Source organism: Delftia sp. DS1230, assembly GCF_040112715.1.
GTDB classification, from domain to species: domain Bacteria; phylum Pseudomonadota; class Gammaproteobacteria; order Burkholderiales; family Burkholderiaceae_C; genus Comamonas; species Comamonas tsuruhatensis.
Genome location: NZ_CP157763.1, coordinates 5911794 through 6136646 on the forward strand (window position 1 = coordinate 5911794; position 224853 = coordinate 6136646).

A 224853-nucleotide genomic window follows, 5' to 3' on the forward strand; every position below is an offset into this window, starting at 1 on the left:
GGCGAGAGCTGGTCATTGCTCTCGAAGCCCACGCGGTGCGCCTCATACGGCAGGCCCATCTCCTCCAGAGCGATCGACACCTTGACGCCGTTGGGCGTGGGCAGGGAATACAGCTGGATGCGGTCCGGCTGCGTGGCCGGCCACTTGCGCGTGACGGAAAAGGCGGAAAGCGGATTCTGTGGAGTCATGGGGCACCTTGAAGGCTGGACGGGTTCGCCAAGAAATCGATGGCCGCTGCATCGTAGCGTTCGGCGCCCAGCCATGCTTGGCACGCCAAATAATGGCGGCCCGACCCTGCCGCCGGGTCATGACAACCCACGCAGATTGCATGGCCAGTCTCCCCGCTCGCCGCCATGCACCGGCTACCGAGGCGCTCGGATGGAGGCGCACGGCTGAACCGAGCACCGCCCGCACGGCGCAGCTCTCAGCGCGGCGCGACGGGCTTCTGGACCAGGGCCACGCTCAGGCCGTCCGGCGTCACCGTGATGGCGCCGGGCTCCATGTTCAGAGAGTCCATCAGGGCCAGGTCCTTGTCCTGCAGCTGGTAGAGCACGAGCTGGCCCAGCGCCTGCTCGGCCAGGGCGCTGGCGTAGGTGGTGATCATGTCGCTCATGGCGGGGGCCAGGTCGTTGATGACCAGGCTGTTGACCTTGATCTGGTGGGCGCGCAGCGTGCGGTCCGTGGGCTCGTAGCGCAGCGCGAAGTCCAGGTTCAGATGGCCGCCATAGGCTTGCTTGAGCACGGGTCCCGACAGATCGGCCTGCAACACCGCATTGAGCGCGTTGCGCTCGGGCAGCAATCCCAGCACCGGCGAATGCAGCTTGAGCTGCAGCATGCCGGCCACGGGGAATTGCCGTGGAAAGCGCTGGGCCACCACCTCCTGCAGCCTTTGCCGCGAAATCGAGACATTTCCAGGCCCGGACTTTCCCGAACATCCGGTCGCAGCCAGGCTGCAGCCCGCGGCCAGGACCATCAACAAAAAGCGGCGATTCATCACGACAGCACAAGCCCCAGAAAGCCCGACACGAAACCCTGAAGCGCCATGCATGCCATACGCATGGCGCTATGTTTTTTGAGATCGGCATTGTCCCGCCAGGGGCTATTCCCTGTCCCTGCAGTGGGTGTTGCCCGGCACCTGCGCGAAGGCGCTTCACAGCGAGTGCCCATCGGACATAGGCAGTACCGCCCTCCGTACGGAAACATCACCCAATCCTTCTGGCCGGCCCTCCCGCCCAGCTTTGCCGCGGCCTTGGGCACGGCCCTCCACCGGCGCATGAATCTATTCATATATTCATTCATTGATTTGCATAAATCATTGATTTTCAATAAATTACCCCCTATTTTTATTCATTCATCAATTGATTCCCATGGCCTTGGAAGACCTCTCCACCCAGGTACTGGCGGCACTGCGCCGCCAGGGCGGTGCGCTGGCGGCGCGCGAGCTGCAGCAGATGCTGGGCGTGAGCCAGCCCACCGTGTCGCGCGCGCTGGCGCCGCTGATCCGGTCGGGCCAGGTGCGCAAGGTGGGTGCGGCGCGCACGCAGCGCTATGTGCTGCCGCGCCAGGTGACGGGCGTGGGCGCCGAGGTGGCCATCATGCGCGTGGATACCGAAGGCCACGCATCGCCCTTCGGCCGCATGATCGCGCTGCACGGCGGCGGCTTCTGGGTGGACGAGGCCGATGGCCTCAGCGAGCAGCACGACGGCCTGCCCTGGTTCCTGGACGACATGCGGCCCCAGGGCTTCATCGGCCGCACGTTTGCGCACAGCCATCCCGAACTGCAGTTGGGCGGCGACCCGCGCCAATGGGGTGAGGACGACGTGCTGCGCGCCCTGGCCCGATTCGGCGAGGACCTGCCGGGCAACCTCATCGTGGGCGAAGCCGCGTTCGAGCGCTTCCACACCCTGCCCGCCCGCGCGCTGCGCGCCGAGTCGCCGGCCGAGTATTCGCGCCTGGCCATGCAGGCCATGCAGGGCACGCATCCGGGCTCGTCGGCGGGCGGCGAGCAGCCCAAGTTCTGCTGCACCACGGCCGGGCGCAGCGTCATCGTCAAGTTCTCCCCGGCAGGCGACGCACCGGCCGAGCAGCGCATACGCGACCTGCTGGTCTGCGAGCATCTGGCGCTGCAGACCCTGGCCGAAGACGGCCTGCCCGCCGCGCGCACGCGGCTGTTCATTGATGGCGGCCGGGCCTTTCTCGAATCGGAGCGCTTCGATCGCAGTCAGCCCGAGCCGGGCTGCGCACCGCCGCCGGACCGCAACCCCGGACGCATAGGCATGGTCTCCCTGCAGGTGCTCAATGCCCAGTACGTGGGCGAGGTGGACAACTGGGCCGCCACGGCCAGCCGCCTGGCGGCGCGTGGCCTCATCACCGAGACCGATGCGCGCAGCCTGCGCCTGCTCGAGGCCTACGGCCAGCTCATCGCCAACACCGACCGGCACTACGGCAACATCTCCTTCGTGCTGCCGCAGCCGCAGGGCGACTGGGCGCTGTCGCCCACCTACGACATGCTGCCCATGCTCTACATGCCCATCAATGGCGAGATCGTGGAGCGCGACTTCAGCGCCCAGCCCCCGCGCCCCACGGCCGCCACGCTGGCCGAATGGCCGCGCGCCCAGGCAATGGCGCGGCGCTTCTGGCGGGCCGTGGCGCAGGATGCGCGCATCTCCGGGGAATTCCGCAGTATTGCCGAAAGCAATCTTGATGCCATTGCCGCTTGATTTTCAAGCACCTCCAATGGAATCAATGACGCCACCTGTTGATAACCAATAGAAATTCTCTTGAAAAATCTGTGCATATTGGTTGGAAAAACCTCTGCACAAACTGTTATCCATCTGCGGAGAACCGGCCATCCACAGCCTCGGCCCGCCACCGCCTGCACAATCGAAGCTTTCCTCATCCGACCAGACACGGGCCCCCGATGACCAGCATTGCACCCTCCTCCGCCGCAGACCCCCGCATTGCCGACGTGCTCGGCTACTGGCTGGGCTCCACCCGCCCCGACAATGCAAGCGCCCTGGCCTGCAAGAACCTGTGGTTCATCAAGTCCGATGCCACCGACAACCAGATCCGCGAGCGCTTCGGCGCCCTGGTCGAAGACGCGCTGGCCGGCCGACTCGACGCCTGGGCCGGCACGGCGCTGGGCAGGCTGGCGCTGATCGTGCTGCTGGACCAGTTCACGCGCAACCTGTTCCGGGGCACGGCGCGCAGCTTTGCAGGCGACCCGCAGGCGCTGCAACTGGCGCTGGACGGCATCGCCCTGGGCCATGACCGCCATGCCGACCTGCCTGCCGTGGCGCGCATCTTCTGCTACCTGTCGCTGGAGCATGCCGAAGACCTGGCCCTGCAGGACCGCAGCGTGGCCGCCTTCCAGGCACTGGCCGACCAGGCCGGTGACACTGGCGGCGAGGGCGTGCGCGAGTTCCTGGCCGGCACGCTGGACTACGCCCACCGGCACCGCGACGTCATCGTGCGCTATGGCCGCTTTCCGCACCGCAATGCCATCCTGGGCCGCACCAGCACGCCCGAGGAACTGCAGTACCTGTCCCAGCCCGGCGCAGGGTTCTGAGAGCGCAGCGGATCTCCTTCACCCACAAAAAAAGGGAACGTGCCAACGTTCCCTTTTTTGCTTTCGGCGCCCTGCCGGCATTCAGGCCGGCTGCGCCTGCGGCTGGCGCTCGCCGCCCTTGCGCTCGCCATCACGCATGCGCAGCGCCCAGCGCTCGATGGTGTAGAAGGACAGCGCCGACAGCACCACCGAGATCGCCAGGCCCAGCACCACGACCACGGGCCACGAGAAGTCGGCGCGCAGATAGCGCACCACCGGGTAGTGCCAGAGATAGACGCCATAGGACAGGCGTCCCAGCTTCACCAGCATGGGCGACGACAGCATGTCGTAGACCAGGCCCGAGCCCTGGCTCACCGCCACCAGCAGCACAACGGCCGCGCACTCCACCACGGTGATGCCCCAGACCATGGCGTCCTGGTTGTCCCATTGCAGCGCCATCAACAGCGGCACGGCCAGCGGCACCCACATGGCGTGGTGCATGCGCGCCTTCAGCGCAGCGATGAAGTCCGGGCGCTCGATCATCAGCGCCGCCAGCAGCGCACCGGCGAACAGGCCCGAGGCGCGGGTATCGAAGCGGAAGAAGATCTCATAGAAGTGCTGACCCTGGTCCACCCAGTACACGCGCCACAGCCAGCTCAGCGCCCACAGCAGGGCAATCGGGCGCCACAGGCGGCCCGGCTTGGAAAAGCGCAGCAGAAGCACCAGCAGCGGCGGCCAGATCAGGTAGAAGTGCTCCTCCACCGACAGCGACCACATGTGCAGCAGCGTGTCCGGGCTGTCGAAGAAGGCGATGCCGTAGTCGGCCAGATAGAGGATGGAGACCAGCGCATCGGAGTAGATGTCGTTCAGGTCCGGCCACAGCATGGGCGCGAAGATGCAGTACGCGGCCAGAAACAGGGCCAGCGCCGGCATCAGGCGGAAGAAGCGGCGGCGGTAAAAGCGCCAGAAGCCGATGCGGCCCTCGGAATCGTTTTCCATCAGCAGCAGCGAAGTGATCAGATAGCCGCTGAGCACGAAAAACAGGTCGACCCCGAAGAACGCGCCATCAAACAGAGGCGCATGGGAGTGCGACAAGATCACCAACAGGATCGCCACGCCCCGCAGCCCGTCAAGGGCGGGGTTGTAGCGCAGTTTGAAATCCTTGACCACCAAAACCGGACACCTTTCCAACGCCGGAGCAATGGGCCCCGAGCCATGAACAAACCCCAAGAAAATGGAGCACGCGGCCATGGCGCAGCCGGCCCCGAAGGGTGCAACGCATGGTCCAGCGCGATAAGAGAGACGGCACGTCCCAAGGTTCCCGGCGGATGCGGTGAACAGCAATCCGCGTGCCGCGGTGCGGCGCGCCCTGAGGATGCGGGCCACCTCGACGGGCAGCCCTGCGTGCACGAACAAGCCCCGCTTGAGCGGGGCCAGGCCGATGAATTTCAGCGAAATCCGATTCTAGCCATCACCGCCCGGGGACGAGGTTCGATGGACATTCAGCCCGGGATCCGATGCCCTGGCCCTGCCGTCCACCCGCCTTTCTTCGCACGCCGCGAGTATGGGAGGCGCCCTGCAGCCAGAACGTAACAGGAGGTTTGTGCTGGCGCCGCTGCACCCTGGCCCGTTCCACCCCGTGAAGCCGCCGGCGCACACCGGGCCTGGGCGATGGATGTGCCGTCAACAATTTGGAACAAAACGACGCCAATCCCAATGAACACAAGTGTTTACCGCTATCGTTTTTATTCTTCAGGCGGACAGCGCGATGAGACGGCGTCCTGCAGACCCTGGTGCGCGGCACTGTCTGCCTGCACCGGCTGCTGGTTCTTGGCGCGCAGATAGTGCTCGGTGAACAGCGCCAGGTAGCTCTCCAGCGCGCGGCCCGCGCGCCGGTCGCCCGCATCGCCCGTCAGCTCCAGGCACAGGGCGGCCACCTCGCTGGTGCAGAAGTGGTCTTCGCGCTGGGAGCGGCGCAGGCGGTACTGCGAGACCTGATCCGGGTGCAGGCTCAGCACCGGAAAGCGGTCCAGGTAAGGGCTCTTGCGGAACATCTTGCGCGCCTCGGGCCAGGTCGCGTCCAGCAGGATGAACAGCGGGCGCCGCTCCTGGCCCGGCACGACCGCGGCCTGGGGCACCGGCAGCGTGTGCACCACGCGCTGCGGCGGCTGTACGAACTCGCCCGGAAACACCACATAGGGCTGCCACTGCGGATCGGCAAGCAGCGCCAGCAGGCCCGCATCGGCCTCGGTGCGCGCCCAGCCGAAGGCGTGCGTCTGCTCCACCACATCGGCGATCAGCCAGCCCGTGTTGCTGGGCTTGAGCGGCTCTGCATCGTGCATCAGCAGGCAAAAGCCTGCCCGCGTCGGCAGCATGGGCCGCAGCGCGCAGATGCAGTGCGAAGGCCGCAGCCGGCAACCCTCGCAGCGCTCGCCGCGCGGCCCGCCGCGCGACAGGAACGGCCGCGTGCTGCGCGCCAGCCGCTGGGTGCGCAGGCGCGACACCGCATGCGGCGCCACGCCCGAATCCACGCCACGCAAATAGGACAGGGGCACCGGAGACGCCGGAGCCTGGTCAGGCAGCTCCATGCTCATCCCACGCTTTCCAGCTCGAACAGCGGCAGCTCGGCGCGGCGGCTCAGCCACACGCCGCCGCCCAGTTCCTTGAAATGCTCGGCCAGCCCGCGCCGGTACAGATCGGCCCGGTGGCGGAACAGGCGCGGATCGGTCAGATCCTCATCGATCACGCCGCGTTCGTAATCCTCGCGCGCCACCGCCTCCACATACAGACCGCCTCGGCTCAACCGCCCCAGATTGGCCAGCGCGCGCTTGAGATCCGGCGGGCTCAGATAGGGCAGCACGCCCTGGCAGATCACCAGATCGAAGGGCTCTGCAGGATCATGCGCCGCATAGTCCACCACCGAGCCGCGCTCCCAGCCGAAGCGCCCGCACAGGTACTCGCTGAACTCCACGCCGTGGTAGCTGGCACCCGGGAAATGGCGCTGCACCGCCTCGCGCCACAGACCGATACCGCAGCCCACATCCAGCACGCGGCGCACCGGCACCCGCACATAGTTCAGATAGGAACACACGAAAGCGCCCAGCCGGTTCACATGCTCGGTGTCGACCACGCTGGTCTTCTTGTCGAAGTAGTAGCGCTGGTAGTACGCCTCGTCGAACCACTGGTCACTTGCTGATTGCACGCATTCTCCTTGGGGGTGAGCGCCCGGTGGGCGCGTTCGGGCGGGAGTATGGCGCAGAGGGCAGTGGGTATGGGAACGCGTGTTTTTTGCCCCTGCCGGGTGATGCTTTTTTCCGAGGCCGGGCCTGTCCGGTTGTCGACCAATTTCTTGATCGCCCGCATAAGCCAAGACAGTTGCTACTCCGCAAGACAGACTGATTTGCATATCAGATCACAACAACAGCCGCCCAAACATCTAAAAAACTGCGAGATATGAAAAAAAGATCAGGATTGCATAATTTTACAAATTCAATCCAACCACTCAATAACCATCATGGCTAACATATCAACGGCAATTACGATATCCAGCAAAATACCAAATTAACACCCATGGGCCATCGGCAGGCCTACATCATTGGTACTAAAATGCCAATAATTGATAGAAATGGAATAGCAACCCACTCCCTTATAAAGCGAGCCATCGCACCCACCATTGAACGTGGTGAAATGAAGGAAATTCATGGCATCATTGTTCATCAAACTGGAGGATCGACAGCACAGTCTTCAATTGATAGTTACAAAAACCCATCAGCAAATGGAGCACATTTCCTGATAGAGAAAGATGGAACAATATATCAAACCGCTTCCCTTTACAAACAAACATGGCACATTGGCAAAATAAAAGCGCGTTGTTTACTGGAAAAGCGATGCACGCCAGTTGAATTAAAATCGTTACAACGCTTCAATCCAACCCAAGAGAACAAGCGCGAGATGCTGAAAAAGGTTCCAGCACGATTTCCGGCCAACCAAGACAGCATTGGCATTGAATTGGTAGGTGAAGCACTTCCTCGTGGCGGGAACATACCAGACGAAAAAAAAACTTATCAGGCCGTTACAAGCGAGCAGAACAATGCACTACAGTGGCTTATCGCGGAATTAACGCTGACACTAAGAATATCTATGAGCGAAGTTTTCAGGTACCCAGAAGTCTCTAGAAAAAATCCTACGGAAGCGATTTCAGCAAAATGGTGAGATCACTATTAACCTTACCCCTGCTAGTTGTTATGGCTAGCACCGCCTCCGCCGCCAATCAATGCACAAAAGGCTCAGAGTTCGAGCCGCCACTGTGCCCACTGATACTTCCCAAGATCAGCCAGATCACCATCCAGGAAAACGCGGCCAAATCGCCCGTCGAAAAAGACCCAGCGGTGAGTTGCGCCAACTTTGTCCTGACCATCTCCCAGGTGCGCCGTTATTTTCAACAGGCAAAAACCACCAACGAAAACGACGCACACTACACGCTAGACTGGTCGCCCTGCTATGCAAGCGGCGAAATCGCATTCAGCGATGGCAGCCGTGGAAGTTGGAGCATCAACCAGTTCCGGGGCGGTGCGCTGTTCCTGGAGGGCAGGGACAAGACGGTATTGCACTGCCCAAAATGCAAGTTCAAGCCATTTCAATGGTGACTGTTCTGGCGCGGCACCACGTTGGCCAATCGCAATAAAAACAGCCGAGTGCAGCTATGGCACATCGGCTATTTGCATTTTGGCGTTTCGACGTCAGGGCTCCAGCCCCGAAAAAACACCGTCCGGCACGGTCAGAAACTTATGCCTTCGGCGGCCGATGCAACAGGCACAGCTTGTTGCCATCCAGATCCCGCACATAGGCCAGGTACAGCCGGCCACCGGGCGAAGCCTCGCGCCAGCCGGGCGGATCCTCGCAGGTCACGCCCCCGGCTGCCACGGCGGCGGCATGGGCCGCGTCGGCCTGCTCGGGCGACTGCGTCGCAAAGCCGATGGTCGCGCCATTGCCGTGGCAGGCAGCCTCGCCGTTGATCGGTGTGGAAATGGCAAACGTGCCGCCCGCGCTGCGGTAGAAATAGCGGTTCTTGTTGGCCATGCCCGGCGCAATGCCGAGCGCGCCCAGGAATGCGTCGTAGAACTGCTTGGATTTTTCGAGGTCGTTGACCCCGACCATGACGTGGCTGAACATGCCTGTGTCTCCTTGGTTGATGCGAACCGGGATGTTAGCTGCGGCAAGCCGTCCTGCTGTCACCCATGCGCGCCAGCGACCATACTGTCGCCCCCGCCAGAGCCGGCGGACATTGGACCGATACCGCGATACCGAAACCATGCGCCTTCTTCACACTTCCGACTGGCATCTGGGCCAGCACTTCATGGGCAAGAGCCGCCAGGCAGAGCACGCTGCGCTCATCGACTGGCTGCTGGAGCAGGTCGATGCCCAGGCGGTGGATGCCGTGCTCATCGCGGGCGATATCTTCGACACCGGCGCGCCGCCCAGCTATGCACGCGAGCTGTACAGCCAGCTCGTGGTGCGCCTGCACGCGGCGGGCGTGGCCCTGCTGCTGCTGGGCGGCAACCATGACTCCGTGGCCACGCTGGCCGAAAGCCGCGAGCTGCTGGCCTGCCTGGACACCACCGTGGTGGCCGCCGTGGGCGAGACGGCCAGCCACGTGGTGGAGTTGCCGCTGCGGCGCCGGCCGGGCCAGCCTGCCATGCCTGGCTGCATCGTCTGCGCCCTGCCCTTCATGCGCCCGCGCGACGTGATGCTGAGCCAGGCGGGCCAAAGCGCCGAGCAAAAACAGCAGGCGCTGCAGGCCGCCATCGAGGCCTGCTACCGCAACGTGCACGACGCCGCCATCGCTCGCCGTGATGCGCTGGCTGCCACACGCGGCGAGCGCCTGCCCATCGTCGCCACGGGCCACCTCACCACCGTGGGCGCCAGCAGCAGCGAGTCCGTGCGCGAAATCTATGTGGGCTCGCTGGACGCCTTCCCCACCTCGGCCTTTCCGCCCGCCGACTACGTGGCCCTGGGCCACATCCACCAGCCGCAGAAAGTGGGCGGCCTGGAGCACATCCGCTACAGCGGCTCGCCCATTGCGCTGAGCTTTGACGAGGCCCGCCAGTCCAAGCAGATGCTGCTGGTGGACCTGGGCCCCGAAGGGCTGCAGGCCGTCACGCCGCTGCCCGTTCCCTGCTTTCAGCCCATGGCCTCGGTGGCAGGCAGCCTGACCGCCTTGCCGGATCTGATGCGCGCCACCGCCCAGGCCGGCAGCCCTGCACGGCCCGTGTGGTTGGAGGTGGTGGTGGAGCAGGACGACTACCTGCTCCAGCTCACCGACCGCGTGCAGGCCTTGGCCGACGAGCTGCCCGTGGAACTGCTGCGCGTGCGGCGCCAGCGCGGCCGGGCGGTGGCCGGCATGGCCGCCGCCGCTGGCGAGTCGCTGCACGAGATCAGCCCCGCCGACGTCTTCGAGCGCCGCCTGGCGCTGGAAGCACTGGAGCCTGGCATGGCCCAGGCCCTCACCCGGCGCTACCAGGAGGTGGTGGCCGGGCTTGATGCGCCCCACCCAGGCGCCGGCGAACACGGCGAGGAGGCCCGCGCATGAAGATCCTTACGCTGCGGCTCAAGAACCTCAACTCGCTCAAGGGCGAATGGCGCATCGACTTCACGCAGGCACCGTTCGCGGGCAACGGCCTGTTCGCCATCACCGGGGCCACGGGCGCGGGCAAGTCCACCCTGCTCGATGCCATCTGCCTGGCGCTGTACCACGAGACACCGCGCCTGAAGACCATCTCGGCATCCGCCAACGACCTCATGACGCGCCACACGGCCGACTGTCTGGCCGAGGTCGAATTCGAGGTCAAGGGACAGGTCTACCGCGCCTTCTGGAGCCAGCGCCGCGCACGCGACAGGGTGGATGGCGCGCTGCAGGCGCCCAAGGTGGAACTGGCCCGGGGCGACGGCAGCATCCTCAGCAGCCAGACGCGCGACAAGCTGGAGCAGACCGCCGCCATCACGGGGCTGGACTTCGATCGCTTCACCAAGTCCATGCTGCTGGCCCAGGGCGGCTTTGCGGCTTTTCTGCAAGCCAATGCCAATGAGCGCGCCGGCCTGCTGGAAGAGCTGACAGGCACCGAGATCTACGGCCTCATCTCGCAGAAAGTCTTCGAACGCGCCCGCGATGCGCGCCAGCGCCTGGACCAGCTCAAGGCCCAGGCCGATGGCGTGGAGTTGCTGACGCCCGAGGCGCGCGATGCCCTGCAGGCCCAGGCCGACAGCCTGGTGACGGAGCAGGCCACGCTGCAGGCCGACTACCTGCGCGCCCAGGCCCAGCACCAATGGCAGCAGCAACTGGCCCAGGCCACCCAGACACTGCAGTCCGCCCGCACCGGCTGCGCAGACGCCGCCCAGGCACTGGAGCAGGCCACGCCCGAACTGGAAAGACTGGCCAACGACGAGCCTGCTCAAGCGCTGCAGCCGCTGCACCAGGCCTGGCAGCGCAGCACCGCCGCCTGCGATGACAGCCGCCAGCAACTGCAGCAACTGCGCGAGCACGAACAGCAGACCCAGGCCCGCCTGCTGCTGCAGCACCGCCATGCCCAGGCCCTGTCCGCCCGCCTGGCCCAGGCTGCGCAAGACACCCTGGCCCGCCAGCAGGCCGAGCACCAAACGCTGGAACAGTTCTGCACCCACCATGCAGCCCATGCCCTGCTGGGCGAGCGCCTGGGCAGCTGGCGCCAGCAGTTCAAGCTGCGCGCCAGCCAGCAACAGCAGGCGGCCCACCAGCAGCAGGCCCTGCGCAAGCTGGATGCCGAACAGGCCCGCATGGCGCAAAGCGTCGAAGCCGGCGCGGCCCAGGTCCAAGCCGCCACCGATGCCCAGGCCCGCGCCAGCGCCGCACTCCAGCACGCGCAGGACGAACAGGCGCAGCGCCTTCAAGGCAGCGGCGGCATGGCCGAGCTGCGCGCGCGCGAGCAGGCAGAGCAGGACCGCCTGCACCTGTGGCGCCAGGCAGAAACCCAGGCCGCGCAGCGCCGCGAACTTGCGCGCCAGCAACAGACACTGGCCCGGGAATTGCGCGAAGGAACAGCACTGGCGCAGCAGCAGACGGACACCTGGCAAGCCCTGCGCACGCGCTACATAGACGTGCGAGAACAGGTCCGTGACAAGCAAAAACTGCTGGCCCAGGAGCAGCGCATCCAAAGCCTGTCCGAGCACCGCCACGCCCTGCAGCCCGGCCAGCCCTGCCCGCTGTGCGGCGCGCAAGAGCACCCGGCCGTGGCCGCCTACGAAGCGCTGGACGCCTCGGCCACCGAAGCCGCGCTGCGCCGCAAGCAGGAGGAACTCGACGCCCTGCAAACCCAGGGCGAAACCGCCCGCGCCACGCTGGCCGCCACCACGGCCGCGCAGGCGGCGCGCCAGCGCCAGGCCGACGAACTGGAACAGGACATCGCACGCTGGCACGACACATGGAACGACACATGGCAGGGCCTCACGCAACCCCTGCAACTCGCGCCAGACAGTTGGCAACAGGCCGACACCCTCGCCGCATCGGCCCAGGCCTGCGCCCGGCAGCTGGACACGCTCAAGCGCGCCGTGCAGGCCGCCGAGCAAGGCGAGCAGGCCGTGCAACAGGCCAAGGACGCCGCCCAGCACAGTCGCCAGACACTGCAGACCGCGCAAGGCCAGCTTGCGCTGCAGCAGCAGGCCCTGGCCGACCACAGCGCACGCCGCGAAGAACTGCAGCAATCCATCGCCGGCCTGCAGGCCGAAGCCCAGGCGCTGAACGCGCAGTTGCAGGCTTCACTCGGCGAGGCCGGCCACACCCTGCCCGACAACGCCCAGCCCTGGCTTGAGGCACGCGAAGCCGAATGGCAGCACTGGCAGCAGGCCCGGCACGACCTGCAGCAACTGGCCCAATCGATGGCCTTGCAGCGCAAGGAATGCGAGGCGGCCGAGGCCGATGCGCAGCGCTGGAAAAAGCAGTCGGAAACACAGTGGGAGGCACAGTGCGAGGTGCAGAGAACGGCGCAGCACCATCCCGTCGATACGGCTGTGGCAGAGCCGCCTTCACTCCCCATGCCGCCCCTGGAACAGCTGCCGCAGGCCCTGGCCGAATGCGCCAGCGACATCGCCGCTCTCACGCGGCAGCAGGATGCCCTGCAAGGCCAGCAGCAACAGGCCCAGGCCACGCTGGCCCGCCAGCGCGAGGAAGCGGCCAAGGCCGAATCCGCATGGCAGGCCGCCCTGAGCACCAGCCCCTTTGCCGACGAACCCGCCTACCTGCAGGCCCTGCTGCCCGCACCCGAACGCCAGCGCCTGGTCGCGCTGCGCCAGCAACTGCAGGCGGCACAACAGCGCGCTGCCACCCTGCTCGAAGCCGCACAGCGCGAGCACGCGCAACTGCAGGCCCAGGCCCTGACCGAGGCGGCGCCCGAAGAAATCCAGGCCCGCCTGCAAACGCTGGAGGAACGCCGCAACGCACTCAGCGAACAACTGGGCGGCGTCCGCACCCAGCTGGCCGACGACCAGCGCCGCCGCCAGGGCCAGCAGGCCCTGTTCGAGCGCATTGCGGCCCAGGCCAGCGACAGCGAGCTGTGGCAGCACCTGGACGGCCTCATCGGCTCGGCCAAGGGGGACAAATACCGGCGCTTTGCCCAAGGCCTCACGCTGGACCACCTGCTGCACCTGGCCAACCTCCACCTGTCGCGCCTGCACGGCCGCTACCTGCTGCGCCGCAAGCCCGAGGGCGAGCTGGAACTGGACATCGTCGACAGCTGGCAGGGCGACACCCCGCGCGACACGCGCACGCTATCGGGCGGCGAGGCCTTCCTCGTCAGTCTGGCCCTGGCCCTGGCGCTGTCCGACCTGGTCAGCCACAAGACCTCCATCGACTCCCTGTTCCTCGACGAAGGCTTCGGCACGCTCGATGCCGACACGCTGGAGATCGCACTCACCGCGCTGGACCGGCTCAACGACAGCGGCAAGATGATCGGCATCATCAGCCACGTGGAGGCGCTCAAGGAACGCATCGCCGTGCAGGTGCGGGTGGAGAAAGGCGGTGGCGTGGGGCATTCGAGGCTGGTGGTTTCTTCGTGATCCGAAGCGTTTCAAAATCTCTTAGGCTGTTGTTTTTAAAAGAATTTCGGTATAAAAGAGAAATTCTCAAAAAAATACCGAAATGCAAGACCTCCAGCCATCAGCGGCCCGCCAGTACATAGACGCCGTATCCACCTTCGAAGCCCTGGAAGAAGCCCGGGATGAAGGGGCTCAAGTACGCGGTGGCATGTATTGGCATGCGGGTCCGGCGTCGTCTCCTCAATCCAGCTACCTGATCCGCACCACGCCTGCGGGCGCCGAAACCAGCCTCGGTCTTCGCACGCCGGAAACCGAAGCCATCTATGAACGCTTCATGCAGCGCAAACGGGAAAGCGCCGAGCGTTTGGCCGGGCTCAAGGCCGCATTGGCCCAGCACCAGCGACTGAATCGTGCGCTGCGCGTAGGCAGGGTGGACCCGCTGGTGGTGGAGCTGCTCAACCGTCTGTCGATCACCGGGCTGAGTCCGCACTTTCGCGTGGTAGGAACGCATGCGCTTTACGCGTACGAGGCAGCAGCCGGCTTGCGGCTACAGGCAGATGCCCTGGCCACGCGCGACATGGACCTGTTGTGGGATACCCGCAAGCGGCTGCAATTTGCCACGCAACTCGCCCGCGTAGACAGCTCCATGCTCGGCGTACTGAAGAAGGTGGACAGCACGTTCCGCCTGCGCAAAAGCCAGCTCTACACGGCCGTCAACAAAGACGGTTTTGAAGTGGACATCATCCGTCGCGAACGTGTGGCAGACGATCCCCACCCCATCAAACTCAGCGACGCCGAGGAAGACTTCTGGGTGGCCCAGGCCAGGCGTGCCAACGTGCTGCTGGATGCGCCACCGTTTTCAGCCGTCATCGTCGCCAGCAATGGAGCCATGGCGCGCATGCATACCGTCCACCCGGCAACCTTCGTCGCGTTCAAGCGATGGATGGCCGGCCTGCGCGAGCGAGAGGCCATCAAGCGCAGGCGGGATGTACTGCAAGCGGACGTGGTGCAAGCGCTGGTGGACGGGTACTTGCCTCCATGAGTGCTTTCGGATACGTCTGAGACCTGTGCAATGTGTGAGCAGGCAGGCCTGGGTTCAACGCACATATGGGAAGTCATTGCGTGCCACTGCTTTGCTCTGCTCTGCAGCTCAATACAGAACTGTCACCAAACTGCCTCCCAACGCCTGCACCATCCTGCGGGCACGGCCTGCGTGGCCGCCGTTCACTCCTTTTCAAGGACCGCTCCATGCAAGTGCGCTTTCCCAATCCCTTCGGCCTGGCCCTGCCCGACGCCCAGGCGGTGCGCGAGTACCAGGCCGCGCAAGGCTTCTCCGACGCCTACGCGCAGTTCCTGATCACGCAGAACGGCCTGGACTTCGACCGGCTCGAAGCGGCGCCCGACCGCGAGGACTACCTGCAGGCCGACGACGAGACCGGCGACAACCACGCCTGGCTGCGCACCCTGCACCACTTCCGCGCAGGCTCGGAGCACTGCGACGTGGAGGACCACCAGCGCGAGAACCTGTTTGCCGCGCACTTCATGGTCATTGGCCATGACCCCGGCGGCAACCCCTTCGTGGAAGTGCTGCACGGCGCCTTCAAGGGTCGCATCGGCAGCCTGGACCATGAGCTGTTTGCGGGCTGCGAGGACCTGGAGCAGTTCCTCGAAGAAATGGAACTGAGCGGCTTTGCCGCCGCCAGCGTGGACGAGCAGACCGACATGCTTTGCGACGAAGACCAGGGCCTGATCTGGTTCCACGCCAGCAGCATGGACAGCTTCGTGCAGCAATGCGTGTTCTGCGACGAGGACGGCTCGGGCTTCGTGGTGGACGAGCCGGGGTTGGAAGAGGATTGAGCCACGGGGCGGGCCTTGCCCGCAACCTGGCAGACAGCCAGAAGGCGTTGAAGCAGGCCGAGGCACAAACGGCCAGCGCGCTGGAGCAGTGCGATATGGATATCAGTGGAACTTCACCGGCTGCACGCCCCGGTGCTTGGGCCTGACCACCACGGTGCCCGCAATCTTGTCGTGCCAGCCTTGCTTGCGCGGGTCAAAGGCCACCCAGATCAGCCCCAGGCACAGCGGGATGATAGACACGAAATAGGCCAGGTAGCGAATGACGGCCTGCCGTGTGCTCATGTCCGAGCCGGTCTGCGCGTCCACGATCCTGGCGGAGATGATCATCTTGCCCGGCGTGGCCTGTTTCTTGATCCAGAAGATGACGACGGCAATGGCAGGCAGCACCCAGGAGATGACGAAATCGGCCGGGCCGTGCAACAGTTTTTCGGACTCCAGGTATTCCCATCCGTAGATGGAGATCAGGGCCGGCAGCATGAGCACGAGCAGGATCACGGTGTCGATCAGCGCGGCGCCGGTGCGGGCCCAGAAGCCCACGTATTCGAGATCGTCATCCTGCATGGTGCGCCCTGGTTGGCATATGGGGCTGCCAGTGTGCCACCTCGGTGCCCCGCCAGAAATGCCGCGCAAGACCAGGGCCTGTGCGGCAGGGTTGCGGCGGCCTGTCGGTCGAACTAGCGATCGAATACTGCCTGCAGGTCCTTCTGCCCCGTCACGCCGGACTGCAGCGCCAGCATCAGCAGGATCCGCGCCTTGGGCGCGCGCAGGTCGTCGGCCATGACGGCACCGGCCTCGAACGAGGTCTTGCCGCCGCCCTCGAAGCCGTAGCTGGGCATGACGCGGCCGTTGTGCACGCGCGTGCTGACGACCACGGGCACGTTCTTGCCGATGGCGTACTTGGCGGCATCGAGCATGGCGACGTTCATGTTGCCCATGCCCAGGGCGTCGATGACGATGCCCTTGACGCCACGGTCCACCGCCTGGCGCACGGCCTGGCCGTTGGCACCGCCGTACATGGGGAAGATTTCCACCTCGGGCATGGTCTGCGCCTGGATGGGCAGGTGCTGGCGGCGCGCGGGGGCGGAGGCGAAGCTGACGCGGTCCGGGTAGACCTCGCCCAGGAAGCCGAATTCACCCGAGCGGAAGGTCTCCACGTTGGCCGTGTGTGTCTTGGTGACGTAGCGCGCGGCGTTGATCTGGTTGTTCATGGCCAGCATGGCGCCCTTGTCGCGCGCCTTGGGGTCCACGGCGATGCGCACGGCGTTGAGCAGGTTGCGCGGGCCGTCGAAGTCGGACACCGAGGCATTGCGCTGCGCGCCGATGAGCACGACGGGCTTGGACGACTGCACGGTCAGGTCCAGCCAGAAGGCGGTTTCCTCCAGCGTGTCCGTGCCGTGCGAGACGATGGCGCCAGCCACCTCAGGGCGGGCCAGCGCGGCCTGTACGGCCTGGGTGAGCTGCACCCAGCGGGCCGGGTCCATGTAGTCGGAGGGCACGTTGGACAGGTTGTTGACCTGGATACGCGCGTACTTGCCCACGTCGGGCACGGTGGCCAGCAGGTCGTCGCCCGAGATCGCGGGCACGGGCGCGTTCTTGACCGGGTCGATCTTCATGGCGATGGTGCCGCCCGTGGCGATGAACTGGACCACGGGCTTGTCCTGGGCGGCGGCGCTGGTAGCAATCATGGGCAGGGTGCAGGCAGTGAGCAGGGCGAGGGCGGTGCGGCGGAAGGCTTTCACGGGTGTTGTCTCCTTGTTGTGATGTCAAGGAGCATGCTAACCATGGCGTGCGGCCGGCCCGCGCTGCCGGCCCTGCGTGAAACCCCGATGGACAGGCGCGGTCAGCGCATCAAAGCGCCAGCGCGGCCTCGATGTCCGTGGACAGCTTGGCCGGCGCATCCTGCGGCGCATAGCGGCGGATGACCTGGCCGTCACGGCCGACGAGGAATTTGGTGAAGTTCCACTTGATGGCCTTGGTGCCGAGCACGCCCGGCGCCTCGGCCGTGAGCCAGCGGTACAGCGGGTGGGCATTGGCGCCGTTGACGTCGATCTTGCCCATGAGCGGGAAGCGCACGCCAAAGTTCAGGTCGCAGAAACTGGCGATTTCCGATTCGCTGCCCTTTTCCTGGGAACCGAACTGGTTGCACGGAAAGCCCAGCACCACCAGGCCGCGCTCGCCGTACTGCTCATGCAGCGCCTGCAGTCCCGCGTACTGCGGCGTGAAGCCGCAGGCGCTGGCGGTGTTGACGATGAGCAGCACCTTGCCACGGTAGTCCGACAGGGGAACGGCCTGGCCCGTGATGGAGGTGGCCTCGAAGTCGTAGGCCGAGCGGGGCGCGGCGGCGGTGTCATTCATGCGGATGCTCCTGAAGTGGAGCATCCATGGTAGCGCCGGGACACCCGGGGGGGCGCTGGCCGGGCATGGGGATGCGGACTTGTCTCACAGACAGCAGGCGGCCAAAAACTTACCTTGGAAGGCAACAGGCGGGCACAGCGGCCCGCCTGGTCCCGTTTCGCTGGCAGGTGTTTACAAGCCGCATAGGCGCATGCCTGCCGTAGTTTCCGTCCCACGATGAAGAGACCACCTATATGAACACCAACAGCACCCCCACGAAGCAAGCCAAATCCAACCCCGGCAACGGCCACCTGGCTCTGGACCCCAAGGCCCTGGAGGCTGCCAAGCGCAGCCTGGACGATGGCGCCGTGACCCCGCATTTCGGGCCCTGGCGCGAGGACATCATCAAGCTGCTCAATGACTCGCTGGCCACCGAGCTGGTGTGCGTGATGCGCTACAAGCGCCATCACTTCACCGCCGTGGGTCTGGCCTCGCCGGCCATCGCCGACGAGTTCCTGGTCCATGCCAACGAGGAAATGGCCCACGCCGACAAGCTGGCCCAGCGCATCGTGCAGCTGGGCGGCGAGCCCGACTTCAACCCCCAGACGCTGACCCAGCGCAGCCATGCCGACTACAACGGCGAGACGGACCTGAAGGCCATGATCCGCACCAACCTGATCGCCGAGCGCGTGGCCATCGAGGCCTACAGCCAGATGATCGACCTGATCGGCGACAAGGACCCCACCACGCGCCGGCTGATCGAATCCATCCTGGAGCAGGAGCAGGAGCATGCGGACGAGCTGTCCGACTGGCTGGAGAAATAAGCACTTCCCGCCAGTACACGCCAGCCCGACAATACCGGGGCTTGGCCCATAGGCAAGGCACCCCGCGCGAGCGGGGTGCCGTTTTTTTGGGCATTCTCTAGCCTTCGCGGAATGGTCCCGCCCTATCGGCCCTGATGTCCTGTCATCAGGGCCGTCTTGCAATATGCGCTTTTCTTTCAATGACTTGAAGCTGCCCGACGCTGTGCTCGCAGCCTGGCAAAGGCTGCTGGCCAGCCGCATCGGCCAGCGCGTGGCGGCCCTGCCCTGGTGGCACCGCTGGCCCACCCGGCGCGAATGGCTGCTGTTCGCCGCTGCGCTGCCGCTGCTGTTCGCGCTGTATGTGCTGGCCCTGATCCCGTTCACGCCCGGCATCCGCGACATACGCAAGGCCAAGCTGGAGCAGCCAGCCCAGATCATGAGCGCGGATGGCAAGCAGCTCGCGCAGTTCAAGCGCAGCAACCGGCAGTGGGTGAAGCTCGACGAGATGTCGCCCTCGGTGATCAAGGCGCTGATCGCCACCGAGGACCACCGCTTCTACGAGCACCACGGCATGGACTGGCGCCGCACGCTGGGCTCGGTGGTGCACACGCTGCGGGGCGATCCGCAGGGCGGCTCCACCCTCACCCAGCAGCTCGCACGCAACCTGTACCCGACCGAAATCGGCCGCGCGCCCACGCTCAACCGCAAGCTCAAGGAGGCGATCACGGCCTTCAAGATCGAGGCGCTCTACACCAAGGACGAGATCCTCGAGACCTATCTGAACACCGTGCCCTTCCTCTACAACGCCTTCGGCATAGAGATGGCGGCGCGCACCTATTTCGACAAGCCGGCCGCGCGGCTGACGGTGCTGGAAAGTGCCACGCTGGTGGGCATGCTCAAGGGCACGAGCTACTACAACCCCGTGCTCAACCCCGGCCGCGCGCTGTACCGCCGCAACACGGTGCTGTCGCAAATGGTCAAGCGCGGCGTGCTGCAGGAGGCCGAGTTCGCCCAGCTCAAGAAGCGCCCCATGCGCATCAACTTCGAGCGCCAGGAAGAGCCCCTGGGCATGGCGCCGCACTTCGCGCAGCATCTGCGCAAGTGGCTGATCGACTGGGCCGACCGCAACGACTACAACATCTACACCGATGGCCTGGTGGTGCACACCACCATCGACTCGCGCCTGCAGAACTGGGCCAACCAGGCCGTGGCGCGCCAGACGCGCACGCTGCAGGGCGTGGCCAATGGCGCCTGGAGCCAGCGCGACGGCTGGAATGCCGCCAACCCGCTGGTGCAGCAACTCGTGCGAGAGACCCCCGCCTGGCGCGCGGCGCGCAAACGCGCGGACAGCCAAGGCAAGGACAAGGCAACGGACAAGGACAGCGAGGAAGACACCCTCAAGGCCCTGCTGGCCGACAAGGCCTTCATGAAGCAGCTGCGCGAGGACAAGACCCGCGTGCAGGCAGGCTTCGTGGCGCTGAACCCGGCCACCTCCGAAGTGCTGGCATGGGTAGGCAGCCGCGACTTCACGCAGGACGCCTACGACCACGTGCAGCAGGCACGGCGCCAGCCCGGCTCCACCTTCAAGCCCTTTGTCTATGGCGCCGCGCTGCAGCAGGGCGCCACCCCCGGCGACAAGCGCGTGGACAGCCCCGTGGAAATCCAGCTGGCCGGCGGCGAAGTCTGGCGCCCCACCGACGCCACGCCCCCCACGGGCCGCGAGATGACGCTGCGCGACGCCCTGGCCTACTCCAAGAACACCATCACCGCCGAAGTCATGCAGTCCGTGGGCCCCGCCCGCGTGGCACGCCTGGCGCGCGCCCTGGGCGTGCGCCAGAGCCCGCTGGACGAGGTTCCCGCCCTGGCCCTGGGCAGCAGCCCGGTGTCACTGCTGGAGATGGTCAACGCCTATGCCAGCCTGGCCCACGGTGGCCGCTGGCTGCCGCCCATGATGGTCACGCGCATCGAGGACGCCGACGGCAAGGTCATCGCCGAATTCAGCCCGCCCAAGCCCGAGCGCGCGCTGGACGAAGACCACGCCTACGCCCTGGTGGACATGCTGCGCGCCGTGGTGGACAAAGGCACGGCCGTGGCCGTGCGCCAGCGCTACGGCATCCACGCCGACGTGGCCGGCAAGACCGGCACCACCCAGGGCAATGCCGATGGCTGGTTCATCCTCATGCACCCGGAAATCGTCACCGGCGCCTGGGCCGGCTTCAACGACGCGCGCATCACCCTGCGCAGCGACCGCTGGGGCCAGGGCTCGCGCAGCGCCCTGCCCATGGTGGGAGACTTCATGTCCCGCGCCCTGCGCAGCCCCGTCATCGACGCCAAGGCCCGCTTCGAGCCACCCGAACAAAGCCACTGGTGGTCCGACATGGTCGGCCGCCTGCGCGAACGCATGCAGGGCTGGTGGCCCGACCAGCAGCCGCCCGCACAGCCCGGCCAACCCGCCACCCCGGAGCCGGCGCCGACCCCTGAACCCGCACCCGAGCCCACGGAGCCACCCGGCCCGGGCCTGTCGCCCGGCGAGGAAATCATAGAAAGCACCCCCGCCCTGCCCGCCCCCAGCATCCCCCTCACCCAGGGCACGCTGGGCCCCACGGACCAGCGCGCAGTGCAGGAAGCCACCCCCGCCACACCCGCCCTGCCCGGCGGCGAGGACGCCCCCGCAGGCACCGGCGTGGTGATCACGCCGATCCGGCCCTGACCCGGCTGGCTGTTGGCTGTTCCCCAGCCTCCCCCCTTCTGCCCATGCCTGCGTTGGGCGGGATGCGGGGTGGCAAGCCTGCCGAAGGACAGGCTTGCTTCGTCATCTGACTCGCCGCAGTTGTTTGAGCGGCGCGCGAAGCGCAAAGCGAGTTCTGCGGCGCACCCCGCATCCCGCCCAACGCAGGTCGCCCGTAGCGAAGCGAAGGGTCGTGGGCAGTGGGGCGCGCTTCTTTGCCTACTTTCTTATCGCGCGATAAGAAAGTCGGTCGGCCGCCGGGCCGAAACCCGGCCTCGAAAAACAACCACCCGGCAGGGACAAATCCAGCGAAAGAATCAAAGCACAAAGAGTCACCGCGAAGTCCGCGTATGACTCACATTGGCATCCACAGTCCCAAACACCGTCACCCCACTGGCACTGGACGCCTGGCTCCCCGCAACATCCCCAGGCACTCCACCCGCACAGCCAGCCAGCCCCACACTCAGGGCCACCAGCACCATCGCGGCCAGCTCACGCATGCCGTATTTCATCGCAATCTCCTTGAACTCCGGCGCAACCGACCGGCACAGCCCATGTTAGCCGCGCCACCCTGCCGCCCCGTGAGCGAAGGTAATCACCCTTCGAGGTAAAGCGCGGCCAGCCGCTCGCGTGCCGCACTGTCGATGCCCAGCGCATCCCGCAGATACCCTTCCATCCCCCCGAAGTCGGCCCGCACCATGTCGGTGGCGGCCGCAAGGTAGGAGGCCTGCACGCGCCACAGCACATCCATCACTTCGGCTGGCATGGGGGCGAAGGTGGTAGCGGGCCGCTGGTAGAGCTGGTTGGTCAGCAGGTAGTCCTGCATCACGGTGTCCTCGTCCACGCCCAGCGCGGTGAGCAGCAAGGCGGCAGCCCAGCCCGTGCGGTCCTTGCCGGCCGTGCAGTGGAAGACCAGCGGATCCTGGCTGTCCAGCAGCAGCTGGAACAACTGTGCAAAGCGCGGTGCGTAGGCGTGCACGAAGCTGCGGTAGGTGTCCTGCATCAGCTCCTCGGCATGGGCGGCCGTGAGGTCGTTGCCTGCGGCGATCAGGGCACTGGCGCGCTGCACCACGGTGGGCTCGACGATGAGCGCATGGCGGGCAATGCCCGGCCATTCGTAGGCCAGGTGGGCGCTTTCCATCTTGCCCCGGAAGTCCGCGCTGCGCGCGAGCTTCAGGCCCTGCAGCACGTCCAGGTCCGCTGCGCTGAGGCCGGCCAGGTGGTCGGCACGGAACAGCGTGCGCCAGCGCACGCGCCGGCCATCCAGGCCCGCGTAGCCACCGAGGTCTCGGAAGTTGGAGGCGCCGTCCAGGCGGATGGAGCGCGAGGGCGCCGGGGAGGAAGCAGCGGCGGCAGCCGCTGCCGGGGTGAGCATTTCGGTATCCATGCCCGCTAGATTAGCCCAAGCATGTGTTGCCCCCATGTCAGGCCGGCGACCCGCTGGTGTAGAGCTCAAACACTGCCCTCAAAACTGGCGCGCCCCAAAGCCAGGGACACCGAAGAAGGGCCTAAGCCGGCCGCGCCGCCCCGCACCGAGGGTGTCGTCCCCCTCCCTCGCGGAGCGAGTAGAGAGGGGGAAGGCGCGTAAGCGCCTCAGGGGGTGAGATGTTTCCCCACGATGCCGGCCAGCTCGAACATGTTCACGCTGTCCTTGCCGAAGACGGGCCGCAGCTTGTCGTCGGCGCGGATGACGCGCTTGTCATTGGGGTCCTGCAGGTTCTGGGCCTTGACGTATTCCCACAGCTTCTTGACCACTTCGGTACGCGCCACCGTGCCTTCGCCGATGACGGCGGCCAGGGCCGCGCTGGGCTGCAGCGTGCCGGCAGCCGGCTTGCGCGCAGTCTTGGTGGCGGTCTTTGCCGTGGTCTTGGCCGCGGCCTTCTTGGCAGGTGCCTTCTTGGCCGGCGCGCTCTTGGCGGCCGCCGTCTTGCGCGGCGGGTATTTGCTGTCGCGCTGCTCGAACTCGAAGTTCACCTTGCCGGCCGCGCCATCCCACACCAGGAAGGCCTTGAAGCTGCGGCGCGTGCGGTTGGAGACGAACTTGTCCAGCAGGTCGGTCTTGCCGGTCTGCAGCAGCTTTTGCATCTGCTCGCGCTCTATGGGCTGCTGCAGGATGATCTGGCCGCTCTTGAAGTCACAGCTGGGCGTGGCCTGGGCCAGCGTGGGCACGGCCTTGGCGCAGACGTAGTTGCTGCCGTGCTCGAAGACGGGCGCGCCGCACTTGGGGCAGGGGCCCAGCGATTGCTGGCTGGCAAAGTCCACCAGCTCGCCCGTGTCTTCGGAGGCGGCGTCGTCGCCAAAGTCGAACTCGAGCTTGTAGTTGCCGCCTTCCTCATCGCGCACGATGGTGACTTCGGCCACGAAGGGCCAGCCTGCCTTGGAGCGAAAGCCGTCCAGCGGGCCCAGGCGGCGGTCGCGCAGCAGTTGCTCGGCCTCGGCCGTCTCGAAGGTGCGGCCTGCAGGCGACTTGGTGAACGAGAAGCCGCAGCCCGCGCCCTGGCCGTCGCTGCCCGTGCAGCCGTAGCGGCGGTAGTTCTCCTTGACCACGCCGCCGCAGTTGGGGCAAGGCGTGGACAGGGTGGCGTAGTCGCCGGGCACGGTGTCTCGGTCGTATTCCTTGGCCTTCTTGACCAGCTTTTCCGTCATGGACTGGATCTGCTGCATGAAGGCATCGCGCGAGAGCTGGCCCTTTTCCATCTGGGCCAGCTTGTATTCCCATTCACCGGTGAGGTCGGCGCGCGAGAGCTCTTCCACGCCCAGGCCGCGCAGCAGCGTCATGAGCTGGAAGGCCTTGGCCGTGGGAATCAGCTCGCGGCCTTCGCGCAGCATGTACTTTTCGGTCAGCAGGCCTTCGATGATGGCCGCGCGCGTGGCAGGCGTGCCCAGGCCCTTTTCCTGCATGGCCTCGCGCAGCTCGTCGTCCTCCACCTGCTTGCCCGCGCTTTCCATGGCGCCCAGCAGCGTGGCTTCGGAGTAGCGCGCGGGCGGCTTGGTCTTGAGGCCCTTGAGATCGACCTGGCCGGCGCGCGGCTGCTCGCCGGGCTGCACCGCGACCAGGGGCTGGCCCTTGTCGCCGTCCTTGCCGCCTTCGACCTCGTTGGCGGCCTCCTTGCCGTAGATGGCCAGCCAACCGGGCTTGACCAGGATCTTGCCTTCGGTCTTGAAGCTGTGCTGCTCGACCTTGCTGATGCGCGTGGTCACCTGGTGCTCGGCACTCGGGAAGAACACGGCCATGAAGCGGCGCACGACGAGGTCATAGAGCTTTTGCTCGGCCTCGGACAGGCCGCTGGGCGCCTGCGTGGTCGGGATGATGGCAAAGTGATCCGACACCTTGCTGTTGTCGAAGATGCGCTTGGTCGGGCGCACATAGTTCTCGTCCAGCGCCTGCTGGGCAAAGGGCGCCAGGTGGCGCATGCCGCTGCCGGCCAGCATGGCGAAGGTCTGGTGCGCCACGGGCACGTAGTCCTCGGGCAGGGCGCGCGAGTCGGTACGCGGGTAGGTCAGGGCCTTGTGGCGCTCGTACAGGCTTTGCGCCAGCGCCAGCGTGGTCTTGGCCGAGAAGCCGAACTTGCCGTTGGCCTCGCGCTGCAGGCTGGTCAGGTCGAACAGCAGCGGGCTGGCCTGGGACGTGGGCTTGGACTCCTCGGTGACCTGGGCCGGCTTGCCGCGCACGGCGTCGGCGATGGCCTGGGCGTCGCGCTGGTTCCAGATGCGGTCGGCGCGGGCTTCCGCATCCTCGCTCTTCTTCCATTGGGGATCGAACCACTTGCCCAGGTACTGGCCGGCCTGCGCGTCGAAGGCGGCATGCACTTCCCAGTAGTCGCGGCTGACGAACTTGCGGATCTTTTCCTCGCGCTCCACCACCAGGGACAGCGTGGGCGTCTGCACGCGGCCCACGGTGGTCAGGAAGAAGCCGCCGTCGCGCGAATTGAAGGCCGTCATGGCGCGCGTGCCGTTGATGCCCACCAGCCAGTCGGCCTCGGAGCGGCTGCGCGCCGCGCTGGCAAGGCCCTGCATCTGGCTGTCGCTGCGCAGGTTCTGGAAGCCGTCGCGGATGGCCTGCGGCGTCATGGACTGCAGCCACAGGCGCTTGACCGGCTTGCCCAGACCCTTGCCGTCCGGCTTGGCACCTGCAGCGTACTGCTCGATCAGGCGGAAGATCAGCTCACCCTCGCGGCCCGCGTCGCAGGCGTTGATGAGTTCGGTGACGTCCTTGCGCTTGGCCAGCTTGACCACGGCATTGAGCCGGCTCTTGGTCTTGTCCACGGGCTTGAGGTCGAAATACGGCGGGATCACCGGCAGGTTGGCAAAACTCCATTTGCCGCGCTTGACGTCGAATTCCTCGGGCGCCTGGATTTCCACCAGGTGGCCCACGGCGCTGGTCACGACGTAGTGTTCGCTCTCGAAGTATTCATCGTGCTTGTCGAATTTGCCCGCCACCGGAGTCAACGCGCGGACGATGTCCTGCGCGACCGAAGGCTTCTCAGCAATCACCAGGGTCTTTGTCATTGTGTGTACTCGTCATTCCCCGCAGGAGCTGCATGTCGCATGCCTGCGCTTCTACAATCCATGGCTCACGCGTGTACGTACGTGTACGCGCACGCGCATGTGTGCCTATTCAAGTTATCAGAGAAAACATGCCCCGCACAGCTTTGGCCCCTTCCGGCGGCCGCCGTATCCAGACCCGCCGCTCGGGTGTCCATGGCAAGGGCGTCTTCGCCGTGCAGGATCTTGCCGAAGGCGAGGTCCTTGTCGAGTACGTAGGGGAAATCGTCAGCTGGCAGGAAGCCCAGGACAGGCACCCGCACGACCCCAGCCAGCCCAACCATACCTTCTACTTCCACATCGACGAAGACCGCGTGATCGATGCCAACTACGGCGGCAATTCCTCGCGCTGGATCAACCACAGCTGCGCGCCCAACTGCTACACCGACGAGCGCGATGGCCGCATCTTCATCGTCGCACTGCGCAACATCGCCGCCGGCGAGGAGCTGAGCTACGACTACGGCCTGATCATCGACGAACCCTACACCAGGAAGCTGAAGGCCGAGTATCCCTGCTGGTGCGGTGCGGCCACCTGCCGCGGCACGCTGCTGGCGCCCAAGCGCGGCTGGCGTCCGCCCATGCCCGGCGATGCGTTGCCGGCCGGCGCAAAGCCGAAATCGGAAAAGTCTGAAAAGGCAAAGCGGCCCCAAAAACAGCAGGCCCAAGCGCCAAAGCCTTTGGGCAAACCCACCCAAGAGCCGAAGAAGAAATCCGGCACATCCTCGACAAAGGCGGGCGCATGATGGCTTCGTCCCCCATCCACTGGCCTGCGGAGTCGCTGTGGCAGGCCATCGAGCCGCAACTGCCGGGCTTTTCCGTGGAGATCGTGCCCAGCATCGGCTCGACCAACACCGAGCTGATGGCACGCGCCCGCGATGGCCGCAACGAACCCGTGCTGCTGGTGACCGAAGTGCAGACCGCCGGCCGGGGCCGGCTGGGCCGCCAGTGGACCAGCGGCGTGGGCGATTCACTGACCTTCTCGCTGGGCATGCCGCTGGCGCCTGCCGACTGGTCCGGCCTGTCGCTGGCCGTGGGCCTGAGCGTGGCGCAAAGCCTGCAGCCGCAATTGCCCGCCCCGGGCTCGCAGCGCCCGCGCATCGGCCTCAAATGGCCCAACGACCTGTGGATCGACGGCGACCGCAAGCTCGGCGGCATCCTGATCGAGACCGCCAGCTTTGTCGGCAGCGCCGCGCATGAGCCCGGCACGCCGCGCTACGTGGTCGTGGGCATCGGCCTGAATGTGCGCCCCCGCCCCGGCGACGGCATGCGCACGCCGCCGGCCAGCCTGCTGGAGCTGGACGAGCGCCTGAACGCGCCCACCGCCCTGGCCTGCGTGCTGCCGGGACTGGTGTCCGACATCCAGGCCTTTGCCGCCCAGGGCTTTGCGCCGCTGGTGGACCGCTTTGCCCAGCGCGACCTGCTGCGCGGGCGCGCCGTCAATCTCAGCGACGGCGAAAGCGGCATGGCCGAAGGCGTGGGCCGCGATGGCGCGCTGCTGGTGCGCACGGCGCGCGGCCTGCAGGCCATCACCAGCTCGGAAATCAGCGTGCGGCCGGCTGCTGTAGGCTAGAGCGATTGATGCACTAGGCCCGCCGAGAAACGACATGCTGCGAATTGCCTTTCTGCTGCTGGTGCTGGCCAATGCCGGCTACTACCTCTGGAGCCACGGCCAGCTCCAGGCCCTGGGCCTGGCCCCCCCGTCCACGACCGAGCCCGAGCGCCTGGCCCAGCAGGTGCGCCCCGAGGCGCTGAGCCTGCTGAGCGTGGACAACGCATCCACCACGCCCTCGCCGGCCGCCGCCCCGTCCACGCCAGCGCCGGCCCCCACCCCGGCAGGCGGCGAGGAGCCCGCCCCTGCACCCAGGCCCGCCCAGGCTGCAGGCCAGCCCACCAGCTGCCTGGTGGCCACGGGCATCGAAGACCGCCATGCCGAGGCGCTGCGCCGCGGCCTCATCGCCCAGGTCGCCAGCGACCAATGGGACCTGAGCAGCACGCACCAGCCGGGCCGCTGGATGGTTTACATGGGCAAGTTCCCCGACGCCGAATTCCTGGAACGCAAACGCGCCGAACTGCGCGCCCGCAAGATCGATTTCGACCGTGCGGGCGGCGCGCTGGAGCCGGGCCTGTCGCTGGGCCGCTTTTCCACCGAGGAAGCGGCCACGCGCGAGCTGACCAACTTCGCGCGCCAGGGCGTGCGCACGGCCCGCGTGGTGCAGGAGCGCCCCGACATCACGCTCTACACCCTGCGCCTGCCCCAGGCCACGGCCGCACTGCGCAGCCAGGTCGAGGCCATGGGCGGCAAGGCCTTCGAGGGCAAGCCGTTCAAACCCTGCTGAACCCGTTGGGCACGCCATGCGAAAAGGCCCGCGATCACAGGATCGCGGGCCTTTTTCATTTCAGCCGCCGCGGGTCAGAGCGCGCGCGGGTCGGTGGCCATGAGCTGCTCGACCAATACCTTCAGATCGGTGGTCAGGCGCAGGTAGCCGGCCTGGTCCAGTTCCAGGGTCTGCTCGTTCATGTAGAGCTTGCGGTTGATCTCGATCTGGATGCTGTGGCGGTGCTCGGCAGGCTTGCCGTAGCGGCGCACCAGCTCCACGCCCTTGTAGGGATGGTTGTAGTCCACGCTGTAGCCGCGCTCGCGCAGGAAGGCGCAGATGCGCTCGGACAGCGCGGGGCTGGCCGTGCTGCCGTCGCGGTCGCCGATGACGAAGTCGGCATGCACCAGGCCCGGGTGCAGCGTGGCATGGCTGGCGGCGACGGAAGGCATGGAATGGCAGTTGATGTGGATGCTGTAGCCATGGCGTGCATGGGCGGCGTCAATGGCGCGCTCCACGGCGGCGTGGTAGGGCTTCCAGCAGCGCTCGATGCGCTGCAGCAGCTCGGAGGCCGGCAACTGGCGGTCGTAGATGGGCACGCCCTCGTCGGTGAACTTCCAGATCAGGCCCTTGCCCAGGCGGACCTTCTGCAGCACGACCTGGTCGGTGGTGACGGGCAGCGGCCAGTCGCCTTCGATCATGGTGGTGTCGATCTCGGTGGTGTCGCGGTTGGCATCCAGGTAGATGCGCGGGAAATGCGCCTCCACCCAGCCCACGCCCATGCCTGGCGCAAAGGCATAGATCTTCTCCACATGCGTGTCCTCGGCCTGGCGCAGCGTGGCCAGCGGCAGGCAGGAGCCGAAGTCCTGCGGGTAGACCGTGCCGCTGTGCGGCGAGTCCAGCACCACGGCGCTGGTGCCGGCCACGCTGGTCACCATGGGCTGCGCGGCATCGGCCGCGCCGGAGCCTGCCGCGCCGGGCAGGGATTGCAGGAAGTTCTGACTGATCAGTCGCAGGACGGGATGCATGAGGAAGTGGTCTATCTCGGTTACGCATTGCACCGCTGCGCTGCGGCCAGCCCGCCATGAAACTGGCGCGTCCCAGGCCAGGGACGCCGAGCAAGGGCCGCCCCGCAGCGAGGGCGTCGTCCCCCTCCCGCAAAGCGAGAGAGGGGGAAGGCGCGAAGCGCCTCAGGGGGAGCCTTTAATCCAGCTGGATCTGGGCCGTGGCGGCAATCTTCTTCATCTTGGCCACTTCGCTGGCGATCTGCTTGGTGAAAGCATCGCTGCTGGTGCCGGAGATGTACAGGCCCTGGGCAGCCATGCGCTTTTGCACGGCCGGGTCCTTGAGCGCGGCCGCGATGGCCTTTTGCACGCGGGCGATCTGCTCGGGCGGCGTGCTCTTGGGGGCCACGAGGCCGAACCAGGAAGGATCATTCAGGTCGGCGTGGCCGGCTTCGGCGTAGGTCTGCACATCGGGCAGCACGTCCAGGCGCTCATGCCAGGACACGGCCAGGGCCTTGACCTTGCCGCCCTTGATGTGGGGCAGCGAGGACGCGACCTGGTCGAAGTACACGGGCACCTGGCCGCCGAGCACGTCGTTGATGGCCGGGCCTGCACCACGGTAGGGAATGTGCTGCATCTCTGTGCCCGTGCTCTTCATGAACTGGGCGCCCCACATGTGGCCGATGGTGCCGTTGCCGGGCGTGGCGAAGCTGACCTTGCCGGGGTTGGCCTTCAGGTACTTCACGAACTCGGCAAAGTTGTTGGCAGGCACCAGCTTGGGGTTGATCACGATCACGCCGGGCGCCTTGACGATCTCGGTCACGCCGACGAAGTCATTGATGGCGTCATAGGGCAGCTTCTTGAACACGGCAGGGTTCACGCCATGGGTGGACAGCGTGGCAATGCCGAAGGTCACGCCGTCGGTGGCACGTGCCACTTCGGCCATGCCGATGGAGCCGCCGGCGCCGGCCTTGTTCTCGATCACCACCGCCTGGCCGCCCAGCAACTTGGGCAGCACGTCCTGCATGTTGCGCGGGACCATGTCGGTGGAGCCACCAGCAGGGAACGGAACGACGATGCGCAGGGGACGGGTGGTTTCCTGGGCGAAGGACATTCCAGGAACGACAGAAGAAGCGGCGATGGAAGCAAGGAAATGGCGTCGTTGCATAGGATCTTTCTTACAAACAAGGTCAGATTAAAAGAAATCTGCTCACAAAAAAAGCAAATACTGTGCCTGTTAATATTCCGAACAGGAATAGTTTCATCATATCCCTGTCATGAGTTTGCGCCGCCTCAACCCGCCCATACATCTGCTGCGCGCCTTCTCCACCGTGGTGCGCTTCGGAGGTGTATCGCGCGCGGCCGAAGCCTTGCACTTGACGCAAAGCGCAGTCAGCAAGCAGATCCAGGAGCTGGAGAAGTGGGTGGGCGTGCCGCTGTTCGAACGCGAGCGCAAGCGCTTGAGCCTGACGCCTGCGGGCGAACGCTACGAGCGCGCCGTGCGCGCCCTGCTGGGCCAGCTGGAGGCGGCCACCCTCGAACTCATCACCAGCGATGACAGCCGAGGCGCGCTGCACCTGTCATCGCTGCCGACTTTCGCGGCCAAGTGGCTGATCCCCAGGCTGCCCCAGTTTCAGCAGCGCTATCCACAGATCACGCTGCACTTTGTACCCTACGTACACAGCTACCAATTTGACAGTCCGGGTCTGGACTGCGCGATTTTGTTCGGGGACGGGCATTGGAGCGGCGCGCACGCCCACTATCTGGTGGGCCGCCAGGTGGCGCTGATCGCACCGCCACATGGCACGGGCCCCGAGGCGCGCATCACCACGCCCCAGGACGTGGCGCGCTGCACGCGGCTGCGCCACGTGACCATTGCCGACGCCTGGGCACGCTGGAGCGAGGCCCACGGCATCCACGGCATCAGCCCGCTGGCAGGCCCGCAGTTCGACCAGTTCCAGACCATCATTCGCGCCGTGATGGCGGGCATGGGCATCGCACTGGTGCCACGCTGCCTGGTGCTCGACGAGCTTGCCGCCGGCCTGGTGAACGAGCCCCTGCCCCAGCACGGCTACCAGAGCGCCCTGGGCTACTGGCTGTGCTATCCGGCCGACCGTGCCAACCATGGCACGCTGGGCATCTTCCGCAACTGGTTGGTGGACCATGCGGCGCAGACACCGGGACGGGTGGCGATGGCCCCTGTAGCCCCCGATGCCCCTGCGGCAGCCGGTCAGGCGCCACCTATGCCGCAGGCTTAGGCGGCGGCGGCGAGCGCAGTGCCGTGAAGCGCACGCTGAAGCGTGCGCCCGGTGGCTGCTGGCCCGGATGCGCATCCTCCAGCACCACCTGCCCGCCATGCTGGCGCGCAATCTCCAGCACGATGGGCAGGCCCAGGCCCGAGCCATCGGCCTCCGAGCCCAGCACGCGGTAGAACGGCTGGAACACCAGCTCGCGCTCGGCCTCGGGCACGCCCGGCCCCGAATCCTCCACCTGCAGCAGCAGGACCTGACCAAAAGGATCGGCCAGCACACGCACGGTGACCATGCCCGGCCGGCTGCTGGTGGAAGGCGTGTAGTTGATGGCGTTGTCCACGAGGTTGCGCACCAGCTCGGTCAGCAGCGTGGCGTTGCCCTGCAGCCAGACGCCGGCGGCCGAGGACTCGGCGCCGTCATAGCCCAGGTCCACATGCTTGTCCATGGCGCGCGGCAGGCAGTCGCGCACCACGTCGGTGACGATGCGCACCAGGTTGCACGGCTGCATGGCCAGGCCCCGCCCCAGGCCCGCGCTCTCGGCACGCGCCAGCGCCAGCAACTGGTTGACGGTGTGCGTGGCACGGATGCTGGAGCGCGCGATCTGGGCCAGGGACTGCCGCAGCTCGCCCGTACTCACGCCTTCGCGCTGGGCCAGTTCGGCCTGCATGCGCAGCCCGGCCAGCGGCGTCTTGAGCTGGTGGGCCGCGTCGGCCAGGAAGCGCTTTTGCGTGGCCAGCGAGTCGCCCAGGCGGCCCAGCAGGTCATTGACCGAATCCACCAGCGGCACGACTTCCAGCGGCACGTCCTTGTGGTTGATGGGCGAAAGGTCCTCGGGCCGGCGCGCGCGGATGCGCTCCTCCAGCCGGTGCAGCGGCTTGATGCCGCGCGCCAGCGCCAGCCACACCAGCAGCGCGGCCAGCGGCAGGATGACGAACTGCGGCAGCATCACGCCCTTGATGATTTCCGTGGCCAGCACGCTGCGCTTTTCGCGCGTCTCGGCCACCTGGACCAGGGCCTGCGGTTCGCCCGGCAGGGGCATGCGCACCCAGACATGGGCCACGCGCAGATCGATGCCGCGAAATTCCGCATCGCGCAGCTGCACGGTGCCGCCGGACGGCAAGCCTGGAGGCGCCGCTCCAGTCAGAGCCTCGTCGGGCTCGGGCGGCGGCGGCAGGTCGCGCTCGCCGGCCAGGTATTCGCCCTTCACGCCCAGCACCTGGAAATACACGGTGTCCGATTCGTCGGCACGCAGGATCTCGCTGGCCGACTGCGGCAGGTTGAACAGCACCTTGCCGTGCTGCACCATCACCAGCTGGGCCAGCGCCTGGGCGTTGTATTCCAGCGCACGGTCGAAGGGCTTGTTGGCCAGGCCCTGGGCCACCAGCCAGGTCAGCGCCAGGCTCACGGGCCACAGCAGCAGCAGCGGCGTGAGCATCCAGTCAAGGATCTCGCCGAACAGGGAGCGCTGTTCACGCTGGAAGATTTTCATCGGCGGGCAGCCCCTTACGACGGGTTCACGGCCCCGCGGCAACCACCACTATGCGCAGGCAAGCCAACCCGGGCCTGACAGCCACGGCAGCGGCCTCAGGACGCGATCTTCTCAAGGCAGTAGCCCAGGCCGCGCACGGTGGCGATGCGGATGGGGCCGCGCTCTATCTTCTTGCGCAGCCGGTGGATGTAGACCTCGATGGCGTTGTTGCTGACTTCGTCGCCCCACTCGCACAGGCGCTCGACCAACTGGTCCTTGCTGACCAGCCGGCCGGCCCGCTGCAGCAGCACTTCCAGCAGGCCCAGCTCGCGCGCCGACAGCTCGACCATCTTGCCGTCGATGGTGGCCACGCGGCCGGCCTGGTCGTAGACCAGCGGGCCGTGCTTGATGGTGCTGCTGGCGCCGCCCATGCCGCGCCGCGTGAGGGCGCGCACGCGCGCCTCCAGCTCGGACAGCGCAAACGGCTTGGCCATGTAGTCGTCGGCACCGTAGTCCAGCCCCTGCACGCGCTCTTCCACGCTGTCGGCCGCCGTGAGGATGAGCACCGGCAGCGCATCGCCGCGGCCGCGCAGCTTCTTGAGCACTTCGAGACCGTGCATCTTGGGCAGGCCCAGGTCCAGGATCAGCAAATCGAATTCGCTGCTGGTCATCAGCGCGGTGTCGGCCTCGCTGCCATTGGCCACATGGCTGACCACGGCGCCCGAGCCGCGCAGGCTGCGCAGCAGGCCATCGGCCAGGACCTGGTCGTCTTCGGCAATCAGAATGCGCATGGGGGATGTCTCCTGTAATGCAGGCGCGCTCTGGGAGTTGGAAATGCGCGCCTTTAATTCCCAGGATTCTAGGATGCGCCCCGCAGCGCGGGCAGGGACCTTACCCGAGTGAGCCGCCGCCCGCGTAGGCCTCCAGCCCCAGCGCCACCACGGTGGCGATGTCGTCGCCGACTTCCTCGCGGAATTCGGCCTCGGCCTGGGAGACGGCGTCATGGAAAGCCTGCAGCCAGGCCAGGCCCGCTGGCGTGAAGCGGATGCGGCGCGCGCGCGCATCGCGCTCGTCGCTCTCGCGCGTGACCAGGCCCCAGGCCTCGCACTGGGTCACCAGGTCGCCCATGGACTGCTTGGTCATGCCTGCGCGCTCTGCCAGGTCCGTCAGCCGGTCGCCAGCCAGCGACAGATGCCGCGTGATGTGGATATGGGCCGCCCCCACCTTGTCGCGCGCAGCGAGGTTGGACAGTGCCAGCGGCACCTCCACATCGCGCGCCATGAGCTGCAGCACACGCGCGTCGAACCGCCGCATGGCATGGCCCAGCAACCGGCCCAGGTGGGTCTGGCGCCAGGCATCGGCGGGCGGCGTGACAGGGGAAAGCTCACTCATGGATGCATTGTGGAGGCAAATCCAACAAGTCAGGAAAACTGACCAAAAACACCAACAAATCAAGACAGCAAGCCCATAAACTACTGTTCAAGCATCCAGCCTGAATGCAAATACAGAGCTGAATCCATACCCAACCCAGGAGTCCGCATGAACACCGCCGTCACCACCGCCAACAGTGAAAAAGCCAAGGCCCTGCAGGCCGCACTCGCCCAGATCGAAAAGCAGTTCGGCAAGGGCACGATCATGCGCCTGGGTGAAGGCGAAGCCATCCAGGACATCCAGGTCGTCTCCACCGGCTCGCTGGGCCTGGACATCGCCCTGGGTGTGGGCGGCCTGCCCCGTGGCCGCGTGATCGAGATCTACGGCCCTGAATCCTCGGGCAAGACCACGCTGACGCTGCAGGTCATCGCCGAAATGCAAAAGCAGGGCGGCACCTGCGCCTTCATCGACGCAGAACACGCGCTGGACACCAGCTATGCCCAGAAGCTGGGCGTGAACCTCAACGAAGTGCTGATCAGCCAGCCCGACACCGGCGAGCAGGCCCTGGAAATCGTGGACAGCCTGGTGCGCTCGGGCGCCGTGGACATGATCGTCGTGGACTCGGTGGCCGCACTGACACCGCGCGCCGAAATCGAAGGCGAGATGGGCGACCAGCTGCCCGGCCTGCAGGCCCGCCTGATGAGCCAGGCGCTGCGCAAGCTGACCTCCACCATCAAGAAGACCAATTGCATGGTCATCTTCATCAACCAGATCCGCATGAAGATCGGCGTGATGTTCGGCAGCCCCGAAACCACCACGGGCGGCAATGCGCTGAAGTTCTACGCCTCGGTCCGCCTGGACATCCGCCGCACCGGCACCATCAAGAAGGGCGACGAAGCCATCGGCAACGAAACCAAGGTCAAGGTCGTCAAGAACAAGGTCTCGCCCCCGTTCAAGACCGCCGAGTTCGACATCCTCTTCGGCGAAGGCATCTCGCGCGAAGGTGAAATCCTGGACATGGGTGTCAACGCCAAGATCCTCGACAAGTCGGGGGCCTGGTACGCCTACAACGGCGAAAAGATCGGCCAGGGTCGCGACAACGCCCGCGAATTCCTGCGCGAGAACAGCGGCCTGGCCGTGGAGATCGAAAACAAGGTGCGCGACAGCCTGGGCATTGCCCTGCTGCCCACGGCCGGCGGCGATGCGCCCGAAGCCAAGGCCGCCAAGGGCGCCAAGGCCAAGGCCGACAAGGACGGCGTGATCGAAGCCTGAGCGCCCAGACCCCTCACAGCAGGCGCCGCAGCGCCTGCGCACACTGTGTTTGCCATCTTGGCGCAGGCTCACGTCTGCGCCTTTTTTATCGCCGGGACGCCCCAAGGCAAAAAAGCGGCCCCCTTGGGGGGCAGCGGACCTTGCGCAGCAAGGGGAGCGTGGGGGCCTTTTTTATTCGGGATGATTCAGGAGACATTGCCGCATGGGATTCGCCAAGCTGTCGCTCAAAGGCCGGGCGCTCAAGCTGCTGGGCCAGCGCGAACATTCACGGCTGGAGCTGGAACGCAAGCTCGCCCCCCATGTGGAGGAAGGCGAGGACCTGGGCGCCATGCTCGACGCGCTGGAGCAGCGCGGCTTCATCAGCGCCGAGCGCGTGGCCGAGTCCGTGCTGCATCGCAAGGCCGCGCGCTTTGGCACATCGCGCGTGGTGCAGGAGCTGCGCAGCAAGGGGCTGGACGATGGCCTGGTGCGCGCCGCCGCAGAACAGTTGCGCGCCACCGAATTGCAGCGCGCCCATGCCGTATGGCGCCAGCGCTTCGGCGCACCGCCGGCCACCCCGCAGGAACGCCTCAAGCAGATGCGCTTTCTGGCCGCGCGCGGCTTTGGCGGAGAAATAGCGAGCAAGGTGCTGCGCGGGCGCAGCGAAGACTGGGATGACGGAGCTGCAGACGAAGGCAACTAATCCACGCGCCGGGTTGCGCCCCAGCACACCAGCGACCCCACGGTCACCAGCGCCACGCCCTGCCAGAAGCCCCAGCCCGGCTGCACCTGCAGCCAGGCACTGGCCAGCAAGGCAGAGAACACGGGAGTGAAGTACGAGGCCGCCGCCATCACGGCCAGATGCCCGTGCTGTATGCCGTGCTCCCAGCAGCTGTAGCCCATGGCCGTGAGCCCGCCCACGGCCAGCAGCTGCAGCACCACGGTGCCTGACCAGTGCATGCCGCCTTCGCCACCCAGCCACAACCACTTGATCCACAGCGCCAGCGCAGTCCAGATCAGGAACAACCCCACGGCATTGTGCCCCCCACCCCAGCGCCGAGCAGCCAGCGAATAGCAGGGCCACAGCAGGGCCGCGCCAAAGGCGAGTCCATAGGCCAGCGGATTGGCCAGCATGTGGTCTGCCATGTCATGCATCTGCAGGGACTCGCCGCCCAGCACGCGCGTCAGCCCCCACAGGCACAGCAGCACGCCGGGCCACAGCCACCAGCGCGCATGCTGCTGGCGCAGCAGCACCGCCAAGACGATGGTCAGGCTGGGCCACAGGTAGTTGATCAGCCCCAGCTCCAGTGCCTGAGCGCGGTCCTGCGCCAGACCGATCGCCAGCGACAGACAGATTTCATAGACCGCAAACAGCAGCCCGCAGCCCCAGAAATAGGCCGGGTGCATGGTTCGCCATTGCGAAGGCCTGGGCAGGCCGCGCACGGCGGCCACGCACAAGGCGCTGACCGTATAGAGCATGGCAGCGCCGCCCACGGCGCCCAGCGGCTCGGCCACTGAGCGCATCAGGCCCACGGTGCAGCTCCAGCACACCACGGCCAGCAGGCCGATGGCGGTGGCCCGGCCTGCGGCTGCAGGGGAACTGCTGTGCGCTGAAGACATGGAAAAGGCTGCGCGCGGCAGGTCAGTGCGGCTGCAGCACCTGGCGCAGCGAGCGGTAAAGCGCGTCCGAGCCGTGCGCGCGGTTGTCCGCATCGAAGGAGAACTCGTTGCTGGACTGCGTGCCGGTCGCGTCCTCGGGACGCGCCTCCATGAAGAAGGACAGGAAGCGCGCGCCCTGGCGGCGGTGCATGGTCAGCACTTTCTCCAGCCGCTGCGGCGACAGTGCCACCAGCGGATGGAACTCCGTCACGCCATAGGCGGTGTGGCCATAGCGGCGCAGCATCTGGCCGACCAGCGGCCCATAGGTGTCTTCGCCATACAGGCTGACACCCAGGGACAGCCCCGGCATGCGTTGCAGGCTGCGCTCCACGGCGTAGCGGCTGGCGTCCCAGCTCGGATTCGCATGGGGGTTGAGCTGGTGGGCAAAGCGAGGCACCCGGCCCAGGCAGCCGTGCCCGATGTGCTCGGAAAAGCCCTGGATGTAATCGGCCACCTGCTGCTCGCGAAAATCGTTCCAGTCCGTCACCAGCGGGTTGTAGAACAGCGCCAGCCGGTCCTGCGGGCTGTCCACCCAGAACTCCACACCATCGGGCAGCTTGCCGAAGTCAGGCAAGGCCTCGGCGGCATGGGGCCTGGGCTCTCCCTGCTGGCGGTCCATCACGGCGATCTGGCGCGTGGCCAGCAGGCCCAGACTGCGCCCGCCGGCCTGCAGCACCACGTCGATGCGGTGCAGGCCCTCGCCCAGCGCCGGATAGCGGATGTCGGCACGCCAGCCCACATCGGGCGTGAGGAAATCAGGCTTGGCCTGGGCCACATCCTGACGGTGCATGTGCACGGGGGCGTGCGAGTAGGGGCGCCCGTCCACGAAGACGGCCACGGCCAGTTGCTTTTGCAGCTTCGCGTCGGGCGAGTGGACCCAGCCGGACACCGGGACCGTGCCAGCCGCATAGCTGTCGATGTGCTGGAAGAAGTTCTGCAGCGGCTCGCTGCGGATGTTGCGCGACGGAGGCTCCACCGCATCGAAGCTGGCGAACTCCGACTTCAGATGGGCATTGAGCCGCGCAATGTCGCCATAGCGCTGGCGCAGGAATGCATGGAAGCCCGCCACGGATGCAGGGCTGTAGTCGGTGACCGCATAGCCTTCGGCCGCGAACCCCATGCCGGCCTCGAAACCCGGGAACAGCTGGTGCGTCTCGCCCAGCACGGTGAGCGCACGCAGCGGATGCATGGCGGCATCGCCCGCAGCGCACATGCGCTCGGCCAGGGCATCGACGACCAGCTTGCGCACGCGCGTGATTTCATTGTCCTGCCGCGCAACCGACCACGGGAAGATGCGCGCGCCCAGATAGGTGTCCAGCGGCAGCGGTCCCTTGGGCGTCCAGGCCAGATTGGCGGGATCGGCGGCCAGGCGCTCCTCGGCCTGGGAGTGAACCTCGAAATGCGTGGCGAACAGGTAGAGCACCACGGGCCGCTGCGCCTGCGCCACCGTGCGCACCACGCGGTCCAGCGCCTCGCCCCGGACTTCCCAGGCCCGGCCGTTCCACTGCACATAGCGCAGCAGAGGCACGCTGAGCGTATAGCCCAGCTCCAGCCCCTCGCCCTGCGGCCGACCCAAGCGCTGCAGCGTGGCTTTCACCATTTCCGCGGCCGAGCCCTGAGGGCCCAGGCAACTGGCAGGCACCTGCTGGAATTCCTTGGGAAAATCCTCGCGCAGCCCGTCCTGCACCAGGCAGGCTTCCATATTGCCCAGCAGCGGACTCAGCAGCAGGCGCGATGAGGAAGGCAATGCCGGCCGCAGCTTCCAGGCGAACACAACGATCAGCAGACACAGCACGGCCAGGGCCAGGACATGGCCCCAGACCGGACCGCGCCGGCCCGGCAAGGACGGGGGCGCGGGGGGCCTCACAGGCCCAGCATGATCTGCAGGTTCTGCACGGCGGCGCCGCTGGCGCCCTTGCCCAGGTTGTCCAGACGGGCGATCAGCACGGCCTGGCGGTACTGCTCATTGGCGAATACACGCAACTCCAGCTTGTTCGTGTCGGTCAGCGTATCGGCAGCCAGCTTCATGTCTTCGGTGGGCGGCAGCACCGACACCCATTGCTCGGGCGTGTTGGTCGCCGCGTAGTGGGCGGCCAGCGCATCGTGCAGATCGGCGGCCTTGGGCGCGCCCGGCAGCAGGTCCAGATGCAGGGGCAGTTGCACCAGCATGCCCTGGCGGAAATTGCCCACGGCAGGAATGAAGACCGGGCGGCGCGTCATGCCCGTGTAGTGCAGGATTTCGGGAATGTGCTTGTGCGACAGGCCCAGCGCATAGGCCTCGTAAGGCGCGGCCGTGCCGGCCTCGTAGGCTTCGATCATGCTGCGGCCGCCGCCCGAGTAGCCGGACACCGAGGGCAGGCTCAGCGGGTAGTCGGCTGGAATGAGGCCTGCCGCCACCAGCGGGTGCAGCAGTGCGATGGCGCCCGTGGCATAGCAGCCGGGGTTGGCCACGCGCGTGGCAGCCTTGACGGCGTCCAGCTGGCCCTTGCGCAGCTCGGGAAAGCCGTAGACCCAGCCCGGCGCCACGCGGTGGGCGGTGGAGGCATCGATGATCTTGATGGCGCGGCCGGTCTCGGCCTCGATGGCGTCGACCATGGCCACGGTTTCGCGCGCAGCGTCGTCATGCAGGCACAGGATGACCAGGTCCACGCCGGCGATCAGCGCACGCTTGGCAGCAGGATCCTTTCGCAGCTCGGGCGCAATGCTGACCAGCTCCACGCCGGACAGATCGACCAGACGCTCACGGATCTGCAGCCCTGTCGTGCCTGCTTCGCCATCGATAAAGACTTTTGCCATCGCTGTATTTCTCCTGCTGCGCGGCCCTCCTGGAGCCGCTGCGGCACCATTGCCGCGTTCCAGCTGCGGATTCTCACCGAAACCGGGTCCCCCTGCGCCCGTTGTCGCAAAACGGTTGGCAGCGGCGATCCAGGGCCGCTGACATGCGCCTGTTACAAACGGCGGGCAGGGCCGTCTGCAGATCCTCTATAAGACAAAAGAGCTGTGGCGTCTGGAGGAAATGTCGGGAAACCGTCTTTTCCCTGACATATCAATGCATTGCACAGTTCCTGGCATGCTGCTTGGCCCGCAGGAAATTGTGGATTCTGCGCATGGGGGCGTGTCGGATGGCGCAGTGCAGCATGGTACATTCGGCGATTGCCAGGTCACTCCGCCTTGAGGCAGCACCCCAGGGCTACCGGGTCAATCCCCCCCTATTTGTTTGAGAGAGACATCATGAAGATTCATGAATACCAAGGCAAGGACATCTTGCGTCAGTTTGGTGTGCCTGTACCTCGCGGTATCCCTGCGTTCACAGTGCAAGAGGCCGTCGAGGCCGCCCAGAAGCTCGGCGGCCCCGTGTGGGTCGTGAAGGCCCAGATCCACGCTGGTGGTCGCGGCAAGGGCGGCGGCGTGAAGGTTGCCAAGAGCATCGACGACGTCAAGGCACTGGCTGGCCAGATCCTGGGCATGCAGCTGGTCACGCACCAGACCGGCCCCGAAGGCCAGAAGGTCCGCCGCCTGTACATCGAAGACGGCGCCGACATCCAGAAGGAATACTACCTGTCGTGCGTGACCGATCGCGCCACGCAGAAGGTGGCCTTCATCGCGTCGAGCGAAGGCGGCATGGACATCGAGGAAGTGGCCCACTCCACGCCCGAGAAGATCATCACCATCTTCGTCGATCCCCTGGTCGGTCTGACCCAGGCCCAGGGCGAAGAGCTGGCCAAGGGCATCGGCATGCCTGCCGACTCCACTGCCCAGTTCATCGACATCTGCCAGAAGCTCTACAAGTGCTACATGGACACGGATGCCTCGCTGGTCGAGATCAACCCCCTGAACCGTGACAGCAAGGGCAATGTCATTGCCCTGGACGCCAAGTTCAACTTCGACGCCAACGCCCTGTTCCGCCTGCCCGAAATCGTGGCACTGCGCGACCTGGACGAAGAAGATCCCGCCGAAGTCGAAGCCTCCAAGTTCGATCTGGCCTACATCTCGCTGGACGGCAACATCGGCTGCCTGGTCAACGGTGCCGGCTTGGCCATGGCCACCATGGACACCATCAAGCTGTTCGGCGGCGAGCCGGCCAACTTCCTGGACGTGGGCGGCGGCGCCACCCCCGAGAAGGTCACCGAAGCCTTCAAGATCATGCTGAAGAACCCCAAGGTCGAAGGCATTCTGGTCAACATCTTCGGCGGCATCATGAAGTGCGACACCATCGCCACCGGCGTGATCACTGCCTGCAAGGCCGTGAACCTGCAAGTGCCCTTGGTCGTGCGCATGAAGGGCACGAACGAAGAACTGGGCAAGAAGATGCTGGCCGAGTCCGGCCTGCCCATCATCAGCGCCGACACCATGGCCGAAGCGGCCACGAAGATCGTCGAAGCCGTCAAGTAAGCAGGCCCGGAGAACACACCATGTCTATCTACATCAATAAAGACACCAAGGTCATCACCCAAGGCATCACGGGCAAGACGGGCCAGTTCCACACGGAAAAATGCATCGAGTACGCGAACGGCAAGAACTGCTTCGTGGCCGGTGTGAACCCCAAGAAGGCCGGCGAAAAGATCTTCGACGTGCCAATCTACGCCTCCGTCAAGGAAGCCGCACAAGGCACGGGCGCCACGGTCTCCGTGATCTACGTTCCCCCCGCAGGCGCTGCCGCCGCGATCTGGGAAGCCGTGGAAGCCGACCTGGACCTGGCCATCTGCATCACCGAAGGCATCCCCGTCCGTGACATGCTGGAAGTGCGCAACAAGATGCGCGCCAAGGAAGCTGCAGGCGGCAAGCGCACCCTGCTGCTGGGCCCCAACTGCCCCGGCCTGATCACGCCCGACGAGATCAAGATCGGCATCATGCCCGGCCACATCCACAAGAAGGGCCGCGTCGGCGTGGTCAGCCGCTCCGGCACGCTGACCTACGAAGCCGTGGCACAGCTGACCGAACTGGGCATTGGCCAGTCGTCGGCCGTGGGCATCGGCGGTGACCCGATCAACGGCCTCAAGCACATCGACGTGATGAAGGCCTTCAACGACGATCCCGACACCGACGCCGTCATCATGATCGGCGAAATCGGCGGTCCCGACGAAGCCGAAGCTGCCCGCTGGTGCAAGGACAACATGAAGAAGCCGATCGTCGGCTTCATCGCGGGTGTCACCGCCCCTCCCGGCAAGCGCATGGGCCACGCCGGCGCGCTGATCTCCGGCGGTGCCGACACGGCCGACGCCAAGCTGGCCATCATGGAAGAGTGCGGTTTCGTCATCACCCGCAATCCCTCCGAAATGGGCCGCCTGCTCAAGGGCCTGATCTAAGCGGCACCGGTTCTGCGTGACATCCAGGGTTCGCTCCAGGAAGAAATTACGCAGAATTACGAATCGGTAAGGCGGCAAGTCCGCCCTACACTGACGACTCCAAAAAAGAAAAAGCGCCAGAGGCTACCGCCCTGGCGCTTTTCAACTCATAACAGCGGAGAAACCATGGAATACCTGCAAAGCGCCGATTTCTGGATCGGCCTGTTGAAGATCGTCTGGATCAACATCATCCTGTCTGGCGACAACGCCGTCGTCATCGCCCTCGCAGCACGCTCGCTGCCCCCCGCACAGCAAAAGAAAGCCGTCATGTTCGGCTCCGGCGCCGCCGTGGTGCTGCGGATCATCCTGACCGTGGTCGCGGCCAAGCTGCTGGAGCTGTCGTTCCTGCAGATCGTGGGCGGCTGCCTGCTGCTGTGGATCGGCCTGCAGCTGCTGACCGGCGAAGAAGATGATGAAGGCGAATCCAAGGGCCATGGCAGCATGATGGTCGCCATCCGCACCATCCTGATCGCCGACCTGGTGATGAGCCTGGACAACGTGATCGCCGTGGCCGCCACTGCGCAGGGCAACATGGTCCTGCTGATCCTGGGCCTGGCCATCAGCATCCCGCTGGTGATCTTCGGCTCCACGCTGATGATCAAGCTCATGGAGCGCTTCCCCGTCATCATCACGCTGGGCGCCGCCCTGATCGGCTGGGTCGGCGGAGAAACCATCGTCAACGACCGCCTGCTGCACGGCTACGCCATCAGCCACCCCTGGCTGCACTATGTGGCGGCCGCAGCCGGCGCCGTGCTGGTCGTGGGCATTGGCAAGTTCCTGCAGGCGCGCTCCGGCGCAAAGCACGCAGCCCAGGCCTGACGCTGCTGCAGGCAGCACCTTCGCCGCATCACGAACGCACTGCCCCGGCAGTGCGTTTTTGCTTTGTGAGGACCCATCTTGATGTGGCGTCAAGCTGACGAGCCGTTGCGCCCGCGCATTCCGGGCACTTGCGCGCACTGTTTTCATTTACGCTGTGCACCGGTCTTCACCATTGCATCTGCACACCAGGGACTGATGGCACCACCGCCGAATCCGTCCTTTGCCACCATGCCCAGCGCCCCCCAAATCCCGGACCAACCCACCCGGCAGGAAGCTCCTGCCCAGTACTGCGCCATGGTTGCACGCACCGATGTGGGCCGGCGCCGTGACAACAATGAGGACGCCGTCACCATCCATCCCAGCGCCCAGCCCTGGCCCATTGCCGTGCTGGCCGATGGCATGGGCGGCTACAACGCCGGCGAAGTCGCCAGCGCCATGGCCATCAGCCTGGTATCCGTGGCGCTGCAAAGCACCACCACCGAGGCGCCTGTGGCCAACACGCCGCAGGCCCGCCAGGAATTGCAGCAGTCACTTGCCAATGCCCTGAACCTGGCCAACGCCGCCATCCTCACCGCCGCCCAGGAAACACCCGGCTGCCGCGGCATGGGCACCACCGTCATCGCAGCCGCTTTGCTGCCCGGCCTGCTGATGCTGGCCCACCTCGGCGACTCGCGGGCCTATGGATGGCGCGATGGACAACTGCTGCGCCTGACCCGGGACCACACCTGGCTCCAGGAAGAAATCGATGCAGGCCGCATCCAGGACCACGAAGCCCGGCAATCCGGCCTGGGCCACCTGCTCACCCAGGCCCTGGGCGTGACCCAGGACGTCACACCCGACTTCAATGAATGGCCGCTGCAGCCTGGCGACCGCATCCTGCTGTGCTCCGACGGCCTAACCGACATGCTCGATGACGACGCCATTGCCGCACTGTTCAAGCAGTCCAGCCCGCTGCCCGTGCTGCTGACCTCGCTGCTCACGGCCGCCAATGAAGCAGGCGGAAACGACAACATCAGCGCAGCGCTCATCGAACTCCAGGCCAATCCGCCCTCTACCGCCTGCGCTGCCATCGATTGAGCCCAGACAGAGCGCAGGGATCGACGGCAGAACCCATCCGATGGACGCGCTTGCGTGCGCAGAAACCCCAGGTTCCAATTGTCAAAAATGATTGCGCACCCAACAATCGGTCAAAGACAAGCCATAGCCTGTATCAAATACGATGACGGACTCCGGCGTGCCCGGGCCGCAGACATAATAGTTGGATAGACCCCAGCTCCGGATCACCCAGTGCAGTGCAAGCCGGGCATAACAAAGGAATTTTGAGCATGCCGACCCTGGTCATCTCCATCGACGGCGCCGTCATCAAGGAAGTGCAGCTGACCAAGGAGCGCACCACGCTGGGACGCCGCCCCTACAACGACATCGTCATCGACAACCTCGCGGTCAGCGGGGAGCATGCCGTGCTCAGCATCGTCGACGGTGCCGTCATCATCGAAGACCTGCGCAGCACCAATGGCACCTATGTCAACGGCCAGCCCATACTGCGCCAGACCCTGAACCACGGCGACCTGCTGGACATCGGCAAGTACAAGATCCGCTTCGTGCAGCAGCAGGTCAGCGCCTCCTCGCGCTCGGCACTGGCGGCCATTGCCGCAGCAGTGGAGGCAACCCGCCCAGCCCCCTTGGCGGAAGACCTGCCATCGCAGTTCAGCACCCAGACCCCCTCAGGCTTCGACCACACCCTGCCGCCTTCGATGGCCGGCCTGGCCACACGCCAGGCTGCCATCCGCATGCTCAACGGCAACGCCGCCGGCCGCGAAGTCCCGCTGGTCAAAGTCGTCACTACCCTGGGCAAGCCCGGCGTGGCCGTCGCCTCCATCACCCAGAAGCACCACGGCTTCGTGCTCGCCCAGCTGGAAGGTGACGCCCTCAGCCTCAAGCTCAACGGCCAGGAAATCGGCCGCCGCCCCATGCCACTGCAGCACGGAGACACGGTGGAGCTGGCAGGCACGCAGATGCAGTTCCTGGTGGCGTGAGGAACCAGCTCGACCCCGCCGACAAGCCTCGCGTGACGTCTGTAGCAAGCGCACGATCTCTGACAAAAACGTCACAACAAGTGGATCAATTTGTCAGAGAATGGCGTCCAACCGTGTCAGTTGCAACCAAACCATACATAGACCTGGACCTTGGCCCCCTGGAGCGACTGGCACGGCTCTTGCTCAGTAGAGCATGCAATCAACCCCTATGAGGAGAAGTTCATGAAGCGTTCCATCCAGCAAGGTTTTACCTTGATCGAACTGATGATCGTCGTGGCGATCATCGGCATTCTGGCAGCGGTTGCGCTGCCGGCTTATCAGGACTACACCAAGCGCGCACGCGTTTCGGAAGGTCTGGTGCAGGCAGGTGCCGCGAAGCAAAATGTTGCTGACATCGTCGCCAAGGGCGCTGTGGCTGAAGATGAAGAAGGCTATGGCTCCGGCTACGTGCCCCCGACACTGTCGGACAACGTGCTTGGCCCGCTCACCGTACCGGACCCCAAGACCTACAAGAACTCCGCTACCACGGTCGGTAGCGCTATTCAAATTAACCCCGCCACCGGCGACATCACCATCCCTTACAGCACGCGTATTGAAGCTGCAGGCAGCAATACTCTGTTTCTGGTGCCTTACACTGGCGCTTCCAATGGCACCAGCGAAGAACGCCTGCCTGACGGAACCAAGGCATTCACGCCGCCCACGGATGCCATCAAGTGGAGGTGCCGTGCTGCAGGTGCCACCTCTCCCTTCAAGATTACAATTTCTGGTGCGACCCTGCCCCAAAAGCTGGCTCCCGCAGAGTGCCGTTAATACTTAACGATCGTCCGATCTTTTAAAAGGGAGTGCCTGGCACTCCCTTTTTTTTTGGAATCACGGGGACCTGCTTCCACCTGCCCCCTCTCTTCAAGTCATCTCAGCCTTCACCATGCTATCCAGGCCCAGATTTAAGTCCGCGCTGCGTGCGGCTCTGCTGCATTTCCTGATAAGCCTGACCATTGCCAGCATCGCGGGATTCCTGGTTTTCTACCTGTGGTTCCCCTATCCCTTTAGAGAGCTGGCGGGCGGAAGCTCCCTATTCTGGCTGGTAGTTTCTGTTGATGTAGTGTGCGGCCCCTTGCTGACAGCCATCATCTACACGCCCAGCAAGCCACGACGCGAATTGCTTCTGGACCTGGGGTTGATTGCCTTGATCCAGTTGGGAGCCCTCATCTACGGCATACATGCTCTTTGGCAAGCGCGCCCCGTCTATCTGGCATTCGAGGTGGACCGCCTGCATGTAGTGACTTATGCAGATATACAAAAGGAACATCTCAAGCCAGACAAAAATCAACTGCATTTCCTGCCTTGGCGAGGCATTCAGCTCATCGGAACCAGAGAGCCTGTCAGCAATGACGAAATGATAAAAAGCCTTGATCTTTCCTTACAAGGCATTGATCCCGCATTCCGACCAGATTGGTGGACAAGTTACGAATCCATCATTCCGAAAGTCAGATCCAAGGCATACCCTTTGGACCTTCTGTTGAAGAAAAATCCGGCGAATGCAGACAAGATCGAAAAGGCCGTCATTGAAAGCAGGCAATCTTCCGAAAATCTGCTCTGGCTCCCTGTCACGAGCTACCGCGCCACGGACTGGGTGGCCTTGCTAGACAAAGCAAGCGCACAGCCGATTGCATTCGTGCATGTAGACGGATTCTGATCAGACCACGCCAGTGGCGGCTGGTTACGCCGCAACCCCCCCCGACTTCCCTCCGCGCTTTTCCAGCACCCTGACCCCCTCCATCACCATGCCCTTGTCCACCGCCTTGCACATGTCATAGACGGTGAGCAGGGCGACCTGCACGGCGGTCAGGGCCTCCATCTCAACCCCCGTAGGTCCTACCGTTTCCACGGTTGCCACGCAACGAACGGCAGATGCCTCGGCCAACAGCTCAAACTCCACAGCCACCCGCGTCAGTGCCAGTGGATGGCACAGAGGAATCAGTTCACTGGTCTTCTTGGCAGCCATGATGCCGGCGATGCGCGCGATGCCCAGCACGTCGCCCTTCTTGGCGGTGCCGCTCTGGATGATGGCCAGGGTGGCGGGCTGCATGGTGATGCGGCCTTCGGCGACCGCGATGCGGTGGGTGGCAGGCTTGGCGCCGACATCGACCATGTGGGCCTGGCCCTGGGCGTCGAAATGGGTGAGGGAAGACATGGCAACTCCAAAAAATACACGGGCCGGTCTACGGCAGTCCTGACACGCTGGTCAGTCCTGCCGTGAACGTTCGGCGAACCGAGGCATCATAGTGGGGTGTTTCACCGCCCCGTGCCTATGCACGGGCCCGGCCCCTTGGTTCTTACCTGCCCATGCGCCCATCACGCCTGAAGACACGTATCGCCGTCGGCCTGCAGTTGCTGGCGGCCTCTCTCGCCATCGCAACGCATACACCGGCACAGGCCCAATTGCGCCTGCCCACGCTGGGCGATGGCGCGGCCACGACGACCAGTGACGAGCGGCGCCTGGGTGACCGCATCATCCGCTCGCTGTACCGCGATCCGGACTACATCGACGATGCGGTACTGCAGGAGTATGTGGAAGGCATCTGGCAGCACCTGGTCGATGCGGCGCGCACGCGTGGCGAGCTGTCGGACGAGCTGGAAGAGCGCTTTGCCTGGGAGATCCTGCTGGGGCGGGACCGCTCGGTCAACGCCTTTGCGCTGCCCGGCGGCTATCTGGGAGTGCACCTGGGACTGATCGGCGTGGTCAGCACGCGCGACGAACTGGCTTCGGTGCTGGCGCATGAATTGAGCCACGTCACGCAGCGCCACATTGCGCGGCTCATTGCCCAGCAGGGCAAGCAGACGCCGCTGATGATCGGCTCGATGATCCTGGGCGCCCTGGCCGCCAGCCGCAGCCCGGATGCCGCCATGGCGATGATGATGGGCGGCCAGGCGCTGGCCGTGCAGAACCAGCTGAACTTCTCTCGCGACATGGAACGCGAGGCCGACCGCATGGGTTATGGCTTGATGGCGCCTGCGGGCTTTGCGCCTCAGGGCTTTGTCACCATGTTCGACAAGCTGCAGCAGGCCAATCGGCTCAATGACAACGGCAGCTGGCCCTATCTGCGCAGCCATCCGCTGACCACGGAGCGCATGGCCGACATGCATTCACGCCTGCCACGCGGCGTTGCGCCCGCGCCCGCCCCTTCCCTGGAACACGTGATGATGGCCGCACGGGCCCGCGTGCTGTCGCGCCCGGGCGTGGACGTGCTGCGCCAGTGGGCCGAGCTGCCGCGCTCCACCAGCTTTGGGAGCCAAACACCGACCCAGCAGGTGGCACAGTTGTATGCCGCCACGCTGAGCGCCGTGCAATTGCGCGATTGGGCCGAGGCGCGGGAAATGTCCGGGCGCCTTCAAGCGGCCACGGCCGCCGATCCCGGCGCCCTGCGGCAGGCCAGGCTGCTGCAGGCCGAACTGGAGCTGACGGCCGGCAAGCCCGGCGCCGCGTTGCAGGCATTGCCACCGCTCTACCTGCCTGCAGCCGCACCTGCCCAGGCCAGTCCCACGGAATCCGTCCCCGCCAAGACAACGGAAAGCGGCCCCAGTCTGGCCACCGTCAATGTGGTCGAAAGCCGTGCGGTGCGCCGGCCCGAGCTGCTGATGCGCACACAGATCCTGCTGCGCGAGCAGGGCGCCGCCAGCATGGCAGGCCCGCTGCAGACCTGGGTGACGGACCACCCGCGCGATGCCAGCGCCTGGCAACTGCTGGCCCAGGTTCAGCGCTCTCAGGGCCAGGAGCTGCGCGCGCTGCGCGCCGAGGCCGAGGCCCAGGTCGCGCACTACGACTATGCGGCCGCGGTGGATCGCTTCAAGGCAGCGCAGGAACTGGCCCGCAAGGGCGGGCCCAAGGTGGATTTCATTGAAGCCTCCATCGTGGACACGCGGCTGCGTGCCGTGGAGGAGCTGCTAAGGGAACAGGCGCGCGAGAAGTGACTCGATGGCCAGGCCCAGCAGCGAGTAGATGAGCGCGCCCAACATGGCTGCCCAAAAGCCCGCGACATGAAAGCCGTTGAGCAGGCCCGAGGCTGCCCAGAACATCAGTCCGTTGACCACGAAGAGAAACAGCCCGACCGTCACGATGGTCACGGGCAGCGTCAGCACCACGAGGATGGGCCGCAGCACCGCGTTGAGCAGGCCGATGACCAGCGCCGCGATCATGGCCGAGCTGAAGCTGTTGACCTGCACGCCACCATAGAGATAGGCCACGACCAGCAGGGCACCGGCGCTGAGCAGCCATTTGATCAGGATTTTCATGCGGGCAGCATAGCAGCAGCCGGCAGATCCGGGTTGAGGCGGCGCACTGGGAACCGTGGACCGGAGAACTCTATGAAAAACGGCATCCCGTTTTCCGGGATGCCGTCCTGACAGTGATCGTCTGACCAGAGCAGCCAGGCAGATGCCAGCCTTTAGATCATCGCTTCCTCGAACACCAGGCCCATCAGCGCGCCGATGGCCGCCAGCGTTCCCGGAAGATTCCAGCGCCGGCCCAGCGGGGCTGCAGGCGCCACGGCTGGGGCCGTGGCTTCCTGCTTGGGGCGGCGCGCATCGACGATCTGGGCCGCGCCATGCTCCTGCTGGAGCTGGGCCACCAGTTCGGCCAGCGGCCCCTTGGCCAGCACCGGCGTGATTCGGCCTGCACTGTCACCGAACACCGGCAGCAACTGGGCAAACAGCTTGTCGGCCCACTTGCCGCGCCAGCTTTCGCGTGCGCTGTGGCTCACCCATTTGCTGACACGGTGGGTTATGCGCGGTGCGCAGGCCACCAGCAACCAGTGCGAGGACTGGGCCTGCGGCGAGGCGGCCAGGGCCTGGACCAGAGGCAGGGCGTAGGAAGCGTCATCCACGTAGACGATGATGGGGTTCAAAGCAAGTCCTTGTCGAACTGGGTTTGCGGGGTGGGACAGGCGGGCGGTCAAAGCCGCCCTTGCACTGGATTGTCGCGAATCGGCGCGGGAGGCCAGACAGGCCAACCCGGCGCCAACCTCAACTTTTCAGGAAATCAAGCTCCGTGGGCATCCGCCTTGGGAGCAGGACGGCGCGAAGCGATGTACTTGCCCAGTGCCAGCACCAGCAGGGCTCCGAACACGCTGGCACCGTACTTGAGCATGTCGGTCTGGGGCAGCTTGACCATCCAGTCCCACTTCTCCGTATTGGCGAAGACGGGGTCGGTGACCAGCATGCCGCCGGCAATCCAGCCCAGCAGCATGCCGCCGGCCACGATGATGATGGGGAAGCGCTCCATCAGCTTGATCACGAGCTGCGAGCCCCAGACGATGATGGGGATGGAGATCAACAGACCCAGCACGACCAGCAGCAGCTGGTGTTCGCCCGAGCTCTGTGCGGCGCCGGCGATGGCGATCACGTTGTCCACGCTCATCACCAGGTCGGCGACGATGATGGTCTTGATGGCCGCCAGCAGCTTGTCGCTGCCCTGGATGTTGTCATGGCCATCTTCATCAGGCGCAATCAGCTTGATACCGATCCACACCAGCAGCAGTGCGCCGACAAACTTCAGGAAGGGCAGCGCCAGCAGCGTCATCGCGAAGGCGATCAGGATGACGCGCAGGATGATGGCGCCAGCCGTGCCCCAGATGATGCCCTTCTTGCGCTGCGCGGGCGGCAGCTTGCGGCAGGCCAGCGCGATCACGACCGCGTTGTCCCCGCCCAGCAGGATGTCGATGATGATGATTTGGCCCAGGGCCACCCAGAACGGGGCGTGAGTCAGAAAGTCCAAGTCCATAAGGTCCTCGCTGTTGAGTACGGCCGGCGGGAACTCCTCCCTCCTGGAGAAACACCCACCAGCACAGAAAGACCGATGCGACGACACAGCGCCTACCCGGGCAAGGACATGCCTGGCTCAGGGGAGAACACCTTGATCGACCGTCATCAGGTCCATCAAAGGTCTTGCTCGGCTGCGGTATGCACCGCAGCCCGGAAGGCCGGAAGCTTGCGCTTCGTATTGACGACCATTCCGATGCCGGCGCGGTGGCTTTGCAACCACCCCTGCCGGCAGAGAGCTACTCCCCTTCGAACCTGCGGATTGCAACACAAAGCCGCTGCGGCACGCAAGTAAAAAAACCCTTCAATTCCACGGAAAGCACAAGCAACACATCCCGCACTCCTTTTATACATCTGCCCCCAACGCTTCACTATTCATAGCAACCCTGAAGCTGATGGAGTGTTGCAGCAGTGCCCGGCCGAGGACTGGCATGCGCCTTATCATCGCTGTCCCTTCCCCTTGCCCGTCCATGACCGCACTGCACATCACCGATATCGAAGCCGCCATCAACTACTGGCGAGAGCGCCACCCGTCCCCGGATGGTGTGCTGCTGCAGCCCGAAGTACGGGCCCTGGCCGAGGTGTACGCGCTGATGATCTTCTGGCATGAGACCGAAGTGCAGGTTGAGGGCTTTCCCTCGCACGCCATGGCAGCCTGGCTGGCCTGGTACGACACGACCCCCGATACGCCCTGCATCGCCATCTGCTCCACCAGCCAGGGCGACGAGAAATGCAAGGGTTGTGGCCGCAGCTTCGACGAAGTGCAGATGTGGACCGCCATGGAGCCACCACAGAAGCGTGCCGTATGGCGCAGGATCACGACAGAAGGCGACTCCTGGCGCTTTACCCGCTATGCAGAGCGTGCGGCCGAGCGCGCGGACATATCGCGCAAACCCGGCTGATTGCCGTATATCGCACCGAACCAGTGCGATGTTGCAGGCGGCCTAACATCAGTCCCCATGCTGCAGACCGCCGCTTCCAGCCACCGCCGCCCCCGCCCCTGCATGCGCCTCACGGCAAGTGATGCGGGGAGCACGCGCGTGCCGGCCGGCAAGGCCTGGCCTGCCACGGCCGCTCGCCTGCGCGAGCGCGATGCAGCGCGGCTGAACATCGGCCCCAGACAGGCCGCACGGTCTTGATGCGCTGCCCTGCGCGGAACCGGGCAGCGTCGCTTCACTGAATCCGCTCTTCTTGCGCCGCCTTCACCTTGAAACTGAAGGCGGTTGGGTTTTCACGCGTCTGCCGGGCCACAAGGCCTGCCGACAAAGCGAGCTTTGCCGTGACCTGTCTAGCCTTTGCCCCAGCCGGGCCCTCGTTTTCCACCCTCTGGCGCCATCTGCGTGATGCCGTGGCGCATCGCGCCTCGGCCCGCTTGCGGCCGCACCACGTCACCGAACTGCGCATCGACGTGATGCAGCCGCTGGTGGAGGGCGAGCTCGAAGCCATTCATGAGCGCCTGTACCAGCCCGGCAACAAGCTGCACGGCCTGGAGCGACGTCCGCTTCACGATCCGCAGTTCCAGCTGCACTGGCGGGAGGCCGACGGCGAATGGTTTGCCTACGTGGAGGATATGGAGCGGCGCTGCCTGGCCGGCTACACGGTGTTCAATCGCCTGGTCGAAGTGGACAAGCGCACCGACCGCCGCGTGCGCTCGCCCCATTCGCGCTTTGCGCCGGACTACCAGCGGCGCGGCATCGCCAGCGCCGTCTACCGCAGCGTGCTCGATACGGGCACCTGCCTCGTCAGCGGCGCACGCCAGTCGCCGGGTGCCCACGGCCTGTGGAACCATCTGGCGCGCAGCTATGACGGCCGCTATGTGGGCATCACGGAGAGCAAGTCGCTGATCCATCTGGGCTGCAATGTGCCCGACGATGTCATGGACCGGCTGTCCACTCGCCGCATGCTGCTGGGCGCGGGCTGGACGGTGAAGTCCTTCGCCCAGGCCGTCCGGATGCAGTTGCCTGACTGAGACAGTGGCTTGCTTGGGCCAGTGCCCGGCTACTTCCAGCGCAGCGGCTCGATGAAGACCGTGCCCAGATTGCTGCTGAGCGTCAATGCGCCTTCCTGGATGGTGGCCTGCAGTTGCATGCTGCGCTCGGCCAGCTCCGCCAGCGACTGGGAGGTTTCGGAGGGAATCCGCCAGACCTGCAGCTTGTTCAGTCGTGCCAGCTTGCCTTCCAGGCCTTTCCACCAGACTTCCGCCGCATGGTGGAAGGCGTAGAGCACTACGGCATCGGACTTGTTGCATGCCTTGGCGATGGGCTTTTCCTCGGGCTGGCCGACCTCGATCCACAGGCGCTTGGCTCCCGTGAAGTCGGTCAGCGAGACATCGGGATCCTCGGGATCGGACAGGCCCGCGCCAAAGGCCAGCGTGCCGTCGCCGTTGCACATGTCGCTGAGCTGGTGGGCATTGAGGGCCAGGGCCACAAGGCGCACCATCATGCGCTCGTCCGTTTCGCTGGGATGGCGAGCCAGGGTCAGCGCATGGTCGGCGTAGTAGCCGTGGTCGATGTCGGCGATGGACAGGTTCGCCTTGAAGATGGTGGATTTGAGGGCCATGAGACAGGTAGTTCGGCAGGTGAGGGTCAGCCCGTCACATGCGACGAAGGGATTTTGGTAGCACCCGAAGCGGGCCGGGCAGGCTTGAAGGTCAGTGCCTGCTTTTCCAGCAAATGCCAGGACAGCACGGCCAGCAGGCCCGTGCCGGCCACGGTGCAGGCCAGAGCTGCGCCATAGCCGAGCCGGTCCGCGAAATGCCAGACCACCAGCTGCTGCACGGGAAAGGCGTAAATGTACAGGCCGTAAGAGAAATCGCCGAAATGCCCTGCATGCTTGAGAAGGGGCGTGGATGCCGATCCTGCCACCACGGAAAAAACTGCAAGCGCCAGCAAGGGTGCCTGGCCCGCAATGATCGCCGGGCCTTTGAAGTAGAGGACGGCAAGCAGCAGCAGCATTGCAGTCATCGCCAACAGGCGGCGCTCTATCCACAGATGGCGCCAGCAGGCCAGCGTCGCGCCCAGCGCGAACACCATGCCGTATTGCAGTCCGAACGACCAGGCAGGCATGGCAGCACCCGGCGCTGGGCTGTAGTGCCACTGCATGCCCAAAAGCAGCGCAAGAAATGCCAGGGGAGCAACCCAGGGCCAGCGCATCACACCCAGGGCTCCGGCTGCAGCAAGGAAGGCATAGCAGCCCACTTCCAGCGGGATGGTCCACAAGGGGCCATTGACCGATGAAGCCAGCACGTTGCCATCAAATACGCCCGGCAGCGCAAACTGTGTGTCCAGCCACAGGTTGCGCAGATAGTCCCACGTCAATGGATGCGCGAGATAGGCCTTCAAGGGCAAGGTGGTGACCAAGGGCCCGAGCACGAAAGCGCAGAGCAGGACGGCTGCGATGAGGCCGGGCCAGATACGCAGTGCCCGGCGCGCCGCAAAGCGCCCCAGATGCGGGTCAGCCAGCCAGGACAAGGTGACGAGATAGCCACTGATGGCAAAGAAGATGACCACGCCCAGCGCCCCGGGCTCGTTGTGCAGGAGCTGGGGAACCGGCAAGCCCATGACCGCGAACTGATGGCTCCAGATGACCAGCAGTGCGGCCAGCAGTCTCAGCGCGTCGAAATTGTTGGATCGCGCCGAAGTGTCGGCACCATGGGCCTGCATCAACTCAGACGCGGCGCGCCAGCTCGGCCGCCTTGCCCACATAGGAGGCAGGCGTCATGGCCAGCAGGCGGTCCTTGTCGGCCTGGGGGATTTCCAGGCCGTTGATCAGGCGGTGCAGGTCTTCGGCCTGCACGGTCTTGCCGCGCGTGACTTCCTTGAGCTTTTCGTAGGCGCCCTGCACGCCGTAGCGGCGCATGACGGTCTGGATGGGCTCGGCCAGGACTTCCCAGGCGTTATCCAGGTCTTCCTGCAGGCGCTCTTCGTTGAGTTCGAGCTTGTTCAGGCCGGTCATCAGCGAGCTGTAGGCCAGCGTGGCATAGCCCATGGCCACGCCGATGTTGCGCAGCACGGTCGAATCGGTCAGGTCACGCTGCCAGCGCGAGATGGGCAGCTTTTCGGCCAGGTGCTTGAGCAGGGCGTTGGCCAGGCCCAGGTTGCCTTCGGCATTCTCGAAGTCGATGGGATTGACCTTGTGCGGCATGGTCGAGGAGCCGATCTCGCCGGCCTTCAGGCGCTGCTTGAAGTAGCCCAGGGACACATAGCCCCAGACATCGCGCGAGAAGTCGATGAGGATGGTGTTGGCGCGCGCGATGGCGTCGAACAGCTCGGCCATGTAGTCATGCGGCTCGATCTGGATCGAGTAGGGCTGGAAGCTCAGGCCCAGACCCTGGGGCTCGGGCGACTCGATCACGTTCTTGCTGAAGGCTTCCCAGTCGAACTCGGGCCAGGCGGAAAGGTGGGCGTTGTAGTTGCCGACGGCGCCGTTCATCTTGGCCAGGAGCTTGACCTCGGCGATGCGGGCAGAGGCCTTTTCCAGGCGCACCAGCACGTTGGCGATTTCCTTGCCCACGGTGGTGGGGCTGGCGGTCTGGCCGTGCGTGCGGCTGAGCATGGGCACGGCGGCATAGGCATGGGCCATCTCGCGCAGCTTGGCCGTGATGCCGGAGATTGCGGGCAGCAGCACGCTGTCGCGGCCGGCGCGCAGTTGCAGCGCGTGGCTGGTGTTGTTGATGTCTTCGCTGGTGCATGCAAAGTGCACGAATTCGGCGGCCTTGAGCAGCTCGGGACGGCCGTCGAACTTGCCCTTGATCCAGTACTCCACGGCCTTGACGTCGTGGTTGGTGGTCTTTTCGATGTCCTTGATGGCCACGGCATCGGCCTCGGAGAAGTTCTTCACCAGGTCCTGCAGATAGACGCGCGCGCCTTCGGACAGGGGCTTGAACTCGGCAAAGCCGGCATCCGACAGGGCGATGAACCAGGTGACCTCCACCTGCACGCGGCGGTGCATGTATCCCATCTCGCTCATGATCGGGCGCAGAGGAGACAGTTTGGCGGCGTAGCGGCCGTCGAGCGGGGACAGGGCGGAGATGTGCGGCAGATTCATGGGCCGTGATTGTAGGTGCGCGCGGCAAAAACGGGGGCCGAGGGGGAGATCGCCGGGCAGCGCATAGAATCTGCTGCCCGCCCATGGGCCGCCTCTTCGCCACGGAAAATTGCCATGAAACTGATAGGTTCCTCCACCAGCGCCTACGTACGCAAGGTACGCGTCGTACTGGCAGAGAAAAGGCTCGACTATCAGTTCGTCGAGGAAAACCCCTGGAGCCGCGAGCTGTCGCCCGGCACCGGCAACCCGCTGGGCAAGGTGCCGCGCCTGGTCATGGACGGCAGCGATGCCATGTTCGACTCGCGCGTGATCGTCGAATATCTGGACACACTTTCCCCGGTAGGCAAGCTGATCCCCGGCACGGGGCGCGAGCGCGCCGAGATCAAGACCTGGGAAGCACTGGCCGATGGCCTGCTGGATGCCGGGGCGCTGGCCCGCCTCGAAGCCACCTGGGATGGCCGCAGCGAAGAACAGCGCTGCCAGGCCTGGATAGACCGCCAGCTTGCCAAGGTGCGGGCTGCACTGAACGTGATGTCCCAGGGGCTGGGCGACAAGCCGTATTGCTGCGGCATCCACTTCACCCTGGCCGACGTGTGCGTGGGCTGCGCCCTGGGCTGGCTGGACTTTCGCTTTCCCGAGCTGGACTGGCGCGCCGACCACCCCAATCTGGCCGCACTGCAGGCCAAGCTGGCCGAGCGTGCCAGTTTTGCAGCCACGCGCCCTCCCCAGCCCTGACGCCGCACCAGCCCGGGAATGCAAAAAGGCCACCCGATGGGTGGCCTTTTTGCTGGCATAAAAAAGTTGCGAAGCATCCCGAAACGAATAAAGAGAGGGAGGGAGGAGAAGCGCTTCGGGCGGAACAGTTCAGGACTGTGGCCCCAGAGGCTTCGCAACGTGAAATTCGGTCTGGATACTCTCTCTCAACAAGCTGTTCAATAGATGAGCTACTTTTGCAGAAGTTCCAGGGGTCGTGGGCAGGAAAAATGTAACATTTTGAGGATGCCCGCGATCCTGCTGTAGGCCAATTTCCACGGATGCTGAAGTGAAGGCGTTCGCAGCCGCAAGCCGCCTTCTTTGCTTCACATCGTCAAGCCGCAACGGCGTTGGCGAAAACCGCATCCCACAAGGCCTTGACGGGCGCACTCAGCGGCTCGGCCTGCCCTGGCACCAGCTGTGCCGAGCGCTCATCCAGCCGTGCCACGTGCTGCAGGCGGCGCAGCTCGCGGTAGGCCCGGGCCGCCTGCTGGCCTACGCCGGCCGGGATCAATCCTGCCTGTTCGGCGCGCTGCAGCAACGCGATATTGCCGAGGTTGGCCATCAGTTCCGGGTGCGAGGCCGATTGCGAGAGCACGAGGTACTGGACCGCGAATTCCACATCGACCATGCCGCCCGGGCTGTGCTTGACATCGAACAGGCCGCCGCGCACCGGATGGGCGCCGCGCACGCGTTCGCGCATGGCGACGATTTCGTCGCGCAGCGCCGAGGGGTCGCGAGGCGCGGTGATCACAGCCTCGCGCACGGCATCGAAGCGGGCCTGCAGATCGTCGCTGCCCAGCACGAAGCGCGCCCGCGTCATGGCCTGGTGCTCCCAGGTCCACGCCGTGTTGCTGCCGCGCTGCTGCTGGTAGTTGGCATAGGAGGCGAAGCTGGTCACCAGCAGGCCCGAGTTGCCGTTGGGGCGCAGCGCGGTGTCGATCTCGAACAGGTCGCCCTCGCCCGTCTTGACGGCCAGCCAGTTGATGAGCTTGCGCACAAAGGCGGCATAGATCTCGGAGGCGTGTTCGTCTTCGTCATCGAAGACGAAGACGATGTCCAGGTCGCTGCCGTAGCCCAGCTCCTTTCCGCCCAGCTTGCCGTAGCCGATGATGGCGAACTGCGGCGACTCGCGGTGGCGGTTCTTGAGCCGGCTCCAGCACCAGCTGGCCGTCACCCGCAGCACGCAGTCGGCCAGTGCGCTGAGATCGTCCGCCACCTGCTCGACCGTGATGCGGCCTTCGATATCGCGCGCCAGCGTGCGAAAGACCTCGGCATGGTGGGCGCGGCGCAGCAGGTTCAGCAGGGTTTCGTCATCGTCCTCGCCCGTGGCCTGCAGCGCGGCCAGGCGCAGGGCCAGCTCATGCTCGAAGTCCATGGGCGAGAAACGCTCGCCCAGCATGGCTTCGTTGGCCAGCTCGTCGATCACGCCCGGGTGCTGCTGCAGGTAGCGCGCGGGCCAGCGTGCCGCGCCCAGCAGGTCCAGCAGCCGCTCGTGCACGGCGGGGCGCTCCAGCAGCAGGGCCAGATAGCTTTCACGGCGCAGCAGCGGCTCCAGCCAGTTCAGAAAGCGCAGCGCGGCGTCTTCGGGCACGCTGCGCTCGGCCACCCATTGCGCCGTGCGCTGCACGAGTCGAAACAGCCGGCCGCGCGCCTCGTCGCGCAGGTTGGCGATGCGGGCATTGCCGCGCCAGTCGGCCACATGGGCGGCCAGGGCTGGCGGCAACTGCTCCATGAGGCCGTCTATCTCGCGCGGCGTGCCCTGGGCGGGGCTGCGCGCGCCGTTGCAACGGCCCGAGCCGCACTGGGGCTGGGCCGAGCCGCCCAGCAGGGTGTCGAATTCCTCGGCCACCTTTTCACGATGGGCATCGAGCTGGTGCAAAAAGGCGCAGGCATCGGCAAAGCCCATGGTGCGCGCAATCCATTCCAGGTCATCGTCGCGGGTGGGCAGCACATGGGTCTGCTGGTCGTCCAGGTACTGGATACGGTGCTCGACACGGCGCAAAAAGGTGTAGGCCGAGCCCAGGGCGTCGGCCACTTCCTGGCTCATGAGGCCGGCGCGCGCCAGGCGGCCCAGCGCCTCCAGCGTGGGGCGGCAGCGCAGTTCGGGGAACTGGCCGCCACGCACCACCTGCAGCAGCTGCACGGTGAATTCGATCTCGCGGATGCCGCCGCGCGAGAGCTTGACGTCATTGGAGCGGCCCGGATGGCCCGCGCTGCGCCGCGCCGCATGCTCGCGGATCTGGCGGTGCAGCGAGCGCAGCGCATCAAAGACCGCGTAGTCCAGGTAGCGGCGAAAGACAAAGGGCAGGACCACGGCACGCAGCGCCTGCACCTGCTGGGAGCGCACGCAGTCCATAGGCGCCACGACGCGGCTCTTGAGCCAGGCAAAGCGCTCCCACTCGCGTCCATGGGTCTGCAGATACTCCTCCAGCGAGGCCAGCGAGACGGCCGAAGGCCCCGAGTTCCCGTTGGGACGCAGCGCCAGGTCCACGCGGAAGACAAAGCCGTGCTCGGTGGTGTCGCCGATCAGGCCGTAGATGCCCTTGACCACGCGCGCGAAGTACTCGTGGTTGGAGATCACCCCGCGCCCATCGGGCAGGCCGGCGGTGTCGCCGTCCTGCTCGTAGACGTAGATCAGGTCGATGTCGCTGGAGACGTTGAGCTCGCGTGCGCCCAGCTTGCCCATGCCGATGATCCACAGCTGCACGGGCCGGCCGTCGGAGCCTTGAGGCGCGCCATGGCGCGCGTCGAGCTCGGCGCGCGCCTGGATGCAGGCGCGCTCCAGCGCCAGCTCGGCCAGCTCGGTCACGGCGCGCGTGACCACGGCCAGCGGCGCCTGCTGCTCGCAGTCGAGCACCATGGTGCGCTCCATGACCAGCTGGCGCAGCACACGCAGCGCAGCCGACAGGTCCAGGCCACGCTCCAGCAGTGCCGCCAGGGCCTGCTCCATGGACGCGCGCTCGGGCGGACCCGGCGGCAAAAGGCTCAGCTCGTCGCCATAGCGACGGTGCAGCCGTTGGTGAAAACGGGAATAGGCGGCCTGTGCGGGGACATTCAAGGCCGTACCTGCCATTGCGTGAACTGAGGATTGCATACGGAACGCGAAAGAAGCGGCCACTCACGCGCAGAGGGATTGCAGCAACCCTTGGTTACCGCCCAGGCCCTGAGGGCGCCGGTCATAATTCCCGTCATAGCTGATGCCGCCGATGATCGAACCGAAACCGCACCCCACACGCCTGACCCGTTGGATGGCCGGCCTTGCGCGGTGGTCACTGGGGCTGGTCCTGGCCTTCTGGCTGGTCCTCGCCTCCGTGTGGGGGGTGCTCCATGGCTGGATTGTGCCGCGAATCGGCGAATGGCGTCCTCAGCTGGAATCCCTGGCCTCACGCACGCTGGGCCTACCGGTTCGCATAGGCAGCATCACGGCCCGCAGCGAGGGATTGGTCCCCCGCTTCGAGCTGGGCGACGTGGTGGTGCAAGACCCCGAACATTCGGCAGACGCCCTGCGCCTGCCCAGCGTGGTGGTCGCCGTTTCGGCACGCTCGCTGATGCGCCTGGGCGTGGAACAGATCTACATAGACCGTCCTGAACTCGTGGTGCGCCGCGCGGCCGATGGCCGAGTCTTCGTGGCCGGCATCGAGATCAGCCCTTCGGCCGGCGGGGACAATGCCGCCGCCGACTGGCTGTTTTCGCAGACCGAACTGGCGCTGCGCGGCGGCAGCCTGCTGTGGTTGGACGAACTGCGCCAGGCTCCGCCGCTGGCCTTGCGCGATGTGGACCTGGTGCTGCGCAACAAGGGCTGGGGCCACGGACTGCGCCTGGATGCCACGCCGCCCGAAGGCTGGGGCGAGCGCTTCATGCTGACCGGCCTGTTCCGCGAGCCGCTGCTGTCCACGCACGAGGGCAACTGGCGCCGCTGGAGCGGCCAGGCCCATGCGATGTTCACGCAGATCGACCTGTCCCAGCTCGGCCAGTACATAGACACCTCTGGCTTGCGCCTGCAGCAGGGCCGGGGCGCGCTGCGCGCCTGGATAGACCTGCGCCAGGGCCAGCCCGTGGGTGCCATGGCCGATGTGGCGGTGAATGCCCTGCAACTGCAGTGGCGCGAAAACCTGGAGCCACTGCAACTGCAGGCGCTGACGGGCCGGCTGAGCGTGCAGCACCAGGACGGCTGGCGCTTCGCCGCGCAGAACCTGGAGTTCTCCACGGGTGACGGCCTGCACTGGCCTGCCGGCAATCTGCGCGCGCGCTACAGTCCTGCGGGCGCCAGCACGCAGGGGGTGCTGGGCGAGCAGGGCGAGTTCCAGGCCGATGGCATTGACCTGGCCATCCTCGCCCAGCTGGGCCAGCGCCTGCCGCTGCCAGAGCAGGTGCAGCGCCATCTGGCCGACATGGCCCCGGCCGGCCAGCTGCGCCAGTTCCAGGGAAGCTGGCGCGGCCCGCTGCAGGCTGTGCAGCAGTACAAGGCCAGCGGCGAGCTGCAGCAGCTGTCGATCGACGGCGTGGCATCGTCCGAAGGCCCCACGAAGCCGGGCATGCCCGGCATCAAGGGCCTGAACGCGCGCTTCTCGCTAGACCAGGACGGCGGACAGGCCCAACTGGAGATGGAGGGCACGGGGCAGCAGCCGGCTGCGCTGTCCTTTCCTGGCGTCTTCGAGGAACCCGAGATCCCGCTGCACCGCCTGCAGGCCAGCCTGCGCTGGCAGTTGCGCGGACAGGCCATCAGCGTGCAGGTGCCCAACCTGCGCTTTGCCAACGATGACACCGAGGGCGAGGCCCGTGCGCAGTGGCACACCGGCGACGGCAGCGACAAGCACCCGCGCTTTCCGGGCGTGCTGGACCTGCAGGGCCAGTTGCGCAACGCAGACGGCACGCGCGTGCACCGCTATCTGCCGCTGGAAATCCCCGCCGATGCGCGCCACTACGTGCGAGAGGCCATCCACGCCGGGCGCGCAAGCACGGTGAACTTCAAGGTGCGCGGCCACCTGGACCACGTGCCGGCCGAAAAGCCCAGCCAGGGCGAGTTCCATATCGCTGCCAAGCTGCATGACGTGCACTATGAATATGTGCCGCCCCATCTGCTCACGCATGGCGAGGCGCCCTGGCCGGCCCTGGTCGATCTGTCGGGTGAGCTGGTCTTCGATCGCTCGTCGATGGCCGTGCGCAATGCACGCGGCGAGTTCGCGGGCTACCCGCAGCTGCAGATGCGGGACATTCAGGCCAGCATTCCCAACCTGGGCCACACCGAGGTGGCCGTGACCGCCAAGGGCCAGGGCCCGCTGGCCGACATGCTGGGCGTGGTCAAGACCTCGGCCCTGTCGGCGCTGACCGGGCACGTGCTGGACGGCAGCGAGGCCACGGGCGCCGCGCAACTGGCCCTGCAGCTGCAATTGCCCATCGACCATCTGGACCGCAGCAAGGTGTCTGGACAGGTCACGCTGGCGGGCAACTCACTGCAGCTCGATGACGAGACACCGCACCTGAGCCAGCTGCGTGGCGCCGTCAAATTCTCCGACACCGGCTTCTCGCTGGTGGGCTTGCAGGCGCGGGCCCTGGGCGGTGAACTGCGTGCCGATGGCGGCATGCAGGCGCTGGCGCGCAATGCGCCAGCCACCGAATCGTCCGTCAAGGTGCGGGTGCAGGGCACGGCCACGGCACAGGGGCTGCGCGATGCCAGGGAACTGGGCTGGGTGGCCGACCTGGCCCGCCATGCCGAGGGCCAGTCGCCCTATTCCCTGCTGCTGAAGGTGCGCCGTGGCACGCCCGAAATCCAGGTCCAGTCCAGCCTGCAGGGCATGCGCATCAACCTGCCGACTCCGCTGGGCAAGGCCGCCGAGTCCATCCAGCCGTTGGCCGTGAGCCACCAGCTCGCGCCCGCCAGCTTCGCCGCGCCCGATGCCCCGCTGCGCGACCAGATCAGCGTGCAACTGGGCGACACGGGCTCGGTCTTCTATGAGCGCGACATCAGTGGCAAGCACAGCCGCGTGCTGCACGGCAGCATCCTCATCGGCCAGGAAGCGGGCACCGCCCCCACTTCGGGCCAGGGCGTGCAGGCCCATGTGCAGTTGCCGCTCTTCAATATCGACGACTGGCTGGCGCTGGCGCCGCAGTCCAACGGCACCAGGCCAGAGCCCGCCGACGCCGCCACGGACCCTGCGCGCGAATACCTTCCCGATCGGCTGAGCCTGCGCGTCAAGCAACTGCAGGCCAAGGGGCGGCAGCTGCACGATGTGGTGGCGGGCATTTCGCGCGATGGCGGCTCGTGGCACAGCAACCTCACCTCCCAGGAGCTGGATGGCTATGTGGGCTTTCGCGAAGGCACGGACGCCCAGCCCGAAGGGCAGCTGGTCGCCCGGCTGTCCCGCCTGACGGTGCCGGAGGCCAAGTCCGAACGCGTGGACGCCCTGTTCAACGAAGGGCCGCGCCAGCTGCCGGCGCTGCAGATCGTGGTGGACGACATGCACCTGTCGGGCCACGCGCTGGGCCGCCTGGAGGTCGAGGCCCGCAACCGCCCCGTGCCCGGCAACGCGGCGGCGCGCGAATGGCAGCTGTCGCGCTTCAACATTTCCACGCCCGAGGCCACGCTGACGGCCAACGGCCAGTGGCGCCTGCCCCAGGGGCAGTCCGAGCATCCGGGGCGCAGCCAGCTGCAGTTCCAGCTGGACCTGCGCGACGTGGGCAAGCTGCTCACGCGCTTTGACATGCCCGGCGTGGTGGGCAATGGCAAGGGGAGCCTGCAGGGCTCGGCGGGATGGACGGGCTCGCCCATCACGCCCGATTTCCGCAGCCTCTCGGGCTCCATGCACCTGGATGTGCAGACCGGCCAGTTCCTCAAGGCCGAACCGGGCCTGGCCAAGCTGCTGAGCGTGCTCAGCCTGCAGGCGCTGCCACGCCGGCTGACGCTGGATTTCCGCGATGTCTTCAGCAACGGCTTTGCCTTCGACTTCATGCGCGGTGATGTGCAGATCACCGATGGCGTGGCGCGCACCAACAACATGCAGATGAAGGGCGTCAACGCCGCCGTGCTGATGGAAGGCACGGCAGACCTGGTCCAGGAGACGCAGAATCTGCACGTGGTGGTGGTGCCAGAGATCAACGCGATGACCGCCTCCCTGGTGGCCACGGCCATCAACCCCGTGATCGGCCTGGGCAGCTTTCTGGCGCAGGTGCTGCTGCGGGGCCCGCTGATTGCGGCAGCCACCAAGGAATTCCGCATCGACGGCAGCTGGGATGATCCCCAGGTCACTGCCTTGCCGCGCCGCCGGGCCGCAACGCCCTCTGACACACCGTCGCGCACGCCCTCCACCGCCACCGAGTCAGCCCCTTCAGGAGAGAACCCATGAAAATCGCAGCCCTGCAAATGGTGTCGGAACCCGATGTGCGCGCCAACCTCGACCAGGCCATGGCCCTGCTGCGTCAGGCGCGCGAGCAGGGCGCCGAACTCGCGGCCCTGCCCGAATACTTCTGTGCCATGGGCCTGCGCGATACCGACAAGCTGGCCTACCGCGAGAGTTTCGGCCAAGGCCCCATCCAGGACTTCCTGGGCCGCGCCGCGCGCGAGCTGCAGCTGTGGATCGTCGGCGGCACCCTGCCCCTGGTGGCCGATGACGATGCCCACGTGCTCAACAGCTCGCTGGTGTTCTCGCCCCAGGGCGAATGCGTGGCGCGCTACGACAAGATCCACCTGTTCCACTACGACAACGGCCGCGAGCGCTACACGGAGGCCGCCGTGGTCCAGGCCGGCCACACGCCCGTGACCTGCGACATCACCTCGCGCGAGGGCGAGTCCTGGCGCCTGGGCCTGAGCGTGTGCTACGACCTGCGCTTTCCCGAGCTGTACCGCCGACTGGCCGAGCAGGGTGCCGACCTGCTGCTGGTGCCCGCCGCCTTCACCCACATCACGGGCCTGGCCCACTGGGAGGTGCTGCTGCGCGCCCGCGCCATCGAAAACCAGGCCTACCTGCTGGCGCCCGCCCAGGGCGGCCACCATGAGAACGGCCGCCGCACCTGGGGCCACAGCCTGCTGGCCGACCCCTGGGGCATGGTGCTGGCGCAGCAGGCCGAGGGTGCCGGCGTGGTGCTGGGCGAGATCAAGCGCGAGCGCCTGGCGCATGTGCGCCGCCAGTTGCCGGCCCTGGAGCACCGCGTCCTGTGAATCCGCTGCACCTGTCCACGCCCGTCCCTGCCGAAGGCCGCTGGCCCTGGCGCCGCTGGCGCACTGCCTGGCGGCGCTGGTCGCTGTGGAGCCTGCTGGTCGCTTTGGTGGCCAGCATGCTCATCACCATGGTCTGGCTGGCCGGACGCTATGAGGCCTCCCAGGTCCAGGACAAGCTGGAGCGCGACACCGCCAATGCCGTGGCAGACATACGCGCCGCCCTCAACCGCAACCTGCAGGACCTGCAGGCGCTGAACGCGCCCGACAACGACCCTGCCGAGTGGAAGACCCGCGCCGCCGAGCTGCTGCAGGTGCGCCGCGAGCTGATGCGCATCGAATGGCGCGATGCGGGCCTGCAGATCCGCTCCCATGCCGAGACGCCCTACCGCAACGTGCAGTGGGAAGACCAGCTGCGCACGCAAAACACCCATCCGGAGGCCGTGCTGACCTGCACCCACGCGCGCCGCCTCAACGGCCCGGCCTACTCGCCCAGCTACTTCCAGCTGCTGGCCGAAGGCCTGGGCACGGAGATGATGGAGGTCTGCCTGCCATTGACGCAAAGCGGCCACATCATCGGCTTTGTCATCGGTACCTACAGCCTGCAAAGCCTGCTGATCACCCAGGTCAGCAAGAACCTGCCGCGCACCCAGGAAGTGTCCTTCACCGAGCCGGACGGCACGCGCCTGGCCCTGCTGGGCGCCTCCTGGCGCGGCACGCGCATGTTCACGGCGCAGCAGCTGCTGGACCTGCCGGGCAGCACCCTGGTGCTGCGCATGGACAGCTGGCACCGCGCGCCCAGCGTATTCCCCAACGTGCTCACGGCCCTGGTGACGCTGATGTCCATCGCCCTGGTGTCCGTGGTCGCCGTGCTGGTGCGCGACAACCGCCGACGCCTGCGCGCCGAGCGCGATCTGGGCGATGCGCTGGCCTTTCGCAAGGCCATGGAGGACTCGCTGGTCACGGGCCTGCGCGCGCGCGATCTGCAGGGCCGCATCAGCTATGTGAACCCGGCCTTCTGCAGCATGGTGGGCTTCACGGCCGAGGAACTGCTGGGACTGAGCATTGCGCCCTACTGGCCGCCCGAGCGCGCCGAGATCTACGCGCGCCGGCGCGACAGCCGCCTGTCCGGCAACGCCCCGCCGCCGCGCGAGGGCCATGAAAGCATCTTCATGCGCAAGGACGGAACGCGCTTTCCGGTGTTGATCTTCGAGGCGCCGCTGATCAATGCCCAGGGCCAGCACACCGGCTGGATGAGTGCCTTCATCGACATCAGCGAGCAAAAGCGCATGGAAGAGATCTCACGCGCCTCGCAGGAGCGCCTGCAGGCCACGGCCCGCCTGGCCACGGTGGGCGAGATGGCCTCGCTGCTGAGCCATGAACTCACCCAGCCGCTGGTGGCCATCTCCAGCTACGCCACGGGATCGCTGAACATGCTGGGGAGCGACGATGGCACGGGCACGGGCACGGGCACGGACACGGGCACAGGTGCAGGTGCGGGCAGCGCCATCTCGGACCATGAAGCCCGGCTGCGCCAGCAACTGCAGGACCTGCGCATGGCCATGGAGCGCATCAGCTTCCAGGCCGACCGCGCAGGCCGCGTGATCAAGAGCGTGCGCGATTTCGTGCGGCGGCGCGACCAGTCCCGCGAAGTCATAGGCGCCGCCGAACTCATAGACGCCGTGCTGCCGCTGATCAGCCTGCAGGCACGCAACCTGGGCGTGCGCGTGACCACCGACATCGAGCCCGGCCTCCCGCCCGTGCTGTGCGATCCGACCATGATCGAGCAGGTGCTGCTCAACCTGGCGCGCAACGGCATGCAGGCCATGGATTCGCCCGAGACCATGGAGCGCGAGCTGCAGCTGCGCGTGCGCCGTGCGGCCGCCAGCACGCGCCGCAGCTGGGTGGAGTTCGCCGTCATCGACTGCGGCACCGGCATTCCCCAGCATGTGGCGGAGCAACTGTTCACGCCCTTTTTCACCACGCGCAACGAGGGCATGGGCCTGGGCCTGAGCCTGTGCCGTACCGTGGTCGAGCAGCATGGCGGCCACCTGCAGCACAGCCCCCACAGCCCGCGCGGGACAGTCTTCGCCTTCACGCTGCCGGCGCACAGCCCTGCGCAGGTGCAGGCATAGATGGCACCAATGGAACAAATGGAACAATAGGCCCATGGAACCTGTACCCGACGCCACCGTCTACATCGTCGACGACGACACCGATGTCCGCGAAGCGCTGGCCTGGCTGCTGCGCTCGCGCCGCCTGCTCAGCGAATGCTATGACAGCGCAGAGGCCTTCGACGCCATGCTGCAGTCGCGCCCACCGCCACGCAATCCCTGCTGCCTGCTGCTGGACATGCGTATGGGCGGCATGAGCGGGCTGGCGCTGTTCAACCTCATGCTGGAACGCAACCAGATCGCAGGCATGCCCGTGATCTTCCTGACCGGCCATGCCGACGTGCCCACGGCCGTGGACACCGTCAAGCGCGGCGCCTTCGACTTCTGCGAGAAGCCTTTCTCGGACAATGCCCTCGTGGACCGCATCGAACAGGCGCTGGAACTGTCGGCCCAGCACCAGGCCGAAACCCGTGCGCGCGAAGCCGTGCGTGCACGCTTCAACGAGCTGACGGAGCGCGAGCGTGACGTGATGCGCCTGGTGGTCGAGGGCATTCCCAACAAGCTCATCGCCGACCAGCTGGACATCAGCGTGCGCACCGTCGAGGTCCACCGCGCGCGCGTCTTCGACAAGATGCAGGTCAAGTCGGCCGTTGAACTGGCCAACCTGCTGCGCACACACGGCTGACCCCTTCAGAAATACGTGGCAATCACGTCCACCACGTCATAGCGGTCATTGACGACGGCCAACTGCCGCCATTTGTCAAAGGTCAGGCAGGGGTGGGAGATGTCGAAGGCCAGCATGTCGCCTATGCGCAGGCCATCGTCCTCGGCCACCTTCAGGAAAGCATGCTGGTCCATCATGGCCGTGACCTCCCAATGGGGCGGTGTGGCCACCGGCGCGGCATCACCGGGGCGGTAGCGCAGCGCGGGCCGGGGCGGCACGGCCTCGAAGGCGGTATCGCGCTTGCCCAGCGCCACGATGGCGCGGCCGGGCTCGGGCAGCGACTGCACATAGGCCCAGACCTGCAGCGCAGGCTGCAGGCTGGCACGCATCTGCTGCGCCACGGGATTGGTCTGGTCGATGCGCCGCTGCGCTGCCTGGTAGATGCCCGCGTCATGCGTGAGATAGCAGCCCGGGCGCAGCACCAGATCCAGCGGACCGCCGATGTCGGCCTTGCCGAACTCCTGGGCCACCACGTCATACCAGGCCGAGCCGGCGCCAGTGAGCACAGCCGGGCTGCGCTGCAGCCGGCCCTCGTCCGCCAGCCGCTGGAGCCAGTCCACGGCCCGTCGCAGCAGGGTGCGGATGGGTTCTTCTTCCTTGAGCACGCCCTCGTAGACCTCGATCCCGGCCAGTCGCACGCCGGCACCGGCCCGGGCCAGCGCGTCCAGCAGCGGCTGCATCTGCGCATCGGAGCGAACGCCCGTGCGCCCGCCGGGCGGGCCCAGTTCGATCAGCACCTGCACGGACCGGCCCGCTGCGCCAAAAAAGGCGGCCAGCTGCTCGACCTGCTCGGCACAATCGACCAGGCAGAAGAACTCGAAGCCGGGATCGGCCAGCAGCTCGGCCACGGCCGCCATGTTGCGCCGGCCGATCAACTGGTTGGCCATGAGCACGCGGCGCACGCCATGGGCATGGGCCACGCACGTCTGCTGAGCGGTGGCCAGCGTGATGCCCCAGGCGCCCGCGTCGATCTGCTGGCGGAACAGGCGGGGCGCCATGGTCGTCTTTCCGTGGGGCGCGAGCTGGGCGCCGTAGGCATCCACAAAGCGCTGCATCCAGGCCAGGTTGTGCGACAGGCGCGACTGCGACAGCACGGCCACCGGCAAACTCAAGTCTTCCCGCAGCAGATTCCAGCCCTGCGCGGCAGCGTCCTGCGGTGTGCAGGGGGCGGACAGCGCGCCCAGGCCCTTGTCGAGCGGGCTGACCACGTCGGCCGCGCCCGCTGTGCTTGCTTCACTCATACGACTCCCCATTGATGGATGGGAGCCAGCATAGGGCAATGCCGGTGCCCGCCCACGCAAAAACGCCCCGCGTTGCGGGGCGTTGCATCTGGCACAGAGACCGGGTCAGCGGGGCTGCTGGTACTGGGGCTGGTATTGAGGCTGCTGGTACTGCGGCTGCTGTTGATACTGGGGCTGCTGTTGGTGCTGCTGCGGGATCTCGCCCACGAAGATCTCCACGCGGCGGTTCATGGCACGGCCGCTGGCCGAGTCGTTGGAAGCCACGGGCTGGTGCGAGCCACGGCCTTCGGTGGCGATGCGGGCGCCCGAGACGCCTCGCATGGTCAGGTAGTTGCGCGTGCTGTTGGCACGGTCCAGCGACAGCGGGTTGTTGATGGCATCCGAGCCGGTGCTGTCGGTGTGGCCGATGATGCGCACCTCGGCATTGGGGTTGTTGCGCAGGCCCTCGGCGAAGCGGTCCAGGATGGGAGCGAAGTTGCCCTTGATGTCGGAACGGTTGGTATCGAACGAGATGTCGCTGGGAATGTCGAGCTTGAGCTGGTTGTCGGCCGTCTGGCTCACGTTCACGCCCGTACCCTGGGTGGCCTGCTCCATCTCGCGCTTTTGCTTTTCCATGTTCTGCGACCAGATGTAGGTGCCCAGTGCGCCCACGCCAGCGCCGATCACGGCACCCGTGCCGGCCCTGCCGCCGGTGACGGCGCCCAGCACGGCGCCAGCTGCAGCGCCCACGCCAGCGCCCGTGGCCGTGCGGCGCTGGGTGTCGCTCATGTTCGCGCAGCCGGAGATGAACAGTGCGGCCGCCGTTGCGGCGGCCAGAACGATGTGCTTGCGCATTGGAAACTCCTTTTGAATCTTGGGAACGCACCGTGCGGTAGCGCCAGGGTCCCCATTATGGAAAGCAGGCTGCGCACAGCCTATCAGTGCGGGCAGGGCATACCCGTAGGACGGCGCCCGCTCCGCGAGGCCGCCTCCACGGCCGTCACGGGCCGCTGCGATCCTGCCCGGGAGAGGGTTTGTCTGGAGACGGATGCGAATCCCGTGGCGTGTCCACGGGCAACTCGCCCTTGCGGCGTCCGGAGAACATGGTCCACCACACAATAGCGACCAGAATCACCAAGGCCAGCAGTGCTTCGAGCAAAATCAACCCCATGAATTTCCACCTCCTGCGCCATGCCGCGATGGCGCTGATTGTAGGGACGCTGGTCGCCTGCACGACCACCACCAAGCCGGTCTACGACCCCTCGCCCGTACCCGATCTGCAGCCGGGCGGCTCTCCCGCCGTCACGCCCAGGCCCCCGCTGGTCACCAACACGCCCACCAAGAGCCGCTGGATCGCGGCCGACTGGAGCGAATTGCCCGGCCTGCAGGAGGACGCGCTGCACGAAGCCTGGAATGCGTGGCTCAAGAACTGCGAACGACCCAGTTCGGTCTTCGCAGGCCTGTGCCGCGATGTGCGCCAGCTGAGCATCGCCACGGGCGACGAGCAGCGCGCCTGGCTCATGGCCAATCTGCAACCCTACCGCATCGAGGCGCTGGGCGGCGGCCCGGACGGCATGCTGACCGCCTACTACGAGCCGCTTTTCGAGGCGCGGCGCCTGCCCGGCGACGGATTCAACGTGCCCCTGTACAAGACGCCGGCCGGCGCCGGCTTCGGCAGCCGCAAGCCCTGGTTCTCGCGCCAGCAGATCGAGACCCTGCCAGAGGCCCAGGCGGCCCTGGCAGGCCGCGCCATCGCCTGGCTGCGCGACCCGGTCGATGCGATGGTGCTGCACATCCAGGGATCGGGGCGCCTGAACATCACCGAGCCCACGGGCGCGCAACGCACGATCCGCGTCGCCTTTGCGGGCACCAATGACCAGCCCTACAAGAGCGTGGGCCGCTGGCTGCTGGACCAGGGACTGGTGCGCGACGCCACCTGGCCCGGCATCAGCGCCTGGGTGGCCGCCAACCCCGGCCGCGTCAATGAAATGCTGTGGAGCAACCCGCGCTACGTCTTCTTCCGTGAGGAGCCGCTGGAAGGCCTGGACCTGCAGTTCGGCCCCAAGGGCGCCCAGGGCGTGGCCCTGACGCCAGGCCGCTCCATCGCCGTGGACAAGCAGAGCATCCCCTACGGCACACCGGTCTGGCTGTCCACATCCGGGCCCACCGTGGCGCTGAACCGCCTGGTCTTCGCCCAGGACACGGGCAGCGCCATCGTCGGCGCCGTGCGCGCCGACTACTTCATGGGCTGGGGCCCCGAAGCCGGCGACCTGGCAGGCCGCATCAAGCAGAACCTGCGCCTGTGGGCCTTCTGGCCGCGCGCCCTGGCGAGCCAGGCACCGCACTTGAGGTGACCCCCTGAGCGGCTACGCCGCTTCCCCCTCTCTACTCGCTTCGCGAGGGAGGGGGAAGGCGCCCTCGCAGCGCCTCAGGGGGTATCGAAGTACCTCGTGACGCGCGGCGGTTCCTTGCCCTTGTGATACGCCAGCTTGCGGTCGCGCAGCGCCACGTCGGCGGCGGTGACGCGGTCGAAGCGGCGAAGGTGCTCGGTCCATGACTCGTCGATGATCTGCTCCACGTAGCGCTCCGGGTGGCTCATGCTGTGCAGCAGGCTCCAGCCCAGCGCGCCCTGGCGCATGCGGCTGCGGCGGCTTTCCTGCATGAGGGCGCGGAAGGCCTCGGCCTGGGTGGGGTCGATCTGGTACTCGATGGTGACGACCACGCGGCCGGCTTCCGGGATGTTGACCTCGGGGCGCTGGAAGGCCTTGGAGGGGCTCAGGTCCTCCTCGATCTGGCGGTCGCGCACCAGGCGCTGCACCAGCAGCATGCAGGCCACGCCGCTGGCGGCGGCCACCATGAGGCTGCCGCGCACGCCCACCATGCTGGCCACCTGTCCCCAGAGCGCGGCGCCTGCCGCCGTGCCGCCCATGATGGACATCTGGTAGATGGACATGCCTCGCGCCCGCACCCAGTTGGGCAGGGCCATCTGGGCCGAAACGCCCAGCACGTTGGCCGTGGAGATCAGCGCCATGCCGGCCAGCATCATGGCCGGCACCGCCATGTAGACATTGGGCGACAAGGCCACGGCCAGCGTGGCCAGCGCATGCACGGCAGAGCCCGACCGGATCAGCCTTTCCTTGGACATGGCCTGGCGCAGGCGCGGCAGGAACATGGCGCCCACGATGGCGCCCGCCCCCATGGAGGCCAGCAGCAGCGTGAAGGTCTCGGCGCCGCCCCCGCCCTCGGTCGGGCCGTGCAGGCGCTGTGCCACCAGGGGCAGCAGGGCCATCACCGCCGTGCACTGCAGGAAGAAACACACCGTGCGCGCCAGCACCGCATGCATGCGCGGCGACTCGCGCACGAACTGCAGGCCCACGCGCATGGCCGAGGGCAGGCGCTCGCGGCCCAGCGGGTTGGCCACGTGGCGGCGCTTCCAGCGGATCAGCACGATGCCCGAGATGACGGACAGCACGGCGTTCAGCACGAACACCCAGGCACTGCCCAGGCTGGCGATGATGGCGCCCGCCACCAGGGGTCCGATGATGCGCGAGGCGTTCATGGCCACCGCGTTCAGCGCCATGGCCGAGGGCAGGTGGTGCTTGGGCACGAGTTCGGGAATCAATGCCGAGAACACGGGCCAGCGCATGGCCAGGCCGATGCCGTTGGCAAAGGTCAGCACCAGCAGCCAGTGCGCCGTCATCCGGCCCGAGAGCACGAACAGGCACAGCACCAGAGCCACGGCCGCCACCCAGAACTGGGTGACGATGAAGTAGCGGCGCCGGTCCAGGATGTCGGCCAGCGCACCGCTGGGCAAGCCCAGCAGGAAGACGGGCAGCGTGGAGGCCGATTGCACCAGGGCCACGAGCACGGGCGAGGTGGTCAGCGAGGTCATGAGCCAGGCCGCCGCCACATCGTTCATCCACATGCAGGTATTGGCCGCCATCCAGATCAGCCAGAGCATGCGGAAGGTAGGGCCGGACAGCGGCGCCCAGACGCCCTGCTGGGCCTGGGCCGTCTTCTGGCCTTCGGCCTCGGCGGCCGCCCTGTCGGCAGCGGCCATGCCGGACGGGTCCTCGAGCAGGGTGCCCGGCGCCCCCGCTCCCGAGGGCTCGGCCGGGGGCTGGGTGGAAGGCTCGGTTTCTGAGGCGGGTGGCTGGGCGGGGTCTGGTGTTGATTGTTCTGCGGCCATGTGTCCCGATTCTCGGGCCAAACGCGGGGTGGCGCCAGAAATGGTTGCCTTACTAATAACCACGATCACCACCTTGTACGACAACCGTTTTTCGCTCCTGTTACAGGAGCACACTGTCGCTTCGGCGCGACCTTCATAGGCCAGTCCGCCGGCCTGCGGCTACTGGCCCGGCAGTCCCTGGCCCGCCATGGGTCCCAGCTGGGACAGCGGCAGCGCATGGCTGGACTTGATCTCGCCCAGCGAGAAACTGGTCTGCATGTCCTTCACGTTGGGCAGGTTCAGCAGCGTGTTGCGCGCGAACTGCGCAAAGCTGTCCAGGTCGCGCGCCACCACCTGCAGCTCGAAGGTGCCGGTGCCGCTGATGTAGTGGCAGGTGACCACCTCGGGCAGCTTGCGGATGGCGTCCTCCATCTCCAGCGTCAGCGTGCCGGCCGTGCGCACGGCATCGAGCCGCACGAAGGCCAGCACGCCCAGGCCGATCTTGTGGCGGTCGATGTCGGCGTGGTAGCCGCGGATGAAGCCCGCTTCTTCCAGCGCCCGCACGCGGCGCCAGCACGGCGCGGCCGACAGGCCCACGCGCTGGGCCAGCTCGGCATTGGTCAGGCGCGCGTCGGCCTGCAGGTGGCCGAGGATGGCAATGTCGAATTTGTCCAAAGTTTGCACAAAACACCATTTTCAAGAAAGATCCTTGCTCAGAATACTTGAAACAGCGCAAAGAAAGCAAAGACCTATCAGACGAGCACGAATACACTGAAAAAAGGCGATTTGGTTCAGACAACGAGTGCCGTGCATGCCTCTTTCCCGTTCCGGGCAGGACATGACAGGGCACCGACCATCGATGGAGACAAGCCATGAATGCCCCACTGCCCGAAGACGTGCGCCGCGCCCTGGAGACGGTCACCCTCGACGACAAATACGCTCTGCAGCACGGCCGTGCGTTCATGAGCGGAGTCCAGGCCCTTGTACGCCTGCCCATGCTGCAGCGCCAGCGCGACGCTGCAGCGGGCCTGAACACCGCAGGCTTCATCAGCGGCTACCGGGGCTCCCCGCTGGGCGGCTATGACCAGGCGCTATGGGCCGCGAAAAAGCACCTCGAATCCAACAACATCGTCTTCCAGCCCGGCGTCAATGAAGAGCTGGGCGCCACGGCCGTCTGGGGCACGCAGCAGCTGGATCTCTATCCCGAGACCAAGAAGTTCGACGGCGTCTTCGGCCTGTGGTACGGCAAGGGCCCGGGCGTGGACCGCTGCTCCGACGTGTTCAAGCACGCCAACATGGCGGGCACGGCCCGGCACGGCGGCGTGATCGCGCTGGCCGGCGACGACCACATCAGCAAGAGCAGCACGGCCGCCCACCAGAGCGACCACATCTTCAAGGCCTGCGGCACGCCGGTGTTCTTTCCCAGCAATGTGCAGGACATCCTGGACATGGGCTTGCATGCCTTTGCCATGAGCCGCTTCTCGGGCCTGTGGTCGGGCATGAAGACCATCCAGGAGGTGGTCGAGTCCTCGGCGAGCGTCTCGGTGGAGCCGGACCGCGTGAACATCATCCTGCCCGAGGACTTCCAGATGCCGCCCGGCGGCCTGCACATCCGCTGGCCCGATGCGCCGCTGGAGCAGGAGCAGCGGCTGATGAACTACAAGTGGTATGCGGCCCTGGCCTATGTGCGCGCCAACCGGCTCAACCACAACGTGATCGAGGGCCCCAACGACCGCTTCGGCCTGATCGCCAGCGGAAAGGCCTACAACGACATGCGCCAGGCCCTTGCCGACCTGGGCCTGGACGACGACACCTGCCGCCAGCTGGGCATACGCGTGCACAAAGTCAACGTGGTCTGGCCGCTGGAGGCCACCATCACGCGCGACTTCGCGCGCGGCCTGCAGGAAATCCTGGTGGTGGAGGAAAAGCGCCAGGTCATCGAATACCAGATCAAGGAAGAGCTGTACAACTGGCGCTCCGACGTGCGGCCCAACGTGGTCGGCAAGTTTAGCGATGAGCACGGCGGCGAATGGTCGGTGCCCAATCCCAGCCAGGACTGGCTGCTGCGCCCCAATGCGGACTTGACGCCGGCCCTCATCGCGCGCGCCATCGTCCAGCGCCTGACCAAGATCGGCGTGCCCGAACACATCGCCCAGCGCATGCACGAGCGCATTGCCGTGCTGGACGCCCGCGAGGCCGCGCTCAAGGTGGCCCAGAGCCAGCCCACGGGCGACCGCGTGCCATGGTTTTGCAGCGGCTGCCCGCACAACACCAGCACCCGCGTGCCCGAGGGCAGCCGCGCCGTGGCCGGCATCGGCTGCCACTACATGACGGTCTGGATGGACCGCTCCACCAGCACCTTCACGCAGATGGGCGGCGAGGGCGTGACCTGGGTGGGCCAGGCGCCCTTCACCAAGGACGCCCATGTCTTCGCCAACCTGGGCGACGGCACCTACTTCCACAGCGGCCTGCTGGCGATACGCCAGAGCATCGCGGCCGGCGTGAACATCACCTACAAGCTGCTGTACAACGACGCCGTGGCCATGACGGGCGGCCAGCGCGTGGGCGAGCGGCCCGAGGGCCATTCGGTGCTGCAGATCATGAACAGCCTCAAGTCCGAGGGCGTGGCCAAACTGGTCATCGTCACCGACGAACCCGCCAAGTACGACGGCGTGCCGCTGGCCGAGGGCGTGACCGTGCACCACCGCGACGAACTGGACCGCATCCAGCGCGAGTTCCGCGCCCTCAAGGGCTGCACGGCCATCATCTACGACCAGACCTGCGCCACCGAAAAGCGCCGCCGCCGCAAACGCGGCACGCTGGCCACGCCCGACAAGACCGTGGTCATCAACGAGCTGGTCTGCGAGGGCTGCGGCGACTGCTCGGTGCAGTCCAACTGCCTGTCGGTCGAGCCGGTGGAGACCGAGTTCGGCCGCAAGCGCCGCATCAACCAGAACACCTGCAACAAGGACTACTCCTGCGTGAAGGGCTTTTGCCCCAGCTTCGTCACCATCGAAGGCGGCCAGCTCAAGAAGCCCAAGAAGGAGAAAAAGGGCGATCTGTCCATGCTGCCCGCCATCCCGGAGCCCGTGCTGCCGGTGGCCGAGCAGGCCTGGGGCATTGTGGTGGCCGGTGTCGGCGGCACGGGGGTGATCACCATCGGCTCGCTGCTGGGCATGGCGGCCCACCTGGAGGGCAAGGGCGTGATCACCCAGGATGCGGCCGGCCTGGCGCAAAAGGGCGGCTCCACCTGGAGCCACATCCAGATCGCCAATCGTCCCGAGGCCATCTACACCACCAAGGTGGACATGGCCAAGGCCGACCTGGTGATCGGCTGCGACCCCATCGTCACGGCCACGCCGACCACCATGTCCGTGATGCAGCCGGGCCGCACCTTCGTGGCGCTCAACAGCCATGGCTCGCCCACGGCAGCCTTCGTCACCAACCCTGACTGGCAGGCACCGGACGACCGCTGCGCCAGCGCACTGGCCCAGGCCGTGGGCCCCGAGCTGCTGGGCAGCTTCGACGCCGAGCAGGTGGCCGTGCAGCTGCTGGGCGACAGCATCTACACCAACCCGCTGATCCTGGGCTACGCCTGGCAAAAGGGCCGCGTGCCGCTGTCGCATGCGGCGCTGATGCGTGCCATCGAACTCAACGGCGTGCAGGCCGACAACAACAAGGCCGCCTTCGAGTGGGGCCGCCGCTGCGCCCATGACCTGGCTGCCGTGCGCGCCCTGTTCCAGACGGCCCAGGTGATCCAGTTCGTCAAGAAGCCTTCGCTGACCGAGATGGTGGCCAAGCGCGTGGACTTCCTCACGGCCTACCAGAACGCCGCCTATGCGGCCGAGTACCAGGCCTTCGTGGACAAGGTCCATGCCGCCGAGCGCGCCGTGGCGGGCTCGGGTACGCGCCTGTCGCAAGCCGTGGCCCGCTATCTGTTCAAACTCATGGCCTACAAGGATGAGTACGAGGTCGCGCGCCTGCACACCGATGCGGCCTTCAGCCAGCGCATCGCCAGCATGTTCGAGGGCGACTACCGCGTGGTCCACCACCTGGCGCCGCCGTCGTCGGCCGCCAAGGACGAGCAGGGCCATCTGGTCAAGAAGTCCTACGGCCCCTGGATGCGCAAGGCCATGCAGGTGCTGGCGAAGATGAAGGGCCTGCGCGGCACGGCGCTGGACCCCTTCGGCCGCACGCAGGAACGCCGCACCGAGCGCGCACTGATCCAGGAATACCGCCAGTGCATAGAAGGACTGCTGTCCGAGCTCACGCCCGAGCGCCTGGCGCTGGCCGTGGAGATCGCCAGCATTCCCGAGGACATCCGCGGCTACGGCCACGTCAAGGAGCGCAACCTGGCTGCGGCCCGCACCAAGTGGAAGGCGCTGATGGCACGCTGGAACGCCCCGTCACGGGGCGCGGGCAGCACGGGACAGCCCGCAGTCGGCGTGGCCTGAAACCACACGGACAGCCCCGCCACAAGGGCGTCCTGTAAGATCGCGGCCGCCACCCGTACCGTGAGGTGCGGGCGGCGCGGTTGCCTCCGGGGCCGCTTCAAGTGCCGTCACGCCGGGCGCAAAAACCACGAAAAACCGCGCTCCACCCCTTTAAAAACGGCAGATGGCCGCCAGTTGCAGCCATCGTCGCCGAAAAACCCGCAGCAGCCAGATCCTGGCAGCCCATGTGGGTCAGGGCTGACGCATACAATGCTCCGTTCTCCTGCGCGGGCCCGTGCATATCGGCGTGCGCAGCGACCCTTTTTCGACCTTCCAATCCTGGAGTCTTGCCCGTGTTTATTTCTTCCGCTTTTGCCCAGACCGCACCCGCAGCAGCAGCCTCCGGGGGCGACTTCATGTCGCAGTTGATGGGCATGGCGCCTCTGGCGCTGATGTTCGTGGTGCTGTACTTCGTGATGATCCGTCCGCAGATGAAGCGCCAGAAGGAGCATCGCTCCATGATCGAGGCACTGGCCAAGGGTGACGAAGTGGCAACGGCCGGCGGCATCATCGGCCGCGTGACGCGCATGTCCGAGCAATTCCTGCACATCGAGATCGCCTCGGGTGTGGAAGTCCAGATCCAGCGCAGCGCCGTCGTCCAGGTGCTGCCCAAGGACACGCTGAAGTAAGCGTTGTCCCTGTCTTGCGGGTGTGCGGACCGCGCAGGCGGCAGCACACCCTTTTGTGCGTTGCTGTCTACAAAGAGCGAAGAGCGCGATCATGAACCGATATCCGGTCTGGAAGTACGCGATCATCGTGATCGCGCTGCTGGTAGGGGTGCTCTACACCCTGCCCAATTTTTTCGGTGAGGCGCCTGCGGTGCAGGTCTCCTCGGCCAAGGCCACCATCAAGGTGGACAACGCCGTACTGCAGAAAGTCGAAGAGGCCTTGAAGGCTGCCGATGTCAAGCCCGACGTCCTGTCCATCGAAGGCACCTCGGTGCGCGCGCGCTTCAACACGCCCGACGAGCAGCTCAAGGCCAAGGACGTGATCCAGAAGGCCCTGATCCCCGATGCCAACGACCCGGCCTACATCGTGGCCCTGAACCTGGTGTCGCGCTCGCCGCAATGGCTCACGGCCGTCGGCGCCAAGCCCATGTACCTGGGGCTGGACCTGCGCGGTGGCGTGCACTTCATGCTGCAGGTGGACATGGCTGCCGCCCTGACCAAGAAGGCCGACTCCTTTGCCGGCGACCTGCGCAGCTCGCTGCGCGACAAGAACATCCGCCACGGCGGCGTCTCGCGCAACGGCAACACCGTCGAGATCCGCGTGCGCGACGAAGCCATGCTCACGGCCGCGCGCAACCTGGTCTCCGACCAGTTCCCCGATCTGGCAGCCACCTCCGAGCCGGATGGCGCAGGCTTCAAGCTGCTGGCCTCCATCAAGCCCGAAGCCCTGCGCAAGGTGCAGGAGCAGGCGCTCAAGCAGAACATCGTCACCCTGCACAACCGTATCAACGAGCTGGGCGTGGCCGAGCCCGTGATCCAGCAGCAGGGCCTGGACCGCATCATCGTGCAACTGCCCGGCGTGCAGGACACGGCCAAGGCCAAGGACATCCTGGGCCGCACGGCCACGCTGGAAGTGCGCCTGGTCGACGAATCCTCCGAGGCGCGCGGCGCCGAACTGGGTTCGGGCCCCGTGCCCTTCGGCTCCGAGCGCTACCTGGACCGCAACGCCCAGGCCGTGATCGTGCAAAAGCAGGTCGTGCTGACCGGCGAGAACCTCACCGACGCACAGCCCGGCTTCGACAGCCAGACCCAGGAGCCCACGGTCAACCTGGTGCTCGATGCCAAGGGCGCACGCATCTTCAAGGACATCACGCGCGAGAACGTGGGCAAGCGCATGGCCATCATCCTGTTCGAAAAGGGCAAGGGCGAGGTCGTGACGGCTCCCGTGATCCGCACCGAGATCGGCGGCGGACGCGTGCAGATCTCGGGCCGCATGACCACGGCGGAAGCCAACGACACGGCCCTGCTGCTGCGCGCCGGCTCGCTGGCCGCGCCCATGGAGATCATCGAGGAATACACCATCGGCCCCAGCCTGGGCGCCGACAACATCAACCGCGGCATCCACTCCGTGGTCTGGGGCCTGGTGGCCATCGCGGCCTTCATGTGCGTGTACTACCTGCTGTTCGGCGTGATCTCCACGGTGGCCCTGTCGGTCAACGTGCTGCTGCTGCTGGCCATCCTGTCCATGCTGCAGGCCACGCTGACCCTGCCCGGCATCGCCGCCATGGCGCTGGCGCTGGGCGTGGCCATCGACTCCAACGTGCTGATCAACGAGCGCATCCGCGAGGAACTGCGCGGCGGCGCGTCGCCGCAGGCGGCCATCCATGCGGGCTACGAGAACGCATGGCACACCATCCTGGACTCGAACGTGACCACGCTGATCGCGGGCCTGGCGCTGCTGGCCTTCGGCTCCGGCCCGGTGCGCGGCTTCGCCGTGGTGCACTGCATCGGCATCCTGACCAGCATGTTCTCGGCCGTGTTCTTCTCGCGCGGCCTGGTCAACCTCTGGTACGGCCGCCGCAAGAAGCTCAAGAGCATTTCCATCGGCCAGGTCTGGAAGCCTGAAGACACCAGCCAGCTGCGCTCGGTGACGGCCAAGGGATCCAGCGTCGCCGATTCCGGCGCCAACAACTGAAAGGGGGAAGACCATGGAGTTCTTCCGCATCCGCAAAGACATCCCCTTCATGAAGTACGCGTTGATCCTCAACGCGGTGTCCTTCATCACCTTCGCGCTGGCCGTGTTCTTCCTGCTCACCCGCGGCCTGCACCTGTCCGTGGAATTCACGGGCGGCACCGTGATGGAGGTGGCCTATACCCAGCCCGCCAACATCGCCAAGGTGCGCGACACGGTCGCCGGCCTCGGCTACGCCGATGTCACGGTGCAGAACTTCGGCACATCGCGCGACGTGATGATCCGCCTGCCCGTGCAAAAGGACGTGACCTCGGCCCAGCAAAGCGAGCAAGTACTCACAGCACTCAAGAAGGAAGACGCCGAAGTCACGCTGCGCCGCACCGAGTTCGTGGGCCCGCAGGTGGGTGACGAGCTCATGCACAACGGCCTGATGGCCCTGGGCTTCGTGGTGCTGGGCATCGTGATCTACCTGGCCATGCGCTTCGAGTGGAAGTTCGGCGTGGCCGCCGTGATCGCCAACCTGCACGACGTGATCATCATCCTGGGCTTCTTCGCGTTCTTCCAATGGGAGTTCTCGCTGTCGGTGCTGGCCGGCGTGCTGGCCGTGCTGGGCTACTCGGTCAACGAGTCGGTCGTGATCTTCGACCGTATCCGCGAAGCCTTCCGCAAGTTCCGCAAGCTCAGCACCACCGAGGTGATCGACCACGCCATCACCAGCACCATGAGCCGCACCATCATCACCCACGCCTCCACCGAGGCCATGGTGCTGTCCATGTTCTTCTTCGGCGGTCCCAGCCTGCACTACTTCGCGCTGGCGCTGACCATCGGCATCCTGTTCGGCATCTATTCCTCGGTCTTCGTGGCCGCCGCCATCGCCATGTGGCTGGGCGTCAAGCGCGAGGATCTGATCAAGGCGCCCAAGGCTTCCACGGACCCCAACGACCCCAACGCCGGCGCCACCGTGTAAGCGGATGTTTTAGCCCTGGACCGGCTTACACTCCCGGGCATGCCCTCCCTGCCCCACCCTTCCAACGCGCCTGCTGGCCCCCAGTCCTCCCTGGGCCAGCAGGCGCGTTTGCATTGGGTGCGAGGACTGTGCAAGGGCCTGCCCGGCGTGGCCCAGCAGCTGCTGGCGCAGATGGAGCAACAGGCCCAGGCCGTGGGCACGCAGCGCGAAATGCAGGAGCGGCGTGAAGCCTGGGGCAACTACCGCCAGCACCAGAACGCCTGGCTGAACGCCAGCATGCAGGCCCTGCAAGGCGCGCTGCAGCCGGCCAAAGCCGCGCCTGCCGCCGTGCCGCAGCGCGGCGCGCTGCAGTTCGAGTTGCTCAGCGACGATGTGGTGGAGAACAAGATCCTGGCCTCCCGCATGGCCCTGGCCATGGGAGAGACCGCAGCGCCGGCCTTCGACACGCTGCGTCTGCGCATGCAGTTCATCGAGGGCCGCGAGCTGCCCTCGGACGATATCCTGCGCACCGAAACCGTGTGCCGGCACCTGGTCGAGCAATGGCTGGCCACGGGCCTGCAGCGCGGTGATCTGCAGCGCGTGCTGGACCTGCTGCAGACGGCCCTGGCGCCCGTGCTGGTGACCGAGTACCAGGCAGCCCATGTGCTGCTGGACGGCCAGGGCGTCACCCGCTCGCAGGACGTGGCCATGCGCGTGCGGCGCACCGAGGCGGGCAACTCCACGCGCGCCATGGGCCTGGGCCAGAACGCCGCGCCACCTGCTGCGGCCTCGCAGCATGCCACTGCATCACAGCATTCCTCGGCCTATGCGCCCACGCAGATGGGCGGCGTGCCCGGCGCTGCCGCCTACCCGCCCGACACTGCGGCGCCCCCCCATGGCCAGATGCCGGCGATGCCCGCCATGCCCGTAGGCCTGACAACCCTTTCGCGCGCACGCCACCGCGCCCAGGAAGTCGTGGGCCAGTTGCGCCGCCTGCTCATGCAGCCGGGCGTGGGCGTGCAGGGCCTGGTGCCCGGTGTGGGCGCAGGCATGCCCCAGGCGCCCGCATCGGCCGCGCTGACCCAGGCCTTGCTGGAGCAGCGCGTGGTGGCCCAGACGCAGTACCAGCAGATGCTGGCCCAGGGCCTGACCACGCTGCACATCGATGTCAGTCCGGCTGCCATCGGCCAGCTGGTCGGGCAGGTGCGCGAACGTTCGGCCGACCTCAAGCGCAAGGCCACCACTTCGGGCGAAAAGGCCACCATCGAGATCGTGGCCCTGATGTTCCAGGCCATCCTGACCGAGGACCGCATCCCGCCCTCGGTGCGGGTCTGGTTTGCCCGGCTGCAGGTGCCGGTGCTGCGCGTGGCACTGGCCGAGCCGGAATTCTTCAGCAACCTGCGCCATCCGGCCCGGCTGCTGATCGACCGCCTGGGCTCCTGCGTGATGGGATTCGACGCCTCCAGCATCAGCGGCAGCGCGCTGGAGTCCGAGATCCGGCGCATCGTCCAGGTCATCGAGCAATACCCCGAAACGGGCCAGAAAGTGTTCGTGCTGGTGCTGCGCGAGTTCGAGGATTTCCTGGCGCGCTACCTGACCCAGTCGCAGGACAAGGCCAAGATCGTCACCGTGGCCCAGCAGGTGGAGCAAAAGGAAACCCTGGCCATCCAATACACGATCGAGCTGCGCCACCTGCTCACCGACATGCCGGTGCGCAAGGAGATCCGCGAGTTCCTGTTCAAGACCTGGACCGAGGTGCTGGCCCTGGCCGCCGTGCGCCACGGCGCCAAGGACGCGCGCACCATGCGCTTCAAGCAGGCCGCCAGCGAACTGGTCTGGGCCGCCAGCGCCAAGCCCACGCGCCAGGAACGCTCGCGCGTGATCCAGACGCTGCCGACGCTTTTGCAGACCCTGCGCGAAGGACTGGCCCTGATCGGTGTCACGGGCGACGCCCAGTCCACGCGCATCAAGCTGGTCACCGACACGCTGGCCGAGGCCTTTGTCTCCAAGACCGCGACCATCGCCCCGGCCCGCATCGAGGCCATGGCGCAGCGGCTGGCCCATCTGGAGCAGTACATCAATGAAGACGGCATGCTCGACGAGGACATGCCGCTGTCGCCCGAGAACATCGAGATGATCCTGGGCGTGGACACGGCCGGCCTCAACGTCATCCCGAGCACGAACACGGCCGTGGAGCCGGTGATGCTGGAATGGGCGGCCTCTCTGGAGACGGGCCGCTGGTTCACCCTGGACCACAACGGCGCGCGCATCCAGGTGCAATACACCTGGCGCAGCCGCCGCAAGCAACTGCACCTGTTCGCCGCGCTCGATGGCACCTGCCACCTGCTGCAGCTGCGGCGCATGGCCTCCTACCTGCAGTCCGGCCTGCTGGCCGTGCATGACGAGGAGGCGCTCACCGTGCGCGCGACGCGGGATGCGCTGCAGAAGATTCAGGCGAACCCTGAAAGGCTAAGCTCCCCCTGAGGCGCTACGCGCCTTCCCCCCGGGGCACGGCGCCTCTCTACCCGCTTCGCGGGGGAGGGGGACGATGCCCTCGGCTAGGCGCCCCCACTGCGAGGCGGCTCTTGCTCGGCATATCCCGCTTGGGGACGCGCCAGTTTTTGAGATCAGGCCTGGGCCAGGCGCTGGAACAGGCCGCCGGGCAGGCGTTCCACGCGGCCTTCCAGTTCCAGCTCCAGCAGGTGGGCCTGCAGGACTGCGGCGTCCATGCCTGTGCGGTCCATGAGCTCGTCCAGCGACAGCGGGTCGTGGGCCAGGGCGCGCAGGGTGGCGTCGCTCTCAGGGTCCTGGGCGGACTGGACAGCTGCCGCTGCCGATACAGGCTTGGGAAGCGGCAGGCGCGCGGCCGTGCCCTGCAGCTCATCGAGCACGTCCTGCGCCGTTTCCACGAGCTTGGCGCCCTGGCGCAGCAGCGCATGGCAGCCGCGCGACTGGGGCGCGTGGATGGAGCCAGGAATGGCAAAGACTTCGCGGCCCTGTTCGCTGGCCAGCCTGGCCGTGATCAGCGAGCCCGACTGCAGGGCCGCCTCGACCACCAGCGTGCCCTGGGACAGGCCCGCGATGATGCGGTTGCGCTGCGGAAAGTGCGCGGCCATGGGGCCGGTGCCCAGCGGATATTCGCTGACGATCAGCCCGTGGCTGGCCACTTCGCGGGCCAGGGCGGCATGGCGCCGCGGGTAGACCTGGTCCAGGCCCGTGCCGACGACGGCAATGGTGACGGGAGCACCCAGCCCGCCCAGGCGTGGCGCCGCGCGCAGCGCGCCTTCATGGGCCGCGCCATCCACGCCCTGCGCCAGTCCGGAGACGATGCACAGGCCGGCCTCGGCCAGCGCCTGCGCCATGGCACGCGCGTTGGCCGCGCCCTGGACCGTCGGCCCGCGGCTGCCGACCATGGCCAGGGACTGTGGATAGGGGAACCAGGGGCCAGAACCTGTCATGCAGCGCTCGCTGCCCTGCACATGCAGCAGCAGCGGCGGATCTTCGGTCTGCAGCAGCGCCTGCGGATACTGGGGATGGCCCAGCGCAAGCACGGCATGCAACTGCCCGGAAGCGGGCTGGTCCAGCCATTGCGCCGTGGCCGCCACAAGCTGCTCCAGGCGCTGGGGCACGGTCTGCAGGGCATGGGCCTGAGCGGCGGTCACCAGTCCGTGCCAGGCGGACGGCGGGCCGCTCCAGATGTCCTGCGCAACACCGCAGGCCGCCAACAGACGCCGGGCCGTGGTGCGGCCCACTCCGGGCGTCAGCAGCAGCCGGAGCCAGGCAGAGAGTTCGTCAGGAGCCAACCGGTCCGTGGACTGCAGGGCGGCCGCCATGACGCTGCCGGCAGGCCGTGGTGGCTCAAGGAGCCGGCGAGGTCAGGCTGTCGCCGACCTCGACACCGCGCCGCGCCTCCAGGATCAGCGCGTAGGAGACGCGATCGAAGGTCCGGAACACCATGGCATGGCCGTTGTGTTCGTCGGGCAGTTGCACCTCTTCCTTTTTCTCGCCCGTCTTGTCCACGATGCGTGCGCCGCGGCGTATCAGCTCCAGCACCGTGCCCACGTCCATGCCGTCCTGCGTGCCCTTGTTGATGGCAATGACCTGGTTGTTGGCCGCCCAGCGCACGGCCTGATCACCGTACAGGGAAACCACATGGGCCTTCACTGCCTGTTGCGGCGCGTGGGGCGCATAGTTCATGTAGGTGCGCTCGGGCGCGGGCAGCAGGCGGTCGCCGGCGCGCATTTCGGTCTTGGAACGCGACAGGTCCACCGTGGCGGGAGAGTTCTGCTGGTGCTTTTCGCCCTTGCTGTCGACGATCTCCAGCGTGGTCTCGCCCTCGATGAGATCGGCCAGGCCCAGGTACTTGGCCTCATAGCCCAGCACCTCGCCGGAGATGGGATCCTTGAGCGCCACGGCATCGCGGAAGACGCGGTACTGGCGCGGCAGGCCGTCGCCCTTGCGCAGCGGCGCCTCGGCGGTGCCGCGTGCATAGGCGCGGTCGCCGCTGGCCATGAGCACGCGCTCGTCCGTGGTGGCGATGAGGCGTGGCGCGCGCAGCAGCGTTTCGGCATCGACGACCAGGGGCTCGGCCAGGAAGGGCTCGATCAGATGGGGCTGCAGCGTGGGCAGGGCCGCCTGGGCCAGGGATTCGCTGCGCGTGCTCGGAGTGATGCGGACCACGCCGGGCTCGCCGCCATCGCCCATGGGGCGGGCCGTGCTCAGGCGGGCGTAGCCGTCACGCTTGTCCAGGTACAGCACCTGGCCCGGATAGATGAGATGGGGGTTGGCGATGGCCTGCATGTTCATGCCCCACAGCTCGGGCCAGCGCCAGGGACGGCGCAGGAACATGCCGGAGATGCCCCACAGCGTGTCGCCGCGCTTGACGGTGTAGCTGTCGGGCGCATCGGGCGCCAGCTCACCCACGGGAACGCCCTGCTGCGCCACCTGCTGGGCTGCCGAGCGCTGCGATGGCGTCACCGGATACTGCTGCGCGTGGGCCGCCGCACACGCGGCGATCAGGGCCGAGGCAACAGTCCAGGTACGAGCTGTGGCGAATGCAGTCATGGAATTCCTCTTCTTGTGTCTGACACAGCGTCCCTCCTAGGCACTGCGGCACGGCCGATCTTGTCATGAACGGCCATACAGGTCTTACAAATCAGCAAAGATTCTGCGTGCAAGGCCATGAGAGGGCAACGCTTATTGCGTCGTCCCGCTGCGCCCAGGCAGAAAAGTGGCGAAAATAACGACATTCACCGACCACGCCATGTCCATTCTGCCCATTCTTTGCTATCCCGACCCCCGCCTGCACACCGTCGCCAAGCCGGTCGCCAAGGTCGATGACCGCATTCGCCAACTGGTCCAGGACATGTACGCCACCATGTATGACGCCCAGGGCGTGGGACTGGCCGCCACCCAGGTGAATGTGCATGAACGCGTGGTCGTGGTCGATGTCTCCGAAGGCCGCGACGAGCCCTTTGCGCTGATCAACCCCGAGCTGCTCTGGGCCAGCGACGAGAAGCAATTGGGCGAGGAAGGCTGTCTGTCCGTGCCCGGCATCTACGACGGTGTCGAACGCTCCACGGCCATCAAGGTCAAGGCGCTGGACGAGAACGGCAACGAACGCATCATCGAGGCCGAAGGCTTCAAGGCCATCTGCATCCAGCACGAGATGGACCACCTGATGGGCAAGGTCTTCGTCGAATACCTGTCGCCGCTCAAGCGCAACCGCATCAAGACCAAGCTGCTCAAGCAGCAGAAACAGGCAGAACGCGCATGACCCGCCTGCCAGCGCCTCGCTTCATGCCGCGCTGGAAGATGGACGGCGCGGGCCTCGTTGCCTGGGCGCTGCTGGCCCTGTCCCTGCTGCTGGCCGGCTGCACCGTACCCGAGTGGCAAAAGCCCGGCACGCCACGGGCCGACATCGAGCGATCCATGGGCCGCCCGACCCTGAGCCTGCCGCTGGACGGCGGCGGCACGCGCCTGGTCTACAGCTGGCAGCCTGCAGGCCAGCAGGTCTATCACATGGATTTCGACGCCAGCCAGCGCCTGGTGCGCGTGGAGCAGGCGCTCACCATCGAACGCTTCCACGCCCTGCGCAATGGCGAGGACACCCGGGAAAGCGTACGCCAGCTCTTCGGCCCGCCTGCGCTGATCGAGAGGGTCTACAGTTTCAACGGCGACATCTGGACCTACCGTATCCTGGAAAATGGCATTCGCCGCCAGGCCCATGTGCATATCGACCCCGCCGGCGTGGTGCGCCGCGTGATGTTCACCGACGAAGTGTTCAATGACGACGATCGGCGTTGAGCCTGCACACCGTCCCCACCGTCCCTACTGGATTGCATGAGAGTCATTTTTGCCGGCACGCCCGAGTTCGCGCGCGTTGCCCTTGAACGCCTGCTCGCCGCGGGCTTCACCGTCCCCCTGGTGCTGACCCAGCCCGACCGTCCCGCCGGGCGCGGCATGAAGCTGCAGGCCTCTCCCGTCAAGCAGTGCGCTCTGGAGCATGGCATTGCCGTGGCCCAGCCGCGCAGCCTGCGCCTGGACGGCAAATACCCCGAAGAGGCCGCCGCCGCCCGCGCCGCCATCGAAGCGGCCCAGGCCGATGTCATGGTCGTGGCCGCCTACGGACTGATCCTGCCGCAGTGGGTGCTCGATACGCCTCCGCGCGGCTGCCTGAACATCCACGCCAGCCTGCTGCCGCGCTGGCGCGGCGCCGCCCCCATCCACCGCGCCATCGAGGCCGGTGATGCCGAGACCGGCGTCACCATCATGCAGATGGATGCGGGCCTGGACACGGGCGACATGTGCCTGATCGAGCGCCTGCCCATCACCGCCGACGACACCACGGCCAGCCTGCACGACAAGCTGGCCGACCTGGGCGGGTGCCTCATCGTCGAGGCGCTGGAGATGAGCGCCTGCGGCGGCCTGCCGCGCACGCCCCAGCCTGCCGAAGGCGTGAACTACGCGCACAAGATCGAAAAGGCCGAAAGCCAGATCGACTGGCGCCAGGATGCCGAGGCCATTGCCCGGCGCCTGCGCGCCTTCAACCCCTTCCCAGGTGGCGCCACGCAGTACGGCGATGAAGCCATCAAGGTCTGGGAGGCTCACGCCGACCCCGCCGCCGCCGTGGCGGCGGCAGTGCCCGGCACCGTGCTGTCCGCAGGCGCCGACGGCGTGCGCGTGGCCTGCGGCCAGGGCGTGCTGTGCATGACGCTGCTGCAGCGCGCGGGCGGCAAGCGGCTGGCGGCGGGCGATTTCCTGCGCGGCTTCGATCTGCCTGAAGGAGCCATCCTGGACGGTGCTGCCAGCGGCGGCACGCCATGAACCTGCAGCCCCTGGTGGAGCGCGCACGCGGCATTGCGCGCGATCCCGCCTTCATGACCGGCGTGCGCGACATGTCGGGCACGGCGCTGGGCATCGGCGCCTGGGGCCTGGTCACGGGCGTGGCCATGATCAAGAGCGGCATGTCCCTGCCCCTGGCGCTGTTCATGGGCCTGCTGGTCTATGCCGGCAGTGCCCAGCTGGCCGTGCTGCCGCTGATGGCCGTGGGCGCGCCCATGTGGGTGGTCTGGTTCACGGCCATCTGCGTGAACCTGCGCTTCGTCATCCTCAGCAGCATGTGGCGCAGCTACTTTGCCCACCTGCGCCTGCGCCACCGCCTGGCCATCGCCTATTTCAGCGGCGACGTGATCTTCGTGGGCTTCATGAAGCGCTACCCCGATGCCCGGCCCCAGCCCGAGCAGCTGCCCTATTTCTGGGGTGCCGCATCGACCAACTGGCTGGCCTGGCAGATCCCGTCCACGCTGGGCATCCTGCTGGCCGACCAGGTGCCCCTGTCCTGGGGCCTGGGCTTTGCGGGCGTGCTGGCCCTGATGGGCGTGCTGCTGTCCATGCTCAACGACCGTGCCACCTGGGTGGCAGGCGTGGTTGCAGCCAGCGCGGCCGTGGCGGCCTTTGCGCTGCCGCTCAAGCTCAATATCCTCGTGGCCATCGCGGCAGCCGTGGCCGCAGGCCTGCTGGCGGAATCGCTGCAGCAGCGCCTGCGCGCACTGCAGGCGCCTGAAAAAGAGGAGCCAGGCCCGGTGATTCTCCCGCCCGATACAGCACATGGCGAGCGCCATGCCCGGCTGCCGCTGGACGAAGACGCCCGGCCCGTGCAAACCAAGGAAAAGGAAACGCTCTGATGGATCTGTCCTGGCTGTGGCCCTGGCTGGCCTGCGTGGGCCTGGCGGCCATCACGCTGTTCACACGCGCCTTCTTCCTGATTCCCGAGCGCGAGGTGCCCTTGCCGCAATGGCTCAAGCGCGGCCTCAAGTACGCGCCGCTGGCGGCCCTGGCGGCCGTGATTGCGCCCGAGATCGTGATGACCAACGGCCGGCTGATCTCCACCGTGGTCGATGCGCGCCTGCCGGCCCTGGCTTGCGCGGTCATGTATTTTTTTTACAAGCGCAGCATCATGGGAACGATCGCGCTTGGCATGGCGGTCTATCTGCCACTGCATATCGGCCTGGGCTGGTAGGCGCAGCGCGGCCGAGAGCGGCCGAGAGCGCCCGGCTGCCCGGCTGAAACCGGATTACAGGCGCTCCCGATGCCCCGGATCGCCGGAGCGGCCGCCCGCTGCCAGGGCGGGCACGCCGCCTACAATGGCCGCGCTTTACCTCTTTTTCGTTTCAATTCCATGGCGATCGCCACCGATCGCAACGCCGCCGTCATGAACATTCTCCGTTTCTCCGATCTGTGCGCCCAGGGCAAGGCCCAGGGCCAGCGCGTCTTCATCCGCGCCGACCTCAACGTGCCCCTGAACGATGCTGGCGAGATCACCGAGGACACGCGCGTGCGCGCCTCCGTGCCCGCCATCGAGATGGCACTGAAGGCCGGCGCCGCCGTGATGGTGACCAGCCACCTGGGCCGCCCCACCGAAGGCGAGTTCAAGCCCGCCGATTCGCTGGCGCCCGTGGCCCGCCGCCTGGGCGAGCTGCTGGGCCGCGAAGTGCCCCTGGTCGCCGACTGGGTGGACGGCGTGCAGGTGGCGCCCGGCCAGGTCGTGCTGCTGGAGAACTGCCGCGTGAACGTGGGCGAGAAGAAGAACAAGGAAGAACTGGCCCGCAAGCTGGCCGCGCTGTGCGACATCTTCGTGCACGACGCCTTCGGCACTGCCCACCGTGCCGAGGGAACCACCTACGGCATCGCCCAGTTCGCGCCCATTGCCTGCGCGGGACCGCTGCTGTCGGCCGAGATCGACGCCATCACCAAGGCCCTGGCCAACCCGCGCCGCCCGCTGGCCGCCATCGTGGCCGGCTCCAAGGTCTCGACCAAGCTGACCATCCTGCAGTCGCTTGCCAAGAACGTGGACCAGCTCATCGTGGGCGGCGGCATTGCCAACACCTTCATGCTGGCGGCGGGCCTGAAGATCGGCAAGAGCCTGGCCGAGGCCGACCTGGTCGGCGAGGCCCGCGCCGTGATCGACGCCATGGCCGCACGCGGCGCCGAGGTGCCGATTCCGACCGACGTGGTGGTCTCCAAGACCTTTGCGGCCGACGCGCCCGCCACCGTCAAGAAGGCCACCGAAGTGGCTGACGACGACATGATCCTGGACATCGGCCCCGAGACCGCCGCCCGCCTGGCCGAGCAACTGCGCAAGGCCGGCACCATCGTCTGGAACGGCCCCATGGGCGTGTTCGAGTTCGACCAGTTCGCCAACGGCACCAAGGTCGTGGCCCAGGCGATTGCCGAGTCCGACGCCTTCAGCATCGCCGGTGGCGGCGACACCCTGGCCGCCATCGCCAAGTACGGCATCGAGGACAAGGTCGGCTACATCTCCACGGGCGGCGGCGCCTTCCTGGAGGTGCTGGAAGGCAAGACCCTGCCCGCCTTCGAGATCCTGCAAAAGCGCGCCAACGGCTGAGCACGGCAACATCCGGATACGGGGCACTTTCTTGTCAGTGCCTCGCAGCGAAGCCACAATCGACACTTTGCGCAGCTGCAGCAATCCGCCGCAGCGCGCCCCCGCACCGAGGAGAAATCCATGCGATCGTTCAAATCCGCCGGCGGCCTGGCCCTGGCGGGCCTCTGCCTGGCCCTGGCGGGCTGCGTCAATGCACCGATGACCAGCTACTTCGAAGCCACGGCCCAGCCCAAGATCGGCGCTGCCGGCCACTGGGACTCCGTGGCCAACGATGTCGTCGCCAAGACGCTGGAAACACTGCAAAAGACCGGCATCGAGCGCACCACGCCGGTCCACGTGGCCCTGCCGGCCGAGCCCAGCCAGTTCGACAAGGGCTTTCGTGAGCTGATCATCACCAAGCTCGTGCAAAGCGGCGTGACCGTCATGCAGCAGCCGGCCCAGGCCCAGCTGCAGGTGAGCTACGGCGCCCAGGTCGTGCGCCACGGCAAGCGCCTGCCCAACCCCGAACTCGTGCTGACGACGACGGTGGTGCGCAACAACCAGTACCTGGCGCGCAAGACCGACGTCTACTACCTCGAAAAGAGCGACGCCGTGCTATTCACGGCCGAGGACGAGCGCCCCGAATTCCCCGCCAAGAACCTGAAGGTGGTGGGCCAATGACACTGCGCACGCCCCTCCTGCCTGCCGCACTGGCTGCGGCGGCCCTGCTGTCCGCCTGCGCCGTGCCCGCTCCCGCGACCACGCCCGAATCGTCGGCCGCGCGCCGCGGCGAGCCCACCTACCAGTCGGCCGCAGCCAACCCCTTCATCGCCAGCAGCCGCGCTGCCGTGGACGAGCTGGTCAAGGGCCTGAACACCGAGGAACTGGGCGAGGCGCCCGTGCTCGTGGCCACCGTGGTCAACGTCAACGACCTGACGCGCTCGGCCCCCCTGGGCCGCACGCTCAGCGAGCTGTACGCCTCCCAGCTGTCCGCCAAGGGCTACAACGTCAAGGAGCTGAAGCTGCGCGGCGATGTGTACGTCAAGGAAGGCACGGGCGAGCTGCTGCTGTCGCGCGAGATCAAGGACATCGCCCGCAACCACAATGCGGCCCTGGTCCTGGTGGGCACGTACTCGGCGGCTGCCAAGTACACCTATGTGAGCCTGAAGCTGGTTCGCACCGACGACAGTCGCATCGTGCGCAGCCACGACTACGCGCTGCCCAACAACATCGACATCCAGCGCCTGCTGGGCGCTCCGGCCACGGCGCAACGCTGAGGCCCTGCAGCCTGGCTGCGCCCGTGTGCGCAGTCAGGCTGCGTCTTCTTCTCCCGACCTTCGCCTGCTTGCCCTCAGCGGCCGCGCGCCGGCCACAGCACCGAGGCGATGGCCACCACCATCAGCGCCACGGCCGTCCAGTCCTGCCAGTGCAGCACCTCGCCCAGCCACCAGGCGCCGCTGAACACGCCCAGCACGGGGATCATCATCACGCTCAGCGTGGAGGCCACGGGCGGCAGGCTGCGCGCCAGGAAGAACCAGACCGTCTGGCCAAAGCCCAGCACCAGCACGCCGTTGAAGACGATGGCGCCCGTGGCCTGGGCATCGGGCCAGTGCCACAGGTGGCGCTCGAAGACGAAGGCCAGCACCGTGAGCGTCAGTGCGGTCAGCGCCACCATCCACAGCGTCATCGTCAGCAGGGGCACGGGCACCTCGGCGCGGCGCAGCTTCTGCGTGCCGAAGGCCCAGCTCAGCGCGGCGGCCAGCATCAGGCCCACGCCGATGGGGCGGCTGCCCAGGGCGCCGACCTCGTGCCACAGCAGCAGGAGCACGCCCGCCAAGGCCGCCGCCACACCCGCCCAGGCACGCGGCGCCAGCCGGTCATGGAAGAACAGGCTGCCCAGCACGGCCGAGAAGATGGGCATGGTGTAGCCCAGGATGGCCGCCCGCCCGCTGGACAGCATGGGGATGGCAATGATGATCAGGCTGTTCCACAGCACCATGTTGAACAGCGTCAGCTGCGCCAGCCGGGGCCAATAGGCGCGCGGCACGGCCAGCGGCAGGCGGCGCCAGACCACGAAGGCCGCCAGGATGGGCAGTCCCACCCACATCGAGGCCATGCGGAAACTCAGCGGCGGGAAATGCTGCACGCCCAGCTTCATCACCGGCCAGTTGATGCCCCAGATCAGGGTCAGCGCGATCAGCAAAAGGATTTGTCGGGCGGTGAAGGCAGGCATAGGCCGCCGATTGTGCCCGCGGGCCGCCAGGCCCGCTGGATGCCCGGCGACAGGCCCCGGGAAGGGCCGATCGCTAAAATCGCGCCCCATGACCTTTCTCGACATGCTGCGCAATGCCACCGCCCAGAACCAATCCATGCTGTGCGTGGGCCTGGACCCCGAACCCAGCCGCTTTCCTGCGGCCATGCGCGGCGATGCAAGCAAAATCTACGACTTCTGCGCCGCCATCGTCGACGCCACGGCCGACCTGGTGAACTCCTTCAAGCCCCAGATCGCCTACTTCGCGGCCCACCGCGCCGAAGACCAGCTGGAAAAGCTCATGGCCCACATGCGCGCCGTCGCGCCCCATGTGCCCATCATCCTGGACGCCAAGCGCGGCGACATCGGCTCCACGGCAGAGCAATACGCCAAGGAAGCCTTCGAGCGCTACGGCGCCGATGCCGTGACCCTGTCGCCCTTCATGGGCTTCGACTCCATCACGCCCTACCTGCAGTACGAGGGCAAAGGCGCCTTCCTGCTGTGCCGAACCTCCAACCCCGGTGGCGACGACCTGCAGGCCCAGCGCCTGGCCGACCTGCCGGGCCAGCCCCACCTGTTCGAGCATGTGGCGCGCCTGGCCCAGGGGCCCTGGAACACCAACGGCCAGCTCGGCCTGGTGGTGGGCGCCACGCGCCCGCAGGAGATCGAGCGCGTGCGTGAATTCGCGCCCTCGCTGCCGCTGCTGATTCCCGGCGTGGGCGCCCAGGGGGGCGATGCCGTGGCCACGGTCAAGGCGGCGCGCATCGGCGGCGGCCCCATCATCATCAATTCCTCGCGTGCGGTGCTCTATGCATCGCAGGGCGACGACTTCGCTGCCGCCGCGCGCACCGCCGCCCAGGCCACGCGCCAGACGCTGCAAGACGCAGCCGCCGCCTGAGACGGCAGGGAAGCCCGGCCATGCAAGGCAAATGGCTGGAAGACTTCCTGCTGCTGGCCCAGGAGCGCAGCTTCACGCGCGCGGCCGAGCTGCGCCATGTCACCCATCCGGCCTTCGGGCGGCGCATCCGCGCGCTGGAGGCCTGGGCCGGCACGCCCCTGGTCGAGCCCGGCGGCGGCCCCGTGCGGCTGACGCCGGCCGGCGAAGCCTTCCGCGACACGGCCGAGCAACTGGTGCGCACGCTGGCCCAGTCGCACGATGAACTGCAGGCCGTGGCCGGGCGCCAGGCCCGCGTGATCACCCTGGCCACGGGGCGCACGCTGGCGCGCACCATCGTGGCCGACTGGCTGACGCGCCACGGCAGCGTGCTGCAGACGGCCGAGCTGCGCGTGGTCACGCGCACGCTGGACGAGACCGTGGCCATGCTGCAGCGCGGCGAAGTCAGCTTCACGCTGGTCTACCACCACGCCGCCATTGGCGTGCGCCTGGACGGCCGCCAGTTCAGCTACCTGACGGTGATGCAGGACAGGCTGGTCCCCGTGGCCCGCGCCGATGCCCAGGGCCGTCCGCTGTACGAGCTGTCGGCCAGCCACCAGCCCGTCGCTCCCGTGCCCTACCTGGCCTTCTCCCACAGCATGGCCCTGGGCCGCCTGGTGGAAGACCACCTGGCCCGGCATCCGCTGGCGCCGCGCCTGCGCCGCTGCGTGGACTGCGACTCGGCCGACGCCCACTATGAATACGTGCTGCGTGGCCTGGGCCTGGCCTGGATGCCGTGGTCCATGGTGCGCGGCGACTGCCAGGCCGGCCGCCTGGCCGTGGCCGGCGACCCGGGCCTGGAAGTGCACTTCGACGTGCGCCTGTACCGTCCCAAGCGCCACCTGGGTCCTGCAGCCGAGCAGTTCTGGAGCGACATCACGGGCGCCTGACGGGTGCATGCATGCGCCCTCCTGGTGCAAACCCGCACCGGGCTGTGGAACAAGCGGGTTTTGGTGCTGCAATGGCTCCGCCTCGTGCCGAATCAGCACCAAATGCCTGGGTAGTCCTTCGCACAATCAATCTCATACATTTCAGGAATAACCCCATGCCCAGCAACTCCCTCCTGCGCCGCACCGCCCTGGCCTGCGGCCTGCTGATCGCCGCCACCGGCAGCGCCTTGGCCGACGACGCCGCCAGCTACCCCAACCGCGCCATCACCATGATCGTGGGCTACCCCGCCGGCGGCAGCACCGACCTGGTGGGCCGCTTCGTGGCCGATGGCCTGGCCTCGCGCCTGGGCCAGCCCGTGGTGGTGGAGAACCTGGGCGGCGCAGGCGGCGCCATCGGCGCGCAAAAGGCCGTCAAGGCCACGCCCGACGGCTACACGCTGTTCGTGGGTGCCAACAACGAGCTGGCCATCGCCCGGCTGATCAACAAGAGCATCAAGTACTCCATCGGCGACTTCACGCCCATCGGCATGATCGGCTCCCAGCCCATGGTGCTGGTGGCCTCGCAGAAGGCCGGCGTCAAGACAGCCGCCGAGTTCAGCGCCCTGGTGGCCAAGAACCCGGGCAAGTTCAGCTACGGCAGCTCGGGCGTGGGCACGGCACTGCACCTGGCCGGTGAAATGATCAAGGAGCAGGGCAAGCTGCACATGACCCACATCCCCTACCGCGGCGTGGCGCCCCTGACCACGGACCTGGTGGGCAACAACATCGAGTTCGGCATGTTCGTGCTGTCCTCGGGCCTGCCCCAGATCCGCGCGGGCAAGGTCATCGCCCTGGGCACGACGGAGGCCAAGCGCTCGGCCATCACGCCCGACATCCCGGCCCTGTCCGAGCTGCCCCAGTACAAGAACGTGGACATCAACGTCTGGTTCGCGCTGATGGCGCCCAAAGGCCTGCCCGCACCCGTGGCCGCCAAGGTCAAGAAGGCGCTGGACGAGACCATGGCCTCGCCCGAGTTCCGCAAGAAGATGGAAGAGGCAGGCTCGGTGGTGGCCGATCCCAAGACGGATGCCGGCAAGTACATCAACGCCGAGATCGCCAAGTACACAAAAATCGTCCAATTTGCCCACATCGAGAACTGAGCCAGCCATGGACGCTTTGCGATTTGACCTTCCCCTGCCCGACCTGAGCGCCTGGCGCGCGGGCAATACCGGTACCGAAGGCGTGTGGCAATTCGACTCGGGACGCCCGGGCCGCCACGTGATGATTTCCGCGCTGGTGCACGGCAACGAGATCTGCGGCGCCTGGGCCGTGTCCGGGCTGCTTCAGGCCCTGCACAACGGCCTGGCGCTGGACAACGGCCGCCTGACCCTGGTGCTGGCCAACCTCGATGCCTTCGACCGCTTCGACGCGGCCAGCCACGATGCCTCGCGCTTCGTGGACGAGGACATGAACCGCCAGTGGATAGACGCACGCATCGACGAGGGCAGCACCCGCGAACGCCGCCGCGCCGCCGCGCTGCGCCCCTTCGTGCAGCAGGCCGACTGGCTGCTGGACCTGCATTCCATGCACGAGCCCTCGGCCCCGCTGCTGCTGACCGGCATGCAGCCGCGCAACCGCGATCTGGCACGCCAGATGGGCGCGCCGGCGAACATCGTCGTGGATGCCGGCCACAAGGACGGCACGCGGCTGCGCGACTACGGGCGCTTCGGCCTGCCCGACGCCGAGGCCGGCGACTCGCGCTCGCTGCTGATCGAATGCGGCTTCCATGGCGATCTGGCCAGCCGCGACGTGGCACACGACCAATGCCTGCGTTTCCTCGAAGTGGCCGCCATCTTCGACAACGGCGCGCTGCACGCCGCCCTGCCCGGCTGGAAGCAGGCCGACGCACCGGCCCAGTGGGCTCTGGAAGTCACGGCGCCCGTGGTGGCCAAGAGCAGCGGCTTTCGCTTCACGGCGCCGTTCACGGGGCTGGAGCGCTTCGAGAAGGCCGGCACGGTGATCGGCGACAACGATGGCGAGCCGGTGATCACGCCCTATGGCGACTGCGTGCTGGTCATGCCCTCGGTGCGCCAGGCGCGCGCGGGCGTGACCGTGGTGCGCTTTGCGCGGCGCTCGCCGCTCTGAGCGGCACGCTTCAACCGAACCTCAGCCGCGCTGGCAGCGCGCAGGCGACAGCCGTTCAGGCTGCACGCCCTGCGCGGCAAGGCGCGCATCCGGCGGCTCGCCGCGCAGCAGGTTGCGCGCCAGCAGGCTGTAGCCGAAGGCGCTCTGTATGCCGTAGCCGCCCTGGGCGGCCACCCAGAAAAAGCCCGGCAGCGGCGCAGGCGAGGCATCCCAGCCAATGGCCATCTCGCCGTCGGCCACGAAGCTGCGCAGCCCGGCCCAGGTGTGGGAGGGGCGGCGAATCTGCAGCGTGGTCACTTCCTCGATGCGCCAGATGCCCGTGGCCACGTCCAGTTCCTCGGGCGCCACGTCCTGCGGCGCCACGGGGTCGGCGTTGGCGGGCGAGCCCAGCAGCTGGCCTGCATCGGGCTTGAAGTAAAAGCCCTCGTCGGCGCTGATCACGGCGGGCCAGTGCGCGGCGTCCATGCCGTCGGGCACGGCAAAGGTGAAGGCACTGCGCCGCTTGGGCACCAGGCCGATGGGCGCTGCGCCCGCCAGTGCGCCCAGCGCATCGGCCCAGGCGCCGGCCGCGTTGACCACGCAGCGCGCGCGCACCTGGCTGCCGTCGGCCAAGTCCACGGTCCAGACACCTGCGGCATGCGCCAGCGCACGGACCTCGGCGCTGCAGCGCAGCTCGCCGCCGCACTGGCGCAGGCCGCGCAGGAATCCCTGGTGCAGGCCATGCACGTCGATGTCGCGCGCGCCGTCGTCCGCAAAGCCATCGACCAGCAGCGTGGTGTTCAGGCAGGGCACCAGGGCCTTGAGTTCATCGGGGCCCAGGCGCCGCGCCTGGGGCGAGTGCAGGAGCGCCTCGGCATGGGCGGCATCGAGCAGGTCCTTCTGCGCGGCCGTGCCCACATAGAGCACGCCGCGCGGCGCCAGGATGGGCGCCTGCACAAAGCCCTGCGGCGGCTGCTCGTAGAAGGCGCGGCTGGCGCGCGTCAGCGCCTGGACTTGCAGCGGGCCATAGTGCTCCTCATACAGCGCGGCCGAGCGGCCCGTGCTGTGGTAGCCGGGCTGGGATTCGCGCTCCAGCACCAGCACCGAGGCGCCGCCATCGCGCGCCAGCTGCCAGGCCACCGAGGCACCGGCCATGCCCGCGCCCACCACCACGAAATCAAGGATGCTGCTGTCCATGGCCGGCCTCACTGTGCTTTCCGGCGACCAGCCTTGGCCGCTGCAGGAGCCGACACCGACGCTGCCTCCAGATAGGGCCGCAGGTAGCGCCCCGTATGGCTGGCCGGGTTGGCCGCCACGTCCTCGGGCGTGCCCGTGGCCACCACCTGGCCGCCGCCCGAGCCACCTTCGGGGCCCATGTCGATGATCCAGTCGGCCGTCTTGATCACGTCCAGGTTGTGCTCGATGACCACGATGGTGTTGCCCGCATCGCGCAGCTGCTGCAGCACCTTGAGCAGCAGGGCGATGTCGGCGAAGTGCAGGCCCGTCGTGGGCTCGTCCAGGATGTAGAGCGTGCGCCCCGTGTCGCGCTTGGACAGCTCCTGGGCCAGCTTGACGCGCTGCGCCTCGCCGCCCGACAGCGTGGTCGCGCTCTGGCCCAGCCGGATATAGGACAGGCCCACGTCCAGCAGGGTCTGCAGCTTGCGGGCGATGGTGGGCACGTCCTTGAAGAAGGCATGGGCGTCCTCCACCGTCATCTCCAGGATCTGGGAGATGTTGCGGCCCTTCCACTGCACCTCCAGCGTCTCGCGGTTGTAGCGCTGGCCGTTGCAGATGTCGCAGGGCACGTAGACATCGGGCAGGAAGTGCATCTCCACCTTGACCACGCCGTCGCCCTGGCAGGCCTCGCAGCGGCCGCCGGCCACGTTGAAGGAGAAGCGCCCGGGGCCGTAGCCGCGCTCCTTGGCGGTGTTGGTCTCGGCCATCAGGTCGCGGATGGGCGTGAACAGGCCCGTGTAGGTGGCCGGGTTGCTGCGCGGCGTGCGGCCTATGGGCGACTGGTCCACATTGATGACCTTGTCGAAATAGCCCATGCCGATGATGTCGTCGTGCGGCGCGGCCTCGCCGCCGGCGCGGTGGATCTGGCGCGCGGCCTCGGTATAGAGCGTGTCGTTGACCAGGGTGCTCTTGCCCGAGCCCGAGACGCCGGTCACGCAGGTCAGCAGGCCCACGGGAAAGTCCGCCGTCACGCCCTTGAGGTTGTGGCCGCGTGCGCCCACCACGCGCAGGGCCTGCAGTTGCGGCGCAGCCGCACCGGCCTCGGCCGGATGCTGGCCCGCGCGTGCGGGGAAGCCCTTGGCAGGAGACCGGACCTCGCCCTCGGCCGGCGCCTCGACCACGGGCTGCCAGGGCGTGCGCCGCGCAGGCACTTCGATGCGCTGGGTGCCCGCCAGGTAGCGGCCCGTGGGCGAATCGGGGTTGGCGCGCACCTCTTCGTAGCTGCCCTGGGCCATGACGCGGCCGCCATGCACGCCCGCGCCCGGCCCCAGGTCGATGATCTGGTCGGCCGCGCGCATCATGTCCTCGTCGTGCTCGACCACGATGACGCTGTTGCCGATGTCGCGCAGGTGCTGCAGCGTGCCGATGAGCTTGTCGTTGTCGCGCTGGTGCAGTCCGATGCTGGGCTCGTCCAGCACATACATCACGCCCGTCAGGCCGCTGCCGATCTGGCTGGCCAGGCGGATGCGCTGGGCCTCGCCGCCGGACAGCGTGTCGGCCCCGCGCTCCAGGCTCAGGTAGCTCAGGCCCACGTCGTTGAGGAACAGCAGGCGCGAGGCGATCTCGCGCACCACCTTGCCCGCGATCTCGGCCTTGGCGCCCGACAGCTGCAGGGACGCGCACCAGGCATGGGCCTCGGCCAGCGTGGCATGGCCCACCTCGTAGATGGCGCGGGCCTGCTCGCCCTCGCCGATGCGCACGAAGCGCGCCTCGCGGCGCAGCCGCGTGCCGCCGCAGTCGGGGCAGACGGCGACGCTGCGCAGCCGCGCCAGGTCGTCGCGCACCACGCTGGACTCGGTCTCGCGCCAGCGCCGCGTGATGTTGGGGATGATGCCCTCGAAGGGATGGCTCTTGACCAGGGTCTCGCCCTTGCGCGCACCGCTGTCGAAGACATAGGTGAAGGGCATTTCCTCCTCGCCCGAGCCCCACAGCATCACGTTGCGCACCTTCTCGGGCAGCTCCTCGAAGGGCAGCTCCACATCGGCGCCATAGTGGCGCGCCACGCTCTCCAGCATGGAGAAGTAGTAGCCGTTGCGCCGGTCCCAGCCCTTGACGGCGCCGCTGGCCAGGCTCAGCGTGGGAAAGGCCACCACGCGCTCGGGATCGAAGGACTCCGTGCAGCCCAGGCCATCGCAGCCCGGGCAGGCGCCCATGGGCGAGTTGAACGAGAACAGGCGCGGCTCCAGCTCGGGCAGCGAATAGCTGCACAGCGGGCAGGCGAACTTGGCGCTGAAGAGGTGTTCCTTGCCGCTGTCCATCTCCAGGGCGATCACGCGGCCGCCGGCGTCGGCGCCGCCCGCGCGCAGGGCGGCCTCGAAGCTCTCGGCCAGGCGCTGCTGGGCGTCGGCGCGCACCTTGAGGCGGTCGATCACCACGTCGATGTCGTGGCGCTCGTTCTTCTCCAGCGCGGGCAGGGAATGGGACTCGTGGATCTTGCCGTCGATGCGAAAGCGCACATAGCCCTGGGCCTGCATCTGCGCGAACAGCTCGGCGAACTCGCCCTTCTTGTTGCGCGCCAGCGGCCCCAGCACCATGAGGCGCGTGTCCTCGGGCAGGGCCAGGGCCGCATCCACCATCTGGCTGATGGTCTGGGACTGCAGCGGCAGGTTGTGGTCGGGGCAGTAGGGCGTGCCGGCGCGTGCGAACAGCAGGCGCAGGTAGTCGTTGATCTCGGTCACCGTGCCCACGGTGGAGCGCGGGTTGTGGCTGGTGGCCTTCTGCTCGATGCTGATGGCGGGCGACAGGCCCTCGATCAGGTCCACATCGGGCTTGTCCAGCCGCCCCAGGAACTGGCGCGCATAGGCCGACAGGCTCTCCACATAGCGGCGCTGGCCCTCGGCGTACAGGGTGTCGAAGGCCAGGCTGGACTTGCCCGAGCCCGACAGCCCGGTGATCACCACCAGCCGGTTGCGCGGAATGTCCAGGTCGATGTTCTTGAGGTTGTGCGTGCGCGCACCGCGGATGGCGATGCGTGACTGCGCCAGCGCCTGGCCGAGGTAGCGGCCGTCGGGCTGGGAGCGGGAGTCGGCGGCCCGGTCCAGGCCGCCGTCTTCGGAAATCGTGTGGGAACCAGGCATCGGGAAAACCCCTGCGAAGGCGAACCCGCCATGATAGGTCAGAACCCGTGCCACCGCATGGCGGCTCGGTCTGCGGGGCGGCAGGGCCTTCTGCGGCGCCCCTTCACAAAACTGTCTTGCACTGCCTTGCATAACCCAGCCACCCCGCAGCGCCGGCCTATGGGCGAGAATGGCGGATTGCTTGCCCCCACAACAGTGCACCCCGTGCTCGATTCCCCCACACCCGTCCACGGCGCCCAGGCGCCAGCCCCCTCCTCGGCCGCATCGGGCCGCATGACCTCGCAGGAACGCCGATCCAGCGCCAGCCTGGCGCTGATCTTTGCGCTGCGCATGCTGGGCCTGTTCCTGGTGCTGCCGGTGTTCGCGCTGGAGGCGCGCAAATACCCGGGCGGGGATGATCCGGCCATGATCGGCCTGGCCATGGGCCTGTACGGGCTCACCCAGGCCGTGTTCCAGCTGCCGCTGGGCCTGGCTTCGGACCGGTTCGGGCGCAAGCGCGTCATCGTCGCCGGGCTGCTGGTCTTTGCGGCGGGCAGCCTGCTGGCGGCCACGGCCGACTCGCTGCTGGGCCTGATGTGGGGCCGGGGCCTGCAGGGCGCGGGCGCCGTCTCGGCCGCCGTGACCGCGCTGCTGGCCGACCTCACGCGCGACAGCGTGCGCACCAAGGCCATGGCCATGGTGGGCGGCAGCATCGGCCTCATGTTCGCGCTGGCCCTGGTGCTCAGCCCCTTGCTGGCGGCCTGGGGCGGGCTGCCCGGCATCTTCGGCCTGACCTGCGCCCTGGCGCTGGCGGGCATTGCCGTCGTGCTCTGGGTCGTCCCGCCCGAGCCCGCGCGCCACGCCGACCAGCCGCGCGGCCGCATGGCCGAGCTGTGGCGCCATGGCGACCTGGTGCGCCTGAACCTGGGCGTGTTCGTGCTGCACACCGTGCAGATGTCCATGTGGGTGGCCGTGCCCGCCATGCTGGTGCAGGCAGGCCTGGACAAGCAGGCGCACTGGCATGTCTACCTGCCGGCCGTGGTGCTGTCCTTCGCCGCCATGGGCGGCCTGTTCGCCATGGAGCGGCGCGGGCGCCTGCGCGCGGCCCTGCTGGGCGCCATCGCCCTGATCACCCTCGTGCAGATCGGCCTGGGCCTGCTGGCGGCCGGCGGCACGCAGCCGCCGCTGTGGGCCATGGCCGTGCTGATGTTCGTGTTCTTCTGCGGCTTCAACGCGCTGGAGGCCACCCAGCCCAGCCTGGTCTCGCGCATGGCGCCGGCTCCGCTGCGCGGCGCGGCGCTGGGCGCCTACAACACGCTGCAATCGCTGGGCCTGTTCGCAGGCGGCGCGCTGGGCGGCGCCGTCGCCAAATGGGCCGGCATGCCGGGCCTGTTCACCCTGACGAGCGTCCTGGCCGTGCTGTGGCTGGTCGTCACCTGGCCGCTGCGCCCCGTGGGCCGCCACGGCTGAACGGCGGATTTTCAGACGGTTACAAGCCGCCGCCACAGGCGGTTGCCACGGGATATCCGCCCCCTGCCATCGGCAGACGGCTTGCGGCACAATGGCGCGTCTGGCCCGGGATCCATCCTTCTATGCCCGGGCCACTTCTCTCTGTAAAGGTATTTCACTCATGGCATCCGTCAACAAGGTCATCATCGTCGGCAACCTCGGGCGCGACCCCGAAATGCGCACCTTCCCGAGTGGCGATCAGGTGGCCAACGTGACCATCGCCACCACCGACCGCTGGCGCGACAAGAACACGGGCGAGAACAAGGAAGCCACCGAGTGGCACCGCGTGGTCTTCAACGGCCGCCTGGCCGAAATCGTGGGCCAGTACCTGCGCAAGGGCAGCCAGGTCTATGTCGAAGGCAGCCTGCGCACGCGCAAGTGGACCGACCAGGCCTCCGGCCAGGAACGCTACGCCACCGAAATCCGCGCCGACACCATGCAGATGCTGGGCAGCCGCCAAGGCGGCGGCGGTGGCCAGCAAGGCGGCGGCTATGGCGATGAAGGCTATGGCGACAGCGGCTACGACGCCCCTCCCCAGCAGCAACAGCGCCGCCCGGCCCCTGCCCCCATGGCAACGCCTGCCCCGCGCCAGGCCCCTGCCCAGCGCCCCGCCCCCGCACCCATGGCACCCCCGCCGCAGCGCGCAGCCTCGGGCTTTGACGACATGGATGACGACATTCCGTTCTGATTCGGACCATCAAGGTTCTTGAGCATCCAGACCCGCTTTCCCCGGAAAGCGGGTTTTGTTTTTCCAGGCGCCCGACGACAAATCCCATGCTCCTGCCGCGTGCCAGAACCCTGTTGTGGAGTCTTGTCCTGTGCCTGCCGCTGGCCGTGTTCGGCTGGCTGGCTGCAGCCCTCTGCCTGATCTCGCAGGAGGACTACACGCCCGAGCCCGGCAGCTTCACCTACTACATCGGCATCTCGTCCCTGGTGCGCCATGCGCCGCTGGTGGGCGCGCTGGGCAAGGCGGAGTACTTCGGCACCGTGGGCGACGGCAACAAGCCGCCACACGGCCTGGTATCCTATGACGTGGAGTTCGCAAGCATTGGCCCCGCCACGCACGCCTTCGATGCCTACCTGCTCGGCAAAGGCTATTCCCGGAGTGCGGACGACGAAACGCCCGGCCCCTCCTACGGCATGGGGCGGCGCGTTCGCCATGCCAGGTACACGGCGTCTTCGGGCCAAGTCGTCTACGTGGAAGTGGTGCAGGCCTCATCGGCCGAGCAAGGCCCTGTGCGCTACCGCGCCACCATGGCGCACTACGACTGATTGCGGCCAGGGGTCCATCCCGCGGCAGGCAGCACCCCCTCGTACAATCGCGCCCGTGATTTCAATCCACCGGCACCGTCAACCCGAGGCTCGCCAAGCGCGCAGCCGCGATGCCGCACGCCTTCACAGCTTCACGCTGGCCCGCATCGCGCGCGGCTCGCAGAGCCGGCGCTCGGGCTGCACCCGCCTGGCGCCGCCGTAGCACGGCCGAACCGTACAAGCCGCCAGGTTGTTTCGGGCATCGCCCGACGCCCGGCATGTTCATTCCCGTCTACAAAATCCTGCCCCGCCCTGTCACATCCAGCGCGGCGGGGCTGGCCATTTCCATGTCGAAACACCCCCATCCCTTTCGCGCCGAGTGGGCGCCCAGCATTCCGCGCGAGCTCATGGCCGGCGCCGTGGCCACCTTTGCGCTGATCCCCGAGGTCATCGCCTTTTCCTTCGTGGCTGGCGTCGATCCTGCCGTCGGGCTGTTCGCCTCCTTCATCATCAGCATCGTCATCGCCTTCACGGGCGCGCGCCCGGCCATGGTGTCGGCGGCTGCGGGCTCGGTCGCCCTGGTGGCCGCTCCGCTGGTGCATGCCCATGGCGTGCAGTATCTTTTTGCGGCCGGCATTCTTGCGGGGGCCGTGCAGATCCTGTTCGGCCTGCTGCGCCTGGGCGTGCTGATGCGCTATGTGTCGGGCTCGGTGCGCACGGGCTTCGTCAATGCGCTGGCCATCCTGATCTTCTCGGCCCAGATGCCGCACCTGATCGGCGCCAATGCCGCCACCTGGGCCGTGGTGGGCGCCGGCCTGCTGATCATCTACGGCCTGCCCCGGCTGACCACGGCCGTGCCCTCGCCCCTGGTCTGCATCGTGGTGCTGACGGTGGCGGCGAATTGGCTGGACCTGCCCCTGAAGACGGTGGCCGACCTGGGCCTGCTGCCGGACGGCCTGCCCAGCTTCGGGCTGCCGCAGGTGCCGTGGTCGCTGGAGACGCTGCGCCTGATCGCCCTGCCCGCGCTGGCGATCGCCATGGTGGGATTGCTGGAGTCCATGATGACGGCCAGCGTGGTCGATGAACTCACGGACACGCCCAGCTCCAAGAACCGCGAGTGCAGCGGCATCGGCGTGGCCAACATCGCAGCCAGCCTGTTCGGCGGCATTGCCGGCTGCGCCATGATCGGCCAGACCGTGGGCAATGTGCGCTACGGCGGCCGCGGCCGGCTGTCCACGCTGTTCGCGGGCGCCTTCCTGCTGATCCTGATGGTGCTGCTCAAGCCCTGGGTGTCCCAGGTGCCGGTGGCGGCGCTGGTGGCCATCATGGTGATGGTGTCGGCCTCCACGCTGGACTGGGGATCGGCCCGCGCCCTGCTCAGGCATCCCAAGCTGTCCAGCGCCGTGATGCTGGCCACCGTGGTGGTCACCGTGGCCACGGACAACCTGGCCGCCGGCGTGGGCGTCGGCGTGCTGCTCAGCGGGGTGTTCTTCACCTTCAAGGTCTCAAGGCTGCTGTCCGTCGAGAAGACGCAGGACGGCGCAGGCCTGACCTACCGCGTCTCGGGCCAGGTCTTCTTTGCCTCGGCCGATCAGCTGGTCGATGCCTTCGACGTGCGGGACATCGAAGGCCGGCCCGTGCGCATCGAACTGACCAACGCCCATTTCTGGGACATCACGGCCGTCAATGCGCTGGACAAGGTCTGCCAGCGCCTGCGCAAGCACGGCAGCACGGTCGAGGTGACGGGCCTGAACGAACACGGCCGGGCACTGGTGTCACGGCTGGATATCGGCATCGAGTAGGAAACCTGCCCCGGGCATGGTTTTCCAGCGCTGGCAGACCGCTGGCTTTCCTGGGGCAGACGCGGTCTGCTCTTTCGCAAAGAGAAATCCGTCAAATATCGAATGTGGCATTCAGAAAATTCTCTATTTCAAAGAGTTACTCTTTTGAAATAAAGATTCCAGCCCGCTCATTTAGGATCTGGACCGCTGTCACCTCCCCGAACCCGTTCCATCTCTTCCATGCGACTCAGATCCGTTATCTTGGGCCTTGTCCTCCTGGTCTTTGCCGCATCCGCATCCTGGTTGGCCGTGTATGGGTTTCTCATCTCCCAGGAGGACTACTCGCCTGAGCGGGGATCGCTCAGATATTACGTAGGCATCTCTTCCCTGATACGCAATGCGCCAGCGACAGGGACGATGGCGCAGCCCACCTACTTCGGCTCCGTCGGTGATGGCAACAAGCCCCCGCAGTCCGAGATGACCTTCGAGACCAGCGCCAAGGACATCACCGAGGCCACTGCGGCCCTCACCAGCTACCTGCGCCAGAAGGATTTCCACCAGAGATCCATCGAAGCCGGAAATGCCGCCGCATCGTTTGTCCCCGAGGGAGAGCGCCTTGTCCAATACGCGCAATACGCGTCATCGGCCGGCGAAGTTGCCGTACTGGCGGTCACCCAGGCAATCGCAACAGGCCTGTGCAAGGTCACGCTCACCCATTACGACTGAACATGTCCAGCAGATCCCACATACCCCGAAGACTCATCTATACCTGCAACTGCGGATGGATTGACCTGGGCCACCTCCAATCGGTCGAGAGCCATCGCAATCGCTACGCCAGTGCGGCCTATCTCTGGAAAGACATACTGCATGAGCGTGGCATCGGGATTCCCGGTCACTCCGACAGCCATCTGATTCAATACAAGCAATCCATGGGGCGCTTTGGCCTGACCCAGGAATTTGCCAAGTTCTATCTCGTCAAGAAAGGCCTGTCTCTTTCAGCGAAGCGCTCCGTGGCCCTGGCCATATTCATGGAGGTTTCAATGGGCTTCGAGAGCCTGCAGGCATCCATGTCGCTCCTCACAGACAGTGGATTCAGCCAGGAAGACCTGGTTTCCAACCTGATTGGCTTCTACATGGTCGTGCACGGGGCACTGGACTGGAAGAATCTGTGCAAGCCGGTTTCCACCGAGGCATCGCTGGCCGTCTGGGATGCCAACGGTCCCGTGGGAAGCCATAAAAACAAAGTCTTCCAGCCGCAGTTCCATGCCTGCGAGGAATGCAAGAGCAAGCACCATGTGCAGCTGCCCCGCTTTCCTTCCGCGTTTCAGTCCATACAGCCCGCATCCAAGGGTCTGCACTTCATCGAAGCATCTGATGGGCTGCCAGTGCCAAAGCACATGCTTTCGACACTGTTTCCCTGAGTCTTCCTGCCCTGCGCCAGAACGCAGGCGCCCTCAACGCTCATCGAACGACAGCACCACGCGCTCGGTCAGCGGATGCGCCTGGCAGGTCAGGACAAAGCCGCAGGCGACCTCGTTCTTGTCGAGGGCGAAGTTGCGCTCCATGCGCACCTCGCCCTCGACCACCTTGGCGCGGCAGGTGCCGCAGACGCCCGAGGTGCAGGAATAGGGCACTTCCAGCCCGGCCGAGGAGGCCGCGTCCAGGATGCTGGCCTGGCCACGCGTGAAGGGGATCTCGCGCGAGAGGCCGTCGCGCACCAGGGTGATGCGGGCGGTGGCGGCGTCGCCGGGCTGGGCCTCGTGCACCACGGCGCCCACCGTGCCCTGGCCTGCGGCCGGCAGGGCCACGCCGAAGCGCTCGATGTGGATGCGCTCCTCGGGCACGCCGGCGGCCAGCAGGGCGGCCTCGGCCTCGTCGTTCATCTGGAAGGGTCCGCAGATGTAGACATGGTCGATGTGCGCGGCCGGCACCACGCCCTGCAGGAATTCGGCGATCTTGCTGCGGTCCATCACGCCCATGTTCAGCGGCAGGTCGGTGTGTTCGTCCGAGAACACATGCTGCAGCGACAGCCGCGACATGTAGCGGTTCTTGAGGTCCTCGATCTCCTCCTTGAACATGGTGGACTGCAGCTGGCGGTTGCCGTAGATCAGCGTGAAGCGGCTGGCGGGCTCGCGCGCCAGCACGGTCTTCATGATGGACAGGATGGGCGTGATGCCGCTGCCGCCGGCGATGCCCACATGGTGGCGCGCGGCCCCGGGCTCGATGGGCACGAAGAAGCGGCCCTGGGGCGCCATGACCTGCAGCGTGTCGCCGGGGCGCAGATGCTCGTTGATCCAGTTGGAGAACTGGCCGCCGCGCACCTTGCGCACGCCCACGCGCAGCTCGCCGTCATCCACGCCTGCGCAGATGGAGTAGCTGCGGCGCAGGTCCTGGCCGTCGATCTGGTGGCGCAGGGTGAGGTACTGGCCCTGGGTGAACCCGAAGACCTCGCGCAGCGCGGGCGGCACGTCGAAGGAGACGACCACGGCCTCGGCCGTGTCGGGCGCAATGCTGCGCACGCGCAGCGGGTGGAACATCGTGGTCGTGGTCATATCGGCTTGAAGTGTTCGAAGGGTTCGCGGCAGTCCAGGCAGCGGTGCAGGGCCTTGCAGGCCGTGGCGCCAAAGGCCGAAAGCCGCTCGGTGTGCACGCTGCCGCAGTGCGGGCAGGCAACGGGCTCGGGCACGGCAATGCCCTGGCGGCGGCGCACCAGGCGGATGGGCGAAGTGCCCTCCGGCAGGCCGGCGTCGCCACAGCGCCCGGGGGGCGCGATGCCGTATTCGCGCAGCTTGCGCCGGCCGTCGTCGCTGATCCAGTCCGTGGTCCAGGCCGGGGCGCGGCGCAGCACGGCGCGCGCGGGGCCCAGGCCTGCGGCCTCGATGGCATCGAGCACGCTGCGCTCTATGACCTCGGTGGCCGGGCAGCCCGAGTAGGTGGGCGTGAGCACGATCTCCATGCCCTGGCCTTCGGGCAGGGCATGGACCTCGCGCACGATGCCCAGCTCGCAGACCGAGATCACGGGCACTTCGGGATCGGGCACGTCCTGCAGCGCGGCCCAGGCCAGGCGCTCGCGCTCGGCCGAGGCGGATGTGACGGCCACAAGCCGTGCGGCAGCCATCACCACACCCCGCCCGGATAGGCGCGCTGCAGGTGCTGCATCTCGGCCAGGATGAAGCCCATGTGCTCGCTGTGCACGCCGTTGCGGCCCGTGCTGCGGAAGGCGGATTCGGCCGGCATGTCCAGCGTGGCCTCCTGCAGCAGGGCGGCCATTTCGGCCTGCCAGGGCTCGCGCAGCTCGGACCAGGCCGGGCCCAGGCCGCTGGCGCGCGCGGCAGCGTCCGTGGCGTCGTCGGTGAACAGCTCGGCCGCATAGCGCCACAGCTGGGCCAGCGCCGCCTCCATGCGCTGGCGCGATTCCTCGGTGCCGTCGCCCAGGCGCACCACCCAGTCGCCCGCGTGCTGCTCGTGGTAGCGCGCCTCCTTGAGCGCCTTGGCGGCGATGGCGGCCAGCTCGGCGTCGCTGGAGTGCACCAGGCGCTCCCACATCAGGCGCAGCCAGGTGGCGGCCATGGCGTTGCGCAGCACGGTGAAGGCGAAGTCGCCGCGCGGCAGCTCGGCCAGCGTGGCGTTGAAGTAGTCGCGCTCGTCGCGCAGAAAGGCGAGCTGGTCCTCGTCGTGCGCGCGGCCTTCGAGCTGGCCGGCGCGCGTGAGCAGCGCACGCGCCTGGCCGACCAGGTCCAGCGCCATGTTGGTCATGGCGATGTCCTCTTCGAGGATGGGCGCGTGGCCGCACCACTGGCCCAGGCGCTGGGCCAGGATCAGGCAGGTATCGCCCAGGCGCAGCAGGTATTGCACCTCGGGCCGGGCGTCGATGGAGATGGAGGAGGCGGAGGCGTTCATGGCAGCTCCCCGCTCACATGTGGTCCACCGAGGGGGGCAGCTGGTAGAAGGTCGGATGGCGGTAGACCTTGTCCTGGGCCGGGTCGAAGAACATGTCCTTGTCGCCGGGGTCGCTGGCCACGATCTGGTCCGAGCGCACCACCCAGACGCTCACGCCCTCCTGGCGCCGCGTGTAGACATCGCGCGCCATCTGCAGCGCCATCTGCGGGTCGGCCGCATGCAGGCTGCCGCAGTGCTTGTGGTCCAGGCCGGCCTTGCTGCGGACGAAGACTTCCCACAGCGGCCATTCGTTGGTGATGTTCTGTTCGGCGGTGGTCATGCGGCCTCCTTGCGGGTCTGGTTTCTCTGTGTCTGCTTGCGGGCATGGGCCAGGGCGGCCTCGCGCACCCAGGCGCCTTCGTCCCAGGCCTTGACGCGTGCGCCCAGGCGCTCGCGGTTGCAGGGGCCGTCTCCGGCGATCACGCGCCAGAACTCGTCCCAGTCGATGGGGCCATGGTCATGGGCCTGGCGGGCCTCGTTCCATTTCAGGTCGGGATCGGGCAGGGTGACGCCCAGCACCTTGGCCTGGTCCACCGTGGCGTCGATGAACTTCTGGCGCAGCGCGTCGTTGGAGATGCGCTTGATGCCCCAGCGCATGGACTGCGCGCTGTTGGGCGACTGGTCGTCGGGCGGGCCGAACATCATGATGGACGGCCACCACCAGCGGTTGACGGCGTCCTGCACCATGGCCTTCTGCGCCTCGGTGCCCTGCTGCATCATGGTCAGCAGCGCCTCGTAGCCCTGGCGCTGGTGAAAGCTCTCCTCGCGGCAAATGCGCACCATGGCGCGCGCGTAGGGCGCATAGGAGCAGCGGCAGATGGGCACCTGGTTCATGATGGCCGCGCCATCCACCAGCCAGCCGATGGTGCCCATGTCGGCCCAGGTCAGCGTGGGGTAGTTGAAGATGGAGCTGTACTTGGCCTTGCCCGTGTGCAGCGCGTGCAGCATCTGGTCGCGGCTGCTGCCCAGCGTCTCGGCGGCCGCGTAGAGGTACAGGCCATGGCCGCCCTCGTCCTGCACCTTGGCCAGCAGGATGGCCTTGCGCTTGAGGGTGGGTGCGCGGCTGATCCAGTTGCCCTCGGGCAACATGCCGACGATCTCGCTGTGCGCGTGCTGGCTGATCTGGCGCAGCAGCGTCTTGCGGTAGTTGTCGGGCATCCAGTCCTTGGCCTCGATGAATTCGCCGGCATCGATGCGCTCGTCAAAGCGCTGCTGCAGGCGCATTTCGTCGGCCGAGCGCACGGCCTTGCCGCCATCGCCCGCTTCCTTGCCCATGGTGTCCATGGCCTGGGTATACATGTGCGATCTCCTTGAATGAAATGGTTGACGACGGCCGGCGGTGCCTCAACGCGGCCGCTTGTCGTACACGCGCCGGGCCTTGCCGGTCTGCGTGCGCTCGATGGTGTCGGGATCGAAGACGCGCACCGCCGTGGAAATGCCCACCAGGGTCTTGATGCGCTGCTGCACCCACTGCGCGATCTCGCCGCGCTCGGCATCGCCCAGGCCGCGCCGCTGCGGCTGCAGCTCGCAGTGCACCTCGACGGTGTCCAGCAGGCCTTCACGGCTGATGTGCATCTGGTACAGGCCCGTGAGGCTGGCATTGGCCAGCACGATTTCCTCGATCTGGGTCGGAAAGACGTTGACGCCGCGGATGATCATCATGTCGTCGCTGCGCCCCACGATCTTGCCCATGCGCCGGAAGCTGCGCGAAGTCGGCGCCAGCAGCCGCGTCAGGTCCCGCGTGCGGTAACGAATGATGGGCATGGCTTCCTTGGACAGCGACGTGAAGACCAGCTCGCCCTCGCTGCCGTCGGGCAGCACCTCGCCCGTGTCGGGGTCGATGATCTCGGGGTAGAAATGGTCTTCCCAGATCACCGGTCCGTCCTTGCTCTCCACGCATTCGCTGGCCACGCCCGGGCCCATGACTTCGGACAGGCCGTAGATGTCCACGGCATCCAGCCCTGCCTTGCCCTCGATCTCGCGGCGCATGGCCTCGGTCCAGGGCTCGGCGCCGAAGATGCCGATCCGCAAAGAGCTCTCGCGCGGGTCCATCCCCTGGCGCTGCATCTCCTCCACGATCACCTGCATGTAGCTGGGCGTGACCATGATGATGTCGGGCCGGAAATCCTGGATCAGCTGCACCTGCTTTTCGGTCTGCCCGCCCGACATGGGCACCACCGTGCAGCCCGCGCGCTCGGCACCATAGTGCGCGCCCAGCCCGCCCGTGAACAGGCCGTAGCCGTAGGCCACATGCACCATGTCGCCAGGCCGCCCGCCCGCCGCGCGGATGGAGCGCGCCACCAGGTTGGCCCAGCTGTCGATGTCATTCAACGTGTAGCCCACGACCGTGGGCTTGCCCGTGGTCCCCGAGGAGGCATGCACGCGCGCCACCTTCTGGCGCGGCACGGCGAACATGCCGAACGGGTAGTTCTCGCGCAGGTCCTTCTTGGTGGTGAAGGGAAAGCGGGCCAGGTCGGACAGCGTGCGCAGGTCGGACGGATGCACACCCTTCTCATCGAAGGCGCGGCGGTAATGCGGCACATGGTCGTAGGCATGCTGCAGCGACCAGCGCAGGCGCTGCAGCTGCAACGAGGCGATCTCGTCGCGGCTGGCGGTTTCGATGGGGTCGAGTTCGCCGGGGGCGGGGCGCAGGTCTTTGTTCATCGGGGTTCTGGCGTCGTGAGGCAAGGGGTTCAGAATAATTGACCGACCGGACGGTAGGATTATAAGATGCAGCTTTCTTGAGCAACAAGGCTTGTTGTCCGGTACTAACCCTGATAGCGACGCCACATTCCAACCCAGGAGACATCCCATGCCCGCCCACGCCCTCTACGAACGCCACCGCCCCCTGCTCGACGACGCCCTGCAGGCCCTGTCCCGCCGGGGCCACTGGTCGCCCTTCCCCGAGGCGCCCTCGCCCAAGGTGTATGGCGAGACCGCCCAGGCCCAGGGCCATGCCGCCGTGCAGGCGCTGTTCGGCAAGGACTATCCGCTGCGCCAGCCCGGTGAACGCGCCCGCGTGGCCACCGAGCAATCGCCCTATGGCGTGGCCCTGGACATCCGCTACCCCGAGTGCGATGCCCAGGCGCTGGTGGATGCCGCCCAGGCGGCCGAGCCTGCGTGGCAGGCGCTGGGACCCCAGGGCCGCACCGGCGTGTTGCTGGAGGCGCTGACGCGCATTCACCAGCGCAGCTTCGAGATCGCGCATGCCGTGATGCTGACCACGGGCCAGGGCGCGATGATGGCCTTCCAGGCCGGCGGCCCCCATGCCCAGGACCGCGCCCTGGAAGCCATTGCCGTGGCCTGGAAGGCCATGGCCGACGTGCCTGCCGAGGCCGTCTGGGAAAAGCCCCAGGGCAAGCATGCACCCGCCGTGCTGCACAAGCGCTTCGAGATCGTGGGGCGTGGCGTGGCCCTGGTCATCGGCTGCGCCACCTTCCCGACCTGGAACACCTACCCGGGCCTGTTCGCCGCGCTGGCCACGGGCAACCCCGTGATCGTCAAGCCCCACCCCAACGCCGTGCTGCCGGCCGCGCTCACCGTGAGCGTGCTGCGCGATGTGCTGACCGAGCAGGGTCTGGACCCCAACCTCGTGACCCTGGCCGTGAGCGACAAGCCCGAATTGACCCAGGCCCTGGCCACGCACGCGGCCGTGGCGTCCATCGACTTCACGGGCGGCAATGCCTTCGGCCAGTGGCTGCAGTCCAACGCGCCGCAGGCACGCCTGTACGCCGAGATGGCCGGCGTGAACCTGGTGGTGATCGAGTCCACCGATGCCTACGCAGGCATGCTGCGCAATCTGGCCCTGTCACTGTCGCTGTACAGCGGCCAGATGTGCACCACCACGCAGAACCTGCTGGTTCCGGCCGGCGGCATAGAGACTGACCAGGGCCACAAGAGCTTCGAGCAGGTCGGCGCCGATCTGGCCGCCGCCATCGACCAGTTGCTGGCCGATCCCAAGGTGGCCTTCACCGTGCTGGGCGCCATAGGCTCTGCCCAGACCGTGGAGCGCGTGGAACAGGCCGCCACCGTGGGCCGCGCCGTGCGCGCCTCGCAAAAGCTCACCCATCCCGAGTACCCGCAGGCCGAGGTGCGCACGCCCGCGCTGCGCGCGCTGGACATGGCGGACGCCGCCATCTACGAGCGCGAATGCTTCGGCCCCGTCTCCTACCTGGTGGCCGTGCCCTCGGCCCAGGCCGCGCGCGAGCTGGCCGAGCGCAGCGTGCGCGCGCATGGCGCGATGACGCTGGGCCTGTACTCCACGGATGCGGCCTTCGTCGATGCCGTGGCGGCCTCAGCGCTGCGCTCGCGCGTGGCCCTGTCCATCAACCTCACGCAGGGCGTGATGGTCAACCAGTCGGCAGGCTTCTCGGACTTCCATGCCACGGGCGGCAATCCCGCGGCCAATGCCAGCTACACCACGCTGGCCTTCGTGGCCGACCGCTTCGTGGTCGTGCAGCGCCGGTGGTAAGGGACCGGGCCGAGCCTAGGCCTGGCGGGCCTTGCGCGGCTTCTTGCCATCCGGCACGCTGACCGCGCGCACGCCGCCGAAGAACAGCTGGGACACCATGGTGCCAATGGCGTCATGGTCCAGCGTGCCGCCCGGCTTGAGCCAGGTGAAGGTCCAGTTGATCATGCCGAACAGCAGCATGGCCAGGGGCTTGCCCAGGGCGCTGTCGGCGGGCTCGCCGCGCACCTGGGCAATGGTCTGTGCAAAGGCCGCGACCACGCGGCGCTCCACGTCCAGGATGCGCTGCTGGTCTTCCTCGCGCAGGAAGCGCACGTCCTCGGTCAGCACGCGGTGGGCATTCTGGGCCTGGGCGTACTCCTGGCCGAAGCCGCGGATCAGCGCATGCAGGCGCTGCTCGGGATCGGCATGGGCCTGCAGGGTGTCGTTGACCAGGGCTTCGAGGCGCAGCACATGCTCTTCGGCAATGCGCACGGCCAGGTCGTGCTTGTCGAGCACATAGTGGTAGAGCGTGGCCTTGGAGACGCCGCAGGCCGCAGCCACCTCGTTCATGGAGGTGCCCGCATAGCCGCGCTGCGCGAACAGCTGGGCGGCGTGGGAGAGGATCATTTCACGCTGGCCATCGTAGCCAGCAGGGTCACGTACGCGTGCCATGCGGCGGCGTCCTTTCGGTAGGTGTCGTTGCCAGGGTCCGCCCGTGCGGCCCGGGCCGGAATTATGGACGGCGCAGCGGCGCGCGCCCCCGCGATTACCAGTTTTCAGGGATATGCAAAGATGCGGGCTTCGCCCACAGTCGGGCAGCCATCCTGCCCCTTTTTACGCCCGCCGCTTCGCACGCCTTTTCCATGCCCGCCCACCTGCTTGTCCCAGAGTCCACGCTTCCGGCCCCGGTGCTGGTGGTGGAGGACGAGCCGCTGATCCGCCAGCGGCTGCAGTCCGTGCTGGGCCAGCTGGGCTACACGCCCGATGCCCTGCTGTTCGCCGGCTCCCTGGCCCAGGCCCGCGCCTGCCTGGCCGAGCCCGTGGCCCTGGCCCTGGTGGACCTGGGCCTGCCCGACGGCAGCGGCATCGACCTGATCGCCGAGATGCGCAGCGCAGACCCGGCCGTGGGCATCCTGGTGATCTCGGCCTGGAGCACGGAGGACGCCATCCTCGCGGCGCTGCGCGCAGGCGCCACCGGCTATGTGCTCAAGGAACGCGACGACCTGGAAGTGTCGCTGTCCATCCGCAGCGTGCTGCGCGGCGGCGCCCCCATCGACCCCTTCATCGCGCGCCGCGTGATCGCCGAGCTGCAGGGCGCGGCACCGGCCACGCCGGAGAGCAGCGGCACCGAGTCCACGCTGAGCGCGCGCGAAAGCCAGATCCTGCGCCTGGTGGCCGATGGCCTGACCAACCGCGAGATCGCCGAGCAGCTGCACCTGTCGCGCTACACGGTGGAATGCCACATCAAGCACATCTACCGCAAGCTGGCCGTGTCCTCGCGCACGCGCGCCGTCAACACGGCACGCGTGCGCGGACTGCTGGGCTGACGGCCATGGGCGGGTGGCGCCGGTGGTTCGGCCCGGTGCGGTGCCTGGCACTGGGCCTGGCGGTCCTCCTGTGCAGTAGCTGCGCCTTGGCCCAGGCCTGCCTGCCGCAGATCCTGTCCATCCAGTCCGCCAAGGCCGCAGGCCAGGGACCGCCGCCCATCGCCAGCGCGGTACGCGACTGGCACAACGTGACCCTGCCCGACCACTGGCTGGACCGCTGGCCCGGCTACAGCGGCGCCGCCTGGTACCGCATCGACTGGCAGCGCGGCTGCGCTCACCCCCCTGCCGCCGCTGCCACCGCTCCCGCCGCCGCCGATCCCGTGGCGCTGGCCCTGCACTCCATGGTCATGGCCGGCGAGGTCTTCGTGAACGGCGACCTGCTGTGGCGCGACCGGAACCTGGTCGAGCCACTGTCGCGCAGCTGGAACATGCCGCGCTTTTGGCTGCTGCCCGAATCCGCCCTGCATGCGGGCACCAACAGCGTGTGGATACGCGTGCACGGCCTGGCCGAGCAGACGCCCGGCCTGGGCGAGGTGCGCCTGGGCGAGCCCGAGGCGCTGCGCCAGTGGCACGCGCAGACCTGGTGGAACCAGCGCACGCTGTTTGCCATGAACATCGTGGTCTCGCTGGTGCTGGGCGTGCTGTTCGCCTTTGCCTGGCTGCAGCGGCGCGCCAGCAAGGCCTTTGGCTGGTACGCGCTCAATGCCTTCTGCTGGGCGCTGTTCCTGGCCAATATCCTGGCCACCGAGGCCTGGCCCTTCCCCGACACCCTGGCCGTGGCACGCGGCAACCTGCTGGTCTTTTTGCTGTTCAGCCAGAGCTTTTGCCTGTTCACCTGGCGCTTCGGAAAACTGCACCTGCCCCGGCTGGAAAAGCTGCTGTGGGCGCTGACGCTGGCCGGCATGGCCGCCGCCATCTTCGCGCCCTGGCCGCTGGTGGACGGTGTGCTGCACATCGGCCTGGTGTACTTCGGCATCTGCGTGGCCGTGTCGCTGCACTTTCCGCTGCACGCCTGGCGCACGCGCGAGCCGGGCCACCTGGTCTACGCGGCCTGTCTGCTGGTCTTCCTGTGCGCGGGCCTGCACGACATGCTGGCGCTCAAGAAGGTGATCGGCCCCGCCACGCCCTGGATGCCCTATACCGCACCGCTGACCATGCTGGCCCTGTCCATGGTGCTGGGCCGGCAGTTCGTGCTCAGCATGCGCCGCATCGAACAGTTCAACCAGGAGCTGAGCGACAGCGTGGCGCGTGCCTGCGACGAGCTTGGCGGCACGCTGGCGCGCGAGCATGCGCTGGCGCTCAGCCACTCGCGGCTGCAGGAACGGATGCAGCTGGCGCACGACCTGCACGACAGCCTGGGCGGCTCCCTGGTGCGCTCCATCGCCATGGTGGAGCAGGCGGGCACCCCCATGCACAACCGCCAGTTCCTGTCCGTGCTCAAGCTGCTGCGCGACGACCTGCGCCAGATGATCGACAGCGGCACCAGCGTCTCCGTCACCGTGCCGGACACGCCCCAGGCCTGGATCGCGCCGCTGCGCCACCGCTTTGCCAGCCTGTTCGACGCGCTGGACATGCAGTCCGACTGGCAGGTGCCGGCCGCCTGGCCGCAGCCGCCCGGTGCGCTGCAGTGCCTGGCGCTGACGCGCTTGCTGGAGGAAGCGCTGGCCAATGTGATCAAGCACAGCCGCGCCCAGTGCGTGCAGGTGCAGTTGCAGTGGCCCGAGCCGCATTGGCTGATGCTGCGCATCACCGACGACGGCGCAGGCTTTGACGTGTCCGCCGTGCAGCAGGCCGGCATGGGCGTGGGCCTGCGCAGCATGCAGGCGCGCCTGCAGCGCCTGGGCGGCCATCTGGACATGGATTCGGAGCCCGGTGCCACCGTGCTGGCCGCCTGGCTGCCCGTGCCCGGCGATCACCTGCACGACGGCACGGAGCAGGCCACCCTCAGCGCGAAAAGCGCCCTATCCCCGCACTGACGCCGGCCGGCGTCAGCACATCGTCGAAATACTCCAGCGTGAGCTGGTTGCCGTCGAACGTGGCCTTGGACAGGCTGCCCGGCGAATCGCCCTCGGGCACGAAGCTGAAGACCTCGCCATCCCAGTGGCTGAGCAGCATGCGCTGCGAACCCAGGCTGACCTGCAGTCCACCGCCACCCGTCTGCAGGCTGACCTGGGCCGGCCCGTAGAAGCGGTTGGCGTAGCTGCCCACATAGGCGCCCAGCGGCCGGGGCGGGCGGGGAAAGCTGGGCCGGGTCTTGCCCACCAGCTCGCCATGTGGCTGCATGATGGGTGCCAGCCGCTTGGTCCAGATGCTCTCCCAGTCCTGGCGCTGGCGGCCCCATTCGACCTGGTCCAGGAACTGCGAGACCACGATCTCGGGCACGCCGATGGGCATGCCGTTGGTCAGCACCACGATGCCCAGCTTGAGCTCGGGCATGACGGTGAAGCTGGTCGCGCTGCCCGTGCCGAAGGCGCCCGAGTGGCTGTAGGTGGTGCGCCCCGCCTCGGACACGCCCACGTTGAAGCCGAAGCCGTAGTAGCGCGCAGGCTCGCCGTTGCCGGCCGGCGACTGCAGCATCTGCGGCGACAGCGCCGTGCGCAGCGCCTGCGCATCGACCACCTGGCGGCCCTCGAAGCGGCCTTCGTCCAGCAGCATGGTCATCCAGCGCGCCATGTCGCGCACCGTGGAGCTGACGCCGCCGGCGGCCGACTGCGCATCGGGCCGGCGCACCGGCCCCGTCTGCCACACGCCATTGACGCGCAGGTGGCCGGCCGCGCGGTTGGCGCGCGCCTCGAAATCTGCAAACAGCGAGCTGGTCTGCGTCATGCCCAGCGGGCCGTAGACGGCCTGCTGCGACAGCGCCGCCCAGGACTGGCCCGCGATGGCGGCCACCGCCTCGGCGCCCGTGGTCAGGCCGAAGTTGCTGTAGGCGTACTGGGTGCCCACGGGCCGCAGCGGCAGGTAGCGCAGGCGCTCCAGGATCTGGCGCTGGCTGTAGCCCAGCTCCTCCAGCGCATCGCCGGCCTGGCCGGGCAGGCCCGAGCGGTGGGCATACATGTCGCCCACGGTGATGCGCTGGGCAGCGTCGGCATCCTCCAGCGTCCACCAGGGCAGGCCCTGCTGCACGCGCGTGTCCCAGGACACGCGGCGCTGGCCCACCTGCTGCGCCACCACGGTGGCGCCCACGGACTTGGAGACGGAGGCGAGCTGGAACACCGTGTCCGCATCCACGGCCAGCGACGAGCCCAGACGGCGCACGCCCATGCCCTGGGCATAGACCAGGCGCCCTTCATGCACGACCGCCACGGCCACGCCGGGCACGCCCGTGCGCCGCATCTGCGCGCGCACCTGGCCGTCGAGTTGATCGAGCGCACGCTTGACGCGGTCCGTCACGGGCGGATCGATGGGGTCGCCCCAGGACACCTCGCCGTTGCATCCGGCCGTGGCCACGGCGCCCAGGGCCGCTCCCAGAATATGCCGGCGCGCAAGAATCGATGAAGCCATGGGGTCTCCTGTGGTGCTGTCGTGAAGAACAAAAGGAAAAAGAAAAAGGGGCGGTTGTGCCGCCCCCCGTGACGATAGCAAAACGCGACGGGCCGAATCCTGCCCGGCATCAATGCCGCATCAATGCCGCATCAGTGCCGCGTCAGTGCTGCATCAGCGCGGATCCACCGCCGCGATGATGCCGCCGCCCAGGCACACGTCCCCGTCGTAGAGCACGGCCGACTGGCCGGGCGTGACGGCCCATTGCGGCTCGGGAAAATCCAGCCGGAAGCCCTCGGGCGTGGCGCCCGAGATCAGGGCCGGCGAGTCGGGCTGGCGGTAGCGCGTCTTGGAGCCGTAGGCCTTGCCCTCGGCGGGCGCGTGGCCGGCCACCCAGCTGACCTGGTCGGCCAGCAGCGACTGCGACAGCAGCCAGGGATGGTCATGGCCCTGCACCACGCGCAGCGTGTTGGTGTCCAGCTCCTTGCGCGCCACGAACCAGGGCTCATGGTCGCCGCCACCGCGCGGCGCGCCCTTTTCCTTGACGCCGCCGATGCCCAGGCCCGAGCGCTGGCCCAGCGTGTAGAACGACAGGCCCACATGCTTGCCCAGCTTGCGGTTGCGGTCGTCGAGGATGTTGCCGGGCTCCTTGCTGATGTAGCGGTTCAGGAAGTCGCGGAACGGCCGCTCTCCGATGAAGCAGATGCCCGTGGAGTCCTTCTTCTTCGCGTTGGGCAGGCCGATCTCCTCGGCAATGCGGCGCACCTCGGTCTTCTTCAGCTCGCCCACGGGGAACATGGACCTGGACAGCTGGGCCTGGTTGAGGCGGTGCAGGAAGTAGCTCTGGTCCTTGGCCGGGTCCAGCCCCTTGAGCAGCTCGAACAGCTGCGTGTCGGGGTTCTGGCGCACGCGGGCGTAGTGGCCCGTGGCGATCTTCTCGGCGCCCAGGCGCATGGCGTGGTCCAGGAAGGCCTTGAACTTGATCTCGGCATTGCACAGCACATCAGGGTTGGGCGTGCGGCCGGCCTGGTACTCGCGCAGGAACTCGGCGAAGACGCGGTCCTTGTACTCGGAGGCGAAGTTCACATGCTCGATCTCGATGCCGACCACGTCGGCCACGGCGGCGGCATCGACGAAATCGACATTGGACGAGCAGTATTCGCTGTCGTCGTCATCTTCCCAGTTCTTCATGAAGATGCCGACCACTTCATGGCCCTGTTGCTTGAGGAGATGGGCCGTGACAGCGGAGTCCACACCGCCCGACAGGCCCACCACGACGCGGTGTTTAGTCATGGCAGCGATTATCCCAGCGCCCTTCAAAGGCTGCGCGCCACGGGCTTTGCAGCCCTGCGCCAGCAGGAATAATGGCCCTCTTGCCCCCTAGGAAACGCCCGCATGCGCTACGACCTGACCGATCTGAAGCTGTTCATGGCCATCGCCCAGGCCGGCAATCTCTCGCGTGCCAGCCAGGCGCGGCACCTGACGCCCTCGGCCGCCAGCCAGCGGCTGCGCAATCTGGAGCAGGCCCTGGGCTGCCAGCTGTTCACGCGCGAGCACAAGGGCATGCGGCTGACCGAGGAAGGCCACGCCATGCTCGAGCATGCGCGCGGCGTGTTCGCCGCCATCGACGGCATGGAGGCCGAGGCCGCCCTGCTGGGCAGCAGCCTGCAGGGCAAGGCAACGCTGGCGGCCAACAGCTCCTCGCTGCACGGCTTCATCGGCCCGCACATCGGCGAGTTTCTGACCGCCTTTACCGAGGTGAACCTCACCCTGGTCGAGCAGACCAGCGAGACGATTGCCGCCAGCGTGGCCGAGGGCGAGGCCGACCTGGGCGTCTACGCGGGCGAGCCCATGGCGGGCGCCGTGGCCTGCGAGACCTTTGCGCAGGACCGCCTGGTGGTAATCGCCCCGCCCGGCCATCCGCTGGTGCCCCAGCCGGGCGAGAGGCCTGACGACGGCGAAGGCCCTTCCTGCCGGTTCTTCGACACCCTGTCCCATGCCTTCGTGGGCATGGCGCTGACCAGCAGCAACTACGCCTTTCTGCGCGAGCTGGCCAAGCGCCATGGCCGGCCGCTGCGCTGCCGCATCCACGTGGACGATTTCACCTCCATCGTGCGGCTGGTCTCGCAGGGCGTGGGCCTGGCCATCATTCCGCACAGCATCTACCGCAGGCTCGGCACCGCGCATGCGGTGGCCTGCCTGCCGCTGGAGGAAACCTGGGCACGGCGCCCGCTGCAGCTGGTGCGCTCCAGCGAACGGCCGCTGACGCCCACCGCGCAGCGGCTGCGCAGCTTTCTGAAAGGGCTGGCCGACAAGGCCTAGGCCCGGGTTCAGGGCTGGGGCTGGGGCTGGGCCTTGGCCTGCTTGCGTTCCAGGAAGGCATTCATGTGGTGCTGCGGCTCGCCCGTGTTGAAGGCCGCGCCGAACTCGGCCACGCTGTCGGTGATGGCCGAGTCCACGCCCATGCCTTCCCAGCGGCGCAGCAGGCGCTTTTGCTGGCGCAGCGCCTCGATGCCGATCCCGCCCAGCCCCTCGGCAATCTGCGCGATGCGCGCATCGAGCTGGTCGCCGGGCACGCATTCGTTGAGCAAGCCCCAGCGCTCGGCCTGCAGGGCGCCGATGTTCTCGCCCGTGAGCAGCAGCCAGCTGGCGCGCGTGCCACCGATCTGCGCGGGCATCATGGCCGCGTGGATCACCGAGGGAATGCCGACCTTGACCTCGGGCATGCCCACCACGGCATCATCGGCCGCGATGCGCAGGTCAGCCGCCATGGCCAGCTCCAGCCCGCCGCCCAGCGTATGGCCCTGCAGCCGGGCGATCACGGGCACGGGGAAATGCCGCACCGCGTTGCACAGGTCGCGCAGCCCGCTGATGAAGGCGCGTGCCGAGGCGGCGTTGAGCGACGCCATCTCGCGGATATCGGCCCCCGCCACGAAGGCGCGCGTGCCCGATCCGCGCAGCACCAGGCAGTGCAGATCGGGGCGCTCGGCCAGTTCGGCCAATTGCGCGGTCAGCGCGCGGATCACGGGTGTGCCCAGGATGTTCAGCGGCCCGCCGCCGGTGATGGTGAGCACGGCGGTCTGCGGGGTGGGAAAGGTCACTTGTGCATGCACGGCAGATCTCCTCAAAGTTTCTCGAATCCGATGTCGCGGATCAGCTGGGACCAGGCGCGGTTGGAGCGCTCCACCGTCTGCCTGAATTGCGCAGGCTCCTGGAAGTCCACGACGGCGCCCTGCTGCTCTATGGTCTTGATCAGCTCGGGCTTTTGCAAGGTCTTGCGCATGGCTTCGCTGAGCCTGGCAAGAATGGCGGGATCGAGCCTGGCAGGCGCGCCCAGGCCGTACCAGGACATGTCGTTCATGGGCTTGAGACCGGCCTCGGCATAGGTGGGCACGCCGGGCAGGGCCGGCAGGCGCACGGGGCTGGACACGGCCAGGGCACGCAGCTGGCCGCCTGCGATCAGCGCGCCCGAGGACGGCATGTTGTCGAACACCACATCGAGCTGCCCCGCCATCAGGTCGTTCAGCGCCGGCCCCAGGCCCTTGTAGGGCACATGGGTGAGGGTGGTGCCCGTGGTGCTGCCGAACAGCGCACCGCTCAGGTGGCTGAGCCCGCCATTGCCCGAGGAGCCGTAGTTGAGCTTGCCCGGCGCGGCGCGCGCCGCGTCGCTCACATCCTTGGCGCTCTTGTAGGCCGAGCCTGCGCTGACCACCATCACGCCCGGCACGTTGGCGATGTTGGTGATGGGGGTGAAGTCCTTCACCGGGTCATACGCGGGCTTGGCGTAGACGTTGGGATTCACGGCATGCGAGCTCTCCACCATCATCACCAGGGTGTAGCCGTCGGCCGGCTGCTTGGCCGCATAGGCCGAGCCCGTGCTGCCGCCCGCGCCAGGGCGGTTTTCCACCACCACGGGCTGGCCCAGCGTCTCGCCCAGATAGCGGGCCGCCACGCGCGCGATCACATCGGTGGCGCCGCCCACCGCATAGGGCACGACCAGGCGTATGGGCCGCTCGGGATAGCTTCCGGCCCCCGCCGCCCCGGCTGCCCCTGCCGCATATGCCAGCGGCAGCGCCGCCAGCGCGGCGGCTGCCACGGCGGCCTTCAGTGCTTTCATGCGTTTCGTCATCCTTGTCTCCTTCTTGGCTTGTCGATGTCTAGGGATTCAGAGGTCCTGCGGCGCCGCACCGAGCACGGGCGGCGGCGGCACCTGGGCGCCGCTGCCGGCCGGCACCATGGGGTTGCGCACCAGCTTCAGCGTGCCCAGCTGCGGGTGCTCCACCGTCTGCAGCATCTGGCGGTGCCGGACCTGCGGATGGGCGAAGACCTGTTCCATGGTGTTGATGCAGCCCCAGGGCACCTGGGCGGTGTCCAGCGCATCGGTCAGGGCCTGCAGCGGCCAGCGGCCCAGCGCCGCGCGCAACAGCGGGCGCAGCTGCGGCATGCCGGTCAGGCGCGCGGCATTGGTGGCAAAGCGCGCGTCCAGGTGCCAGTCCGTGCCCAGCACGGAGCACAGGGCGGCGAACTGCCCGTCATTGCCGATGGCCAGGATGAAATGCCCGTCTTCGCAGGCAAACACCTCGTAGGGCGCGCAATTGGGATGGGCGTTGCCCGTGCGGCGCGGGTTCTCGCCGCTGACCAGGTAGTTGGCCGCCTGGTTGGCATTCATGGCCACGGCCACGTCCAGCAGGGCCAGGTCGATGTGCTGGCCGCGCCCCGTGCGCTGGCGCTGCACCACGGCCGCCAGCACGGCGCTGGTGGCATACATGCCCGTCATCAGGTCCACCACGGCCACGCCCGTGCGCAGCGGGCCCGCGCCCTCCTCGCCATCGGCCACGCCCGTGTAGCCCATGAGGCCGCCCAGCCCCTGGAACACATAGTCGTAGCCGGGCTTGTGCGCAAACGGGCCGCTCTGGCCGAAGCCCGTGATCGACAGGTAGATCAGCCCGGGGTTGATGGCGGCCAGCGCCGCGTAGTCCAGTCCGTGGCGCGCCAGCGCGCCGGCCTTGTAGTTTTCCACCAGCACGTCGGCATCGCGGATCTGGCGCAGCAGCCAGGCATGCGAGGCCGGCTCGGTGAAGTCCAGCGCCACCGACTGCTTGCCGCGGTTGCAAGACAGGAAGTAGGCCGACACGGCCTCGCCACCGGGCGCCTGCACGAAGGGCGGGCCCCAGGCGCGCGTGTCGTCGCCCGTGCCGGGACGCTCGATCTTGAGCACCGATGCGCCCAGGTCGGCAAGGTTCTGGGTGCACCAGGGTCCCGCCAGGATGCGGGACAGGTCCACCACGCGCAGGCCGTCGAGGGCGCCGGACAATCCATGGGTTTGTTGCATGGACTCCATGCTCGCGGCATGGCGCGCGGTGGTCCATCGGTCATTGCTTCACGCAGCGTTCGCGGAAACTGCATGCCCCGCGTAGCGGATGGCTTCCTCCACCGTTTCCCAGATGAACCGGCCCGACGGGCTTTGCTGCTCCTCCACCACATGCGCCACCAGCCCGGCCGCACGCGAGATGACGGCAAAGCCGCGCATCACGGCCGTGGGCACGCCGATCTCGCCCAGCAGGGCGGCCACGGCCCCCGTGGCATTGATGGTGATGGGCCGGCCCGCTGCGGCGTCCACGGCGGCGGACAGGATTTCGAGCGCGCGGATTCTGCTGCCCGCCAGTTCGGGTTCGGCGCGGCCCATGTCCAGCAGCTTGTAGGCGCGCGGGTCCACGGGCTTGTGCAGGTGGTGGCCAAAGCCGGGGACGGGGCTTTTCAACGCCTTGTGGTGCTGGGCGATGGCGCGGGCCTCGGCCTCGGGGTCGGCGGCGGCGGCGATGCGGTCGAGCAGCGCGGCGCAGTTCTCCATGGTGCCCACGAAGGAGCTGCCCACGGCCAGCAGGCCGGCCGAGACGGCGCCCTGCAGGTTTTCGGGCGCGCTCATGTAGATGAGGCGCGTGGCGATGGCGCTGGGCGTGAGGCCATGCTCCATGAGCACGATGAGCACCACATCGGCGATGCGCAGGTCCACGGGGCGCGGCGTGCGGCCCAGGATCTGCATCAGCATCACCTCGGTGAAGGTCTTCTTGCCCATCAGGTCCTCGACCAGGTCGGCATCGCGGTAATGCAGGCTGGTGAGGGTGTGGGTGCACAGGCGGGTGACGGGGGGTTGGGAGGTTGCCATGGCCAGGGTTTCCTTGTGATGGTGTGCGGGATCAACGGGGCGCCAGCGCAAGCTCGCGCACGGCCGTCTTGAGCAGCTTGCCCACGGGCGAGCGCGGCAGGCTGGCGTGAAAGTGGATGCGCTTGGGTGTCTGCACGGGGCCCAGGCGCTGGCGCACGAAGGCGATCAGTTCGGCCTCGTCCGGCCGCTGGTCGGGGCGCAGTTCGGCGCGCAATTGCACGGCGGCCTGCACGGCCTCGCCCCAGTGATCGTCGGGGATGCCGAAGACCACGCACTCGTGCACGGCCGGATGCTGGCCCAGGGCGTTTTCCACATCCACGGGATAGACGTTGAAGCCGCCCGTGATGACCAGGTCCTTCAGGCGGTCCTTGAGGTGCAGGTAGCCCTGCGCATCGATCAGGCCCCGGTCCCCCGTGTGCAGCCAGCCGTTCACCAGGGTCTCGGCCGTCTTGCCGGGCAGGCGCCAGTAGCCGCTCATCAGCAGATCGCCGCGCGCCACGACCTCGCCCACCTCGCCCCGGGGCAGCAGGCGGCCGTCGGGCGCCATGATGGCCAGGTCGCTGAACCAGGTGGTCCGGCCCACGGAGGTCCACAGGCCTTCGTCCTCGAAGTCCTCGGGCCGCATGGCCGTGAGGATCTGCGGCGCCTCGGTCTGGCCATAGGTGGTGGCCAGCACGGGGCCGAAGAAGGCGCGCACCTGGCGGATTTTCTCGGGCGGCATGGCGGCGCCGCCGTAGATGAGGCGGCGCAGGCCGGGGAAGTCCGCACGGCTGGCGCCCGGCAGCGCCATCAGCATGTAGATCAGGGTGGGCGGCATGAAGCACACGGTGCCGCCGCGCAGGGCAAAGGCGCTGCGCACGGCCTCGGCACCCGCACCGTCCAGCAGCACATGGCAGCCGCCCTGCGCCAGGATGGGCAGCAGGTAGGTGGACGTGCCATGCGTGATGGGCGCGGCCATGACGTAGCGGTCATGCTCATCGAACCCCCAGGCCTGGATCTGGTTGGCAATGCCGGCCATCCAGGCGCGGCAGGGCTGCATCACGCCCTTGGGCAGGCCCGTGGTGCCGCCCGTGAACTTGATGGCCTGGATGGCATCGGCGGGCAGGTCGGGCATCACAGGCAAAGCGCCGGTCTGCGCCTGCTCCAGGGCCGCCGTGCCCTCGCCCAGCACCAGGTGGATGCCCGGCGCCCCTTGCACCAGTGCAGCGCCACCCGCATCGCACAGCACGATGGAAGGCTCGGTGGCATCGATGATGCGGCGCACCTCGGGCTGCGTGCTCTTGGGATTGAGCGGCACCCAGACCTTGCCGCTGGCCATCACTGCCAGCAGGGCGGCGACATGGTCTGCGCTGTTGCCCGCGCAGATGCCCACGCGGCTTTGCACGGCGGGCTCCAGCGCCTGCAGGCCGGCCGCCAGCGCGGCCACCTTGCGGGCCAGCGCGTCGTAGCGGATGCAGCCGCCCGGCGCGTCGATGGCGATGCGCTGCGGCCAGCGCTCGGCCGCGCGCCAGAAAAAATCAATGGGTTGCATGGGGGTCGTCTCCTTGTGGGGCGGTTGTGTTGAGCTTTTGCCGAACGTGTGCCGAACTACTGGGCGGTGGCGCCCGAGGCCTTGACCACCTCGCGCCAGCGCTTGATCTCCGACGCCGCAAAGCTGCGCATCTGCGCCGGGGTGCCGGGCTCGGGCGTGGCGGCCATCTCGCCCAGGCGCTGGCGCAGCTCGGGTGCGGCCAGGGCGGTGTTCAGGGCATGGTTCAGGCGCTCGATCACGGCGGGCGGCGTGCCCGCGGGGGCGGCCAGGCCGAACCACGACTGCACGTCGAATCCCGCATAGCCCGACTCCGCCAGCGTGGGCACATCGGGCAGCAGCGCCGAGCGCCGGGCGCTGGTGATGGCGATCGCGCGCAGCTTGCCGGCCTGCACATGGGGCAGGGCCGAGGGCGCGTTGTCGAACATGGAATCCACCTGCCCGCCCAGCAGGTCGGTGATGGCCGGTGCGCTGCCCCGGTAGGGCACGTGCAGCATGCGCAGGCCCGACAGCTGACGGAACATCTCGCCCGACAGATGGATCGACGAGCCGCTGCCCGACGAGGCGAAGCTGATGCCCCGCGTACTCTGCCGGGCGTAGCGCACATAGTCGGCCACGTTCTGTATGGGCAGGCGCGGGTTGACCACGAGGATGTTGGGAATCTTGGCGATCAGGCCGATGGGCTCGAAGTCCTTGACCGGGTCATAGCCGAGCCGGGGGTAGAGCGAGGCATTGATGGTGTTGGCAATGGTGTAGACATACAGCGTGTAGCCGTCCGCAGGCGCCCGCGCCACGGCCTCGGCGCCCACATTGCTGTTGGCGCCCGTGCGGTTGTCCACCACCACGCTCTGGCCCAGCTGCTCGCCCATCCGGGCGGCCACCAGGCGCGCGATCACATCGGTGGCGCCGCCGGCCGCGTAGCCCACCACGAGCCGCACGGGCCGGGCCGGCCAGGCCGCCGGCTGCGCCAGCACGGGCGCGGGCGCCAACGCCACGGTCGCGACGGTCGCGGCGGCCATGCCGGCCAGTGCGCAGGTGAAGGAACAGGCCAGCAGGCGCCGGCGCGCCCACGGATTGAAACGGGCAGGGGTTGTCATGTCTTGTCTCCAGGTGATCGTTCTGATGTCCGCTGATGTCTGCTCATGTCTGCCTGTGTGGGCTTTCGACGGCCTGCGGCACACTGCGCGCTGCACGCAGGCCCTTTTCTGCCCTGCCTGCAATCACCGGGAAATTCTTTTCCATGGCTTCGCGCAGCACCAATCCAAACGTCCGGCCAGCGGACATTCCACTCTCCGCCGACGATGCCGGCAGCCGCACGCTGCGCCGTGGCCTGCAGGTGCTGGACGCCGTGCTGGCCGCAGGCCGCGAGGGCCTGCGCGTCGCTGACCTGTGCCGCGCCACGGGGCTGGAGCGCGCCACGGTGTACCGCCTGCTGTCCACCCTGGTGGACAGCGGCTATGTGGCGCACAGGGGGCGCTTCGGCTATGCGGCCGGCCACCGGCTGGCGGCCACGGCCGCCAGCGCGGGCCAGCCCAACATGGCCGTGCGGCTGCAGCCCGTGCTGGAGCGCGTGAGCGCGGGCTGCGCGGACGCGGCCTTTGCCATCGTGCGCGAAGGCGCGGCATCGCACTGCATCGCCCGCCATGTGGGCACGCATCCGGTGCAGATCCTGGTGATCCAGGTGGGTACGCGCCAGCCGCTGGGCGTGGGAGCGGCGGGCCTGGCCCTGCTGGCCGCCCTGCCCGATGCCGAGGTGCAGGCCGCGATGGCGGCCAACGCGCCCGTGCTGGAGCAGTACGGCGGCATGACGCCCGAGCGCATGGCCCTGCTGGTGAAGGCCACGCGCCAGCGCGGCTGGTCCGTCATCGGCAACCACGCCACGCGCGGCGTGCTGGCCGTGGGCATGGCGGTGCGCAATGCCGAAGGCGAGCCCGTGGCCGCCGTCAGCGTGGCCTCCACGCTGGAGCGCATGCCCGGCGAGCGCCAGAAGCTGATTGCGCGCTCGATAGGCGAGGCCCTGGCGGCCCTGCTGCCGCGCGGCATCTGAGGCCAAGCCCCGGTCTGCACCGACAATCGGCGCTGCACACCACAAGCGCCGCCCCCATGGAACTGAGACAACTCCGCTACTTCGTCCGCATCGTCGAACTGGGCTCCATGAGCCGCGCCGCCCTGGACCTGGACATGGTCCAGTCCGCGCTGAGCCAGCAGGTCAGCCGCCTGGAAAGCGAGCTGTCCACCCGGCTGCTGCAGCGCACGCCGCGCGGCGTGGTGCCCACCGAGGCGGGCGTGGCCTTCTTCCGCGAGGCCCAGCTCACGCTGCGCCATGCCGAGCAGGCCGTGCGCAGCGCGCAGCAGGCGCGGCTGTCGGGCTCGGTCAGCGTGGGCCTGGCGCCCACCACCTCCGCCATGCTGGGCCTGCCCATGATGCAGGCCATGCGCACGCGCTACCCCGATGTGCGCCTGCACATGGTGGAGGGCATGTCCGGCCACCTGACCGACATGCTCAATGCGCGCGCGCTGGACATGGCCGTGCTGTTCGACGCCCGCCTGCACGGCGGTCAGGCCCGCGCAGGCGGGCGGCGCTGGCAGGTGCACCCGCTGATCGAGGAGGAGCTGTTCCTGATCCGCGCGCGCGGCCACCACCCCGAGCCGCTGCCGCCGCAGATGGCGCTGGCCGACCTGGCCGGCGAATCGCTGATCCTGCCCACGGGCCTGCACGGCCTGCGCAGCACGCTGGACACGGCCTTCTCGCAGGCGCGCTTCACGCCGCATCTGGTGCTGGAGGTGGATTCGCTGTCCATGGTCATGGCGGCCGTGGATGCGGGCCTGGGCAGCACGGTGCAGCCCTGGGCCTCCATGGGCCGCTATGCCGATGCCGCGCAGCGCTTCGAGTGGTCGCGTATCACGGACAAAGATGCCCTGCGCACCAACTTGCTGTGCAGCCTGTCCGAGGATGAGCTGTCGCCCGCCGCCCTGGCCGCGCGCGTGGTGCTGATCGACTGCGTGCGCCAGCTGCTGCGCGGCGGCGCCTGGGCCGGCACGGCCCTCATCCATCACGAAGACTGATACCCCCATGCCGGCGGGCCCCTGCCCGCCGGGCGGCGTTCTCCCTACATTCGCAATCCCCACGATGGCGAATGCAAGGAGAACTCCATGGACCCCGATGTCCTGGTCATAGGCGGCGGCAATGCCGCCCTGTGCGCGGCCCTGATGGCGCGCGAGGCAGGCCGCAGCGTGCTGCTGCTGGAGGCGGCGCCGCGCGACTGGCGCGGCGGCAATTCCGGCCACACGCGCAACCTGCGCTGCATGCACGACGCGCCCCAGGACGTGCTGGTCGAGGCCTACCCCGAAGAGGAGTTCTGGCAGGACCTGCTCAAGGTCACGGGCGGCATCACCAACGAGCACCTGGCGCGCATGGTGATCCGCGCCTCCTCCACCTGCCGCGACTGGATGCGCCGCCACGGCGTGCATTTCCAGCCGCCGCTGTCGGGCGCTTTGCACGTGGCGCGCACCAATGCCTTCTTCATGGGCGGCGGCAAGGCCCTGGTCAATGCCTACTACCGCAGCGCCGAACGGCTGGGCGTGCAGGTGCGCTACGCGTCGCCCGTGGACCGGCTGGAGATCGAGGGCGGCGAGTTCAAGGCCGCCTGGGTGGGCGCGCAGCGCATCACCGCAAAGACCTGCGTGCTGGCGGCGGGCGGCTTCGAGTCCAACCGCGAGTGGCTGCGCGAAGCCTGGGGGCAGAACGCGCGCGGCGAATGGCCGTCCGACAACTTCCTGATCCGCGGCACGGCCTTCAACCGCGGCGTGCTGCTGCGCCACCTGCTCGAAGACCATGGCGCCGACCGCATCGGCGACCCCACCCAGGCCCACATGGTGGCCATCGATGCGCGCGCGCCGCTGTACGACGGCGGCATCTGCACGCGCATCGACTGCGTCTCGCTGGGCGTGGTGGTCAACCGCGAGGCCGAGCGCTTCTATGACGAGGGCGAGGACTTCTGGCCCAAGCGCTATGCCATCTGGGGCCGCCTGGTGGCCCAGCAGCCGGGCCAGACCGCCTGGTCCGTCATCGACGCCAAGGCCATAGGCCGCTTCATGCCGCCGGTCTTCCCGGGCGTGCGCGCCGACTCCCTGCCCGAGCTGGCACGCAAGCTGGGCCTGGACGAAAACCGCTTCATGCAGACCCTGGATGCCTACAACGGCGCCTGCCGCGTCGGCCACTTCGACCACACGGCGCTGGACGACTGCCATACCGAGGGCCTGGCCCCCGCCAAGACCCACTGGGCCCGCCCCATCGACACGGCGCCCTTCTACGGCTACCAGCTGCGCCCCGGCGTGACCTTCACCTACCTGGGCCTGGAGACCGACGACACGGCGGCCGTGCGCTTTGCCGGCCAGCCCAGCACCAACCTGTTCGTGGCCGGCGAAATGATGGCCGGCAACGTGCTGGGCAAGGGCTATACGGCCGGCGTGGGCATGTCCATCGGCACGGCCTTCGGCCGCATCGCGGGCCGCAACGCGGCCCTTGCCGCCGCCGGACAACCCGCCGTGCGCGGCGCAGTGAGATGAAGACCCCCCTGAGTCGCTGCGCGCCATCCCCCAAGGGGGACGACAGCCTCGCTGCGGGGCGGCCCTTGCTCGCTGTCCCTGGTCAGGAGCAGGCCTACTTCAAGCGCTGCGGGCGGCAAGCCAACCCCATGGACGACACATATGCAAAACACAATTAGCGCCCTGGCCCAAGAAGCCCAGGACCTGGCCGCAGGCCGGGTCATCCCCATCCTGCCGGTCTCCACCGAAACGGCCGCCGAAGGCGAGGTGGCGCGTGCCCTGCAGATCTGCAACGCCTGCCGCTACTGCGAAGGCTTTTGCGCGGTCTTCCCGGCCATGACGCGGCGCCTGGAGTTCGGCAAGGCCGATGTGCACTACCTGGCCAACCTGTGCCACAACTGCGGCGCCTGCCTGCATGCCTGCCAGTACGCGCCGCCGCATGAATTCGCCATCAACATCCCCAAGGCCATGGCCGAGGTGCGCGGCCAGACCTATGCCGACTACGCCTGGCCACCCGCCCTGGGGCGCCTGTACCAGAGGAACGGGCTCACGCTGTCGCTGGCCCTGGCCGCAGGCCTGTCGCTGTTCCTGGTGCTGGCCGTGGCCCTGCAGGGCGGCCCGGGCCGGCTGTGGGGCGCCGACCTGGGCGCCAACTTCTACAACCTGTTCCCGCACAACCTGCTGGTGGGCATCTTCGCGCCCGTGTTCCTGTTCGTGGTGCTGGCGCTGGCCATGGGCGTGCGCCGCTTCTGGAAGGACGTCAAGCCCGCCACCGGCGGCGTGGACGTGGGCACGCCGGCGGCGGCCGAGGCCGCGCAGGACGTGCTGCGCCTCAAATACCTGGACGGCGGCCACGGCGAGGGCTGCCACAACGACGACGATGCCTACACCCTGAGCCGCAGGCGTTTTCACCACCTGACCTTCTACGGATTCATGCTGTGCTTTGCGGCCACGGCGCTGGCCACGGTCTACCACTACGTGTTCGGCTGGGCCGCGCCCTACGAATTCCCCAGCCTGCCCAAGCTGCTGGGCGCCGTGGGCGGCACCAGCCTCATGCTGGGCACCGCAGGCCTGTGGCGCCTGAACCGCAGGCGCCACCCGCTGCATGGCGACGCGCGCCAGAAACCCATGGACCTGGGCTTCATCGCCCTGCTGTTCCTGGTCGCGGCCAGCGGCATGGCGCTGTGGCTGGGCCGCGGCACGCCGGCCCTGGCCCTGCTGCTGTGCCTGCACCTGGGCGCGGTGATCGCCCTGTTCGCCACCCTGCCCTACGGCAAGTTCGCGCACGGCGTGTTCCGCACGGCATCCCTGCTGCGCCACAACACCGAAAAGCGCCAGCCCAGCCCCATCGGGCTGGGTGCCGACTAGCCGCATCCGCCCCGATTCCCAGCCAATGACGGAGACAACCCCATGATGAACAAGCGCAACTTCCTGCACGCCAGCGCCCTGGCCGCCTCCCTGCTCGCACTGGCCGCCAGTGCGCAGGCCCAGGACTTTCCTCCCAAAAAGCCCGTGTCCCTGGTCGTGGGCTTCGCCGCCGGCGGCGCCGCCGATGCGGCCGCGCGCCTGATCGCCAAGAAGCTGGGCGAGAACATCGGCCAGAGCGTGGTGGTGGAGAACAAGGGCGGCGCGGGCGGCAACATCGCCCACCAGCAGGTGGCCAATGCGGCGGCCGACGGCTCGGTGCTGCTGTTCGGCTCGGTGGGGCCGCTGACCATTGCGCCGCACCTGATGAAGCTGCCCTACGACCCCTTCAAGGACCTGGCGCCCATCTCGGGCGGCGTGAACTTTCCCAACGTGCTGGTGGTGCACAAGGGCGCGGGCGTGAAGACCCTGGCCGAGTTCGTGGCCAAGGCCAGGAAGAACCCGGGCACGGTGGACTACGCCTCGACGGGCGCGGGCTCGGCCTCCCACCTGGCAGGCGAGCTGTTCAACCAGCGCGCGGGCATCGACATGGTGCACGTGCCCTACAAGGGCGGCGCGCCCGCGCTGCAGGACCTGCTGGGTGAGCGCGTGACCAGCTACTTCGCAGCGCCGCCCACGGCCCTGCCCCACATCGAGGCCGGCAAGCTGATCCCGCTGGCCACCACGGGCCTCACGCGCCCGGCGTACATGCCTGACATCCCCACGGTGGCCGAAGCCGGCTATCCCGGCTTCGAGGCACTGAACTGGTATGCCTTCGTGGCACCGGGCAAGACGCCCAAGCCGATGCTGGACCGCTGGAACACCGAGATCGTCAAGGTACTCAATGACCCCGGCGTCAAGGACGCGCTGAACAAGCACGGCCTCACCCCCCAGCCCGCCACGCGCGCCGAGTTCGCGGCCTTCATGAAGAAGGAGTACGAGCAGTGGGGCAGGCTGGTGAAGGAGCGAAAGCTCACGGCGGAGTGAGCGGCTTGCGCACGTTCAGAGCTTGATCGGCTTGCGTGCCACGGGCGCTGCAAAGCCCGCACACAGGCGGTTCCAGACATTGATGCTGCCGATGGCATAGGTCAGCTCCACCATCTCGCGCTCGCTGAAATGCGGGCGCAGCGCCTCGAAGTCCTGCTGCTCGGGATGGGCCTGGCTCAGGCGCGTGCAGCGCTCGGCCCAGTTCAGGGCGGCGCGCTCGCGCCCGTCGTAGAAATCCACCTCGGGCCAGGTGACGATGCTGTTGATGCGCTGCAGGTCCTCGCCCCGGGACAGCAGTTCGCGCGTGTGCATGTCCACGCAGAAGGCGCAGCCGTTGATCTGCGAGACGCGCAGGAACACCAGCTCCAGCAGCTGGATGCCCAGGCTGGACTGGTTGAGCAGCGCGTTGATGCCGGCCTGGGCCTTGTACAGCTCGGGGGCCACGGCCTGGAAGTTCAGGCGCGGCGTGGGGGCGGCAAGAGGACGGGCGCCGGTGGCGGCGGAAGACGAAGCGGTCATGGAAAACACTCCTTGAGGGATGTAGCAGCCGGCCGGAATGGCTGGCCCATACCTTCAAGACGCACGGGGCGTGCGCGTTGTGACAGCGTTGGCGAAAATTCTTTCGCAGCCCCTATCCTCCCTTCCGCCGGCTGCCCCTCAATCCGCCACGATGCGCCGCTCCGTGGCGATCTTGCGGTACACGGCGTTCTCGGCCGCGATCTCGCGCGCGAACTCCTCGGGGCGGTTGCCGATCACGCGCGAGCCCGTGTCCTCGATCTGGCGGCGCACCTCGGGGCTGGCCAGTGCGCGCTGGGCGGCCGCATGCAGGCGCGCCACGATCTCGGGCGACAGCCCCTTGGGGCCGTAGATGCCATAGAAGGCGCTGCGGTTGACCGGCTCCAGCCCCAGCTCCTTGAAGGTGGGCACCTGGGGCAGCTGGGCCAGGCGCTCGGGCGCGGCCACCGCCAGCGCGGTGAGCCGGCCCGCCTTGATGAAGGGCAGGGCCGAGGGCAGGTTGTCGAAGACGATGGGCACCTGGCCCGCAACCGCATCGTTGAGCGCCGGGCCCGAGCCCCGGTAGGGCACATGCGTGAGCGACAGCCCCGAGCGGCTGGACATCAGCTCCATCAGCATGTGGCCTATGGAGCCCGTGCCCGCCGTGCCGTAGGCATGCTTGCCGGGGTTCTTCTTCACCTCCTCCACGAAGGCCGCAAAGCTCTGCGCCTTGAAGCCCGGATGCACGGCCAGCACATTGGGCGTGGCCGCAATGTTGGTGATGGGCGTGAAATCGGTGAGCGGGTTGTAGGGCAGGCGCGGGTTGATGGCCGGATTGGTGGCCGTGGTGGACACGGTGGCCACGCCCAGCGTGTAGCCGTCGGGCTGGGCACGCGCGGCCTCGTGCGCGCCGATGGCGCCTCCGCCGCCGCCCTTGTTGTCCACCACCAGCGGCTGGCCCAGCGCCTCGGCCATGCGCGGCGCAATCGCGCGCGCCACGATGTCGGTGGTGCCGCCGGCCGCAAACGGCACGATCAGGCGCACCGGGCGCGTGGGATAGGCGCCGGCATCGGCCGCCATGGCGCCCGGTGCGGCGCCTGCGGCCAGCAGCAGGGCGCACAGGCTGCGGCGTGAAGTGAAGTGGTTCATGGGATGTCTCCTGGGAATGGCTGTGTTTTGAACGGACGGTGGAGGTTTCTGTCAGGCCGATGCGCGGCGCACGATGTGCGAGCGGTCCAGCGCGCCGCAGGAGGAGGCGCCCAGCATGGCCAGGTTGCGGTCCACCTCGTCGCGCAGCAGGCCGATGGCGTGCAGCACGCCGGCCTCGCCGCCCACGGCGGCGGCATAGTTGAAGGGCCGGCCCACCAGCACCATGCGCGCGCCCAGCGCCACGGCCTTGAGCACATCGGAGCCGCGCCTGAAGCCCCCGTCGATCAGCACCGGATAGTCCGGCCCCAGGGCCGCCACCACGTCCTCAAGAATGCGCATGGCCGACACCGCGCCGTCGAGCTGCCGCCCGCCATGGTTGGACAGCACGATGCCGTCGGCCCCCACGCGCCGGGCCTGCAGCGCGTCCTCCACGCTGAGCACGCCCTTGATGACCAGCGGCCCCTTCCAGCGGCGGCGGATGGCCTCGATGTGGCGCCAGCTCAGGTGGTCGCGCGCCGAAAAGTCGCGCATCACGCTGGACGACATGATGGGCGCACCGCGCGTGGCAAACGAGTTCTCGAAATGCGGCATGCCGTGGCGCAGCAGCGTGCGCAGGAACGTGCCGGCCACCCAGCCCGGGCGCACCATGCCGTCCCAGGCCAGGCGCAGGCTGGGCTTGAGCGGCGTGGAAAACCCGGTGCGGATGTTGTTCTCGCGGTTGGCGGAGATCGGTATGTCCACCGTCACCACCAGGGTGCGAAAGCCTGCGCGCTCCACGCGGTCGATCAGCGCGTCGATGCGGGCCTGGTCCCCGGGGATATAGGCCTGGAACCAGGTGGCCGGGCTCTCGCGCGCCACCTCCTCCATGGGGATCAGCGAGGTGCCGCTCATCACCGACACAATGCCCGCGCGCTGGGCCGCGCGCGCCAGCACCAGGTCGCCCCGGTAGGTGGACAGCGCATTGATGCCCATGGGCGCGATGCCGAAGGGGCTGGCATAGCGCTCACCGAACAGCTCCACGGCCTGCGAGCGCTGCGACACATCGGCCAGCACGCGCGTGGTCAGGCCCCATTCGCCGAACACCTCGCGGTTGTCGCGCAGCGAGGCGTTGTCCTCTGCCGCCCCGGCGATGTAGCCGAAGATGGGCCGGGGCAGCCTGCGGCGCGCGGCCTCCTCGAAATCATGCAGCGACAGCATGCGGCGCAGCACGGCCGGGGCGCGCGGCGCCGGCAGGGCGGGTGCCGAAGGCGTGGAGGCAGAGGCAGAGGAGGAAGCGATGGCGGCCATGGTGCGGACCTCGGAATGTTCAGGAACCGGCGCCACTGTAGGCCGCGCATCCATTGAATGAAAGTGGATTATTTAGAATGCACTTGTTCGCTTTTTGCCAATGACAAGCCCATGTCCACACCCTCGGTCAAGCAGCTCGAAGCCTTCTGGTGGGCCGCCACCTGCAGCAACTTCGCCACGGCCGCGCAGCGCGTGCACCTGTCCGTGTCCTCGCTGTCCAAGCGCATCACGGAACTGGAGACCGCGCTGGGCCAGCCGCTGTTCGACCGCAGCGGCCACCGTGCCGTGCTCACCGACGCCGGCCAGCGCCTGCTGCCCGCCGCGCTGGAGGTGCTCAACGCCATGGCCGCGCTGGGCCAGGCCCTGGACACGCGCGAGGCGCTGGCCGGCCATTGCCGCTTCGGCGTGGGCGACCTGTCGGCGCTGACCTGGCTGCCGGCCTTCGTGGCCGCCGCGCGCCAGGCCCATCCGCAGCTGGTGCTGGAGCCCCATGTGGACGTGGGCGGCGTGCTGGAGCAGCGCCTGGACGACGGCGAACTGGACTTTGCCGTCATCGCGGGCCGCTCCTCGCGCAGCAGCCTGCTGTCCCGCCCCGTGGGCGCCGCACGCTTTGCCTGGGCCGTGGCCCCCGGCCTGGCAGGCGCGGGCCGCCTGGGCGCCACGGCCCTGCTGCAGCGCCATGCGCTGGTCACCCTGCCCCCGCAGGCCGGCACCACGCGCCTGCTGGACGACTGGCTGCTGGCCCAGGGCGCCAGCGTGCGCGAGCGCATCCTGTGCAACAGCTGGGGCGCCGTGGCCGGCATGCTGCGCGCCGGCCTGGGCGTGGGCTTCCTGCCCACCGGCTGGATCGCCGCCCTGGGCCTGCGCGCCGTCGGGGGCGCCCATCCCAAGGCCGCCCTCGCTCCCCTGCACTACGCCTTCCAATGGCGGCGCGGCGACGCCCGCGCCCTGATCCCGGCCATGCAGCAACTGGCGCAGGCCCAGGTGGATTTCACGGTGATGCCGGGGTTGGTGGGTGCAGGGCGATGAAGGCCAATGGATCCAGACGCAATACCCTTGATCGCGTTGATGCGATACAACATGCGTCAAGGTCGGCGCACTCCAGAATCAAAGGGCGAGCGCGGTTGTGACCAAGGGCAGGAGGTGAGCAGCGCCACTGCGCTGGCTGTCGGCAACTCCTGCACAAACAACATGAAAGGAGGAGAGGGTGGATAGTCTTGACGAGGCGGAGGCTCGCCAGATACTGTCAGAACGTCACTATTGCGACGACGCCGAGGCCGACGATTGGAAGTTACTGGATAAGCCACAGGGAGCGTTCAACTTTGAACAGGGCTTGGTAACGGACAGCGGCAAGGGGACAGGCCTTGTGGTCCAGTTGAACTTCTATCGCTCTTCGGATACTGGGCTCATCACCCTGAAGATGAGTGTGTTCCGTCACATGAAGAAGCAGCCCAAGGCAAGGGTTTACCAATTGCAGATCACGACGAAAAGCTACAACCCCGACAATTGGCACGATCAGGCGCATGAGCATCTGGGAGATGCACGAAACCCTGTTCCGGAGTGGAAGTCATGGCGGACTTTCCATGATGTTTTCGCATTTTTCTGTCAACGCACCAACATCGAATTCAGGCCCGCACTTGAGGATCCAGAACAGCTGAGGCTCCAACCATGATCTGCCAGAACCTTCTCAACCTGACCGGGTTTGCGTGCCAGCCCATCAACGAGCAAGGCACGCTTGCAAGGATCAACACGCCCTTCTGTTTTGCCGATGGCGACCCCGTGCCTGTGTATGTGCAGAGTTTCGACAACGACGTACATCGGTTTTTCGACGATGGCCAGACCGTCCTGCACTTCATTGGCAGAGGGATGAATTTCTCGTCAGGGCACAAGCTGAGGTTCCTCAGCAACCTGGCGAGCAAACACGGGGCCTCGCTCAATGCCAAGGGCGTCATAGAGATCCTGTCAACGGACTCGTCGTCCGCCGACGCCTTTGCACGGTACATCTCCTGCCTTGTAGCCATCACCCATTGGGAGATGGAGCACCAGGGCGTGGACGCCGATGGATCGGCATTTGCCACGGAGGTAGCACAAGCCCTGCTCCAAAGGTACCCCGGCAAGGAGCTGCAACTTAGGCCCGAATACCTTGGAAGCTCGGGCAAGCGGCATGAGTTGGACTTCAAGATGGAAGGCTCTGGGTATCTGGCCGTCAAGCCAACGCAGCAGTCTGCGGCTCCCGCCCTCTACAAGCTGGTGGACATCACCAACCGGCAAACCAATGACGGCGAAAACATCGTGGTCGTGATCGATGACAGATTCGACAAACAGGCCGCCAAAAACACCCAGCAAGTCTTCAGAAGCATCGTCAGCGACGTGATCCACTTCAGCAAGCTTGTCCCTGCAGACCCTGCAAGCGCTGCGATCGTGCACTGAGCAGGCAAAAGCCCTGAACCTATGGCGGGGGACTCAAAATCCCCCACTCCACCAACTGCGGCCGCACCTGCACCACCTGCCCCGCGCGCAGGCCTTCGCCGTCGATGGCGCGGAAGGCCTCGGCCATCAGGCCTTCGACGTTCTGGCGCACCATGTGCACCGGAAAGCGCAGGCATTCGGCATAGGGGTCCCAGTCGTAGCTGCCAAAGCTGCATTGCGCCAGTTCCGCATCGGGCAGTCCACGCAGGAAACGGATGGCGCCTTGCAGCGTGATGCCCGATGAGAACAGCAGGGCGCGCGGCAGGCCGCCCAGGCGCTGGTAGAGCGCTGCCATGGCAAGGCGGGCCGCTTCGGGGTCGTAGCCGCAGCAGACGATGTGCTCGTCCGCCACCGGCGTGTGGGGCGCCAGGGCTTCGCGAAAGCCGGCCAGGCGCTGCTCGGTGGCGTACTCCTTGCGGACGCCGCCCAGAAAGCAGACGGCGTCCTGCGGCGCACCTGCCGGGGGCCTGGAGCGCGCCAGCAGCAGGCGCGTGAGTTCGGCCGCACCCCAGCGGTTGTCGCTGGTGACGGAGGGCGCCTTCTTCCCGGGCAGATCCACGTTGACATGGCGCACGCCGGCCTGGCGGCATTCGGCGCTGATGGCGTCGGGCCGGGTGGCGCCCGTGACGATGAGGTGCTCCACGCGAAAGGCGATCAGCGAGCGCACGGTCTCCACCTCCAGCGCGCCGTCGCGCAGCGTGCTGACCACCAGCGGGCACAGGCCCCGCGCGTGGGCCAGGCGCTCGAAGGCCTGGGACAGCGCGCCGAAGAAGCGGTCCTCGTGCGTGGGAATCACCATGCCGATCAGCCCCGAGCGCTGGCGGCGCAGGCCTCTGGCCTGGCGGTTCACGGCAAAGCTGTGTTCCTGGGCGAGCTGCTGCACGCGGCGCGCGGTCTCCTCGCTGATGCGCCGCGACTGCCAGCTGCCGTTGAGGATGGCGCTGACCGTCGAGGCCGAGGTGCCGGCCAGTTCGGCCAGGTCGTAGATGGTGGAGGTTCGGGGGCGGTTCACGGTGCTCTGCAGGGGTTGGGACGGGAGCGCTCGGCGGCCATCGTAGCCGCTGCGGCAGCGATTCGGGCGGACCGGAGCCGGCACGCAACAGCGGCCCGGGAAATCCCGCATCGGCAATGGAAGTCCATCTGTCTATAGTTTGCGCAATCGATTGTGCAAAACAGAGGGAGGAGCGCCATGTTCCATGGATTCAGCCGGTTCTCAAGAGCACTGTTGGCCTGCACCCTGGCGGCGCTGGCAGGCGCGGCCGGTGCCGAGGATGTGTCGGTGGTGGCCAAGGTCGGGGGCATTCCGTGGTTCAACGCCATGGAGACCGGCATCCGCAAGGCAGGCCGCGAGCTGGGCATCTCCAGCGGCATGGTCGGCCCCACCGAGGCCGATGCGGCCCAGCAGGTGCGCGCGGTCGAGGACCTGATCGCGCGCCGCAGCAAGGTCATCGCCGTGGTGCCCAACGATGCCAGGGCACTGGAGCCCGTGTTCCGGCGTGCGCGCAGCGCGGGCATCAAGGTGCTCACGCACGAGTCGCCCGCCCAGAAGGGCGCCGACTGGAACATCGAGCTGAGCAGCGTCGCGGGCTTTGGCGAGCGCCACATGGACAGCCTGGGCAAGGCCATGGGTGGCGAGGGCAAGTACGTGGTCTTCGTGGGCTCGCTGACCGTGCCGCTGCACAACGCCTGGGCCGATGCGGCCATCGCCCACCAGAAAAAACAGTGGCCGAAGATGCAGCTGGTGTCCGAGCGCTTCGGCGTGGCCGAGAGCCTGGACGACTCCTACCGCAGCGCCCAGGACCTGATGCGCGCCCACCCTGACCTCAAGGGCTTCCTGGCCTTCGGCAGCCAGGGCCCCATTGGCGCGGGCCGCGCGGTGGCCGATGCGCGCAAAGCCGACCGCATTGCCGTGGTGGGCTCGTTCTCGCCGGGCCAGGGCGCGAAGCTGGTGCGCGACGGCGTGATCCGCGAAGGCTTCATCTGGAACCCCGCGCTGGCCGGCGAGGTCATCGTGCATGTGGGCAAGATGCTGATCGACGGCCGCGAGCCCACGGACGGCATGGAGATACCGGGCCTGGGCAATGTCCAGGTGGACCGCGAGCGCCGCAACATTCAGGGCCAGAGGCTGGAGCCGATCAACCGGCAGACCATAGACCGGCTGGTCGGCCTGGGCCTGTGAGCCGCGCGCTGCCATGGATGCCACCACAACGGCGCTGGTCCGCATGCAGGCGGTCACCGTGCGCTTTGGCGACGCCACGGCGCTGCATGCGCTGGACTGGGACGTGATGCCCGGCGAGGTGCACTGCCTGATGGGCAGCAACGGCAGCGGCAAGAGCACGGCGATCAAGGTGCTCAGCGGCGTGCACGCGCCGCAGCCGGGCGCGCGCATCGACATCGGCGGACAGCCCGTGCAGCGGCTGGACCCGGCGCTGGCCAAGTCCCTGGGCATTCAGGTGATCTACCAGGACCTGTCGCTGTTTCCCAACCTGAGCGTGGCCGAGAACATCGCCTTCGACCAGGCCATGGGCCGCTGGTGGGCGCCCGTGCGCCGCAGGCGCCAGCGCGAAGCCGCCCAGGCCGTGTTGCGGCGCCTGGGCATTGCGCTGCCGCTGGATGCGCGGGTGGGCGACCTGCCCATTGCGGGCCGCCAGCTTGTGGCCATCTGCCGGGGCATGGCGGCCCGGGCCAGGCTGCTGTTCATGGACGAGCCCACGGCCTCGCTCACGCGTGCCGAGGTCGATGCGCTGCTGGCCGTGGTGCGCCGGCTCCAGGCCGATGGCATGGCCATCGTCTTCGTGAGCCACAAGCTGGACGAGGTCATGGAGATCGCCGACCGCGTCACCGTGCTGCGCGACGGGCGCAAGCTGGGCACCTGGCCCGCGGAACAGTTGTCGGGCCGGCAACTGGCCGCGCTGATGACCGGACAGGAAGTGGAGGAGCGCCTGCATGCGCGCGACATGTCCGCCGCGCCCGCGCTGCTGGAAGTGCGCGGCCTGGGCCGCGACGGCGACTACGAGGACGTGAGCTTCGATGTGCGCGAGGGCGAGATCCTGGGCCTGACCGGGCTGCTGGGCGCGGGCCGCACCGAGCTGGCCCTGGGCCTGTTCGGCATGCGCAGGCCCGATCGCGGCAGCATCCGCCTGGGCGGCCGCACGCTGGCGCTGCGCAGCAACCGCGATGCCATGGCGGCGGGCATTGCCTATGTGCCCGAGGACCGCCAGTCCATCGGCCTGAACCTGCGCCAGTCCGTGCAGGACAACCTGGTGCTGGCCATGCTGCCGCGCCTGTCTGGCCCGCTGGGCTGGCTGCCCGCCCGCCGCCGCGCCGCCACCGCAGCCCAGTGGCGCGACCGCCTGCACATGCGCCTGCCCGCGCTGGACGCACCCGTGCACCAGCTGTCCGGCGGCAATGCCCAGCGCGTGGTGCTGGCCCGCTGGCTGGCGACCGCGCCACGCCTGCTGATTCTCGACTCGCCCACCGTGGGCGTGGACATCGGCAACCGGCAGGGCATCTTCGAGATCGTGCACGGGCTCGCCGCACAGGGCATGGCGGTGATCGTCATCTCGGACGAGGTGGCCGAGGTCCATGCCCACTGCGACCGCGTGCTGCACATGCTCGGCGGGCGCATGGCCGGCGAGTTCGTGCCGGGGGTGCATTCCGAAAGCCAGATCGAGGAGGCCGTCCATGCCTGAACACGCACACGCGCTGCTGCACCACCCCGTGGCCCGGCTGGGCCTGGCCATTGCCGCCATGGCCCTGCTGTTCGGCGCCCTGGCGCCGGGCTTCTGGACGCTGGGCAACTGGATGGACGTGGCCGAGGGCGCATCGGTCACCGCCATCATGGCCGTGGGCCTGCTGGTGGTGCTGGTCGCGGGCGGCATCGACATCTCGTTTGCCGCCACGGCCACGGTGGCGCAGTACCTTGCGGCCCTCGCGGCCACACGCCTGGGCTGGACACCGGCGGCCAGCATCGCGCTGGGCCTGGCCACGGGACTGGCGCTGGGCGCATTCAATGCCCTGCTCATCCACCGCCTGCGCGCCACCTCCATCATCATCACCATCTCCACGCTGAACCTGTACTTCGCGCTGCTGATGCATGGCACGGGCGGGCGGTCCATCTACGACCTGCCGTCGTGGTGGAGCGACTCCGTGGTGCTGGCCCGCTTCGCAAGCGCCGACGGCGCAGACCCCGTGCGCCTGACCCTGCCCATCGCCGTGGCCGGCGCAGCCGCCCTGCTGACGGCGCTGCTGCTGGGCCGCAGCGCGCTGGGGCGGCGCCTGTACGCCTTCGGAGGCAACCCCGAGGCCGCGCACCGCATGGGCATCGGGCTGGGCGCCATCCAGGGCGTGGCCTATGGCTGGCTCGGCATGATGGCGGCCATCGCAGGCCTGGTGCAGGCGCACCGCGTGGGCGAGTCGGTGCCCAACGCCCTGGTCGGCACGGAGCTGTTCGTGCTCGCGGCCGCCGTGCTGGGCGGCGCCAGCCTGTTCGGCGGCACGGGCAGCGTGGGCGGTGTGCTGATGGGCGTGCTGCTGCTGGCCGTGCTGCGCAACGGGCTGAATCTGATGGGCGTGTCGCCGTATTTCTTCCAGGTGCTGCTGGGCGCCGTGGTGCTGGCCTGCGCGGCCGCAACGGGACTGCGGCGCACGCAGCGACGCAACCAGCAGCGCAGCGCTGACGCCACTCCTGCAGCGCCTTTGGCGGGGGCCGCGCCATGAACCGCAGCACTGGCGCGCCGCTGGGCCTGATCGCGCTGCTGGCGCTGCTGTGCGCCGTGTTCACGCTGCTGCTGCCCGGCAGCTTCGCCACCCTGGGCACGCTGCAATCGGTGCTGCTGCAGATCCCCGAGTTGGGCCTGCTGGCACTGGCACAGATGCTGCCGCTGATCAGTGGCGGCATCAACCTGGCCGTGGTCGCCAGCGCCAACATGGCGGGCCTGGCCATGGCCTGGGTGCTGGTGGGAGGCCTGTCGGCGCTGGGCCTGGACCTGTCGGGCCATGAGGGCCTGCTCATCGGCGCGGCACTGACCGTGGGCGCCCTCGCCAGCCTGCTGGTGGGGCTGACCAGCGGCTGGCTGGTGGCGCGCGTCAACGCCCATCCCATCCTCGTCACGCTGGGCACCATGTCGCTGATCAACGGCCTGTGCGTCTGGCTCACGCGCGGCAAGCCCATTGCAGGCTTTCCCGAGGCCTTCCAGGCCCTGGGCTCCGCCCAGTGGCTGGGCCTGCCGCTGCCGTTCTGGATCTTCGCGGCCGTGTGCATGCTGGTGGGCCTGTACCTGGGCAGCACACGCCACGGGCTGGCCATCCGCATGGTCGGCTCCAATGCCGAGGCCACGCGCCATGCGGGCATCGACACGCGCCGCGTGCTGATCGGCGTCTACACCCTGTCCACGCTGCTGTGCTGGATCGCGGCCGTGCTGATGATGGCGCGCTTCAACTCGGCCAGCGCGGGCTACGCCCAGTCCTACCTGCTGGTCACGGTGCTTGCGGCCATCCTGGGCGGCACCGATCCCATGGGCGGCTTCGGCCGGGTGTCGGGGCTGTTCGTCGCCCTGCTCATCCTGCAGGTGCTGTCCAGCGGGGTGAACCTGCTGGGCGCCAATGCCCAGCTCACGCAGGCCCTGTGGGGCGCCACCATGATCGCCGCCGTGGCCGCGCGCCACCTGCTGGCGCGCTGGCGGGGCCGTGCCCGGGCACCCGCCGAACCCTCCCCTTCGCGCTCTCGCAGCGTCCAACCGGAGCCCCTATGAACCCCCTCGGCATCCACGCCCTTGTCTGGGCCGGCGACCTGTCGCCGGCCTCCACCCGCCATGTGATCGAGCAGACGCGCCAGGCCGGTTACGACCTGGTCGAGCTGTCCCTGCACGGCCCCCGGCTCATGGACCTGGCGCTCACGCGTGATCTGCTGCAGGAGCACGGCCTGGGCGTGGGCTGCTCGCGGGGCCTGACCTTCGAGGCCGATGTCTCCAGCGAAGACCCCGCCGTGGTCGCGCGCGGCCTGGCGCTGCTGCAAGAGGGCGTGGACATCACGGCGCGCCTGGGCGGGCGCTACTTTGGCGGCATCCTCTACGGCGCCATGGCGAAATACGGCCATCCCTGCACGCTGCAGGGCCGGCGCAACGCGATCGAGGCCGTACGGCGCATTGCCGACTTCGCGGGCGAGCGCGGCGTCACGCTGGGCCTGGAGGTGGTCAACCGCTACGAAAGCAATCTGCTGAACACGGCCACGCAGGCGCTGGAGTTCATCGACGAAGTCGGCCAGCCCCATGTCTGCGTGCACCTGGACACCTACCACATGAACATCGAGGAGGCCGACCTCGCCGCCCCCGTGCTGGCCTGCGGACAACGGCTGGGCTATGTGCACATCGGCGAGAACCACCGCGGCTACCTGGGCGCGGGCCACATCGACTTCGCGCAGTTCTTCGGTGCCCTCGCGCAGATCGGCTACCAGGGCACCGTCACCTTCGAGAGCTTCTCGTCGGCCATCGTCAACGAGCAGCTGTCGAACGCGCTGGCCATCTGGCGCCCCATGTGGGAAGACGGCATGGACCTGGCCCTGCACGCACGCGGCTTCATGGCCGACGGGCTGGCCAGCGCGCAGCAGGTACGCGCATGACGGCCATCCTGCCGCCCGAAGCCCTGGCGCGTGCGCTTGCGCTGGCGCGCTCCGGCCCCCGACGCCTGCTGGGCCTGGCGGGCCCGCCCGGCGCAGGCAAAAGCACGGTCTGCGCCGCCCTGCTGCAGGCGCTGGGCCCGCAGGCGGCGGCCGTGCCCATGGACGGCTTCCACCTGGCGCAGTCCGCGCTGCAGCGCCTGGGCCGCGCGCAGCGCAAGGGCGCGCCCGACACCTTCGACTCGGCCGGCTACGTGGCCCTGCTGCGCCGCCTGCGCGCGCCCGTGGCCGGTGAAACGGTCTACGCCCCCGAATTCCGGCGCGCCATCGAGGAGCCCATTGCAGGCGCCATCGCCATCGCGCCCGGCGTGCCCCTGGTCATCACCGAAGGCAACTACCTGCTGATGGAGGAACAGGATGCGTCAGGCACACACTGGCATGCCGTGCGCGCGCTGCTGGACGAGGTCTGGTACGTGGACATGGACGACCGCCTTCGCATCGAACGCCTGACCCGCCGCCACGAACTCCACGGCCGCAGCCCCCAGGCCGCACGCGACTGGGTGGCGCAGGTGGACGAGCCCAATGCGCGCCGCATTGCGGCAACGCGGGGGCGGGCGGATTGGGTGTTGCGTTGGGGGTGAGGCTGCAGAACACAGCCCCCGCTCAGAACGCCACCACGCCCCCGTCCTTGCGCGGGTCCGATCCGCCGATGTAGTGGTCGCCGTCGCGCAGCACCAGCTGCGCGCCGCCGAAGGCGAAGACGCCATGGCCTTCCTCGATCGTGACTTCGTGGCCGCGTGCGCGCAGGGCGGCGACAACCTCGGCGTCGAAGGCGGGCTCCACAGCCACGCCCTTGCCGCCCGTCACGCGCCAGCGCGGTGCGTCGGCGGCGGCCTGGGGGTTCTGGCCGTAGCGCAGCACGCGCAGGGCCATCTGCAGGTGGCCCTGGCTCTGCATGGGGCCGCCCATGACGCCGAAGGCCATCTGGGGCGTGCCGTCGGCGTTCATCGCAAAGGCCGGGATGATGGTGTGCGAGGGGCGCTTGCGTGGCGCGACCTCGTTGGCATGGCCGGCTTGCGTGGTGAAGCCGTGGCCGCGGTTTTGCAGGCTGATGCCGGTGCCCGGCACGACCACGCCCGAGCCGAAGCCCATGTAGTTGGACTGGATGAACGAGACCATCATGCCGCTGGCATCGGCCGCCGCCAGGTAGACGGTGCCGCCGGGGCGCGGTGCGCCGTAGGTGGGCGCGCTGGCGCGCTCGCGGTCAATGAGCGCCGCGCGTTCGCGCAGGTAGCCGGCGTCCAGCAGATGGGCGGATTCGACGCGCATGTGGTCGCCGTCGGCGTTGTATTCGTGCAGGTCGGCTAGGGCCAGCTTCATGGCCTCGACCTGCAGGTGCACGGACTCCACGCCGTCCAGCGGCTCGGCGCCTACGCCCAGTGCGTCCAGCATGCCCAGCGCCATCAGCGCGGCAATGCCCTGGCCGTTGGGCGGGATCTCGTGGATCACCGAATCGCCAAAGGTCTGCGACACCGTGCCGACCCAGTCGGCCTGGTGGGCGGCCAGGTCGGCCTCGGTCATGGCGCCGCCGCAGGCCTTGGCGTGCTCGGCCATCGAGCGCGCCAGTGCGCCACGGTAGAAGGACTCGCCCCGGGTGGCGGCGATCTCCTCCAGCGTGCGCGCATGGGCTTCGCTGCGGAAGACCTCGCCCGCCTTGGGGGCCTTGCCATCGGGCAGGAAGCATTCGGCAAAACCGGGCTGGTCGCCGAGCTTGGCTCCGCCCAGCGCCCACAGCGTGGCAATGGTGGGCGAGACCGCAAAGCCGTCGCGCGCATAGCGGATGGCGGGCTGGGCCAGTTGCTCGAATGGCAGCTTGCCGAAGCGGCGCGACAGCTCCACCCAGGCCGAGACGGCGCCGGGCACGGTGACGGCGTTCCAGCCCTTCTCGGGGATGCCGCCCAGCGCGGCGAAGTACTCGGGCGTCCAGGCTTCGGGCGAGCGGCCCGAGGCATTGAGGCCGTGCAATTCCTTGCCGTCCCACAGGATGCAGAAGGCATCGCTGCCCAGGCCGCAGCCCGTGGGCTCGACCACGGTCAGCGCCATGGCCGTGGCAATGGCCGCATCCACCGCATTGCCGCCGGCCAGCAGCATGGACAGGCCGGCCTGCGCGGCCAGCGGCTGCGAGGTGGAGACCATGTTGCGGCCCAGCACCGAAGAGCGGTGCGAGGCGTAGGGAAGTGTCCAGTCCGTAACAGTGCTTGTCATATCAATTTCCATAGCGCCAACGCGCCACCGATAGCTTGAGGAACCGCAGGCACGGCCCAGCTCAGGGACGCCAAGCAAGGGCCTACGCCGGCCGCGCCACCCCGCAGCAAGGGCGTCGTCCCCCTCCCGCAGGAGAGGGGGAAGCGGCAAAGCCGCTCAGGGGGTGCTTCACTCAATCCAATGTGATTTTGTTGTCTTTGATGACCTGCGCCCAGCGCGCGCTGTCGGCCTGCACCATGGCGGCGAACTGCTCGGGCGTGCGCGGCGATGCGGCTTCCACGCCCTGCCTGGCCAGGCTGGCCACCACCTCGGGATTCTGGATGGCCTTGTTGAAGGCCTGATTGATCCGCGCCACCAGCTCGGGCTTCATGCCGGCCGGGCCATAGACGCCGAACCAGGTGACCGAAGAATAGCCGGGCAGGCCGGACTCGGCCACCGTGGGCAGGTCGGGCGCCAGCGCGCTGCGCTTGTCGCCGGTCACGGCCAGGGCGCGCAGGCGGCCGCTGGCCACATGGGGCATGCCGGTGGGAATGGAGTCGAACAGCAGGTGCACCTGGCCAGCGGCCAGGTCGGTGATGGACTGGGCCGTGCCCTTGTAGGGCACATGGGTCAGTTGCAGGCCCGCGCGCGCCGCGAAGGCCGCCGCGTTCAGGTGGACGATGGTGCCGTTGCCGCTGCTGGCGTAGTTGAGGGCGCCCGGATGGGCCTTGGCATATGCGATCAGCTCCTGCACGTTGCGCACGGGCAGCGAGGGCGTGACCAGCAGGATGCTGGCCGCACCGCCGATCTCGGCAATGGGCGTGAAATCCTTGTCGGCCTTGTAGGCCAGACGGGTCATCAGGTGTGGCGAGATGGCATGCGTGCTGCTGGTGGTGAACAGCAGCGTGTAGCCGTCCGGCGAGGCCTTGGCGGCCTCGCCCGTGCCGATGGTGCCGCCCGCGCCGGGGCGGTTGTCGATGACCAGCTGCTGGCCCAGGTCCTGGGACATGCGCTGCGCCACCACGCGCGCCACGAGGTCGGTGGCGCCGCTGGCCGGAAAGGGCACGACCAGGCGCACCGGGTGCGAGGGCCAGGACGCCTGGCCCTGTGCCACGGCGGGCAGGGCCATGGCGCCAGCCAGGGCACAGGCTGCAGCCACGATGGCGCGGCGTGGAAGTAAAACGCTGGGCAATGCCTTCATGGGCACACTCCTGGTCAGAGGGTTGGACAGCTGCAGCCGCTGCTCCCTGCAACGCCGCAACAGGCCATCGTAGAACCCTCGCCCCTTTGCCGCCATCAGCAAATTTGCAAACCTGCGTTGCCTCTGCGGCAAATTGATGACAATCGGGGCGACATGCCCGACGCCCGCCACCTTCTCCTGCAGGACACCGCGCTGCGCTACTTCCATGAAGTGGCGCAATGCGGATCGCTGACCGAGGCATCGGCGAGGCTGCATGTGGCGGCCTCTGCCATCAGCCGCCAGATCGCGGCGCTGGAGGGGCTGCTGGGCACGCCGCTGTTCGAACGCCACCCGCGCGGCATGGTGCTCAATGCGGCCGGCGAGATCCTGGCCGACCATGTGCGCCGCGCCGGCCTGGATGCCGAGCGCGCGCTGGGCGAGATCGAGGCCCTGCAGGGGCTGCGCAGCGGCCGCGTGCGCATCGCAAGCTCCGACGCCTTTGCCAACGAGTTCCTGCCGCGCCTGTGCGCGGCCTTCCAGCGCGAGCACGCCGGTATCGTCTTCGAGGTCATGGTGCTGCCCACGCCCGCCGTGCCCGAGGCCGTGCGCAGCGGCACGGCAGACATCGGCCTGTGCTTCAGCCGCGCGCCCGAAAAAGGCATTGCCGTGGCCTGCCGCGTGGCCGCGCCGCTGGTGGCCCTGGTCGCCCCCGGCCATGCGCTGGCGCAGGCGCGGCGCCTGTCGCTGGCCCAGCTGGTGCGCCATCCGCTGGCGCTCACGCCGGCCGACACGGCCGTGCGCCAGCTGCTGGACGCCGCCTGCAGCCGCCAGGGCCTGATGCTGATGCCGGTGATGGAGAGCAACCACGGCAAGACCCTGCTGAACTTTGCAGCCCAGGGCGCCGCCGTGGCCGTGGCCAGCGAGATCGCCGCGCGCCACATGGTGGCCACAGGCGCGCTGGTGGCCGTGGCGCTCAGCGACCGGGGCATGGACCTGCGCGACATCGAGGTGCAGACCCTGGCCGGCCGCACGCTGCCGCATGCGGCGCAGTCCTTCCTGGAAATGCTGCAGCTGCGGTTGCCCGGTCCCTGGTAACCGGAGGACACGGCGGGCAGCGGGCAGCGCCCGCCAGGCACCACCCACACAAGGCCAGCCAGAAAAGAGACCACAGTCCGACCAGGGATGCAGGGACAAAACTCGGAAAGCTCCGATTTTTACGGCCCTGCAGACCCGCGATTCATCCATCGCCCTTGGTCGATCCGCTCAGGCTGGGAGCGGATTGGGCACGAATCGGATAGGACAACTCTGATTCTGACCCAGCCGATTCTGATTCTCCAGCGCGATCGGACAGCCAGCCGCCGGCGCCATTCCTATCATCCGCAGCTCTGTCGTCGGGCTTCCCCTTGCGGGATTCCTGGACTCCCGTTCCTGAATGAATTCATGGACAACCCGGCCATCGCCGGACCTACAAAAAAGAGGCAAGGCATGTACACGAACCAGACCGGAGGGCGCAGGCGGCAATTGCAGCGGGAGGCACAGCATGGATGAGCGAACCGAGCTGACCTTCATGCTGCATGGCCTGCCGGACCGCGACGCCAAGCTGTTCCGCTCCTATGTGCTGATGGTGAATCACCGCACACGGCATCGCTGGACGTGGCGCGAATCCCAGGCGGACATGACGGTGGTGCATGGCGAACTGGCCCAAGCGCCTGCCGCCCCGCCCGCGCTGACGCTGCGCGTGGGAGGGCCACCGAGGGGAGCCTTCCCTGCGGGTGGCCACCTGGGCATGCCCCTGCGCGCCGAGGCGCTGGAGGAATGCCTCAACACCATGGGCGCACGCATCCTGTCGGTGCACGGCAAACCGGCCAGCGCCAAGGCACACGCCAGCGGCCTGCACACGCAGCATCAGCTGATGCTGCTGCAGCTGCGGCGCTGGCCGTCGCCGCAACTGCTGACGAGATCCCACCATATCCGCCTGGCCACCTTGCTGACAGGCCAGCCCACGACGATGCAGACCCTGTGCCAGCGCTCGGGCCTGTCGCCCGAGATCTGCGCCGGTTTTCTGAACGAGCTGGACGCCGCCGGCCTGCTGCGCTGGGCCTCGGCCCGCCCGCCCGCCGCACCGCACCCCGGCAACCCTGCGCCGGACAGGGGTGTGCTCGAACGCATACGCCTTCGCCTGGCCCGGTTTGCAGGAGCGCGCCCATGAGCGAACTCAAGATCCTGATTTCCGGCCCTCCAGGCGCAGGCAAGACCACGGCCATCCGCTGCGTCAGCGAGATCGCCCCCGTGAGCACCGACGTGCGCAACACCGATGACACCCTGGACAAGGCGCTGACGACGGCCGGCATGGACTATGGCGAGCTGACCCTGGACAACGGCGAGAAGCTGTACCTCTACGGCACGCCCGGGCAGGAGCGCTTTGACTTCATGTGGCGCATCCTCTCGCGCGGCGCGCTGGGCGTGATCTTGCTGATCGACAACAGCCGCTCCGATCCGCTGGCCGACCTGGATATCTATGTCCAGGGCCTGTCCGATGTCTTGCGCAGCACGGCATGCGTGGTGGCGGTATGCCGCATGCAGGAGTACACAGCGCCTGATCTGGACAGCTTTGCCGTGCACCTGCAATCGCGCGGCCTGCTGTGCCCCGTGGTGCCGGCCGATGTGCGCAACCCCCAGCAGGTGGTGGCCCTGATCGAGCTGTTGCTGCTGCAGATCGAAGCCCTTGCCCAGGAGAAGTCCCATGAAGAATGACGCTGCCTTGAAGGCTGCAGCCCAGGCGGCGGTGCAGTCGCTGATGAGCAGGTTGCACGGCGTGCGTGGCTGCGTGGTCAGCACCGAGGACGGCTTCGAGGTGGCCGCCCGTGCGCAAGGCCAGGGCAGCACGGCGCGGCTGTCGGCCATGGCCAGCTCGATGGCGGCGCTGGGCATGATCGCCGGCGAGGAGAACCAGCTCGGGCATTGCGCCAACGTGGTGGTCGAGGCGGCCGAGGGCTTCATCGTCATGCTGCAGGCACAGCGCCCGGGCCTGACGCTGGTCATCAGCGTGGTGGCCTCGCGCGAGGCCGTTCTGGGCCAGGTTCTCTATGTCTCGCGCGAGGCTGTGCGGACGCTGGAACAAGCGTGATGGCAAAGGCGGGCAAGGGCTGCTCCTATGCATCCGGCAAGAAGGCACCGCGAAGGTGCAGAACATTTTCGCAACACAAGGGAGTTAGGAAAACAATGGCCAATATCAAGCAAACCATGGATGAACTGATGCGCTGCGACGGCGCCATGTGCGCTGCACTGGTGGACTACAACAGCGGCATGATCCTGGGACAGGACGGCTCGGGCGTGGACCTGGAGCTGGCTGCCGCCGGCAACACCGAACTGGTGCGCGCCAAACTCAAAACCATGCGCTCGCTGGGCCTGGAAGACACCATCGAGGACATCCTCATCACGCTGAGCAAGCAGTACCACATCCTGCGCCCCTCCACCCACCACGAGGGCCTGTTCCTGTACCTGGTGCTCGACAAGACCAAGGCCAATCTCGCGCTGGCGCGCCGCAAGGTGCAGGACGTGGAGAATGCGCTGGTGGTCTGAACAACAGCCCTTGACTGGCTGCGCCGCTCAGAACCGCTCGGCGCACAGCGCCTGCCATTGCAGGATCTCGATCTCGCCGCGCTGCACACGGATGAGGCCCCGCGCCTGCAGGCCCTGCAGCAGCACGTTGGTGGTCTGGCGCGAGATCGACAGCATGCGCGCCAGCTGCTCCTGCGTGATATCCAGGCGCGGCCGGGCCGGCACATCGTCCAGCCGCTCGCCGTAGCCGCGCGCCATGGCCACCAGGCGGCGCGCCAGCCGCTGGGGTGCGGGCATCAGGGCCAGGTCCTCCAGCGCCGCGAAGGCCGCGCGCATGCGCCCCGACATCAGCACGCCCAGGTCATGCCAGTGCGCGGGATGCTGCTGTAGCCAGTCCAGCAGCGGCTGGCGCGGCACCTGCAGCACCTCGCTGGGCTCCATGGCGTGGGCATCGTGGGTGCGCGGCGAGCCGTCGAACAGCGCGATCTCGCCAAACCAGGTGGCCGGTCCCATGCGCGTGAGCAGCGCCTCGCGCGCCTGCTCGCTCTGGCCGCCCACACCGGAGAAACCGACGCTGCCGCGGACCACGGCGAACAAACCGCCCTCCAGCGCATCGCCGCGCAGGAACAGGGCTTCGCCCGCCTCCAGGCGGCGCGGCTGTGCCAGCGCCAGCAGCAAATCGGCAAACTGCGGCGCCAATGCGCTGAACCAGCGGCCGGCGCGCAGCGTGGGCAGGTAGGAAGAGGCGAGGGAAGCTTGCATGGAAAGGGATGTCGGGTGGCTGACAGACACAGCCGGCGGGCCTGCGTATTTTCGCCGCTGACATCGAACACATGCCAGGAGACCTTCCCATGCAAGCCTCACACCCCCTGCCCCGCGCGCTGGCGCGCCCTTGCCGCCTGCTGGCCTGCCTGGCCGCCGCCGCCCTGCTGAGCGCCTGCGCAGGCAGCAGCCTGCCGGTCTCCGACATGGCCCGGCCACAGGCAGCCAGCGCGGCCACGCGCGCGGCCCAGCAGGCTGCGCTGGCGCAGCAGCCTCAGGATGACGCCCAGGCCATGGAGGACGCGCAACGCGGCCTGATCGCCTCGGCGGATGCGCTGGTGGTGCGCAATGCCCAGGGCCGGCCCATCTGGGGCATGCAGGCCTATGCATTCCTGCAGCAGGACCAGGCGCCCGACACCGTGCACCCCGCGCTGTGGCGCCAGGCACAGCGCAACCGCGTCAGCGGCCTGTTCCATGTGACGGACAGGCTCTACCAGGTGCGCGGCCTGGACCTGTCGAACATGAGCATCATCGAGGGCGAGACCGGCCTGATCGTGGTCGATCCGCTGATGTACACCGAGACCGCCCAGGCCGCCATGGACCTGTACTACCAGCACCGACCGCGCAAGCCCGTGGTGGCCGTCATCTACTCGCACAGCCATGTGGACCATTTCGGCGGCGTGCGCGGCGTGGTGCGCCAGGAAGAGGTGGATGCTGGCCGCGTGCAGGTCATCGCCCCGGCGGGCTTCATGGCCGAGGCCGTGGGCGAGAACGTGATCGCCGGCCATGCCATGGGCCGGCGCGCGCTCTACCAGTTCGGCATGCTGCTGCCGCGCGATGCCAGGGGACAGGTGGACGCAGGGCTGGGCAAGGCGGGTGCGCCCGGCACCATGGGGCTGATCGCGCCCACGCGCGTGATCGACAAGCCGCGCGAGACCCTGCGCATCGACGGCGTGGACATCGAGTTCACGCTCACGCCCGGGGCCGAGGCGCCGGCCGAGATGATCATGTACTACCCCCAGCTCAAGGTGCTGAACATGGCCGAGATCGCCGTGCACACCCAGCACAACCTGCTGCCGCTGCGCGGCGCCCAGGTGCGTGACGCGCTGGGCTGGTCCCGCCACCTGAACGACGCCCTGCACGCCTATGGCGGCAAGGCCGAGATCCTGATCGCCCAGCACCACTGGCCGGTCTGGGGCCAGCCCCGGCTGCAGCGCATGCTGGCCGGCCAGCGCGACACCTACAAATACCTGCACGACCAGACCGTGCGCCTCATGAACCACGGCTACGTGGGCTCGGAGATCGCCGAGATGCTGAAGATGCCCGAATCCCTGGCCCGCGACGGCGCCACACATGCCTTCTACGGCCACCTGCGCCACAACATCCGCGCCATCTACCAGCACTACCTGGGCTACTACGAAGGCAACCCGGCCCAGCTGGAGGCGCTGCCGCCCGTGCCCGCGGCGCGCAAGACCGTGGAATACATGGGTGGCGCCGACGCCGTGCTGCGCCGTGCGCAGGCCGACTACGAGCGCGGCGAATACCGCTGGGTGGCGCAGATCGCCTCGCAGCTGGTCTTTGCCGACCCGGCCAACCAGGCCGCGCGCCGCCTGGCGGCCAATGCCTATGAGCAGCTGGGCTACCAGATGGAATCGGCCACGGCCCGCAATGCCTTCCTGCAGGGCGCGGCGGAGCTGCGCCAGGGCGTGCCCCAACTGCCCAGGCCCGGCAGCGCCGCGCGCGACCTGGTGCGCAGCCTGCCGCTGGAGATGTTCTTCGACTACCTGGGCGTGCGGCTGGACGCGGGCAAGGCCGCAGGCCAGCGCATCGTGCTCAACTGGACCTTCACCGACACCGGCGAGCAGCGCAGCCTGAACCTGGAGAACAGCGCCCTCACCCAGAGCCCGGGCCTTGCGCCCTCCGCCCATGCCAGCCTGCGCCTGACGCGCGCCACGCTGGACGCCATTGCAGGTCAGGAGACCACGATGGCCGAGGCCATCAAGAGCGGCCAGCTGCGCATCGAGGGCGACGCCTCCAAGGTGACAGCGCTCATGTCCATGCTGGACCGCTTCGACAGCGTGTTCCCCATCGTGGAGCCACGCCCCGAGCAGGCCGCTCAGTAACCGTGCTGGGCGCGGAAGTCGCGCGCCTTGCCGAAGTGCCCGTTGCCGATGAAGGGCACGGGCGGGCGCAGCGCCGACAGAGGCGAGGGATGGTTGCTGGTCAGCACCAGATGCCCCCGGTCGGCCGGAATGAAGGCGCGCTTGGACTGCGCATGGCTGCCCCAGAGCATGAAGACCACGGGGCGCGTGCCCTGGGCGATGTGCCGGATCACCGCATCGGTCAGCAGCTCCCAGCCCTTGCCCGAGTGGCTGGCCGCCTGGCCTTCCTCCACCGTGAGACAGGTGTTGAGCAGCAGCACGCCGTTCCTGGCCCACTTGACCAGGCTGCCGCCCGGGTTGGGGAACGGCGGGAAGGGCACGCCCAGGTCACGCTGCATCTCCTTGAAGATGTTCTGCAGCGAGGGCGGCATGCGCACGCCCGGCGCCACCGAGAACGACAGGCCTTCGGCCTGCCCCCGGCCGTGGTAGGGGTCCTGCCCCAGGATGACCACGCGCACCTCATCGGGCGGTGTCAGCTCCAGCGCGCGCAGCGGCTGGGGCGGAAAGATCACCGCGCCAGCTTCCAGGCGCTGGTGCAGGAAGGTCAGCAGCTGCTGGCCCGTGGCACCCGCGAAGAAGTCCTCGACCAGGGGCTGCCAGTCGGGCGCAACGGGCCAGTCGGCGGGATCGGCGGATTGGAGTTGGTCGGCTTGCGCCGGGGCGATTGCGTCGTCTTGAAGGGCCATGGCGGATGGGGGCACCGCCGCCACATGCCGAGGCAGCAGCCTCCCTCAAAAAAGTACAGCTGAAATGCATGGGCGCAAGCGCCATGCCTGTTGGATCACGGCAAGCATACCTTTCCCTGCGGCGGGGAGGTACGTCCGCCTCCAATGGCGCCCCAAAGACAGACAATGGTTACACGAAAAAACATACGAAAAACCTTGAGTCAGCCCAATGCTTTACCTAGAATTTCGTGTAAATGACCGCAAACTGCACTCTACAACTGCACCAGGAAGTGCTCGAATACATCAAACGCGACATTGCCAACCTGGCCCTGGGCAACAAGGACAACCACGCGCGCAACACCGCCGTGCAGCGCGGTTTCGATGGCCGCATCGCGCTCACGCCCCTGTACGACTTTGCGCCCATGTATCTCCACCCGGACGGCATTGCCCGACGCATCCGCTGGCGGGATGAACAGGGCGGCCGGCCCGATTGGGGCCGTGTGCTGGATAGCGTCTGTGCGCTGGCCGCGCAGCTCCCTCGAAAACGCCGGGGCACGCAGTCGGATCCGTTGCAGCGCGATCCACTGGTGAAAGGCCTCAAGGCCATGATTCCCGCGCTGGAGCGCATCGCCGCAGACGGTCTGGCGCTAGGGCTGGAGCCCGAGGTTCTCGGCCACCTGCGTCCCGCCCTCCTGGCACGTGCGCAGGAGCTCGCTGCGCTGCGCTGAAGACCATGGACAAGCGTTTCACCCCCATTCCCATTGCCCAGCAGCTGGAGCTGCGCAGGCAGGCCATTGACGATGTGCTGGCCCACCCCGAATGGTCTTTGCCGCAGGCCGTGCGGCATCTGAAGAAGACCATGCGGCTGACCACGGCCGAGATGGCCAAGCTTTGCGGCGTTTCCTATAGAACGCTGCAGGACATCGAGCAGGAGCGCAGCGAAGGCAGCGTGCAGACCATGAACCGCATCTTGGCCATGCTGGGGCTCAAGCTCGGGGTGGTGCGCATCGTGCGGACCCCGGATTCACCGGCCGGCCCGCACAACGACGCGTCTTAGGCAAACAGCTTGGCCAGCGCCTCCCCCGGCTCCTTGGCGCGCATGAAGGCCTCGCCCACCAGGAAGCCGTGGATACCGGCATCGCGCATGGCCTTGACGTCCTCGCGGCTGCCGATGCCCGACTCGGTGACCAGCAGGCGGTCTGCCGGCACGTTCTTTTGCAGGTCCAGCGTGGTCTGGATGCTGACCTCGAAGCTGCGCAGGTTGCGGTTGTTGATGCCCACCAGCGGCGTCTTGAGCCGCAGGGCGCGGTCCAGCTCGGCGCCGTCATGGACCTCGACCAGCACGGCCATGTCCAGGCTGTGGGCGATCTGCTCCATCTCGGCCATCTGCGCGTCGTCCAGGCAGGCGGCGATCAGCAGCACGCAGTCGGCGCCCATGGCCCGCGATTCGTAGATCTGGTAGGGATCGACCATGAAGTCCTTGCGCAGCACGGGCAGGTGGCAGCTGGCGCGCGCCTGCTTGAGATAGTCCACGCTGCCCTGGAAGAACTGCTTGTCGGTCAGCACCGAGAGGCAGGCGGCGCTGACGCCCTTGCCGTCGCCATCGGCATAGCTTTGCGCGATGTCGGCGGGGATGAAGTCCTCGCGGATCACGCCCTTGCTGGGGCTGGCCTTCTTGATCTCGGCGATCACGCCGGCCTGGCCGGCGGCGATCTTGGCGCGCAGCGCGCCCACGAAGTCGCGCGTGAGCACGCGGCTTTCGGCGTCGCGGCGCATGTCCGCGAAGGGCATGCGCTTCTGGGCGGCGGCCACTTCCTGCACTTTCACGTCGCAGATTTGCTTGAGGATGTCGGACACGTTGCTTTCCTTGGTTTCTTGTATTCGGTGGTCGATGGGGGCTGCGCGGCTCAGGCCGTCAGCCGGGCCGTGTAGGCCACGAGTTCGTTGAGCTTGGCCAGGGCCGCGCCGCTGTCCAGCGCCGCCTGGGCGCGGGCCATGCCGTCCTCGATGCTGGAGGCCACGTTGGCCGCATACAGGGCAGCACCCGCGTTCAGGCAGACGATGTCGCGCGCGGCACTCTTTTCGCCATGGAGCACGCCCAGCAGCATGGCCTTGGATTCCTCGGGATTGTCCACCTTGAAGGCGCGCGTGCCCACCATGCGCAGGCCGAAGTCCTCGGGATGGATCTCGTACTCGCGCACCACGCCGTCCTTGAGCTCGCCCACCAGGGTGCCCGCGCCCAGGCTGATCTCGTCCAGGCCGTCGCGGCCATAGACCACGATGGCGTGCTCGGCGCCCAGGCGCTGCAGCGCGCGCACCTGGATGCCGACCAGGTCCTCGTGGAACACGCCCATGAGGATGTTGGGCGCGCTGGCCGGATTGGTCAGCGGGCCCAGGATGTTGAAGATGGTGCGCACGCCCAGCTCCTTGCGCACGGGCGCCACGTTCTTCATGGCCGGGTGGTGGTTGGGCGCGAACATGAAGCCGATGCCCACGTCGGCGATGCTGCGCGCGATCTGCTCGGGGCTGAGCTGGATGTTGACGCCCAGCGCCTCCATGGCGTCGGCGCTGCCGCTCTTGCTGCTGACGCTGCGCCCGCCGTGCTTGCTGACCTTGCCGCCCGCCGCCGCGATCACGAAGATGGAGCAGGTGGAGATGTTGAAGGTGTTGGCGCCGTCGCCGCCCGTGCCCACGATGTCCACCAGGTGGCGCTTGTCCTCCACATGGACCTTGTTGGAGAACTCGCGCATGACCTCGGCCGCGGCCGTGATCTCGCCGATGGTCTCCTTCTTCACGCGCAGGCCGGTGACGATGGCCGCCGTCATCACGGGCGACAGCTCGCCGCGCATGATCAGGCGCATCAGGTGCAGCATCTCGTCGTGGAAGATTTCGCGGTGCTCGATGGTGCGCTGCAGCGCTTCCTGGGGGGTGATCTGGGTCATTGCGGTGTCTCGGTTGGGTGCCGGCCTGCTCAGGCCTTCTGTTCCAGGAAATTCTTGAGCATGGCATGGCCATGCTCGGTGAGGATGCTCTCGGGGTGGAATTGCACGCCCTCGATGGCCAGGCTGGTGTGGCGCACGCCCTGGATCTCGCCGTCCTCGCTGGTGGCCGTGATCTCCAGGCATTCGGGCAGGCTGGAGCGCGCGATGGCCAGCGAGTGGTAGCGGTTGACCGTGAACTGCTCGGGCAGGTCGGCGAACACGCCCTTGCGGTCGGTGGTGATGACGCTGGTCTTGCCATGCATCTGCTGGCCCGCGCGCACGATGTCGCCGCCGAAGGCCGCGCCAATGCTCTGGTGGCCCAGGCACACGCCCAGGATGGGCAGGCGGCCCGCGAAGTGCTGTATGGCCGCCACGGAAATGCCGGCCTCCGCCGGCGAGCAGGGGCCGGGCGAGATCACCAGGCGGTCGATCTTCTCGCGCTCGACCAGGGCGATCACCTCGTCCAGCGTGGCCTCGTCATTGCGCACCACGGTGACATCGGCACCCAGCTCGCCGAAGTACTGGACGATGTTGTAGGTGAAGCTGTCGTAGTTGTCGATCATCAGCAGTCTGGTCATACCGGCTCCTGGGTCTCAAAGGGAAAAACGGGTGGCGCGGGCATGCCGCAGCGAAGGCTGGCGCGGGAATGCGCGCAATGCTGCCTTGCCTGGGTCTGGAAGGGGGAATCTGAGGGCATCTGGGCAATCTCCTGGGTTCTGGGAGCCGCCGTGCCGGGGAGCCATCTGCTGAGTGAGCCTTGCTGCCGTCACGGCGGCAAGGTGCGGTACGCAACCGCGACGACGTGCCGCTTCCTTATTGGAAGCGCCACCACTGTGCAACGATGATCGAAACGGGCGTACCGTTCATGGCTGTCTTGGATCGAGAGTTCAGGTGTCTGGAAGACGGGAATGCAGCAGGCTGCATGGCGGAGCATGCTAACACAGGGTCCGCGCAGCGTGGCGGGACGACCCTGCAGGCGCCTCACTTCAGGAAATCCGGCTGGTCGAACTTCTGCTTCAAGAAGCGGCCATTGGCCAGCAGCGCCTGCGCATCGCTGGCCGCCACATGGGCCACCACCTGCTGCATCTGCCCGGCCAGCAGCGCCAGCTGTTCGGTCAGCAGTTGCCTGGGCGTCTTGCCGTCCTGCACGGGCTGGGTGACACGGAACAGCGGCGGCAGCGCCGCATAGTGCGACAGCGTGGCGGGCAGGTACTGCAGCACCGTTTCGCGCACGGTGAACAGGCCGTCGTTGAAGACCGGGCCGGCCTCGGCCAGCGAGGGCAGCACCTCGTGCACCGAGCCGCGCACGCTGTCCAGGTGCTTTTGCATCTCGGGCGTGAGCATCGGGCGGGCCTTTTGCACCAGCTCGTCGATGCGTTCGCGGATGTCCTCGGCGCTCCAGTGCTGCTGCAGCGCCCGCTCGAAGCTGGCGCCCGCGGGCTGCAGGGCCCAGCCCAGCAGCAGGCCCGCGACGTACAGGCCCAGCGTGATCCAGCCCCAGCCGGCGCCGATCACGCCCGCAAACAGCAGCACCGGCCCCAGCAGGGCCAGCGCCAGGCCGGCGAGGTTGCCGTTGCCGTAGAAGAAAAGCTGCAGGCGGCGCATCAGGCGGGTCCGATCGCTGGCGGCGCTGTCACTGGTAGCCCCGGATTTCCTTGAACACCAGCGGCAGCCCGCTCTTGCCGGTGTTGCGCGCATCGAAGGCGCGCCCGCCCGTCAGCGCGGCCAGGGCCTGCATTTCGCCGGACTGCGCCTCGCCAAAGATGATGGGAAAGACCCGCACCAGCGGCGCGCCGCCGTCGCGCGCCATGCGCTGCTCGCGCTCGAATGCGGCCCAGTCGCGGCCGGCCGTGTTGGCGCCATCGGTCAGCAGCACGATGCTGACGAAGCGCTCGGGATCGGCCCGCAGTTCCTGGCGGGCCTGCTGCTGGGCCAGCGTGAGCGCGTCGTAGATGGCCGTGCCGCCGTCAGCCACCAGGCTGTCGGCATAGGCCAGCACCTGGGCGCTTGCGGCCTGCAGGTCGCCTGCCGCGAACTGCACGCGCGCGGGCTGGCCGACCAGGCCCGAAAACGGAATCAGCAGCACGCGCTCGCGCGCCTGGAAGGCGGCATAGCGCTGGCTGGCGGCCGAGGCCTCGGCGCCGGACAGCAGCTTGAGCGCCTCCTTCATCTGCGCCAGCCGCGCACCCTTCATGGAGCCGCTCACGTCCAGCACGAAGATGCTGGTGGCCGGACGGCGCAGATCGCTCTGGTAGGCCGAGAGCACGGCATCGATCACCTCCAGCCGGTTCGGAAAGCTCAGCTCTACCACGGGCGCCGTGGGCAGGGCCGGGCTGGCCTGCGCCTCGGGGCTGGCGGGGCGCAGCTGGGCCTGGCGCAGCGGCTGGCCCTGGAAGGCCGGGGCCTTGAACTGGGCGACCAGCCGGTCATAGTCTGCGCGCCGCGCAGCGCTGAGCAGCATCAGCGGATAGTCGGCCGAGATCACGCCGTCGCGCGGGTAGACCAGGGTGAGCCGGTCGGCGGCGGGCAGCTTCTCGTTCAGGCGCAGGATCACGGCCTCGTAGTTGACCAGCGCATCGACGGCGCCGGGCTCGCGCTCGAAGGCCTCGGCCAGCCAGCCGGAGCTGCCGGCGGTGAGCTTCTGGCCCGACAGGAAGTCCTTGAGCACCTTCGCATTGACCTCCCTGGCGTCCAGGTCCTCGGTCTTGCCGGCCACGGCCGAGGCCACGGCGAACAGTGCGCTCATGCCGGTGTTGGAACTGGCCGGATTGGTCATGCCGTAGCGCAGCCGGCCCTGGGCGGCAGCGCGTGCGATGTCGGCCCAGGTGGGCGGGGCCTTGTCCCAGCCCAGCTTTTGCAGCACGGGGGCCTTCACGCCCAGGGCCACGCGCGAGTAGAAAAGCTTTTCACGCGCCAGCGGCTTGTTCGCCAGCGCCAGCGCGGGATAGGCGCCATTGGGCGGCAGGATGGCGTCGTACTGCTCGCCCGCATTGATGCGCTCGACCATCTCCAGCGTGCCTGCATAGCTGAGCTTGAGCGGCACGCCCGCCGCCGTGGCGGCCTGCTCCAGCGCGGGCGCCACGTCCTTGAGCTCGGAGCCGGCCAGCACGGTGAATGCACCCTGGGGACCGGCGGGCGCATCGGCCTTGGCGGCGGCCTGCGGCGCGGGTTCGGGCGACTTGCCGCAGCCGGCCAGGACCAGCGCAAGGCCCAGCAGCCACCAGGCCGCCAGGCGCTGGAACATGCTCACAGCACCACCTCGCCGGCAGGCGCCTGCAGCGCCTCGCGCACGTCCTCGCGGCGGCTCTTTTCCAGATAGGCGCGGGACTTGTCCACCTCCTGCGACAGCGTGTCCACCGTGGTCTGCATGGAGGCCAGGGCCTTGACCTTGAAGTCGGCCATGGCGTCCATGGTCTGGTAGATGTTGCCAAAGGCCTGCTGCAGCCTGGCGATGTCGATGGTGCTGCCGGCCGCCTGCTCGTGGATCTTCCCGCTTTGCTCGCGCAGCAGCTCGCTGGTGCCGGCGATCAGGTTGCCCGTGGTGGTGTTCAGCGCCGTGATCTGGTCCAGCACCAGCTTCTGGTTGGCCAGCGCCTGCGCCACGATGACGGCCGTGCGCAGGGCGGAGACCGTGGTGGTGGTCGCGCGGTCCACGCCCTTGGCCAGTTCGAGGTTGTTCTTGCGCACCAGGTCCAGTGCCAGGTAGCCCTGCACGTTCACCGCCATCTGGGTGAGCAGGTCGGTGACCTTCTGGCGTGCGTAGAACAGCATGTCCTCGCGCACCACGCGGGCCTTTTCCGGGTCGCTGGCGTCCAGCTGCGCCGCCTTGGCCTCCAGCGCCGCGTCCAGCTTCTTGCCGATGTGGATGTATTTCTCCAGCCGCTCCATCAGGCCCCACAGGTTGGCCTTTTCCTGCTCGATGGCGGCGTTGTCGCGCAGCAGCTCGTCCTTGCCGCGCTTGAGGCTGTCGATGATGGCGTTCAGGTGGCTCTGGCTGGACTGGAATTTGTCGAAGTAGTCCACCAGCCTGTTGCCCATGGGGATCAGGCCCAGCAGCTTGCGCGGCTTGAACAGGTCGTCCTGGCGCGAGGGGTCCAGCGCCTCCACCTGGCGGCGCAGGTCGATCAGGCCCTGGCCGATCTGGCTGCCCTGGTCGAACAGGCCGTTGTTCAGCGTCTTGACGGGGCGCTCCAGCATGCGGTTGGAGACGGCCGCAGCGGCCTGCACCTCCTTGTTGCCCATGCCGTGGATGCGCTCGACCGCGCCCTTGAAGGCGGGCGACTGGCTGTCGTTGGCGGTGATGTCGTCGATGAACTGCGCCACCTGCGCGTCCAGCTGCTGCACTTCCTCGGCCTTGAGGCGGACCTTGCCGCTGGCCGACTCGATGGGCACGGGCAGGGCGGGCGCAGGCGGCTCCAGCACGAAATCCTGCTCCTGTGCAGGCACGGCCCCGGCGGCGCTGGCCGTGGTGGTCTGGGGGGTGTTGCTCATCGGTTGCTCCTGGAACGTTCGGTCATTTGAAGCGCTGCTCCATGTCCACGATCATTCGCTCCAGCCACTCCTGGCTGGGCGGTTCGATCACATCCACCAGCTGCGCGGGCGCCTGCACGCCCTGCCCGGCCCAGCGCTCGGGCCCGTGCGTGTCGCCGCCGGTGCGAAAGCCGTATTCCTGCGCCAATGCGCGCAGTTGCGGATCGGATTCGAGCAGCTGGCCCACGCGATCGCCCGCAGGCGTGTAGGGCACGAGCACATGCTTGGAATACAGCGTGGGCTGCGGGTAGAGCATCACCATCTCGCCGCTCCTGCGCTGCGGGTGGCGCAGCAGGAACTCCACCAGCTGCGATTCATAGGCCACCAGCAGCGGCGCCTTGCCCATGCCCAGGGCCAGGTAGTCCTCGAACGGCCCGGCCGACGAGCTTTCCTGGAAGCCCTGGCGCAGGAACAGCGGCGCCACCTGCGGCATCACGCGCTCCAGGTCGGCCGGGCTCTGCACCACCTGCTGGCCGTTGAGCACATAGCTGGCCAGCGCCAGGTACATGGCCGCGCTGTTAGAGCTGCGCACATCGGTGCTGGCGGGCAGCACGGCCTTGCCGGTGGCAAAGGCGCCGGAGGCCTTCAGGTCACGCCAGCGCGTGCCCTTGCCGGCCATGGCCAGCAGGGCGGGAAGATCGGTCACGTAAAAGAAGTCGCCCTGCTTTTGCGCAACGCCGTTGGCGATCAGGATCTCGGCAATGGGCCGCCAGCTGGCGAACACGATGGGCGTGTAGAACGGCGTGTAGACCGTGGCAGCCCTGGCCGCCGCCTTGAGCTGGGCCGCAGCCGGCGCCCCCGAGGGAAAGCCGAAGTCGTACTGCTTGGGGTCGTAGCTGTTGGCAATGCTGCGCGAGCCGGCCTTTTGCACCGTCACCGTCACGCCGTGGCGCGCCAGCACGTCGCGCACGCGCTCGTCCTGGAAGAAGGCTTCCTTCTCGGAGCCGATCAGGCCGCGCGCCGTCACGGCCTGCTGCTGCGCCCGCTGCGCCTGGCGGTCCTGCACCAGGGCCGTGCGCGAGTACCAGACGCCGCCGCCCACGGCCGCCAGCAGCAGCGCCGCCAGCCCCGCCGCCAAAGCACGGCGGGCGTTCATTGAGTGGCTCCGCCCTGGATGACGGCAAGATGAAATTCGGTCATGAACGCGCGGGCCGTTGTCATGTTCTGTTCAAAAAAACTTCTTATACGGAAGTTTTGTGACACAACGACGACACGCGGCCCGGCCCGCGCCGCGACTACCTCAACGCGACTATCTCAGCGCGACTACCTCAACGCGAGTTGCTCAGTGAAGCTGCGCCCGCCGGGCGTTTCGCGGTGCTGCTGGGTGCGGTGCTCCACCAGCTGGTCCCACGTCTGCATCTGGCGCTCTTGCGTCTTGCGCAGCGCGCCGGTGACCTGCTTGCCGGCTGTCTCGATCAGCGTGGTGATGGTGCGGCTGTCCTGCACCTTGGTCAGGTCATAGTTGCCCGACTGCAAATCCAGCATGCTGCGGTTGCGCGCCTTTTTGGACTCGGCGTTCAGGGACTCGGTCACCACCTGGGCGATGGACTCGCCCGCCGAGCCCCTGGACTGCCGGGTGGTCTTCTGGCCGACCTGGTAGGCGGCCCGGCCGTCCTCGGTCACGGCGCCGAACTCATTGGTCTTTTCGTAGTCGCCGCTGAAGCTGGCCTGGAAATCGGCCAGGCCGCTTTGCGTGGCCTGCACGGCCCGCTCCAGCCCGGACAGCGCAGCCAGCCGGGCCGGCGCCGCAGGGGGCTGCGCGCTGTGCAGTTGGGTGAAGGCGCTCTTGAACAGGTCCACCAGGTTCGCGTCCGCGCGCCCGCGCTGCGCGGCCACATCGAAGCGCTTCAGATGCTGGTCCAGCGCGGACTGGCGCTGCGAAGCGCTGGCGCCCACGGGGGCATCGGACTCCAGGTTGACGGCCAGCTCGCCCGCCGCGCCCTTCATCGCCACCGATCGGCCATCGGCGCCCACATGCAGGCTGAACGAGGACAGGGGCTGCGAAGGCTTGGGGTTCTTGATGTCCAGGTCCAGGCCGGACAGCACGCTGCGGTCGAAGTCCATCAGCTTGCCCAGTTCCAGCTGGGGCTTGCCCGGCTTTCCCAGGCCTTCCAGCGCTTCGTCCAGCCCGTCGGCCAGCTGGGCAATGGCCGCGCTCTCGGCCTGGCTCAAGGTGCCGGAACTCTTGACCTCGACCCGCAGCCCGCTGCTGCTGCCCGCTTCGCTGCCGTCGTTCGTGGCAATCCGCAGCTCCACGGTCTGGCCCGATTGCGTGCGGATCTTCAGGCTCACGGTGGCAGCGCCCACGGACACATCGCTCAGTGCGGACTTGTCCAGGGCCTGCGCATCCGCGCTGCCTGCGACGGAGTCGGCCGCCGTGGGCGCCTGGTACTCCGCCACCGTCTGCTGGTAGTCCGACGGCGTGGCCGCAAAGCGCGACAGCAGGGCGCCGCCCAGGCCGCGCCAGCGGTCGGCCAGGCTGGCCGACGGGCCCAGGCCCAGGTTGCGCGCCATCAGGGTGCTGATGTCGTCCCTATCTTGCGAGGCCCAGGCCCGGGTCAGCCTGAACTGGCCCAGTTCCACGGGCTGCGGTTTGGCATAGATGACGCTGGACCCTGTGGACTGGCCCAGCGTGACCTGCGTGCCCGGGTCGGCGGGTGCAGCAGCTGCCGTGGTCGCTGACGACCTCACGGACACCGTGGGCCGCATGCCCGCTGCGCTGGCGGCAAAGCTGGCGCCGGTGGATGAAATGCTGGTCATGGATTGATCGTCTTCCTTCGGTCTTGTCTTGACTGAATGGCGGCCCCAGGCCTTTGCAGGCCGGGGATTTTCTCTGTCCACGGACCATCGGCAGATTTCCGGTTTTCTTTACCTCCCATGCACCAATATGGTGTGAATACCTTGTATTCATTGAAATCCGGCCAATACAGGGAATGCTCGGCTGTTGGCGCAAAAAGACACCATTGCTCTACTGGGCACAGCAACCGGCGGCAAGCGGCATTCTCCCCGTGAGGCAGCCCTCTTTGACCTGAGTCAAGACTATGGAGTGAACTGCATCGATATAACGAAACGGCATCGCCAAAATCGGTCGCTGCAGTGCAACATAGATAGAATGAAAAAGACCAGGAGACGATATTGGCATGCAAACCTTTGATTTGCATGCATCAAAACAAGCTATCAAAAGCTTCGTAGTCACAGGAAATACAAACATTCGCCGTGGCGCATATGTCGGCAATGCCGCGCCATGGCCCCGTGATTCCTGACGAAGCCGCCCCAAGGCGGCCTGTTTCCCGGCAGACCTTCTGATCTGGAGCATTCGAGATGACGCTATTGGCTGGCAAAAAAGGCCTGATCGTCGGCATCGCCAACCGCGACAGCATTGCCTGGGCCTGTGCCCGGGCCATGCATGCGGCGGGCGCCGAGATCGGCGCGACCTGGCAGAACGACAAGGCCCGGGCGCATGTGGAGCCCCTGCTCGACGAGATCGGTGCCGAGCTGCGCATGCCGCTGGACGTGGGCGACGACGAGCAGATGCGCGCGCTGTTCGATGCCGCCGCCGTGCGCTGGGGCCGGCTGGACTTCGTGCTGCACGCCGTGGCCTACGCCCCGCGCGCGGACCTGCAGGGCCGCGTGGTGGACAGCTCCCGCGAGGGCTTTGCGCTGGCCATGGACATCTCCTGCCACTCCTTCATCCGCATGGCCCACCTGGCCGAGCCGCTGATGGCCGCCAGCGGCGGCAGCCTCATGACGCTGAGCTACCTGGGCGCCAGCGAGGTCATGCCGCACTACGGAATCATGGGCCCGGTCAAGGCCGCGCTGGAGTCCACCACGCGCTACCTGGCGGCCGAGCTCGGCCCCTCGCGCATCCGCGTCAATGCCGTCTCGCCCGGGCCCATCGCCACGCGCGCGGCCTCGGGCATTGCCGCGTTCGATGAACTCGTGGCCGACAGCGTGCGCCGCTCGCCCATTGCCGGCGAACTGCAGCCCGACGACGTGGGGCCGCTGTGCGCCTTCCTGGCCTCGGACGGGGCGCGCGCCATCACGGGCTGCACGCTGTATGTCGATGGCGGCCACCACATCCTCAACTAGCGGCTGCCGCACCGGCGCCCCGCAGCACTGCAGATGACCCTCCCATTCCCCCGAACCGCCGCCGCCGCGCTGGCAGCCGCACTGGCCGCCGCCCTGGCAGGATGTGCCTCCCTGGCACCGCCGCACGAGCCGCCGCCCCTGCCCACGCCCGAGGCCTGGCCTGCCCATCTGCAGGCGGGCGCCCAGGGTGTCGCCGCCGCCGGCCTGCCCTGGCGCGACTACTTCACCGACCCCGTGCTGCGCCAGCTCATCGCCACCGCGCTGGAGCACAACCGCGACCTGCGCGTGGCCGCGCTGCGCGCCGAAGAGGCGCGCGCGGCCTTCCAGATCCAGCGCTCCGAGCTGTTCCCGGCCATTGGCGTGGGCGGCCAGGCCGCACGGGCGCGCGTGCCTGGCGACCTCAACCTCTCGGGCCGCTCCGTGGTCAGCGGCGAGTACCGCGCCGAGGTCGGCTTCAGCAGCTGGGAGCTGGACCTGTGGGGCCGCGTGCGCAGCCTCAAGGACGCGGCCCTGCAGACCTGGCTGGCCAGCGATGCGGGCCGCCACGCGGTGCAGACCGCGCTGATCGCCCAGGTGGCCGACGGCTACCTGGGCCTGCGCGAGCTGGACGAGCGCGTGGCCATTGCGCGCGAGACGCTGGCCACGCGCCAGGAATCCTTTCGCATCTTCACGCGCCGCGAGGCCGTGGGCGCCAGCTCGCGCCTTCAGCTGGCCCAGGTCCAGACCCTGCTGACCCAGGCGCAGGCCCTGCTGGCCCAGCTGGAGCTGGCACGCGCGCAGCAGCTGCATGCCCTGGCCCAGCTGGTCGGCGCCCACCCGGGCCCGCTGCCCGCCGCCGCACCCTTTGACGACGCCCTGGTGCTGGCCGAGCTGCGGCCGGGCCTGCCCTCGGAACTGCTCACGGCGCGGCCCGACATTGCCGCGGCCGAGCACCAGCTGCGCGCGGCCCGGGCCCAGATCGGCGCGGCGCGCGCCGCCTTCTTCCCGCGCATTGCGCTCACCGCCCGCTGGGGCACGGCCAGCGCCGAACTCGACGGCCTGTTCGACGGCGGCAGCCGCGCCTGGGCCTTCGTGCCCACGGTGTCCCTGCCCATCTTCGACGGCGGCCGGCGCCGCGCCAACCTGGAGCTGGGCGAGATCCGCAGCGACATCGCCGTGGCCCAGTACGAGAAAGCCATACAGACCGCCTTCCGCGAGGTGGCCGATGGCCTGGCCGCGCGCCGCTGGCTGTCCGAACAGATCACCGTGCAGCGCACCGCCGTGCAGGCCCAGGCCGAGCGCGCGCGGCTGGCGCAGCTGCGCTACGACAACGGCTCGGCCGCCTACCTGGAGGTGCTGGACGCCCAGCGCGACCTGCTGGCCGCACGCCAGCAACTGGTGCAGGCGCGGCGCGCCCTGCTGTCCAGCCAGGTGGGCCTGTATGCCGCCCTGGGCGGCGGCAGCGGCGCGGAACCTGCCGCGCTGCCCGCCACCGTGCCGGCCACGCCTGCCGATCCCCCGAATTCCTGAAGCATCCGGACCCGCCCATGGACAAGAACACCTCTCTGAAGAACAAGATCGTGCCGATCGCCGCCGTGGCGGTCCTGGCCCTCGTGGCCTGGTGGGCCTGGAAGACCTTCACGCCCAAGGGCCCGGGCGAGGGCTTCGTCGGCAGCAATGGCCGGGTCGAGGCCACCGAGATCGACATCTCCACCAAGCTGCCCGGCCGCGTGGAGGAAATCCTGGTGCGCGAGGGCGACTTCGTGCAGGCCGGCCAGCCCGTGGCGCGCATGCAGATCGACACCCTGCGCGCCCAGCGCCAGGAAGCCGACGCCATGCGCCAGCAGGCCGAGCACAGCGTGGCCGCGGCCGAGGCCCAGGTCACCCTGCGCCGCAGCGACCTGGCCGCCGCCCAGGCCCTGATCGTGCAGCGCGAGACCGAGGTGGACGCCGCGCAGCGCCGCTTCAAGCGCTCGGAAACGCTGGCGCGCGAGGGTGCCTCCTCGGTGCAGGAGCTCGATGACGACCGCGCCCGCGTGCGCGGCAGCGAGGCGGCGCTGGCCGCCACGCGCGCCCAGGCCGCCGCCGCCCAGGCCGCCGTGAAGGCAGCCGAGGCCCAGGTGGTCGGCGTGCGCTCCCAGGTGCAGGCGGCCACGGCCACGGTGGCGCGCGTGCAGGCCGACATCGACGACGGCGTGCTCAAGGCCCCGCGCGATGGCCGCGTGCAGCTGCGCGTGGCCCAGCCCGGCGAGGTGCTGGGCGCAGGCGGGCGCGTGCTCAACCTGCTGGACCTGTCCGATGTCTACATGACCTTCTTCGTGCCGGAAACTGCAGCCGGCCGCATCGCCCTGGGCAGCGAGGTGCGCCTGGTGCTGGACGCCGCGCCCGAGTACGTGATCCCGGCCCGCGTCTCCTTCGTCGCCAGCCAGGCCCAGTTCACGCCCAAGACCGTGGAGACCGCCAGCGAGCGCCAGAAGCTGATGTTCCGCGTGCGCGCCCAGATCCCGCCGGAGCTGCTGCGCCGCCATCTGGAACAGGTCAAGACCGGCGTGCCCGGCATGGCCTGGCTGCGCACCGATGCCAGCCATGAGTGGCCCGCCAACCTGGCCATCAAGCTGCCAGCCCAGCCCGCGCAATGAGCCAGAGCACGACGCCCCACGCCAGCGGCTGGGTCGTGCGCCTGAAGGGCGTGCACCAGCGCTATGGCCAGGTCGAGGCGCTGGCGGGCATCGACCTGGACATTCCCGAAGGCCGCATGGTCGGCCTGATCGGGCCGGACGGCGTGGGCAAGTCCAGCCTCATGGCGCTGATCTCCGGGGCGCGCAAGATCCAGGAAGGCAGCGTCGAGGTGCTGGGCGGCGACATGGCCCAGCGCCGGCACCGCGAGGCCGTCTGCCCGCGCGTGGCCTACATGCCGCAGGGCCTGGGGCGCAACCTCTATCCCACGCTGTCGGTGGAGGAGAACCTGCAGTTCTTCGCGCGCCTGTTCGGCCATGACGCGGCCGAGCGGCGCCGGCGCATCGACGATCTCACCCAGGCCACGGGCCTGCGCAAATTCCTGGAGCGGCCGGCCGGCAAGCTGTCGGGCGGCATGAAGCAGAAGCTGGGCCTGTGCTGCGCGCTGATCCACGACCCCGACCTGCTCATTCTTGACGAGCCCACCACGGGCGTGGACCCGCTGGCGCGCGCCCAGTTCTGGGACCTGATCGCGCGCATCCGCCGCCAGCGCCCCGGCATGAGCGTGCTGGTGGCCACGGCCTACATGGACGAGGCCCAGCGCTTCGACTGGCTGGTGGCCATGGACGAGGGCCGCGTGCTGGCCACGGGCACGCCGGCCGAGCTGCTGCAGCGCACGGACAGCCGCTCGCTGGAAGAGGCCTTCATCGCCCTGCTGCCCGAAGAGAAAAAGCGCGGCCATGCGCCCGTGACCATCGCCCCCCTGCCCGAGGGCGGCGAGGACGACATCGCCATCGAGGCCAGGGACCTGACCATGCGATTTGGCGACTTCGTCGCCGTGGACCATGTGTCCTTCCGCATCCGCCGCGGCGAGATCTTCGGCTTCCTGGGCTCCAACGGCTGCGGCAAGAGCACCACCATGAAGATGCTGACCGGCCTGCTGCCGGCCAGCGAGGGCCAGGCCTGGCTGTTCGGCCAGCCCGTGGACCCGCGCGACATCGACACGCGCCGCCGCGTGGGCTACATGACCCAGGCGTTCTCGCTGTACGGCGAGCTGACCGTGCACCAGAACCTGGTGCTGCACGCGCGCCTGTTCGGCGTGCCAGAGGCGGACATTCCCGCGCGCGTGGCCGAGATGCTGCAGCGCTTTGACCTGCAGGCCGCGCAGCACAGCCTGCCGGCCGCCCTGCCGCTGGGCATGCGCCAGCGCCTGTCGCTGGCCGTGGCCATGGTGCACAAGCCCGAGCTGCTCATCCTGGACGAGCCCACCTCGGGCGTGGACCCCGTGGCGCGCGACGGCTTCTGGCGCCTGCTGGTGGAGCTGTCGCGGCGCGACCGCGTGACCATCTTCATCTCCACCCACTTCATGAACGAGGCCGAGCGCTGCGACCGCATGTCCATGATGCATGCGGGCAAGGTGCTGGACAGCGACACGCCCGCGCGCCTGGTGGCCAAGCGCGGCGCGGCCACGCTGGAGGAAGCCTTCATCGGCTACCTGGTCGAGGCCGGTGGCGGCGAGGCCCCGGCCGCCGAGGAACCGGCCGCGCCTGCCGCCCCCGCTGCCGTGGAAACGCACGCTGCGCGCCGCCGCCATTTCAGCGCCCAGCGCATGCTCAGCTATGTCTGGCGCGAAGCGCTGGAGCTGCAGCGCGACCCGGTGCGCGCCACGCTGGCCCTGGTGGGCTCGCTGATCCTGATGTTCGTGATGGGCTACGGCATCAGCCTGGACGTGGAGGACCTGCGCTTTGCCGTGCTGGACCGCGACCAGACCACCATCAGCCGCAGCTATGCGATGAGCCTGTCGGGCTCGCGCTACTTCATCGAGCAGCCGCCGCTGACCGACTACGACGCACTGGACCGCCGCATGCGCAGCGGCGAGCTGACCCTGGCCATCGAGATCCCCCCGGGCTTTGCGCGCGATGTGCTGCGCGGCGGCTCCGTGCAGGTGGGCGCCTGGTTCGACGGCGCCATGCCCACGCGCGCCGAGACCGTGCGCGGCTACCTGCAGGGCATCCACCAGCACTGGCTGACCGAGCAGGCGCGCGAGCGCCTGGGCGTGGCGCCGGCCGGCCTCATCGACATCCAGACGCGCTTTCGCTACAACCCCGACGTGCGCAGCCTGCCGGCCATGGTGCCGGCCGTCATGCCCCTGCTGCTGCTGCTTTTGCCCGCCATGCTGACGGCGCTGGCCGTGGTGCGCGAGAAGGAAAGCGGCTCCATCACCAACCTCTACGTCACGCCGGTCACGCGCACCGAATTCCTGCTGGGCAAGCAACTGCCCTATGTGGTGCTGGCCATGCTGAACTTCCTGCTGATGTGCCTGATGGCCGTCACCCTGTTCGGCGTGCCCGTGACGGGCAGCTTTGCCACGCTGGCCCTGGCGGCGCTGATCTTCAGCGGCGCCTCCACGGGCTTCGGCCTGCTGGCCTCCACGCTGACGCGCAGCCAGATCGCCTCGATGTTCCTGGTGCTGATCGGCACGCTGATCCCCACCACGCAGTTCGCAGGCCTGGTCGACCCCGTGTCCTCGCTGGAGGGCGTGGGCCGCGCCATCGGCGAGGTCTATCCGGCCAGCCACATGATCGCCATCAGCCGCGGCGTGTTCAGCAAGGCGCTGGGCTTTCGGGAGCTGGCCGGCTCGTTCGGGCAGCTGCTGCTGTCCGTGCCGGCGATCCTGGGCCTGGCCATTGCGCTGACCAGAAAGCAGGAGAGCTGACATGCGCACCCGCCTTTTCTCCAACATCTACCGGCTGGGCGTCAAGGAGCTGTGGAGCCTGTGGCGCGACCCCGTGCTGCTGGTGCTCATCGCCTATGTGTTCACGGTCTCCATCTACACGGCGGCCACGGCCATGCCCGAGAGCCTGCACAACGCGCCCATCGCCATCGTGGACGAGGAGGGCTCGCCGCTGTCGCAGCGCATCGCGGGCGCCTTCTATCCGCCGCAGTTCGCGCCGCCGGCCATGATCGACCGCACGCAGATGGACCCGGGCATGGACTCGGGCACCTACACCTTCGTGCTCAACATCCCGCCCAACTTCCAGCGCGACGTGCTGGCGGGCCGCGCGCCCGAGCTGCAGCTGAACGTGGACGCCACGCGCATGAGCCAGGCCTTCACGGGCAACAGCTATGTGCAGCAGATCGTCTCGGCCGAGGTCAGCGAGTTCGTGCGGCGCTTTCGGGGCGCCACCGCCCTGCCCGTGGACCTGGTGGTGCGCGCGCGCTTCAATCCCGCGCTGGACAAGGTCTGGTTCGGCGGGCTGATGCAGATCATCAACAACGTGACCATGCTGTCCATCATCCTCACGGGCGCGGCGCTGATCCGCGAGCGCGAGCACGGCACGGTGGAGCACCTGCTGGTCATGCCGGTGACACCGACCGAGATCATGCTGGCCAAGATATGGTCCATGGGACTGGTCGTGCTGGTCACCGCCTTTGCCTCGCTCAACCTCGTGGTGCGCGGCGCCCTGAGCGTTCCCATCGAAGGCTCTCAGCCGCTGTTCCTGGCAGGGGCCGCGCTGTGCCTGTTCGCCACAACGTCGCTGGGGATCTTCCTTGCCACGCTGGCGCACAACATGCCACAGTTCGGCATGCTGCTGGTGCTCGTGCTGCTGCCGCTGCAGCTGCTGTCGGGCGCCATGACGCCGCGCGAAAGCATGCCGCAGCTGGTGCAGACCATCATGCTGGCCGCGCCGACCACCCACTTTGTCGAGCTGTCGCAGGCCATCCTCTACCGCGGAGCGGGGCTGGACGTGGTCTGGAAGCCCTTTCTCGCACTGGCCGCCATCGGCTCCGTGCTGTTCGCCCTCACGCTCGCCCGCTTTCGCAAGACCATCGGCCAGATGGCCTGAGTTTCGTTCCGCCGCCAAGGCATCTTTCCACGTCAACCAGCAAGGAGTTCCATATGAGCGCACAGACCATTCCCCTCCATCTGCTCAAGGCCCAGCTTGAACTGCAGCTGCACCTGAGCCGGCTGCTGCAGGAAAGTGGCCAACAGTGGCTGGAACATGCCGCACGCAACGGCCCCGAGCGCATCGCCGAGACCGGCAGCGAGATCGAGGGCGTGCAGCAGACCAGCAGCTGGCAGGAGCTGGCCACCCTGCCCGCCCAGGCCTTCTGGCGCCACGCCCACCTGCGCATGGGCCATGCCCAGGCCCTGGCCCAGACCGCCATGGCCAGCCAGATGACCCTGGCCCAGGGCGTGCAGCAGGCCGTGCACGACTGGCAGCAGCAGGTGGCAGCCACGCTGAGCGGCGGCGCCCAGGGCGCGGCCGACACTGCCGTGCCCTGGAGCGACCTGCTGGCGCGCTGGACCTCGGCCGTGCAGTCCATGGCCCAGTCCGTGACCCCATCCGTCACCCCGCCCGACCATGCGGCGCAGCAGCCCATTGCAGCGGCTGCCGCCGAAACGGCCCGGGACGCTGCCGCCCACGGCTGAAGAGCCCAGGGGCTGACACAAGCCGCACGGTCCCGCAGGCGCGGGGCCGTTTGGCGGCCATTCACACGCAATCTGCAAGCAGGGGGCAGGACATGCCCGTTAAAGGAGTGGGCCAGATGAACGAGCACCTCGATAGCCACGGCACCGTGGACGTGGGGGCACTGTGGGGCGATCCGCTGAAGCTGCCCCAGGCAGCTGCACAGTACGCCACCGATGCCTGGCAGCGCACGCTGCTGTATGCCGACATCCGGCGCCAGCGCGGCAACCAGTACCGCGCCCACCTGGCCGAGGAAGTGCCCAATGTGCTGAGCTTCCAGGCCGAGATCGTGATGTCCGGCCTGGACCTGCCGCGCCCCGTCAACTACGGCCTGGCACGCATCGCGCCCATGGAGGGCACGGTCATCGACCCGGCCAAGCGCCCCTTCATCGTCGTCGATCCGCGCGCGGGCCACGGCCCCGGCATCGGCGGCTTCAAGCCCGACAGCGAGATCGGCGCCGCGCTCAAGGCAGGCCATCCCTGCTACTTCGTGGGCTTCCTGCCCGACCCCGTGCCCGGCCAGACCGTCGAGGACGTGATGCGCGCCGAGGCCCAATTCGTGCGCAAGGTCGCCGAGCTGCACCCCGAGAGCCGGGGCAAGCCCGCCGTCATCGGCAACTGCCAGGCCGGCTGGCAGATCCTCATGACGGCCGCCGTCTGGCCCGAGCTGTTCGGCCCCATCATCGTGGCCGGTGCGCCGCTGTCGTACTGGGCCGGCGACAACCCCATGCGCTACGGCGGCGGCCTCATGGGCGGCAGCTGGATGACGGCGCTGACCAGCGACCTGGGCGCGGGCCGCTTCGACGGCGCATGGCTGGTGCAGAACTTCGAGAACCTCAACCCGGCCAACACGCTGTGGGAAAAGCAGTACCAGGTCTATGCCGACGTGGACACCGAGGGGCCGCGCTACCTGGGCTTCGAGAAGTACTGGGGCGGCTATGTCTTCCTGGAAGGCCGCGAGATGCAGTACATCGTGGACAACCTGTTCATCGGCAACCGGCTGGCCACGGCCGAGCTGACGACCTCGGACGGCGTGCGCATCGACCTGCGCAACATCCGATCGCCCATCGTGGTGTTCTGCTCGCATGGCGACAACATCACGCCACCGGGCCAGGCCCTGGGCTGGATCACCGACCTGTACCGCGACGACGAGGACATCGCCGCCCACGACCAGACCATCGTCTTCGCCACGCATGACAGCATCGGCCATCTGGGCATCTTTGTCTCGGGCGCCGTGGGCCGCAAGGAGCACCGCGAGTTCGCGGCGCACATCGACATCATCGACCTGCTGCCCGCCGGCATCTACCGCGCCGAGATCGCCGACCGCCCGGCCGGTGTGCCGGCACAGGATCTGACCGACGACGCCTACCTGATGAAGATCCGCCGCAGCGACCTGGCCGAGGTGCGCTCCATCGTCCGGCCCGACCCCGAAAGCGAGCGCCATTTCGCCGCTGCCGCGCGCGTCTCCGAAATCAACCTGGCCCTGTACCGCAACACCGTGCAGCCCTGGGTGCAGGCACTGTCCACGCCGCTGTCTGCGCGCTGGCTGCAGGCCATGCACCCGCTGCGCGTGGGCTATGAATGCTGGTCGGACTCGCACCCGCTGGCACCCGTCGTGGCCCAGGCCGCCGAGCATGCGCGCGAGGACCGCCACCCCGTCGAGCCCGACAACCCCTTCCTGAAGGCGCAGCAGGCCATGTCGCAGGCCGTGGTGCATCTGCTCGACACCTACCGCGACCAGCGCGATGCCATGCAGGCGCGGCTGTTCCACGCCATCTATGGCTCGCCCCTGGTCCAGGCCCTGGCCGGCCAGAGCCGCCAGGACGACGGCCCGCCGCGCCCGCACCCCGGCGAATCGCCCGAGCACTGCCAGTACATGCGCCAGGAGCTGGCGCGGCTGCACGAAAGCGTGGCCCAGGGCGGGCTGTACGAGGCCGTCATCCGCGCCCTGTTCCACGTGCTGCGCGCACGCGGCGAGGCCGATGAGCGCCACTTCCGCCACGCCTGGCGGCTGCTGCAGGACCACCTGGGCGGCGTGCCGCCCGACATGGCGCAGTTCCGCCGCATCGTGCGCCGCCAGGCCCTGCTGATGCAGCGCGAGCCCGACGCCGCCATGGCCGCCATCCCCCGGTTGCTGGCTGCCTCGCCCGCCGCCGACATCCGCTGGGGCATGACCACGGTGGACGAGCTGGCCAACCAGGGCGGCAACCTCAGCGATGCCGAGCACCAGCGCCTGCTGCAGGCCATGGCGCATTTCGTGCAGGCGCTGGAGGTGGCGCAGGCCAGGGAGGCCCCCCAGGAAGCGGCCCCACCCGAAGCCCCGGCCGCCAGGCCCACCCCGCGCGCACCGGCCAGCCGCGCGCACACAGGTACCCGAAAGAAGCGATGAACCTCTCCCCTGCCTCCCATGCGGCCCTGCCGCCCGAAGACCTGGCACTGCTGCGCAACCACAGCTTCGACGAGCTGGACGTGGGCGACAGCGCCAGCCTGGAACGCACGCTGAGCACCCAGGACCTGCGCCTGTTCGCCGCCCTGTCGGGCGCGGCCGTGGCCGACGGCGCTGGTGCCGGTGCTGGCACGGTTGCCGGCGCCGACGATGACGACACGGCCCTGATCGCCCACGGCATGTGGGGCGGCATGCTGCTGGCCTCGGTGCTGGGCACGCGCCTGCCCGGCCCCGGCACCACCCTGGTCGGCCAGACGCTGCGCTTTCTGGCACCGCTTGCCGCAGGCGACCGGCTGACCGTGCGCGTGGAGGTGTTGGCCAAGCAGGCCGAGCAGCGCCAGGTCACGCTGGCCGTGGCCTGCACCAACCAGCATGGCGCCGCCGTGATCGAGGGCCAGGCCACCGTGCATGCGCCTGCGCGCCACATCGAGCGCCAGCGCACCAGCCTGCCCGAGATCCGCCTGGAAGCCGGTGGACGCGACGGCCTGCAGCGCCTGCTGGCCCATGTGGCCGGCCTGCCGCCCATCCGCGTGGCCGTGGTCCATCCCTGCGACGAGACCAGCCTCTCGGCCGCGCTGGACGCGCGCCGCGAAGGCCTGATCGACCCCGTGCTGGTGGCCCCGCGCGCGCGGCTGGAGGCCGTGGCGGCCGAGCACGGGCTGGACCTGGGCGGCCTGCGCATCGAGGACGTGCCGCACAGCCACGCCGCCGCCACGCGTGGCGCCGAGCTGGCCGCCTGCGGCGAGGTCGAGGCCATCATGAAAGGCAGCCTGCACACGGACGAACTCATGGCCGAGGTCGTGGCCGCCGCCGCCGGCCTGCGCACCAAGCGCCGCGTCAGCCACTGCTTCGTGCTGCAGACGCCGCACTACCCGCGCCCCTTCATCGTCACCGACGCGGCCATCAACCTCGCACCCGACCTGCAGCAAAAGGCCGACATCGTGCGCAACGCCATCGCCCTGGCCCATGCCATCGGCGTGCCCGAGCCCAAGGTCGCCATCCTGGCCGCCGTGGAGACCGTGAGCCCGCACATGCCGGCCACGCTGGACGCCGCCGCGCTGTGCAAGATGGCCGACCGGGGCCAGATCGCGGGCGGCGTGCTCGACGGGCCGCTGGCCTTCGACAACGCCGTGTCCATGGCCGCCGCGCGCACCAAGGGCATCGATTCGCCCGTGGCGGGCCAGGCCGACATCCTGGTCGTGCCCGACCTGGAAAGCGGCAACATGCTGGCCAAGCAGCTCATGTACATGGGCGAGGCGGCCAGCGCCGGCATCGTCATGGGCGCCAAGGTGCCCGTGATCCTGACCAGCCGCGCCGACAGCCGCGCCTCGCGCATCGCCTCCTGCGCCATCGCCCTGCTGCTGGCCCACCGCTACCGGAACTCGCCGCCATGATCCCTGCCCACACCGCATCCTCCCCCGCCCGCGAACTGGTCGTGGTGCTCAACTGCGGCTCGTCCAGCATCAAGTTCGCCGTCTTCGACGGTGCACAGCGCCCGCTGCCGCGCAAGCCGCTGTGGAACGGCAAGGTCCAGGGCATAGGCGGGCCCGCGCCCGACTTCGGCGAGAGCGGCGTGCCGCCCTTTGCCATCACCCTGGACACAGCCCACCCCTACCGCGCCGCGCTGCAGCTGATCCGCGAGCGCATCACCGCGCGCCTGGCGCAGCTGGACGGCGCCCGCGTGGCCGCCATCGCCCACCGCGTGGTGCACGGCGGCAGCCGCTACTTCGAGCCCGTGCGCGTCGATGCCGGCGTGCTGGCCGACCTCAAGGCCTTCATCCCGCTGGCGCCGCTGCACCAGCCCTTTGCACTGGAGGCCATGGACATCCTGCTGCGCGAGCGGCCCGAACTGGTGCAGGTGGCCTGCTTCGACACCGCCTTCCACCACACGCTGCCCAAGGTCGAGCAACTGCTGCCCCTGCCGCATGCGGCCTGGGAACGCGGGCTGCGCCGCTACGGCTTCCACGGCCTGTCCTACGAATACATGGCCACCGCCCTGCCCGAGCGCCATGGCGACCTGGCGCGCGGGCGCACCCTGGTGGCCCACCTGGGCAGCGGCGCCAGCCTGTGCGCCATGCAGGGCCTGCAAAGCGTGGCCACGACCATGGGCTTCTCTGCGCTGGACGGCCTGATGATGGGCACGCGCACCGGCGCGCTGGACCCCGGCGCCGTGATCTACCTGATGGAAATCGAAAAGCTCAGCCTGCAGGAAGTGGGCCGCATCCTGTACCACGAGTCCGGCCTGCTGGGCGTCTCGGGCACCTCGTCCGAGCCGCGCGTGCTGCTGCCGCTGGAGTCAGGCATCGATGCCCAGGCCGAGCGCGCCCGCGATGCGCTGGCCCTGTACGTGCGGCGCATCGTGCGCGAGATCGGCGCCCTGGTCGCCGTGCTGGGCGGCCTGGACCTGCTGGTGTTCACCGCAGGCGTGGGCGAGCACAGCGCCGAGATACGGCGGCGCGTGTGCGAGGGCCTGGGCTTTCTGGGCCTGCGGCTGGACGCCGAGGCCAATGCGCGCGATGCGGCCGTGATCTCGGCCACCGGCAGCGCCGTCACCGTGGGCGTGGAGCCCACCAACGAGGAATGGGTGGCGGCGCGCCATGCGCTGCGCTGGCTGCCGGGCAACGCGATCCCCGCATGAGTGTGAACAGGCCCTAGGAACGATCGTCCTGCGCACCGCCTTCGCGCAGCCGCGCGAACTCGCGGTGCTCGTAGGCAATGCATTCCTCCATGAGGTGGCGGTACACCGCCTCCATCATGTCGGGCTGGCCGCCCTCGGCGGCCGTGCGCTCGCGCACGCGGCGCACGATGGCCTCGATGCGGCCCTCGTCGCGCACCTGGGCCGCATCGGCCTTGATGCGCGCGGCCTGCTGCATGTAGCCCATGCGCGTGACCAGCAGCGGCACCAGCACATCGTCCAGCGCATCCACATTGCGGCGCACATCCAGCATGTCGGTGCAGTGCTGCACCAGGTCGATGGCCTGCTTGGCGCGGTCCGTGCTCATTCCAGTCCTTCCTCCACCAGCTCGGCCGCGCGCATCAGTGCGCGCGCCTTGTGCTCGGTCTCTTTCCATTCCATCTCGGGCACGGAATCGGCCACCACGCCGGCGGCGGCCTGCACGTAGAGCGTGCCGTCCTTGATCACGCCCGTGCGGATGGCAATGGCCAGGTCCATGTCGCCCGCAAAGCTCAGGTAGCCGCAGGCGCCGCCGTAGATGCCGCGCTTGGTCGGCTCCAGCTGGTCGATGATCTCCATGGCATGCACCTTGGGCGCGCCCGTCAGCGTGCCGGCCGGGAAGGTGGCCTTGAACACATCCATGTTGTCCATGCCGTCGCGCAGAATGCCCTCCACGTTGCTGACGATGTGCATCACGTGGCTGTAGCGCTCCACGGCAAAGGCCTCGGTCACCTTCACGCTGCCCGTCTTGGCGATGCGGCCGATGTCGTTGCGCGCCAGGTCGATCAGCATCACGTGCTCGGCGCGTTCCTTGGGGTCGGCCACCAGCTCCTTTTCGGTGGCCTTGTCGGCCTCGGGCGTGGCGCCGCGCGGGCGCGTGCCGGCCAGCGGGCGGATGGTGACCTTCTGGCCCTCGTCCGTGTTCTCCTGGCGCACCAGGATCTCGGGGCTGGCGCCCACCACATGGAAATCGCCCAGGTGGTAGTAGTACATGTAGGGGCTGGGATTGAGCGAACGCAGCGCGCGGTACAGGCTCAAGGGGCTGGCCGTGAAGCGCTTGTGGATGCGCTGGCCCACCTGCACCTGCATGAAGTCGCCCGCGGCGATCAGCTCCTTGGCCTTCTCCACGGCCGCCAGGTAGTCTTCCTTGGCAAAGCTGCGCTGGGCCGGGTGGCTCTCGCCGGCCTTGATCTGCGGCGCGCTGACCGAGTAGCGCAGCAAATCCTTCAACTGCCGCAGCCGCTTCTTGGCGCGCGTATAGGCCTCGCTCTCGCCGGGGTTGGCATAGACGATCAGGTACAGCTTGCCCGACAGGTTGTCGATCACCGCCACCTCCTCGCACTGCAGCAGCAGGATGTCGGGGCAGTTGAGCGTATCGGGCGGGCAGGAATCTTCCAGCTTCTTCTCGATATAGCGCACGGCGTCGTAGCCGAAGTAGCCGGCCAGCCCGCCGCAAAAACGCGGCAGCCCCGGGCGCAGCGCCACCTTGAAGCGCTTTTGGTAGGCAGCGATGAAATCCAGCGGATTGCCCTTGGCCGTCTCCACCACCTGGCCATCGGTCACCACCTCGGTGCATGCCGCATCGCCGAAGCCGCTGGCGCGCAGCAGCGTGCGTGCAGGCAGGCCGATGAAGCTGTAGCGCCCGAAGCGCTCGCCGCCCACCACGGACTCCAGCAAAAAGCTGTGCTTGCCGTCACCGCCCGCATGGGCCAGCTTGAGGTAGAGGGACAGGGGGGTTTCGAGGTCCGCAAACGCCTCGACCATCAGAGGGATGCGGTTGTAGCCCTGCGCAGCAAGGCTCTTGAATTCGAGTTCGGTGATCACGGGGGAAGGCTCCGGATTGCGTGGCGCTGGCAGACCTGGTGTGGGTGCGGGCTGCGTATGGATTGCGCCGATTCATTCGATTGGCCCGTAGGGCCTCGGGTGCACGCCGGGTCGCGCCCCGGGTGCTTCAGCTGTTCAGTTGGACAGGCTTGCGCCAGGGCCAGGCTCCCCGGTCTCCACAACCTGCAATGAACATGCGATGAATGAACATAGCGGGCAAGTGTAGCGCAGACGCGGCGGGGTACAAGTGCGGGCCGGCGCCTTGCGGGGGCGCCGCAGGGGCCTGCCATGGCCACAATTGACACCCTGGTCAGCCTGACCAACAATGGCAGCACAACCTGACCAGAAAGGTCGACCATGCCGTCCCATTTCTCCGCCCGCACCGACGCTGCCTTGCCCGAGGGCGAACGCGACCCGCTGAACCGCGCCCTGCGGGACCTGAGCCACCAGGTCGGCTCGGCCATGCCGCGCAACACCACGCCCATGCCGATCTCGGTCTTCAAGGCGCAGTACGGCGCGGTGCTCAAACAGGCCGATCACGACGGGGTGGCCCTCATCTCCCAGGGCCGCAAGCGCTACGTGATCGTCAGCGAGGAGCACATGGTGGCCCTGTCCGCCAACGAACGCGCCCCCCGCACGGTGGCCGACATCTGCCGGTCCCTGCCGCTGCCGCGCCAGGCCGTGGATCTGTCCGCTGCGCAGATGTCCGGGGCGCGCGGCGATATCGACGTACCCGCCCGGCGCACGCCATGAGCCGCTACCTGCTGGGCCCCCGCTGCCTGCTGTGGATGGCGAACCAGGAGCCCGCGACCCTGCAGTGGTTCTCCACCATCCGGCCGCTGGACTGCATCGTCAGCGACCTGTCCATGGCCATCGCCAAGGCGGCCGTGGCCGAGGCATTCCACGACCTGCGTGACCGCAACGAATGGTTCTCCCTGCTCGACGCGCTGTATGCCAACCTGCGGGCCGAAGGCGCCTCCATGCTGACCAGCGTGGACAACAAGGTGCTGGAGCGCTTCATCGAATGGCGCAACTTCGCGCCGCTGGACAGCCAGGGCCCGCAGGGCACGGCGCCCCTGGCGCAGGACCTGCGGCTGCTCATCGCCACGGCCGACCTGCTCAAGGTCTGCTACACCGAACCCGCCAACCTCTACCTGACGCAGGCCGCCGCCCGGGGCGTTGCCGTGCACGCGCTGTGATGGACTTCGACGTACCGCCCCTGTCCAGCGCGGTGCGCCAGGGCCTGCGCCGGCGCCGGGTCGTCCTGAGCCTGTCGGGCGGCGGCTATCGCGGCCTCTTCAGCGCCCATGTGCTGGAGCGCATCCACCGCGAATTCGGCAACGGCGACCTGCTGGAGAAAGTGGACCTGTTCGCCGGCACCTCCATCGGCGCCATCATCGCCACCGCCCTGGCCAGCGGCTGCCAGCCCGCGCGCATCAAGCAACTGCTGCTGGACCACGGCCCCGCCATCTTTCCCTCCAAATGGCTGCCCGGCCTGCGCCAGGCCATGGGCAAGGCGCTCTATGACAGCGCCCCGCTGCGCGCAGCGATCAAGGAGGCCATGCCGCAAGCGGAGCAGTCCGCCCTGGGGCAACTGCAGGTGCCGCTACTGCTGCCCGCCGTGAACTGGAATTCATCGCAGCTGCACCTGCTGGCCAGCGGCGCCCTGCCCGACAGGGACCGGCTGGGCCTGACGCTGATGGACGCCATGCTGGCCTCATCGGCCGCCCCCACCTACTTTCCCGCGCACGCCGCAGCAGGCCATATCTTCGTGGACGGCGGACTCGCCGCCAACGCGCCCGACCTGCTGGCCCTGCAGGCCGCCCGCCAGCTGTGGGGGCCGGCCGCCGACATCGTGATGATCAGCATAGGCACCGCCAACCCCCAGCAGGGCCAGGACCCCGTGGCCATGCCCCGGCGCGGGCTGACCCTGGTCAAGCCCCTGCTGGACCTGGTCATGGCCGCCCAGGAGGTCCAGGCCGTCAAGGCGGCCCGCCAGGAACTGGGCACCAGCAGCTACCTGCGCCTGAACTTCACGCAGCCCGCAGCCCAGCAAAAACGCCTGGGCCTGGACATCGCCAATGCCGACAGCACCCGGCTGCTGCAGGCCCTGGGCGACGAATGCATCGCCGCCCTCACGGAGCAGGAAAAGACGCTGCTGAAGAACGTCCTGAGCTGAAGCCCCAGGCCAAGCGAAGCGAAGGCCCGACAGGGCTTGCAAAGAGAATCAGCGCTCAAACGCCGCCGAAGCCGCAGCCATCCGCCGCAGATACGCCGGATCCTCCTGCAGGCAATGCACGTAGCTCACCTCGTCCTCCACCAGCTCCTCCATCCGCTGCGCAGACCCGCAAATGGCCTGCAGCGCATTGGCCACCACCTCCAGATTGCGATGGCCCTCGGGCCGCTCCAGCCAGGCCAGCGCCAGCTGGCCCAGCGAGTACACCTCGCTGCTGCCTTGCAGCGTCAGCCGGCCGATCTCGGTCACGGCATGGCTCAACTGCTGCGGCGTGGGCTGGGTCAGGGTTGGGGAAGCGGTACTCATGGCGCAACCCTTCCCACGGCAGACGCGCCAGCGTGGGGCGCTTGATGGGTGGAGGGGAAGGCAGAAAAAGAAGTGCCGTACATGACGTACATGATTTACTCCTCAGCGAGACGGGAACCACCCGTCTGTGTTCTTACGCACAAACAGGTGGACGGGATGTTAAGAACACGTGCTGAGCCGTGCGGACGCCCTTGCGGGTAGCCCCATCCCGCCCGTAACCGCAGGGACGTGGGCATGCACCCACGATCCGACAATTCAGACGTGACAAGGCCTCCTTAACGGCGAGGCCGCACCGCTCAACAGTCAAGTGTTCTTACGCACCAGCCCCTGAACAGGGGGCCGCCGCAATGATAGAGGCTTTCAAGACGGCAAGCGCCCCGAAGCCCCAGGCCGAGCGCAGCGAAGGCCCGGGCAAACTCCCCGTATGTCAGCGCCTGCGCCGTGGTGGTTGCGGGGTTGCAGTCCTGCCGAAGGACAGGACTGCTTCGTCATCTGACTCGCCGTGATTGTTTGAACGTAGCGCGCAGCGCGAAGTGAGTTTCACGGCGAACCCCGCAACCGCCACGGCGCAGGTTGCCCCGCAGCGAAGCGAAGGGGTCGCGGACATCCGGGCGCTTTTCTTTGCTCACTTTCTTGTAGCGAGACAAGAAAGTGAGTCGGCCGCCGGGCCGAAACCCGGCCTCGAAAAGAAACGCCCCGACAGGGGCTTGCAAAGAGAGCCAGCGGTGCAACGCACAGACAAGGTGGACGGGATGTTAAGAACACGTGCAAAGCCGTGCGGACGCCCTCGCGGGTAGCCCCATCCCGTCCATAACCGCAGGAACGTGGGCATACACCCACGACAAGAAAGCGGACCGAGCAGGATGATAGCCACCCTCCATCGGCCCGCGAAAACCCTGTTGCCACCCCCACCCGATCCCCACAACATGTCGCCCGGACGTAACAAACCGCAACCGGGCCACAGCCCCCGCGCAGGAGACACCATGACCGCCTTGCCCCGCTGGATGAAGACAGCCGCCCTGGCCATGGCGCTGGCGATGCCGCTGGCCGCCACTGCCCAGGAGCCTGCACGCACCGTCGCGGGCGTGGCCTATCCCGCCCAGGCGGGGGTGGGCGGCCAGACGCTGCAGCTCAATGGCGCGGGCATTCGCTACAAGGCCATCTTCAAGGTCTACACGGCGGGCCTGTACCTGGAAAAGCCGGCCGCCAGCCTGCAGGAGATCGCGGCCCTGCCCGGCCCCAAGCGCGTGAGCGTGACCATGCTGCGCGAGATCGATTCGGCCGAGCTGGGCAAGCTGTTCGCGCGCGGCATCGAGGACAACATGGAGCGCGCCCGCTTCTCGCGCCTGGTGCCTGGCGTGCTGCGCATGAGCGACATCTTCACGCAGCACAAGAAGCTGCTGCCGGGCGAGAACTTCTCGGTGGACTGGGTGCCGGGCCAGGGTGCCCAGGTCTTCGTCAAGGGCCAGGCCCAGGGCGCGCCCTTCCAGGAGCCCGAGTTCTTCCAGGCGCTGCTGGGCATCTGGCTGGGCCCGCACCCGGCCGACGATCAGCTCAAGAAGGCATTGCTGGGCGGTTGAACGGCTGCGCGGGCTCCTGAACCGGCCCGGCAAAGCGCGCCTGGATCTCCAGCCCCGTGGCACCGGGCAGGGCCGTGAGCGTCCAGCCGTGGGCGCGCGCAATCTCCAGGCAGATGGGCAGGCCCAGGCCCGCACCCAGGTCGCGCCGCTCGCTGCTGCGCCAAAAGCGCTCGAAGATGCGCGGCAGGTCCTCGGGCGGCACGCCACGGCCCTGGTCCAGCACCGAAAAGCCCAGGCCGCAGGCCTTCACGGTGACGGTGGCGCCCTGCGGGCTGTGCTGCACGGCGTTCTCGATCAGGTTCTTGAGCAGCACGAAGAGCGCGCCCCGGTCGGCACGCCAGGCAGGCGAGCCGTCCTTGACTTCGCAGTGGATGTGCACGCCGCATTTTTCGGAGGCGCGGGCCATGAAGTCGCAGACCTCGCCAATGATGTCGGCCGGCGCAATGTCTTCCATGCGGTAGCGCTGGTGCTCGCAGACCTCGGCCAGGTGCAGCAGCTGCTGGACCTGGCGCGCCATGTGGTCCACGTCCTTGAGCAGCTCGGGGCTGCGCCGGTCCTCGGGCTCCAGCTCGATCTGCACGCGCATCAGGGCCAGCGGCGTCTTGAGCTCATGCGCGGCCATGGACAGGAATTCCTGCTGGTTCCTGAAGCCGGCCTGCAGCCGGTCCAGCACGTGGTTGAAGGCCTCGACCAGGGGCGCGAACTCGCGCGGCAGGTCCTTGGGCTGCAGGCGCGTGCCCAGCGTCTGCGGGGTGATGCGCTGGGCATCCTGCGCGGCCACGCCCAGCGGCCTGAGCATGCGCTGCAGCGTGCGGTGCGTGGAGAACAGGAACACGACCAGGAAGACCACGCCGATGGCCACCATGCCGCGCCACAGCGCGGGCAGGCCCACCGATTCGCGCAGCCAGTCCACCATGCGGTCGCTGACGGCTATCTGCACGTGCCACGTCGTGCCGTCGTGGACCAGCGTGGCCGTGCCCGCGCGCATGACCACGCCGCCGCGCTCGTAGGCAAAGGCCTTGAGCTCGGGGTCGAAGCCCCGGCCGGTCTGCGTCAGCGGCTGCATTTCGCCGTTGGGGGCGAAGACCACGCGGCCGCGGGCGTCGGTGATGCGCAGCTGCATTTCCTCGCCCAGGCTGGTCAGCATCCAGGCCTTGAGTTCACGCTCGCTGAACCCCTGGGGCACGCCCTTGGCGTCGAAGCTCACCCACTCGGCCAGCTTTTCGGCCGCATGCCCCATGCCGCGCTGCAGCGCATAGCTGTCGAAGGGCTTGGCGACGAGGATCACCAGCGCGCCGACCAGCAGCGCGCTGAACACCATGCTCAACCCATAGACGGCCAGCAGCCGCGAGCGCAGGCTACCGGGCCAGCAAAGGTTCGCGAAGCGCATAGCCCTGACCCCGGATGTTGATGATTTCCATGCACGAGCCGGCCGCGGCCAGCTTGCGGCGCAGCCGGTGCAGGGCCACATCGAGGGCGTTGGGCGTGACCACGCTGCTCATGCCCCAGGCCGCCGCCTCCAGCGTGGAGCGGCGCACCGTGGCGCCGGCCTTGCGCACCAGGCTGAGCATGATCTGCAGCTCCGCCGGCGGCAGCGCGATGGCCGAGCCCGCGCAGTGCATGCAGGCCTGCTGCGGGCTGATGCTGATGTCGCCCAGCTGCGGCGCCAGCTCCTGCACCAGGGCCGGGCGGCGCAGCAGGGCGCGCACGCGGGCAATCAGCTCTTCCATGGGAAAGGGCTTGGTCAGGTAGTCGTCGGCACCGGCTTCCAGGCCGCCCACGCGGTCGCTGAGCGCGTCGCGGGCCGTGAGCATCAGGCAGGGCGTGGAGCGGCCTGCGGCGCGCAGGCGCTGCACCAGTTGCAGGCCGTCGCCATCGGGCAGGCCGCGGTCGATGACGATGACGCCGTAGTCGATGTCCTGCAGGGCCAGCCAGGCCGTGGAGATCTGGTGGAAGACGTCGGTCTCTATGCCGGAGTTGGCCAGCGAGCGGCTGACCAGCGTGGCCAGCCTGGCATGGTCCTCAATTAATGCGATGCGATTCATGGTTTCCGTCGTTGCCGCACAGGGACAGCAAATGCTCCCTGATCCCGGTGATGCGCTGCGGCGCCATGGGCTCGACCAGCACATGGATGACCCACAGGTCCTCGACCATGGCGCGGCATTGCAGGGCAATGTCCTCGGACACCAGATCGTCGGCGCAGGCCGCGTCCACGAAATCAAACCATATGTTCTGGAATCTTGCGCGGGTCAGCAACTGTGCGGCCGTCTTCTGGCCGCGCTGGCGGGACAGGGCATGCTCGCAGACGCAGCGCACGTAGGCGCGCAGGTGGCGTGCGGGGCCTGGCGGCTCCTCGGCCAGCGCCTGCAGCAGGTCCTCACGGAACTTGAGGATGAGCAGCTCGAAGATCGTCTCCAGCCGCACGGCACGGTGCTGGCTGCATTCTTGGAAGCGCGAACCCAGGGAATACGCCTGGCCCGCCGCCTGGATACCTATCACGTCCTGGTAGATGGAGGCTTGCATTGCGATGGCACGTTCTGTCGTTTCAGGCTCCGTCGGTCCGCCGCGAGAGCGGCAAACCTGCGGGGAAAACGGCCATGCTCCCCGATTGCGTCTTACTGGCGACTTACCGGCCCCTGAATCTGCCCCATTACACCGGGAATATGCAGGCGGCCGGTTTGATCAATATTGGCTCAAATATCTTCCTGCCAGCCAGCAACATACCTGACCAGCGCCCACTGTGCCAGCCACAGTGCCATATAGCCAAAGGTCTCCACCAGCTCCTCCAGCACAATCACCTGATAATCAAACCATTGCTGCAGGACAATGAAGCCATGACCTTCCGCATTGGTGGAGATCACCATGGCCGCGACAAATATCGCCAGGCTGAATATCGGCAGCGCCTTCTCGCGCACCAGGCGCTTGATGACCTTGTTCCAGACACCGTGGCGCACAAACCAATAGCAGCACAGCAGCAGCATGGCGCCCACCACCCATTTGACGGCGGGCCGGTACCACAGCACCTGGGAGCTGATCACCGGCCCCCACTTGCCAGCCTCCAGGCTGGGCAGGAAAGCTGCGCCCCAGGCCAGTTCACGCCCCAGAAAGGCCAGCCAGAACAGGGAGGCGATCCACCACAGTGGCGCTGCAAAGGAGCCTTTTTGCCGCCGCGCCGCAACCAGGGCCGCCACCATGCCCAGCAGCAGGGTCACGGCCTGGATATTCTCCAGGAATCCATTTTCCCAGCTCAGGCTTTGCGGCAATACAAAGCTCAGGGGAAAGCTCAATACCAGCCCTGCCAACAAAGCCCAATTCCAAAGCCGCAGCAAGGAATCATCATGGTATTTGGACGCGGATATTCTTGTTTTTGAAAGGGAAGCAGTCATTTTGATACAGGGCGTCTGGCGCTTTATCTGTTGATATGGTTTTTGCAAGCACGCAATATCCCGGAAATACTTACCAGGAAGCCGGAAAAATGGCGGGCGCACGGGCCTTCCCGCCGTTTTTCATTACAGCAGACTTGCCACCAGATTGCAGCACTGTGTCAAATTTGCCCTGCCGGGCGCGCAGTTGGCACCGCAGCCCGGCCAGGGCGGGCCGGGCGCGGCCCGTTGCCAGAACGGGCTGGGCTCAGGCGACGCGGACCGCGCGCGGGGGCAGCGCCGCCAGGGGCGCGGGCTGCACCAGGTCGCGGTAATAGTTGGGCAGCGCGAACAGTGCGGGGTGCACTTCGGCGTTGTAGTAGCGCAGGTCGGGCAGGCGGCGCTCGGCCAGGCGCTGGCGCAGCTGGGCGGGGGGCAGCGCCGCCGCATCCAGCGTGTCGGAGGCCACGGCCAGGCCCCAGTAGGCGCCGTACAGGGGGATGTAGAGGCCGTAGCAGCGCACGATGGCAAAGCGCTCGCGCAGGCTGGCCACCAGCCGCGCCACCTGCCCGCCATGGAAGACGGGGCTGCCCAGGTGCAGCACCAGGGCGCCGCCCGGCGCCAGCACGCGCTTCATGCGCGCCAGGGCCTGGTCGGAGTACAGCGCGCTGGCAGGCGTGTCGGGGTCGGTGAGGTCCATGAGCGCGAGGTCGAAACGCTCTTCGGTGTGCTCCACCATGGCCATGCCGTCGCCTATGCGTAGCTGCAGGCGCGGGTCATCGAACACGCCCCGGTGCACCTGCTGCAGGTGCGTGCGCGCGGCCTGGACCACGGCCTCGTCCAGCTCGGCCACCACCACCTGCTCCATGGACGGGTGCTTGAGCAGTTCCTCGGCCGCGCCGCCATCGCCGCCGCCCAGGATCAGCGCCTTGCGCGGCGCCGGGTGGGCCAGGGCCGCGGGGTGGACCAGGGCCTCGTGGTAGAAGAATTCCTCGCGTTCGGAGGTCATGAAGCGCCCATCCAGTCGCAGCACCTTGCCGAACTGCGGCGTGTGCAGCAGCTCCAGTTCCTGATGGGGCGTCTGCACGGTTTCGCGCCGCGTGGCGCGCCAGCCAAAGCGCGCATGGGGCGTGAGCGCCTCCAGCGCCCAGTCGCCCTCATCGGCCGCCGCCTCGTCCTGGGCGCCAGGGCCGATGTCGCCGCGCATGAGCTGCTGGCGCACCACGCGGCCCGGCGCGTAGGCGGCGATCACGCCCTCCATCAGCGCGCGGGCCTTGCCCGAGTTGTCGGCGGAGAAATTGCAGACGTAGACATCGACGGTGACGCAGCCGGTCTCGGGCCAGGTGTGTATGGCCAGGTGCGATTCGGCCAGCAGCACGGTGCCGGTGACGCCGCCGGGCTGCCCCTGGTAGTCAGGGAACTTGACCCAGCGGTCCTCCACCAGGGTCAGGCCGGCCTGCGCGGTCTGTGCGCGGCACAGGGCGGCGATGGCATCGGCGTCGAGCATATGGCGCTCGTCGCCCTGGCATTGGTAGAGATCGGCGGTCAGGTGCAGTCCGTGCATGTCGCGTGCTTCCTCCTTGTCTGTGGCCGGATCGCGGCCAGGATGGCAAAGCAGACGACTCTAGCAAAAACATAAATCGCACCGTCAAAGTGCGTTAACCATCGCCAAATCCCATTCTTTTTCCAACAATTTTGGAGGCTGCGCGTCTCAGGCCAGTTCGGTCAGCGCATCGACGAAGCCATCGGCATCGACCTGGCGCACGGGCTGGCCGTGGTTGTAGCCGTAGCTCACCAGCACCACGGGGCAGCCCGCGGCGCGCGCGGCCTGGGCGTCGTTGCTGGAGTCGCCCAGCATCAGCGTGCGCGCGGGGGAGGTGCCCAGGGCCTCGCAGGTCTTGAGCAGGGGCAGCGGGTCGGGCTTCTTGCGCTCGAAGGAATCGCCGCCGAAGACCTGTTCGAACAGCGGTGCCAGGCCTTTTTGCTCCAGCAGCGGCCGGGCGAAGGACAGCGGCTTGTTGGTCAGGCAGGCCAGCCGCAGGCCGCGTGCGCGCAATGCCTGCAGGCCTTCGAGCACGCCCGGGTAGACATCGGCGAACTGGCCGTTGAGCTGCAGGTAATGGTGTTCGTAGCGTGTCCAGGCCTGGTCATAGGCGGCGTCCACGTCGGCCGCGCCCACATGGGCCAGCACCGATCGGATCAGGTGCTCCGAGCCCTTGCCCACCATGTTCTCGATGGCCTGCGGGGCGATGGCCGGCAGTTGCAGGTCCGCCAGCATGCGGTTGAGGGCTTCGGCGAAGTCGCCCAGGGTGTTGACCATGGTGCCGTCGAGATCGACGATGGCGGCATCCAGGTGCGTGGGGTTCAACGGAATAAGGTTTGCAATCATGGCCATGGAGTATCGATAACCGGGGGCTGCCTGCGCAGGAACAGCGCTGAAAATATCAGAACTTGCACGGGCCCTGGACTTGGGCCCTGCGGCTCCTGGCAGACCCGGCATGGCGGCGGCCCCGCACCCTGGCACTCGCAAGGGGCCGTTGATCAGAACGACACCCAGTCGTCCTGCTCCTGCGCTTGCGCCTGCTTGTGCGCAGGGCTCACCGGGCTCACGGAGCGCAGCACGGGCCGGGCAGCCTGGCGGGCGGGGAGCGCCGCTTTCGCGGGTGCCGGATTGCGCGCCTGCACCGTCGGCTGCGACAGCGGCGGTGTCGAGGCAGGCTGTGCCGCCTGGCCGCCCAGCTGGAAGATCGACACGGCCTGAACCAGCTGCTGTGCCTGCGTTCTGAGGCTGGCCGCCGCTGCCGCGCTTTCCTCCACCAGCGCCGCATTCTGCTGCGTGACCTGGTCCATCTGGCTGACGGCCTTGCCGACCTGCGCCACCCCCGCGCTTTGCTCATCGCTGGCACTGCTGATCTCCCCCATGAGGTCGGTCACGCGCTGGATGGACTGCAGCACCTGCGCCATGGTGGCGCCAGCCTGGTCGGCCAGCTCGGTGCCCTGCTTGACCCGTGTGGTGCTGGTGGCGATGAGCTGCTTGATTTCCCGGGCGGCCTGCGCGCTGCGCTGCGCCAGGTTGCGCACCTCACCGGCCACCACGGCAAAGCCTTTGCCCTGCTCGCCTGCGCGCGCAGCCTCGACTGCGGCATTGAGCGCCAGGATGTTGGTCTGGAACGCGATGCCGTCGATCACGCCCACGATTTCGCCGATCTGGCGCGAACTTTCGCTGATGTCCTGCATCGCATTGACGACCTCCTGCACCGAGCCGCCGCCCTGGGTGGCCACCTGGCTTGCGCCCAGGGCGAGTTGATTGACCTGCCTGGCGTTGTCCGCGTTTTGCCTGACGGTGGTCGACAGCTGCTCCATCGACGCTGCAGTTTCCTGCAAGGCGCTGGCCTGCTGTTCCGTGCGCTGGCTCAAGTCGGCATTGCCGTTGGCGATCTCCGTGCTGCCGCCCGCCACCCCGTCGGCATTGCTGCGCACGTCCTGCACGACCGAGGCCAGGCTCTGGAGCATGGCATTGAGCGATGCCTGGACGCTGCCTTCAGGGGCCTGGTGGCGCAGCAGTTCAGGGCTGAGATTGCCTTGGGCGATCTGCCGGGCGACATCGCCCAGTTGCGCCGGCTCTGCGCCCAGGGAGCGCGTCAGGCCGCGTGCTATCAGCTGCCCCATCAGCACGGCCAGGACAAAGGCCGTGACGCTGGCGGCGATCAGCATGTTTCTGCGGTGCGCGTAGGCCTGCGCGGCCTCCTCGATCATCTGCTGTGAACGGATGCGGGTCAGTTCACTGTACTGGCGGGTGGCCTCGATCAGCTGCGCCAGCAAGGGCCGGCACTCTTCGTTCATCTTGCGGATCGCCGCCTCCTTCTGGTTTTGCAGAGCCAGGGCCACGATATCGGTCGCAACCGGTCCATAGCGCTGCTCCACGCCCACAATCTTGGCAACCAGATCGCGTGCATCGGCCGCAACATCCTTCAAAGCCATCTTGGCCTGGAGTTCGGCCAGCGAGGTGTTGACGTCGGTGTGCGCGGAGGTCACGGCATCCTTCTCCGCCGCCAGATCTGCAGGCGAGGTCACCAGCACCAGGTTGCGCGCCGCGATCGCCCTGCGGTCCACGGCTGTGCGAACCCTCTCTGCCAGGTGTGCACGGGCGTTGATGCCTTCGACGAAGTGCACGAGATTCAGGTTCGCCTCGCGCAGCGCCTGCAATGCCAGCAGGGACACCACTACGGTGAGAAGTGCCAGGCAGGTGAAAGCCACGGAAAGTTTGGTCTTGACCGTCCAGAAGCGGGGATTCATGGCGCGTCTCCAGTTGGGTTGGCAAATTGCGGTGTAGAGGCGGAGAAAGAGGTGTGCCGGAGCAAATGGCTCAGCTCACAGCGCAGTCCGGCAGGGCTGCCGTGGCCGTCACCAGGAGCTTGTCGGCATCGATGAGCAGCAGCGAACGCTCCTCGAGCACGCCCATGGCCAGCAGGCAGTCATTGACCAGGCCCCCGCCCATGGCGGGCACGGCGCGCAGGTCCTGCGGCATGAGCGTCACCACGTCGGTGACACCCTCCACCACCATGCCCGTCACTCCGCCAGGCAGGCGCAGCATGATGGTCACGGTGCAGGCGTCGTACGGCTTGGCCGCAAGCCCCAGCCTGAGCCGCAGATCGATGACGGGAATGACCTCCCCGCGCAGTTCCAGCACGCCGTTGAAGTAGGCGGGGCCATTGGCAATGCGCATGGGCGACTCGTAGGACCGGATCTCCTGCACTTGCAGCAGGTCGATGCCGAACTCCTCATCGTCCACAAGGAAGGAAAGCCATTGCCTGGCGGTGTCGGTTGTCAGTGTAGGTGGCATCTTCATCACTCCAATCAAATTTATTTGATGAATTTGATAAAAATTTAACAGAGAGAAAAGAACAGCACAACCGCTTGTTACATTTTTGGGGGTGTTGATGCTTCGACACGTGAGCTAGGCCGAACGCGTCGCCAAGCGCTGCCGGGCTGTGGCAACGGCTTGTCCAAGGGGGTAGAGGACTGCGTGGCGGCTCGGCGCAGCAGATCCCGGAGCAATGGCTTGGCGAGACTAAATTGATAAATTCAATCCCCCGAGATGAACTTAAGCTTGGTAAATTATCAATTGCATCATATTGATCAAAATTCCTAGCCACTTCTCGGGAGCCCCACCACCATGTCCCTTCGCCTTCTGTCCATCCGCACACGGCTCATCGCTGCCTTCACCCTGCTCCTGCTGCTGCTGAGCACGGTCGCGGCCATCGGCTCACTGCAGATCGCCCGGGTCCAGTTCAATGCCAACGACCTGGGCACCAACTGGCTGCCTTCCACCCATGTGCTGGCCATGAAGGACATCTCGGAGGACTCGCGGGCCGGCGAGCAGGGCCAGGGCTTCGCGGTGGTCGCCAGCGAGGTGCGCACGCTGGCACAGCGCTCGGGTACGGCGGCCCGCGAAATCAAGGAGCTGATCGGTGCCATGACGCAGCAAAGCTCGGCCGCTGCGGGCAGCCTGGAGCAGCAGGCCGCTTCTCTGGCGCAGATCGTCTCCACATTCAGGATGCATCCCGAGCATGGGGCAAGCCACCCCGCCGCGCCGCGTGCCGCCACCGTCCAGGTCATGGGGCCCAGGCAAGCGCTGCCGGCCGTTCAGGCACGCGTATCGCCGGCCCGTGCGCAACCGCAGGTCAAGGAGGAGGAATGGGCGGCCTTCTGACCTGGATCCGTACAGAAGCAAGGAAATGGCGGCAAGATGACGTATCCATGTGAACCGTTGCGGGGCCCTTGTTCATGATCAAGCGCATCAGTGTGCGGCAGCTGCGGCTGGGCATGTTTCTGGAGAGCTTTTGCGGCAGCTGGATGGAGCATCCGTTCTGGCGCAGCCGCTTCAGGCTGGAAGACCCTGCCGACCTGGCGAGGATCCTGCACGCCCCCATCCAGGAAGTGTGGATCGATACCGCCAAGGGCCTGGATGTCGCGCAAGACGAGCCGTCTTGCTCGCGCGAGCAGGTGGACACCGTGATCGACGCCCAACTGTCCGAGATCTCGCAACTGGCCGAGTTGGAGTGCGAGCTGCGGCCCGTTGCCTTCGATGAGGAGGTGAAGCGGGCCGCCCGGATCTGCCGCCAGTCCAGGCAGGCGATCACCGCCATGTTCCGCGAGGCGCGCATGGGCAGGGAGATCAACCAGGACGAGGCCCGCTCCGTGGTCGCCGAGATGTCCGAGTCGATCATCCGCAATCCGTGCGCCTTGGTCAGCATCGCCCGGCTCAAGAGCAGCGACGACTACACCTACATGCACTCGGTGGCGGTCTGCGCCTTGATGATCGTGCTGGCACGCCAGCTCGACCTGCCACCGCAGCAGGTGCGCCAGGCGGGCTATGCGGGGCTGCTGCACGATATTGGAAAGATGGCGATCCCCGCCCCCATCCTGAACAAGCCGGGGCGCCTGACCGACAGGGAGTTTGCAGAGGTCCGCGAGCATCCGGCGCGAGGCCTGGAGCTGCTCCTGGCCGGCGGCGTCGATGATCCGGTGGTGCTGGACGTCTGCCTTCACCATCATGAGAAGGTGGATGGCACAGGCTACCCCCACGGGCTGCGCGGCGAGGACATCAGCCTGTTCGCGAAGATGGGCGCGGTCTGCGATGTCTACGACGCCATCACCTCGGACCGCCCCTACAAGCGTGGCTGGGACCCTGCCGAGGCGGTGCACAAGATGGCCGAATGGAGCGCCGGGCACTTCGACAAGACCGTATTCCAGGCCTTCGTCAAAAGCATAGGCATCTACCCGGTGGGCTCTTTGGTGCGGCTGACAACGGGCAGGCTGGGGGTCGTCGTGGACCCTGGCCGCCAGTCCCTGACCTGTCCGCAGGTCAAGGTGTTCTATTCCACGGCCAGCGGCATGCGGATGGCACCGGAGACCGTTGACCTGGCCCGGCCCGGGTGCCAGGAGAAGATAGCCAGTCGGGAAGACCCCGCGAAATGGGGCTTCACCGACCTCGATGCCCTGTGGAAAGACCCGGCCTGGGAACGGGCCACATAAAGACGGGGCTGCCGGCTCCCGCACAGGGGCAAAAGACCTGTTCCCGGCCTGGGGCCGGAACCCGCCCCGCTGCCGCGGCGGCATCCGGCGCCCACGGGCGTGAAGGCCTGGCAACAGATTTGATAGATAAATTCAATAAAATTTGATTGAATTGATATTTATGATTCATATGCCGGCCCACACCTTTGTTGCGGCATGAAAGATCTCCCCATGCAAAAGATACTGATCGCCGAGGACCATGCCGACATCCGCAAGCTGCTGCGCATGACACTGGAATTCAGCGACTTTGACGTCATAGAGGCTTGCGATGGCGACGAGGCCTGGGCGATGGCCGAGAGGCTCAGGCCCGACATCGTCCTGCTCGACATCATGATGCCGGGCACGCTCGACGGCCTGGAGGTGTGCAGCCGCATCAAGCGCTCCTACGAGCTGCTGCATACGCAGGTCATCCTGCTGACGGCCCGGGGCAGCGCCGAGGACCGCAAGGCGGGCCTGCAGGCCGGAGCCGACGAATACCTGGTCAAGCCCTTCAGCACCCTGAAGCTGCTGGAGACGATCGAAAAGCTCGAGAGGATCGACTGATGGCCCAGTACCAGACCGCCTCCCCCCGGGAGCCATCGCGACGTTTCGATCCTGCGGCCGTGGAGCAGATGGAGCAGCTCATCCAGGACTTCGGCCGCATGTACCGCGAGCGCAACGATCTGCTCAAGGAAGTGACACGCGCCCACCACGAGACCCTGCTGCGCCTGGCCATGGCCGCCGAGTTCAAGGACGACGACACCGGCTCGCACATCATCCGCATCGGCTACCTGTCGGAGGCCTTGGCCCTGCGCCTGGGCTGCCGCATCGAATTCGCCAGCCTGCTGCGCAAGGCGGCCCCGATGCATGACATCGGCAAGGTCGGCATTCCGGACACCATCCTCAAGAAGCAGGGCCCGCTGGATGCGCAGGAGCGCCTGGTCATGAACCGGCATGCCGAGATCGGCGCGCATCTGCTGGGCCAGTCGCGCATCCCGGTGTTCCAGATGGCGGCCGAAATCGCCGCCAGCCACCACGAACGCTTCGACGGCAAGGGCTACCCGCAGGGATTGGCAGGCGAGGACATCCCGCTGTCGGCGCGCATCACCTCCATCGTCGATATCTTCGACGCGCTCACCATGGACCGGGTGTACCGGCCGGCGTTCGGGCGAGCACGGGCCCTGGAGATGATCGCGGCGGAACGGGGCAAGGCCCTGGATCCCGGCATCGTCGACGCGTTCATGGACAACATCGAAGAGCTGGATGCGCTGCGCCTGGCGCTGACCCGGCAGTCCCCGTCCTTCACCGATCTGATCGACACACCCTGAAAGCCCGCCATGCATCCATCATCGACATGTTTCGGCGCACCGTCCCCAAGGCGCGTGCTGGCCCGCCTGGCAGCCGTTGCCGGATTGCTGCTGTGTCTGGTGCCATGGTCCGGCTCTGCCGCAGCTGGCGAGGTGCTGGAGCGGATTGCATCCACGGGCGCCCTGCGTGTGTGCATATGGCCCGACTACTACGGCATCACCTTCCGCGACCCGCGCACGGGCCGGCTGACGGGCGTGGATGCAGAGCTGTCGGCGGAGCTGGCCAGGGAGCTGGGCGTACGGCTGCAGTATGTGGATTCCTCCTTTCCCAGGCTGATACCTGACCTGCTGGAGTCGCGCTGCGATGTCGCCATGTTCGCCGTGGGCATACTCCCCCAGCGGCAAAAGCAGCTGCGCTTCACGCAGCCCTATCTGAGCAGCGACATCTACGGCGTCACCACCAAGAGCAATCAGGCCGTGCAGTCCTGGGCGGACATCGACCAGCCCGGCGTGCAGGTCGCCGTGCAGCGCGGCACCTTCATGGAGCCCGTGATGCGCGAGACGCTCAAGCATGCGCAGATCGTGTCCATCGAGCCGCCCCAGACCCGCGAGAAGGAGCTCATGGCAGGGCGCGTGGATGTGTTCATGACCGACTACCCCTACAGCCGCCGGCTGCTCGACAGCTCCGACTGGGCCCGGTTGATCGCACCGCCCAAGCCGTTCCACGTGCTTCCCTACGGCTATGCAACCAGTCCTGCCGACGCCCAGTGGCTGGCGCGCCTGGACCAGTTCGTCTCCGACATCCGGCGAGACGGCCGCCTGGCCCGGGCAGCGCGCAACCACGGGCTGAGCGCCATCGTCGCGCCTTGAACCCTCCGATGGAGCGCCTTCATCATGTCTGGCCGAGCCGGCACGCATCATTTTCTGGGGGCCAGGCGCAGCGCCCACCTCAAGGCATTGGTGCTGACCTTTGCCCTGTGCGTGCTTGCCGGGCTGGTGCTGTTCGTCTGGAGCCAGCTGCATGCCGAGGCCGAGCAGAGCAAGGCCCAGGCGGCGTTGCTGGCCCGTGTACTGCAGGATCAGACGAACAAGACCTTCGAGACCGGCGAGGTCGCCCTGGCAAGCCTGGCCAACAACCCGGTCATCCTGTCCGCCGACAGCCCCGGCGCAGCGCGCGAGGCGGCCTTGGCGCAAGTGGTCGGCCAGTTGCCGGTTCTGCGCAGCATGGCGCTGCTCGATGGCAAAGGACGCATCCTGGCGAGCACGCAAGCGGGCGAGGCCGGCCTGCAGATCGAGCTGCACAAGCTGCTGCCTGACAGGGCATCGGCTCCGGTCCCGGGCAAGGTCCAGCTGGGACGCCTGGTCACCGGCCGCAGCCTCTCCTCCCTGGCAGCGGCCCCGCATGCGACACCGCGGGGCGTCCGCTACCTGCCCCAGATCCTCGCATTCAAGCGCGACAACGGCGCACCGGCCGTGCTGGTGGCCCTGATCAATCCTGATGCCTTGGCCAACTTCTACCAGTCCACGCTGGAGTCCCTCAGCTACGAGGCCATGCTGCTGAGCTACGACGGCCAGGCGCTGGCCAGCACGAATGCGGGCACCGGCGTGCAGGCGACCGCCGTGCTGCAGACACCGCTGTTCCGGCAATGGCTGCCGCACAGCGAATTCGGCTCCTACGTCGGCGCCGGCATGCTCGGCTCCCATGAGGTCGTGTCCTTTCGCACCGTGCGCAACTGGCCTCTGCTGCTGGTGGTGGAGGAGCCCTACTCGGAGGTGGTCGCGCGCTGGCGCGACAAGGCATTCGCCTTCTTCGTTGCCGGCCTTGCGCTTCTTGCCCTGGTGCTGGGCCTGAGCGGGTCGGTGCTCAAGACCCGCAGGGTCCAGAAGTCGTCCCAGCAGTCCATGGAAAAGGCCCAGGCGCGCCTGGCTCGCAGCGAGCATGAGATGGCCGTGCTCATGCGCAGCGTGCAGGAGCTGATCTTTCGCACCGACATCCAGGGCCGGCTGACCTTCGTGAACGCACGCTGGGAGCAATGGACCGGGCAGCCCAGCGTCGAGGCGCTGGGGCAGCCGCTGGAAGGCATCGCGCGCGAAGCCTGCAGACCGCAGATCCATGCCCTGCTCGACCCCCAGGCCAAGCTGGCCCTGCGCAACTGCCAGGCCATGTTCCAGCTGCCGGGCCACCGGGAAATACTCTGCGACATCGCCGTCGTCCCCCTGCTGCGCGACGGCCGGCTCGTGGGCTTCGCGGGCAGCGCCGTGGACGTGACGGCCCGCTGGAAGGCACAGCAGGAGCTGCAGACCCAGCTGGCCTTCCAGCACCTGCTGTTCGAGACCACGCCCCTGCCCATGCTGGTCACCGACGCGGACCACCGCGTGGTACTGGTCAACAAGGCCTGGGAGGACTTCTTCGGCCGCGGCCGCTATGCCGTGCTCGGCCACGAGATCAAGGGCCTGCACTCGCGCGACGATGCCCTGCTGCAGATACGCAGCAACCAGGTCGTGATGCGCTCGGGCCAGCGCATGGTGCTGGAGGCCCGGCTGCCCCACGTGGACGGCAGCTACCGCGACGTGCAGATCTCCAAGGCGGCGGTCAAGGATGCCCAGGGGCAGACCACCGGCGTGCTCAGCATCTTTGTGGATGTGAGCGAATTCCGCGCGGCCGAGCATGCCACGCGCGAGGCCCGCGACGCGGCCGAGGAGGCCTTCCGCGTGAAGTCGGAGTTCGTCGCCAACATGAGCCATGAGCTGCGCACCCCGCTGCAGTCCATCATGGGCTTTGCCGAGCTGGGCAGCCTGCGCTCGCGCGGCAATCCCGCCATGGCCGACATGTTCAACGACATCCATGCGGCGGGCCAGCGCATGCTGGCCCTGGTCAATGACCTGCTCGATGTGGCCAAGCTGGACAGCGCCGTGGGAACCATCCACCTGGAGCGCACGGACCTGCGCAGCCTGATCCGGCCGGTCGTGCGCGAGCTGGAGCCGCAGCAGCAGCACAAGCTCATCGACCTGCGGCTCGAACTCGACGACGCCCCGCTGATCGCCAAGGCCGACCCCGTGCGCTTCCAGCAGGTGGTGCGCAATGTGCTGGCCAATGCCATCAAGTTCTCGCCCATCGGCGGGCGCATCGATGTGCAGGGCCGCATCGACGGGCAGGGCGACATCTGCATCGCCTTCTCCGACCAGGGCCCGGGCATTCCGCCACAGGAGCTGGACAAGATCTTCCAGCCCTTCGTGCAGTCCAGCAAGACCCGTAACGGCTCGGGCGGCACGGGCCTGGGGCTGGCCATCTGCCGCAAGATCATCGACGCCATGGACGGCACCATCGTGGCCGGCAACGGCCCGGCAGGCGGCGCCATCTTCACCATCATCCTGCCCAGCCGCAGTGCGCAGGAGACCCGACCGGCCGAGCTGACATAGCCTGCGCGGGCGCGGTGGCGCGGTGGCGCGAGGCTCAGGCCTCGGACGGCATGTGCCGCCCATGCACCAGCCAGTTGTCCCCTGCCTGCCAGCGCGCGGCCCAGGCGGGCAGCTGGTCGGCGGGCATGGGCCGGGCGATGCCGTAGCCCTGGGCCACGTGGCAGCCCATTTCGCGCAGGCGGCGCGCATGCCTGGGGGTTTCCACGCCTTCGGCCACGGATTCGAGCTGGAAGGTGCTGGCCAGCTGGATCACGCCTTCGACGATGCCCAGGTCGTCCGGGTCGGCCAGCATGTCGCGCACAAAGCTCTGGTCGATCTTGAGCGACTGCACGGGCAGCTTGCGCAGGTAGGTGAGCGAGGAGTAGCCGGTGCCGAAGTCGTCCAGCGCAAAGCGTATGCCCAGCTGCCGGCACTGGCCCATCACCTGGATGGCCTGCTCCATGTCGGCAATGGCGGCGCTTTCCAGGATTTCCAGCTCGATCAGGTGCGGCGGCAGGTCCGGGTGGCGGGCCAGCACCTGGGCCATCTTGGCGTGGAAGCCGCCGTCCAGCAGCTGGTTGGCGCTGACGTTGATGCTCACGCACAGGTCCAGGCCCTGGCCGAACCAGCGCGCCGCCTGGGCCACGGCCTCGCCGATGACCCAGTCGCCCAGCGGCCGCTCCAGGTCGCTGCCCGCGATGAAGGGCAGGAACTCGCCCGGCGCGCGCAGGCCCTGGCGCGGGTCGTGCCAGCGCAGCAGGGCCTCGGCACCCACCAGCTTGCCGCCGCCCAGCTCCACCTTGGGCTGGTAGTGCAGCAGGAATTCGCCCTTCTCCAGCGCCTGGCGCAGCCAGCCCAGCTGCAGGCGGCGCGCATGGGCCTTGCGGTCGTTTTCCGGATCGAACAGCTGGTAGCGGTTGCGCCCGGCCTGCTTGGCCACGCACATGGCCTGGTCGGCATGGCGCAGCAGCAGGTCGGGGTCGGCCTGGTCGTCGGGGTAGAGGCTGACACCCACGCTGGCGGTCACGGACAGCACCCGGTCCTGCACGGGCACGGGACGGCTGGCCGCCTCCAGCACCCGGTCGAGGATGGTGGAGCAGTGCTCGGCCGAGCCGATGTGCGACAGCAGCAGCACGAACTCGTCGCCGCCGAGCCGGGCCAGCGTGTCCTCGGAACGCAGCACGCTCTTGAGGTGGGCGGCCACGCCCACCAGCAGCGCATCGCCCGCGGCCGCGCCGTGCAGGTCGTTGATTTCCTTGAAGCCGTCCAGGTCCAGGAAGCACACGGCCAGGGAGCGACCCTCGCGCGCCGTGCGCAGCATGGCCTGGTTGAGCCGGTCGATCAGCAGGCGGCGGTTGGGCAGGCCGGTGAGCAGGTCGTAGTGGGTGACGCGCTCGAGCTCTGCCTCGTGGGCCTTGATGTGGCTGATGTCGGTGAAGACGCCGATGTAGTGCTCGATCTCGCCACCGGCGCCCTGCGCGGCGGAGATGGACAGCATCTCGGCGAAGATCTCGCCCGTCTTGCGGCGGTTCCAGATCTCGCCGTGCCAGAAGCCGTCGCGCGCGATGCAGGCCCAGATCTGCCGGTAGAACTCCGGCCCGTGCAGGCCCGAGGACAGCACGCGCGGCGTCTTGCCGATCACGTCCTCGGGCGCATAGCCGGTGATGCGGGTGAAGGCCGGATTGACGCGCGTGATGCGCCGCCCCGGATCGACCACCATGATGCCCTGGTGGCTGCTGTCGAACACCACGGCGGCCTGGGCCAGTTCGCGCTCGAAGCGCTTGCGCTCGGTGATGTCCCGGGAGATGCCGAACAGGCCCGCGATGTGGCCTGCGGTGTTGCGCACCGGGCCCTTGGTGACCAGGAGGTCCAGCGTCCTGCCCGGCTCCACCGTCAGCTGCTCCTCATGCGTGGCCACCTCCTGGCGCAGCACAGCCAGGTCCTTCCTGCGGATGGCGCTGGCGATGCCGAAGGGAAAGAGCGCGAAGTCATCCTTGCCCACGATGTCCTCGGCCTGGCGGCCCACCAGGCTGGCGGCGGCCCGGTTGACCAGCAGGTAGCGCCCGCGCAGGTCCTTCACGAAGACGGCGTCCGAGGTGCCGGAGATCACCGAGTCGAGCAGTTGCCGCTGCATGTTGGCCTTGCGCAGCGAGCGCTGCAGCGTCTCGGCCAGCACGCTCACCGCCAGGCCGTTGACGGCCACCACGCCCCATTGCGCCCAGTCGCGCACGGCGACGCCGTCGGTCTGGTCCAGGCTGTAGGCGGCAAAGGCCGTGGCCAGCAGGCCCGGCCCCAGGCCGCCGATCAGCGCACTGACCAGCACGGGCAGCATGAACAGCAGCAGCAGCGAGCGTTCACCGAAATGGCTGGCCAGCGTGCTGCTGGCGGCCAGCACGGCCAGGCTCATGGCCAGGGCAAACAGATAGGAGGCCCAGACCGGAAAACGGCGCGGCCCCATTTCCTGGGTGATGGCGGAGGCGCCGCCGCTGTGCGCGGCCGGCACCGAGCACAGCGCGAAGAACAGCAGGAAGTCCGTGGCCAGCACAAAGAACAGCCCTTTGACGACGGAAAGCCAGCCGATATCCGCACTCCCTGCCAATGCGAACAACAGCTTGTCGGACAGAAGGATCCAGCCGAATGCGAACAATCCGTAGCTCACCGTGATCAGTCCGATAAATCGGCGTCTTGCTGATTTGGCCATTTCAGCGTGGCACTCCCTGTGTGTATGGCTGTCCCGAATTATTGCCAATCCCTGCTGGCAATCACGTCGTCATTCACCGAAAACAGGGGCAATAAAACCATTTGCCGCACACTGACTCATTCATAGAGAAATTGCATCGCAGGTTTTCGCAATGGGTGCAGGAATATCCGTTCTGCCATTTTTCGGGGCTGGCGGCCAACTCAGTCCGGGCTCTGGCGGCAGGGCTGCTGCTCGGTGCGGGCAGCCTCGGCATGCAGCCAGGCCAGGAAGGCCGCCACGGCGGGCCGCCGGGCGTTGCGCGCGGGGTAGACGGCAAAGTGGGCCTTGACGCGCAGGGCCCGGTCCACGCCGAAGGGGGCCACCAGCCGGCCGTCGGCAATGTGGCCGCCCGCATTCATGGCGCTTTCCAGCGCCACACCCAGGCCCTGCGTGGCCGCGTCCAGCGACATCTGGGCGCGGTCGAAGCGCACGGCAAAGCGCTCTGGCGCGCGCAGCTGCGAGAACGCCTGGAACCAGTCCGACCACTGGACGATGCTGACGTTGCTCTGGATCAGCGGCACGTGCAGCAACTGCTGCACGCGCTGCAGCCCATGCTCGGCCACGAACGCGGGGCTGGCCAGCGGCAGGATGTGCTCCTCGAACAGGGGCTCCACCTCCAGCTCCGGCCACTGCGCAATGCCGTAGCGGATGTCGATATCGGCCTGGCCCAGCGCGAAGTCGCTGTGCGAATGCGCAGCCGACAGGTTCAGCGCAATGTGCGGGCAGGCCCGTGCGAAGTCCCGCAGCCGGGGCATGAGCCAGAGGCTGGCGATGCTGGGCGCGCAGTGCACGTAGAGGCTGTTGCTCATGCTGTGGCGCAGGTCCTCGGTGGCCGAGACGATGGCCGCCAGCGCGCCGCCCACGCGCTCCAGGTAGGCCTGCCCCGGGCGGCTCAGGCGCACGCCATGCGCGCTGCGCTCGAACAGGCGCACGCCCAGCTGCGCCTCCAGCTTGGCCACCTGGTGGCTGACGGCCGAGGCCGTCAGGTGCAGCTCGGAGGCCGCCAGCGCGAAGCTGCGCCGGCGCGCCACGGCCTCGAAGGCCTGCAGGTGGGCACTGCTGGGAATGGATGCCATGGCAAGTTCCTCGAAGACGCGGGCAGCTCACGGGCAGCTCACAGGCAGACCCCGGGAGACCCCGTACGTGAGCTGAAGAACTGTCATCTTAGGCTGATGAAACATCGTTTGTCTTCATGCTCGTGACAGCCCAAGATGGCTGCATCCACCACCACTACAGCGGAGACAGGCACATGCTGCTCAAGGACAGGGTCGCCATCATCACCGGCGGCGCAGGGATCAACGGACTCGGTTTTGCCACGGCGCGCCAGATGGCCGCCCAGGGGGCCCGCGTGGCCATCCTCGACCTGGAGCGGGCCGATCCGGCCGGCGCGGCCGCGCGGCTGGGCGAAGGGCACCTGGGGCTGGTGGCCGACGTGACGGACAAGCCCTCGTGCGAGGCGGCGGCCGCCGCCGTGCTGCGCGCCTTCGGCCGCATCGACGCGCTGGTCAACAACGCGGGCATCACGCAGGCCGTGGGCACGCTGGAGATCGGCGGGGCCGACTACGACCGCGTGCTCGACGTGAGCCTGCGCGGCACGCTGTACATGTCCCAGGCCGTGCTGCCGGCCATGCGCAGACAGCAAGCGGGCGCCATCGTCTGCATTTCTTCCGTCTCGGCCCAGCGCGGCGGCGGCATCTTCGGCGGGCCGCACTATTCGGCCGCCAAGGCCGGCGTGCTGGGGCTGGCCCGCGCCATGGCGCGCGAGTTCGGCGCCGAGGGCATACGCATCAACTGCGTCACGCCGGGCCTGATCGAGACGGACATCACCCAGGGCAAGCTCGGCCCCGAGCGCAAGCGCGAGATCTCCGCCACGATTCCGCTGGCACGCCTGGGCCGCGCCGACGATGTGGCCGGCGCCTGCGTATTCCTGGCCAGCGACCTGGCCGCCTATTGCACGGGCATCACGCTCGATGTGAACGGCGGGATGCTCATCCACTGAGCCCCGCTCGCCTGGCCATGGCCTGCATGGCCGCACACAACCCAAGCAAAGGAGACAAGACCATGCAAAGCACGCTTTTCCACCGCGCCGCCCTGGCCGCCTGCGCCCTGCTGCTGCCGGCCCTGGCCTGTGCCCAGGCCGTCAAGCTCACGCTGGGGCACGGCGCCGCGCCCGACAACCCGCGCCACCTCGCATCGCTGAAGTTCGCCGAGCTGGTGAAGGCACGCAGCGCGGGCCGTATCGAGGTGCAGGTCGCGCCCTCGGCCCAGCTGGGCGACGACGCGGCCATGGTGACGGCCCTGCGCACGGGCGCGCTGGACCTGTCGGCCAATTCCCAGGGCGCGGTGGCAGCGGCCGTGCCCGAGTACGCGGCCTATGGCATGCCGTTTCTCTTCGCCACGCCGGCCCGTGCCTTCCAGGTGCTGGACGGGCCGCTGGGCCGGGAGCTGGCCGACAAATCGGCCGCCAAGGGCATGGTGGTGCTGGGCTACTGGGACAACGGCATACGCCACATGACCAACAGCAAGCGGCCCCTGCGCAGCGTGGACGATCTCAAGGGCCTGAAGATGCGCACGCCGCCCGACGCGGTGCTGGTGGACATCATCCAGGCCCTGGGCGCCGAGGCCCAGCAGATCAAGTTCGCCGAGCTGTACGTGGCCCTTCAGCAGGGCGTGGTCGACGGCCAGGAGAACCCGCTGGCCAACTTCCACGCCAGCAAGCTGTACGAGGTGCAAAAGCACCTGACGCTGACGGGCCACATGTTCCAGATGACGCCGCTGATCATGGGCAAGCGCAGCTGGGACCGGCTGCCGGCCGCCGACCGCACGCTGCTGGCCGAGGCCGCGCAGGAGGCCACGGCCTACCAGCGCCAGCTGGCGCGCGAGGCCGACGACAAGCTGCTGGACGACATCCGCGCCAAGGGCGTGGAGGTCAGCACCATCGACGCGCGGGCCTTCGCCCAGGCCACGGCCAAGGTGCAGGACAAGTGGCTGGCCAGCCCTGCGGGCCCCTACATCGCCAAGGTCGTCAAGGCCGCAGGCGCGCAGTGACGTGCAGGGAGCCATCCATGAACCTCATCGAACGCCTGGTCACGGGCCTGTGCCGCGCCGTGCTGTGGACCAGCACCCTGGTGATCTTCGTGATCCTGGTGTGCAACACCGCCCTGCGCTATGCCAGCGGCGCCAGCCTGCAATGGGCAAACGAAGTGCCCGAGCTGCTGTTTCCCTGGCTGGTGATGTCGGGCGTGGTGCTGGCCGCCGCCCATGGTGCCCACATCACCACGAGCTTTCTGGTCGAGGCGCTGCCGGCCCGCGTGCAGCGCGCCACGGCCGTGCTGGGCTGGCTGGCCGTGGCCGCCCTGTACGCCACGCTGGCCTGGTCCACGCTGAACATGCTGGAGATCGTGCATGACGAGCGCAGCCAGATCCTGGGCATTCCCGGCTCGCTGACCTATGGCTGCGTGATGGTGGGCATGGCGCTGCTGGCCTTGCTGGCCCTGCAGTCGGCCTGGCGCGCCTGCGTGGCGGGCGGGGGTCGGGCATCCGCAGGGGCTGCAGATGCGGCCGATGCCGCAAGTGCCGATGCCGAACCCGCGCGGCCCGTGGCCGCCGCGCACTGGTGAAAGGGGCCGGTCCATGTCCTTCATCATGCTTTTCGTCTTCATGGCGGGCGCCGTGATCGCCATGCCCATTGCCCACGCGCTGCTCATGGGCGCCATGGCCGCGGCGGCCACCTCGGACCGCGTGCCGCTGGACCTGCTGGTGCAGCAGATGGTGGCCCAGGTGCAGAGCTTTCCGCTGATCGCCATTCCGTTCTTCATGCTCACCGGCTCGCTGATGATGGGCGGGCGCCTGGGCGAGGCCCTGGTGGGCGTGCTGTCGGCGCTGATAGGGCGCTTTCACGGCGGGCCGGCCCAGGTGGGGGTGATGTCGTCCACGCTGTTCGGCGGGGTGTCGGGCTCGGCCGTGGCCGATGCCTCGGCCATTGGCTCGCTGATGATCCCGTGGCACAGGCGGCTGGGCTACCCGCCCGCGTTCTCGGCGGCCACGCTGGCGGCGGCGGCCACCATCGACATCCTGATCCCGCCGTCGATCCCCATGATCCTGTTCGCGCTCAGCGCCAATGCCTCGATTGCGGCGCTGTTCGTGGCGGGCATCGTGCCGGGGCTGCTGATGTGCGCGGGCTTCATGGGCGTGTGCTGGTGGGTGGGCCGCAGGCGCGGCTTTCCGCGCGACACCACGCCCTTTGCCTGGCCCGCCTTCCGGCGCCACCTGCTGTACGCCAGCCCGGCCCTGCTGCTGCCGGTGCTGATCATCGTGTTCCTGCGCTTGGGCATCGCCACGCCCACCGAGGTGGCCGTGCTGTCCACGCTGTATGCGGGCCTGGTGTCGGCCGTGGTGTACCGCGACCTGGGCTGGCGCCGGCTCAACGATGCGGTGGTGCATGCGGGCCTGGCCACGGGCGTGGTGCTGCTGGTGATCATGGCCTCGGCGGCCATCGGCTGGCTGCTGACCTTCGACCGCATGCCCGACGGCATCGTGCAGTGGGTGCAGTCGCATGTGCATTCGGCCTGGCTGGTGATCGTGCTGATGAACCTGCTGATGCTCTTCATCGGCATGTTCATCGACCTGCCGGCCGCCGTGCTGCTGCTCACGCCGGTGTTCGTGCCGCTGGCCCAGAGCATCGGCATGGACATGACCCAGCTGGGAATCATGATGGTCGTGAACCTGGCCCTGGGGCTGTACACGCCGCCCGTGGGCACGACGCTGTTCATCACGAGCTCGCTGGCCCGGGTCAAGGTGGGCCAGACCGTGCGCGAGCTGATTCCCTTCTACCTGGTGGCGCTGGCCGTGCTGGCGCTGGTGTCCTATGTGCCGGCCAGCATCCTGCGCTGAGCCGCGCGCCCTTCCATCCCGAGGAGACGATGCATGAACCAAGAACTGCAACAGCGCCTGGACCGGCTCGCGGCCTGTGCCTGGCGCATACGCCGCCGCGCCCTGCAAATGGGCGAGGTGCAGGGCCAGGGCTACATAGGCCAGGCCCTGGGCTGGGCCGATGTGCTGGCCGTGGCCTATGGCGACGCGCTGCGGCTGCGGCCCGATGAGCCCGGGTGGGAGGGCCGCGACCGCTTCCTGCTCTCGCACGGCCACTACGCCATCGCCTTCTACGCGGCCCTGGCCGAGGCGGGCATCCTGTCCGACGAGGAGCTCCAGACCTATGGCAGCGATGACAGCCGCCTGCCCATGTCGGGCATGGCCAGCTACACGCCGGGCATGGAGATTTCGGGCGGCTCGCTGGGCCAGGGCCTGCCGATCGCCGTGGGCATGGCGCTGGCGCTGCGCCACAAGGGCAGCGATGCCTTTGTCTACAACTCCATGTCCGACGGCGAGCTGGACGAGGGCTCTACCTGGGAGGCCGCGCTGTCCGCCGCCCACCACGGCCTGGGCCGGCTGATCTGCCTGGTGGACGTGAACAACCAGCAAGCCGACGGCCCGTCCACGCGCATGCTGGGCTTCGAGCCGCTGTCCGACAAATGGGCCGCCTTCGGCTGGCATGTGCAGCGCGTGGACGGCAACGACCTGTGCCAGGTGGTGCAGGCCTTCGACGTGGCGCGGGCGCTGGCCGAGGACCGGCCCCGCGTCATCCTCTGCGACACGCTGATGGGCAAGGGCGTGCCCTTCCTGGAGCAGCGCGAGAAGAACCATTTCATCCGCGTCGATCCGCCCGAGTGGCAGCAGGCCATCGCCCTCCTGGACGCATCGCAACCCCTGGAGCCCGCCCTGCCATGAACATGCCTCTTGCCACCCCCAAGCCCCGGCCGACCACCTCGGCCATGATCGCCTCCATCGCGGCCGAAGGCCAGCGCGTGCAGGCCGCGCCTTTCGGCAAGGCCCTGGTGGAGCTGGCCGCCAGCCGCCCCGACGTGGTCGGCCTGACCGCCGACCTGGCCAAGTACACCGACCTGCACCTGTTCGCCCAGGCCCACCCCGAGCGCTTCTTCCAGATGGGCATGGCCGAGCAGTTGCTCATGGCCGCCGCCGGCGGCATGGCCAAGGAGGGGCTGACGCCGTTTGCCACCACCTATGCCGTCTTCGGCACGCGTCGGGCCTATGACTTCATCCACCAGGTGATTGCCGAGGACAACCTGGACGTCAAGATCTGCTGCGCCCTGCCCGGCCTGACCACGGGCTACGGCCCCAGCCACCAGGCCACGGACGACCTGGCCATGATGCGGGCCGTGCCGGGGCTGACCATCGTCGATCCCTGCGATGCACTGGACATCACCCAGGCCGTGCCCCAGATCGCGGCGCACCGCGGCACCGTCTACATGCGGCTGCTGCGCGGCAACGTGCCGCTGGTGCTGGACGAGTACGACTACCGGTTCGAGCTGGGCAAGGCGAAGATGCTGCGCGAGGGCCGCGAGGTGCTCATCATCTGCAGCGGCTTCATGACCATGCGCGCGCTGGAGGCCGCCCAGCTGCTGGCCGCCGACAACGTGGGCGCCGCCGTGCTGCACTGCGCCACCATCAAGCCGCTGGATGTGCAGGCCATCGTGCAGGCCGTGGCCAGCGGGCCGCGCCTGGTGGTGGTGGCGGAGAACCATTCGGTGGTGGGCGGCCTGGGCGAGGCCGTGGCCGGCGCCCTGCTGGAGCGCGATGTGCGGCCCGCGCGCTTTCGGCTGGCGGGCCTGCCCGACGCCTTCCTCGACGCGGGCGCCCTGCCCACGCTGCATGAGCGCTACGGCATCAGCGCCCAGGCGCTGGCAGAGCGCATCCGGCAGTGGCTGGGGTAGGCAAGGCTGCGGTCACGGGGAATCTGTCCGCAGCGCCAGCATATAGCCCATGCCGCGCACCGTGTGCAGCAGCTTGACCGCATAGGGATCGTCGAGCTTGCTGCGCAGCCTGCACACCGCCACGTCCACGGCGTTGTTCAAGGCATCCACGGGCAGGCTCCAGACCTGCTCCACCAATTCGGCACGCGAGACCACATCGCCCTGGCGCTGCAGCAGCAGCCACAGGACGGCGAACTCCTGCCGGGTCAGGTCCAGCCGGCGACCGGCGCGTTCGACCCGCTTCTTGGACAGGTCCAGCACCAGATCCGCCAAAGTCAGGCGCATGCCCTCCCGCCCGGCGGACCCGCGCATGCGCAGCCTTGCGCGGGCCAGGAACACCGGCAGCCTGATGGGCTTGACCAGGTAGTCGTCCGCGCCGTGCTGCAGGCAGAACACCTGGTCCTCCAGGCTGTCGTTTGCGGCAACCACGATGGCGGGGGTGCTTGTGGCCCGGCGCAGGGCCTGCAGGACCTCTCGCCCGCTCAACCCGGGCAGGTCCAGGTCCAGCACCACCAGGCTGTAGGCACGGCTCAGTGCCATGTCGCGGCCCTGCCGGCCGTCATGCGCGACGTCCACGTTGAACCCGTCCTGGCACAGGCCCTGGCACAGGTACTGCGCCGATGGAGGATGGGCGTCCACGATCAGGACTTTCATGCTCGCTCCTTTGACCGCACGGCAAGGCTCAGGCCAGCACCTGCCTGAGCATCTGCTGCTGCCGTCGCGCCCATTTCGTGCCGACGCGGATGGCCTCGCGCTGCCGGGAGGAGGCTGAGGCGAAAAAGACCGTTTCGCTGATCTGCAGCCGGTGGAACAAGCGCCGCAACTGCAGCGAACGTGCCCGCAGCGATCCTTCCGGTACCAGGGATTCCTGGCGCTGCGCCGAGAACAGGAAAGCGGCCTGCTCCAGGCAGCAGCGGGCCTCGGGCGTGGTCGCGGGCACGGCCCGGGGCTCGCACAGCCGTGCCTTCGCCACAAAGGGGTTGTGGCCCACCACCAGGCCCCAGGGCCGCATGGCGGTCAAGGGATCGACCGACAGCGCCTCCTGCTTGGTGAGCCCGAACGCCCGCGCCAGGCGCAGCCGCATGGCCAGCCGCGGCGCATCGGGCCGCACCGCCTCGATGGCCGTGAGCGCCTCCTCGTCGCCCCCGTCCACGGGCAGCAGCAACGAGCGCAGCAGCAGCCCGGCCTGCTCGTCGTCCTTGGCCGCCGCGGCATGGAGCAGGGCCACGCCCTGCTCCATGGATTCGATGCGTGTGGCGTCACGCAGCACCAGCGCACCCAGGCGGCGCTGGGCCTCCGCCAGGCCGTGCCGCGCCGCCTTCTCCAGGCAAAAGCGCGCCAGCGTGGGATTGGCCACCGAACTGCGGTAGTCGGAACACAGGCGAAACAGGTGCAGCCAGGCGACGGCGATGCCGCCATCGGCGGCGCGCAGCAGCAGGGCTGCCGCCTTGCGCAGGTTCTGCGCGTGCACGAGGTTGTCTGGCGCAAGGTGAGCGCAGGACTGGCCGGAAAGCGCCCGCCCCAGCGCATGGCAGGCGTGCAGGTCGCCATCGGCGGCGCAGCGCTCCAGGCTGCTTTCTATCCAGCCCACCGCCAGCCGCCCCAGGCCATGGCCTGCCACCTCCGCCTGGTGAACCAGGTCGGCGATCAGCTGCTGTATGGCGGGACAGGCAGCGGCATGGGGCAGATCGCCCAGCAGCTCCAGCATCTGCACTGCGCGTGGCGACTGGCCCATGGCCATGGCCTGGCGGGCTTCGCTGGCCATGACCTCGGCAATGTCCTGCGGCTGTACGGCGCGCAGGATCTGCAGGACCTGCAGCAGCTCGCCGCAGGTGAGCGCGGATGCGCCGCCTGCCCCGTGGCACGGAAGGGAAGCGCTGCACCGGCCCAGGCATTCCAGCGCCAGATCGAGTTCCCCCCGGATGAGATGCCATGCGGCGAGCTTCTGGCGCCCGACATCCTCGTACTGCGCAGCGATCCTCAAAGGCTCCAGCAGCCCGTGCTCCAGCAACTGCCTCAGCGGCAGATGCTGGGCCATGCAGACCGAGGCCTGGCGCCTGGCCTGGGGCAGTGCGGCCTGCAGGTAGCCGAGCCCCACGGAAATGCTTCTGGGCACGCCCGGCCCCCCTGCCAGATAGGCCTCCCCGAGCTGAAGCCTGGCCCCCGTGTCCCCTCTTCTTGCCAGCATCCTCAGCTTGACATCCTCGCGACGCATTTTCTGCCCCCCCGCCTATCTTTCAATACCCACCCACAGCCGCATCAGCGACACGACACGGATTATTTTTATTTCACCGGAGTCAATCCCCTGAATGCTATCAATGCCCAACATCCATCCACCCGACAGCAAAGTGACATTCAAGACATTTTGAAGAAAGGTAACTGTCATGAATGGCAGCCCCTGCCTTCTGGTGTTGGCGGGGTGGAACAGGTTTTGCACGAAAAGCCTGTGAATGGCTTGCCATGCCCTGCCCATTTCTTTTCAAGACCGACTGAGATCGCCTACGGATTCTAGTATTTACCACAGCATCCGTTTTGAAAATGGATGCGCATGGAATCCACCATTCAATACAAGGATCAGGCATGAAATTCAATCGCATATTGGCGGCAGCATTGCCCGTCATTTCGCTGGCGGCCAGCGCGCAGTCATCCATCACCCTGTTCGGCATCGTAGACGTCAATGCGCGCTACGTGAGGAACAGCGACCTGCCTGGCAACCTGACCATGAACAACAGCGGCCTGGCCTCCGGGCGGCTGGGATTTCGCGGCGACGAGGATCTGGGCGGCGGACTGAGGGCCGGCTTCTGGCTGGAGTCGGACGTCAATGCCGACACGGGCACGTTCAGCTCCACGGGCAAGTTCTTCCAGCGCCGTTCCACCGTGAGCCTGTCGGGAGGTTTCGGCGAAGTGCGCCTGGGCCGCGACCTTTCGCCGGCTTCGGCACATACCTACAAATACGATCCGTTCGGCGTGATCGGACTGGGCGGTTCCGCCGTGGCAAGCCGCATGCCGGACGGCTTCTCACCGTCCTACTACCGCCGCGACAACGCGATCCAGTACCTCTCGCCCAGCCTCTGGGGCCTGCGTGCGGAATTCATGTACGCCATGGACGAGAACCCATCGAGCAACGTGGGCCGCCACGTGGCAGGCCGGGTGCACTACGAAAACGGTCCATTGAGCCTGTCGCTGTCCTATGGCACGACCGACATCGGCGCCGCCGGCGCCAAGTTCAGGCAGTATGGCGCGGGCGCCTCGTACGACTTCGGTTTCGCCAAGCTCATGGGCCACTTCCAGCGGGAGGACCTGCCTTTCGGCACCTACGGCAGCAGCACCCTGGGCTCCGAGGACCGCTGGCTGCTGGGCATGACGGTTCCCGTGGGCAGCGGCCATCTCCGCGCCTCCTATGTGCGTACCGATTCGCGCAAGGGTCCGGTGGCATTCAATGGCAGCGATGCGAACAAATATGCCATCGGCTATGTGCATGATCTGTCGCGCCGCACGGCCTTGTATGGAACCGTGGCCCGCATATCCAACAAGGGCAATGCGACTTTCGCCCTGTCGGGCGGTGCACCGGGGCTTGCGCCCAAGGGCACGTCAACGGGTGCGGAAGTGGGCATACGCCACAGTTTCTGATTTCCTTTCCGGGATTATTCCCGCCAGCGTTGCAAAACCGCTGGCGGCAGGCCGGGCAATGCCCTTTTTCCGCATTCACCAAACCATTGCCACGGCCTGCCATCCATCCATGTTCCGTTTGAATTGAAAATCCCATTTGCGCCAAGGAGCATTTCATGAAAAATATCAATGCCCTGTATATCGCAGGCATTTTTCTTGCCTGCCCAATGGCCCATGCGGACACTTTTCCCAACGGTCAATCGCATTACGGCTCGCCCGCGCCTGCAGGCTCCTACCGTAGCGTCGATCTGTCGCAGAAGACGCCCATCAACGTCACCTGCGGCGAAACCCTCAATTTCACCAGCAAGGGCAGGACATTCGCGTGGAAGGTCCGCTCCATCCGGCACAGCCATGTGCCGGTGGCGCGCTTTGCGCCGCCCGGTTTCGACACGCAGGGCCGCAGCATCTTCGTCATGCCCGCAGAGCACGAGCGAGGCGGCTGAAGGGGCCGCGTCGCTGCGGCCTGCGCTGCGCAGAATCCAACTCAACGCAACTCGACGCAGCAAAAAAAGGGCCCGCAATTCGCGGGCCTTTTTTGCTGGAGGCAGGCCGAAGCTCAGGCCGCCAGGGCGCCGCGCATGGCGTCGATCACGGCCTTGTAGTCGGGCTTGCCGAAGATGGCGCTGCCCGCCACGAAGGTGTCGGCACCGGCATCGGCCACGCGGCGGATGTTGGTTTCCTTGATGCCGCCGTCCACCTCCAGGCGGATGTCGCGGCCGCTGGCCTCGATGCGCTTGCGCGCGGCCTCGATCTTGCGCAGCGTGCTGTCGATGAAGCTCTGGCCGCCGAAGCCGGGGTTCACGCTCATCAGCAAGATGAGGTCGATGTCGTCGATGACCCAGTCCAGCACGTCCAGCGAGGCGGCCGGGTTGAACACCAGGCCCGGCTTGGCGCCCTGGGCACGGATGTTCTGGATGCTGCGGTGCACGTGGGCCGTGGCATCGGGGTGGAAGCTGATGTAGTCGGCGCCGGCCTTGGCGAAGGCCGTGGCCAGTTCGTCCACGGGCGTGACCATCAGGTGCACGTCGACGGGCACGGGCTGGCCGTCGGGCGTCTTCGCATGGGGCTTCAGGGCCTCGCAGATCATGGGACCGAACGTGAGGTTGGGCACGTAGTGGTTGTCCATCACGTCGAAGTGGATCCAGTCGGCGCCGGAGGCGATCACATTCTTGACCTCGTCACCCAGACGGGCGAAGTCGGCAGACAGGATGGAGGGGGCGATGCGGTAGGTGGGGCTCATGGCCTGCGATTGTCGCAGCTAGCCCATACCGGCACCAGCGACGGCACAAAGCCATGGGCGGCGGCGCGTGGGGACGTTCGCAAGCCGGTACATTGCGGGCAGTTACCATTGCCGCCATGCCCATGAACGAGTTCCAGGTCCAGGTCCGCCCCGCCTTTTTGCCAGAGCAATCCGCTCCAGCGGCAGGCGTGTACGCCTTCTCCTACACGATCACCGTGACCAATACCGGCCAGGTGCCGGGCCAGTTGATCGCGCGCCACTGGATCATCACCAACGAACTGGGCCATGTCGAAGAGGTCAAGGGCCTGGGGGTGATCGGCCGCCAGCCGCTGCTGCAGCCCGGCGAGACCTTCGAGTACACCAGCGGCTGCCAGCTGCGCACGCCCAACGGCAGCATGCAGGGCACCTATCTGTGCATCAGCCACGAGGGCGAAGTCTTCGAGTGCCCCATCCCGCGCTTTCATCTGCAGTCGGGCGCTGGCGGCGACAGCTTTCCAGACCCTGACAACCGCGTGCTGCACTGAGCGCGTTCCTCGGGGGAGGCGCTAGTCTTCCGCCCTGCCGCAAGACCCCTACATGAAGCGAATCACCCAAGACCTGCCCGGCCTTCTGGCCGCACTCGACCCCGAGGCCGACCTCGCGCACCGCCATATCTGGCTGATCCACCTGCTGGAGTGGGTGCGCGCGCCCAAGCCGTCGGTGGACGGCGCGGTGCAGCGTGTGCAGTTGCTGGTGGAGGCCGTGGAGGCCGATCCGGCCGTGCGCCAGCGCCTGCATGCGTGGTGGCTGCGCTTCATCGATACCGTGGACATCACGGCGCTGCTGGCCGATTTCGGCTTTGCGCCGCGCACCAACATGTTCAGCGAGCTGTCCGAGCGCGTGCGCTACAAGCTGCTGCCCAGCACGCCAGAGACGGTCGATGCCTCCGAGCTGTTCATGCTGGCCATGCCCGACGAATTCGACGCGCGCTGGCTGCATGCGCTGGACGCGGCCCTGCTCGAGCGCATCGCCGTACTGCTGACCGATGGCAGCGAGGGCCAGGGCAGCAGCTTCTGGCAGAACAGCCTGCTGGGCTCCATCACCTATTGCACGGGACAGATCCTGTCCACGGGCTTCTCGCCCGAGCTGCGCCTGCGCATGGACGAGCAGGCGCGCGACGACCAGCCCTTCCACGCCCTGATCCACGATGCGGAAAGCCTGCGCGTGGAGGTGCTGCACGCGCTGCGCACCAACGACCGGCGCGACGCGGCCGAGGCCCGGCTGCGCGAACGGCTGGATGCCTGCCGCGCGGCCGTGACATCGGTGTACGCGCATTTCGAGTCCGAAGGGATTTCGGTGGGCCTGGTGTTTCGCCTGCGCCAGCTGCGCGCGCGCATCCTGCGCGTCAGGCGCCTGCTCGACTGCCTGCTGGCCGACAACCGCGCCACCGAGACGGCCGACCTGCTGGCCAACCTGGTGTCCGTGGGCATCGAGCGGCGCAGCCTGCGCGCCCTGCTGGCCACCAATACCTCGCTGCTGGCCGCCAAGGTGGCCGAGCGCAGCGCCGAGACCGGCGAGCACTACATCACGCGCACGGGCCGCGAGTACCTGTCCATGGTGACCAAGGCCGCCGGCGGCGGCTTCGTGATGGCCTTCACCACGCTGCTCAAGTTCGCGCTCTACGCGCTGGGGCTGTCGGCGTTCTGGGGCGGGCTGGCCGCGGGCATCAACTACTCCATCAGCTTCGTGCTGATCCAGCTGCTGCACTTCACGGTGGCCACCAAGCAGCCGGCCATGACGGCGCCGGCCATGGCCGCCAAGCTCAAGGACCTGCGCGCCAGCGAGGCCATCGAGGAATTCGTGGACGAGGTCGCGCACCTGGTGCGCTCCCAGGTGGCGGCCGTGCTGGGCAACGTGCTGGTGGTGCTGCCCATGGTGCTGCTGCTGTCGCTGGGCTATGCCCAGCTGTTCGGCCACACGCCCATCGACGAGCCGCATGCGATTGCCGTGCTCGATTCGCTGAGCCTGCTGGGCCTGTCGCCGCTGTTCGCTGCCTTCACGGGCGTGCTGCTGTTTGCCAGCAGCCTGATCGCGGGCTGGGCCGAGAACTGGTTCGTGCTGCGCCGGCTGGACTCGGTGATCCGCTACAACCCCGGCATCACGCGCTGGCTGGGCGCCGGGCGCGCGGATCGCTGGGCGCATTTCTGGCGCAAGAACATCTCGGGCTTTGCTGCCAATGTCTCGCTGGGCATGATGCTGGGCCTGGTGCCGGCCTTCGCGGCCTTCTTCGGCCTGGGGCTGGAGGTGCGCCACGTCACGCTGTCGGCCGGCCAGATCGGGGCCGCCATGGCCGCCCTGGGCTGGGAGGTTCTGCACTCCGACATGTTCTGGTGGGCGATTGCCCTACTGCCCATCAATGGCGCGTTGAACGTCACTGTCAGCTTTTATCTGGCATTCCGCGTTGCGCTGAGGGCACACAATGTCAGCGGAGTCGACCGCTCGCGCATCTATTCGGCCATCCGCCGCCGTCTGCGCACAGCGCCGCTGAGTTTCTTCCGCCCCTGAGCCTGCGGGACCTCGGGAACCACGCGGAACCCACGTGCTGGCGTGCCCGCCCGGCCTTGCAGCCTGGCAGTCACGCCAGTGGATCGCCAACGAAGTGTCCCCGTGCCAGGCGCACGGGACGCGGGCTTGCCCGCGCCGCAGGGAAGGCCTTGCGGAGCTTCGCTTGCGGGCCACTGGCTCGCGCAAAGGACGTCGCTGATGAATGACATGCTGAGCTTCTGGGAACCGTGGCTGCGGCCTTCGGCCGGGCTGGCCACGGTTCAGTGGTCCCTGCTGCTGGCCGTGGCCACCATGGTCGGCTATGCCTGCCAGCGCCATGCCGCCCTGCCCAAGGTGGTCGGCTACTCGCTGGTCGGCGGCATTGCCGGGTTGATCGGCTTTGGGGCCAACACCACCTGGCCGCTGCAGGGCACGGGGCTGTTCCTGCTGGAGCTGGGCGTGGCCATCGTGCTGTTCGAATGCGGCGGGCGCATCACGCTGCGCTGGTTCCGCCACAACCCCATGGTGCTGGTGCAAAGCGTGGCCGAGTCCGCGCTGACCTACGTGCTGGTCTCCCTGGTGCTGGGCTGGCTGGGCATGGCCCCCGAAGTGGCCGGGCCGCTGGCCCTGGTGGCCATGGCGGCCTCGCCCCTGGTGCTGACGCGCGTGGTGGCCGACATGCGTGCCGCAGGCGCCGTGACCGATCGCGGCCTGGTGCTGTCCACCCTGTCCACGCTGTATGCGCTGGCCCTGGGCAGCGCCAAGGCGGGCATGCTGACGCAGCCCAAGGCCGGCTTCGTGGCCTCGATCATGCCGGTGCTGGTGGTCTTGGGCGTCTCGGTGGCCGTGGCCCTGGTGCTGGCCGTGCTGATGCGCTTGGCGCTGCGCTTCATGAGCCCGGCCAGCGAGAACACCTCCATCCTCTTTCTCACCCTGATCTCGGCCAGCGTGCCGCTGACCTCGTACCTGGGCGGCTCGGCGCCGCTGGCGGCGCTGCTGGGCGGCATCCTGCTCAAGCAGTTCAACCCGCGCCCCTGGGCCTGGCCGCGCCAGCTGGGCACGGCGGCCTCGCTGCTGACCATGCTGATGTTCGTGCTGGTCTCCACCGTGGCCGCACAGGCCGACTGGAGCGCGCCGGTGGCCGGCGTGGTGGGCGCCGTGATCCTGGCGCGCCTGGTCGCCAAGACCCTGGGCGTGGCCGTGGGCAATGTGGGCACGGGCGCCAACTGGCGCCAGGCCTTCTGGGTGGGCTGCGCCATGGCGCCCATGTCATCGGTGGCGCTGCTGATCGCCTCGCAGTTCGTGGCCGCCGCGCCCGAGCTGGGCGCGCAGATCGCAGGCGTGGCCCTGCCCACCATTTTGGTGATGGAGGTGCTGGGCGCCGCCCTGGCCACCGTGGCCATCTACCGCTCCGGCGAAAGCTCCCGTCCCTGGAAGCCGCTGAGCCGCTCGAACACCGCAGGAGATGAACGTGAGTCTTGAAGCCTTCAACTCGTCCGAACCGCTGACCCTGGGCGTGGAGCTGGAACTGCAGCTGGTCAACACCCACGACTACGACCTGGCCCCCTACGCCGAGGACATGCTGCGCCTCATGCTCAAGAACCCGCTGCCCGGCAGCGTGGTGCCCGAGATGACGAACAGCATGATCGAGATCTCCACCAGCGTCTGCCATTCGGCCTCGGAGGTGCTGGGCCAGCTCAGCCAGATCCGCGATGCGCTGGTCAAAAGCGCCGACAAGCTCAACATCGCCGTGGTGGGCGGCGGCACCCACCCCTTCCAGCAGTGGCATGAGCGGCGCATCTACGACAAGCCGCGCTTCCAGGAGCTGTCGCAGCTGTACGGCTACCTGTCCAAGCAGTTCACCATCTTCGGCCAGCACGTGCACATCGGCTGCCCCGACGCCGACGCGGCGCTGCTGATGCTGCACCGCATGTCGCGCTACATCCCGCACTTCATTGCGCTGTCGGCCTCCAGCCCCTACGTGCAGGGCCACGACACGGCCTTCGACTCGGCGCGGCTGAACTCGGTGTTCGCCTTTCCGCTGTCGGGCCGCGCGCCCTGCGTGCTGCACTGGAGCGAGTTCGAGCAGTACTTCGACAAGATGACGCGCACGGGCGTGGTCAAGAGCATGAAGGACTTCTACTGGGACATCCGGCCCAAGCCGGAGTTCGGCACCATCGAGATCCGCGTGTTCGACACGCCGCTGACCATCGAGCGCGCAGCCGCCCTGTCCGGCTACGTGCAGGCGCTGGCCGCCTGGTTCATGGACACCCAGCCCTTCACGCCCGTGGAGGACGACTACCTGGTCTACACCTACAACCGCTTCCAGGCCTGCCGCTTCGGCCTGGAGGCCGTGTACGTGGACCCGGCCACGGGCGAGCACATGCCGCTGGCCGACCACATCCTCAAGACCATGGATGCCGTGGCCGACTACGCGGCCCGCCATGGCGCCGCGCCCGCCCTGCACCTGCTGCGCAGCGACGTGGCCGCCGGCAGCAACGATGCCCGCTGGCTGCGCGAGCGCCAGCGCAGCGAGCAGCTGCTGGCCGAGGTCTCGCGCCAGGCGGCCATGCGCTTTCGCGGCCAGGCCGTCTGAGGCCTGCGTTCAGCGCAGGCTCAAGGCAGCACCGCCGCCGCACGCGCGGCGGTGATCTGCGCGTCGGCGTCGCGCTGCAGCAGCAGGCGCTGGCGCACCAGGTCCTGGGCCGCCGCCGTGACGGCGCTCACGTAGCCGGCCTGGTCGACATACAGCTCCTCCAGTGACGGCCGCCCGTCACCGGCCGCCAGCCGCGCCGCGCGCGTCTTGTGGAAGGGGATGAAGCTGCCCGTGAGGTTGGACAGGTCCACGATGCCCGGCGTGGCCACGTAGTTGAACTCCATGCTGGTGCCCAGCGGTGCCCGCGCTTCCACGCTGCGGATGCCTGCGCGCGTGAGGCCGGTGGCCGCATCGACCTGGGGCACGAGGATGGCGTAGTCCTTGCCCGTGGCGCGCGGCGGCTGCAGCGTGGCGATGCCGCTTTCGTCCTGCGGCACGTACTGCGGGCCGAAGTCGAGCAGCGCAAAGCCGTTGTGGCGCGCCAGGTAGCGGAACTCGGGGATGGCGGTCTGCACGCCGCCCACGCTCCAGCTCAGGCCCTTCATGGCGGGAAAGACCAGCTTGTCGGGCCGCACCAGGGTGCCGTCGGCCAGCCTGGGCACCTGGCTGGCCGGCGGCTCGGTGCCGCGCACCACCCAGTCCTCCAGCGCGATGAACAGCGCGCGGAAGGTGTCGTTGAAGTGCACCACGGTGCCGGCCGGATAGACATTGCGCGTGGGCGCATAGCCGATGCTGGCCGTGCCGCCTGCGCCGCCGTGCTGCGTGCTGGCGTAGTAGTAGATGCGGGCATTGGCGGGCTGGGCGATGTCGCGCAGGCCGTTGGCATCGGTCAGCACGGGCGAGCCCTGCAGCTGCCAGAACTCCGTGCCGGACAGGCCCAGGAAGAACTTGGGGCAGGTGTTGCTGGCTTCGCAGCGCTTCATCACGCCGCCCTGGCGGCCGCTGACCTCATCGCTGTAGTCCTTGTCCAGGCCACGCGGCGCGGTCTGGCCGAAGGCCGTGTGGTCGGTGCGCAGGCCGCCCCCGCCGCCGGGCACGGCAAAGCGCGTGTTGATGTTGGTCTGGCGCGCGGCCACATGGGCATACATGCCGTCGAAGACCTTGCCGCCATCGAGCGCCTGGTTGAAGCCCAGGTGCAGGAAGGTCTTCATGGCATTGCCCGACTGCGAGGTGCCCTGGCCGATGGTGTGCGTAATGCGCCCGGCCAGCGGATTGGCCTTGCCGTCGGCGTCGGCCGCCTTGGCGCGGAAGAAGCTCACCGTGTCGCGCAGCGCGGCCAGGCCCACGCCCATGACCTTGGGGTCCTTGGCCACGTAGACCAGCTCGTAGAGGTACTGCGGGTCGAACCCGCCCTTCAGGCAGACGCTGGTGGCCGCAGGCGTGCCGGGGAAGGGATTGGCGGCGGCATCGCAGCTGGCGAACTTCCAGTCGCCCGCAGGCACGGTCTGGCGCGCATCGGTTTCGTTGATGCGGCGCGTGAGCGAGTAGCCGGCCTGCGTGTTGTCCAGGCTGGCGGGCTCGTAGGGGATCATGGTCCCGTTGAACACGCCGCCGGGCAGGGTCATGGAGGGCACGGCGGCGGCCGGGACCAGCTCGGTGCGGTAGCTGCCCGTGATGCTGCTGCCGTCCTTGTTGCGGGCCACGGGCACGGTGACCGTCAGGCGCGCTGGCGTGGACTTGGGCACATCGCCCTGCCAGGCCGAGTACAGCAGCACGTAGCCGCGCTCCAGGTAGACCGCATCGCCGGGCGTGGCCGTGGGGTTGGGCATGGTCAGGATGTTGCCGCGATTGGGCGCGTCATAGCGCAGCACACCGCTGGCCTTGGACATGTCCTTGGGCTTGAGCATGACGAAGTCGGTGCTGTACTCCACCATGCCGCGCGCATTGAGGGGCGCCAGCGCCAGGTCCTGGATCACGGCGTTCTTCGGGTCGGCCGGGTCCAGCTCGCCGCGCAGCACGCCGGTGACTTTTTCGTAGGCGCCGACACTGCCGTAGCTGCCGGCAAAGTCCTCGGTGGCGCTGATGCTCAGCTGCATGCGCGGCGCCTGCGAACCGGCAGGCGAGTCACTGCCGCCGCAGGCGGCCAGCAGGCCGGATGCGGCCAGGGCAAGGGCCAGGGGATGGGTGGATCTGATGTGCATGTTGTCTCCTTGGGGTCATGGCACAGGCAAGGCTGCGCCCTGGCCGCCGTGCATTGCGGCGGCCTAGGGCGGTTCGGAAAAAAAGGAACGGGAGAGCGGGGGAGCGGCCTACTCGGGCTGGATGCCGGCGGCCTTGATCACCTGGCCCCACTTCTGGGTCTCGCCCGCCTGGAAGGCGGCCAGCTCCTGGGGCGTGGCGGTCCAGCCCTCGGAGCCGGACATCTCGAAGAAGGACTTGGCGCCCGCGCTGTGCACGGCGTCGGACAGCAGGCGGTTCAGACGGGCAACCACGGCCTCGGGCGTGCCAGCGGGCGCGTAGGCCGCGAACCAGTAGCCCATGTCATAGCCCTTGACGCCGGCTTCCTCCAGCGTGGGCACCTCGGGCAGCTGCGGGCTGCGCTGGGTGGTGGAGTAGCCCAGGGCGCGCAGCTTGCCCGACTTGACCTGGGGCACGCCGGTGGAGGTGTCGGTGATCATCAGGTCGATCTGGCCGCCCAGCAGGTCGGTGATGGCCAGCGGATTGCTCTTGTAGGGCACGTGCATCAGGTCCACGCCGGCCAGCTGCTTGAGCATTTCACCGGCCACGCGGCTGGAGGAGCTGCCGCTGCCGAACGACAGCTTGCCCGGCTGCTTCTTCGCCGCCGCCAGCAGATCGCCCACGTTCCTGTACGGCGCATCGGCGCGCACCACCAGCACCTGGCCGCCCTTGCCCAGCCCGGCCACGGGCGCGAAGTCCTTGACCGCGTCATAGGGCAGCTTCTTGTACAGATGCTGGTTGGCCGCATGCGTGGTGTTGGTGGTGATCAGCACCGTGTAGCCGTCGGCCGCCGAGCGCGCCACCTGCTGGGCCGCGATCATGCCGCTGGCGCCGCCCTTGTTCTCGACCACCACGGCCTGCTTGGTCGCCGTGGTCACGGCCTGGCCCAGCGCCCGTGCCAGCTGGTCGGTGGCGCTGCCGGCCGCAAACGGCACGACGAAGGTGATGGGCTTGGACGGATAGTCCTGTGCCAGGGCCGGTGCGGCGGCGGCTGCCAGCGCGCAGGCGGCCAGCGCGAGCACATGGCGGCGGGGGAAGTTGTGCGAAAAGTGCATGTCTGTCTCCTTTGTTGTGATGAATGTGTGACGGGCGGGTGCTGCCGGCTACTCCGGCGCCAGGTGGGGCAGCAGCGAAGCCGGTATGTGGACC

Annotated in this window: 199 protein-coding genes and 2 pseudogenes (2 of these 201 running past the window's edge); 114 read left to right on the forward strand and 87 right to left on the reverse strand. The window is 67.8% G+C overall.

Going from position 1 to position 224853, the window contains the following annotated elements:
• Positions 1–188, reverse strand: the 5' end (the start) of a protein-coding gene (locus AAN986_RS26655; RefSeq protein WP_013804547.1) for a glutathione S-transferase C-terminal domain-containing protein. 535 nt of this gene lie to the left of the window's left edge; 188 of the gene's 723 nt are visible here — the first part of the coding sequence; it begins with the start codon at positions 186–188; its stop codon lies off the left edge, out of view.
• A gap of 236 nt (positions 189–424) precedes the next feature.
• The gene (locus AAN986_RS26660; protein WP_223275342.1) at positions 425–874 is read right to left on the reverse strand and encodes a DUF1439 domain-containing protein; all 450 of its coding nucleotides are present in this window, start codon (positions 872–874) and stop codon (positions 425–427) included.
• 493 nt (positions 875–1367) lie between these two features.
• On the opposite strand from AAN986_RS26660, the gene yjjJ reads away from it, so the two are divergent.
• Entirely contained in the window at positions 1368–2720 is a 1353-nt protein-coding gene (gene yjjJ, locus AAN986_RS26665; RefSeq protein ID WP_047217851.1) for a type II toxin-antitoxin system HipA family toxin YjjJ, read from the forward strand.
• A 200-nt stretch (positions 2721–2920) separates the two neighbouring features.
• Positions 2921–3568 (forward strand): DUF924 family protein, encoded by a 648-nt coding sequence (locus tag AAN986_RS26670; RefSeq protein ID WP_047217850.1) that lies wholly within the window; start codon positions 2921–2923, stop codon positions 3566–3568.
• Positions 3569–3649: 81 nt separating this feature from the next.
• Here the strand turns inward: AAN986_RS26670 and AAN986_RS26675 are convergent, their stop codons facing one another.
• The 3 genes from AAN986_RS26675 to AAN986_RS26685 form a co-directional block, all read right to left on the reverse strand.
• Positions 3650–4798, reverse strand: coding sequence for an acyltransferase (locus AAN986_RS26675; RefSeq protein WP_016449864.1), 1149 nt, complete (start codon positions 4796–4798; stop codon positions 3650–3652).
• Positions 4799–5292: 494 nt separating this feature from the next.
• The gene (locus AAN986_RS26680; RefSeq protein WP_082138058.1) at positions 5293–6141 is read right to left on the reverse strand and encodes a tRNA-uridine aminocarboxypropyltransferase; all 849 of its coding nucleotides are present in this window, start codon (positions 6139–6141) and stop codon (positions 5293–5295) included.
• Positions 6138–6749, reverse strand: coding sequence for a class I SAM-dependent methyltransferase (locus tag AAN986_RS26685; protein ID WP_016449866.1), 612 nt, complete (start codon positions 6747–6749; stop codon positions 6138–6140). The genes AAN986_RS26680 and AAN986_RS26685 overlap by 4 nt, the downstream gene beginning before the upstream one ends.
• A gap of 368 nt (positions 6750–7117) precedes the next feature.
• Between AAN986_RS26685 and AAN986_RS26690 the strand changes: the two genes are divergently transcribed.
• Positions 7118–7759, forward strand: coding sequence for a peptidoglycan recognition family protein (locus tag AAN986_RS26690; RefSeq protein ID WP_082138057.1), 642 nt, complete (start codon positions 7118–7120; stop codon positions 7757–7759).
• Positions 7760–7791: 32 nt separating this feature from the next.
• Positions 7792–8193, forward strand: coding sequence for a hypothetical protein (locus AAN986_RS26695; RefSeq protein WP_016449868.1), 402 nt, complete (start codon positions 7792–7794; stop codon positions 8191–8193).
• Between the two features lie 139 nt (positions 8194–8332).
• Here the strand turns inward: AAN986_RS26695 and AAN986_RS26700 are convergent, their stop codons facing one another.
• Complete coding sequence (locus tag AAN986_RS26700) at positions 8333–8719, reverse strand: VOC family protein (RefSeq protein ID WP_012202828.1); 387 nt, start codon at positions 8717–8719, stop codon at positions 8333–8335.
• 139 nt (positions 8720–8858) lie between these two features.
• On the opposite strand from AAN986_RS26700, the gene sbcD reads away from it, so the two are divergent.
• The 4 genes from sbcD (at position 8859) to AAN986_RS26720 (ending at position 15466) form a co-directional block, all read left to right on the forward strand.
• On the forward strand, positions 8859–10136 hold the full coding sequence (sbcD, locus tag AAN986_RS26705) for an exonuclease subunit SbcD (protein WP_209672453.1): 1278 nt from the start codon (positions 8859–8861) through the stop codon (positions 10134–10136).
• A complete protein-coding gene (locus tag AAN986_RS26710) occupies positions 10133–13630 on the forward strand; it encodes an AAA family ATPase (RefSeq protein WP_047217848.1) in 3498 nt (1165 codons plus the stop codon). Before sbcD ends, AAN986_RS26710 begins: the two co-directional genes overlap by 4 nt.
• Before the next feature lie 82 nt (positions 13631–13712).
• Complete coding sequence (locus tag AAN986_RS26715; protein ID WP_016452083.1) at positions 13713–14651, forward strand: GSU2403 family nucleotidyltransferase fold protein; 939 nt, start codon at positions 13713–13715, stop codon at positions 14649–14651.
• 206 nt (positions 14652–14857) lie between these two features.
• Positions 14858–15466, forward strand: coding sequence for a hypothetical protein (locus AAN986_RS26720; protein WP_034366885.1), 609 nt, complete (start codon positions 14858–14860; stop codon positions 15464–15466).
• A 102-nt stretch (positions 15467–15568) separates the two neighbouring features.
• Here the strand turns inward: AAN986_RS26720 and AAN986_RS26725 are convergent, their stop codons facing one another.
• The 3 genes from AAN986_RS26725 to AAN986_RS26735 form a co-directional block, all read right to left on the reverse strand.
• On the reverse strand, positions 15569–16027 hold the full coding sequence (locus tag AAN986_RS26725) for an RDD family protein (RefSeq protein ID WP_349335533.1): 459 nt from the start codon (positions 16025–16027) through the stop codon (positions 15569–15571).
• A 113-nt stretch (positions 16028–16140) separates the two neighbouring features.
• Positions 16141–17205, reverse strand: a complete 1065-nt coding sequence (locus AAN986_RS26730) for an asparaginase (protein WP_016452086.1) — start codon at positions 17203–17205, stop codon at positions 16141–16143.
• Positions 17206–17314: 109 nt separating this feature from the next.
• Positions 17315–17821, reverse strand: a complete 507-nt coding sequence (locus tag AAN986_RS26735; RefSeq protein WP_013804566.1) for a glutathione peroxidase — start codon at positions 17819–17821, stop codon at positions 17315–17317.
• Between the two features lie 233 nt (positions 17822–18054).
• On the opposite strand from AAN986_RS26735, the gene AAN986_RS26740 reads away from it, so the two are divergent.
• Positions 18055–18624: a ferritin-like domain-containing protein gene (locus tag AAN986_RS26740; protein ID WP_016449875.1), complete on the forward strand. Its 570-nt coding sequence runs from the start codon at positions 18055–18057 to the stop codon at positions 18622–18624.
• Between the two features lie 163 nt (positions 18625–18787).
• Positions 18788–21313, forward strand: coding sequence for a transglycosylase domain-containing protein (locus tag AAN986_RS26745; protein ID WP_349335534.1), 2526 nt, complete (start codon positions 18788–18790; stop codon positions 21311–21313).
• A gap of 613 nt (positions 21314–21926) precedes the next feature.
• Here AAN986_RS26745 and AAN986_RS26750 read toward each other — a convergent pair.
• Entirely contained in the window at positions 21927–22706 is a 780-nt protein-coding gene (locus tag AAN986_RS26750) for a tyrosine-protein phosphatase (RefSeq protein ID WP_016449410.1), read from the reverse strand.
• 218 nt (positions 22707–22924) lie between these two features.
• The gene (locus AAN986_RS26755) at positions 22925–25840 is read right to left on the reverse strand and encodes a DNA topoisomerase III (RefSeq protein WP_047218931.1); all 2916 of its coding nucleotides are present in this window, start codon (positions 25838–25840) and stop codon (positions 22925–22927) included.
• A gap of 128 nt (positions 25841–25968) precedes the next feature.
• On the opposite strand from AAN986_RS26755, the gene AAN986_RS26760 reads away from it, so the two are divergent.
• Genes AAN986_RS26760 through AAN986_RS26770 form a run of 3 tightly spaced genes read left to right on the forward strand, consistent with a single transcriptional unit; the run spans position 25969 to position 28212 of the window.
• The gene (locus AAN986_RS26760) at positions 25969–26619 is read left to right on the forward strand and encodes an SET domain-containing protein-lysine N-methyltransferase (protein WP_016449408.1); all 651 of its coding nucleotides are present in this window, start codon (positions 25969–25971) and stop codon (positions 26617–26619) included.
• The gene (locus AAN986_RS26765) at positions 26616–27446 is read left to right on the forward strand and encodes a biotin--[acetyl-CoA-carboxylase] ligase (protein WP_047218930.1); all 831 of its coding nucleotides are present in this window, start codon (positions 26616–26618) and stop codon (positions 27444–27446) included. Before AAN986_RS26760 ends, AAN986_RS26765 begins: the two co-directional genes overlap by 4 nt.
• Positions 27447–27480: 34 nt before the next feature.
• On the forward strand, positions 27481–28212 hold the full coding sequence (locus AAN986_RS26770; RefSeq protein ID WP_047218929.1) for a hypothetical protein: 732 nt from the start codon (positions 27481–27483) through the stop codon (positions 28210–28212).
• 74 nt (positions 28213–28286) lie between these two features.
• Here the strand turns inward: AAN986_RS26770 and AAN986_RS26775 are convergent, their stop codons facing one another.
• The gene (locus tag AAN986_RS26775) at positions 28287–29219 is read right to left on the reverse strand and encodes an N-formylglutamate amidohydrolase (RefSeq protein WP_047218928.1); all 933 of its coding nucleotides are present in this window, start codon (positions 29217–29219) and stop codon (positions 28287–28289) included.
• A 175-nt stretch (positions 29220–29394) separates the two neighbouring features.
• Positions 29395–30363: a tripartite tricarboxylate transporter substrate-binding protein gene (locus tag AAN986_RS26780; protein WP_026062916.1), complete on the reverse strand. Its 969-nt coding sequence runs from the start codon at positions 30361–30363 to the stop codon at positions 29395–29397.
• Between the two features lie 109 nt (positions 30364–30472).
• On the opposite strand from AAN986_RS26780, the gene AAN986_RS26785 reads away from it, so the two are divergent.
• Positions 30473–31453 (forward strand): LysR substrate-binding domain-containing protein, encoded by a 981-nt coding sequence (locus AAN986_RS26785; RefSeq protein WP_016454232.1) that lies wholly within the window; start codon positions 30473–30475, stop codon positions 31451–31453.
• Here the strand turns inward: AAN986_RS26785 and AAN986_RS26790 are convergent.
• From AAN986_RS26790 to AAN986_RS26800, 3 genes are all read right to left on the reverse strand, one after another.
• Positions 31437–32936 carry a sensor histidine kinase gene (locus tag AAN986_RS26790; protein ID WP_016449402.1) on the reverse strand — a complete coding sequence of 500 codons (1500 nt, stop codon included), beginning with the start codon at positions 32934–32936 and terminating at the stop codon, positions 31437–31439. The genes AAN986_RS26785 and AAN986_RS26790 overlap by 17 nt on opposite strands.
• Positions 32937–33031: 95 nt before the next feature.
• Positions 33032–33706, reverse strand: a complete 675-nt coding sequence (locus tag AAN986_RS26795) for a response regulator transcription factor (protein WP_012202808.1) — start codon at positions 33704–33706, stop codon at positions 33032–33034.
• Positions 33707–33806: 100 nt separating this feature from the next.
• Entirely contained in the window at positions 33807–34307 is a 501-nt protein-coding gene (locus AAN986_RS26800) for a MarR family transcriptional regulator (protein ID WP_017407164.1), read from the reverse strand.
• Between the two features lie 147 nt (positions 34308–34454).
• On the opposite strand from AAN986_RS26800, the gene recA reads away from it, so the two are divergent.
• Entirely contained in the window at positions 34455–35558 is a 1104-nt protein-coding gene (gene recA, locus AAN986_RS26805) for a recombinase RecA (RefSeq protein WP_016449400.1), read from the forward strand.
• Positions 35559–35760: 202 nt separating this feature from the next.
• Positions 35761–36240 carry a recombination regulator RecX gene (recX, locus tag AAN986_RS26810; RefSeq protein WP_047218927.1) on the forward strand — a complete coding sequence of 160 codons (480 nt, stop codon included), beginning with the start codon at positions 35761–35763 and terminating at the stop codon, positions 36238–36240.
• Here recX and yddG read toward each other — a convergent pair.
• Genes yddG through argC form a run of 3 tightly spaced genes read right to left on the reverse strand, consistent with a single transcriptional unit; the run spans position 36237 to position 39992 of the window.
• Positions 36237–37157, reverse strand: a complete 921-nt coding sequence (gene yddG / locus AAN986_RS26815; RefSeq protein WP_016449398.1) for an aromatic amino acid DMT transporter YddG — start codon at positions 37155–37157, stop codon at positions 36237–36239. The two genes, recX and yddG, sit on opposite strands and share 4 nt — an antisense overlap.
• A 22-nt stretch (positions 37158–37179) precedes the next feature.
• Complete coding sequence (locus AAN986_RS26820) at positions 37180–39063, reverse strand: hypothetical protein (RefSeq protein ID WP_046987232.1); 1884 nt, start codon at positions 39061–39063, stop codon at positions 37180–37182.
• Positions 39060–39992, reverse strand: coding sequence for an N-acetyl-gamma-glutamyl-phosphate reductase (argC, locus tag AAN986_RS26825; RefSeq protein ID WP_016454237.1), 933 nt, complete (start codon positions 39990–39992; stop codon positions 39060–39062). Before argC ends, AAN986_RS26820 begins: the two co-directional genes overlap by 4 nt.
• A 435-nt stretch (positions 39993–40427) precedes the next feature.
• Between argC and sucC the strand changes: the two genes are divergently transcribed.
• The 7 genes from sucC (at position 40428) to tfpZ (ending at position 47092) form a co-directional block, all read left to right on the forward strand.
• A complete protein-coding gene (gene sucC, locus AAN986_RS26830; RefSeq protein WP_016449395.1) occupies positions 40428–41588 on the forward strand; it encodes an ADP-forming succinate--CoA ligase subunit beta in 1161 nt (386 codons plus the stop codon).
• 20 nt (positions 41589–41608) lie between these two features.
• Positions 41609–42502: a succinate--CoA ligase subunit alpha gene (gene sucD / locus AAN986_RS26835; protein WP_016449394.1), complete on the forward strand. Its 894-nt coding sequence runs from the start codon at positions 41609–41611 to the stop codon at positions 42500–42502.
• A 165-nt stretch (positions 42503–42667) separates the two neighbouring features.
• Positions 42668–43360, forward strand: coding sequence for a TerC family protein (locus AAN986_RS26840; protein WP_016449393.1), 693 nt, complete (start codon positions 42668–42670; stop codon positions 43358–43360).
• A 294-nt stretch (positions 43361–43654) separates the two neighbouring features.
• Positions 43655–44437: a protein phosphatase 2C domain-containing protein gene (locus AAN986_RS26845; protein WP_017405117.1), complete on the forward strand. Its 783-nt coding sequence runs from the start codon at positions 43655–43657 to the stop codon at positions 44435–44437.
• Positions 44438–44685: 248 nt separating this feature from the next.
• Positions 44686–45396, forward strand: coding sequence for an FHA domain-containing protein (locus AAN986_RS26850; protein ID WP_017405118.1), 711 nt, complete (start codon positions 44686–44688; stop codon positions 45394–45396).
• A 222-nt stretch (positions 45397–45618) separates the two neighbouring features.
• Positions 45619–46206, forward strand: a complete 588-nt coding sequence (locus AAN986_RS26855) for a pilin (protein ID WP_047218926.1) — start codon at positions 45619–45621, stop codon at positions 46204–46206.
• A gap of 115 nt (positions 46207–46321) precedes the next feature.
• Complete coding sequence (tfpZ, locus tag AAN986_RS26860) at positions 46322–47092, forward strand: TfpX/TfpZ family type IV pilin accessory protein (protein WP_047218925.1); 771 nt, start codon at positions 46322–46324, stop codon at positions 47090–47092.
• 24 nt (positions 47093–47116) lie between these two features.
• On the opposite strand, the gene moaC is transcribed toward tfpZ, so the two are convergent.
• Complete coding sequence (gene moaC, locus AAN986_RS26865; protein WP_047218924.1) at positions 47117–47590, reverse strand: cyclic pyranopterin monophosphate synthase MoaC; 474 nt, start codon at positions 47588–47590, stop codon at positions 47117–47119.
• A gap of 152 nt (positions 47591–47742) precedes the next feature.
• On the opposite strand from moaC, the gene AAN986_RS26870 reads away from it, so the two are divergent.
• On the forward strand, positions 47743–49368 hold the full coding sequence (locus AAN986_RS26870) for a M48 family metalloprotease (protein ID WP_047218923.1): 1626 nt from the start codon (positions 47743–47745) through the stop codon (positions 49366–49368).
• Here the strand turns inward: AAN986_RS26870 and AAN986_RS26875 are convergent.
• The 3 genes from AAN986_RS26875 to AAN986_RS26885 form a co-directional block, all read right to left on the reverse strand.
• A complete protein-coding gene (locus AAN986_RS26875) occupies positions 49342–49689 on the reverse strand; it encodes a phage holin family protein (protein ID WP_047218922.1) in 348 nt (115 codons plus the stop codon). The two genes, AAN986_RS26870 and AAN986_RS26875, sit on opposite strands and share 27 nt — an antisense overlap.
• Before the next feature lie 152 nt (positions 49690–49841).
• A complete protein-coding gene (locus tag AAN986_RS26880; protein WP_047218921.1) occupies positions 49842–50300 on the reverse strand; it encodes a hypothetical protein in 459 nt (152 codons plus the stop codon).
• A 134-nt stretch (positions 50301–50434) separates the two neighbouring features.
• A complete protein-coding gene (locus AAN986_RS26885; protein ID WP_016449385.1) occupies positions 50435–51175 on the reverse strand; it encodes a TerC family protein in 741 nt (246 codons plus the stop codon).
• 508 nt (positions 51176–51683) lie between these two features.
• Here AAN986_RS26885 and AAN986_RS26890 point away from each other — a divergent pair.
• From AAN986_RS26890 to AAN986_RS26900, 3 genes are all read left to right on the forward strand, one after another.
• Positions 51684–52115, forward strand: a complete 432-nt coding sequence (locus tag AAN986_RS26890) for a DUF3717 domain-containing protein (RefSeq protein ID WP_017404072.1) — start codon at positions 51684–51686, stop codon at positions 52113–52115.
• Positions 52116–52172: 57 nt separating this feature from the next.
• Positions 52173–52352 (forward strand): hypothetical protein, encoded by a 180-nt coding sequence (locus AAN986_RS26895; protein ID WP_016449383.1) that lies wholly within the window; start codon positions 52173–52175, stop codon positions 52350–52352.
• Positions 52353–52492: 140 nt separating this feature from the next.
• Positions 52493–53182, forward strand: a complete 690-nt coding sequence (locus AAN986_RS26900; protein WP_047218920.1) for a hypothetical protein — start codon at positions 52493–52495, stop codon at positions 53180–53182.
• Positions 53183–53211: 29 nt separating this feature from the next.
• Here the strand turns inward: AAN986_RS26900 and AAN986_RS26905 are convergent, their stop codons facing one another.
• From AAN986_RS26905 to purB, 3 genes are read right to left on the reverse strand one after another with little or no spacing between them, the layout of a single operon-like run.
• The gene (locus tag AAN986_RS26905) at positions 53212–53772 is read right to left on the reverse strand and encodes a YaeQ family protein (RefSeq protein WP_017404069.1); all 561 of its coding nucleotides are present in this window, start codon (positions 53770–53772) and stop codon (positions 53212–53214) included.
• 26 nt (positions 53773–53798) lie between these two features.
• Positions 53799–54875 carry an acyltransferase gene (locus AAN986_RS26910; RefSeq protein ID WP_047218932.1) on the reverse strand — a complete coding sequence of 359 codons (1077 nt, stop codon included), beginning with the start codon at positions 54873–54875 and terminating at the stop codon, positions 53799–53801.
• Positions 54876–54879: 4 nt separating this feature from the next.
• Positions 54880–56259 carry an adenylosuccinate lyase gene (gene purB, locus AAN986_RS26915; protein ID WP_016449379.1) on the reverse strand — a complete coding sequence of 460 codons (1380 nt, stop codon included), beginning with the start codon at positions 56257–56259 and terminating at the stop codon, positions 54880–54882.
• 114 nt (positions 56260–56373) lie between these two features.
• Here purB and AAN986_RS26920 point away from each other — a divergent pair, with 114 nt between their 5' ends.
• Positions 56374–56994 (forward strand): glutathione S-transferase C-terminal domain-containing protein, encoded by a 621-nt coding sequence (locus tag AAN986_RS26920; RefSeq protein WP_016449378.1) that lies wholly within the window; start codon positions 56374–56376, stop codon positions 56992–56994.
• Between the two features lie 352 nt (positions 56995–57346).
• Here AAN986_RS26920 and glnE read toward each other — a convergent pair whose 3' ends face one another.
• Complete coding sequence (glnE, locus tag AAN986_RS26925) at positions 57347–60088, reverse strand: bifunctional [glutamate--ammonia ligase]-adenylyl-L-tyrosine phosphorylase/[glutamate--ammonia-ligase] adenylyltransferase (RefSeq protein WP_047218919.1); 2742 nt, start codon at positions 60086–60088, stop codon at positions 57347–57349.
• Positions 60089–60221: 133 nt separating this feature from the next.
• On the opposite strand from glnE, the gene AAN986_RS26930 reads away from it, so the two are divergent.
• Genes AAN986_RS26930 through AAN986_RS26945 form a run of 4 tightly spaced genes read left to right on the forward strand, consistent with a single transcriptional unit; the run spans position 60222 to position 67966 of the window.
• Entirely contained in the window at positions 60222–64358 is a 4137-nt protein-coding gene (locus tag AAN986_RS26930) for a YhdP family protein (protein WP_047218918.1), read from the forward strand.
• Positions 64355–65170, forward strand: coding sequence for a carbon-nitrogen hydrolase family protein (locus tag AAN986_RS26935; protein ID WP_016454246.1), 816 nt, complete (start codon positions 64355–64357; stop codon positions 65168–65170). Before AAN986_RS26930 ends, AAN986_RS26935 begins: the two co-directional genes overlap by 4 nt.
• Positions 65167–67302, forward strand: coding sequence for a PAS domain S-box protein (locus tag AAN986_RS26940; RefSeq protein ID WP_047218917.1), 2136 nt, complete (start codon positions 65167–65169; stop codon positions 67300–67302). Before AAN986_RS26935 ends, AAN986_RS26940 begins: the two co-directional genes overlap by 4 nt.
• A gap of 34 nt (positions 67303–67336) precedes the next feature.
• On the forward strand, positions 67337–67966 hold the full coding sequence (locus tag AAN986_RS26945) for a response regulator (protein WP_012202778.1): 630 nt from the start codon (positions 67337–67339) through the stop codon (positions 67964–67966).
• Positions 67967–67971: 5 nt separating this feature from the next.
• On the opposite strand, the gene AAN986_RS26950 is transcribed toward AAN986_RS26945, so the two are convergent.
• Together AAN986_RS26950 and AAN986_RS26955 are read right to left on the reverse strand one after the other, a co-directional pair.
• Positions 67972–69246: an amino acid deaminase gene (locus AAN986_RS26950; RefSeq protein WP_047218916.1), complete on the reverse strand. Its 1275-nt coding sequence runs from the start codon at positions 69244–69246 to the stop codon at positions 67972–67974.
• 105 nt (positions 69247–69351) lie between these two features.
• On the reverse strand, positions 69352–70080 hold the full coding sequence (locus tag AAN986_RS26955; protein WP_016449372.1) for an OmpA family protein: 729 nt from the start codon (positions 70078–70080) through the stop codon (positions 69352–69354).
• 314 nt (positions 70081–70394) lie between these two features.
• Between AAN986_RS26955 and AAN986_RS26960 the strand changes: the two genes are divergently transcribed.
• Positions 70395–71579 carry an MltA domain-containing protein gene (locus AAN986_RS26960; RefSeq protein WP_017404060.1) on the forward strand — a complete coding sequence of 395 codons (1185 nt, stop codon included), beginning with the start codon at positions 70395–70397 and terminating at the stop codon, positions 71577–71579.
• Positions 71580–71653: 74 nt separating this feature from the next.
• Here the strand turns inward: AAN986_RS26960 and AAN986_RS26965 are convergent, their stop codons facing one another.
• On the reverse strand, positions 71654–73498 hold the full coding sequence (locus tag AAN986_RS26965; protein ID WP_047218915.1) for an MFS transporter: 1845 nt from the start codon (positions 73496–73498) through the stop codon (positions 71654–71656).
• A 75-nt stretch (positions 73499–73573) separates the two neighbouring features.
• On the reverse strand, positions 73574–74077 hold the full coding sequence (locus AAN986_RS26970; RefSeq protein WP_016449368.1) for an Lrp/AsnC family transcriptional regulator: 504 nt from the start codon (positions 74075–74077) through the stop codon (positions 73574–73576).
• 188 nt (positions 74078–74265) lie between these two features.
• Here AAN986_RS26970 and AAN986_RS26975 point away from each other — a divergent pair, with 188 nt between their 5' ends.
• The 5 genes from AAN986_RS26975 (at position 74266) to AAN986_RS26995 (ending at position 83956) form a co-directional block, all read left to right on the forward strand.
• Positions 74266–77847, forward strand: a complete 3582-nt coding sequence (locus tag AAN986_RS26975; RefSeq protein WP_016449367.1) for an indolepyruvate ferredoxin oxidoreductase family protein — start codon at positions 74266–74268, stop codon at positions 77845–77847.
• A 332-nt stretch (positions 77848–78179) separates the two neighbouring features.
• A complete protein-coding gene (gene yajC, locus AAN986_RS26980; RefSeq protein ID WP_016449366.1) occupies positions 78180–78515 on the forward strand; it encodes a preprotein translocase subunit YajC in 336 nt (111 codons plus the stop codon).
• Positions 78516–78606: 91 nt separating this feature from the next.
• A complete protein-coding gene (gene secD / locus AAN986_RS26985) occupies positions 78607–80529 on the forward strand; it encodes a protein translocase subunit SecD (RefSeq protein ID WP_016454252.1) in 1923 nt (640 codons plus the stop codon).
• A 13-nt stretch (positions 80530–80542) separates the two neighbouring features.
• Entirely contained in the window at positions 80543–81493 is a 951-nt protein-coding gene (secF, locus tag AAN986_RS26990) for a protein translocase subunit SecF (RefSeq protein WP_016449364.1), read from the forward strand.
• 39 nt (positions 81494–81532) lie between these two features.
• Entirely contained in the window at positions 81533–83956 is a 2424-nt protein-coding gene (locus tag AAN986_RS26995; RefSeq protein ID WP_047218914.1) for a DUF1631 family protein, read from the forward strand.
• Positions 83957–84099: 143 nt separating this feature from the next.
• Here AAN986_RS26995 and dprA read toward each other — a convergent pair whose 3' ends face one another.
• Both dprA and AAN986_RS27005 read right to left on the reverse strand, forming a co-directional pair.
• Positions 84100–85305, reverse strand: a complete 1206-nt coding sequence (gene dprA, locus AAN986_RS27000) for a DNA-processing protein DprA (protein WP_047218913.1) — start codon at positions 85303–85305, stop codon at positions 84100–84102.
• Positions 85306–85330: 25 nt separating this feature from the next.
• Positions 85331–86536 (reverse strand): LysM domain-containing protein, encoded by a 1206-nt coding sequence (locus AAN986_RS27005; protein ID WP_047218912.1) that lies wholly within the window; start codon positions 86534–86536, stop codon positions 85331–85333.
• A 199-nt stretch (positions 86537–86735) separates the two neighbouring features.
• Here AAN986_RS27005 and def point away from each other — a divergent pair, with 199 nt between their 5' ends.
• The 8 genes from def (at position 86736) to AAN986_RS27045 (ending at position 92635) form a co-directional block, all read left to right on the forward strand.
• The gene (def, locus tag AAN986_RS27010) at positions 86736–87248 is read left to right on the forward strand and encodes a peptide deformylase (protein WP_016449360.1); all 513 of its coding nucleotides are present in this window, start codon (positions 86736–86738) and stop codon (positions 87246–87248) included.
• A complete protein-coding gene (locus AAN986_RS27015) occupies positions 87245–87778 on the forward strand; it encodes a hypothetical protein (protein WP_016449359.1) in 534 nt (177 codons plus the stop codon). The genes def and AAN986_RS27015 overlap by 4 nt, the downstream gene beginning before the upstream one ends.
• A gap of 36 nt (positions 87779–87814) precedes the next feature.
• Complete coding sequence (gene fmt / locus AAN986_RS27020; RefSeq protein ID WP_047218911.1) at positions 87815–88798, forward strand: methionyl-tRNA formyltransferase; 984 nt, start codon at positions 87815–87817, stop codon at positions 88796–88798.
• Entirely contained in the window at positions 88795–89658 is an 864-nt protein-coding gene (locus AAN986_RS27025) for an AzlC family ABC transporter permease (RefSeq protein WP_047218910.1), read from the forward strand. The genes fmt and AAN986_RS27025 overlap by 4 nt, the downstream gene beginning before the upstream one ends.
• A complete protein-coding gene (locus tag AAN986_RS27030; RefSeq protein ID WP_012202761.1) occupies positions 89658–89993 on the forward strand; it encodes an AzlD domain-containing protein in 336 nt (111 codons plus the stop codon). Before AAN986_RS27025 ends, AAN986_RS27030 begins: the two co-directional genes overlap by 1 nt.
• A 192-nt stretch (positions 89994–90185) precedes the next feature.
• On the forward strand, positions 90186–91379 hold the full coding sequence (locus AAN986_RS27035) for a phosphoglycerate kinase (protein WP_026062985.1): 1194 nt from the start codon (positions 90186–90188) through the stop codon (positions 91377–91379).
• A gap of 120 nt (positions 91380–91499) precedes the next feature.
• On the forward strand, positions 91500–92039 hold the full coding sequence (locus tag AAN986_RS27040; protein ID WP_012202759.1) for a hypothetical protein: 540 nt from the start codon (positions 91500–91502) through the stop codon (positions 92037–92039).
• Positions 92036–92635, forward strand: a complete 600-nt coding sequence (locus AAN986_RS27045) for a FlgO family outer membrane protein (RefSeq protein ID WP_012202758.1) — start codon at positions 92036–92038, stop codon at positions 92633–92635. The genes AAN986_RS27040 and AAN986_RS27045 overlap by 4 nt, the downstream gene beginning before the upstream one ends.
• A 74-nt stretch (positions 92636–92709) precedes the next feature.
• On the opposite strand, the gene AAN986_RS27050 is transcribed toward AAN986_RS27045, so the two are convergent.
• Positions 92710–93591, reverse strand: a complete 882-nt coding sequence (locus tag AAN986_RS27050; RefSeq protein ID WP_034389732.1) for a DMT family transporter — start codon at positions 93589–93591, stop codon at positions 92710–92712.
• An 88-nt stretch (positions 93592–93679) separates the two neighbouring features.
• Between AAN986_RS27050 and pyrF the strand changes: the two genes are divergently transcribed.
• From pyrF to AAN986_RS27070, 4 genes are all read left to right on the forward strand, one after another.
• The gene (gene pyrF / locus AAN986_RS27055; RefSeq protein ID WP_012202756.1) at positions 93680–94507 is read left to right on the forward strand and encodes an orotidine-5'-phosphate decarboxylase; all 828 of its coding nucleotides are present in this window, start codon (positions 93680–93682) and stop codon (positions 94505–94507) included.
• A 20-nt stretch (positions 94508–94527) separates the two neighbouring features.
• Complete coding sequence (locus AAN986_RS27060) at positions 94528–95433, forward strand: LysR substrate-binding domain-containing protein (RefSeq protein ID WP_012202755.1); 906 nt, start codon at positions 94528–94530, stop codon at positions 95431–95433.
• Between the two features lie 155 nt (positions 95434–95588).
• Positions 95589–96572 (forward strand): tripartite tricarboxylate transporter substrate binding protein, encoded by a 984-nt coding sequence (locus AAN986_RS27065; RefSeq protein ID WP_043825320.1) that lies wholly within the window; start codon positions 95589–95591, stop codon positions 96570–96572.
• 7 nt (positions 96573–96579) lie between these two features.
• Positions 96580–97557, forward strand: a complete 978-nt coding sequence (locus AAN986_RS27070; protein WP_016454260.1) for a succinylglutamate desuccinylase/aspartoacylase family protein — start codon at positions 96580–96582, stop codon at positions 97555–97557.
• A gap of 21 nt (positions 97558–97578) precedes the next feature.
• Here the strand turns inward: AAN986_RS27070 and AAN986_RS27075 are convergent, their stop codons facing one another.
• Positions 97579–98733 carry an FAD-dependent oxidoreductase gene (locus tag AAN986_RS27075; protein WP_047218909.1) on the reverse strand — a complete coding sequence of 385 codons (1155 nt, stop codon included), beginning with the start codon at positions 98731–98733 and terminating at the stop codon, positions 97579–97581.
• A gap of 8 nt (positions 98734–98741) precedes the next feature.
• Positions 98742–101849: an excinuclease ABC subunit UvrA gene (uvrA, locus tag AAN986_RS27080; protein ID WP_047218908.1), complete on the reverse strand. Its 3108-nt coding sequence runs from the start codon at positions 101847–101849 to the stop codon at positions 98742–98744.
• A gap of 273 nt (positions 101850–102122) precedes the next feature.
• Here uvrA and AAN986_RS27085 point away from each other — a divergent pair, with 273 nt between their 5' ends.
• From AAN986_RS27085 to AAN986_RS27110, 6 genes are all read left to right on the forward strand, one after another.
• Positions 102123–103298: an MFS transporter gene (locus tag AAN986_RS27085; RefSeq protein WP_034348262.1), complete on the forward strand. Its 1176-nt coding sequence runs from the start codon at positions 102123–102125 to the stop codon at positions 103296–103298.
• Between the two features lie 160 nt (positions 103299–103458).
• On the forward strand, positions 103459–104025 hold the full coding sequence (gene ssb / locus AAN986_RS27090) for a single-stranded DNA-binding protein (protein WP_047218907.1): 567 nt from the start codon (positions 103459–103461) through the stop codon (positions 104023–104025).
• Positions 104026–104111: 86 nt separating this feature from the next.
• Positions 104112–104609: a hypothetical protein gene (locus AAN986_RS27095; protein WP_047218906.1), complete on the forward strand. Its 498-nt coding sequence runs from the start codon at positions 104112–104114 to the stop codon at positions 104607–104609.
• A 257-nt stretch (positions 104610–104866) separates the two neighbouring features.
• Positions 104867–106390, forward strand: a complete 1524-nt coding sequence (locus AAN986_RS27100; protein WP_047218905.1) for a SulP family inorganic anion transporter — start codon at positions 104867–104869, stop codon at positions 106388–106390.
• A 396-nt stretch (positions 106391–106786) separates the two neighbouring features.
• Complete coding sequence (locus tag AAN986_RS27105) at positions 106787–107095, forward strand: hypothetical protein (protein WP_227469571.1); 309 nt, start codon at positions 106787–106789, stop codon at positions 107093–107095.
• A 2-nt stretch (positions 107096–107097) separates the two neighbouring features.
• Entirely contained in the window at positions 107098–107790 is a 693-nt protein-coding gene (locus tag AAN986_RS27110; RefSeq protein ID WP_016449342.1) for a hypothetical protein, read from the forward strand.
• A 33-nt stretch (positions 107791–107823) separates the two neighbouring features.
• Here AAN986_RS27110 and paaE read toward each other — a convergent pair whose 3' ends face one another.
• From paaE to paaK, 6 genes are read right to left on the reverse strand one after another with little or no spacing between them, the layout of a single operon-like run.
• A complete protein-coding gene (gene paaE / locus AAN986_RS27115) occupies positions 107824–108921 on the reverse strand; it encodes a 1,2-phenylacetyl-CoA epoxidase subunit PaaE (protein WP_047218904.1) in 1098 nt (365 codons plus the stop codon).
• Positions 108918–109487 carry a 1,2-phenylacetyl-CoA epoxidase subunit PaaD gene (gene paaD, locus AAN986_RS27120; RefSeq protein ID WP_047218903.1) on the reverse strand — a complete coding sequence of 190 codons (570 nt, stop codon included), beginning with the start codon at positions 109485–109487 and terminating at the stop codon, positions 108918–108920. Before paaD ends, paaE begins: the two co-directional genes overlap by 4 nt.
• A complete protein-coding gene (gene paaC / locus AAN986_RS27125) occupies positions 109487–110269 on the reverse strand; it encodes a 1,2-phenylacetyl-CoA epoxidase subunit PaaC (protein WP_047218902.1) in 783 nt (260 codons plus the stop codon). The genes paaD and paaC overlap by 1 nt, the downstream gene beginning before the upstream one ends.
• A gap of 13 nt (positions 110270–110282) precedes the next feature.
• Entirely contained in the window at positions 110283–110588 is a 306-nt protein-coding gene (gene paaB, locus AAN986_RS27130) for a 1,2-phenylacetyl-CoA epoxidase subunit PaaB (protein ID WP_013804631.1), read from the reverse strand.
• Positions 110585–111607 carry a 1,2-phenylacetyl-CoA epoxidase subunit PaaA gene (paaA, locus tag AAN986_RS27135; RefSeq protein ID WP_012202742.1) on the reverse strand — a complete coding sequence of 341 codons (1023 nt, stop codon included), beginning with the start codon at positions 111605–111607 and terminating at the stop codon, positions 110585–110587. The genes paaB and paaA overlap by 4 nt, the downstream gene beginning before the upstream one ends.
• 45 nt (positions 111608–111652) lie before the next feature.
• Positions 111653–112972 (reverse strand): phenylacetate--CoA ligase PaaK, encoded by a 1320-nt coding sequence (gene paaK, locus AAN986_RS27140; RefSeq protein ID WP_349335535.1) that lies wholly within the window; start codon positions 112970–112972, stop codon positions 111653–111655.
• 148 nt (positions 112973–113120) lie between these two features.
• Between paaK and paaN the strand changes: the two genes are divergently transcribed.
• Entirely contained in the window at positions 113121–114779 is a 1659-nt protein-coding gene (gene paaN / locus AAN986_RS27145; protein WP_047219073.1) for a phenylacetic acid degradation protein PaaN, read from the forward strand.
• Between the two features lie 15 nt (positions 114780–114794).
• Here the strand turns inward: paaN and AAN986_RS27150 are convergent, their stop codons facing one another.
• Positions 114795–115430 (reverse strand): TetR/AcrR family transcriptional regulator, encoded by a 636-nt coding sequence (locus tag AAN986_RS27150; protein WP_012202739.1) that lies wholly within the window; start codon positions 115428–115430, stop codon positions 114795–114797.
• Positions 115431–115621: 191 nt separating this feature from the next.
• Here AAN986_RS27150 and AAN986_RS27155 point away from each other — a divergent pair, with 191 nt between their 5' ends.
• Both AAN986_RS27155 and AAN986_RS27160 read left to right on the forward strand, forming a co-directional pair.
• Positions 115622–116305 carry a response regulator transcription factor gene (locus AAN986_RS27155; RefSeq protein ID WP_013804635.1) on the forward strand — a complete coding sequence of 228 codons (684 nt, stop codon included), beginning with the start codon at positions 115622–115624 and terminating at the stop codon, positions 116303–116305.
• A 5-nt stretch (positions 116306–116310) separates the two neighbouring features.
• The gene (locus AAN986_RS27160) at positions 116311–118281 is read left to right on the forward strand and encodes a 7TM diverse intracellular signaling domain-containing protein (protein WP_047219072.1); all 1971 of its coding nucleotides are present in this window, start codon (positions 116311–116313) and stop codon (positions 118279–118281) included.
• Here AAN986_RS27160 and AAN986_RS27165 read toward each other — a convergent pair.
• The gene (locus AAN986_RS27165) at positions 118250–119809 is read right to left on the reverse strand and encodes a serine hydrolase (protein WP_047219071.1); all 1560 of its coding nucleotides are present in this window, start codon (positions 119807–119809) and stop codon (positions 118250–118252) included. The genes AAN986_RS27160 and AAN986_RS27165 overlap by 32 nt on opposite strands.
• Before the next feature lie 153 nt (positions 119810–119962).
• On the reverse strand, positions 119963–121081 hold the full coding sequence (gene mnmA / locus AAN986_RS27170; protein WP_047219070.1) for a tRNA 2-thiouridine(34) synthase MnmA: 1119 nt from the start codon (positions 121079–121081) through the stop codon (positions 119963–119965).
• 102 nt (positions 121082–121183) lie between these two features.
• Between mnmA and AAN986_RS27175 the strand changes: the two genes are divergently transcribed.
• Positions 121184–122110 (forward strand): LysR family transcriptional regulator, encoded by a 927-nt coding sequence (locus AAN986_RS27175; protein ID WP_047219069.1) that lies wholly within the window; start codon positions 121184–121186, stop codon positions 122108–122110.
• Positions 122111–122118: 8 nt separating this feature from the next.
• On the opposite strand, the gene AAN986_RS27180 is transcribed toward AAN986_RS27175, so the two are convergent.
• Genes AAN986_RS27180 through AAN986_RS27205 form a run of 6 tightly spaced genes read right to left on the reverse strand, consistent with a single transcriptional unit; the run spans position 122119 to position 128579 of the window.
• Positions 122119–122901: an enoyl-CoA hydratase gene (locus AAN986_RS27180; RefSeq protein WP_047219068.1), complete on the reverse strand. Its 783-nt coding sequence runs from the start codon at positions 122899–122901 to the stop codon at positions 122119–122121.
• 11 nt (positions 122902–122912) lie between these two features.
• Complete coding sequence (locus AAN986_RS27185) at positions 122913–123917, reverse strand: tripartite tricarboxylate transporter substrate binding protein (RefSeq protein ID WP_047219067.1); 1005 nt, start codon at positions 123915–123917, stop codon at positions 122913–122915.
• 36 nt (positions 123918–123953) lie between these two features.
• Positions 123954–125120, reverse strand: a complete 1167-nt coding sequence (locus AAN986_RS27190; protein ID WP_206424548.1) for a CoA transferase — start codon at positions 125118–125120, stop codon at positions 123954–123956.
• A gap of 48 nt (positions 125121–125168) precedes the next feature.
• The gene (locus AAN986_RS27195) at positions 125169–125954 is read right to left on the reverse strand and encodes a citryl-CoA lyase (protein WP_047219065.1); all 786 of its coding nucleotides are present in this window, start codon (positions 125952–125954) and stop codon (positions 125169–125171) included.
• A gap of 31 nt (positions 125955–125985) precedes the next feature.
• Positions 125986–127485, reverse strand: a complete 1500-nt coding sequence (locus AAN986_RS27200; protein WP_047219064.1) for an AMP-binding protein — start codon at positions 127483–127485, stop codon at positions 125986–125988.
• A 56-nt stretch (positions 127486–127541) separates the two neighbouring features.
• Positions 127542–128579 carry a tripartite tricarboxylate transporter substrate binding protein gene (locus AAN986_RS27205; RefSeq protein WP_047219063.1) on the reverse strand — a complete coding sequence of 346 codons (1038 nt, stop codon included), beginning with the start codon at positions 128577–128579 and terminating at the stop codon, positions 127542–127544.
• Positions 128580–128722: 143 nt separating this feature from the next.
• Here AAN986_RS27205 and AAN986_RS27210 point away from each other — a divergent pair, with 143 nt between their 5' ends.
• The 5 genes from AAN986_RS27210 to AAN986_RS27230 all read left to right on the forward strand — a co-directional run bounded on the left by AAN986_RS27210 (position 128723) and on the right by AAN986_RS27230 (position 134421).
• On the forward strand, positions 128723–129529 hold the full coding sequence (locus AAN986_RS27210) for an IclR family transcriptional regulator C-terminal domain-containing protein (RefSeq protein WP_034366431.1): 807 nt from the start codon (positions 128723–128725) through the stop codon (positions 129527–129529).
• Between the two features lie 56 nt (positions 129530–129585).
• Positions 129586–130548 carry a LysR substrate-binding domain-containing protein gene (locus AAN986_RS27215; RefSeq protein ID WP_047219062.1) on the forward strand — a complete coding sequence of 321 codons (963 nt, stop codon included), beginning with the start codon at positions 129586–129588 and terminating at the stop codon, positions 130546–130548.
• 87 nt (positions 130549–130635) lie between these two features.
• Entirely contained in the window at positions 130636–132051 is a 1416-nt protein-coding gene (tcuA, locus tag AAN986_RS27220) for an FAD-dependent tricarballylate dehydrogenase TcuA (RefSeq protein WP_016449567.1), read from the forward strand.
• Between the two features lie 141 nt (positions 132052–132192).
• Positions 132193–133398: a tricarballylate utilization 4Fe-4S protein TcuB gene (gene tcuB / locus AAN986_RS27225; protein ID WP_047219061.1), complete on the forward strand. Its 1206-nt coding sequence runs from the start codon at positions 132193–132195 to the stop codon at positions 133396–133398.
• A gap of 42 nt (positions 133399–133440) precedes the next feature.
• Positions 133441–134421, forward strand: coding sequence for a tripartite tricarboxylate transporter substrate binding protein (locus AAN986_RS27230; protein ID WP_206424547.1), 981 nt, complete (start codon positions 133441–133443; stop codon positions 134419–134421).
• Positions 134422–134436: 15 nt separating this feature from the next.
• On the opposite strand, the gene AAN986_RS27235 is transcribed toward AAN986_RS27230, so the two are convergent.
• The 3 genes from AAN986_RS27235 to AAN986_RS27245 all read right to left on the reverse strand — a co-directional run bounded on the left by AAN986_RS27235 (position 134437) and on the right by AAN986_RS27245 (position 137352).
• A complete protein-coding gene (locus AAN986_RS27235; RefSeq protein ID WP_012202723.1) occupies positions 134437–134940 on the reverse strand; it encodes a carboxymuconolactone decarboxylase family protein in 504 nt (167 codons plus the stop codon).
• Between the two features lie 138 nt (positions 134941–135078).
• Positions 135079–136065 (reverse strand): tripartite tricarboxylate transporter substrate binding protein BugE, encoded by a 987-nt coding sequence (locus AAN986_RS27240; protein WP_047219060.1) that lies wholly within the window; start codon positions 136063–136065, stop codon positions 135079–135081.
• Between the two features lie 51 nt (positions 136066–136116).
• Positions 136117–137352 carry an alpha-hydroxy acid oxidase gene (locus AAN986_RS27245; RefSeq protein WP_046986859.1) on the reverse strand — a complete coding sequence of 412 codons (1236 nt, stop codon included), beginning with the start codon at positions 137350–137352 and terminating at the stop codon, positions 136117–136119.
• 111 nt (positions 137353–137463) lie between these two features.
• On the opposite strand from AAN986_RS27245, the gene AAN986_RS27250 reads away from it, so the two are divergent.
• From AAN986_RS27250 to AAN986_RS27260, 3 genes are all read left to right on the forward strand, one after another.
• Positions 137464–138381 (forward strand): LysR family transcriptional regulator, encoded by a 918-nt coding sequence (locus tag AAN986_RS27250; RefSeq protein ID WP_047219059.1) that lies wholly within the window; start codon positions 137464–137466, stop codon positions 138379–138381.
• Positions 138382–138559: 178 nt separating this feature from the next.
• Positions 138560–139024, forward strand: a complete 465-nt coding sequence (locus AAN986_RS27255) for a hypothetical protein (protein ID WP_016454004.1) — start codon at positions 138560–138562, stop codon at positions 139022–139024.
• On the forward strand, positions 139021–139782 hold the full coding sequence (locus tag AAN986_RS27260) for a DUF1828 domain-containing protein (protein WP_034366420.1): 762 nt from the start codon (positions 139021–139023) through the stop codon (positions 139780–139782). Before AAN986_RS27255 ends, AAN986_RS27260 begins: the two co-directional genes overlap by 4 nt.
• A 19-nt stretch (positions 139783–139801) precedes the next feature.
• Here AAN986_RS27260 and AAN986_RS27265 read toward each other — a convergent pair whose 3' ends face one another.
• Positions 139802–140833: a LacI family DNA-binding transcriptional regulator gene (locus tag AAN986_RS27265; protein ID WP_241150412.1), complete on the reverse strand. Its 1032-nt coding sequence runs from the start codon at positions 140831–140833 to the stop codon at positions 139802–139804.
• Positions 140834–141010: 177 nt separating this feature from the next.
• Between AAN986_RS27265 and AAN986_RS27270 the strand changes: the two genes are divergently transcribed.
• From AAN986_RS27270 to AAN986_RS27295, 6 genes are read left to right on the forward strand one after another with little or no spacing between them, the layout of a single operon-like run.
• Positions 141011–142000: a substrate-binding domain-containing protein gene (locus AAN986_RS27270; protein WP_047219057.1), complete on the forward strand. Its 990-nt coding sequence runs from the start codon at positions 141011–141013 to the stop codon at positions 141998–142000.
• 13 nt (positions 142001–142013) lie between these two features.
• Complete coding sequence (locus AAN986_RS27275; RefSeq protein WP_349335536.1) at positions 142014–143513, forward strand: sugar ABC transporter ATP-binding protein; 1500 nt, start codon at positions 142014–142016, stop codon at positions 143511–143513.
• Positions 143506–144540 carry an ABC transporter permease gene (locus AAN986_RS27280; protein WP_047219055.1) on the forward strand — a complete coding sequence of 345 codons (1035 nt, stop codon included), beginning with the start codon at positions 143506–143508 and terminating at the stop codon, positions 144538–144540. Before AAN986_RS27275 ends, AAN986_RS27280 begins: the two co-directional genes overlap by 8 nt.
• The gene (locus AAN986_RS27285; RefSeq protein ID WP_047219054.1) at positions 144537–145574 is read left to right on the forward strand and encodes an ABC transporter permease; all 1038 of its coding nucleotides are present in this window, start codon (positions 144537–144539) and stop codon (positions 145572–145574) included. The genes AAN986_RS27280 and AAN986_RS27285 overlap by 4 nt, the downstream gene beginning before the upstream one ends.
• On the forward strand, positions 145571–146440 hold the full coding sequence (locus AAN986_RS27290) for a sugar phosphate isomerase/epimerase family protein (protein WP_047219053.1): 870 nt from the start codon (positions 145571–145573) through the stop codon (positions 146438–146440). The genes AAN986_RS27285 and AAN986_RS27290 overlap by 4 nt, the downstream gene beginning before the upstream one ends.
• Positions 146437–147078, forward strand: a complete 642-nt coding sequence (locus tag AAN986_RS27295) for a nucleoside/nucleotide kinase family protein (protein ID WP_047219052.1) — start codon at positions 146437–146439, stop codon at positions 147076–147078. The genes AAN986_RS27290 and AAN986_RS27295 overlap by 4 nt, the downstream gene beginning before the upstream one ends.
• Positions 147079–147100: 22 nt before the next feature.
• Here AAN986_RS27295 and AAN986_RS27300 read toward each other — a convergent pair whose 3' ends face one another.
• The gene (locus AAN986_RS27300; protein WP_047219051.1) at positions 147101–148702 is read right to left on the reverse strand and encodes a gamma-glutamyltransferase family protein; all 1602 of its coding nucleotides are present in this window, start codon (positions 148700–148702) and stop codon (positions 147101–147103) included.
• A gap of 172 nt (positions 148703–148874) precedes the next feature.
• Positions 148875–149882: a tripartite tricarboxylate transporter substrate binding protein gene (locus AAN986_RS27305; protein WP_047219050.1), complete on the reverse strand. Its 1008-nt coding sequence runs from the start codon at positions 149880–149882 to the stop codon at positions 148875–148877.
• 153 nt (positions 149883–150035) lie between these two features.
• Here AAN986_RS27305 and AAN986_RS27310 point away from each other — a divergent pair, with 153 nt between their 5' ends.
• The 5 genes from AAN986_RS27310 to AAN986_RS27330 all read left to right on the forward strand — a co-directional run bounded on the left by AAN986_RS27310 (position 150036) and on the right by AAN986_RS27330 (position 153443).
• A complete protein-coding gene (locus AAN986_RS27310; protein WP_016449550.1) occupies positions 150036–150956 on the forward strand; it encodes a LysR family transcriptional regulator in 921 nt (306 codons plus the stop codon).
• Between the two features lie 445 nt (positions 150957–151401).
• Positions 151402–152070 carry a hypothetical protein gene (locus AAN986_RS27315; RefSeq protein ID WP_047219049.1) on the forward strand — a complete coding sequence of 223 codons (669 nt, stop codon included), beginning with the start codon at positions 151402–151404 and terminating at the stop codon, positions 152068–152070.
• Positions 152067–152615, forward strand: a complete 549-nt coding sequence (locus tag AAN986_RS27320; RefSeq protein WP_043820163.1) for an ATP/GTP-binding protein — start codon at positions 152067–152069, stop codon at positions 152613–152615. Before AAN986_RS27315 ends, AAN986_RS27320 begins: the two co-directional genes overlap by 4 nt.
• Positions 152605–152988, forward strand: coding sequence for a roadblock/LC7 domain-containing protein (locus tag AAN986_RS27325; RefSeq protein ID WP_016449547.1), 384 nt, complete (start codon positions 152605–152607; stop codon positions 152986–152988). Before AAN986_RS27320 ends, AAN986_RS27325 begins: the two co-directional genes overlap by 11 nt.
• A gap of 95 nt (positions 152989–153083) precedes the next feature.
• Positions 153084–153443 (forward strand): hypothetical protein, encoded by a 360-nt coding sequence (locus tag AAN986_RS27330; RefSeq protein WP_047219048.1) that lies wholly within the window; start codon positions 153084–153086, stop codon positions 153441–153443.
• Between the two features lie 27 nt (positions 153444–153470).
• Here AAN986_RS27330 and AAN986_RS27335 read toward each other — a convergent pair whose 3' ends face one another.
• Positions 153471–154184 carry a Crp/Fnr family transcriptional regulator gene (locus tag AAN986_RS27335; protein WP_046986869.1) on the reverse strand — a complete coding sequence of 238 codons (714 nt, stop codon included), beginning with the start codon at positions 154182–154184 and terminating at the stop codon, positions 153471–153473.
• Positions 154185–154273: 89 nt separating this feature from the next.
• Between AAN986_RS27335 and AAN986_RS27340 the strand changes: the two genes are divergently transcribed.
• Positions 154274–156307, forward strand: coding sequence for an alkyl sulfatase dimerization domain-containing protein (locus AAN986_RS27340; protein ID WP_047219047.1), 2034 nt, complete (start codon positions 154274–154276; stop codon positions 156305–156307).
• Here the strand turns inward: AAN986_RS27340 and AAN986_RS27345 are convergent.
• Positions 156301–157032 carry a uracil-DNA glycosylase gene (locus AAN986_RS27345; protein ID WP_017405881.1) on the reverse strand — a complete coding sequence of 244 codons (732 nt, stop codon included), beginning with the start codon at positions 157030–157032 and terminating at the stop codon, positions 156301–156303. The two genes, AAN986_RS27340 and AAN986_RS27345, sit on opposite strands and share 7 nt — an antisense overlap.
• 263 nt (positions 157033–157295) lie before the next feature.
• Between AAN986_RS27345 and AAN986_RS27350 the strand changes: the two are divergent.
• Both AAN986_RS27350 and AAN986_RS27355 read left to right on the forward strand, forming a co-directional pair.
• Positions 157296–157739, forward strand: a pseudogene (locus AAN986_RS27350) (HipA domain-containing protein); the annotation flags it as partial.
• Between the two features lie 5 nt (positions 157740–157744).
• Positions 157745–158068: a helix-turn-helix transcriptional regulator gene (locus tag AAN986_RS27355; RefSeq protein ID WP_016449541.1), complete on the forward strand. Its 324-nt coding sequence runs from the start codon at positions 157745–157747 to the stop codon at positions 158066–158068.
• Here AAN986_RS27355 and trpC read toward each other — a convergent pair.
• The 8 genes from trpC to AAN986_RS27395 all read right to left on the reverse strand — a co-directional run bounded on the left by trpC (position 158065) and on the right by AAN986_RS27395 (position 167282).
• Positions 158065–158868, reverse strand: a complete 804-nt coding sequence (trpC, locus tag AAN986_RS27360) for an indole-3-glycerol phosphate synthase TrpC (protein WP_016449540.1) — start codon at positions 158866–158868, stop codon at positions 158065–158067. The genes AAN986_RS27355 and trpC overlap by 4 nt on opposite strands.
• A gap of 50 nt (positions 158869–158918) precedes the next feature.
• A complete protein-coding gene (trpD, locus tag AAN986_RS27365; RefSeq protein ID WP_013804671.1) occupies positions 158919–159953 on the reverse strand; it encodes an anthranilate phosphoribosyltransferase in 1035 nt (344 codons plus the stop codon).
• 29 nt (positions 159954–159982) lie between these two features.
• Positions 159983–160570, reverse strand: a complete 588-nt coding sequence (locus AAN986_RS27370) for an aminodeoxychorismate/anthranilate synthase component II (protein ID WP_012202700.1) — start codon at positions 160568–160570, stop codon at positions 159983–159985.
• Between the two features lie 403 nt (positions 160571–160973).
• Positions 160974–161597 carry a hypothetical protein gene (locus AAN986_RS27375; RefSeq protein ID WP_034366387.1) on the reverse strand — a complete coding sequence of 208 codons (624 nt, stop codon included), beginning with the start codon at positions 161595–161597 and terminating at the stop codon, positions 160974–160976.
• 28 nt (positions 161598–161625) lie between these two features.
• Complete coding sequence (locus AAN986_RS27380; RefSeq protein WP_047219045.1) at positions 161626–163236, reverse strand: VWA domain-containing protein; 1611 nt, start codon at positions 163234–163236, stop codon at positions 161626–161628.
• A 2-nt stretch (positions 163237–163238) separates the two neighbouring features.
• Complete coding sequence (locus AAN986_RS27385) at positions 163239–164483, reverse strand: toxic anion resistance protein (protein WP_047219044.1); 1245 nt, start codon at positions 164481–164483, stop codon at positions 163239–163241.
• Between the two features lie 22 nt (positions 164484–164505).
• The gene (locus AAN986_RS27390) at positions 164506–165618 is read right to left on the reverse strand and encodes a hypothetical protein (RefSeq protein ID WP_047219043.1); all 1113 of its coding nucleotides are present in this window, start codon (positions 165616–165618) and stop codon (positions 164506–164508) included.
• 167 nt (positions 165619–165785) lie between these two features.
• Positions 165786–167282, reverse strand: a complete 1497-nt coding sequence (locus AAN986_RS27395) for a hypothetical protein (RefSeq protein ID WP_047219042.1) — start codon at positions 167280–167282, stop codon at positions 165786–165788.
• Between the two features lie 380 nt (positions 167283–167662).
• On the opposite strand from AAN986_RS27395, the gene AAN986_RS27400 reads away from it, so the two are divergent.
• From AAN986_RS27400 to AAN986_RS27445, 10 genes are all read left to right on the forward strand, one after another.
• Entirely contained in the window at positions 167663–167785 is a 123-nt protein-coding gene (locus AAN986_RS27400) for a hypothetical protein (protein ID WP_255247329.1), read from the forward strand.
• A 58-nt stretch (positions 167786–167843) separates the two neighbouring features.
• Positions 167844–168611, forward strand: a complete 768-nt coding sequence (gene fabI / locus AAN986_RS27405) for an enoyl-ACP reductase FabI (protein ID WP_047219041.1) — start codon at positions 167844–167846, stop codon at positions 168609–168611.
• Between the two features lie 33 nt (positions 168612–168644).
• Positions 168645–170120 (forward strand): efflux transporter outer membrane subunit, encoded by a 1476-nt coding sequence (locus tag AAN986_RS27410; RefSeq protein WP_047219040.1) that lies wholly within the window; start codon positions 168645–168647, stop codon positions 170118–170120.
• A gap of 17 nt (positions 170121–170137) precedes the next feature.
• Positions 170138–171229 carry an HlyD family efflux transporter periplasmic adaptor subunit gene (locus tag AAN986_RS27415; RefSeq protein WP_012202692.1) on the forward strand — a complete coding sequence of 364 codons (1092 nt, stop codon included), beginning with the start codon at positions 170138–170140 and terminating at the stop codon, positions 171227–171229.
• Positions 171226–173982 (forward strand): ribosome-associated ATPase/putative transporter RbbA, encoded by a 2757-nt coding sequence (gene rbbA / locus AAN986_RS27420; RefSeq protein WP_047219039.1) that lies wholly within the window; start codon positions 171226–171228, stop codon positions 173980–173982. The genes AAN986_RS27415 and rbbA overlap by 4 nt, the downstream gene beginning before the upstream one ends.
• A gap of 1 nt (position 173983) precedes the next feature.
• Positions 173984–175114 carry an ABC transporter permease gene (locus tag AAN986_RS27425; RefSeq protein WP_047219038.1) on the forward strand — a complete coding sequence of 377 codons (1131 nt, stop codon included), beginning with the start codon at positions 173984–173986 and terminating at the stop codon, positions 175112–175114.
• A gap of 53 nt (positions 175115–175167) precedes the next feature.
• Positions 175168–175701 carry a hypothetical protein gene (locus AAN986_RS27430; protein ID WP_017405870.1) on the forward strand — a complete coding sequence of 178 codons (534 nt, stop codon included), beginning with the start codon at positions 175168–175170 and terminating at the stop codon, positions 175699–175701.
• A 116-nt stretch (positions 175702–175817) separates the two neighbouring features.
• Positions 175818–178127 (forward strand): DUF3141 domain-containing protein, encoded by a 2310-nt coding sequence (locus tag AAN986_RS27435; RefSeq protein WP_047219037.1) that lies wholly within the window; start codon positions 175818–175820, stop codon positions 178125–178127.
• Positions 178124–179578 (forward strand): bifunctional enoyl-CoA hydratase/phosphate acetyltransferase, encoded by a 1455-nt coding sequence (locus AAN986_RS27440; RefSeq protein ID WP_047219036.1) that lies wholly within the window; start codon positions 178124–178126, stop codon positions 179576–179578. Before AAN986_RS27435 ends, AAN986_RS27440 begins: the two co-directional genes overlap by 4 nt.
• Positions 179575–180822: an acetate/propionate family kinase gene (locus AAN986_RS27445; protein ID WP_047219035.1), complete on the forward strand. Its 1248-nt coding sequence runs from the start codon at positions 179575–179577 to the stop codon at positions 180820–180822. The genes AAN986_RS27440 and AAN986_RS27445 overlap by 4 nt, the downstream gene beginning before the upstream one ends.
• Before the next feature lie 13 nt (positions 180823–180835).
• Here AAN986_RS27445 and AAN986_RS27450 read toward each other — a convergent pair whose 3' ends face one another.
• Entirely contained in the window at positions 180836–181186 is a 351-nt protein-coding gene (locus tag AAN986_RS27450; RefSeq protein ID WP_016449526.1) for a chorismate mutase, read from the reverse strand.
• Positions 181183–182682, reverse strand: a complete 1500-nt coding sequence (gene trpE, locus AAN986_RS27455) for an anthranilate synthase component I (RefSeq protein ID WP_016449525.1) — start codon at positions 182680–182682, stop codon at positions 181183–181185. Before trpE ends, AAN986_RS27450 begins: the two co-directional genes overlap by 4 nt.
• A gap of 357 nt (positions 182683–183039) precedes the next feature.
• Here trpE and AAN986_RS27460 point away from each other — a divergent pair, with 357 nt between their 5' ends.
• From AAN986_RS27460 to AAN986_RS27470, 3 genes are read left to right on the forward strand one after another with little or no spacing between them, the layout of a single operon-like run.
• Positions 183040–183435 carry a hypothetical protein gene (locus tag AAN986_RS27460; RefSeq protein ID WP_047219034.1) on the forward strand — a complete coding sequence of 132 codons (396 nt, stop codon included), beginning with the start codon at positions 183040–183042 and terminating at the stop codon, positions 183433–183435.
• Positions 183432–183881, forward strand: coding sequence for a hypothetical protein (locus AAN986_RS27465; RefSeq protein ID WP_016449524.1), 450 nt, complete (start codon positions 183432–183434; stop codon positions 183879–183881). The genes AAN986_RS27460 and AAN986_RS27465 overlap by 4 nt, the downstream gene beginning before the upstream one ends.
• Positions 183881–184861, forward strand: coding sequence for a CBASS cGAMP-activated phospholipase (locus AAN986_RS27470; RefSeq protein WP_047219033.1), 981 nt, complete (start codon positions 183881–183883; stop codon positions 184859–184861). The genes AAN986_RS27465 and AAN986_RS27470 overlap by 1 nt, the downstream gene beginning before the upstream one ends.
• A 48-nt stretch (positions 184862–184909) precedes the next feature.
• Here AAN986_RS27470 and AAN986_RS27475 read toward each other — a convergent pair whose 3' ends face one another.
• Positions 184910–185224 (reverse strand): hypothetical protein, encoded by a 315-nt coding sequence (locus AAN986_RS27475; protein ID WP_047219032.1) that lies wholly within the window; start codon positions 185222–185224, stop codon positions 184910–184912.
• 983 nt (positions 185225–186207) lie between these two features.
• Here AAN986_RS27475 and AAN986_RS27480 point away from each other — a divergent pair.
• Positions 186208–186804, forward strand: coding sequence for a chalcone isomerase family protein (locus AAN986_RS27480; RefSeq protein WP_047219814.1), 597 nt, complete (start codon positions 186208–186210; stop codon positions 186802–186804).
• Here AAN986_RS27480 and AAN986_RS27485 read toward each other — a convergent pair.
• The 8 genes from AAN986_RS27485 to AAN986_RS27520 all read right to left on the reverse strand — a co-directional run bounded on the left by AAN986_RS27485 (position 186779) and on the right by AAN986_RS27520 (position 195009).
• Positions 186779–188194 carry an ATP-binding protein gene (locus AAN986_RS27485; RefSeq protein ID WP_016450792.1) on the reverse strand — a complete coding sequence of 472 codons (1416 nt, stop codon included), beginning with the start codon at positions 188192–188194 and terminating at the stop codon, positions 186779–186781. The two genes, AAN986_RS27480 and AAN986_RS27485, sit on opposite strands and share 26 nt — an antisense overlap.
• Positions 188163–188849, reverse strand: a complete 687-nt coding sequence (locus tag AAN986_RS27490; protein WP_047219815.1) for a response regulator transcription factor — start codon at positions 188847–188849, stop codon at positions 188163–188165. Before AAN986_RS27490 ends, AAN986_RS27485 begins: the two co-directional genes overlap by 32 nt.
• Complete coding sequence (locus AAN986_RS27495) at positions 188827–189327, reverse strand: hypothetical protein (protein ID WP_034389620.1); 501 nt, start codon at positions 189325–189327, stop codon at positions 188827–188829. Before AAN986_RS27495 ends, AAN986_RS27490 begins: the two co-directional genes overlap by 23 nt.
• A 170-nt stretch (positions 189328–189497) precedes the next feature.
• Positions 189498–190190 carry a hypothetical protein gene (locus tag AAN986_RS27500; RefSeq protein ID WP_047219816.1) on the reverse strand — a complete coding sequence of 231 codons (693 nt, stop codon included), beginning with the start codon at positions 190188–190190 and terminating at the stop codon, positions 189498–189500.
• Between the two features lie 244 nt (positions 190191–190434).
• Positions 190435–191730, reverse strand: a complete 1296-nt coding sequence (gene speE / locus AAN986_RS27505) for a polyamine aminopropyltransferase (RefSeq protein ID WP_047219817.1) — start codon at positions 191728–191730, stop codon at positions 190435–190437.
• Between the two features lie 147 nt (positions 191731–191877).
• Positions 191878–192555: a phosphoglycolate phosphatase gene (locus AAN986_RS27510; RefSeq protein WP_034348084.1), complete on the reverse strand. Its 678-nt coding sequence runs from the start codon at positions 192553–192555 to the stop codon at positions 191878–191880.
• A 152-nt stretch (positions 192556–192707) separates the two neighbouring features.
• A complete protein-coding gene (locus tag AAN986_RS27515) occupies positions 192708–194462 on the reverse strand; it encodes a methyl-accepting chemotaxis protein (RefSeq protein ID WP_047219818.1) in 1755 nt (584 codons plus the stop codon).
• Between the two features lie 70 nt (positions 194463–194532).
• The gene (locus AAN986_RS27520) at positions 194533–195009 is read right to left on the reverse strand and encodes a chemotaxis protein CheW (RefSeq protein ID WP_016450786.1); all 477 of its coding nucleotides are present in this window, start codon (positions 195007–195009) and stop codon (positions 194533–194535) included.
• Positions 195010–195495: 486 nt separating this feature from the next.
• Between AAN986_RS27520 and AAN986_RS27525 the strand changes: the two are divergent.
• The 6 genes and pseudogenes from AAN986_RS27525 to AAN986_RS27550 form a co-directional block, all read left to right on the forward strand.
• Positions 195496–195879 (forward strand): annotated as a pseudogene (locus AAN986_RS27525) (methyl-accepting chemotaxis protein); the annotation flags it as partial.
• A gap of 74 nt (positions 195880–195953) precedes the next feature.
• Entirely contained in the window at positions 195954–197204 is a 1251-nt protein-coding gene (locus tag AAN986_RS27530; protein ID WP_046240182.1) for an HD-GYP domain-containing protein, read from the forward strand.
• A 210-nt stretch (positions 197205–197414) separates the two neighbouring features.
• Positions 197415–197786 (forward strand): response regulator, encoded by a 372-nt coding sequence (locus AAN986_RS27535; RefSeq protein ID WP_034348076.1) that lies wholly within the window; start codon positions 197415–197417, stop codon positions 197784–197786.
• Positions 197786–198550 carry an HD domain-containing phosphohydrolase gene (locus AAN986_RS27540; RefSeq protein ID WP_016450587.1) on the forward strand — a complete coding sequence of 255 codons (765 nt, stop codon included), beginning with the start codon at positions 197786–197788 and terminating at the stop codon, positions 198548–198550. The genes AAN986_RS27535 and AAN986_RS27540 overlap by 1 nt, the downstream gene beginning before the upstream one ends.
• Positions 198551–198559: 9 nt before the next feature.
• Positions 198560–199399, forward strand: coding sequence for an ABC transporter substrate-binding protein (locus AAN986_RS27545; RefSeq protein ID WP_016453965.1), 840 nt, complete (start codon positions 198560–198562; stop codon positions 199397–199399).
• A gap of 24 nt (positions 199400–199423) precedes the next feature.
• Positions 199424–201949 (forward strand): ATP-binding protein, encoded by a 2526-nt coding sequence (locus AAN986_RS27550; protein WP_349335537.1) that lies wholly within the window; start codon positions 199424–199426, stop codon positions 201947–201949.
• 34 nt (positions 201950–201983) lie between these two features.
• Here the strand turns inward: AAN986_RS27550 and AAN986_RS27555 are convergent, their stop codons facing one another.
• Entirely contained in the window at positions 201984–204629 is a 2646-nt protein-coding gene (locus tag AAN986_RS27555) for a GGDEF and EAL domain-containing protein (RefSeq protein ID WP_241150458.1), read from the reverse strand.
• Between the two features lie 200 nt (positions 204630–204829).
• The gene (locus AAN986_RS27560; RefSeq protein WP_047219723.1) at positions 204830–205744 is read right to left on the reverse strand and encodes a LysR substrate-binding domain-containing protein; all 915 of its coding nucleotides are present in this window, start codon (positions 205742–205744) and stop codon (positions 204830–204832) included.
• 173 nt (positions 205745–205917) lie between these two features.
• Here AAN986_RS27560 and AAN986_RS27565 point away from each other — a divergent pair, with 173 nt between their 5' ends.
• The 6 genes from AAN986_RS27565 to AAN986_RS27590 all read left to right on the forward strand — a co-directional run bounded on the left by AAN986_RS27565 (position 205918) and on the right by AAN986_RS27590 (position 211459).
• On the forward strand, positions 205918–206667 hold the full coding sequence (locus AAN986_RS27565; protein WP_047219722.1) for a glucose 1-dehydrogenase: 750 nt from the start codon (positions 205918–205920) through the stop codon (positions 206665–206667).
• A 62-nt stretch (positions 206668–206729) separates the two neighbouring features.
• Entirely contained in the window at positions 206730–207716 is a 987-nt protein-coding gene (locus AAN986_RS27570) for a TRAP transporter substrate-binding protein (protein WP_047219721.1), read from the forward strand.
• Positions 207717–207733: 17 nt separating this feature from the next.
• On the forward strand, positions 207734–208288 hold the full coding sequence (locus AAN986_RS27575; RefSeq protein ID WP_043790797.1) for a TRAP transporter small permease: 555 nt from the start codon (positions 207734–207736) through the stop codon (positions 208286–208288).
• 13 nt (positions 208289–208301) lie between these two features.
• A complete protein-coding gene (locus tag AAN986_RS27580) occupies positions 208302–209561 on the forward strand; it encodes a TRAP transporter large permease subunit (RefSeq protein WP_016450596.1) in 1260 nt (419 codons plus the stop codon).
• Positions 209562–209594: 33 nt separating this feature from the next.
• Complete coding sequence (locus AAN986_RS27585) at positions 209595–210455, forward strand: transketolase (RefSeq protein ID WP_047219720.1); 861 nt, start codon at positions 209595–209597, stop codon at positions 210453–210455.
• Positions 210452–211459, forward strand: coding sequence for a transketolase C-terminal domain-containing protein (locus tag AAN986_RS27590; RefSeq protein WP_349335538.1), 1008 nt, complete (start codon positions 210452–210454; stop codon positions 211457–211459). The genes AAN986_RS27585 and AAN986_RS27590 overlap by 4 nt, the downstream gene beginning before the upstream one ends.
• 12 nt (positions 211460–211471) lie before the next feature.
• Here AAN986_RS27590 and AAN986_RS27595 read toward each other — a convergent pair whose 3' ends face one another.
• The 3 genes from AAN986_RS27595 to AAN986_RS27605 all read right to left on the reverse strand — a co-directional run bounded on the left by AAN986_RS27595 (position 211472) and on the right by AAN986_RS27605 (position 213935).
• Positions 211472–212152, reverse strand: coding sequence for a winged helix-turn-helix domain-containing protein (locus tag AAN986_RS27595; protein ID WP_016450599.1), 681 nt, complete (start codon positions 212150–212152; stop codon positions 211472–211474).
• Between the two features lie 28 nt (positions 212153–212180).
• On the reverse strand, positions 212181–213614 hold the full coding sequence (locus AAN986_RS27600) for a hypothetical protein (protein WP_241150457.1): 1434 nt from the start codon (positions 213612–213614) through the stop codon (positions 212181–212183).
• A gap of 114 nt (positions 213615–213728) precedes the next feature.
• Positions 213729–213935: a hypothetical protein gene (locus AAN986_RS27605; RefSeq protein ID WP_133073138.1), complete on the reverse strand. Its 207-nt coding sequence runs from the start codon at positions 213933–213935 to the stop codon at positions 213729–213731.
• 143 nt (positions 213936–214078) lie between these two features.
• Here AAN986_RS27605 and AAN986_RS27610 point away from each other — a divergent pair, with 143 nt between their 5' ends.
• Both AAN986_RS27610 and AAN986_RS27615 read left to right on the forward strand, forming a co-directional pair.
• Positions 214079–215128: a porin gene (locus AAN986_RS27610; protein ID WP_047219716.1), complete on the forward strand. Its 1050-nt coding sequence runs from the start codon at positions 214079–214081 to the stop codon at positions 215126–215128.
• A 155-nt stretch (positions 215129–215283) separates the two neighbouring features.
• Positions 215284–215610: a CzcE family metal-binding protein gene (locus AAN986_RS27615; RefSeq protein WP_047219715.1), complete on the forward strand. Its 327-nt coding sequence runs from the start codon at positions 215284–215286 to the stop codon at positions 215608–215610.
• Positions 215611–215723: 113 nt separating this feature from the next.
• Here the strand turns inward: AAN986_RS27615 and rpe are convergent, their stop codons facing one another.
• Positions 215724–216407, reverse strand: coding sequence for a ribulose-phosphate 3-epimerase (rpe, locus tag AAN986_RS27620; protein WP_016450603.1), 684 nt, complete (start codon positions 216405–216407; stop codon positions 215724–215726).
• A 116-nt stretch (positions 216408–216523) separates the two neighbouring features.
• Here rpe and apaG point away from each other — a divergent pair, with 116 nt between their 5' ends.
• From apaG to AAN986_RS27640, 4 genes are all read left to right on the forward strand, one after another.
• Entirely contained in the window at positions 216524–216931 is a 408-nt protein-coding gene (gene apaG / locus AAN986_RS27625; protein ID WP_016450604.1) for a Co2+/Mg2+ efflux protein ApaG, read from the forward strand.
• A 52-nt stretch (positions 216932–216983) separates the two neighbouring features.
• Entirely contained in the window at positions 216984–218951 is a 1968-nt protein-coding gene (locus AAN986_RS27630; RefSeq protein ID WP_016450605.1) for a site-specific recombinase, read from the forward strand.
• Between the two features lie 198 nt (positions 218952–219149).
• Positions 219150–220412: a cation:proton antiporter gene (locus AAN986_RS27635; protein ID WP_016450606.1), complete on the forward strand. Its 1263-nt coding sequence runs from the start codon at positions 219150–219152 to the stop codon at positions 220410–220412.
• On the forward strand, positions 220402–221526 hold the full coding sequence (locus tag AAN986_RS27640; protein ID WP_013804717.1) for a YbdK family carboxylate-amine ligase: 1125 nt from the start codon (positions 220402–220404) through the stop codon (positions 221524–221526). The genes AAN986_RS27635 and AAN986_RS27640 overlap by 11 nt, the downstream gene beginning before the upstream one ends.
• A 20-nt stretch (positions 221527–221546) precedes the next feature.
• Here AAN986_RS27640 and AAN986_RS27645 read toward each other — a convergent pair whose 3' ends face one another.
• From AAN986_RS27645 to AAN986_RS27655, 3 genes are all read right to left on the reverse strand, one after another.
• Positions 221547–223667 (reverse strand): alpha/beta hydrolase domain-containing protein, encoded by a 2121-nt coding sequence (locus AAN986_RS27645; RefSeq protein WP_047219713.1) that lies wholly within the window; start codon positions 223665–223667, stop codon positions 221547–221549.
• A gap of 108 nt (positions 223668–223775) precedes the next feature.
• Positions 223776–224759, reverse strand: coding sequence for a tripartite tricarboxylate transporter substrate binding protein (locus AAN986_RS27650; RefSeq protein ID WP_047219712.1), 984 nt, complete (start codon positions 224757–224759; stop codon positions 223776–223778).
• Positions 224760–224807: 48 nt separating this feature from the next.
• Positions 224808–224853 carry the 3' end of a hypothetical protein gene (locus AAN986_RS27655; RefSeq protein ID WP_013804720.1) on the reverse strand. The gene runs 326 nt beyond the window's last position, so the window shows 46 of its 372 coding nt (coding positions 327–372); its start codon lies beyond the right edge, outside the window; its stop codon occupies positions 224808–224810.

Bases quoted from the DNA above. Each gene is read 5' to 3' on its own strand.
- AAN986_RS26755 (WP_047218931.1), bottom strand. From the start codon at position 25,840: ATGACAAAGACCCTGGTGATTGCTGAGAAGCCTTCGGTCGCGCAGGAC.
- AAN986_RS27390 (WP_047219043.1), bottom strand. From the start codon at position 165,618: ATGAACGCCCGCCGTGCTTTGGCGGCGGGGCTGGCGGCGCTGCTGCTG.
- AAN986_RS27370 (WP_012202700.1), bottom strand. From the start codon at position 160,570: ATGACCAGACTGCTGATGATCGACAACTACGACAGCTTCACCTACAAC.
- sucC (WP_016449395.1), top strand. From the start codon at position 40,428: ATGAAGATTCATGAATACCAAGGCAAGGACATCTTGCGTCAGTTTGGT.
- AAN986_RS27380 (WP_047219045.1), bottom strand. From the start codon at position 163,236: ATGTTCCAGCGCCTGGCGGCCTGGTGGCTGCTGGGCCTTGCGCTGGTC.
- AAN986_RS26905 (WP_017404069.1), bottom strand. From the start codon at position 53,772: ATGGCCCTCAAATCCACCATCTTCAAGGCGAACCTGTCCATCGCCGAC.
- AAN986_RS27630 (WP_016450605.1), top strand. From the start codon at position 216,984: ATGAAGCGAATCACCCAAGACCTGCCCGGCCTTCTGGCCGCACTCGAC.
- AAN986_RS27400 (WP_255247329.1), top strand. From the start codon at position 167,663: ATGCAAACCTTTGATTTGCATGCATCAAAACAAGCTATCAAAAGCTTC.
- AAN986_RS26710 (WP_047217848.1), top strand. From the start codon at position 10,133: ATGAAGATCCTTACGCTGCGGCTCAAGAACCTCAACTCGCTCAAGGGC.
- AAN986_RS27060 (WP_012202755.1), top strand. From the start codon at position 94,528: ATGCAAGGCAAATGGCTGGAAGACTTCCTGCTGCTGGCCCAGGAGCGC.
- AAN986_RS27500 (WP_047219816.1), bottom strand. From the start codon at position 190,190: ATGACTGCTTCCCTTTCAAAAACAAGAATATCCGCGTCCAAATACCAT.
- AAN986_RS27635 (WP_016450606.1), top strand. From the start codon at position 219,150: ATGAATGACATGCTGAGCTTCTGGGAACCGTGGCTGCGGCCTTCGGCC.
- AAN986_RS26840 (WP_016449393.1), top strand. From the start codon at position 42,668: ATGGAATACCTGCAAAGCGCCGATTTCTGGATCGGCCTGTTGAAGATC.
- yjjJ (WP_047217851.1), top strand. From the start codon at position 1,368: ATGGCCTTGGAAGACCTCTCCACCCAGGTACTGGCGGCACTGCGCCGC.
- sbcD (WP_209672453.1), top strand. From the start codon at position 8,859: ATGCGCCTTCTTCACACTTCCGACTGGCATCTGGGCCAGCACTTCATG.
- AAN986_RS27235 (WP_012202723.1), bottom strand. From the start codon at position 134,940: ATGACCGCTTCGTCTTCCGCCGCCACCGGCGCCCGTCCTCTTGCCGCC.
- AAN986_RS27310 (WP_016449550.1), top strand. From the start codon at position 150,036: ATGCCCGACGCCCGCCACCTTCTCCTGCAGGACACCGCGCTGCGCTAC.
- AAN986_RS27095 (WP_047218906.1), top strand. From the start codon at position 104,112: ATGCTCCTGCCGCGTGCCAGAACCCTGTTGTGGAGTCTTGTCCTGTGC.
- AAN986_RS27395 (WP_047219042.1), bottom strand. From the start codon at position 167,282: ATGACCAGCATTTCATCCACCGGCGCCAGCTTTGCCGCCAGCGCAGCG.
- speE (WP_047219817.1), bottom strand. From the start codon at position 191,730: ATGCACGGACTGCACCTGACCGCCGATCTCTACCAATGCCAGGGCGAC.
- secF (WP_016449364.1), top strand. From the start codon at position 80,543: ATGGAGTTCTTCCGCATCCGCAAAGACATCCCCTTCATGAAGTACGCG.
- dprA (WP_047218913.1), bottom strand. From the start codon at position 85,305: ATGGCGGCCGCCCTGCAGTCCACGGACCGGTTGGCTCCTGACGAACTC.
- AAN986_RS27650 (WP_047219712.1), bottom strand. From the start codon at position 224,759: ATGCACTTTTCGCACAACTTCCCCCGCCGCCATGTGCTCGCGCTGGCC.
- def (WP_016449360.1), top strand. From the start codon at position 86,736: ATGTCCATTCTGCCCATTCTTTGCTATCCCGACCCCCGCCTGCACACC.
- paaA (WP_012202742.1), bottom strand. From the start codon at position 111,607: ATGTATACCCAGGCCATGGACACCATGGGCAAGGAAGCGGGCGATGGC.
- AAN986_RS27515 (WP_047219818.1), bottom strand. From the start codon at position 194,462: ATGAATCCCCGCTTCTGGACGGTCAAGACCAAACTTTCCGTGGCTTTC.
- AAN986_RS27280 (WP_047219055.1), top strand. From the start codon at position 143,506: ATGCCTGAACACGCACACGCGCTGCTGCACCACCCCGTGGCCCGGCTG.
- AAN986_RS26745 (WP_349335534.1), top strand. From the start codon at position 18,788: ATGCGCTTTTCTTTCAATGACTTGAAGCTGCCCGACGCTGTGCTCGCA.
- AAN986_RS27430 (WP_017405870.1), top strand. From the start codon at position 175,168: ATGAGCGCACAGACCATTCCCCTCCATCTGCTCAAGGCCCAGCTTGAA.
- AAN986_RS26845 (WP_017405117.1), top strand. From the start codon at position 43,655: ATGGTTGCACGCACCGATGTGGGCCGGCGCCGTGACAACAATGAGGAC.
- AAN986_RS26760 (WP_016449408.1), top strand. From the start codon at position 25,969: ATGCCCCGCACAGCTTTGGCCCCTTCCGGCGGCCGCCGTATCCAGACC.
- AAN986_RS27040 (WP_012202759.1), top strand. From the start codon at position 91,500: ATGCGATCGTTCAAATCCGCCGGCGGCCTGGCCCTGGCGGGCCTCTGC.
- AAN986_RS27470 (WP_047219033.1), top strand. From the start codon at position 183,881: ATGGACTTCGACGTACCGCCCCTGTCCAGCGCGGTGCGCCAGGGCCTG.
- paaE (WP_047218904.1), bottom strand. From the start codon at position 108,921: ATGACCACGACCACGATGTTCCACCCGCTGCGCGTGCGCAGCATTGCG.
- AAN986_RS26895 (WP_016449383.1), top strand. From the start codon at position 52,173: ATGCTGCAGACCGCCGCTTCCAGCCACCGCCGCCCCCGCCCCTGCATG.
- AAN986_RS26690 (WP_082138057.1), top strand. From the start codon at position 7,118: ATGGGCCATCGGCAGGCCTACATCATTGGTACTAAAATGCCAATAATT.
- AAN986_RS26720 (WP_034366885.1), top strand. From the start codon at position 14,858: ATGCAAGTGCGCTTTCCCAATCCCTTCGGCCTGGCCCTGCCCGACGCC.
- paaD (WP_047218903.1), bottom strand. From the start codon at position 109,487: ATGGCTGCCGCACGGCTTGTGGCCGTCACATCCGCCTCGGCCGAGCGC.
- AAN986_RS27150 (WP_012202739.1), bottom strand. From the start codon at position 115,430: ATGGCACGCGTACGTGACCCTGCTGGCTACGATGGCCAGCGTGAAATG.
- AAN986_RS27475 (WP_047219032.1), bottom strand. From the start codon at position 185,224: ATGAGTACCGCTTCCCCAACCCTGACCCAGCCCACGCCGCAGCAGTTG.
- AAN986_RS26695 (WP_016449868.1), top strand. From the start codon at position 7,792: ATGGCTAGCACCGCCTCCGCCGCCAATCAATGCACAAAAGGCTCAGAG.
- AAN986_RS27325 (WP_016449547.1), top strand. From the start codon at position 152,605: ATGAAGAATGACGCTGCCTTGAAGGCTGCAGCCCAGGCGGCGGTGCAG.
- AAN986_RS26885 (WP_016449385.1), bottom strand. From the start codon at position 51,175: ATGGACTTGGACTTTCTGACTCACGCCCCGTTCTGGGTGGCCCTGGGC.
- AAN986_RS27355 (WP_016449541.1), top strand. From the start codon at position 157,745: ATGGACAAGCGTTTCACCCCCATTCCCATTGCCCAGCAGCTGGAGCTG.
- recA (WP_016449400.1), top strand. From the start codon at position 34,455: ATGAACACCGCCGTCACCACCGCCAACAGTGAAAAAGCCAAGGCCCTG.
- AAN986_RS26765 (WP_047218930.1), top strand. From the start codon at position 26,616: ATGATGGCTTCGTCCCCCATCCACTGGCCTGCGGAGTCGCTGTGGCAG.
- AAN986_RS27160 (WP_047219072.1), top strand. From the start codon at position 116,311: ATGGGCGGGTGGCGCCGGTGGTTCGGCCCGGTGCGGTGCCTGGCACTG.
- AAN986_RS27435 (WP_047219037.1), top strand. From the start codon at position 175,818: ATGAACGAGCACCTCGATAGCCACGGCACCGTGGACGTGGGGGCACTG.
- AAN986_RS27415 (WP_012202692.1), top strand. From the start codon at position 170,138: ATGGACAAGAACACCTCTCTGAAGAACAAGATCGTGCCGATCGCCGCC.
- AAN986_RS26995 (WP_047218914.1), top strand. From the start codon at position 81,533: ATGCCCTCCCTGCCCCACCCTTCCAACGCGCCTGCTGGCCCCCAGTCC.
- AAN986_RS26935 (WP_016454246.1), top strand. From the start codon at position 64,355: ATGAAAATCGCAGCCCTGCAAATGGTGTCGGAACCCGATGTGCGCGCC.
- AAN986_RS27070 (WP_016454260.1), top strand. From the start codon at position 96,580: ATGGACGCTTTGCGATTTGACCTTCCCCTGCCCGACCTGAGCGCCTGG.
- tcuB (WP_047219061.1), top strand. From the start codon at position 132,193: ATGCAAAACACAATTAGCGCCCTGGCCCAAGAAGCCCAGGACCTGGCC.
- paaK (WP_349335535.1), bottom strand. From the start codon at position 112,972: ATGAACAAAGACCTGCGCCCCGCCCCCGGCGAACTCGACCCCATCGAA.
- AAN986_RS27190 (WP_206424548.1), bottom strand. From the start codon at position 125,120: ATGCAACAAACCCATGGATTGTCCGGCGCCCTCGACGGCCTGCGCGTG.
- AAN986_RS26715 (WP_016452083.1), top strand. From the start codon at position 13,713: ATGCAAGACCTCCAGCCATCAGCGGCCCGCCAGTACATAGACGCCGTA.
- glnE (WP_047218919.1), bottom strand. From the start codon at position 60,088: ATGGCAGGTACGGCCTTGAATGTCCCCGCACAGGCCGCCTATTCCCGT.
- AAN986_RS26735 (WP_013804566.1), bottom strand. From the start codon at position 17,821: ATGAATGACACCGCCGCCGCGCCCCGCTCGGCCTACGACTTCGAGGCC.
- AAN986_RS27315 (WP_047219049.1), top strand. From the start codon at position 151,402: ATGGATGAGCGAACCGAGCTGACCTTCATGCTGCATGGCCTGCCGGAC.
- AAN986_RS27050 (WP_034389732.1), bottom strand. From the start codon at position 93,591: ATGCCTGCCTTCACCGCCCGACAAATCCTTTTGCTGATCGCGCTGACC.
- AAN986_RS27540 (WP_016450587.1), top strand. From the start codon at position 197,786: ATGGCCCAGTACCAGACCGCCTCCCCCCGGGAGCCATCGCGACGTTTC.
- AAN986_RS27295 (WP_047219052.1), top strand. From the start codon at position 146,437: ATGACGGCCATCCTGCCGCCCGAAGCCCTGGCGCGTGCGCTTGCGCTG.
- AAN986_RS27215 (WP_047219062.1), top strand. From the start codon at position 129,586: ATGGAACTGAGACAACTCCGCTACTTCGTCCGCATCGTCGAACTGGGC.
- AAN986_RS26780 (WP_026062916.1), bottom strand. From the start codon at position 30,363: ATGCAACGACGCCATTTCCTTGCTTCCATCGCCGCTTCTTCTGTCGTT.
- paaB (WP_013804631.1), bottom strand. From the start codon at position 110,588: ATGACCACCGCCGAACAGAACATCACCAACGAATGGCCGCTGTGGGAA.
- AAN986_RS27460 (WP_047219034.1), top strand. From the start codon at position 183,040: ATGCCGTCCCATTTCTCCGCCCGCACCGACGCTGCCTTGCCCGAGGGC.
- AAN986_RS27560 (WP_047219723.1), bottom strand. From the start codon at position 205,744: ATGGCATCCATTCCCAGCAGTGCCCACCTGCAGGCCTTCGAGGCCGTG.
- AAN986_RS26740 (WP_016449875.1), top strand. From the start codon at position 18,055: ATGAACACCAACAGCACCCCCACGAAGCAAGCCAAATCCAACCCCGGC.
- AAN986_RS27410 (WP_047219040.1), top strand. From the start codon at position 168,645: ATGACCCTCCCATTCCCCCGAACCGCCGCCGCCGCGCTGGCAGCCGCA.
- AAN986_RS27445 (WP_047219035.1), top strand. From the start codon at position 179,575: ATGATCCCTGCCCACACCGCATCCTCCCCCGCCCGCGAACTGGTCGTG.
- AAN986_RS27345 (WP_017405881.1), bottom strand. From the start codon at position 157,032: ATGGCCCTTCAAGACGACGCAATCGCCCCGGCGCAAGCCGACCAACTC.
- AAN986_RS27015 (WP_016449359.1), top strand. From the start codon at position 87,245: ATGACCCGCCTGCCAGCGCCTCGCTTCATGCCGCGCTGGAAGATGGAC.
- AAN986_RS27185 (WP_047219067.1), bottom strand. From the start codon at position 123,917: ATGACGAAACGCATGAAAGCACTGAAGGCCGCCGTGGCAGCCGCCGCG.
- AAN986_RS26945 (WP_012202778.1), top strand. From the start codon at position 67,337: ATGGAACCTGTACCCGACGCCACCGTCTACATCGTCGACGACGACACC.
- AAN986_RS27320 (WP_043820163.1), top strand. From the start codon at position 152,067: ATGAGCGAACTCAAGATCCTGATTTCCGGCCCTCCAGGCGCAGGCAAG.
- AAN986_RS27270 (WP_047219057.1), top strand. From the start codon at position 141,011: ATGTTCCATGGATTCAGCCGGTTCTCAAGAGCACTGTTGGCCTGCACC.
- AAN986_RS27335 (WP_046986869.1), bottom strand. From the start codon at position 154,184: ATGCAAGCTTCCCTCGCCTCTTCCTACCTGCCCACGCTGCGCGCCGGC.
- AAN986_RS27615 (WP_047219715.1), top strand. From the start codon at position 215,284: ATGAAAAATATCAATGCCCTGTATATCGCAGGCATTTTTCTTGCCTGC.
- AAN986_RS27480 (WP_047219814.1), top strand. From the start codon at position 186,208: ATGACCGCCTTGCCCCGCTGGATGAAGACAGCCGCCCTGGCCATGGCG.
- AAN986_RS27575 (WP_043790797.1), top strand. From the start codon at position 207,734: ATGAACCTCATCGAACGCCTGGTCACGGGCCTGTGCCGCGCCGTGCTG.
- AAN986_RS27250 (WP_047219059.1), top strand. From the start codon at position 137,464: ATGTCCACACCCTCGGTCAAGCAGCTCGAAGCCTTCTGGTGGGCCGCC.
- AAN986_RS27595 (WP_016450599.1), bottom strand. From the start codon at position 212,152: ATGAAAGTCCTGATCGTGGACGCCCATCCTCCATCGGCGCAGTACCTG.
- AAN986_RS27005 (WP_047218912.1), bottom strand. From the start codon at position 86,536: ATGACTGCATTCGCCACAGCTCGTACCTGGACTGTTGCCTCGGCCCTG.
- AAN986_RS27330 (WP_047219048.1), top strand. From the start codon at position 153,084: ATGGCCAATATCAAGCAAACCATGGATGAACTGATGCGCTGCGACGGC.
- AAN986_RS26770 (WP_047218929.1), top strand. From the start codon at position 27,481: ATGCTGCGAATTGCCTTTCTGCTGCTGGTGCTGGCCAATGCCGGCTAC.
- AAN986_RS26675 (WP_016449864.1), bottom strand. From the start codon at position 4,798: ATGGCCGCGTGCTCCATTTTCTTGGGGTTTGTTCATGGCTCGGGGCCC.
- AAN986_RS27155 (WP_013804635.1), top strand. From the start codon at position 115,622: ATGCCCGCCCACCTGCTTGTCCCAGAGTCCACGCTTCCGGCCCCGGTG.
- AAN986_RS26920 (WP_016449378.1), top strand. From the start codon at position 56,374: ATGAAACTGATAGGTTCCTCCACCAGCGCCTACGTACGCAAGGTACGC.
- AAN986_RS27545 (WP_016453965.1), top strand. From the start codon at position 198,560: ATGCATCCATCATCGACATGTTTCGGCGCACCGTCCCCAAGGCGCGTG.
- moaC (WP_047218924.1), bottom strand. From the start codon at position 47,590: ATGTCTTCCCTCACCCATTTCGACGCCCAGGGCCAGGCCCACATGGTC.
- AAN986_RS27230 (WP_206424547.1), top strand. From the start codon at position 133,441: ATGATGAACAAGCGCAACTTCCTGCACGCCAGCGCCCTGGCCGCCTCC.
- AAN986_RS26855 (WP_047218926.1), top strand. From the start codon at position 45,619: ATGAAGCGTTCCATCCAGCAAGGTTTTACCTTGATCGAACTGATGATC.
- rbbA (WP_047219039.1), top strand. From the start codon at position 171,226: ATGAGCCAGAGCACGACGCCCCACGCCAGCGGCTGGGTCGTGCGCCTG.
- mnmA (WP_047219070.1), bottom strand. From the start codon at position 121,081: ATGACTAAACACCGCGTCGTGGTGGGCCTGTCGGGCGGTGTGGACTCC.
- AAN986_RS26790 (WP_016449402.1), bottom strand. From the start codon at position 32,936: ATGAAAATCTTCCAGCGTGAACAGCGCTCCCTGTTCGGCGAGATCCTT.
- AAN986_RS27260 (WP_034366420.1), top strand. From the start codon at position 139,021: ATGATCTGCCAGAACCTTCTCAACCTGACCGGGTTTGCGTGCCAGCCC.
- AAN986_RS27440 (WP_047219036.1), top strand. From the start codon at position 178,124: ATGAACCTCTCCCCTGCCTCCCATGCGGCCCTGCCGCCCGAAGACCTG.
- AAN986_RS27045 (WP_012202758.1), top strand. From the start codon at position 92,036: ATGACACTGCGCACGCCCCTCCTGCCTGCCGCACTGGCTGCGGCGGCC.
- AAN986_RS27495 (WP_034389620.1), bottom strand. From the start codon at position 189,327: ATGCAAGCCTCCATCTACCAGGACGTGATAGGTATCCAGGCGGCGGGC.
- AAN986_RS26800 (WP_017407164.1), bottom strand. From the start codon at position 34,307: ATGAGTGAGCTTTCCCCTGTCACGCCGCCCGCCGATGCCTGGCGCCAG.
- AAN986_RS26785 (WP_016454232.1), top strand. From the start codon at position 30,473: ATGAGTTTGCGCCGCCTCAACCCGCCCATACATCTGCTGCGCGCCTTC.
- AAN986_RS27530 (WP_046240182.1), top strand. From the start codon at position 195,954: ATGATCAAGCGCATCAGTGTGCGGCAGCTGCGGCTGGGCATGTTTCTG.
- AAN986_RS26700 (WP_012202828.1), bottom strand. From the start codon at position 8,719: ATGTTCAGCCACGTCATGGTCGGGGTCAACGACCTCGAAAAATCCAAG.
- AAN986_RS27385 (WP_047219044.1), bottom strand. From the start codon at position 164,483: ATGAGCAACACCCCCCAGACCACCACGGCCAGCGCCGCCGGGGCCGTG.
- AAN986_RS26750 (WP_016449410.1), bottom strand. From the start codon at position 22,706: ATGCTCACCCCGGCAGCGGCTGCCGCCGCTGCTTCCTCCCCGGCGCCC.
- AAN986_RS26795 (WP_012202808.1), bottom strand. From the start codon at position 33,706: ATGCGCATTCTGATTGCCGAAGACGACCAGGTCCTGGCCGATGGCCTG.
- recX (WP_047218927.1), top strand. From the start codon at position 35,761: ATGGGATTCGCCAAGCTGTCGCTCAAAGGCCGGGCGCTCAAGCTGCTG.
- yddG (WP_016449398.1), bottom strand. From the start codon at position 37,157: ATGTCTTCAGCGCACAGCAGTTCCCCTGCAGCCGCAGGCCGGGCCACC.
- AAN986_RS27240 (WP_047219060.1), bottom strand. From the start codon at position 136,065: ATGAACCACTTCACTTCACGCCGCAGCCTGTGCGCCCTGCTGCTGGCC.
- AAN986_RS27485 (WP_016450792.1), bottom strand. From the start codon at position 188,194: ATGCGCTTCGCGAACCTTTGCTGGCCCGGTAGCCTGCGCTCGCGGCTG.
- AAN986_RS27290 (WP_047219053.1), top strand. From the start codon at position 145,571: ATGAACCCCCTCGGCATCCACGCCCTTGTCTGGGCCGGCGACCTGTCG.
- AAN986_RS26870 (WP_047218923.1), top strand. From the start codon at position 47,743: ATGCGCCCATCACGCCTGAAGACACGTATCGCCGTCGGCCTGCAGTTG.
- fmt (WP_047218911.1), top strand. From the start codon at position 87,815: ATGAGAGTCATTTTTGCCGGCACGCCCGAGTTCGCGCGCGTTGCCCTT.
- AAN986_RS26875 (WP_047218922.1), bottom strand. From the start codon at position 49,689: ATGAAAATCCTGATCAAATGGCTGCTCAGCGCCGGTGCCCTGCTGGTC.
- AAN986_RS27375 (WP_034366387.1), bottom strand. From the start codon at position 161,597: ATGCGCCGCCTGCAGCTTTTCTTCTACGGCAACGGCAACCTCGCCGGC.
- AAN986_RS27195 (WP_047219065.1), bottom strand. From the start codon at position 125,954: ATGGCAACCTCCCAACCCCCCGTCACCCGCCTGTGCACCCACACCCTC.
- apaG (WP_016450604.1), top strand. From the start codon at position 216,524: ATGCCCATGAACGAGTTCCAGGTCCAGGTCCGCCCCGCCTTTTTGCCA.
- AAN986_RS27285 (WP_047219054.1), top strand. From the start codon at position 144,537: ATGAACCGCAGCACTGGCGCGCCGCTGGGCCTGATCGCGCTGCTGGCG.
- AAN986_RS26670 (WP_047217850.1), top strand. From the start codon at position 2,921: ATGACCAGCATTGCACCCTCCTCCGCCGCAGACCCCCGCATTGCCGAC.
- AAN986_RS27025 (WP_047218910.1), top strand. From the start codon at position 88,795: ATGAACCTGCAGCCCCTGGTGGAGCGCGCACGCGGCATTGCGCGCGAT.
- AAN986_RS27305 (WP_047219050.1), bottom strand. From the start codon at position 149,882: ATGAAGGCATTGCCCAGCGTTTTACTTCCACGCCGCGCCATCGTGGCT.
- AAN986_RS27425 (WP_047219038.1), top strand. From the start codon at position 173,984: ATGCGCACCCGCCTTTTCTCCAACATCTACCGGCTGGGCGTCAAGGAG.
- AAN986_RS27030 (WP_012202761.1), top strand. From the start codon at position 89,658: ATGGATCTGTCCTGGCTGTGGCCCTGGCTGGCCTGCGTGGGCCTGGCG.
- AAN986_RS27100 (WP_047218905.1), top strand. From the start codon at position 104,867: ATGTTCATTCCCGTCTACAAAATCCTGCCCCGCCCTGTCACATCCAGC.
- AAN986_RS27300 (WP_047219051.1), bottom strand. From the start codon at position 148,702: ATGACAAGCACTGTTACGGACTGGACACTTCCCTACGCCTCGCACCGC.
- AAN986_RS26955 (WP_016449372.1), bottom strand. From the start codon at position 70,080: ATGCGCAAGCACATCGTTCTGGCCGCCGCAACGGCGGCCGCACTGTTC.
- AAN986_RS27510 (WP_034348084.1), bottom strand. From the start codon at position 192,555: ATGATTGCAAACCTTATTCCGTTGAACCCCACGCACCTGGATGCCGCC.
- AAN986_RS27085 (WP_034348262.1), top strand. From the start codon at position 102,123: ATGACCTCGCAGGAACGCCGATCCAGCGCCAGCCTGGCGCTGATCTTT.
- AAN986_RS27450 (WP_016449526.1), bottom strand. From the start codon at position 181,186: ATGAGCACGGACCGCGCCAAGCAGGCCATCGACCTGGTGCAGCACTGC.
- AAN986_RS27275 (WP_349335536.1), top strand. From the start codon at position 142,014: ATGGATGCCACCACAACGGCGCTGGTCCGCATGCAGGCGGTCACCGTG.
- AAN986_RS27245 (WP_046986859.1), bottom strand. From the start codon at position 137,352: ATGGCCGCCATCGCTTCCTCCTCTGCCTCTGCCTCCACGCCTTCGGCA.
- secD (WP_016454252.1), top strand. From the start codon at position 78,607: ATGAACCGATATCCGGTCTGGAAGTACGCGATCATCGTGATCGCGCTG.
- AAN986_RS27110 (WP_016449342.1), top strand. From the start codon at position 107,098: ATGTCCAGCAGATCCCACATACCCCGAAGACTCATCTATACCTGCAAC.
- AAN986_RS27520 (WP_016450786.1), bottom strand. From the start codon at position 195,009: ATGCCACCTACACTGACAACCGACACCGCCAGGCAATGGCTTTCCTTC.
- AAN986_RS26975 (WP_016449367.1), top strand. From the start codon at position 74,266: ATGAATGCCCCACTGCCCGAAGACGTGCGCCGCGCCCTGGAGACGGTC.
- AAN986_RS27465 (WP_016449524.1), top strand. From the start codon at position 183,432: ATGAGCCGCTACCTGCTGGGCCCCCGCTGCCTGCTGTGGATGGCGAAC.
- AAN986_RS27565 (WP_047219722.1), top strand. From the start codon at position 205,918: ATGCTGCTCAAGGACAGGGTCGCCATCATCACCGGCGGCGCAGGGATC.
- AAN986_RS27585 (WP_047219720.1), top strand. From the start codon at position 209,595: ATGAACCAAGAACTGCAACAGCGCCTGGACCGGCTCGCGGCCTGTGCC.
- AAN986_RS26725 (WP_349335533.1), bottom strand. From the start codon at position 16,027: ATGCAGGATGACGATCTCGAATACGTGGGCTTCTGGGCCCGCACCGGC.
- AAN986_RS27570 (WP_047219721.1), top strand. From the start codon at position 206,730: ATGCAAAGCACGCTTTTCCACCGCGCCGCCCTGGCCGCCTGCGCCCTG.
- trpD (WP_013804671.1), bottom strand. From the start codon at position 159,953: ATGACCCAGATCACCCCCCAGGAAGCGCTGCAGCGCACCATCGAGCAC.
- tfpZ (WP_047218925.1), top strand. From the start codon at position 46,322: ATGCTATCCAGGCCCAGATTTAAGTCCGCGCTGCGTGCGGCTCTGCTG.
- AAN986_RS26680 (WP_082138058.1), bottom strand. From the start codon at position 6,141: ATGAGCATGGAGCTGCCTGACCAGGCTCCGGCGTCTCCGGTGCCCCTG.
- tcuA (WP_016449567.1), top strand. From the start codon at position 130,636: ATGGACCCCGATGTCCTGGTCATAGGCGGCGGCAATGCCGCCCTGTGC.
- rpe (WP_016450603.1), bottom strand. From the start codon at position 216,407: ATGAGCCCCACCTACCGCATCGCCCCCTCCATCCTGTCTGCCGACTTC.
- AAN986_RS27645 (WP_047219713.1), bottom strand. From the start codon at position 223,667: ATGCACATCAGATCCACCCATCCCCTGGCCCTTGCCCTGGCCGCATCC.
- paaC (WP_047218902.1), bottom strand. From the start codon at position 110,269: ATGAACGCCTCCGCCTCCTCCATCTCCATCGACGCCCGGCCCGAGGTG.
- AAN986_RS26930 (WP_047218918.1), top strand. From the start codon at position 60,222: ATGATCGAACCGAAACCGCACCCCACACGCCTGACCCGTTGGATGGCC.
- AAN986_RS27065 (WP_043825320.1), top strand. From the start codon at position 95,589: ATGCCCAGCAACTCCCTCCTGCGCCGCACCGCCCTGGCCTGCGGCCTG.
- AAN986_RS27105 (WP_227469571.1), top strand. From the start codon at position 106,787: ATGGCGCAGCCCACCTACTTCGGCTCCGTCGGTGATGGCAACAAGCCC.
- AAN986_RS27200 (WP_047219064.1), bottom strand. From the start codon at position 127,485: ATGCAACCCATTGATTTTTTCTGGCGCGCGGCCGAGCGCTGGCCGCAG.
- AAN986_RS27590 (WP_349335538.1), top strand. From the start codon at position 210,452: ATGAACATGCCTCTTGCCACCCCCAAGCCCCGGCCGACCACCTCGGCC.
- AAN986_RS27490 (WP_047219815.1), bottom strand. From the start codon at position 188,849: ATGAATCGCATCGCATTAATTGAGGACCATGCCAGGCTGGCCACGCTG.
- uvrA (WP_047218908.1), bottom strand. From the start codon at position 101,849: ATGCCTGGTTCCCACACGATTTCCGAAGACGGCGGCCTGGACCGGGCC.
- AAN986_RS27210 (WP_034366431.1), top strand. From the start codon at position 128,723: ATGGCTTCGCGCAGCACCAATCCAAACGTCCGGCCAGCGGACATTCCA.
- sucD (WP_016449394.1), top strand. From the start codon at position 41,609: ATGTCTATCTACATCAATAAAGACACCAAGGTCATCACCCAAGGCATC.
- AAN986_RS26950 (WP_047218916.1), bottom strand. From the start codon at position 69,246: ATGAGTGAAGCAAGCACAGCGGGCGCGGCCGACGTGGTCAGCCCGCTC.
- ssb (WP_047218907.1), top strand. From the start codon at position 103,459: ATGGCATCCGTCAACAAGGTCATCATCGTCGGCAACCTCGGGCGCGAC.
- AAN986_RS26890 (WP_017404072.1), top strand. From the start codon at position 51,684: ATGACCGCACTGCACATCACCGATATCGAAGCCGCCATCAACTACTGG.
- AAN986_RS27610 (WP_047219716.1), top strand. From the start codon at position 214,079: ATGAAATTCAATCGCATATTGGCGGCAGCATTGCCCGTCATTTCGCTG.
- AAN986_RS27555 (WP_241150458.1), bottom strand. From the start codon at position 204,629: ATGGCCAAATCAGCAAGACGCCGATTTATCGGACTGATCACGGTGAGC.
- AAN986_RS27550 (WP_349335537.1), top strand. From the start codon at position 199,424: ATGTCTGGCCGAGCCGGCACGCATCATTTTCTGGGGGCCAGGCGCAGC.
- paaN (WP_047219073.1), top strand. From the start codon at position 113,121: ATGCCCGCCCACGCCCTCTACGAACGCCACCGCCCCCTGCTCGACGAC.
- AAN986_RS27175 (WP_047219069.1), top strand. From the start codon at position 121,184: ATGCGCTACGACCTGACCGATCTGAAGCTGTTCATGGCCATCGCCCAG.
- AAN986_RS27165 (WP_047219071.1), bottom strand. From the start codon at position 119,809: ATGGCTTCATCGATTCTTGCGCGCCGGCATATTCTGGGAGCGGCCCTG.
- AAN986_RS27580 (WP_016450596.1), top strand. From the start codon at position 208,302: ATGTCCTTCATCATGCTTTTCGTCTTCATGGCGGGCGCCGTGATCGCC.
- AAN986_RS26775 (WP_047218928.1), bottom strand. From the start codon at position 29,219: ATGCATCCCGTCCTGCGACTGATCAGTCAGAACTTCCTGCAATCCCTG.
- AAN986_RS26910 (WP_047218932.1), bottom strand. From the start codon at position 54,875: ATGCAGGCCCATGGTGCCGACACTTCGGCGCGATCCAACAATTTCGAC.
- fabI (WP_047219041.1), top strand. From the start codon at position 167,844: ATGACGCTATTGGCTGGCAAAAAAGGCCTGATCGTCGGCATCGCCAAC.
- pyrF (WP_012202756.1), top strand. From the start codon at position 93,680: ATGACCTTTCTCGACATGCTGCGCAATGCCACCGCCCAGAACCAATCC.
- purB (WP_016449379.1), bottom strand. From the start codon at position 56,259: ATGAATCTGCCGCACATCTCCGCCCTGTCCCCGCTCGACGGCCGCTAC.
- AAN986_RS26850 (WP_017405118.1), top strand. From the start codon at position 44,686: ATGCCGACCCTGGTCATCTCCATCGACGGCGCCGTCATCAAGGAAGTG.
- AAN986_RS27035 (WP_026062985.1), top strand. From the start codon at position 90,186: ATGAACATTCTCCGTTTCTCCGATCTGTGCGCCCAGGGCAAGGCCCAG.
- AAN986_RS27075 (WP_047218909.1), bottom strand. From the start codon at position 98,733: ATGGACAGCAGCATCCTTGATTTCGTGGTGGTGGGCGCGGGCATGGCC.
- AAN986_RS27205 (WP_047219063.1), bottom strand. From the start codon at position 128,579: ATGACAACCCCTGCCCGTTTCAATCCGTGGGCGCGCCGGCGCCTGCTG.
- AAN986_RS26960 (WP_017404060.1), top strand. From the start codon at position 70,395: ATGAATTTCCACCTCCTGCGCCATGCCGCGATGGCGCTGATTGTAGGG.
- AAN986_RS27535 (WP_034348076.1), top strand. From the start codon at position 197,415: ATGCAAAAGATACTGATCGCCGAGGACCATGCCGACATCCGCAAGCTG.
- argC (WP_016454237.1), bottom strand. From the start codon at position 39,992: ATGGCAAAAGTCTTTATCGATGGCGAAGCAGGCACGACAGGGCTGCAG.
- AAN986_RS27340 (WP_047219047.1), top strand. From the start codon at position 154,274: ATGCAAGCCTCACACCCCCTGCCCCGCGCGCTGGCGCGCCCTTGCCGC.